Annotated in this window: 205 protein-coding genes and 2 tRNA genes (2 of these 207 cut by a window edge); 129 read left to right on the forward strand and 78 right to left on the reverse strand. The window is 68.4% G+C overall.

The genetic code is table 11. The features are described 5' to 3' along the window. The 4 genes from AB4Y75_RS05345 to AB4Y75_RS05360 form a co-directional block, all read left to right on the forward strand. Positions 1-589: the 3' portion of an ATP-dependent Clp protease proteolytic subunit gene (locus tag AB4Y75_RS05345; protein ID WP_208189416.1), read on the forward strand. 5 nt of this gene lie to the left of the window's left edge; 589 of the gene's 594 nt are visible here — the last part of the coding sequence; its start codon lies beyond the left edge, outside the window; it ends in the stop codon at positions 587-589. Between the two features lie 30 nt (positions 590-619). Continuing rightward, a complete protein-coding gene (locus AB4Y75_RS05350) occupies positions 620-1,279 on the forward strand; it encodes an ATP-dependent Clp protease proteolytic subunit (RefSeq protein ID WP_441434814.1) in 660 nt (219 codons plus the stop codon). 141 nt (positions 1,280-1,420) lie between these two features. Further along, positions 1,421-2,698: an ATP-dependent Clp protease ATP-binding subunit ClpX gene (gene clpX / locus AB4Y75_RS05355; protein WP_441434815.1), complete on the forward strand. Its 1,278-nt coding sequence runs from the start codon at positions 1,421-1,423 to the stop codon at positions 2,696-2,698. Between the two features lie 77 nt (positions 2,699-2,775). Next, a complete protein-coding gene (locus AB4Y75_RS05360) occupies positions 2,776-3,381 on the forward strand; it encodes a mycothiol-dependent nitroreductase Rv2466c family protein (RefSeq protein WP_441434816.1) in 606 nt (201 codons plus the stop codon). 31 nt (positions 3,382-3,412) lie between these two features. On the opposite strand, the gene AB4Y75_RS05365 is transcribed toward AB4Y75_RS05360, so the two are convergent. The 4 genes from AB4Y75_RS05365 to gluQRS form a co-directional block, all read right to left on the reverse strand. Further along, the gene (locus AB4Y75_RS05365; RefSeq protein WP_441434817.1) at positions 3,413-4,300 is read right to left on the reverse strand and encodes an Fpg/Nei family DNA glycosylase; all 888 of its coding nucleotides are present in this window, start codon (positions 4,298-4,300) and stop codon (positions 3,413-3,415) included. A gap of 434 nt (positions 4,301-4,734) precedes the next feature. Continuing rightward, positions 4,735-5,841 carry a ribosome small subunit-dependent GTPase A gene (rsgA, locus tag AB4Y75_RS05370; protein ID WP_441434818.1) on the reverse strand — a complete coding sequence of 369 codons (1,107 nt, stop codon included), beginning with the start codon at positions 5,839-5,841 and terminating at the stop codon, positions 4,735-4,737. Between the two features lie 331 nt (positions 5,842-6,172). Beyond that, entirely contained in the window at positions 6,173-8,788 is a 2,616-nt protein-coding gene (gene valS, locus AB4Y75_RS05375; RefSeq protein WP_441434819.1) for a valine--tRNA ligase, read from the reverse strand. Between the two features lie 38 nt (positions 8,789-8,826). After that, positions 8,827-9,720 carry a tRNA glutamyl-Q(34) synthetase GluQRS gene (gluQRS, locus tag AB4Y75_RS05380; RefSeq protein ID WP_441434820.1) on the reverse strand — a complete coding sequence of 298 codons (894 nt, stop codon included), beginning with the start codon at positions 9,718-9,720 and terminating at the stop codon, positions 8,827-8,829. A gap of 110 nt (positions 9,721-9,830) precedes the next feature. Here gluQRS and AB4Y75_RS05385 point away from each other — a divergent pair, with 110 nt between their 5' ends. Then, the gene (locus AB4Y75_RS05385; RefSeq protein ID WP_441434821.1) at positions 9,831-10,262 is read left to right on the forward strand and encodes a protease inhibitor I42 family protein; all 432 of its coding nucleotides are present in this window, start codon (positions 9,831-9,833) and stop codon (positions 10,260-10,262) included. A gap of 97 nt (positions 10,263-10,359) precedes the next feature. Continuing rightward, a complete protein-coding gene (locus AB4Y75_RS05390) occupies positions 10,360-10,731 on the forward strand; it encodes a DUF488 domain-containing protein (protein ID WP_441434822.1) in 372 nt (123 codons plus the stop codon). Positions 10,732-10,761: 30 nt separating this feature from the next. Here AB4Y75_RS05390 and AB4Y75_RS05395 read toward each other — a convergent pair whose 3' ends face one another. After that, the gene (locus AB4Y75_RS05395) at positions 10,762-11,277 is read right to left on the reverse strand and encodes a GNAT family N-acetyltransferase (protein WP_441434823.1); all 516 of its coding nucleotides are present in this window, start codon (positions 11,275-11,277) and stop codon (positions 10,762-10,764) included. Positions 11,278-11,529: 252 nt separating this feature from the next. Here AB4Y75_RS05395 and AB4Y75_RS05400 point away from each other — a divergent pair, with 252 nt between their 5' ends. The 7 genes from AB4Y75_RS05400 to ndk all read left to right on the forward strand — a co-directional run bounded on the left by AB4Y75_RS05400 (position 11,530) and on the right by ndk (position 20,523). Further along, on the forward strand, positions 11,530-12,540 hold the full coding sequence (locus AB4Y75_RS05400) for an NADP-dependent oxidoreductase (protein WP_441434824.1): 1,011 nt from the start codon (positions 11,530-11,532) through the stop codon (positions 12,538-12,540). Positions 12,541-12,685: 145 nt separating this feature from the next. After that, positions 12,686-13,678, forward strand: coding sequence for a TauD/TfdA dioxygenase family protein (locus tag AB4Y75_RS05405; RefSeq protein WP_441434825.1), 993 nt, complete (start codon positions 12,686-12,688; stop codon positions 13,676-13,678). Between the two features lie 198 nt (positions 13,679-13,876). Next, positions 13,877-14,653 carry an SDR family oxidoreductase gene (locus tag AB4Y75_RS05410; protein ID WP_441434826.1) on the forward strand — a complete coding sequence of 259 codons (777 nt, stop codon included), beginning with the start codon at positions 13,877-13,879 and terminating at the stop codon, positions 14,651-14,653. 323 nt (positions 14,654-14,976) lie between these two features. Further along, positions 14,977-18,237, forward strand: coding sequence for an isoleucine--tRNA ligase (gene ileS, locus AB4Y75_RS05415; protein WP_441434827.1), 3,261 nt, complete (start codon positions 14,977-14,979; stop codon positions 18,235-18,237). Beyond that, positions 18,234-19,595, forward strand: coding sequence for a bifunctional folylpolyglutamate synthase/dihydrofolate synthase (locus tag AB4Y75_RS05420; RefSeq protein WP_441434828.1), 1,362 nt, complete (start codon positions 18,234-18,236; stop codon positions 19,593-19,595). Before ileS ends, AB4Y75_RS05420 begins: the two co-directional genes overlap by 4 nt. A gap of 2 nt (positions 19,596-19,597) precedes the next feature. Beyond that, positions 19,598-20,035 (forward strand): DUF4233 domain-containing protein, encoded by a 438-nt coding sequence (locus AB4Y75_RS05425; RefSeq protein ID WP_441434829.1) that lies wholly within the window; start codon positions 19,598-19,600, stop codon positions 20,033-20,035. Between the two features lie 74 nt (positions 20,036-20,109). Further along, a complete protein-coding gene (gene ndk, locus AB4Y75_RS05430; protein WP_441434830.1) occupies positions 20,110-20,523 on the forward strand; it encodes a nucleoside-diphosphate kinase in 414 nt (137 codons plus the stop codon). An 81-nt stretch (positions 20,524-20,604) separates the two neighbouring features. Here ndk and AB4Y75_RS05435 read toward each other — a convergent pair whose 3' ends face one another. Further along, a complete protein-coding gene (locus tag AB4Y75_RS05435; protein ID WP_441434831.1) occupies positions 20,605-21,246 on the reverse strand; it encodes a vitamin K epoxide reductase family protein in 642 nt (213 codons plus the stop codon). 457 nt (positions 21,247-21,703) lie between these two features. On the opposite strand from AB4Y75_RS05435, the gene AB4Y75_RS05440 reads away from it, so the two are divergent. From AB4Y75_RS05440 to AB4Y75_RS05500, 13 genes are all read left to right on the forward strand, one after another. After that, positions 21,704-25,228: an Rne/Rng family ribonuclease gene (locus AB4Y75_RS05440; protein WP_441434832.1), complete on the forward strand. Its 3,525-nt coding sequence runs from the start codon at positions 21,704-21,706 to the stop codon at positions 25,226-25,228. 137 nt (positions 25,229-25,365) lie between these two features. Continuing rightward, the gene (gene thiD / locus AB4Y75_RS05445; protein ID WP_441434833.1) at positions 25,366-26,913 is read left to right on the forward strand and encodes a bifunctional hydroxymethylpyrimidine kinase/phosphomethylpyrimidine kinase; all 1,548 of its coding nucleotides are present in this window, start codon (positions 25,366-25,368) and stop codon (positions 26,911-26,913) included. Positions 26,914-27,199: 286 nt separating this feature from the next. Beyond that, positions 27,200-27,508: a 50S ribosomal protein L21 gene (gene rplU, locus AB4Y75_RS05450; protein WP_441435267.1), complete on the forward strand. Its 309-nt coding sequence runs from the start codon at positions 27,200-27,202 to the stop codon at positions 27,506-27,508. 44 nt (positions 27,509-27,552) lie between these two features. Next, positions 27,553-27,813 carry a 50S ribosomal protein L27 gene (gene rpmA, locus AB4Y75_RS05455; protein WP_441434834.1) on the forward strand — a complete coding sequence of 87 codons (261 nt, stop codon included), beginning with the start codon at positions 27,553-27,555 and terminating at the stop codon, positions 27,811-27,813. 147 nt (positions 27,814-27,960) lie between these two features. After that, positions 27,961-29,571 carry a GTPase ObgE gene (obgE, locus tag AB4Y75_RS05460; protein WP_441434835.1) on the forward strand — a complete coding sequence of 537 codons (1,611 nt, stop codon included), beginning with the start codon at positions 27,961-27,963 and terminating at the stop codon, positions 29,569-29,571. Next, positions 29,568-30,701 (forward strand): glutamate 5-kinase, encoded by a 1,134-nt coding sequence (gene proB, locus AB4Y75_RS05465; protein WP_441434836.1) that lies wholly within the window; start codon positions 29,568-29,570, stop codon positions 30,699-30,701. The genes obgE and proB overlap by 4 nt, the downstream gene beginning before the upstream one ends. Positions 30,702-30,727: 26 nt before the next feature. After that, positions 30,728-32,032 carry a glutamate-5-semialdehyde dehydrogenase gene (locus tag AB4Y75_RS05470; RefSeq protein WP_441434837.1) on the forward strand — a complete coding sequence of 435 codons (1,305 nt, stop codon included), beginning with the start codon at positions 30,728-30,730 and terminating at the stop codon, positions 32,030-32,032. Between the two features lie 88 nt (positions 32,033-32,120). Next, positions 32,121-32,363 carry a hypothetical protein gene (locus AB4Y75_RS05475; protein ID WP_441434838.1) on the forward strand — a complete coding sequence of 81 codons (243 nt, stop codon included), beginning with the start codon at positions 32,121-32,123 and terminating at the stop codon, positions 32,361-32,363. Positions 32,364-32,409: 46 nt separating this feature from the next. Then, on the forward strand, positions 32,410-33,027 hold the full coding sequence (gene nadD / locus AB4Y75_RS05480; RefSeq protein ID WP_441434839.1) for a nicotinate-nucleotide adenylyltransferase: 618 nt from the start codon (positions 32,410-32,412) through the stop codon (positions 33,025-33,027). Between the two features lie 70 nt (positions 33,028-33,097). Further along, on the forward strand, positions 33,098-34,729 hold the full coding sequence (locus AB4Y75_RS05485) for a hypothetical protein (protein WP_441434840.1): 1,632 nt from the start codon (positions 33,098-33,100) through the stop codon (positions 34,727-34,729). A gap of 68 nt (positions 34,730-34,797) precedes the next feature. Continuing rightward, positions 34,798-35,199 (forward strand): ribosome silencing factor, encoded by a 402-nt coding sequence (gene rsfS, locus AB4Y75_RS05490; RefSeq protein WP_441434841.1) that lies wholly within the window; start codon positions 34,798-34,800, stop codon positions 35,197-35,199. Between the two features lie 101 nt (positions 35,200-35,300). Further along, positions 35,301-35,373 (forward strand) — tRNA-Ala (locus AB4Y75_RS05495). A 232-nt stretch (positions 35,374-35,605) separates the two neighbouring features. Further along, positions 35,606-36,013, forward strand: coding sequence for a VOC family protein (locus AB4Y75_RS05500; protein WP_441434842.1), 408 nt, complete (start codon positions 35,606-35,608; stop codon positions 36,011-36,013). A 21-nt stretch (positions 36,014-36,034) separates the two neighbouring features. Here the strand turns inward: AB4Y75_RS05500 and AB4Y75_RS05505 are convergent, their stop codons facing one another. Then, positions 36,035-36,847 carry a DUF6357 family protein gene (locus tag AB4Y75_RS05505; RefSeq protein WP_441434843.1) on the reverse strand — a complete coding sequence of 271 codons (813 nt, stop codon included), beginning with the start codon at positions 36,845-36,847 and terminating at the stop codon, positions 36,035-36,037. A gap of 191 nt (positions 36,848-37,038) precedes the next feature. After that, complete coding sequence (locus AB4Y75_RS05510) at positions 37,039-38,010, reverse strand: NAD-dependent epimerase/dehydratase family protein (RefSeq protein ID WP_441434844.1); 972 nt, start codon at positions 38,008-38,010, stop codon at positions 37,039-37,041. A 49-nt stretch (positions 38,011-38,059) separates the two neighbouring features. On the opposite strand from AB4Y75_RS05510, the gene AB4Y75_RS05515 reads away from it, so the two are divergent. After that, positions 38,060-38,659 (forward strand): ScbR family autoregulator-binding transcription factor, encoded by a 600-nt coding sequence (locus AB4Y75_RS05515; RefSeq protein ID WP_441434845.1) that lies wholly within the window; start codon positions 38,060-38,062, stop codon positions 38,657-38,659. A 43-nt stretch (positions 38,660-38,702) separates the two neighbouring features. On the opposite strand, the gene AB4Y75_RS05520 is transcribed toward AB4Y75_RS05515, so the two are convergent. Beyond that, positions 38,703-39,542 (reverse strand): ScbA/BarX family gamma-butyrolactone biosynthesis protein, encoded by an 840-nt coding sequence (locus AB4Y75_RS05520; RefSeq protein ID WP_441434846.1) that lies wholly within the window; start codon positions 39,540-39,542, stop codon positions 38,703-38,705. Positions 39,543-39,831: 289 nt separating this feature from the next. Beyond that, a complete protein-coding gene (locus AB4Y75_RS05525; RefSeq protein ID WP_441434847.1) occupies positions 39,832-41,223 on the reverse strand; it encodes an NAD-dependent succinate-semialdehyde dehydrogenase in 1,392 nt (463 codons plus the stop codon). Between the two features lie 435 nt (positions 41,224-41,658). On the opposite strand from AB4Y75_RS05525, the gene AB4Y75_RS05530 reads away from it, so the two are divergent. Continuing rightward, entirely contained in the window at positions 41,659-42,414 is a 756-nt protein-coding gene (locus tag AB4Y75_RS05530) for an SDR family NAD(P)-dependent oxidoreductase (protein ID WP_441434848.1), read from the forward strand. 90 nt (positions 42,415-42,504) lie between these two features. Continuing rightward, the gene (locus AB4Y75_RS05535) at positions 42,505-43,590 is read left to right on the forward strand and encodes a fatty acid desaturase family protein (protein ID WP_441434849.1); all 1,086 of its coding nucleotides are present in this window, start codon (positions 42,505-42,507) and stop codon (positions 43,588-43,590) included. Between the two features lie 64 nt (positions 43,591-43,654). Here the strand turns inward: AB4Y75_RS05535 and AB4Y75_RS05540 are convergent, their stop codons facing one another. From AB4Y75_RS05540 to AB4Y75_RS05560, 5 genes are read right to left on the reverse strand one after another with little or no spacing between them, the layout of a single operon-like run. Next, positions 43,655-45,340: a thiamine pyrophosphate-binding protein gene (locus AB4Y75_RS05540; protein WP_441434850.1), complete on the reverse strand. Its 1,686-nt coding sequence runs from the start codon at positions 45,338-45,340 to the stop codon at positions 43,655-43,657. 3 nt (positions 45,341-45,343) lie between these two features. Beyond that, complete coding sequence (locus AB4Y75_RS05545; RefSeq protein WP_441434851.1) at positions 45,344-47,056, reverse strand: amidohydrolase; 1,713 nt, start codon at positions 47,054-47,056, stop codon at positions 45,344-45,346. 48 nt (positions 47,057-47,104) lie between these two features. Further along, positions 47,105-47,863, reverse strand: coding sequence for an amino acid ABC transporter ATP-binding protein (locus tag AB4Y75_RS05550; RefSeq protein ID WP_441434852.1), 759 nt, complete (start codon positions 47,861-47,863; stop codon positions 47,105-47,107). Beyond that, positions 47,863-48,783 (reverse strand): amino acid ABC transporter permease, encoded by a 921-nt coding sequence (locus tag AB4Y75_RS05555; protein WP_441434853.1) that lies wholly within the window; start codon positions 48,781-48,783, stop codon positions 47,863-47,865. Before AB4Y75_RS05555 ends, AB4Y75_RS05550 begins: the two co-directional genes overlap by 1 nt. Positions 48,784-48,808: 25 nt before the next feature. Next, positions 48,809-49,813, reverse strand: coding sequence for an ABC transporter substrate-binding protein (locus tag AB4Y75_RS05560; protein WP_441434854.1), 1,005 nt, complete (start codon positions 49,811-49,813; stop codon positions 48,809-48,811). A 148-nt stretch (positions 49,814-49,961) separates the two neighbouring features. Between AB4Y75_RS05560 and AB4Y75_RS05565 the strand changes: the two genes are divergently transcribed. From AB4Y75_RS05565 to AB4Y75_RS05610, 10 genes are all read left to right on the forward strand, one after another. Beyond that, a complete protein-coding gene (locus AB4Y75_RS05565; protein ID WP_441434855.1) occupies positions 49,962-50,630 on the forward strand; it encodes a TetR/AcrR family transcriptional regulator in 669 nt (222 codons plus the stop codon). Positions 50,631-50,686: 56 nt separating this feature from the next. Next, positions 50,687-51,907, forward strand: a complete 1,221-nt coding sequence (locus AB4Y75_RS05570; RefSeq protein ID WP_441434856.1) for an aminotransferase-like domain-containing protein — start codon at positions 50,687-50,689, stop codon at positions 51,905-51,907. A 103-nt stretch (positions 51,908-52,010) separates the two neighbouring features. Beyond that, positions 52,011-52,355 (forward strand): zinc ribbon domain-containing protein YjdM, encoded by a 345-nt coding sequence (locus AB4Y75_RS05575; RefSeq protein WP_441434857.1) that lies wholly within the window; start codon positions 52,011-52,013, stop codon positions 52,353-52,355. A 124-nt stretch (positions 52,356-52,479) separates the two neighbouring features. Next, a complete protein-coding gene (locus tag AB4Y75_RS05580; protein WP_441434858.1) occupies positions 52,480-53,160 on the forward strand; it encodes a DNA alkylation repair protein in 681 nt (226 codons plus the stop codon). A gap of 559 nt (positions 53,161-53,719) precedes the next feature. Further along, the gene (locus AB4Y75_RS05585; RefSeq protein WP_441434859.1) at positions 53,720-55,381 is read left to right on the forward strand and encodes an amidohydrolase; all 1,662 of its coding nucleotides are present in this window, start codon (positions 53,720-53,722) and stop codon (positions 55,379-55,381) included. Then, the gene (locus tag AB4Y75_RS05590; RefSeq protein WP_441434860.1) at positions 55,378-56,391 is read left to right on the forward strand and encodes an ABC transporter permease; all 1,014 of its coding nucleotides are present in this window, start codon (positions 55,378-55,380) and stop codon (positions 56,389-56,391) included. Before AB4Y75_RS05585 ends, AB4Y75_RS05590 begins: the two co-directional genes overlap by 4 nt. Continuing rightward, a complete protein-coding gene (locus AB4Y75_RS05595; protein WP_441434861.1) occupies positions 56,388-57,257 on the forward strand; it encodes an ABC transporter permease in 870 nt (289 codons plus the stop codon). The genes AB4Y75_RS05590 and AB4Y75_RS05595 overlap by 4 nt, the downstream gene beginning before the upstream one ends. Beyond that, entirely contained in the window at positions 57,254-58,312 is a 1,059-nt protein-coding gene (locus AB4Y75_RS05600; protein WP_441434862.1) for an ABC transporter ATP-binding protein, read from the forward strand. Before AB4Y75_RS05595 ends, AB4Y75_RS05600 begins: the two co-directional genes overlap by 4 nt. Next, complete coding sequence (locus AB4Y75_RS05605; protein WP_441434863.1) at positions 58,309-59,118, forward strand: ABC transporter ATP-binding protein; 810 nt, start codon at positions 58,309-58,311, stop codon at positions 59,116-59,118. The genes AB4Y75_RS05600 and AB4Y75_RS05605 overlap by 4 nt, the downstream gene beginning before the upstream one ends. A gap of 41 nt (positions 59,119-59,159) precedes the next feature. Beyond that, on the forward strand, positions 59,160-60,815 hold the full coding sequence (locus AB4Y75_RS05610) for an ABC transporter substrate-binding protein (protein ID WP_441434864.1): 1,656 nt from the start codon (positions 59,160-59,162) through the stop codon (positions 60,813-60,815). Positions 60,816-61,049: 234 nt separating this feature from the next. Here AB4Y75_RS05610 and AB4Y75_RS05615 read toward each other — a convergent pair whose 3' ends face one another. From AB4Y75_RS05615 to AB4Y75_RS05625, 3 genes are read right to left on the reverse strand one after another with little or no spacing between them, the layout of a single operon-like run. Beyond that, entirely contained in the window at positions 61,050-62,060 is a 1,011-nt protein-coding gene (locus AB4Y75_RS05615; protein WP_441434865.1) for an NADP-dependent oxidoreductase, read from the reverse strand. Between the two features lie 15 nt (positions 62,061-62,075). Then, on the reverse strand, positions 62,076-62,471 hold the full coding sequence (locus AB4Y75_RS05620) for a DUF1304 domain-containing protein (RefSeq protein WP_441434866.1): 396 nt from the start codon (positions 62,469-62,471) through the stop codon (positions 62,076-62,078). A gap of 1 nt (position 62,472) precedes the next feature. Next, positions 62,473-62,895, reverse strand: a complete 423-nt coding sequence (locus AB4Y75_RS05625; RefSeq protein WP_066210439.1) for an organic hydroperoxide resistance protein — start codon at positions 62,893-62,895, stop codon at positions 62,473-62,475. Positions 62,896-62,945: 50 nt separating this feature from the next. On the opposite strand from AB4Y75_RS05625, the gene AB4Y75_RS05630 reads away from it, so the two are divergent. The 3 genes from AB4Y75_RS05630 (at position 62,946) to AB4Y75_RS05640 (ending at position 64,665) form a co-directional block, all read left to right on the forward strand. Beyond that, complete coding sequence (locus tag AB4Y75_RS05630) at positions 62,946-63,386, forward strand: MarR family winged helix-turn-helix transcriptional regulator (protein ID WP_441434867.1); 441 nt, start codon at positions 62,946-62,948, stop codon at positions 63,384-63,386. A 136-nt stretch (positions 63,387-63,522) separates the two neighbouring features. Continuing rightward, a tRNA-Ala gene (locus AB4Y75_RS05635) sits at positions 63,523-63,595 on the forward strand. Between the two features lie 275 nt (positions 63,596-63,870). Further along, a complete protein-coding gene (locus tag AB4Y75_RS05640; RefSeq protein ID WP_441435268.1) occupies positions 63,871-64,665 on the forward strand; it encodes an APH(3') family aminoglycoside O-phosphotransferase in 795 nt (264 codons plus the stop codon). A 125-nt stretch (positions 64,666-64,790) separates the two neighbouring features. On the opposite strand, the gene AB4Y75_RS05645 is transcribed toward AB4Y75_RS05640, so the two are convergent. The 3 genes from AB4Y75_RS05645 to AB4Y75_RS05655 form a co-directional block, all read right to left on the reverse strand. Beyond that, positions 64,791-65,582 (reverse strand): alpha/beta fold hydrolase, encoded by a 792-nt coding sequence (locus AB4Y75_RS05645; protein WP_441434868.1) that lies wholly within the window; start codon positions 65,580-65,582, stop codon positions 64,791-64,793. A gap of 244 nt (positions 65,583-65,826) precedes the next feature. Further along, positions 65,827-66,684, reverse strand: coding sequence for a MurR/RpiR family transcriptional regulator (locus tag AB4Y75_RS05650; protein ID WP_441434869.1), 858 nt, complete (start codon positions 66,682-66,684; stop codon positions 65,827-65,829). Between the two features lie 9 nt (positions 66,685-66,693). Continuing rightward, positions 66,694-66,987, reverse strand: a complete 294-nt coding sequence (locus AB4Y75_RS05655) for an antibiotic biosynthesis monooxygenase (RefSeq protein WP_441434870.1) — start codon at positions 66,985-66,987, stop codon at positions 66,694-66,696. 73 nt (positions 66,988-67,060) lie between these two features. On the opposite strand from AB4Y75_RS05655, the gene AB4Y75_RS05660 reads away from it, so the two are divergent. The 7 genes from AB4Y75_RS05660 to AB4Y75_RS05690 all read left to right on the forward strand — a co-directional run bounded on the left by AB4Y75_RS05660 (position 67,061) and on the right by AB4Y75_RS05690 (position 76,251). Beyond that, a complete protein-coding gene (locus AB4Y75_RS05660) occupies positions 67,061-68,488 on the forward strand; it encodes an MFS transporter (protein WP_441434871.1) in 1,428 nt (475 codons plus the stop codon). A 54-nt stretch (positions 68,489-68,542) separates the two neighbouring features. After that, entirely contained in the window at positions 68,543-69,793 is a 1,251-nt protein-coding gene (locus AB4Y75_RS05665) for an amidohydrolase family protein (RefSeq protein WP_441434872.1), read from the forward strand. An 852-nt stretch (positions 69,794-70,645) separates the two neighbouring features. Next, on the forward strand, positions 70,646-71,410 hold the full coding sequence (locus tag AB4Y75_RS05670) for an FCD domain-containing protein (protein WP_441434873.1): 765 nt from the start codon (positions 70,646-70,648) through the stop codon (positions 71,408-71,410). A gap of 120 nt (positions 71,411-71,530) precedes the next feature. Continuing rightward, entirely contained in the window at positions 71,531-72,574 is a 1,044-nt protein-coding gene (locus AB4Y75_RS05675) for an ABC transporter substrate-binding protein (protein ID WP_441434874.1), read from the forward strand. 28 nt (positions 72,575-72,602) lie between these two features. Next, positions 72,603-73,388: an ABC transporter ATP-binding protein gene (locus AB4Y75_RS05680; protein WP_441434875.1), complete on the forward strand. Its 786-nt coding sequence runs from the start codon at positions 72,603-72,605 to the stop codon at positions 73,386-73,388. Beyond that, a complete protein-coding gene (locus AB4Y75_RS05685; protein WP_441434876.1) occupies positions 73,385-75,010 on the forward strand; it encodes an ABC transporter permease in 1,626 nt (541 codons plus the stop codon). Before AB4Y75_RS05680 ends, AB4Y75_RS05685 begins: the two co-directional genes overlap by 4 nt. Before the next feature lie 38 nt (positions 75,011-75,048). After that, complete coding sequence (locus tag AB4Y75_RS05690; RefSeq protein WP_441434877.1) at positions 75,049-76,251, forward strand: amidohydrolase family protein; 1,203 nt, start codon at positions 75,049-75,051, stop codon at positions 76,249-76,251. Between the two features lie 144 nt (positions 76,252-76,395). Here AB4Y75_RS05690 and AB4Y75_RS05695 read toward each other — a convergent pair whose 3' ends face one another. Then, entirely contained in the window at positions 76,396-76,842 is a 447-nt protein-coding gene (locus AB4Y75_RS05695) for an alpha/beta hydrolase fold domain-containing protein (protein ID WP_441434878.1), read from the reverse strand. On the opposite strand from AB4Y75_RS05695, the gene AB4Y75_RS05700 reads away from it, so the two are divergent. Next, positions 76,829-77,386 carry a hypothetical protein gene (locus AB4Y75_RS05700; protein WP_441434879.1) on the forward strand — a complete coding sequence of 186 codons (558 nt, stop codon included), beginning with the start codon at positions 76,829-76,831 and terminating at the stop codon, positions 77,384-77,386. The genes AB4Y75_RS05695 and AB4Y75_RS05700 overlap by 14 nt on opposite strands. Before the next feature lie 31 nt (positions 77,387-77,417). On the opposite strand, the gene AB4Y75_RS05705 is transcribed toward AB4Y75_RS05700, so the two are convergent. Then, entirely contained in the window at positions 77,418-78,017 is a 600-nt protein-coding gene (locus AB4Y75_RS05705) for a TetR/AcrR family transcriptional regulator C-terminal ligand-binding domain-containing protein (protein WP_441434880.1), read from the reverse strand. Between the two features lie 104 nt (positions 78,018-78,121). Here AB4Y75_RS05705 and AB4Y75_RS05710 point away from each other — a divergent pair, with 104 nt between their 5' ends. The 9 genes from AB4Y75_RS05710 (at position 78,122) to AB4Y75_RS05750 (ending at position 87,814) form a co-directional block, all read left to right on the forward strand. Further along, entirely contained in the window at positions 78,122-79,027 is a 906-nt protein-coding gene (locus AB4Y75_RS05710; RefSeq protein ID WP_441434881.1) for an AvrD family protein, read from the forward strand. Between the two features lie 9 nt (positions 79,028-79,036). After that, a complete protein-coding gene (locus AB4Y75_RS05715; RefSeq protein ID WP_441434882.1) occupies positions 79,037-79,687 on the forward strand; it encodes a hypothetical protein in 651 nt (216 codons plus the stop codon). A gap of 473 nt (positions 79,688-80,160) precedes the next feature. Further along, positions 80,161-80,439, forward strand: a complete 279-nt coding sequence (locus AB4Y75_RS05720; protein WP_441434883.1) for a hypothetical protein — start codon at positions 80,161-80,163, stop codon at positions 80,437-80,439. 251 nt (positions 80,440-80,690) lie between these two features. Then, positions 80,691-81,722, forward strand: a complete 1,032-nt coding sequence (locus AB4Y75_RS05725) for a LacI family DNA-binding transcriptional regulator (protein ID WP_441434884.1) — start codon at positions 80,691-80,693, stop codon at positions 81,720-81,722. 10 nt (positions 81,723-81,732) lie between these two features. Further along, positions 81,733-82,461 carry an HAD family hydrolase gene (locus AB4Y75_RS05730; protein ID WP_441434885.1) on the forward strand — a complete coding sequence of 243 codons (729 nt, stop codon included), beginning with the start codon at positions 81,733-81,735 and terminating at the stop codon, positions 82,459-82,461. Between the two features lie 79 nt (positions 82,462-82,540). Then, complete coding sequence (locus AB4Y75_RS05735; RefSeq protein ID WP_441434886.1) at positions 82,541-84,874, forward strand: glycoside hydrolase family 65 protein; 2,334 nt, start codon at positions 82,541-82,543, stop codon at positions 84,872-84,874. Between the two features lie 207 nt (positions 84,875-85,081). Next, positions 85,082-85,513, forward strand: coding sequence for a universal stress protein (locus tag AB4Y75_RS05740; RefSeq protein ID WP_441434887.1), 432 nt, complete (start codon positions 85,082-85,084; stop codon positions 85,511-85,513). A 127-nt stretch (positions 85,514-85,640) separates the two neighbouring features. Then, the gene (locus AB4Y75_RS05745; RefSeq protein WP_441434888.1) at positions 85,641-86,957 is read left to right on the forward strand and encodes a threonine/serine exporter family protein; all 1,317 of its coding nucleotides are present in this window, start codon (positions 85,641-85,643) and stop codon (positions 86,955-86,957) included. Between the two features lie 35 nt (positions 86,958-86,992). Further along, complete coding sequence (locus tag AB4Y75_RS05750) at positions 86,993-87,814, forward strand: SDR family NAD(P)-dependent oxidoreductase (protein WP_441434889.1); 822 nt, start codon at positions 86,993-86,995, stop codon at positions 87,812-87,814. Positions 87,815-87,898: 84 nt separating this feature from the next. Here the strand turns inward: AB4Y75_RS05750 and AB4Y75_RS05755 are convergent, their stop codons facing one another. Next, a complete protein-coding gene (locus tag AB4Y75_RS05755) occupies positions 87,899-88,237 on the reverse strand; it encodes a transcription initiation protein (protein ID WP_441434890.1) in 339 nt (112 codons plus the stop codon). Between the two features lie 155 nt (positions 88,238-88,392). On the opposite strand from AB4Y75_RS05755, the gene AB4Y75_RS05760 reads away from it, so the two are divergent. From AB4Y75_RS05760 to AB4Y75_RS05770, 3 genes are read left to right on the forward strand one after another with little or no spacing between them, the layout of a single operon-like run. Next, the gene (locus AB4Y75_RS05760; RefSeq protein ID WP_441434891.1) at positions 88,393-89,136 is read left to right on the forward strand and encodes a phosphatase PAP2 family protein; all 744 of its coding nucleotides are present in this window, start codon (positions 88,393-88,395) and stop codon (positions 89,134-89,136) included. A 39-nt stretch (positions 89,137-89,175) separates the two neighbouring features. After that, complete coding sequence (locus tag AB4Y75_RS05765; protein ID WP_441434892.1) at positions 89,176-89,850, forward strand: response regulator transcription factor; 675 nt, start codon at positions 89,176-89,178, stop codon at positions 89,848-89,850. Continuing rightward, the gene (locus tag AB4Y75_RS05770) at positions 89,843-90,847 is read left to right on the forward strand and encodes a sensor histidine kinase (protein ID WP_441434893.1); all 1,005 of its coding nucleotides are present in this window, start codon (positions 89,843-89,845) and stop codon (positions 90,845-90,847) included. The genes AB4Y75_RS05765 and AB4Y75_RS05770 overlap by 8 nt, the downstream gene beginning before the upstream one ends. Here the strand turns inward: AB4Y75_RS05770 and AB4Y75_RS05775 are convergent. The 3 genes from AB4Y75_RS05775 to AB4Y75_RS05785 form a co-directional block, all read right to left on the reverse strand. Further along, positions 90,838-91,998 (reverse strand): ABC transporter ATP-binding protein, encoded by a 1,161-nt coding sequence (locus AB4Y75_RS05775; protein WP_441434894.1) that lies wholly within the window; start codon positions 91,996-91,998, stop codon positions 90,838-90,840. The two genes, AB4Y75_RS05770 and AB4Y75_RS05775, sit on opposite strands and share 10 nt — an antisense overlap. Further along, a complete protein-coding gene (locus AB4Y75_RS05780) occupies positions 91,995-93,494 on the reverse strand; it encodes an ABC transporter permease (protein WP_441435269.1) in 1,500 nt (499 codons plus the stop codon). Before AB4Y75_RS05780 ends, AB4Y75_RS05775 begins: the two co-directional genes overlap by 4 nt. Before the next feature lie 106 nt (positions 93,495-93,600). Beyond that, positions 93,601-94,653, reverse strand: a complete 1,053-nt coding sequence (locus AB4Y75_RS05785) for an iron ABC transporter substrate-binding protein (RefSeq protein ID WP_441434895.1) — start codon at positions 94,651-94,653, stop codon at positions 93,601-93,603. 285 nt (positions 94,654-94,938) lie between these two features. On the opposite strand from AB4Y75_RS05785, the gene AB4Y75_RS05790 reads away from it, so the two are divergent. The 4 genes from AB4Y75_RS05790 to AB4Y75_RS05805 are packed head-to-tail and all read left to right on the forward strand — an operon-like array spanning position 94,939 to position 99,549. After that, positions 94,939-96,465 (forward strand): class I adenylate-forming enzyme family protein, encoded by a 1,527-nt coding sequence (locus AB4Y75_RS05790; RefSeq protein ID WP_441434896.1) that lies wholly within the window; start codon positions 94,939-94,941, stop codon positions 96,463-96,465. Further along, on the forward strand, positions 96,462-97,727 hold the full coding sequence (locus AB4Y75_RS05795) for a beta-ketoacyl-[acyl-carrier-protein] synthase family protein (protein WP_441434897.1): 1,266 nt from the start codon (positions 96,462-96,464) through the stop codon (positions 97,725-97,727). The genes AB4Y75_RS05790 and AB4Y75_RS05795 overlap by 4 nt, the downstream gene beginning before the upstream one ends. Further along, complete coding sequence (locus AB4Y75_RS05800) at positions 97,724-98,896, forward strand: acyl-CoA dehydrogenase family protein (RefSeq protein ID WP_441434898.1); 1,173 nt, start codon at positions 97,724-97,726, stop codon at positions 98,894-98,896. The genes AB4Y75_RS05795 and AB4Y75_RS05800 overlap by 4 nt, the downstream gene beginning before the upstream one ends. A 29-nt stretch (positions 98,897-98,925) precedes the next feature. Then, on the forward strand, positions 98,926-99,549 hold the full coding sequence (locus AB4Y75_RS05805) for a GyrI-like domain-containing protein (protein ID WP_441434899.1): 624 nt from the start codon (positions 98,926-98,928) through the stop codon (positions 99,547-99,549). A gap of 28 nt (positions 99,550-99,577) precedes the next feature. On the opposite strand, the gene AB4Y75_RS05810 is transcribed toward AB4Y75_RS05805, so the two are convergent. The 4 genes from AB4Y75_RS05810 to AB4Y75_RS05825 form a co-directional block, all read right to left on the reverse strand. Further along, positions 99,578-99,973 carry a hypothetical protein gene (locus tag AB4Y75_RS05810; protein ID WP_441434900.1) on the reverse strand — a complete coding sequence of 132 codons (396 nt, stop codon included), beginning with the start codon at positions 99,971-99,973 and terminating at the stop codon, positions 99,578-99,580. Positions 99,974-100,088: 115 nt separating this feature from the next. Further along, entirely contained in the window at positions 100,089-102,089 is a 2,001-nt protein-coding gene (locus AB4Y75_RS05815) for an ArnT family glycosyltransferase (protein WP_441434901.1), read from the reverse strand. A gap of 64 nt (positions 102,090-102,153) precedes the next feature. Then, positions 102,154-102,714, reverse strand: a complete 561-nt coding sequence (locus tag AB4Y75_RS05820) for a DoxX family membrane protein (RefSeq protein ID WP_441434902.1) — start codon at positions 102,712-102,714, stop codon at positions 102,154-102,156. After that, the gene (locus AB4Y75_RS05825; protein ID WP_441434903.1) at positions 102,714-103,181 is read right to left on the reverse strand and encodes a DM13 domain-containing protein; all 468 of its coding nucleotides are present in this window, start codon (positions 103,179-103,181) and stop codon (positions 102,714-102,716) included. The genes AB4Y75_RS05820 and AB4Y75_RS05825 overlap by 1 nt, the downstream gene beginning before the upstream one ends. Before the next feature lie 194 nt (positions 103,182-103,375). Here AB4Y75_RS05825 and AB4Y75_RS05830 point away from each other — a divergent pair, with 194 nt between their 5' ends. Next, positions 103,376-104,071 (forward strand): response regulator transcription factor, encoded by a 696-nt coding sequence (locus AB4Y75_RS05830; protein ID WP_441434904.1) that lies wholly within the window; start codon positions 103,376-103,378, stop codon positions 104,069-104,071. After that, on the forward strand, positions 104,065-105,243 hold the full coding sequence (locus AB4Y75_RS05835) for a sensor histidine kinase (RefSeq protein ID WP_441434905.1): 1,179 nt from the start codon (positions 104,065-104,067) through the stop codon (positions 105,241-105,243). Before AB4Y75_RS05830 ends, AB4Y75_RS05835 begins: the two co-directional genes overlap by 7 nt. Positions 105,244-105,260: 17 nt before the next feature. Here the strand turns inward: AB4Y75_RS05835 and AB4Y75_RS05840 are convergent, their stop codons facing one another. From AB4Y75_RS05840 to AB4Y75_RS05850, 3 genes are all read right to left on the reverse strand, one after another. Continuing rightward, on the reverse strand, positions 105,261-105,914 hold the full coding sequence (locus tag AB4Y75_RS05840) for a hypothetical protein (RefSeq protein ID WP_441434906.1): 654 nt from the start codon (positions 105,912-105,914) through the stop codon (positions 105,261-105,263). A gap of 32 nt (positions 105,915-105,946) precedes the next feature. Further along, complete coding sequence (locus AB4Y75_RS05845) at positions 105,947-106,900, reverse strand: WXG100 family type VII secretion target (protein ID WP_441434907.1); 954 nt, start codon at positions 106,898-106,900, stop codon at positions 105,947-105,949. A 117-nt stretch (positions 106,901-107,017) separates the two neighbouring features. Beyond that, positions 107,018-107,626 (reverse strand): DUF4304 domain-containing protein, encoded by a 609-nt coding sequence (locus tag AB4Y75_RS05850; protein WP_441434908.1) that lies wholly within the window; start codon positions 107,624-107,626, stop codon positions 107,018-107,020. A gap of 252 nt (positions 107,627-107,878) precedes the next feature. Between AB4Y75_RS05850 and AB4Y75_RS05855 the strand changes: the two genes are divergently transcribed. Then, entirely contained in the window at positions 107,879-108,811 is a 933-nt protein-coding gene (locus tag AB4Y75_RS05855) for a hypothetical protein (protein ID WP_441434909.1), read from the forward strand. Between the two features lie 11 nt (positions 108,812-108,822). Here AB4Y75_RS05855 and AB4Y75_RS05860 read toward each other — a convergent pair whose 3' ends face one another. The 4 genes from AB4Y75_RS05860 to AB4Y75_RS05875 are packed head-to-tail and all read right to left on the reverse strand — an operon-like array spanning position 108,823 to position 113,307. Beyond that, positions 108,823-109,698, reverse strand: a complete 876-nt coding sequence (locus tag AB4Y75_RS05860; RefSeq protein ID WP_441434910.1) for a carbohydrate ABC transporter permease — start codon at positions 109,696-109,698, stop codon at positions 108,823-108,825. Next, a complete protein-coding gene (locus tag AB4Y75_RS05865; RefSeq protein ID WP_441434911.1) occupies positions 109,695-110,657 on the reverse strand; it encodes a carbohydrate ABC transporter permease in 963 nt (320 codons plus the stop codon). Before AB4Y75_RS05865 ends, AB4Y75_RS05860 begins: the two co-directional genes overlap by 4 nt. Then, a complete protein-coding gene (locus AB4Y75_RS05870) occupies positions 110,654-111,940 on the reverse strand; it encodes an ABC transporter substrate-binding protein (RefSeq protein ID WP_441434912.1) in 1,287 nt (428 codons plus the stop codon). The genes AB4Y75_RS05865 and AB4Y75_RS05870 overlap by 4 nt, the downstream gene beginning before the upstream one ends. Then, the gene (locus AB4Y75_RS05875) at positions 111,937-113,307 is read right to left on the reverse strand and encodes a Gfo/Idh/MocA family protein (RefSeq protein WP_441434913.1); all 1,371 of its coding nucleotides are present in this window, start codon (positions 113,305-113,307) and stop codon (positions 111,937-111,939) included. The genes AB4Y75_RS05870 and AB4Y75_RS05875 overlap by 4 nt, the downstream gene beginning before the upstream one ends. Before the next feature lie 89 nt (positions 113,308-113,396). On the opposite strand from AB4Y75_RS05875, the gene AB4Y75_RS05880 reads away from it, so the two are divergent. From AB4Y75_RS05880 to AB4Y75_RS05940, 13 genes are all read left to right on the forward strand, one after another. Continuing rightward, entirely contained in the window at positions 113,397-114,557 is a 1,161-nt protein-coding gene (locus tag AB4Y75_RS05880; protein WP_441434914.1) for an ROK family transcriptional regulator, read from the forward strand. 115 nt (positions 114,558-114,672) lie between these two features. Further along, on the forward strand, positions 114,673-116,718 hold the full coding sequence (locus AB4Y75_RS05885; protein WP_441434915.1) for a right-handed parallel beta-helix repeat-containing protein: 2,046 nt from the start codon (positions 114,673-114,675) through the stop codon (positions 116,716-116,718). A gap of 151 nt (positions 116,719-116,869) precedes the next feature. Beyond that, on the forward strand, positions 116,870-117,724 hold the full coding sequence (locus tag AB4Y75_RS05890; protein ID WP_441434916.1) for an alkaline phosphatase family protein: 855 nt from the start codon (positions 116,870-116,872) through the stop codon (positions 117,722-117,724). 177 nt (positions 117,725-117,901) lie between these two features. Then, complete coding sequence (locus AB4Y75_RS05895; protein ID WP_441434917.1) at positions 117,902-118,768, forward strand: HAD hydrolase family protein; 867 nt, start codon at positions 117,902-117,904, stop codon at positions 118,766-118,768. 94 nt (positions 118,769-118,862) lie between these two features. Further along, positions 118,863-120,611 carry a DUF222 domain-containing protein gene (locus tag AB4Y75_RS05900; RefSeq protein ID WP_441434918.1) on the forward strand — a complete coding sequence of 583 codons (1,749 nt, stop codon included), beginning with the start codon at positions 118,863-118,865 and terminating at the stop codon, positions 120,609-120,611. 274 nt (positions 120,612-120,885) lie between these two features. Then, positions 120,886-122,607 (forward strand): purine-cytosine permease family protein, encoded by a 1,722-nt coding sequence (locus tag AB4Y75_RS05905; RefSeq protein ID WP_441434919.1) that lies wholly within the window; start codon positions 120,886-120,888, stop codon positions 122,605-122,607. Between the two features lie 247 nt (positions 122,608-122,854). Further along, positions 122,855-123,157, forward strand: a complete 303-nt coding sequence (locus AB4Y75_RS05910) for an urease subunit gamma (RefSeq protein ID WP_208188992.1) — start codon at positions 122,855-122,857, stop codon at positions 123,155-123,157. Between the two features lie 83 nt (positions 123,158-123,240). Continuing rightward, a complete protein-coding gene (gene ureC / locus AB4Y75_RS05915) occupies positions 123,241-125,361 on the forward strand; it encodes an urease subunit alpha (RefSeq protein WP_441435270.1) in 2,121 nt (706 codons plus the stop codon). A 103-nt stretch (positions 125,362-125,464) separates the two neighbouring features. Next, complete coding sequence (gene ureE, locus AB4Y75_RS05920) at positions 125,465-125,938, forward strand: urease accessory protein UreE (protein ID WP_441434920.1); 474 nt, start codon at positions 125,465-125,467, stop codon at positions 125,936-125,938. Next, positions 125,938-126,654, forward strand: coding sequence for an urease accessory protein UreF (locus AB4Y75_RS05925; protein ID WP_441434921.1), 717 nt, complete (start codon positions 125,938-125,940; stop codon positions 126,652-126,654). Before ureE ends, AB4Y75_RS05925 begins: the two co-directional genes overlap by 1 nt. Positions 126,655-126,665: 11 nt before the next feature. Continuing rightward, positions 126,666-127,280: an urease accessory protein UreG gene (gene ureG, locus AB4Y75_RS05930; RefSeq protein WP_441434922.1), complete on the forward strand. Its 615-nt coding sequence runs from the start codon at positions 126,666-126,668 to the stop codon at positions 127,278-127,280. A 74-nt stretch (positions 127,281-127,354) separates the two neighbouring features. After that, a complete protein-coding gene (locus AB4Y75_RS05935; RefSeq protein WP_441434923.1) occupies positions 127,355-128,197 on the forward strand; it encodes an urease accessory protein UreD in 843 nt (280 codons plus the stop codon). 17 nt (positions 128,198-128,214) lie between these two features. Beyond that, positions 128,215-129,216, forward strand: a complete 1,002-nt coding sequence (locus AB4Y75_RS05940) for a HoxN/HupN/NixA family nickel/cobalt transporter (RefSeq protein ID WP_441434924.1) — start codon at positions 128,215-128,217, stop codon at positions 129,214-129,216. Positions 129,217-129,250: 34 nt separating this feature from the next. Here the strand turns inward: AB4Y75_RS05940 and AB4Y75_RS05945 are convergent, their stop codons facing one another. Further along, positions 129,251-129,964, reverse strand: coding sequence for a YitT family protein (locus AB4Y75_RS05945; protein WP_441434925.1), 714 nt, complete (start codon positions 129,962-129,964; stop codon positions 129,251-129,253). A gap of 117 nt (positions 129,965-130,081) precedes the next feature. Here AB4Y75_RS05945 and AB4Y75_RS05950 point away from each other — a divergent pair, with 117 nt between their 5' ends. Beyond that, positions 130,082-130,564 (forward strand): Lrp/AsnC family transcriptional regulator, encoded by a 483-nt coding sequence (locus tag AB4Y75_RS05950; RefSeq protein WP_441434926.1) that lies wholly within the window; start codon positions 130,082-130,084, stop codon positions 130,562-130,564. Positions 130,565-130,652: 88 nt separating this feature from the next. Here the strand turns inward: AB4Y75_RS05950 and AB4Y75_RS05955 are convergent, their stop codons facing one another. The 3 genes from AB4Y75_RS05955 to AB4Y75_RS05965 are packed head-to-tail and all read right to left on the reverse strand — an operon-like array spanning position 130,653 to position 132,849. Next, the gene (locus tag AB4Y75_RS05955; RefSeq protein WP_441434927.1) at positions 130,653-131,057 is read right to left on the reverse strand and encodes a RidA family protein; all 405 of its coding nucleotides are present in this window, start codon (positions 131,055-131,057) and stop codon (positions 130,653-130,655) included. Positions 131,058-131,110: 53 nt separating this feature from the next. Beyond that, entirely contained in the window at positions 131,111-131,857 is a 747-nt protein-coding gene (locus AB4Y75_RS05960; RefSeq protein ID WP_441434928.1) for an IclR family transcriptional regulator, read from the reverse strand. After that, a complete protein-coding gene (locus AB4Y75_RS05965; RefSeq protein ID WP_441434929.1) occupies positions 131,854-132,849 on the reverse strand; it encodes a sugar kinase in 996 nt (331 codons plus the stop codon). Before AB4Y75_RS05965 ends, AB4Y75_RS05960 begins: the two co-directional genes overlap by 4 nt. Before the next feature lie 186 nt (positions 132,850-133,035). Here AB4Y75_RS05965 and AB4Y75_RS05970 point away from each other — a divergent pair, with 186 nt between their 5' ends. From AB4Y75_RS05970 to AB4Y75_RS05985, 4 genes are all read left to right on the forward strand, one after another. Continuing rightward, on the forward strand, positions 133,036-134,346 hold the full coding sequence (locus tag AB4Y75_RS05970) for an alanine racemase (protein ID WP_441434930.1): 1,311 nt from the start codon (positions 133,036-133,038) through the stop codon (positions 134,344-134,346). 8 nt (positions 134,347-134,354) lie between these two features. Beyond that, positions 134,355-136,013 (forward strand): N-acyl-D-amino-acid deacylase family protein, encoded by a 1,659-nt coding sequence (locus tag AB4Y75_RS05975; protein ID WP_441434931.1) that lies wholly within the window; start codon positions 134,355-134,357, stop codon positions 136,011-136,013. Beyond that, entirely contained in the window at positions 136,010-136,642 is a 633-nt protein-coding gene (locus AB4Y75_RS05980) for a bifunctional 4-hydroxy-2-oxoglutarate aldolase/2-dehydro-3-deoxy-phosphogluconate aldolase (protein ID WP_441434932.1), read from the forward strand. The genes AB4Y75_RS05975 and AB4Y75_RS05980 overlap by 4 nt, the downstream gene beginning before the upstream one ends. Before the next feature lie 106 nt (positions 136,643-136,748). Beyond that, positions 136,749-138,140: a GntP family permease gene (locus AB4Y75_RS05985; RefSeq protein ID WP_441434933.1), complete on the forward strand. Its 1,392-nt coding sequence runs from the start codon at positions 136,749-136,751 to the stop codon at positions 138,138-138,140. A gap of 150 nt (positions 138,141-138,290) precedes the next feature. On the opposite strand, the gene AB4Y75_RS05990 is transcribed toward AB4Y75_RS05985, so the two are convergent. The 3 genes from AB4Y75_RS05990 to AB4Y75_RS06000 all read right to left on the reverse strand — a co-directional run bounded on the left by AB4Y75_RS05990 (position 138,291) and on the right by AB4Y75_RS06000 (position 141,570). Next, positions 138,291-139,049, reverse strand: coding sequence for a ThuA domain-containing protein (locus tag AB4Y75_RS05990; protein ID WP_441434934.1), 759 nt, complete (start codon positions 139,047-139,049; stop codon positions 138,291-138,293). After that, positions 139,049-140,158, reverse strand: coding sequence for a Gfo/Idh/MocA family protein (locus AB4Y75_RS05995; RefSeq protein WP_441434935.1), 1,110 nt, complete (start codon positions 140,156-140,158; stop codon positions 139,049-139,051). Before AB4Y75_RS05995 ends, AB4Y75_RS05990 begins: the two co-directional genes overlap by 1 nt. Before the next feature lie 206 nt (positions 140,159-140,364). Next, positions 140,365-141,570 carry an ROK family protein gene (locus tag AB4Y75_RS06000; RefSeq protein WP_441434936.1) on the reverse strand — a complete coding sequence of 402 codons (1,206 nt, stop codon included), beginning with the start codon at positions 141,568-141,570 and terminating at the stop codon, positions 140,365-140,367. A gap of 167 nt (positions 141,571-141,737) precedes the next feature. Here AB4Y75_RS06000 and AB4Y75_RS06005 point away from each other — a divergent pair, with 167 nt between their 5' ends. Genes AB4Y75_RS06005 through AB4Y75_RS06020 form a run of 4 tightly spaced genes read left to right on the forward strand, consistent with a single transcriptional unit; the run spans position 141,738 to position 145,823 of the window. Next, positions 141,738-142,541: a sugar phosphate isomerase/epimerase family protein gene (locus AB4Y75_RS06005; RefSeq protein WP_441434937.1), complete on the forward strand. Its 804-nt coding sequence runs from the start codon at positions 141,738-141,740 to the stop codon at positions 142,539-142,541. Beyond that, on the forward strand, positions 142,538-143,653 hold the full coding sequence (locus AB4Y75_RS06010) for a Gfo/Idh/MocA family protein (protein WP_441434938.1): 1,116 nt from the start codon (positions 142,538-142,540) through the stop codon (positions 143,651-143,653). The genes AB4Y75_RS06005 and AB4Y75_RS06010 overlap by 4 nt, the downstream gene beginning before the upstream one ends. Next, complete coding sequence (locus AB4Y75_RS06015; RefSeq protein ID WP_441434939.1) at positions 143,650-144,816, forward strand: Gfo/Idh/MocA family protein; 1,167 nt, start codon at positions 143,650-143,652, stop codon at positions 144,814-144,816. The genes AB4Y75_RS06010 and AB4Y75_RS06015 overlap by 4 nt, the downstream gene beginning before the upstream one ends. 2 nt (positions 144,817-144,818) lie before the next feature. After that, on the forward strand, positions 144,819-145,823 hold the full coding sequence (locus AB4Y75_RS06020; RefSeq protein WP_278266475.1) for a sugar phosphate isomerase/epimerase family protein: 1,005 nt from the start codon (positions 144,819-144,821) through the stop codon (positions 145,821-145,823). Positions 145,824-145,924: 101 nt separating this feature from the next. Here AB4Y75_RS06020 and AB4Y75_RS06025 read toward each other — a convergent pair whose 3' ends face one another. From AB4Y75_RS06025 to AB4Y75_RS06035, 3 genes are read right to left on the reverse strand one after another with little or no spacing between them, the layout of a single operon-like run. After that, complete coding sequence (locus AB4Y75_RS06025; protein ID WP_441434940.1) at positions 145,925-147,439, reverse strand: APC family permease; 1,515 nt, start codon at positions 147,437-147,439, stop codon at positions 145,925-145,927. Positions 147,440-147,493: 54 nt separating this feature from the next. Next, a complete protein-coding gene (locus AB4Y75_RS06030; RefSeq protein ID WP_441434941.1) occupies positions 147,494-148,321 on the reverse strand; it encodes an SDR family NAD(P)-dependent oxidoreductase in 828 nt (275 codons plus the stop codon). Between the two features lie 53 nt (positions 148,322-148,374). Next, entirely contained in the window at positions 148,375-149,199 is an 825-nt protein-coding gene (locus tag AB4Y75_RS06035) for an SDR family NAD(P)-dependent oxidoreductase (protein ID WP_441434942.1), read from the reverse strand. Between the two features lie 271 nt (positions 149,200-149,470). Here AB4Y75_RS06035 and AB4Y75_RS06040 point away from each other — a divergent pair, with 271 nt between their 5' ends. After that, positions 149,471-150,316, forward strand: coding sequence for a molybdenum cofactor biosynthesis F family protein (locus tag AB4Y75_RS06040; protein ID WP_441434943.1), 846 nt, complete (start codon positions 149,471-149,473; stop codon positions 150,314-150,316). 73 nt (positions 150,317-150,389) lie between these two features. On the opposite strand, the gene AB4Y75_RS06045 is transcribed toward AB4Y75_RS06040, so the two are convergent. The 4 genes from AB4Y75_RS06045 to AB4Y75_RS06060 form a co-directional block, all read right to left on the reverse strand. Next, positions 150,390-151,787 carry an aldehyde dehydrogenase family protein gene (locus AB4Y75_RS06045; RefSeq protein WP_441434944.1) on the reverse strand — a complete coding sequence of 466 codons (1,398 nt, stop codon included), beginning with the start codon at positions 151,785-151,787 and terminating at the stop codon, positions 150,390-150,392. Between the two features lie 156 nt (positions 151,788-151,943). Continuing rightward, positions 151,944-153,962: a primary-amine oxidase gene (locus tag AB4Y75_RS06050; protein ID WP_441434945.1), complete on the reverse strand. Its 2,019-nt coding sequence runs from the start codon at positions 153,960-153,962 to the stop codon at positions 151,944-151,946. Between the two features lie 195 nt (positions 153,963-154,157). Next, positions 154,158-155,135 (reverse strand): helix-turn-helix domain-containing protein, encoded by a 978-nt coding sequence (locus AB4Y75_RS06055; protein ID WP_441434946.1) that lies wholly within the window; start codon positions 155,133-155,135, stop codon positions 154,158-154,160. A gap of 212 nt (positions 155,136-155,347) precedes the next feature. Beyond that, positions 155,348-155,968, reverse strand: a complete 621-nt coding sequence (locus AB4Y75_RS06060) for an L-threonylcarbamoyladenylate synthase (protein ID WP_441434947.1) — start codon at positions 155,966-155,968, stop codon at positions 155,348-155,350. A 37-nt stretch (positions 155,969-156,005) separates the two neighbouring features. Between AB4Y75_RS06060 and AB4Y75_RS06065 the strand changes: the two genes are divergently transcribed. The 5 genes from AB4Y75_RS06065 (at position 156,006) to polA (ending at position 161,750) form a co-directional block, all read left to right on the forward strand. Then, positions 156,006-156,752 carry a hypothetical protein gene (locus tag AB4Y75_RS06065; protein WP_441434948.1) on the forward strand — a complete coding sequence of 249 codons (747 nt, stop codon included), beginning with the start codon at positions 156,006-156,008 and terminating at the stop codon, positions 156,750-156,752. A 111-nt stretch (positions 156,753-156,863) separates the two neighbouring features. Beyond that, complete coding sequence (locus AB4Y75_RS06070; RefSeq protein ID WP_441434949.1) at positions 156,864-158,075, forward strand: anion permease; 1,212 nt, start codon at positions 156,864-156,866, stop codon at positions 158,073-158,075. Then, positions 158,072-158,293: a hypothetical protein gene (locus tag AB4Y75_RS06075; RefSeq protein ID WP_441434950.1), complete on the forward strand. Its 222-nt coding sequence runs from the start codon at positions 158,072-158,074 to the stop codon at positions 158,291-158,293. The genes AB4Y75_RS06070 and AB4Y75_RS06075 overlap by 4 nt, the downstream gene beginning before the upstream one ends. A 49-nt stretch (positions 158,294-158,342) precedes the next feature. After that, positions 158,343-158,885 carry a dihydrofolate reductase family protein gene (locus AB4Y75_RS06080; protein WP_441434951.1) on the forward strand — a complete coding sequence of 181 codons (543 nt, stop codon included), beginning with the start codon at positions 158,343-158,345 and terminating at the stop codon, positions 158,883-158,885. A 210-nt stretch (positions 158,886-159,095) separates the two neighbouring features. Then, positions 159,096-161,750, forward strand: coding sequence for a DNA polymerase I (gene polA / locus AB4Y75_RS06085; protein ID WP_441435271.1), 2,655 nt, complete (start codon positions 159,096-159,098; stop codon positions 161,748-161,750). A gap of 69 nt (positions 161,751-161,819) precedes the next feature. On the opposite strand, the gene AB4Y75_RS06090 is transcribed toward polA, so the two are convergent. The 3 genes from AB4Y75_RS06090 to ypfJ all read right to left on the reverse strand — a co-directional run bounded on the left by AB4Y75_RS06090 (position 161,820) and on the right by ypfJ (position 164,840). Further along, entirely contained in the window at positions 161,820-162,230 is a 411-nt protein-coding gene (locus AB4Y75_RS06090) for a hypothetical protein (protein WP_441434952.1), read from the reverse strand. A gap of 98 nt (positions 162,231-162,328) precedes the next feature. After that, complete coding sequence (locus AB4Y75_RS06095) at positions 162,329-163,687, reverse strand: hypothetical protein (RefSeq protein WP_441434953.1); 1,359 nt, start codon at positions 163,685-163,687, stop codon at positions 162,329-162,331. 256 nt (positions 163,688-163,943) lie between these two features. Continuing rightward, a complete protein-coding gene (gene ypfJ, locus AB4Y75_RS06100) occupies positions 163,944-164,840 on the reverse strand; it encodes a KPN_02809 family neutral zinc metallopeptidase (protein WP_441434954.1) in 897 nt (298 codons plus the stop codon). A 49-nt stretch (positions 164,841-164,889) separates the two neighbouring features. Here ypfJ and AB4Y75_RS06105 point away from each other — a divergent pair, with 49 nt between their 5' ends. After that, positions 164,890-166,392, forward strand: a complete 1,503-nt coding sequence (locus AB4Y75_RS06105; protein ID WP_441434955.1) for a class I adenylate-forming enzyme family protein — start codon at positions 164,890-164,892, stop codon at positions 166,390-166,392. Positions 166,393-166,492: 100 nt separating this feature from the next. Here the strand turns inward: AB4Y75_RS06105 and AB4Y75_RS06110 are convergent, their stop codons facing one another. The 5 genes from AB4Y75_RS06110 to AB4Y75_RS06130 all read right to left on the reverse strand — a co-directional run bounded on the left by AB4Y75_RS06110 (position 166,493) and on the right by AB4Y75_RS06130 (position 170,498). Then, positions 166,493-167,893, reverse strand: a complete 1,401-nt coding sequence (locus AB4Y75_RS06110) for an aspartate aminotransferase family protein (protein WP_441434956.1) — start codon at positions 167,891-167,893, stop codon at positions 166,493-166,495. Then, on the reverse strand, positions 167,890-168,357 hold the full coding sequence (locus AB4Y75_RS06115; RefSeq protein ID WP_441434957.1) for an Lrp/AsnC family transcriptional regulator: 468 nt from the start codon (positions 168,355-168,357) through the stop codon (positions 167,890-167,892). The genes AB4Y75_RS06110 and AB4Y75_RS06115 overlap by 4 nt, the downstream gene beginning before the upstream one ends. Before the next feature lie 85 nt (positions 168,358-168,442). Further along, a complete protein-coding gene (locus tag AB4Y75_RS06120; protein ID WP_441434958.1) occupies positions 168,443-169,099 on the reverse strand; it encodes an energy-coupling factor transporter transmembrane component T family protein in 657 nt (218 codons plus the stop codon). Continuing rightward, the gene (locus AB4Y75_RS06125) at positions 169,096-169,803 is read right to left on the reverse strand and encodes an energy-coupling factor ABC transporter ATP-binding protein (RefSeq protein WP_441434959.1); all 708 of its coding nucleotides are present in this window, start codon (positions 169,801-169,803) and stop codon (positions 169,096-169,098) included. The genes AB4Y75_RS06120 and AB4Y75_RS06125 overlap by 4 nt, the downstream gene beginning before the upstream one ends. A gap of 17 nt (positions 169,804-169,820) precedes the next feature. Next, positions 169,821-170,498, reverse strand: coding sequence for a biotin transporter BioY (locus tag AB4Y75_RS06130; protein WP_441434960.1), 678 nt, complete (start codon positions 170,496-170,498; stop codon positions 169,821-169,823). A gap of 229 nt (positions 170,499-170,727) precedes the next feature. Here AB4Y75_RS06130 and AB4Y75_RS06135 point away from each other — a divergent pair, with 229 nt between their 5' ends. Further along, positions 170,728-172,329 (forward strand): ABC-F family ATP-binding cassette domain-containing protein, encoded by a 1,602-nt coding sequence (locus tag AB4Y75_RS06135; RefSeq protein WP_441434961.1) that lies wholly within the window; start codon positions 170,728-170,730, stop codon positions 172,327-172,329. Between the two features lie 117 nt (positions 172,330-172,446). Here AB4Y75_RS06135 and AB4Y75_RS06140 read toward each other — a convergent pair whose 3' ends face one another. From AB4Y75_RS06140 to AB4Y75_RS06150, 3 genes are read right to left on the reverse strand one after another with little or no spacing between them, the layout of a single operon-like run. Continuing rightward, the gene (locus tag AB4Y75_RS06140; RefSeq protein ID WP_441434962.1) at positions 172,447-173,436 is read right to left on the reverse strand and encodes an SURF1 family cytochrome oxidase biogenesis protein; all 990 of its coding nucleotides are present in this window, start codon (positions 173,434-173,436) and stop codon (positions 172,447-172,449) included. After that, positions 173,437-173,739 (reverse strand): hypothetical protein, encoded by a 303-nt coding sequence (locus tag AB4Y75_RS06145; RefSeq protein WP_441434963.1) that lies wholly within the window; start codon positions 173,737-173,739, stop codon positions 173,437-173,439. After that, positions 173,736-174,221: a DUF3099 domain-containing protein gene (locus tag AB4Y75_RS06150; RefSeq protein WP_441434964.1), complete on the reverse strand. Its 486-nt coding sequence runs from the start codon at positions 174,219-174,221 to the stop codon at positions 173,736-173,738. The genes AB4Y75_RS06145 and AB4Y75_RS06150 overlap by 4 nt, the downstream gene beginning before the upstream one ends. A gap of 124 nt (positions 174,222-174,345) precedes the next feature. Between AB4Y75_RS06150 and AB4Y75_RS06155 the strand changes: the two genes are divergently transcribed. Both AB4Y75_RS06155 and AB4Y75_RS06160 read left to right on the forward strand, forming a co-directional pair. Continuing rightward, positions 174,346-175,071: a beta-ketoacyl-ACP reductase gene (locus AB4Y75_RS06155; protein WP_441434965.1), complete on the forward strand. Its 726-nt coding sequence runs from the start codon at positions 174,346-174,348 to the stop codon at positions 175,069-175,071. Positions 175,072-175,127: 56 nt separating this feature from the next. After that, positions 175,128-175,871, forward strand: coding sequence for an SDR family oxidoreductase (locus tag AB4Y75_RS06160; RefSeq protein WP_441434966.1), 744 nt, complete (start codon positions 175,128-175,130; stop codon positions 175,869-175,871). A gap of 97 nt (positions 175,872-175,968) precedes the next feature. On the opposite strand, the gene serB is transcribed toward AB4Y75_RS06160, so the two are convergent. Further along, on the reverse strand, positions 175,969-176,889 hold the full coding sequence (serB, locus tag AB4Y75_RS06165) for a phosphoserine phosphatase SerB (protein WP_441434967.1): 921 nt from the start codon (positions 176,887-176,889) through the stop codon (positions 175,969-175,971). Between the two features lie 64 nt (positions 176,890-176,953). Here serB and AB4Y75_RS06170 point away from each other — a divergent pair, with 64 nt between their 5' ends. From AB4Y75_RS06170 to AB4Y75_RS06200, 7 genes are all read left to right on the forward strand, one after another. Further along, positions 176,954-177,739, forward strand: coding sequence for an ABC transporter ATP-binding protein (locus AB4Y75_RS06170; protein ID WP_441434968.1), 786 nt, complete (start codon positions 176,954-176,956; stop codon positions 177,737-177,739). Positions 177,740-177,751: 12 nt separating this feature from the next. Then, positions 177,752-178,537, forward strand: a complete 786-nt coding sequence (locus AB4Y75_RS06175; RefSeq protein WP_441434969.1) for a sulfite exporter TauE/SafE family protein — start codon at positions 177,752-177,754, stop codon at positions 178,535-178,537. A gap of 7 nt (positions 178,538-178,544) precedes the next feature. Beyond that, positions 178,545-179,351 carry a TrmH family RNA methyltransferase gene (locus AB4Y75_RS06180; RefSeq protein WP_441434970.1) on the forward strand — a complete coding sequence of 269 codons (807 nt, stop codon included), beginning with the start codon at positions 178,545-178,547 and terminating at the stop codon, positions 179,349-179,351. Between the two features lie 39 nt (positions 179,352-179,390). Next, positions 179,391-179,801, forward strand: a complete 411-nt coding sequence (arr, locus tag AB4Y75_RS06185; RefSeq protein ID WP_441434971.1) for an NAD(+)--rifampin ADP-ribosyltransferase — start codon at positions 179,391-179,393, stop codon at positions 179,799-179,801. Positions 179,802-179,916: 115 nt separating this feature from the next. After that, positions 179,917-180,171 carry a type B 50S ribosomal protein L31 gene (locus AB4Y75_RS06190; protein WP_066213029.1) on the forward strand — a complete coding sequence of 85 codons (255 nt, stop codon included), beginning with the start codon at positions 179,917-179,919 and terminating at the stop codon, positions 180,169-180,171. Between the two features lie 117 nt (positions 180,172-180,288). Then, entirely contained in the window at positions 180,289-181,347 is a 1,059-nt protein-coding gene (locus AB4Y75_RS06195) for a lipoate--protein ligase family protein (protein WP_441434972.1), read from the forward strand. Continuing rightward, complete coding sequence (locus AB4Y75_RS06200; protein ID WP_441434973.1) at positions 181,344-182,051, forward strand: Type 1 glutamine amidotransferase-like domain-containing protein; 708 nt, start codon at positions 181,344-181,346, stop codon at positions 182,049-182,051. Before AB4Y75_RS06195 ends, AB4Y75_RS06200 begins: the two co-directional genes overlap by 4 nt. A 68-nt stretch (positions 182,052-182,119) precedes the next feature. Here AB4Y75_RS06200 and pepN read toward each other — a convergent pair whose 3' ends face one another. From pepN to glgC, 3 genes are all read right to left on the reverse strand, one after another. Further along, entirely contained in the window at positions 182,120-184,732 is a 2,613-nt protein-coding gene (gene pepN / locus AB4Y75_RS06205; protein ID WP_441434974.1) for an aminopeptidase N, read from the reverse strand. A gap of 87 nt (positions 184,733-184,819) precedes the next feature. Beyond that, the gene (locus tag AB4Y75_RS06210; RefSeq protein ID WP_441434975.1) at positions 184,820-186,271 is read right to left on the reverse strand and encodes an SDR family NAD(P)-dependent oxidoreductase; all 1,452 of its coding nucleotides are present in this window, start codon (positions 186,269-186,271) and stop codon (positions 184,820-184,822) included. 103 nt (positions 186,272-186,374) lie between these two features. Then, complete coding sequence (gene glgC / locus AB4Y75_RS06215) at positions 186,375-187,826, reverse strand: glucose-1-phosphate adenylyltransferase (protein ID WP_441434976.1); 1,452 nt, start codon at positions 187,824-187,826, stop codon at positions 186,375-186,377. Positions 187,827-187,927: 101 nt separating this feature from the next. Here glgC and glgA point away from each other — a divergent pair, with 101 nt between their 5' ends. Then, on the forward strand, positions 187,928-189,130 hold the full coding sequence (gene glgA, locus AB4Y75_RS06220) for a glycogen synthase (RefSeq protein WP_441434977.1): 1,203 nt from the start codon (positions 187,928-187,930) through the stop codon (positions 189,128-189,130). Between the two features lie 71 nt (positions 189,131-189,201). Here glgA and AB4Y75_RS06225 read toward each other — a convergent pair whose 3' ends face one another. Beyond that, on the reverse strand, positions 189,202-191,277 hold the full coding sequence (locus AB4Y75_RS06225) for an acyl-CoA dehydrogenase family protein (RefSeq protein ID WP_441434978.1): 2,076 nt from the start codon (positions 191,275-191,277) through the stop codon (positions 189,202-189,204). Next, positions 191,270-192,088 (reverse strand): TetR/AcrR family transcriptional regulator, encoded by an 819-nt coding sequence (locus tag AB4Y75_RS06230; protein ID WP_441434979.1) that lies wholly within the window; start codon positions 192,086-192,088, stop codon positions 191,270-191,272. The genes AB4Y75_RS06225 and AB4Y75_RS06230 overlap by 8 nt, the downstream gene beginning before the upstream one ends. Positions 192,089-192,190: 102 nt before the next feature. On the opposite strand from AB4Y75_RS06230, the gene AB4Y75_RS06235 reads away from it, so the two are divergent. From AB4Y75_RS06235 to AB4Y75_RS06245, 3 genes are read left to right on the forward strand one after another with little or no spacing between them, the layout of a single operon-like run. Further along, positions 192,191-193,492: an acetyl-CoA C-acetyltransferase gene (locus AB4Y75_RS06235; protein WP_441434980.1), complete on the forward strand. Its 1,302-nt coding sequence runs from the start codon at positions 192,191-192,193 to the stop codon at positions 193,490-193,492. A gap of 16 nt (positions 193,493-193,508) precedes the next feature. Next, entirely contained in the window at positions 193,509-194,846 is a 1,338-nt protein-coding gene (locus AB4Y75_RS06240) for a 3-oxoacyl-ACP reductase (RefSeq protein WP_441434981.1), read from the forward strand. Further along, positions 194,843-195,766 carry a MaoC family dehydratase gene (locus AB4Y75_RS06245; protein WP_441434982.1) on the forward strand — a complete coding sequence of 308 codons (924 nt, stop codon included), beginning with the start codon at positions 194,843-194,845 and terminating at the stop codon, positions 195,764-195,766. The genes AB4Y75_RS06240 and AB4Y75_RS06245 overlap by 4 nt, the downstream gene beginning before the upstream one ends. A gap of 171 nt (positions 195,767-195,937) precedes the next feature. On the opposite strand, the gene AB4Y75_RS06250 is transcribed toward AB4Y75_RS06245, so the two are convergent. Further along, on the reverse strand, positions 195,938-196,156 hold the full coding sequence (locus AB4Y75_RS06250; RefSeq protein WP_066212230.1) for a DUF7455 domain-containing protein: 219 nt from the start codon (positions 196,154-196,156) through the stop codon (positions 195,938-195,940). A 198-nt stretch (positions 196,157-196,354) separates the two neighbouring features. Here AB4Y75_RS06250 and AB4Y75_RS06255 point away from each other — a divergent pair, with 198 nt between their 5' ends. Further along, positions 196,355-198,463, forward strand: coding sequence for a DNA gyrase/topoisomerase IV subunit B (locus AB4Y75_RS06255; protein WP_441434983.1), 2,109 nt, complete (start codon positions 196,355-196,357; stop codon positions 198,461-198,463). A gap of 53 nt (positions 198,464-198,516) precedes the next feature. On the opposite strand, the gene AB4Y75_RS06260 is transcribed toward AB4Y75_RS06255, so the two are convergent. After that, positions 198,517-199,473 carry a M56 family metallopeptidase gene (locus AB4Y75_RS06260; protein WP_441434984.1) on the reverse strand — a complete coding sequence of 319 codons (957 nt, stop codon included), beginning with the start codon at positions 199,471-199,473 and terminating at the stop codon, positions 198,517-198,519. An 8-nt stretch (positions 199,474-199,481) separates the two neighbouring features. Then, on the reverse strand, positions 199,482-199,877 hold the full coding sequence (locus tag AB4Y75_RS06265; RefSeq protein ID WP_441434985.1) for a BlaI/MecI/CopY family transcriptional regulator: 396 nt from the start codon (positions 199,875-199,877) through the stop codon (positions 199,482-199,484). Between the two features lie 234 nt (positions 199,878-200,111). Between AB4Y75_RS06265 and AB4Y75_RS06270 the strand changes: the two genes are divergently transcribed. The 4 genes from AB4Y75_RS06270 to AB4Y75_RS06285 are packed head-to-tail and all read left to right on the forward strand — an operon-like array spanning position 200,112 to position 207,174. Next, positions 200,112-201,713: a cytochrome ubiquinol oxidase subunit I gene (locus AB4Y75_RS06270; protein WP_441434986.1), complete on the forward strand. Its 1,602-nt coding sequence runs from the start codon at positions 200,112-200,114 to the stop codon at positions 201,711-201,713. 13 nt (positions 201,714-201,726) lie between these two features. Then, a complete protein-coding gene (cydB, locus tag AB4Y75_RS06275) occupies positions 201,727-202,776 on the forward strand; it encodes a cytochrome d ubiquinol oxidase subunit II (RefSeq protein ID WP_441434987.1) in 1,050 nt (349 codons plus the stop codon). 3 nt (positions 202,777-202,779) lie between these two features. Continuing rightward, positions 202,780-206,175: a thiol reductant ABC exporter subunit CydD gene (gene cydD, locus AB4Y75_RS06280; protein WP_441434988.1), complete on the forward strand. Its 3,396-nt coding sequence runs from the start codon at positions 202,780-202,782 to the stop codon at positions 206,173-206,175. A 27-nt stretch (positions 206,176-206,202) separates the two neighbouring features. Next, on the forward strand, positions 206,203-207,174 hold the full coding sequence (locus tag AB4Y75_RS06285; protein ID WP_441434989.1) for a GNAT family N-acetyltransferase: 972 nt from the start codon (positions 206,203-206,205) through the stop codon (positions 207,172-207,174). Here AB4Y75_RS06285 and AB4Y75_RS06290 read toward each other — a convergent pair. Continuing rightward, entirely contained in the window at positions 207,164-207,682 is a 519-nt protein-coding gene (locus tag AB4Y75_RS06290; protein ID WP_441434990.1) for a DinB family protein, read from the reverse strand. The genes AB4Y75_RS06285 and AB4Y75_RS06290 overlap by 11 nt on opposite strands. A 62-nt stretch (positions 207,683-207,744) precedes the next feature. After that, complete coding sequence (locus AB4Y75_RS06295) at positions 207,745-210,228, reverse strand: DNA gyrase/topoisomerase IV subunit A (RefSeq protein WP_441434991.1); 2,484 nt, start codon at positions 210,226-210,228, stop codon at positions 207,745-207,747. Between the two features lie 65 nt (positions 210,229-210,293). Here AB4Y75_RS06295 and AB4Y75_RS06300 point away from each other — a divergent pair, with 65 nt between their 5' ends. From AB4Y75_RS06300 to AB4Y75_RS06310, 3 genes are all read left to right on the forward strand, one after another. After that, positions 210,294-213,011 (forward strand): bifunctional acetate--CoA ligase family protein/GNAT family N-acetyltransferase, encoded by a 2,718-nt coding sequence (locus AB4Y75_RS06300; RefSeq protein ID WP_441434992.1) that lies wholly within the window; start codon positions 210,294-210,296, stop codon positions 213,009-213,011. Positions 213,012-213,094: 83 nt separating this feature from the next. Continuing rightward, the gene (locus AB4Y75_RS06305) at positions 213,095-213,829 is read left to right on the forward strand and encodes a DUF5998 family protein (RefSeq protein ID WP_441434993.1); all 735 of its coding nucleotides are present in this window, start codon (positions 213,095-213,097) and stop codon (positions 213,827-213,829) included. Next, a complete protein-coding gene (locus AB4Y75_RS06310) occupies positions 213,826-215,028 on the forward strand; it encodes an alkaline phosphatase family protein (RefSeq protein ID WP_441434994.1) in 1,203 nt (400 codons plus the stop codon). The genes AB4Y75_RS06305 and AB4Y75_RS06310 overlap by 4 nt, the downstream gene beginning before the upstream one ends. A gap of 91 nt (positions 215,029-215,119) precedes the next feature. Here AB4Y75_RS06310 and sepH read toward each other — a convergent pair whose 3' ends face one another. Beyond that, positions 215,120-216,493 (reverse strand): septation protein SepH, encoded by a 1,374-nt coding sequence (gene sepH, locus AB4Y75_RS06315; RefSeq protein ID WP_441434995.1) that lies wholly within the window; start codon positions 216,491-216,493, stop codon positions 215,120-215,122. Between the two features lie 247 nt (positions 216,494-216,740). On the opposite strand from sepH, the gene AB4Y75_RS06320 reads away from it, so the two are divergent. Continuing rightward, positions 216,741-217,043 (forward strand): DUF4193 domain-containing protein, encoded by a 303-nt coding sequence (locus AB4Y75_RS06320; RefSeq protein WP_278266425.1) that lies wholly within the window; start codon positions 216,741-216,743, stop codon positions 217,041-217,043. A gap of 90 nt (positions 217,044-217,133) precedes the next feature. Here AB4Y75_RS06320 and AB4Y75_RS06325 read toward each other — a convergent pair whose 3' ends face one another. After that, complete coding sequence (locus AB4Y75_RS06325; protein ID WP_441434996.1) at positions 217,134-217,616, reverse strand: DUF3093 domain-containing protein; 483 nt, start codon at positions 217,614-217,616, stop codon at positions 217,134-217,136. A 158-nt stretch (positions 217,617-217,774) separates the two neighbouring features. Between AB4Y75_RS06325 and dut the strand changes: the two genes are divergently transcribed. The 4 genes from dut to AB4Y75_RS06345 all read left to right on the forward strand — a co-directional run bounded on the left by dut (position 217,775) and on the right by AB4Y75_RS06345 (position 220,157). After that, a complete protein-coding gene (dut, locus tag AB4Y75_RS06330) occupies positions 217,775-218,248 on the forward strand; it encodes a dUTP diphosphatase (protein ID WP_441434997.1) in 474 nt (157 codons plus the stop codon). Positions 218,249-218,311: 63 nt separating this feature from the next. Next, complete coding sequence (locus tag AB4Y75_RS06335) at positions 218,312-219,019, forward strand: DUF3710 domain-containing protein (protein WP_441434998.1); 708 nt, start codon at positions 218,312-218,314, stop codon at positions 219,017-219,019. A gap of 5 nt (positions 219,020-219,024) precedes the next feature. Continuing rightward, the gene (locus tag AB4Y75_RS06340; RefSeq protein WP_441434999.1) at positions 219,025-219,360 is read left to right on the forward strand and encodes a hypothetical protein; all 336 of its coding nucleotides are present in this window, start codon (positions 219,025-219,027) and stop codon (positions 219,358-219,360) included. A 50-nt stretch (positions 219,361-219,410) separates the two neighbouring features. Then, on the forward strand, positions 219,411-220,157 hold the full coding sequence (locus AB4Y75_RS06345) for a DUF3159 domain-containing protein (protein ID WP_441435000.1): 747 nt from the start codon (positions 219,411-219,413) through the stop codon (positions 220,155-220,157). Here AB4Y75_RS06345 and AB4Y75_RS06350 read toward each other — a convergent pair. Both AB4Y75_RS06350 and AB4Y75_RS06355 read right to left on the reverse strand, forming a co-directional pair. Continuing rightward, the gene (locus AB4Y75_RS06350; RefSeq protein ID WP_441435001.1) at positions 220,111-220,782 is read right to left on the reverse strand and encodes a potassium channel family protein; all 672 of its coding nucleotides are present in this window, start codon (positions 220,780-220,782) and stop codon (positions 220,111-220,113) included. The two genes, AB4Y75_RS06345 and AB4Y75_RS06350, sit on opposite strands and share 47 nt — an antisense overlap. Next, on the reverse strand, positions 220,779-221,453 hold the full coding sequence (locus AB4Y75_RS06355) for a potassium channel family protein (RefSeq protein ID WP_441435002.1): 675 nt from the start codon (positions 221,451-221,453) through the stop codon (positions 220,779-220,781). Before AB4Y75_RS06355 ends, AB4Y75_RS06350 begins: the two co-directional genes overlap by 4 nt. A 115-nt stretch (positions 221,454-221,568) precedes the next feature. Here AB4Y75_RS06355 and AB4Y75_RS06360 point away from each other — a divergent pair, with 115 nt between their 5' ends. The 4 genes from AB4Y75_RS06360 to acnA form a co-directional block, all read left to right on the forward strand. After that, positions 221,569-223,581 carry an APC family permease gene (locus AB4Y75_RS06360; RefSeq protein ID WP_441435003.1) on the forward strand — a complete coding sequence of 671 codons (2,013 nt, stop codon included), beginning with the start codon at positions 221,569-221,571 and terminating at the stop codon, positions 223,579-223,581. Then, positions 223,578-224,918: a class I SAM-dependent RNA methyltransferase gene (locus tag AB4Y75_RS06365; protein ID WP_441435004.1), complete on the forward strand. Its 1,341-nt coding sequence runs from the start codon at positions 223,578-223,580 to the stop codon at positions 224,916-224,918. Before AB4Y75_RS06360 ends, AB4Y75_RS06365 begins: the two co-directional genes overlap by 4 nt. Positions 224,919-225,000: 82 nt before the next feature. Beyond that, complete coding sequence (locus AB4Y75_RS06370) at positions 225,001-225,411, forward strand: VOC family protein (RefSeq protein WP_441435005.1); 411 nt, start codon at positions 225,001-225,003, stop codon at positions 225,409-225,411. A gap of 107 nt (positions 225,412-225,518) precedes the next feature. Then, positions 225,519-225,722, forward strand: the 5' portion of a protein-coding gene (acnA, locus tag AB4Y75_RS06375) for an aconitate hydratase AcnA (RefSeq protein ID WP_441435006.1). 2,631 nt of this gene lie beyond the right edge of the window; 204 of the gene's 2,835 nt are visible here — the first part of the coding sequence; its start codon is at positions 225,519-225,521; its stop codon lies beyond the right edge, outside the window.

Consider the following 225,722-nt stretch of genomic DNA (forward strand, 5'->3'; position numbering starts at 1 on the left):
GAGTGTTGACCCTGCGGCGCAGGACAACTACATCTACAATCGCCTGCTCAAGGAGCGCATCATCTGGCTCGGCTCGGAGGTGCGTGACGAGAACGCCAACGCCATCTGCTCCCAGCTGCTGCTCCTGTCGGCCGAAGACCCCGAGAAGGACATCTACCTCTACATCAACTCGCCGGGCGGCTCCGTCACGGCGGGCATGGCGATCTACGACACCATGCAGTTCATCCCGAACGATGTGGTGACGGTGGCGACCGGTCTGGCCGCCTCCATGGGCCAGTTCCTGCTCTCCTCGGGCACCAAGGGCAAGCGCTACGCCACCCCGAACGCCCGCATCCTGATGCACCAGCCGTCCGGCGGCATCGGCGGCACGGCCTCGGACATCAAGATCCAGGCCGAACTGATCCTCCACATGAAGAAGGTCATGGCGGAACTCACCGCCGACCAGACCGGTCAGAGCGTGGAGACCATTCTGAAGGACAACGACCGGGACAAGTGGTTCACCGCCAAGGAGGGCCTGGAATACGGGTTCTTCGACAAGATCGCCGAGCACGCGGCCTCCGTGCCCGGCGGTGGCGGAACCAACAAGTAACATCGGACCGATTCGCAAGGAGTCACAGACATGAACTACAACTTCGGTTGGTCCGCGGGGAACCTGCCCAGCAACCGTTACGTCCTGCCCCAGTTCGAGGAGCGCACGCCGTACGGCTTCAAGCGTCAGGACCCGTACACCAAGCTGTTCGAGGACCGCATCATCTTCCTGGGTGTCCAGGTGGACGACGCCTCGGCCGATGACATCATGGCGCAGTTGCTCGTCCTCGAGTCGACGGATCCCGAGCGGGACATCACCCTCTACATCAACTCCCCGGGTGGTTCCTTCACGGCGATGACGGCGATCTACGACACCATGCAGTACATCCGCCCCGAGATCCAGACGGTCTGCCTGGGACAGGCGGCCAGCGCCGCCGCGGTCCTGCTCGCCGCCGGAACCCCCGGCAAGCGCCTCGCCCTGCCGAACGCCCGGGTCCTGATCCATCAGCCCGCGCTCTCCGGCGGACAGGGTGGCCAGGCCTCTGACCTGGAGATCCAGGCCAATGAGGTCATGCGGATGCGTTCGTGGCTCGAAGAGACGCTGGCCAGCCACTCCGGCCGCACGCCGGAGCAGCTGAACAACGACATCGAGCGGGACAAGATCCTGACCGCCGCGGAGGCCGTGGAATACGGCCTCGTGGACCAGGTCCTGGATTCCCGCAAGGTGAAGAAGGCCGCGATCACCCGCTGATCGTCCGACGTCGCCGGGGCAATTATTTGCCCCGGCGACGTCTGTCTTCGGCCAAAGTGTCGGAGCCCTGACTTAGAGTGGAATTACGACTGGAGCCCGGAGACACATCGTTCCCGGGTGGGCGACGAAGGGAAGTCCCTCATGGCTCGGATTGGTGAGAGCACGGACCTGCTCAAATGCTCCTTCTGCGGAAAGAGCCAGAAGCAGGTGCGCAAGCTCATCGCAGGTCCCGGGGTGTACATCTGTGACGAGTGCATCGAGCTCTGCAACGAGATCATCGAAGAGGAGCTGGCGGAGGTCAAGGACCTCGGCCCCATGGAGCTGCCCAAACCTCGTGAGATCTTCGACTTCCTGCAGCAGTACGTGATCGGTCAGGAGCCCGCCAAGCGCGCGCTCTCGGTGGCCGTCTACAACCACTACAAGCGCATCCGTTCGGGAGCTTCCGGCACCGCCCTCGGAGAGGGCCTTGACGAGGTCGAGGTCGCCAAGTCCAATGTTCTGCTGGTCGGCCCCACCGGCTGCGGCAAGACCTACCTCGCCCAGACCCTGGCCAAACGCCTCAATGTCCCGTTCGCGGTCGCGGACGCCACGGCCCTGACCGAGGCCGGCTATGTCGGCGAGGACGTGGAGAACATCCTCCTCAAGCTCATCCAGGCCGCGGACTACGACGTCAAGAAGGCCGAACACGGCATCATCTACATCGATGAGATCGACAAGATCTCCCGGAAGAGTGAGAACCCCTCCATCACGCGTGATGTCTCCGGTGAAGGCGTGCAGCAGGCCCTGCTGAAGATCCTGGAAGGAACGGTGGCCAGCGTGCCTCCGCAGGGTGGCCGCAAGCACCCCCACCAGGAGTTCATTCAGATCGACACCACGAACGTGCTCTTCATCGTCGCCGGCGCCTTCGCGGGCCTCGAGGAGATCATCGGCTCGCGGGCGGGCAAGAAGGGGATCGGCTTCGGCGCCCCGCTGCACTCCGCCGAGGACCACACGGACAACTACGCCGACGTGCTTCCGGAGGACCTCCTGAAGTTCGGTCTGATCCCCGAGTTCATCGGCCGTCTGCCCGTCATCACGAGCGTCTCCAATCTGGACCGCCCGGCGTTGATCCAGATCCTCACCGAGCCCCGCAACGCGCTGACCAAGCAGTACCAGAAGATGTTCCATCTGGATGGGGTGGAGCTGGAGTTCGAGCAGGAGGCGCTGGACGCCATCGCGGACCAGGCCCTCGAACGGGGCACGGGCGCCCGCGGTCTGCGCGCCATCCTGGAGGAAGTCCTCCTGCCGATCATGTTCGACCTGCCCAGCCGCGAAGACGTGGCCACCGTGGTCATCACCAAGGACGTGGTCACGGACAAGGCCGAGCCCACCATCATCAGCCACGAAGTCCGGGCCAAGCGCCGGAACAAGTCCGCCTGATCCCAGGACCCGGACAGGCCTGGAATTTCGAACAGCCCAGGTTCTGAACAACCCACACAGCAAGGAGAGCTTCCATCGTGGAACAGCAGCGTGCCGATTTCTGGTTCGATCCCGTATGCCCCTTCGCCTGGGTGACCAGCCGGTGGATCGGTGAAGTCGAACAGGTCCGTCCCATCAGCGTCCAGTGGCACGTCATGAGTCTCTCGGTGCTGAACGAGGGCCGCGACCTGCCGGAGAACTACCGGGCCCTGATGGATCAGGCCTGGGCGCCGGTCCGGGTCATCATCGCGGCCGCCCAGCGGCACGGTGAGCAGTACATCAAGCCGCTCTATGACGCCATGGGCACCGAGATCCACAACAACGGGAACAAGGACTACCCGGCCGTCGTCGCGAAGGCCCTCGCTGAAGTGGGCCTTCCGGCCGAACTGGCCGAGGCGGGACTGAACGACGAATTCGACGCCGCCCTGCGCGCCTCCCATGAGGACGGCATCTCCCGCGTGGGTCAGGACGTCGGAACCCCCGTGGTGGCCTTCAACGGCACGGCGTTCTTCGGCCCGGTCATGACCCGGATCCCTCGGGGTGAGGAAGCGGGCCGCATCTGGGACGCCGCCGTCACCCTCGGCGGATACCCGCACTTCTTCGAGCTCAAGCGGAGCCGGACCGAGAGCCCCGAGTTCGACTGATCCGGAGTTCCGCTCAACCCACGCTCCGCGGCTATTTCAGAAAGCGTGAGGTGCGGCGATCCGCCAGGATCTTGCCGTTCGTCTGGCACCTGGGGCAGTACTGCAGCGCCCTGTCTGCGAAGGAGACCTCCCGGACGGTGTCCCCGCAGACCGGGCAGGGCTGGCCGGCGCGCCCATGCACACGCATGCCGCCCCTTTTGGCGTCCTTGAGCTGAGCGGGCGGCTTACCGGAAGCTGACGTCACCGCCTGGCCGAGGACTTCCTCGATGGCGTGGAAGATCCGCGTCCGTTCCTCGGAGTCCAAGGACTTGGAGATTGCGAACGGAGAGATCCGGGCGGCGTGCAGGATCTCGTCGCTGTACGCGTTGCCGATGCCCGCGATCACCCCCTGGTTCCGCAGCAGGCCCTTGATCTGCTGCGAGCTGCCCACCAGGATGCCGTCCAGAGTCTCCTGTGTGAAGCGCGGATCGAGCGGATCAGGGCCGAGGGTGGCGATACCGGGCACCTCCTGCGGATCGCGGACCACATAGACGGCCAGGCTCTTCCGCGTGCCCGCCTCGGTGAGATCGAAGCCCACCTGGGTCTCCGCTCGGCCGTTCCGGGGCGGGACCGCAAAGGTCAGCCGCGCGGCGATGGGGCCCGAGCCGGGCCGGAGCGGTTTCGACGACGGGTTCTCGGTGAAGCGCAGCCATCCCGCCTTCGCCAGATGAAAGACGATGTGGATCCCGTCGACGTCGAGGTCCAGGAATTTCCCGTGCCGCGCGACGCCGGTCACGGTCCGGCCCTCCACGGCCGTGTAGGGCGGGTCCGCCGTCTTCAGCACGGCGAAGGACGTGATCCGCACGGACTCCACGACGGCGCCCAGGAGCTCGTCGTCCAGGAAGGCCCGCAGCCCGGTGATTTCTGGCAGTTCCGGCATGCCACTACTGTGCCACAGCGAGCGGTGCCAGGGGTCAAGGAATGGGGCGCCTGAGGACGGATCACCTGGAATCGGGGCACGGGACCGGAGCTGTCGTCCCACCCGAACGGCGTCCGCCGGAATAACAGCCGAGTAGTTCGCGGCAGCCCCTTGTCCTGCTCTGCGGGCAGGTTCACAATGGTGAGTACCACTCCGCAAGGAGAGGACGCGGAAGCCAGAGATTCAGAGATGAGAGACCCCTGACGCAGCCATCGGCGAAGTCGGGACCTCGCCGCCGGTGACGAGGCGGGAAGACCTGAAGATCCGAGGATTCCGCCAGACTGCTGGTCCGTCACCAGGCAGCCGAAAGTCGAAGCCCCACCGACGGCAACACGCCGATGGGGCTTCCCCTTTGCCCGGGCCCGGCCGGGACGGACGGCTTTCCGGTCGCCGTCTCAGCCTCGTCGGTCGCGGTTCTTCGCCAGCCCCCGTTCCTTGTTGAAGGCCCGGTGCTGATGGGCGCGTGACTTCATCTGGGCGAGCCGCTCCGAGCGCAGGCGGGCGTCGGTCCTCGCCGCCATGCGCTCCGCCTCACGCTGGAGCTTCCGGTAGCTCTGCAGGCGGCGCTCCGTCAGGCTGCCCTCCTCGATGGCCGCCCGGATCGCGCAGCCCGGTTCGTTCGTGTGCGCGCAATCGGTGAACCGGCATCGTGCGGCCAGCTCCTCGAGATCGGAGAAGACGTCGCTCACGCCTTCGTCCGAACCGGTGACCCCGGCGGACCGCAGGCCCGGCGTGTCCAGCAGGACACCACCGCCCGGCAGGGGAAGCAGCTCCCGCCAGGCCGTGGTGTGGCGCCCCTTGCCATCGACAGCCCGGACGTCTCCGGTGGCCAGCAGCTCCGCTCCCAGCAACCGGTTGCCCAGGCTGGACTTCCCGGCGCCGGAAGGACCGATCAGCACCACGGTGCCGTGGATCGCGGCACGGAGTTCATCGAGGCCTTCCTCGGTCTCGGCGCTCGTGGCGACGACGGGGACTCCGAGTGCCACCGGTCCGAGTTCCTCGAGTGCCGCCTCCGGATCCGGATGCGTGTCGGCTTTCGTCAGGGCCACGACGGGCGTGGCGCCCGATGCCCAGGCGAGAGCCAGGAGCCGTTCCGTGCGGGAATGTCGGAGTGGGCTCGCCAGCGAGACGGCCACCACCACGGTGTCCACATTCGCCGCGAGGGCCTGTTCCTGCGAACTTCCGCCGGCCGTCGCCCGGGCGAGCAGGGTCCGCCGGGGCAGGACGTCGCCCAGCCGGGCCGCCGTCGAGCCGGTGGCGGGCACCACCGAGATCCAGTCCCCGGTGGTCGGCCAGAGGCCGTGGCCAGGGGAGCCGAGCAGGTGGACACGTTCCGGCCCGTCGGCGGTGATGACCTCGGAGAGGCCGCGTTCGGCCCGCAGAACACGGGCCGGGAGAGTTCCGGGCTCGGCGAGCCCGGAAAAGGTTTCCTGCCAGTCCGCGTCCCAGCCGTGGGCGCGGAGCAGAGGGGAATCAAAGGTGTCATGCAGTGAAGAAGTCAATGCGGAGACTCTTTCGTGGAGGTCTCCTGCCGCAGGGTCCAGGCGAGGTGCGGTTCATCCCGAGGGGGACGGACGGCCGGTGGCGCGGGAAAAGGTGCGGCTCAGGCGGAGACGAGGGAGGTGTGGAGTGTCAGAGCGTCGCCGGGCACGGCGACAGGGAACGTGACAGTCATGGTCACGCCTCCTCAAAGCGTCTCGGACAGGCGGACGAAGCGCCTGAATGTGAAGCAACCCTAGCACGAACGCCGAAGGGGTGTCCCCGGAAATTCCGGGGACACCCCTTCGGCGTCGTTCAGGCCGGATGCCGGCGCGAGCGGACCAGCCGGGTGGATCAGTTCTGCGCGGGAACCTCAGCCGGAGCCAGCTCGACGTCGCTCACGGTCAGTTCGCCGTCGGCCTCCACGAGGGAGACCTCGCGTGCGTTCGCGGCGGCCTTCAGGTCGGCGAGGCCGGCCTCGAGCTGCGCGATCCGTACGGCGGACGCCGAGACGGTGGCCTGCAGGACCTCGGTGCGCTGCTTGACCTTCGCCTCCGACTTCGCCTTGCGCAGGCCGGAGAGGGCCTCTCCGACGGTGGCGAGCAGGGTGACGTCGCCGTCGATGCCGTCCAGCGGAGCGGGCCAGGGAGCGCGGTGGACCGAACCGGTGCGCCACCAGCTCCACACCTCTTCGGTCGCGAACGGCAGGAACGGCGCGAAGAGGCGCAGCAGCGCGTCCAGCGTGGTCGCCAGAGCGGCCAGCACCGACGCCTGTCCCTCTTCGCCCTGCGCACCGTAGGCGCGGTCCTTGATGAGCTCCACGTAGTCGTCCGTGAACTGCCAGAAGAACGACTCGGTCACCTGGAGGGCCCGGGCGTAGTCGTACTTCTCGAAGGCGTCGGTCGCCTGACGCACCACTTCGGCCAGCTGGGTCAGCAGACCGCGGTCCAGCGCGTTGGTGAGCACCGCGCCATCGCCGCTCAGCACGGAGGCCTCCGTGGCGCCGAGGTTCAGGACGAACTTGGACGCATTGAGCAGCTTGATGGCCAGGCGGCGGCCGATCTTCATCTGCGCGATCTCGTACGCGGTGTCCGCGCCGAGCTTGGCCGAGGAGGCCCAGTACCGCACGGCGTCCGAACCGAATTCATCCAGGACGGCGGTGGGGACCACCACATTGCCCTTGGACTTGGACATCTTCTTGCGGTCCGGGTCCAGGATCCAGCCGGAGATGGCCGCGTGCTTCCACGGCGCGACGTTCTGCAGGGCGTCGGCGCGGACCACGGAGGAGAAGAGCCAGGTGCGGATGATGTCGTGGCCCTGCGGGCGCAGATTGAACGGGAAGACCTTGGCGAAGAGGTCCTCGTCACGGCTCCAGCCGCCCACGATCTGAGGGGTCAGGGCAGAGGTGGCCCAGGTGTCCAGAACGTCGGCGTCGCCGATGAAGCCGCCGGGCACGCCGCGCTGATCCTCGGTGTAGCCGGGGGCCGCGTCGGCGGCGGGATCCACCGGGAGCATCTCGTCCGTGGGGACGATCGGGTTCTCGTAATCCGGGTTGCCTTCGGAGTCCAGGCCGTACCAGACCGGCACGGGCACGCCGAAGAAGCGCTGGCGGGAGACCAGCCAGTCACCGTTGAGGCCCTCGATCCAGTTCTCGTAGCGGGAGCGCATGAACGCCGGGTGGAAGTCGATCTCCCGGCCGCGCTGGATGAGGCGCTCACGGCGGTCCTCATCGCGTCCGCCGTTGCGGATGTACCACTGGCGGCTGGTGACGACCTCGAGGGGCTTGTCGCCCTTCTCGAAGAAGTTCACGGCGTGCATGATCTTCTTCGGTTCGCCGTCCAGCAGATCCTGCTCGCGCAGCATCTCGACCACGGCCTCCTTGGCGGAGAAGGCGGTCTTGCCGGCAATGCGGGCGTAGGCCTCGCGGCCGGCGTCGGTCGTGATCCATTCGGGGGTCTCGGCGAGGATGCGTCCGTCGCGGCCGATGATCGCTCGCGTGGGCAGCTGCAGTTCGCGCCACCAGGTCACGTCGGTCAGATCACCGAAGGTGCAGACCATGGCGATGCCGGAGCCCTTGTCCGCCTTGGCGAGCGGGTGGGCCCTGACCTCGACCTCGACGCCGAACAGCGGAGAGGTGACCTTCTTGCCGAAGAGCGGCTGGTAGCGCTCGTCGTCCGGGTTGGCGACCAGGGCGGCGCAGGCGGCGAGGAGTTCGGGACGCGTGGTCTCGATGAAGATCTTCTCGCCGTCCTCGGTGAAGAACGGGTACCGGTGGTAGGCGCCGGCGACCTCGCGGTCCTCCAGCTCGGCCTGGGCCACCGCGGTCCGGAAGGTCACGTCCCACAGGGTGGGGGCCTCGGCGAGGTAGGCGTCACCTGCGGCGTGGTTCGCCAGGAAGGCACGCTGGGAGACGGCGCGGGAGGCGTCGTCGATGGTCCGGTACGTCATGTCCCAGTCGACCGACAGGCCGAGGGTCTTGAACAGGTGCTCGAAGACCTTCTCGTCCTCGACCGCCAGGCGCTCACACAGCTCGATGAAGTTGCGGCGGGACACGACGTCCCAGTCACGCTGGTTCTTCGCCGGTTCGGCCGGGGGCTGGTAGCCCTCCTGGTACGGGATGGCCGGATCGCAGCGGACGCCGTAGTAGTTCTGGACGCGGCGCTCGGTGGGCAGGCCGTTGTCATCCCAGCCCATGGGGTAGAAGACGTTCTTGCCCTGCATGCGCTGGTAACGCGCCAGGACGTCCGTCTGGGTGAAGGAGAACATGTGGCCCACGTGGAGCGAGCCGGAAGCGGTGGGAGGGGGAGTGTCGATCGAGTAGACCTCGCCCCTGGTGGTGTCCTGCTGGAACTTGTAGGTCCCCTCGGCCAGCCAGCGCTCGGTGAGCTTGGCCTCCAGGCCTTCGAGGGCCGGCTTGTCGGGAACGGTGGTTGCTTCGGGCGTGTCTGTACCCTGCGTCGCATCAGTCATGAGAGCAATTCTTTCATGCCTGATGCGTGCGCCGGTCCTCAGACGAGTGTGCCCTGGAACACCCACGGCTCGCGGGGCAGCTCCGCGGGATCGAAGACCGCCAGGGCGTTCTCCAGCCCGCCGCCGGGCAGACCCAGCGAGTCGAGCAGAGCATCCCGGACCGCCGGGACGTCCCACCCGGCCGCGGCGAGGTCGCCGAGTGTCACGGCGCCGTCGCGCTTGGCGAGCCTCTTGCCGTCGGGTCCCAGGACCAGTGGCACATGGGCGTACGACGGCGGGGCGTGGCCCAGTGTGCGTGCCAGTCGCAGCTGGGTGGGGGTGGAGGTGAGCAGATCGTCGCCGCGGACCACCTGATCGACGCCCTGATCGGCGTCGTCGACCACGACCGCCAGGTTGTACGCGATGGCGCCGTCATTGCGGCGCAGGACCACATCATCCACGGGGCCCGCCTGCTCGCCCGCCACGGCGTCGGTGAAGCCTTCCGTGCCGCCGCCGGAGAGGAAACGCAGTGCCGCGGGGCGTTCCTGCCGCCGCTCCGCGCGTTCGGCCTCGCTCAGATTCTGGCAGGTGCCGGGGTAGAGCGGAACGGCGCCGTGGGCGGCGGAGGTGGCTTCAGCGATGTCACGGCGGGTGCAGAAGCACTCGAACGTCCGTCCCGCGCTGATCAGGGATTGCAGCGCGGCCGTGTGGAGTTCACCCCGTTCCGATTGACGGACGGCCGGACCGTCCCAGGTCACTCCCAGGGCCTGAAGGTCGTGGAGCTGTGACTCCTCGGCGCGGGCGCGGACCCTGTCCAGGTCCTCCACTCGCAGGAGGAAGGCTCGGCCGGTGCTTCGGGCGAAAAGCCAGGCCAGGATCGCGGTGCGGAGGTTGCCCAGATGAAGATCACCGCTGGGGGACGGGGCGTAGCGGCCGGCGCCGGAGGAGTTCACGGTGCCACTGTAACCGGCGGGATCAGGAGTGTGCCCCGCGCTCGTGTGAGGAGCGATCCTGGAGGGCGGAGGGCACGGGAGGGATGGTCCGGGCGCTGTACACTCCGATCATGGCTGCGAATCGCGGGACCGCGACACGTCTGATGACGACGCCGGGGGTTTTGCCGGCGCTGATCCTGGCGGCCTGGATTCTGCTGGCCGTCAGCGGGTGTTCGGCGCCCGTGACCCGGCTCGACAAGGAGCACACCTCGGCGACGGTTCCGGTGGGTGGCAAGGTGGTCATCGATCTCGGCATGACCAATTCGTCCGTCGGATATCGCTGGGTACGAGTGGACGGACCCGGACCGCACCTCACCGAATCCCCTGAGGAAGCTCCGGCGGGGCCCCGACCGGTCGGCGGACCGTCAGAGCAGACGGACACCTATTCGGCGACCTCGGCCGGGACGGCCACTCTCACCTACGAGTACCGGGTGCGGCCGGAGATCACCGGCCAATTCGGGCCCAGCGGCCGCAGGGTGACCTTCACCGTCACGGTCCAGTGAGTGGGGTCCGCTCTCTGAACACCAGGGGCCCTGGTGGTTTTTCCACATAGCGGATCGTGCCGGGATTCCGCTCGTGACCTCGTGCCTAGCATGAGGCATGAACACTCAGCAGCTCGGACATCTGACCACGGCACGCATCTATGACGAACCCGTCCCCGATCGGTACCGGATCCTCGTGGACCGGCTCTGGCCGCGAGGGGTGAGCAAGGAGAGAGCCGCGCTGGACGAGTGGCTCAAAGACATCGCCCCTTCCGCTCCGTTGCGGACCGAGTTCGCCCACATGGCCTCTCGTTTCGAGGAGTTCTCCGCGGAGTACCGGGAGGAGCTGCAGGCGCATCCGGAGCCGGTGGACCATGTGGTCGGCCTATTGCGGGACGGGCGGGATGTCGAGCTGCTCTATGCGGCGAAGGACCGGGAGGTCAACCATGCCCAGGTGCTGCGGACTTACCTGCTCGAGCGCTTGGAGTGATCGGCGCCGTCACGTCCCGGGGCGGGAGGCTCAGCGCGGAGACACCCGGAATTCCATGGCCATCACGGTCCGGACCAGGCCTGAATCCCCGTGATCGTCATCGCCCTGCACCATGCCGAGCTTCTCAGCCACCCTCAGGGATGCCAGGTTCTCAGGGTGGATGATCGCCACCAGCTCCGGATTGCCGAGCACGTCGCGGGCGAAATCACGACAGGCCAGAGCGGCTTCCGTGGCGAGGCCCCGGCCCTGGAATTCCGGGAGAACGTGATACCCCACCTCAAGGCGCGGCAGACCGTTCACCCGCTGCCAGGTGAGGCCGCAGTCGCCTAAGAAGGTGCCGTCGTCAGACTCCACGACCCAGAGACCGTAGCCGTGCTCGCGGTAATTCCGTAGGTTCCACTCGATCCAGTCAAGCGCCTCGGACCGGGTCTTCGGCCGGGGGTAGTACTCCATGACCACGGGGTCGCCGAGAAGACGGGCCATCGCGTCAAGGTCCTCGCGGGCCATCTCCCGGAAACGGAGCCGTGAAGTCGGGGAGGGAACCATCCGTCGACTCTAGCCTGGGCCGGTCCCCTGGAGGCCGGGTCTCGTTGGCGTGGTCCCGGCGGGTCGGAACTGGGAAGTCCCTGCCGTCGTGGCCTGGGGAAGCCGGGGAAGGACGAGGCAGGGGAGGAAGAGCCCGGGGGACGAAGAGCCGGGGAAGGAAGCGCAGGGGAAGGAAGACCGGCGTCCGAAGGAGGCGGGGTGTCCGGCGAGGGGAGTAGCGTCGATCACGATCACCGAAACGAGGGAGAACTCATGGCCTGGCATTGGATCGCTCCGGAGTGGGGGAGCCCCGAGCAGTGGCGGTTCGTCGAGAACATCGTGCCCGTGCCCGGTCCCGGCGAGGTGACGCTGCGAGTCCGCGCCGCGGGGGTCAACCCGGCGGACGCCAAACATGTCGCGTCTCCTCGTCCCGGCAGGGAATTGCCGGTAGCCATCGGCTACGAGGTCGCGGGCACCGTCATCGCCGTGGGCCCCGAGGCGTCGGGGGTCACCGGCCCCCTTGCGGTCGGCGATGAGGTTCTGGCCTTCCGGGTCACCGGTGGCTATGCCACGGAACTCACGGTGCCCGCGGAGAAGGTGCTGCACCGGCCGTCCACGCTGAACATCGCGGAGGCCGCGAATCTCCTCCTGGCGGGAACCACCGCGGCGGAGATGCTCCACGCGGTCGATGCGCGGGCAGGGGACACGGTCCTGCTCCACGCGGCGTCGGGGGCGGTCGGGTCCATCGTCCTTCAACTCGCGGCGCTGCGGGGCATCACCGTGATCGGCACGGCGAGTGAGGCTCGGGCGGCGGATGTCCGGGCGCTCGGAGGGATACCCGTCACCTACGGTCCCGGACTGCGGGAACGGGTCGAGGAGACGATTCGTTCTCTCCGGCGAGCGGGAGTGGATGCCGCCCTCGACGCCGCAGGCACCGAGGAGGCCGTGGAGGTGTCTCTGGCCCTCGTGAGTGAGCGGCGCCGCATCGTCACGGTCGCCGCCCCGGGCCGCGCCGAAGAGCACGGCTTCCAGGCGCTCGCAGGAACCAAGCCGGACAGTGCGACGTTCCGCGATGCGGCGCGAAGTGATCTGGTCACGCTCGCCGGCCGGGGATTGCTGAGAGTCCCCCTCAGCCGCAGCTACCCGCTGTCGGAGGCGAGGGAAGCCCACCGGTTCCTCTCCCAGGGTCATCCCGGTGGGAAACTGACGCTCATCCCGGGCCCGGAATCAGGCGTCACGGAAGCTCACGCCGGGTCATACGACCATGCCGGAGGTGACCTCTGATGTCCTCCGTTTAACCGGCGCGTCGCATGGTTGAGCCGGAAGTCGGCGTGCCTTCCGTCGGGCCCTGAACCCCGGTAGACACAGGGTACGGCTCGCGCCACCGCGGGCCCTCTCACCTTGCAGACGACGGAAAGGACGGCATGTGATGAGCACCATCGCCGCCACCAAACTTGAATTCACCCGGCTCGGTTCCCGTATCGGGGCCGAGATCCGCGGGCTTGACCTCAGTGGGGATCTCGACCAGGACACGGTGTCCCAGATCCGAGAGGCCCTCAACCGGCACAAGGCTCTGGTCTTCCGGGAAGCGAACATCCGCACTGACGAGGACCAGGTCCGGTTCGCGAGCCACTTCGGTCCGCTGACCAAGGCCCATCCGACGGTCGCCTCCGTGGAAGGGGAGGAGAACGTGCTGCCGGTGGACAGTGAGAACGGTTCCGCCAACACCTGGCACACCGACGTCACCTTCGTCCTGAACCCGCCCCAGGCCTCCACCCTCCGAAGCATCGACGTCCCGTCCTACGGCGGCGAGACACTCATCGCCACCACCGAGGGCGCCTATCGTGACCTGCCGGAGGAACTGCGGCGCTTCGCCAACACGCTCTGGGCCATTCACACGAACGATTACGACTACTCGGTCCCCAAGAACCTGGAACACTCCACCGCGGAGGAACGCCGCAAGGAATTCACCCGGGTCCACTTCGAGACCGCACACCCCGTGGTCCGCGTCCACCCACTGACCGGCGAACATGGCCTCTTCATCGGCGGCTTCGCTCAGCGGCTCAGGATCGTCGGCCTGTCCAACACCGAGTCCCGGGACATCCTGCGCCTTCTCCAGGCCTATGTCACCCGGCCGGAGAACGTCGTCCGGGTGACTTGGGAACCGAACCAGCTCGTCCTCTTCGACAACCGCATCACCCAGCACTACGCACCGGACAACTACGACTCCCAGCCGCGACGCCTCAACCGGGTGACCATCGCCGGTGACGTTCCGGTCGGCGTGGACGGCACCGTCAGCCAGGCCCTCCAGGGCGATTCCTCGGTGTACTCCGTGATCGCGCCCGTGGACGGGGAACGGAGCGGTACGGATGTCACCTCCGGAGAGCACTCGGGCGGGGAGGCCTCCGGTCGTGGACTGTAGGAGCGGCTGTCCGGGGGAATGCCACGAGCGCCGTGACGGCCTGATCGACGATGAAGGCGGAAGGGGGTCCACCCTCCTTCCGCCTTCGTCGTCTCCCGCCCCCGACGATCGTCTCCGGCCCGTGATGGTGCCGGTGACGGTCGGTGACCAGCGGCTGCCTGTGACAAGCTGCTTGGCCACGCCGGTTAAAGTGGTCCCATGACGCCCCAGAACACCCAGACTCCTCGCACAGCACTCGTCACCGGAGCCAGCACCGGCATCGGTGAGGCGACCGCCCGCAGACTGAGCGCCGAGGGCTGGAAGGTCTTCGCGGTGGCACGCCGCGCTGACCGGCTCGAAGCGCTCGCCCAGGAGACCGGCGTCGTGCCGCTGGCCGCCGATATCAGCGAAGACGACGCCGTCGCGCGCCTCCTGGAGACCGTCACCGAGGACGGGGGCATCGACACGCTGATCAACGTCGCGGGCGGTGCTCGCGGCGCAGACCGCGTGGCGGAGGCGGACACCGACGACTGGGAGTGGATGTACCGGGTCAACGTCCTGGGCACCCTCAAGCTCACCCGTGCCTTCCTCCCCATGCTGCGCGCTCACGGCCGCGGGACCATCCTCAACGTCACCTCCACCGCCGGCCACGTGGCCTACGAGGGAGGCGCCGGATACAACGCCGCCAAGTTCGGCCAGGCCGCCCTCAACGACGCGCTGCGCCTGGAAGAGGCGGAGCACAACATCCGGGTGATCGAGATCGCTCCCGGCCTGGTTCAGACCGAGGAGTTCGCCCTCCGTCGGCTCGGCGACGCGGACGCCGCCGCCAAGGTCTATGCCGGGGTGGAGGAACCGCTCGTGGCCGAGGACGTCGCGGATGTCATCACGTACGCCGTCCAGGCGCCCCACCACGTGAATCTCGCCCACGTCACCATCCGTCCCGTGGCTCAGCCCGCGGCCCACAAACTGCTCCGCGGTCCGCTCGGCGCCCACTGACCTTGCGGATCCGGCCGCCAGCGCCGCCTTGCCATATCCGCTAAACTGAACACAAAGCTTCGACCCGGCCATCACCGGTGAGCTTCCGGAAGAAACCCCGTCCCCGCCGTCGTCGTGCGGCAGGTGTGGCGGGGGAGTAGAACCGGACGGGTGTGCCCGTCACAGCGCGCCAATGAGCGGTCGTCCCGCCGCACCAGCGGAAGGACGACAAGCGGGGTGGTACCGCGCCACCTGTCCCCAGCGGCAGGGAAGCGTCCTCGCGCAGTTGTGCAGTGCCGTGAGGCGCAGCGCAACGACACGCAGCGAAACGCCAGGATGCCACAGTGACCATCTACCCCAAGGTCTCCTCCAGCGAGGACCGCACCGTCTCCGCCTCCGTCCGCTTCCCCGAGATCGAGAAGCGGATCCTCAAGTACTGGGACGAGGACGGCACCTTCCAGGCCAGCATCGACCAGCGGGACGCCGGCGTCGATGGCAGCAATGAGTTCGTCTTCTACGACGGCCCTCCCTTCGCCAACGGCCTGCCGCACTACGGCCACCTCCTGACCGGTTACGCCAAGGACCTGGTGGGCCGTTACCAGACCCAGCGTGGCAAGCGCGTGGAGCGCCGCTTCGGCTGGGACACCCACGGACTGCCCGCCGAGCTGGAAGCCATGAAGCAGCTGGGCATGACGGACAAGACCCAGATCGCCGCCATGGGCATCGACAAGTTCAACGACGCCTGCCGTGCCTCCGTGATGAAGTACGCGGATGAGTGGAAGGACTACGTCCGCGCGCAGGCCCGCTGGGTCGACTTCGAGAACGACTACAAGACCCTGAACGTCGAGTACATGGAGTCCGTCATCTGGGCCTTCAAGCAGCTCCACGAGAAGGGCCTGACGTACAACGGCTACCGGGTCCTTCCGTACTGCTGGAAGGACGAGACACCGCTGTCCAACCATGAGCTCCGCATGGATGACGACGTCTACAAGAACCGCCAGGACCAGACCGTCACGGTCACCTTCCCGCTGCTGGCGGGGGAGAACCCGCTGTCCCAGGAGCTCGAAGGCGTCCTGGCCCTCGCCTGGACCACCACCCCGTGGACCCTGCCCACGAACGCCGCGCTCGCCGTCGGTCCTCAGATCCAGTACGCGGTCGTCCCGATGGGTCCGAACGGCGTCAAGGCCTCCGACGTCCCCGAGGGGTCCCGTTTCCTGATCGCTCAGGACCTCCTGGGCGGCTACGCCAAGGACCTGGGATACGACGACGCCGCTGCCGCCGCCGCTGCGGTCACCGCCACTTACGCGGGCGCGCAGCTGGAGGGCATCGGCTACCGGCGTCTCTGGGACGACTTCGCGGATGCCGAGAAGTACGGCACCGAGAACGCCTGGCGCATCCTCGTGGCCGACTACGTCACCACCACCGATGGCACGGGCCTGGTCCACCAGGCGCCCGCCTACGGTGAGGACGACCAGAAGGTCTGTGAAGCCGCCGGGATCCCGGTGGTGCTCTCCGTGGATGAGGGCGCCAAGTTCCTGCCGCTCTTCAAGCACGGTGAGCTGGCCGACATCGCCGGGCTCCAGGTCTTCGAGGCGAACAAGCCGATCACGCAGCACCTCAAGGCCGACGGCCGGCTGGTCCGCCAGGCGAGCTACGAGCACAGCTACCCGCACTGCTGGCGCTGCCGCAACCCCCTGATCTACCGCGCCGTCTCCTCCTGGTACGTCTCCGTGACCACCTTCAAGGAGCGCATGGTCGAGCTGAACCAGGAGATCAACTGGATCCCCGGGAACGTCAAGGACGGCCAGTTCGGCAAGTGGCTGGAGAACGCCCGTGACTGGTCGATCTCCCGCAACCGCTTCTGGGGCAGCCCCATCCCGGTCTGGGAATGCGACGGTGAGGAGTGCGAGCACCGCGAGGTCTACGGTTCTCTGGCGGAGATGCAGGAGGCCTTCGGCCGTCTGCCCGTCAACCACGAGGGGCAGACCGATCTGCACCGCCCGTTCATCGATGAGCTGACCCGGGTCCACGAAGGCTGTGGCGGCACACTCCACCGCGTGGAGGACGTGCTGGACGTCTGGTTCGACTCCGGCTCCATGCCGTACGGCCAGGTGCACTACCCGTTCGAGAACGAGGAGTGGTTCAACACCCACAACCCGGCGGACTTCATCGTCGAGTACATCGGGCAGACCCGCGGCTGGTTCTACATGCTGCACATCCTGTCCACGGCGCTCTTCGACCGTCCGGCCTTCCGGAACGTCATCAGCCACGGCATCGTGCTCGGCTCCGACGGGCAGAAGATGTCCAAGAGCCTGCGCAACTACCCGGACGTGTCCGAGGTCCTGGACCGCGACGGCTCCGACGCCATGCGCTGGTTCCTCATGTCCAGCCCGATCCTGCGCGGTGGCAACCTGGTGGTCACCGAGCAGGGCATCCGCGACGGCGTGCGTCAGGTGCTGCTACCGCTCTGGAACGTCTACAGCTTCTTCTCCCTCTACACCAACACCGCCAACGGCGGCCAGGGCTATGCGGCGAAGCTCCGCTACGACGGCTACAGCGACGAGCTGGACCGCTACCTCCTGGCCAACACCGGCGCTCTGGTGACCTCCATCCGGGCCTCGCTGGATTCGTACGACATCTCCGACGCCTGCGACGCTCTGCGCGAGTACCTGGACATGCTCACGAACTGGTACGTGCGCCGCAGCCGCCAGCGCTTCTTCGACGAGAACACGGACGCCTTCGACGCCCTGTACACGGCGCTGGAAACGGTCACCCGCGCCGCCGCGCCGCTCCTGCCCCTCGTGGCCGAGGAGATCTGGCGTGGCCTCACCGGCGGCCGTTCCGTGCATCTCACGGACTACCCGGACACCGCGCTGTTCCCGCAGGACGAGGAGCTTGTGGCGGCCATGGATCGCGTGCAGCAGATCTGCTCCACGGGATCCTCGCTCCGCAAGGCCGCCAAGCTGCGCGTCCGCCTGCCGCTGCAGGAGCTGACCGTGGTGGCGCCCGGCGGGGCGTCGCTGGAGGCGTTCGCCGGCGTCGTCGCCGATGAGCTGAACGTCCGCAAGGTCCGCGTCCTGGACGCCGAATCGGCCTCCCCGGAGGAGTTCGGCATCGAGCAGAAGCTCGTGGTCAACGCCCGTGCCGCCGGTCCGCGTCTGGGCAAGAACGTCCAGCTGGCCATCAAGGCGAGCAAGTCGGGCGATTGGTCCGTGGGCGACGACGGCGTGGTGACCGCAGGCGGCCTCGCCCTGGAGCCGCACGAGTACACCCTGGAGACCGTGGTGGCCGAGTCCGAGGACGCGGGTTCCCGCGCCGCGGCCGTGCTGCCCGGCGGTGGCTTCGTGGTCCTCAACACCGAAGTGACCCCGGAGCTGGAGGCCGAGGGCGTGGCCCGGGACATGGTCCGTGCCATCCAGCAGGCCCGCAAGGACGCCGGACTGGACGTATCGGACCGCATCCGCACCCGCGTCGGTGCGGATCAGGCCACCGTGGACGCCCTCGAGGCGCACCGCGAACTGGTCAAGGGGGAGACCCTGAGCCTGGAACTGGATCTTGTGACCGCTGACGAGCAGACCGTGACCGTGGAAAGGGTGGAGGCATGAGCGACGAATTCTCGGTGGAGAGCGTCTACGCCGAACTTCTGGGGCGTGCGCCCGAGAACAAGATGGAGCCACGTCTGGCGCCGCTGTTCCGGGCCATGGAGGTGCTGGGCGAGCCGAACAAGGCGTGCCCGATCATCCACATCACCGGAACCAACGGCAAGACCAGCACCGCCCGCATGATCGAGCAGGGGCTCATCGCCCACGGTCTCAGCACCGGCCGGTACACCAGCCCGCACCTGTCGAAGGTCACCGAGCGCATCAGTGTCAACGGCGTTCCGGTGGACGATGAGACCTTCGTGCGCATCTGGGATGAGATCCGTCCCTATCTCGCGATCGTCGACGCCGAGCTGGAAGCGGATGACCAGCCGCGCTTGACCTATTTCGAATGCCTCACGATCCTCGGCTTCGCGGTCTTCGCGGACCAGCCGGTGGATGTCGCGGTGGTCGAGGTGGGGCTGGGCGGCATCACCGACGCCACCAATGTGGGTGATGGCGCCGTCTCCGTGGTCACCCCGATCTCCCTGGACCACACCGATCTGCTGGGGGACACCACGGGCGAGATCGCCGTGGAGAAGGCCGGCATCATCAAGCCGGGAGGTTTCCTGGTCAGCGCGGTGCAGCCGCGTGACGCGGCCCAGGTGCTGCTGGAGAAGGCCCGTGAAGTGGACGTGCCGTTCCGCTTCGAAGGCGTCGAGTTCGGTGTGGAGTCGCGAGCCGTCGCCGTCGGCGGCCAGATGCTGGAGATCCAAGGTCTCGCCGGTCGCTACGACGAGGTCTTCCTCCCGCTGCACGGCGCCCACCAGGCGGAGAACGCCGCCGTGGCCGTCGCCGCGCTGGAGGCGTTCTTCGGCGGGGGAGAGCGCGAGCTCGATCCCGAGGTGCTCCGCGAGGCCTTCCTCAACGTCACCTCCCCCGGCCGTCTCGAGGTGGTCCGCACCGCGCCGACCATCATCGTGGACGCCGCGCACAACCCGGACGGCGTCCGGGCCTCGGCCGAGGCGATCCAGGAATCCTTCAACTTCAGCAAGCTCGTGGTGGTTCTGGGCATCCTTCAGGAGAAGGACGCCGCGGAGATCCTCAACCAGCTCAAGGAGTCCCTGGGCGACCTCGCCGAGGAGATCTGCCTGACCCAGTCCACGTCGCCGCGGGCCATCCCCGCCGCGGAACTCGCCGAACTGGCCGTGGACCTGGGCTGGGGCGAGGAGAACGTCCACATCGCCGAGAAGCTGGATGACGCCATCGAGTGGGCCGTGGCCCGCTCCGAGGCGAACGACGATCTGAGCGGCGGCGTGCTCATCACCGGTTCCATCACGGTGGTGGCGGAGGCGCGCATCCTGCTCCACGCGAAGGAGGCGTGAGCGTGGCGAAACTGACCCGCGCCCAGCGCGAATGGCGTCCGGGCACGCCCAAGAAGCCCCGCTCCACCAAGGTGACCTTCGCCTCCACGGTGCTGGTCCTGGAAGCATTCGTGATGTTCTTCGCCGCGCTGGTGGTCTTCGGGCTCCGCAAGAGCGAACCCGTGGCGCCGGTGCTCCTGGGGGTCGGGATCGGCCTGGCCGTGCTGATGGTGCTCTCCTGCGCCTTCCTGCAGAAGAAGTGGGGCTACGGCCTGGGCTGGGGCATCCAGCTGCTCCTGATCCTCACCGGCTTCCTCGAGTCCACCATGTTCGTGATCGGGATCCTGTTCGCCATCACCTGGTGGTACGGGCTCCGGGCCGGCGGGCGGATCGACCGGGAGCAGCGCGAACGCGCGGCCGAGCAGGCACGCTGGGAAGCCGAGCACCCCGACGAGGCCTGAGACCGGCGTCGTCGGCCGCTCCGGCCACAACCTAGAATCAGTACGGAATCAACCATCTCTTTTTGGGAGCAGTAGTGAGCATTGAGCGCACCCTCGTCCTCGTCAAGCCTGACGGTGTCCAGCGGCAGCTGACCGGGGCCATCCTGGCCCGTATCGAAGCCAAGGGGTACACCCTGACCGAACTGAAGAAGCTGGACGCCGGGCGCGAGCTCCTGGAGAAGCACTATGCGGAGCATGAGGGCAAGCCCTTCTACGAGCCGCTCCTCGAGTTCATGCAGTCCGGCCCCGTGGTGGCGGCCATCTTCGAGGGCCACCGCGTGATCGAGGGCTTCCGCTCGCTGGCCGGGACCACGGATCCGACGACGGCGGCGCCCGGCACCATCCGCGGCGACTTCGGCCGCGACTGGGGTGTGGCGGTCCAGCAGAACCTGGTGCACGGCTCCGACTCGGTGGAGTCCGCCGAGCGCGAGATCGCCATCTGGTTCTAGCAGCCCGGCTTTCGCCGGAACACCGAAGGGCCGGTCCAGGAATGATCCTGGACCGGCCCTTCGGTGTTCCGGCGGGGACGCTCACATGGTGGAGCCGAAGAACACCCCACTGAAGCGGATGAGGATCGACGCGATCACGCCGATGTAGAGCAGGGCCACGAGCGGCCAGGCGAAATCAGCCACGGACTTCCGGACCTTCTCCGGCACCGGGATGACCCCGTGCACGATGTTCCGGACGGTGACCCAGACGAACATCGGGATCATCATGGCCCACACCGCCATGCAGAACGGGCAGAGGATGCCGATGACGTAAAGGGCCTGGGACCACAGCCAGCAGACGAACGCGAAGCCGAGGGTCACCCCGGTCTGGAGCCCCAGCCAGTACCAGCGGGCGAACCGTGCGCCCGAGAGCAGGGCCATGGCCGTGGTGATGATCACGGGGAACGCCACGATGCCGATGAACATGTTGGGGAATCCGAACACGGAACTCTGCGCGGTCTGCATGACCTGACCACACGAGATCCACGGGTTGATGTCGCAGATGGTGGCGTGGTTCTTGTCCTGCAGGACTTCCAGTTTTTCGATGACGAGCCACCAGGACGCCACGAAGCCGACGACGCCTGTCACCAGGAGCAGCCAGGCGAAAGGCCGGTGCCGGGTCATGACGGGAAGCGCCTTCTCATCCTGGAGTTGGGTGGGAGAGCCTCCCGCGGCGGTACTCATGCGCTGGCGTGTCCTTTCGATTGCCCGTATGCCGCCGATTGTAACCATGTGACCTCCGGAAAAACTCCGAGCACGACGACGCGGGGCGGGAAAGCCGGTTCGCAGGCTTTTGTGGGATGATGGGGAGTGGCTGGGCCCGGTCCACACCCGGAGCCCTGGCCCAGTGTGATGCCCGCAAGATCCACGTGATGCGTCGGGTGCCCGATCACCGGAGGGATGCTTCGTCGCTTCCCGTCCCGGAACCGGGCCCCCTGAAGCCACTGTGGCACCTGGCCGTAATCCCTACGGCGGGTTCCAGGCTCCACTGGCCCGAGCCGGCCGCAGTCCTTGCGTTGAGCACAGGCACACGGCCGCCGGGTACCCACCGACTTTCGTCGGTGCCCGAGGGTGCCGACTTCGTGAAACGCCTTGCGCGGGACCTGGTGTGGGGGCTCCCCGCCGGGCGGGAATGTTGACAATGGATCCCGAGAATCTCCCCACCGGAGAAGCAGCGAATGCAGGACAGAACTCCACGGAGGCGGTGAAGAAGCCGGCCAGGACGCGGCGCCGCATCGCCTCCGCACCCGCCGGTGCCCCGGCCCCCATGGCCGAGCCCCCGGCTGCACCCGAAACTCCTGCTGCGGAGACTCCTGCTGCGGACACCGCGGAGCAGGCGCCCGCCAAGACCACGGCCCGCCGTCGCCCGTCCCGGGCCAAGACCGGGGCCGCCGAGGAGACCGCTCCGGCGGCCCCGGTCGCAGAGACCCCCGAAGCGCCCGCGAAGGCCCCGGCCCGTAAGCGTGCCCCCCGGAAGGCCACAGCCCCGACCTCCTCCCCGGAACCCGTCGTGGAGCCCGTGGCAGCACCGGCCGCGGCGGAAGCCCCCGCCGTCGAGGCTCCTGCCGCGGACGCCGCCACGTCCGGAACCCGGACCTCCACGCGTAAGGCCCCCGCGCGCCGTCGCAAGGCCACCGATCAGACCACCGACACGGCTGCCGTGCAGGCTGGGGCCGCACCGGCCGAGCAGGCCATGGAGCCGGCGGCCGCCGAAGCCCCGGCACAGGAGGCCAAGGAATCCAAGACCCAGGGCACGCGCTCTTCGCGGGGCCGTTCGCAGGGCGATCGTTCCAAGGGTGCCCGCGCCGAGGGCGGCCGGACTCAGAACTCCCGCAGCCGGAACTCCCGTTCCCAGGGTGCCGCTGCCGCGGCTTCCGAGCGCCCTTCCGTGGCACCCGCCGCCGAAGAGACCGCGGCTCCCGTCCGCCGTCGCCGGGTCAGCAAGTACAAGGCAGCTCCTCAGGCCGTCGAGGCGGACGCGACCGAGACGGTCGAAACCGTGGAGACCGCTCCGGAGGCCACGGTTCCGGTGGAGGCTCCCGCAGTGGCGGAGGCCGTGGTGATCGTCGCCACCGAGCCTGAGGTGATCGAGGACGACTCCGCCGAACCGGCGACCGCTGCCGAGGACTCCGCGGAGGCCGGCAGCGAAGCGCCTGCCGAGGAGACGTCGTCGATCTCGAGCCTCTTCCTGGCCCCCGCAGATGTGACCTCCGTGCTGTTCCACGCGCCGGATCTCTCCCTGGCCGTTCCGGCGGGCGAAGAAGCCGAGGACGCTGACGAAGACGACGAGGACGACGACGAATCCGGCGAGGGCACGGGCAGCCGCTCGCGCCGCCGTCGTCGCGGCCGTTCGCGTGGGCGCAGCGGTGAGGGCGCCCAGGAAGTTTCCCCCTCCGAGGAGGACGCCGAGGACGGCGAGGGTGTGACGTCTCGCCGTCGCCGTCGCCGTCGCCGTGGCGATCAGGACCTCGAACTGACCGGTGGCCTGGACGACGATCCGCCCAACACGGTCACCCGCGTCCGTGCGCCGCGCACGCCGTCCGAGGCCGTCAGCAACAAGGTGACCAGCGTGAAGGGCTCCACCCGTCTGGAGGCCAAGAAGCAGCGCCGCCGCGAGTCCCGCGAGTCGGGCCGTCGCCGTCAGGTCATCACCGAGGCCGAGTTCCTGGCCCGTCGCGAGTCCGTGGACCGCCAGATGGTGGTCCGCCAGAAGGACGACCGCATCCAGATCGCCGTCCTGGAGGACGGCGTGCTCGCGGAGCACTTCGTCTCCAAGACCCAGCAGGATTCCCTGATCGGCAACGTCTACCTGGGCAAGGTCCAGAACGTGCTGCCGAGCATGGAGGCCGCCTTCGTGGACATCGGACGCGGCCGCAACGCCGTGCTGTACGCCGGTGAGGTGAACTGGGACAGCGTTTCCCTGGAGGGCAAGCCGCGCCGGATCGAGAACGCTCTGAAGTCGGGCGACTCCGTGCTGGTGCAGGTCAGCAAGGACCCGATCGGGCACAAAGGCGCCCGCCTGACGAGCCAGATCTCCCTGCCGGGCCGCTACCTCGTGTACGTGCCGGGCGGCTCCATGACCGGCATCTCCCGGAAGCTCCCGGACGTCGAGCGCAACCGCCTCAAGCGGATCCTCAAGGACCGTCTGCCGGAGAACGCCGGCGTGATCGTGCGCACCGCCGCGGAAGGCGCCTCGGAGGAGGAGCTGACCAACGACATCAACCGGCTCCGTGCCCTCTGGGAGTCCATCGAGTCCCAGACCGGTTCCACCAAGGTGCTGGCCCCGGAGCTGCTCTACGGCGAGCCGGACCTCACCATCAAGGTGGTCCGTGACGTCTTCAACGAGGACTTCTCGAAGCTGATCGTCTCCGGCGAGGATGCCTGGGACACCATCGAGGCTTACGTGACCTACGTGGCTCCGGACCTGGTGGGCCGCCTGGAGAAGTGGACCCAGGAGAAGGACATCTTCTCCGCGTGGCGGATCGACGAGCAGATCCACAAGGCCCTGGACCGCAAGGTCTTCCTGCCCTCCGGCGGTTCGCTGGTGATCGACCGGACCGAAGCCATGACCGTGGTGGACGTCAACACGGGCAAGTTCACGGGCAGCGGCGGAAACCTTGAGGAGACCGTCACCAAGAACAACCTGGAAGCGGCCGAGGAGGTCGTGCGCCAGCTCCGCCTGCGGGACATCGGCGGCATCATCGTGATCGACTTCATCGACATGGTGCTCGAGTCCAACCGGGACCTGGTCCTGCGCCGTCTGGTCGAGTGCCTGGGCCGGGACCGGACCAAGCACCAGGTGGCCGAGGTGACCTCGCTGGGCCTGGTCCAGATGACCCGCAAGCGCATGGGCACCGGCCTCCTGGAGGTCTTCGGCGAGCAGTGCGAGCACTGCGCCGGCCGGGGTGTCATCACGCATGACGAGCCCCTCGACACCCGTCGCCCCACCGGTCACTTCGAGCACCAGCACGGTGTGCGCCCGGAGACCCCTCAGCAGCCGAGTGCCCGTTCGGAGCGCAAGCGCCGCCGTGGCCGTTCGACTGCTGCGACCACGGAGGAGACCTCCGCGCCGCAGCAGGCTCCTGAGCACGACGACGAGGACAAGGCCGCCAAGGCCGCCGCCACGCGTGCCGTGCTGGCCAACATCGCTGCCGCGGCTCACGCGGCGCATACCGCCGATGGCGAGCCGGAGCACGAGGGCGCCGAGGACGACGGCCAGGGCGATCGCCCGGCGGCCGTTCTGACGATCGGCGGCGAGGTCGTGGAACTGCCCCTGGGCCACGTCGAAGAGACGGTTCAGGAGCCCGCCCCGGTGCTGAGCCTGGACGCCCTGACCGCCGCCTTCGACAGCATCGGCGGACCGTCCGCTCCGGCGCCCGTCGCAGCACCCGCGCAGGAGGCCGCCCCGGTGGCCGCTCCGGCTGCCTCGGCCCCGGTCGAGGAGAAGGCCCCCGAAGCGAGCCGCCCCGCACGCCGGGCCCGTGCTTCCCGTCGCGCTCAGAGCGCGGTCGGCGCCTCGGACGTCCAGCAGGTGGAGGTGACCGCGTCGCAGGAAAGCGGCACGGTCCGCCGGGCCTCTGTGCAGGCCGAGCAGTCCCGGGACAAGGGCCCCAGCGGCGAAGAGCCCCTGGTGCTCGGCGTGGGAGTGCCGGCGTCGGAGCTGTGACACGAGCCGTCCTCGGACGGCAGACGCAGGTTTCACGCGGCTTGTGACCGCTGAAGCATGAGACAGGAGGGGACGTGGCGGAAGCCACGTCCCCTCCTGTATTACATTGGTGGCACATCCCCGATTGGAGTTCTCCCATGACCCGTGTGCCCGCCGTCTCCTCCCTCCTGCCGGCGCAGACTCCGCCCCGGCCCCGGGTGCTCAGCATCGCCGGGTCCGATCCGAGCGGGGGAGCGGGCATCCAGGCCGATCTGAAGAGCATCGCCGCTCTGGGCGGGTACGGCATGGCGGCGATCACCGCTCTGACGGCGCAGAACACTCAGGGGGTCCGTGAGGTCCACGTGCCACCCGTGGAGTTCCTGGCCCGGCAGCTCGAGGCCATCAGCGACGACATCATCGTGGACGCCGTGAAGATCGGCATGCTGGGCAACGCCGCGGTCATCGACACCGTCAGCACGTGGCTCGAAGCGAATCGTCCTCCCGTGGTCGTCCTGGACCCCGTGATGGTCGCCAGCAGCGGGGACCGGCTCCTGGACGCCGCGGCGGAAGCGGCGCTGGCACGCCTGCTCGGTCTGGCCGACGTCGTGACGCCGAACATCCCGGAACTGGCCGTGCTGCTGGGGGAGGACCCCGCCGGGGACTGGGAAGGCGCGCTCGAACAGGGCAAGCGCCTCGCCTCCGCCCATGGTGTGGCCGTCCTGGTCAAGGGCGGGCACCTGGATGGCGAGACCGCCTGGGACGCGCTCGTCGATCCAAGCGGCCGCACGACGTCCGATGTGACCGTGTTCGAAGGGCCCCGGGTGGAGACGGCGAACACCCACGGAACGGGATGCTCGCTGTCCTCGGCGGTCGCGACGCTGCTGGGCGCCGGACTGGGCGCCGACCTCGCCGTGCGCCAGGCCAAGGCCTGGCTCCTGGAAGCGATCAGGACCTCGGACGAGATGCTGGTGGGCCAGGGACACGGGCCGGTGAATCACTTCCATCATGGAATCCTCCCTGCGGCGCGCAGCCAGGCGGCCTACGCGGGGGATCTCTGGGCCGTCGCAGCGGCGGACCTGGAACGGATCCATACTCTGCCCTTCATCGAGGAACTGGGCGAGGGACGACTCGCTGAGACCGATTTCGCCTACTACCTGGCCCAGGACGCCCTCTATCTCAACACCTACTCCCGCGTGCTGGCCGCGGCGAGTTCCCTCGCCCCGACGGAGGCCGAGCAGGCGTTCTGGGCCAAGGGTGCGCGGGAGTGCCTGGAGGTGGAAGCGGAACTCCACCGCACCTGGCTCGTGGGCCGGGAGGTCAGCATGACGCAGGGGCCGGAGACGCGACAGTATGTGGACCATCTGCTGGCGAGGGCAGCGGAAGGCGACTACGCCGTCCTGGCGGCCGCGGTGCTGCCCTGTTACTGGCTCTACGCCGAAGTGGGCGCCGTGCTGTTCCACGCCTTCGAGGAGGCGGGCTCGCCGGAGAGCCATCCCTACGCCGTGTGGCTCCGCAGCTACTCGGATCAGGGTTTCGCCGAGTCCACCCGGCAGGCCATCGCCCACGTGGCCCGCGCGGCGCAGCAGGCCGGCCCGGAGCGCTGGGCGCGCATGCAGGAGGCCTTCGCGGTCTCCTCGGCGTACGAAGTGGACTTCTTCGACGCGCCGCGCCGACGCGGTCCGCGCAAGGCGTCCGGGATCCGCTAGACTTTAACGTCGGGAAAGGCGCCATGTGGGACATGCCACGGTCGGCGCCCTGTGGACCAGCCTCATTTGCAGCGAGGGTGAGCACTAGCGTAAGCTAGACCTTCGGTGCTAACGCCAACCCATGGGTATTACGGGAAGATCCTGAAAAGGAATCGCCCGGACTCCTTTACCGGGCCCTCATCGCAGGGTCCGACGGCGCAGAGGCACAGCCAGGATCCGTTGGATGATTTCCCTCTGGTCCTGCACGCAAACTTAGTAAGAATCGTCGAGAGAAGTGAGTTCCCAAGTGGTGTACGCGATTATCCGCGCCGGCGGCCGTCAAGAAAAGGTCTCGGTTGGAGACTTCGTAACCCTGAACCGCGTCGCCGGTGAAGTGGGTGGCACCATCGAGCTGCCTGCCCTCCTGCTGGTGGATGGTGACAAGCTCACCACGAAGGCTGCCGACCTTGCCAAGGTCAAGGTGACCGCCGAGATCCTGGAAGACCTGCGCGGCAAGAAGATCGTCATCCAGAAGTACAAGAACAAGACCGGTTACAAGAAGCGTCAGGGTCACCGTCAGGAACTGACCCGCATCAAGATCACCGGCATCAAGTAAGACCCTTCGCGGGATTACTTCTACCTAGAAGGCAGGCATTAGACATGGCACATAAGAAGGGCGCGAGCTCCACTCGCAACGGTCGCGATTCGAACGCTCAGTACCTCGGTGTGAAGCGCTTCGGTGGTCAGGTTGTCTCCGCTGGTGAGATCATCGTCCGCCAGCGTGGCACCCACTTCCACCCGGGCAACGGCGTCGGCCGTGGCAAGGACGACACCCTGTTCGCCCTCACGCCCGGTGCCGTCGAGTTCGGCACCCGCCGTGGACGCCGCGTGGTCAACGTGGTGGCCGCTGCTGCTGAGTGATCAGTCGCACACTTTTTCGATGGGGCGGGCCTGAGGCCCGCCCCATCGGCGTTTAACATCCCGGTCAGGATCTGGCCGGGACCATAGAATCATTGTGGAAGCCGCGTGTCGACGCGGGTCTTCGGCAGCAGAACAAAAGGAGAACCAGTGGCGAGCTTTGTGGACCGTGTGGTCCTGCACGTCTCCGGCGGCAATGGCGGGCACGGTTGTGTCTCGGTCCATCGGGAGAAGTTCAAGCCACTGGGTGGTCCCGACGGCGGCAACGGCGGCAACGGCGGGGATGTGGTGCTCCGGGTGGACCCGCAGGTCACCACGCTCCTCGAGTACCACCACTCGCCGCACCGGCACGCCGGCAACGGCGGACCCGGCATGGGTGACTGGCGCGGCGGCAAGGCCGGCGAGACCCTGGTGCTCTCCGTCCCCGAAGGCACGGTCGTCAAAGACCGCGACGGCGCGGTGCTGGCTGACCTGGTCGAACCGGGCACCGAGTTCATCGCCGCTGCCGGCGGTATCGGCGGTCTGGGCAACGCTTCGCTGGCCTCTCAGCGCCGCAAGGCTCCCGGCTTCGCCCTGCTCGGCGTCGAGGGGGAGCAGCGGGACATCGTCCTCGAGCTCAAGTCGATCGCCGACGTCGCGCTGGTCGGCTTCCCGTCCGCCGGCAAGTCGAGCCTGATCGCGGCCATGTCCGCGGCGCGGCCGAAGATCGCCGACTACCCGTTCACCACCCTGGTTCCCAACCTCGGCGTGGTGCAGGCCGGCGATGTCCGTTTCACGATCGCGGATGTGCCCGGGCTCATCGAAGGCGCGAGCGAGGGCAAGGGTCTCGGCCACAACTTCCTCCGCCACGTGGAGCGCTGCGCTGCCATCGTGCACGTGCTCGACTGCGGTTCGCTCGAGACGGACCGTGACCCGCTGAGCGACCTGGACATCATCGAGCGGGAGCTCGAGCGCTACGCCGTGGACATGGCGTACGGCGATGGCGAGGTGATCCCGCTCAATGAGCGTCCCCGGATCGTCGCGCTGAACAAGGTGGACCTGCCGGACGGCAAGGACATGGCCGAGTTCGTGCGCCCCGATCTGGAGGCTCGCGGCTACCGGGTGTTCGAGGTGTCCGCCACCAGCCACGAGGGTCTGCGCGCCCTCGGTTTCGCCATGGCGGAACTGGTCCAGGAGGCTCGTGACCGGATCGCCATCGCTCCTCCTGTGGTGGCCCCGACGGTTCTGCGGCCCCGTGCCGTCAATGAGACCGGCTTCGTCATCCGCCGTGAGGAACGCAATCTGGAGCCGCTGTTCCGGGTCCGTGGTGAGAAGCCCGAGCGCTGGGTCAAGCAGACGGACTTCGAGAACGAGGAGGCCATCGGTTACCTCGCGGACCGTCTGGCCAAGCTCGGCGTGGAGACAGAACTCTTCAAGATGGGCGCCAAGCCCGGTGACACCGTGGTGATCGGCGATGACAACGGCGTCGTGTTCGACTGGGAGCCCACCATGGCCGCCGGCGCCGAGCTGCTCGCTTCGCCGCGTGGCACGGACATCCGCATCGCCGACGCCGAGACCAGCTCGCGCCCCACCCGCGCCCAGAAGCGCGAGGAGCAGCAGGAACGCCGCGACGCCAAGGCGGCCGCGCGTGCCGAGCTGGAAGCGGAGCGCAAGGCCGGCATCTGGACCGAGTCGTCGCACCGCCGCCAGCAGGAGAAGGCCGAGGCAGTGGAACGTGACCTCCTCGCCGGCGAAGGCCTGGGTGACGAGGACGACGCATGAGCCTCGCCTCCCTCTCGCAGGGCGGCCGGGACGTCCTGCGTGAGGCCAAGCGTGTGGTGGTCAAGGTGGGGTCCTCCTCGCTGACCAGCATCAAGGGCGGGATCTCCGAGGAATCGGTCATCGCTCTGGTGGAGGCACTGGCGGAGCGCAGGAACGGTGGCACGGAGGTCATCCTCGTGTCCTCGGGCGCCATCGCTGCGGGGCTGGCCCCGCTGGGCCTGGCCCGACGTCCGCGGGATCTCGCAACACAGCAGGCCGCTGCCAGCGTGGGTCAAGGCCGCCTGATGTCGCGCTACACCCAGGCGTTCTCGGTCCACGGCATCACCGTCAGCCAGGTGCTTCTCACCGCGGATGACCTGGTGCGCCGCACTCAGCATGCCAATGCGTTCCGGGCGCTGGACCGGTTGCTGAACCTCGGCGTGGTGCCGATCGTCAACGAGAACGACACCGTCGCCACGCACGAGATCCGCTTCGGCGACAACGACCGGCTCGCCGCCCTGGTGGCGCACCTGGTGCGGGCCGATGCCCTGCTGCTGCTCTCCGACGTCGACTCCGTCTACGACGGTCCGCCGAAGGACGGCGCCCGCCGCATCGCCGAGGTGCGCGGCCCGGAGGACCTGGCCGGCGTCGTCGTCGGCAGTGCGGGCAAGGCGGGGGTCGGCACCGGAGGCATGGCCACCAAGGTCCAGGCCGCGAGCATCGCGGCTGGGTCGGGCATCCCCGCGCTGGTGACCTCGACGTCGAACGCTCAGGCCGCATTGCGCGGTGAGGACGTGGGCACCTGGTTCGCCGTGCAGGGGGACCGGAAGCCGATCCGCCTGCTCTGGCTGGCTCATCTGGCCACCGCACGTGGCGAGATCCAGCTCGACGACGGCGCGGTCCGGGCCGTGACGCGGAACAACCGTTCGCTCCTTCCGGCGGGGATCACCGCCGTCCACGGCCGGTTCGAGGCAGGTGACCCCGTGGATCTGCTCGATCCCGCAGGCACCGTGGTGGCCCGTGGGCTCGTGAACTACTCCGTGGAGGAGCTGCCCCGCATGCTGGGACGGTCCACCAAGGAGCTGGCACGGGAACTCGGCCACGAATATGAACGCGAAGTGGTTCATGTTGACGACCTGGTCGTCCTCTGAGCCGATCGCTGGCCTAAACTTGAGGCATGACTGACACAGCTCTCTCCATCGGCCTCGACGACGCGCAGCTGCACGACGTCGAGGCCGCGGTCCACGCGATCGCCGACCGGGCACGCACCGCGTCCCGCCGGATCGCCCGTGCCACCCGTGCGCGGAAGGACGAAGCCCTGCGAGCCATCGCCGCAGCGCTTCTGGAACACGAGCCACGCATCCTCGCCGCGAACGCACAGGACGTGGAGCGCGGCCGCGGCAATGGCACCTCGAAGGCCATGCTGGACCGTTTGAGCCTCACCCCGGCACGGATCCAGGGCCTCGCCGACGCGCTGGAGAATCTCGCGTCGCAGCCCGACCCCGTGGGTACCGTGGTCCGCGGCCAGACCCTGCCCAACGGCTTGCGGCTCCGCCAGGTCAACGTGCCCATGGGTGTGGTGGCGGCCATCTACGAGGCCCGCCCCAATGTGACCGTGGACATCGCCGGTCTCGCGCTGAAGTCGGGCAATGCCGTCATCCTGCGTGGTGGTTCCGCTGCTGCGGGCACCAACGAGGCGCTCGTGGAGGTCCTCCGTGACGCGCTGGATTCGGTCGGCCTGCCCGCCGACGCCATCCAGACCATCGACGCCTACGGCCGTGGGGGTGCGAACGTGCTCATGCGGGCGCGTGGGCGTGTGGACGTGCTCATTCCGCGCGGTGGCCGCGAACTCATCCAGACCGTGGTGCAGAACTCCGCCGTTCCCGTGATCGAGACGGGGGAGGGGAACGTGCACATCTTCATCGACGAATCCGCCTCCGAGGACATGGCGGTGGAGATCCTCCTGAACGCCAAGACCCAGCGTCCGAGCGTGTGCAACACCGTGGAGACGCTTCTGGTGCACTCCCGTTCGTCGGTGCTTCCCGCGGTGGCCCGTGCCCTGCGCGACGCCGGGGTGCGGCTGCACGTGGACGGCCGGGTGGCCGCGCTGCTGCCCCCGGGTGAGGATGTCTCCCTCGCCACGGATGAGGACTGGGCCACCGAGTACATGGATCTGGACCTGGCGGTCGCCCTGGTGGACACCCTGGACGAGGCGCTGGATCACATCCGGACCTGGAGCACGGGGCACACCGAGGCGATCCTGACCAACGACCTCCGCAATGCGGAGAGGTTCATCGCGGAGATCGATTCCGCCGCGGTGATCGTGAACGCCTCCACCCGTTTCACGGATGGCGGCGAGTTCGGTCTGGGAGCCGAGGTGGGCATCTCCACCCAGAAGCTCCACGCGCGTGGACCGATGGGCCTGGGGGAGCTGACCACCACCAAGTGGATCGTCCAGGGCGAAGGCCAGACCCGCGCCTGAGTGCGGGTAGGATTGAACAACGTCACGGCGGCAGCGTCGCTGGTCGCCCCCGGAGTGATCCGGGAAGAAGCACTGTGAAGGGAACACCATGTTGGCTCAGCTGGCCACCACTGTAATCCAGGCAGCCGCCGAAGGCGGCCACGAAGAGCTCGCTCCTCTGATCGCCCCGCCGTTCGTGGTGGGTGGCGTCATGATGGCGATCCTGCTGACCCTCCTGTTCATCACGGTGTCCTACAGCAACCTGGGCAACCGTCACGAAGCCGTCGAGGAGCACGCGGATCCGCACCGCCAGCACCCCAACAAGCACGATCACAGCCACCAGGGACACTGACATTCCCAGCGGCACTCAGGAGCCGCGCCGTCACCGCCTCGGGGTGATGGGTGGCACCTTTGATCCGATCCACCATGGGCACTTGGTGGCCGCCAGTGAGGTGGCCGCCAAGTTCCATTTGGACGAAGTGGTCTTCGTCCCCACCGGTGAGCCCTGGCAGAAAGCCAAGAAGAAGGTCAGTCCGGCCGAGCATCGTTACCTCATGACGGTGATCGCCACGGCCTCCAACCCGCGCTTCACCGTCAGTCGCGTCGACATCGATCGTGCAGGACCCACCTACACGATCGACACCCTCCGCGACCTTCATGAGCTGCGGCCGGGTTCCGATCTGTTCTTCATCACCGGCGCGGACGCGATGGCACAGATCGTCTCCTGGAAGGACGCCGAGGAGCTCTGGAAACTGGCGCACTTCGTGGGCGTCACGCGGCCCGGACACGAACTCCATGATCTGGGGCGCGAGGACGTCAGTCTCCTGGAGGTCCCGGCGATGGCGATCTCGTCCACGGATTGCCGGGCCCGCGTGGCCGACGGAAATCCGGTGTGGTACCTCGTGCCGGACGGCGTTGTGCAGTACATTGCCAAGTACGGCCTCTATGAACGTGACGCGATGTCCGAGCCGGGGAACCCCGGCGTGCTGCCGTCCGTTCCTTCACGGGGACACTAGAAACTTGAACGGCGGGGTGGGCCTTTCGCGGTCTCCCCGCACCATTTGAACGGAACTGGATGATTAACTGATGAGTCAGGAAGAGCAGCCTTTCCGCACAAGACGTGAACTGCGTGAGGCGCGCGAACGGGCAACGGTGCAGGGCGCCGCTGCGGATTCGCCGACTCCTGATGCTCAGCAGCGCGAGGCCGGAGACGCGAGCCCCGAGGTGCCGCTGACCGGCGGATCGCAGGTTCCGCCGGTCAGCGAGGAAGCTCAGGCCCCCTCGCCGAACGGCCAGACCGCCCCCGCGACCGGCCGGACACGGCGCGTGGCCGAGGCTCCGGTCGACGCGGAACCGGTCCGCGCCGAACGCAGCTCCCAGCTGCGAGCCCGCGACCGGGCGGCGCTCCGCGCCATCAAGGAACTGGCGGAAAAGGAAGAGCAGCTCAGCGGCGGCACCCCCACCCGTCGGCAGCGTCGGCTGCAGGAGCTGGCTCTCGAGACCAGGCAGCGTCCCGTGGTGCCGCTGCCCGGCCAGGACGGAGCCGGCCAGAACGAGCCCGGTCAGCATGAGCCCGGCCCGCAGGACGAGCCGTCCGACGGGCGCGACCGCCCGGGCATGGGCGTCAGTTTCGGCCCGGTTCCCGGCACCGCTCCGGTGCGGGTGGTCTCCAAGAGCGCGGGGGAGCCGCTTCCCGACGACATGAGCCTGGAGGAAGCCCTCGCCGAGCGCGAGCGTTTCACGGCCCAGGCGCAGGAGTACTTCGCGAAGCTCGCCGAGAATCCCGGAGCCGACGCCGGCGCGGTCGATCAGGATGTCCTGGCTGAGCAGATAGCCATGGCGGAACGCGCCGCGATCCTCAATCAGCGCGCGCAACGCAAGGAACAGCTGGCCCGTGAGGCGGAGAACGCGAAGGCCGCTCCGAAGGAGTCCTTCGCGCCGGCCACGGCCCACAATCTCGGAGCGGTGTCACGCGAAGAGGCGGTGGAGGTCCCGGGCGTGGCGCACCCCGTCATCAAGGCCCCGACGACTCAGGTCCAGATCCCGGTTCCTCAGCGGCTGCCGCAGAAGCCGGCAGCGGCCCCCAGCTCGCCGGAAGCCGGTCAAGAGCCTGCTCCCGAGACCGTTCAGGTGCGGCGCGTCCCCGTGGCCGGGCAGGGTTCTGCTGAGGCTGAGGCTGAGGCTGAGGCTGAGGCCGAGACAGCGGGCACGGCGACGGACCGCCCGGAGGCCGTGCCGTCCGGCCCCGTGAACTACGGGAAGAAGAGCGGCAAGGGACGGAAGCCCGGCCGTCGTGCCCAGCTGCTGGCCCAGGCGGAGGCCCTCGCAAACGCGGGCGACGCAGGCGACGAGCCGGCCGGCGCCGTCGTGCCCGTCCCCGGAGCCGTGGCCGCGCAGACGCAGAATCTTGGCCAGGTGTTCACCCCGACGGTCCCCGTGGCCGCACCGGTGACGGTGGCAGAACCTGGACAGCGCGACGTCGTGTCGCAGGCCCCTCCCGCGCCGGCGGCGCCGCCGAGGAACGCCCCGGGCGCTGTGGCCGCGGAGTCTCTGCCGGTCGCCGCGCGGGACGCCCACGGCCTGGAGCCGCTGGACGTCGGCACGGCGGGGGTGCATCTGGCGACCCGTCTGCGCCTCCTGTACTGGGGCGTGCTCGTTCTGGGTGGTGTGGCGCTGGTGGTCGGTGTGATCCTGGCCATCTCCGCGGGAGGCCGCTGAATGCAGGGACTAGAATTGAACGATGCTGGCATCCGTCCAGCGGCAACTGTGTGTGACAAAGGAGACCTGTGAGCGCTAGCTCTTCCGCGATTGAAACGGCCCGACTGATCGGCAAGGCAGCTGATGACAAGCAGGCCGAGGAGATCCTGGCTCTGGACGTCAGTGAGCGCATGCCGTTCTCCGACATCTTCGTCATCGCCTCCGCCGCCTCGGAGCGCCAGGTCAAGTCCATCGCTGACGAGATCGAGGAGCAGCTGATCGCCAGCGGCCGCAAGATCATGCGTCAGGAAGGCCGCGCTGCAGGCCGATGGATCCTCTTGGACTTCTCCGATGTGATCGTGCACATCCAGCACGGCGAGGAGCGGGTCTTCTACGCGCTGGAGCGCCTGTGGCAGGACTGCCCGGTGGTGGACCTCGGTCTCCCGGAGCACTCGGCCGCGACGTCCGACGAGGATGAAGCCAGCGCCTGAGTGCGGCTTGGATTTGCTGCTCATCCGGCGGATGGTCTACACTGGATGAGTTGCCTCGGCCGCGAAAGCACGCTGGATCGGCGGGGTGAACAAGTGAATATGGGGGTATGGCGCAGTTGGTAGCGCGTCTGCATGGCATGCAGAAGGTCAGGGGTTCGAATCCCCTTACCTCCACAGATGAAGGGCCGGTCGAGAGACCGGCCCTTCGGCGTTTCCTGAGTCGCTGCCGCGTCACGTAGCGCTGGAGGTGCGATCCTTCCTGGCCGGAAAGACGGTGTGGGAGGCGAAGAAGGCCACGGTCAGCCACCCTGCGAGCATCAGCCAGCCGTCGGGCACTTGCTCGGCATAGTACTCGCCGTCCACGAGGGGTCTTGCGCCGCGAGACCTCGGGGCGAAGACTGAAGGCATGATCGGACGCCTGAGCGGAATAGTCATCGACTGCCCTGACCCCCGTGCCCTCGCCCCCTTCTACGAGAAGCTTCTGGGAGCGCCGCGGACCTACGAGGACGACGAATGGGTCTCGCTGGACCTTGGCCCCGGCCTCCCGTCCTTGGACCTGCAGCGCACGGAGAAGTTCCATACGCCCGACTGGACGACGGGAGACCCGGCGCAGCAGCTGCACCTGGATGTCCGCGTCGACGACTTCGAGGAAGGGGAAGCGGCCGTCCTGGCGGCTGGCGCGACCCTTCTGGAAGGGTCGGAGGAGCATCCGGGTTTCCGGGTCTATGCGGACCCTGTGGGACACCCCTTCTGCCTGGTGCGCCCGCGCAGTGAAGAGCAAAGCGAAGAGCAGGACGTGCCGGCGGAATCCTGACTCCGGCTCAGCCCGTCAGCCTCAGCGGTTGCCCTCGAGCTCGGCCTCGGCATCCGCGAGATCATGGGCTTCGCTGCACACCAGAAAACCCACGGTGCTCACGGCATCGTCCACGAGTTCCGGATAGGCGGACCGCACCGCACTCTCCGCGACAGCGCTCATGCTCTTCCAGTCGCGGCTGACCTCATCGCCCCACCCTGACGGCATGGGCATTCCGGCCGTCGCGCGCTCCGCGACGGCGACGACTTCCAGCACCTGGGGGAGCAGGCCGGGGTCGACGGCGGCGGAATGGCGCTCCGGTGACCTCCCGCCGTGCGCATAGCGTCCGGTGTACCGGAGGAGCGCCGCGTCGAGCGGACCGAGATGGACACCGCGTTCGGCCCGCCGTCGATCGGCGTCGTACTCCCAGAGGCGGTTCCAATCGGAGTACTGCGTGGCCGGAAGGACGGCGTCCATGACTTTGCCGCGCTCGAGCAGAGGAATGTCGGCCCCCTGGGCCACCAGCTGCCGCTTGTCCCACGGAACGCGGCGGAACAGGGCGTCGATGTCCCGGGGTGATCCGAAGAGGATGGGGTCCAGCAGTGCTGTGGCCGCACGCGCGTTGAGCGGGCCGTTGATCCCGGCGTCATAGGTGAGCGGCAGGAACGCGCTCCAGAGGAGCAGATGGCGCGCCAGATCGCGCTCGATGACGTCCAGCTGAGCTTCAGAGAGGGGGATGCTGAATTCGCGCGGATCGTGGTTGGCGTCGGCGCCGCCCACGATGCGAAGCCTGAGCTCTCCGTTGTCGCGGAAGGCGGTGGGCATCCACGGATCCCTGCTGAAGACGACGGTCATGGAGTTCCTCGGATGGCGCAGCAGACGGACGGTTAAAGCAAGAGGTGCGGCCAATGACCGCACCTCCCCCCAATCCAGCTTCGCTGACAGATCAACCGAGCTCGGTTGGTGGTATCAACACTACTCAGTGTAAGGCCACACTGTGGAGTAAACAAACCGTTCAGCCGGTTTTGCACAATATGATCGCATTGTTATATCCCGGTGATCTTTTCGAGATACCAGGCCCACTCCGCGGGGCTCGGAAGGGAACCGGAATCGAATTTCCGCCCCACCGCATCCCGCAGTGCAGCCCCCGAATACCAGTGGTCCTGGGTGACCAGATCCGTCTGATGGCCGGTGAATCCGGCGGCCTGGAAGCGGTCGCGGGCCTCGGTGCCCGGCCCGAATCCGGGGACGGGAATCCCGAGTTGCCGGGCGGTCTCCCGGAGAAGTTCCGAGACCGGCACGGGACGGGGCCCGACGGCGTGAAATGCGGTTCCCTGATGGCCGGAGGAGAGCGCCACGCGCGCAATCATCTCTCCGAGAGTCTCGACGCCGATGATCGAGAGTGCGGCCGGTTCCTCCCCGGGCCAGGTGCCGATCCGCATCATCCGGGCCAGACCTGGAATGAACCATCGATCTCCTCTGCCGAAGACCAGATTCGGCCTGATCACCGTTCCGCCCGCCTCCAGGACCATCCGGTCCGCCTCAGCGCGGGCCGCGCTGACCGCCGACCGCGGGGCGTAGACCCCGTCCCGTTCCACGAGCGCGCGATGGGGCCCGCTGCCGTACACGCTCGTGGTGCTGAGATAGACGACCCGGCCCACCCCTTGCCGTTCGCAGGCCGCCAGAAGGTCCGCCGTCCCCTGGCGATTGACGGCGTCGGCGATCTGCGGATCCGGCCCGACGTAGGAGGCGGCATGGACCACGACGTCCATGCCCTCCACCGCGGCGGCCAGGCTGGAGGGGTCTCGGAGGTCGCCGGGGACGGTGATACCGTGTGGGGCGGGAGGATGTCCTGCCGGATTCCGTGACAGCACGGTGAGCAGTGTTTCCCCGGTGTCCAGAAGCGAAGCCGCGATCCGGCTCCCGATGAAGCCCGTGGAACCCAGGAGCAGGACTTTCACCTGGTGGCCTCCCGTGCGGTGTGCCGTCTTGCCCGTCCCGGTGGTTGGGTCTTTCATAGAGACTAGTATTCCTTCCTGGCCGCCCGAAGAAAGGTCCTCCTCCGCAATGCAACAGCGGGCCATCGAAACCCGGAGTTCCGTGATTGAAGGTGCTTCGACGGTATTTGAACGCGCCGGATACGGCAACGCCAGCCTGAGTGAGATCGCCATCCAGTCGGAGGTCACCAAAGGGGCGCTGTATTTCCATTTCAAGTCCAAGGAGGAGATCGCCCTCGCGGTGATCGAAGCCCAGCACTCCAGGTCCCGCATCGCGGGGGAGAAGGTGTCCTCCAAGGGCGATCAAGGGCTTCCGACGATGATGGAACTCTGCCGGGTGTTCGGGCAGCAAATGCTCGACGACGTCGTGGTGCGGGCCGGCATCCGGCTCACCTTCGAGGCCTCCGCCTTCGACGCGGATGTCGCCGGACCCTACCAGGACTGGATCGACACCATGACTTACCTGGCCGCGCAGGCGCAGGAGGAAGGCGACGTCCGCCGGGATGTGAACGCCGCGGACTTCGCCCGGTTGCTGGTGGCTTCCTTCACGGGGGTGCAGATGGTGTCCAATGTCCTGACCGGACGGGGGGACCTCCTGGAGCGGATCCGGCAGATGTGGGCATTCATGCTTCCGGCGGTCGCCACGGATCCGGAACGCTGGACCCCCTGACGCGTGACACGGTGTGGGGCGACGTGGACCGGGGTGACCCAGGTCAGGCGTAGCGGCCCTTCAGTGACATCAGCAGGGTCTCCCCGTCGTTGATCTCCACGCCGGCCGTGCCGCCCTCCAGCTGACGGACGTTCACCGTCGCCTGATGCCAGAGTTCCACGATGCGGGTGAATTCCGCGGAGAAGCTCTTCAGATCCGATTCCGGCAGCCCTGAAGCCGCCCGGACGGCCTGTCGGCAGGCCTCCACCAGGAGCATTCCGGGGATGTGGTCGAGCGGATGGTCGAAGAACACGGGGTGCGCGATGTCCACCACCAAAGGCCACCTCGAGGGTGCGGAGGATGCGCCAAGAAGCACATGCCGGCTGTCCGTGTGGCCCACCTGCGCAGCATCGAGGGGCCGGATGGGCCGTGGCCCGGGAGGCATCGGTGAAGTCTGCGTCCTGAACCGCTGATAGGTCCGGCCATCCAGAATCCGCGCCGAAGCCGATCCTCTGCCGATGCCGACGTTGCCGGACTGGAAACGTGCCGAGACGTCGAGCGAGGTGAAGACGCCCGCCCGTGACTGCGAACGGACCACCTCCAGCCCTACCGTCACTTCGGTGGGGCGCTGGGGATCGCGCTCGAACGGTGTGACGGTCAGCGCCATCCCCGGCATGAGGAACTTGTGATCCAGGGGCACGCCACTGCTGTGCGCGAGCAGGATGACCGACTGCCGCAGCGTCTCGGCCAGCAGGGCGGAGTCCGTGCGGCCGCCGGGGCCACGATAGAAGACGTGCCAGCGGGGCCATTGTGCGCCCACGACGAAGTGATTCTCGTCCAGCCGCTGGATCTCCGTCAGCAGGACCTCGGACACTGAGGCCTTGTGGACGAGTTCCCGTGACACGGTGGCAGAGAAGCCAAGATGCCGGTCCCCAGTGTCGTCCTGAAGGCCGGCCGTTCCCATCGGTCTCCCCGTCGTGGAATAAGCCGCCATGATGCGCCCCCTCGTGGCTCGATGGTACAACTCCGCGGCCCCCTGCGGGGAGGGGCCGTCTTTCCTGTGACGGGGTGCGACGGCGGCCGGCCCGGTGGGCGGAATCGCCGGCGGCCGCGTGGACCTGGGCCACCTGAAACGATCAGGGGCGGTGCTCCGGAGGACCGGCGCACCGCCCCTGATCCGGGACTGAGAGTGATCAGTTGGCCACGAAGTAGAGGCGCTTGTTCACGAACTCGTCCATACCCAGCGGACCCAGCTCACGGCCGAAACCGGAGCGCTTGACGCCACCGAACGGGAGCTCGGCGCCCTCGCCGGCCGGGGTGTTGACGTTGGCCATGCCCACCTGGAGCTTGTCCGCGATCTGGCGGGCGCGATCCTCATCCTTGGCGAACACGGCGCCGCCGAGACCGAACGGGGTGTTGTTGGCCAGCTCCAGGGCTTCCTCGTCGGACGTGACCTTGTAGACCACGGCCACCGGGCCGAACAGCTCCTCCTGGAACGCGCGCATGTCCGGAGTGACTCCGGTCAGGACGGCGGGGGAGTAGTACGCGCTCTCGCCCTCTGCGAGAACACCGCCGGCGTGCAGGGTGGCGCCCTTGGCGACGGCATCCTGCACCTGGGCATCGAGATCCTCGGCCGCACGGCGGGAGGACATGGGGCCGTAGGAGTTGTCACCCGGCTCCAGCGGGTCGGCAGGCTTGACGGCCTTGGCCAGCTCGGTCAGCTCGGTGACGAAGTCATCGAAGATGTCCTCCATGACGATCATGCGCTTGTTGGAGTTGCACGCCTGGCCCGTGTTGTAGATGCGGGTGCCCCAGGCGGTGGCGGCTGCTTCCTTGATGTCATCGGAATCCAGGATCACGTACGGATCGGAACCGCCGAGCTCCAGCACGGCCTTCTTCAGGGCCTTGCCGGCCTGGGCGCCGATGATGGCGCCGGCGCGCTCGGAGCCGGTCAGGGAGACACCCTGGATGCGGGGATCCTCGATGATCGTGGAGATCTGATCGTGCGTGGCGAACACGTTGACGTACGCGCCTTCGGGCACGCCCGCGTCACGGAAGATCTGTTCGATGGCCAGTGCGGACCGCGGGCAGGATTCGGCGTGCTTCAGCAGCACGGTGTTGCCGAGCACCAGGTTGGGGCCTGCGAAGCGCGCCACCTGGTAGTACGGGAAGTTCCACGGCATGATGCCGAGCAGCGGGCCGATGGGAAGGCGCTGGATGACTGCCTTGCCGTCGGCGAGGGTGGGGACCTCCTGGTCGGCGACGAATGCGGGACCGTGTTCGGCGTAGTAGCCGACGATCGCGCTGGAGAACTCGGCCTCTTCGACACCCTCGTGGAACGGCTTGCCCATCTCCGTGGCGGCGATGCGGGCGAGCTCCTCCTTGCGCTCCTCGAACAGTTCGGCGGCACGCTGCACGACGGCGGCGCGCTCCTCGATGGTCCGCGATCCCCAGTCCTCGTAGGCGGTCTGGGCCTTGGTCAGGGCATCCTGCACCTCAGCATCGGTGGAGAAGGGGAACTCCTCCACGACCTCGCCGGTTGCAGGGTTGGTGACCCGGTAGCCCTGTTTAGTGGTCGTCGCCATTGAACGTGTCCTTTTCGCTTCAGCTACGAGGCCCGGTGGAGACCGGACCTAATTTTCTACACGCATTCATTTTCCACCGGCAGGGGGTGGTTCGGCTAGTCCCCGCCGGCATTTCGGACGCCGTGCCCCATGAGCCTATCCCCGCGGACCCTCTGAATGCGAAGGGTTGCGCGGGTGCCGGAGCCGACTCCCACGAGAGATCTGTGACTCCGGCCACAAGGCCTGGTAGGTAAATACTATAGTTCCAGATGATTTATTCCCAAGGACCCGCTTCACGAAGTGGGCCGCCGGTTCCTCTGGCACGGGCACGGGACAGTTGCTAGCCTGCCAAGTGTCCTGTGAGGGCGCTCACGAAGCCGCCCCACATCAGTCTGGGACCTCCGGCACGGCACGACCCGCCCGAGGCTCCCACGTCCACGTCAAGGAGCCGGGTCCATGGAACTGACCGCCACAGCAGCCCTCGTCACCGGAGGGGCCTCGGGCCTCGGAGCGGCCACGGCGTCCGCCCTCGTGCAGCAAGGGGCCCGGGTGTTCGCCTTGGACCTTCCGCAGCAACTGGAACAGGCCGCGGCGCCGGACGGGGTCACGTTCATCCCTGCCGACGTCACCGACGCAGCTCAGGTGCGGGCCGCCGTCGAGCAGGCCTCCGCCGGGTTGCCGCTGCGCACCGTGGTCAATTGCGCGGGGATCGCCCCGAGCTGCAGGATCCTCGGCCGCGGCGGTGTCCACGACCCCCAGCTGTTCGCCACGGTGCTCAACGTGAACCTCCTCGGGACGTTCACCGTCCTCGCCTACGCCTCCGAGGCCATCGCGGCGACGGAGCCCGATGAGGACGGGCAGCGCGGGGTGATCATCAACACCGCGTCCGTGGCCGCATACGAAGGTCAGATCGGGCAGGTGGCGTACTCGGCGTCGAAGGCCGGCGTCGTCGGCATGACGCTTCCCGCCGCACGCGACCTGGCGCGTCACGGAATCCGCGTCTGCACCATCGCACCCGGCATCGTGGACACGCCCATGCTCGCCACCGTGAGCGAAGAGTACCGCGCCGGGCTGGCCGCGAGCGTCCCCTTCCCGCAGCGGCTGTGCCGCCCCGAGGAATACGCCCGTCTGGTGACCATGATCGTGGAGCACGACTACCTCAACGGCGAGACCATCCGCATGGACGGCGCCCTGCGCATGCCTCCGCAGTGATTCTTGGTATACCAGCGTAGACTGGAGGAGAGGGAATGGTGCCCCGCAAGAGAGGGTCGCGCCGAGCCTCCCAGCTATTGGCGGCAACAAATGAAGAATGACCTCGCCCAACGACCCGTGCGGTCCAACCCCGTGGTCGGTAGTTTCGTAGAACTGCAGGGACAGGTGAAAGGGGCCGGTCTTCTGGTCCGTCGCCGCGGCTACTACCTCACCGTTTTCTCGATCCTCGTCCTGGCCTACGCCTCGGCCTGGGCCGGATTCGGGCTCCTGGGTCACAGCGGTTTCCAGCTCCTGCTGGCCGTGGGCCTGGGCATCCTGATGACACAGTTCGGTTTCCTGGCCCACGAGGCCGCGCACCGCCAGGTGTTCGCCTCCTGGGGCGCCAACGACTGGTTCGCCCGGCTGGTGGCCACCGGCCTCTCCGGGATCAGCTACGCCATGTGGCAGCAGAAACACACCAGGCACCACGCCAACCCCAACATGATCGGCAAGGATCCTGACATCCGGCCGGGCGTCGTCGTGTTCTACGACGAGGCTGCGGCCAAGCGTCCCGCGTTCCTGCACTTCATCGCCAAGCGGCAAGGGTACTTCCTCTTCTTCCTGCTGCCCTTCCTGGGCTTCAGCCTGCAAGTGGACTCCTATAAGCATCTGCTGAGCAAGGGACGGGTGGATCGGCGAGCGCTGGAACTGGCCATCCTCACCACCCGCATCTGCGTGGTGCCGGTGCTGGCCTTCATCTTCCTGCCGCCCGCACTGGCGATCGGCTTCGTCCTGATCCAGCAGGGTGTTTTCGGCTTCTACATGGGAGCCACCTTCGCCCCCAACCACAAGGGCATGAAGGTGTTCGCCGAGAACGACCGGGTGGACTTCCTCACCCGTCAGGTCCGTTCCTCCCGCAACATCTCCGGCGGCTGGGCGATGGACGTCCTCATGGGCGGCCTGAACTACCAGATCGAGCACCACCTGTTCCCGAGCATGCCCCGTCCGGCGCTTCGCCGGGCCGCCGCGATGGTCCGGAGGACCTGCGCGGAGCAGGGCATCCCCTACACCAGCACGTCCTTGATGACGTCCTACGGGATCGTCATGCGGTATCTCAACGCGGTCGGCTACGGCCGGGGCTCCGCTTTCGAATGCCCCTTGGCGGAGAACCTGCGCCAGCCTCTCGCCCGGGTCTGAGAAGCCCTGGCACGGAGATCACCCTGGCGGGCCGCAGGAGAAGAAGCGGCCCGCCAGGGTTTTCTCATGCCGAAGCCGCGCGGAAGATGTCCAGTGGCACGTGAACCAGCTGGACTCCGCCGGCTGCGAGAGCCTGCTCGACGGCGGCACGCACCTCGCCGGGGGCGCTGACCGAAACGCCGTGCCCGCCGAAAGCCGTGGCGAGGGCCGCCCAATTCGGCTGGCGCAGCTCGACGCCCACCGGAGCGATGCCGCGGTCCGCCTCGTTCTGCTTGATCTCCGCGTACCCGCCGTTGTCCACGCAGACCACCACGAGATCCAGGCCCTGCTCCACCGCCGTGGCCAGCTCCTGCACCGCGAACATCAGGGCGCCGTCGCCGACCACGGCCACCACGGGACGCTCCGGGGCGGCGACCTTGGCTCCGATGGCGGCCGGGAGACCGTAGCCGAGTGTGGCGTACGCCGGGGTGTACAGGAAGGAATGGGGTTCGTCTTGCGGGATGAAGGTGGAGGTGCCGAAATAGGTGATCTGCGAGGAGTCCCCGGCGATGATGGTGTCCTCGGGGACCGCCGCCTGGATCTCGCAGGCCAGGGCGGCCAGGTCCGGCGCCATGGCCCGGCCCGCTTCCTTGAGCTCGGCCCGCAGGCCGGACAGCCGGTCGTTCAGGCCGGTGCCACGCGATTCGCCGCCGGCGACTTCCATGTCCGATGGCGCCGTCCGCACGGCGGCGAGCAGCTGCGGAAGGACCGCCGCACTGTGGCCCACCAGGCGCACGTCGGCACGCAGATTCGTGTCCATCTGACGTTCCAGGATGTCCACCCGGATGACCGTTCCCCGGGGCGCGACCTCGCCGCCCCAGAGTTCCGCCTCGCCCACCTTGGACCCCACGACGAGCAGGACATCGGCCTCGTTGCAGAGCTCCTGCGCGGCGGGCAGCCGGATGTCCGACCCCAGGGACAGCGGGTGGGACTCGGGAAGCGCTCCCTTTCCGTTCAGCGTGGTGACCACGGGTGCCGGCAGGGTTTCGGCCAAGGCGCGCAGAGCGCCACGGCCCGGCAGCGAGCCTCCGCCGGCTAGGATGACCGGCCGGACGGCGGCGGCGAGCAGCCGCGCGGCGGTGGCCACGGCGTCGTCGTCCGCGGGGGTGGGGGCCGGCGCCGGGCGGGCGGCGAGCAGCCGGCCGTTCAGAGCCGCAGGGCCCTCCAGGACATCCAGCGGGACTTCCAGATGGACGGGGCGCGGGCGGGTGCCACGGAACAGCTGGAAGGCGCGGTGGATCGCCTCCACGGCCTCCTCCGCCGAGGTGGCGCGGAGACTCCACTCCACGATCGCCCCGGCGGCGGCCGTCGAGTCCTTGGTCTCGTGGAGCGCGCCGCGGTCCGCGAACTCGTCACCCAGCGCGGGGCCGGGCGAGAGCAGGAGGAGCGGGCGGGACTCGCAATAGGCGGTGCCGGCCGCGGAGAGGGCATTGAGCAGGCCCGGGCCGGAGGTGGTGATGACGACGCCCGGCAGACCCGTCTGCTGGGCCCAGCCGTCTGCGGCGTACCCGGCGCCCTGTTCGTGGCGGCTCGTCACGGGATGGATCCCCAGCGGGGCGAGATGCCGGTAGAACTCGAGATTGTGCGTTCCGGGGATGCCGAAGATGGTGTCCACGCCGTAATTGCTCAGCGTGGTCATGATTGCGAGTCCGGTGTTCGCGTGGGCTCCGGTCTCTACCGGCTGCTGCTCGGGGGAGGTGATGGTGTTCATGTCTCAGTCCTGGTTCGCGTGCTGGGCGGGGGTTGCGGTGCGGGCACCCGAGAGGAATCGGCGCTGGCCGTCCACCCAGGTCTGCAGGACCTGGATCCGGGAGATCTCCTCTTTCGGGACCGTGAGGGGGTCCGCGGAGAGGATGGCGAAGTCGGCGCGTTTGCCGACGGCCAGTGAACCGAGATCGGACTCTCGCCCGATGGCCTGGGCGGCCGTCAGCGTGTGCGCCTTCAGCGCCTCTTCACGGCTGATCCGCAGGTCGAGGGAGCCGAGCCGGTGCCCGCGCCGGGTGACGCGCGTGACCGCCGCCTGGATCGCCTCGAGGGGCAGGGGGTCCGCCACGGGGGCGTCCGAGCTGATCGTGACGGGCACTCCGGCCCGGACGAACTCGCCCAGCGGGTTGAACCGTTCGCCCGGGGTGCCGATGGCGGCCGTGACGCCTTCGCCCCAGTTGTAGTAGTGCTGCGGCTGGTTGACCGGGAAGATGCCCGCCGTGGACATCCGGCCGATCTGCTCCGGGGTCGGCAGGCCGCAGTGCTCGATCCGGTGCCGTGCATCCTCGTCCGGGCGCTCCTCCAGAGCGGCCTCGATGGCGCCGATGACCATTTCCAGTGCTGTGGGGGACTGGGCGTGGGTGGCGGTCTGAATGCCCGCCGCATGGGCCTTGCGGATCAGCTCCCGGTATTCGGCGGGCTCGTGATAGAGCTGTCCGGTCCGGCAGGGATCGCCGACGTAGCCGTCCGGGAAGTATGCGGTCCAGCCGCCCAGGGTCCCGTCCGCGTAGAGCTTGATCCCGGCGAAGCTGAGCATGTCGTTGCCGAAGGCGCCGTGCAGTCCCATCTCCAGCGCGTCGTCGAGCAGGTGGGAGAGCAGGTACATGCTCACACGGGTCTTCAAGCCGTCCGCTTCGGCCAGTCGGAGGTACATGTCGAATTCGCGGCGGGACACCTGGGCGTCCCCGATCGCCGTGACACCACCGGCCAGGAACTTCTCCTGGGCGGCGGCCAGCTGGCGCAGGTGCTCCTCCGGGGCATCCGCGAGATGGAAGTTCGGTCCGTGATGGCCCACCTTCACCCCGTGCACGCCGGTGAGGACATTGCAGGCGGCGTCGGACAGTTCGCCGGTCAGCTCGCCGTCGGCGTCGCGGAAGAACTCACCGCCCGGGGGATTGAGGGTGTCCCGCGTGACTCCGTGCAGCTCCAGCGTGAAGCTGTTCACCACTCCGCCGTGGCCGGAGGCGTTCATGAGGTACACCTCGCGGTCCGTGGCCACCTGGTCCAGCTCGTGGCGTGTGGGATGACGGCCCTCCACCAGATTGCGGTGCTCGTAGCCGTAACCGCGCACGGGGCGGCCCTCCGGCAGCTCGCGTGCGGCCTCCTGCAGGAGGGCGACGATCTCCGGAATGGAGCCGGCCTTCTCCGGGCCGCAGTCCACCCAGGTCATGAGCTGCCCGTACATGAGCGGGTGGGCGTGGGCGTCGATGAAGCCGGGAACGACGACGGCGCCGCCCAGGTCGACGATCTCCGGCGCCGCCGGGCTCAGGGCGGCCGCCGCCGCGAGGCAGTGCTCCAGCGTGCCGCTCGCGGCGATGTCCTGGCCGAAGACGAGGAGGGCCTCCGGCGAAGACCCGTCCTCCAGGGTGTGGAACGTGGCATGGTGGAGCACCACCGGGTGGGCCTGGGCGGCGGACCGGTGGAAGGTGGTGAGGGTGCGCATGGGGGGCTTTCGGTCGAGGTGGCGAGGGGATGAGGCCGAGGGCCTTGGTCAGAGGACCTTCGAGAGGAACGAGCGCGTGCGTTCGTGCTGGGGGTTCAGGAGGACGTCGTCCGGGAGGCCCTGCTCCACGATCACGCCGTTGTCCATGAAGACCACCACGTCCGCCACTTCCCGGGCGAAGCCCATCTCGTGAGTGACCACGAGCATGGTCATGCCGCTGGCGGCCAGCTGCTTCATGACATCCAGCACTTCGCCCACCAGCTCCGGGTCCAGGGCCGAGGTGGGTTCGTCGAAGAGCATGAGGTCCGGTTTCATGGCGAGGGCCCGCGCGATGGCGACGCGCTGCTGCTGGCCGCCGGAGAGCTGGGACGGGTAGTTGTTGGCGCGTTCGGCCAGGCCGACCTTCGCCAGCAGCTCCCGTGCCTCGGTCTCCGCCTGCGCCTTGGGGGTCTTGAGCAGTTTGGTGGGGCCGAACATCACGTTCTCCAGGGCGGTCATGTGCCCGAAGAGGTTGAAGCTCTGGAAGACCATGCCGATGCGGGAGCGGCGCCGGTCGATCTCGGCGTCGGAGGCCTCCACCAGGCGGTCGCCGTGCACGTTGTAGCCGATCATCTGGTCGTTGACCAGGATGGCGCCGGCGGAGGTGACCTCCAGGTGATTCACGCAGCGCAGCAGGGTCGACTTGCCGGATCCCGAGGGGCCGATGAGACAGACCACCTGCTGCGGTTCCACCCGGAAGTCGATGCCCTTCAGGACCTCCACGGAGCCGAAGCTCTTGTGGACATTGAGGAACTCGACGGTAGCCATCAGCGGGCCTCCTTCTTTGCCGGTTTGGCCGGACGGACGGTGCCCTTGGAGTACTTCTTCTCCAGCCGCGACTGGAACCAGCTCAGGACGCTGGTCAGGGCGATGTACCAGATGCTCGCCACGATCAGCAGGGGGATCTGCTTGAGGTTCTGAGCGTAGATCTGCTGGGCGTTGTAGAGCAGATCACCGACGCCGATCACGATCACCAGCGAGGTGGTCTTGAGCATCGAGATCACGTTGTTGCCGATCGGCGGGATGATCACCTTCATGGACTGGGGGATCACCACGTACCAAAGGGTCCGCAGGTGGCTGAAGCCCATGGCGCGGCTGGCCTCGGTCTGGCCCGGAGGCACGCTGAGCAGGCCGGCGCGGATGATCTCCGCCGTGTAGGCGGCCTCATTCAGGCCGAGCCCCAGGATGGCCGCACCCATGAGGGAGATGACGTCGTTGGTGTTCCATTCCACGAAGTTCGGCCCGATGAAGGGGATGCCGATCCCGATCGTGGGGAAGAGCGCCGCGGCGAAACCCCAGAACAGGAGCTGCACCAGCAGCGGCGTCCCGCGGAAGAACCAGATGTAAGCGCCGGCCACTCCCGAGATGAGCCGGTTGGGGCTCATCCGCATGACCGCCAGGACCATGCCGACCGCGAAGCCGATGATCTCGGCGATGATGGTCAGTTCCAGGGTCAGGAGCAGCCCGGCGAGGATGCGGGTGTCGAAGAGGTACTTGCCCACGGTGGGCCAGCCGAATCCCGGATTGGTCAGCAGGGTGCCGGCCATCAGGATGATCAGGAAGGCGATGACGATGATGGACACCACCTGCCCGGGGCGCCGTCGTTTCAGGACGGGAAGCCCGGACATGGCCAGGTAATCGATCCGGCCGTGGTCTTCGGTCACGGTTCCGGGGCTGGTAGAGGTCACGGGGTGCTCCTGGGTTCGGCGCGGGTCACTTGACGGGGTTGATCTCGGAGGCCGGGATCTCCGAGGCGGACATGCCCCACGCGGTGAGGATCTTCTTGTAGGTGCCGTCGGCCATGAGGGAGCTGAGGGCCTTCTGGAAGGCCTTGGCCAGGGAGTCGTCGGCCTTGTTGGTGATCACGCCGCTGAGGGCGGGCTCCACCAGGATGCTGTCCACCGAGGAGAAGACGTCGGGCTGGAGCTGTGAGTAGTAGGCCACCAGCGCGTTGTCGGCGGCCATGGCCTGGGCGCGGCCGGTGGAGACGGCCTGGTTGACGTTGTCCTGCTGGGGGAGGATCAGCGGGGTGATCTGTCCCTTGCCGGCGTCCGCGCACTGTTTCTGGAAGGACGGGAGGACGGCGAGGGCCTGGGTGGTCCCGGTCTGGGCCGCCACGGTCTTGCCGCACAGGTCCTCGACCTGCTTGATGCCGGAGGGGTTGCCCTTCTTCACCATGACCGAAGTGCCGCCCTTCATGTAGCTGACCATGTTCACCTGGGCGGCGCGGTCCGCGGTGATGGAGAAGGCGGCCCAGGAGGCGTCGTAGCGCTTGGCCTGGATGCCGGCGATGATGCCGTTGAAATCGCCCTTGCTGAAGTCGGCCTTGAGGCCCATCTTCTTGCCGACGGCGACGGCAAGGTCGGGCTCCAGGCCCACGAAGGCGCCGCTGCTGTCGGTGAAGGTGATGGGGGCGTAGGTGGGATCGGTGACCAGGCTCAGGGAGCCCTTCTGCTTGAGGGCCGCGGGGACGAGGGCCTCGACGGCGGGATCGGCCTGCACCGCTTCCGCGGCCGCCCGGCCGCCCGAGCCCACTCCGCCGGCCGCGTTGGTGCCGGAGGCTCCCGGGTTGCCGGCCGCCGTCGGCGTCTCGCTGTTGGTGCAGGCGGAGGTTCCGGCCACGAGCGCGAGGGCCGTGAGGGTCAGGGCGGTCCGGCGGACCAGGCGGTTGGAGATGGTCTTCTTCTCGGTCATTTTCTTCTCAGTCAATTTCTTCATGGGGGTCTTCCTTGGCGGCTGAAGGGGAGGCGGCGGAGCGCTGTTGAAAACTTCAATAAGTTCAACTTATTATTTGAGTGATGCGAGTCACTGTCAAGGGCGATCCGCTAGCGTTCTGAATGTCACTGCAATCGTCAGGAGGAAGTCCATGGGCACCGTGGTCCGTCGCCGGAGCAATGCCGTCACCGAGGAGGCCATCGCCGAACGCCGGGTGGAGATCCTGCGCTCCACCGCGTCCGTGATCGTGGAATCCGGGCTGTCCGGCTGCTCGTTCGGAGCAGTCTCGGACGCCACGGGATTCAGCGTCGGGATGATCCAGCACTACTTCCGCACGCGGGACAAGCTCATCGAGGCCTGCGTGGAGCACCGGATGGAGGAGTCTCAGGCCGAATGGCAGCAGATCGCCTCCCGGGACGGTGGCGGAGACGCCGCGCGCAAGCTCCGCGGACTCATCGACTACGCGGTCATGGGGGAGAAGGACTTCACCGACGCGTGGGGCTTCTGGTTCGAGCTCTACGCCGCCGCGCGACTGGACGCCACGCTGGCGGAGAAGGTCAACGACCGGCTCCGGTACTGGCAGAGTCTCTTCTCCGAGGCGATCCAGGACGTCCTCGACTCCGGCCAGGCCGTCACCGAGCGCGCCGTGGAGGACGTGGTGAATTCCGTCCTGGGACTCACGGACGGCCTCGCGTTCCAGACCATCAACGGCACCTTCGGCATGACCGTGCCCCGCATGCACGCCATCCTCCACAGCTTCGTGGACTCCGAACTGAAACTCCCGCGCGGCGCGGTCGCGTCCGCCGTCGACTATCACTGAAACCAGCCCGGGCCGGCGACGACGCCGGCCCCGCTCCCACCATGAATGAGGCGAACATGAGCTCAACCCCCACCTTCCTCCGGCCGGCGGCACGCGCGGCGGGCTATCGCCCGTCCCCGGTGCGCGACTTCTGGGAGGTCTCCATGCAGCCCGGCGTGATCTCGCTGGCGGGCGGAAACCCGGATCTCACGGTGCTTCCGCTCGCCGAGCTGGGGGCGACCGCCTCACGGATCGTGACCGAGCGGGGCATGGAAGCCCTCCAGTACGGCTCCGGCACCGGCACGCCCGGGGCGCGCGACGCCGTCGTGCGTGTCATGGCGGCGGAAGGCATTCCGGTCGACGCGGACAGCGTCCAGATCACCGCGGGTTCCCAGATGGCCCTGGAGCTGGTCGTCAAGCTGCTCTGCGATCCAGGTGACGTCATCCTGGCGGAGGGGCCCACCTACGTGGGCGCCCTCGGTGTGTTCGCGGGCCTGCAGGTCGATGTCGAGCATGTCGCCATGGATCAGGACGGCTTGCGCCCCGAGGCCTTGGAGGACGCCATCGCCCGCCTGCGCTCGCAGGGCCGGACGGTCAAGGCGCTCTACACGATCCCGAACTTCCACAATCCCACCGGGATCACCCTGTCCGCCGAGCGGCGCCCCCAGGTTGTGGAGGTGTGCCGGCGCGCCGGCGTGCCCATCATCGAGGACAACCCGTACGGACTGCTGTCCTTCGACGGCGAAACGCAGCAGAGCATGCACCAGCTCGATCCGGAGAACGTGATCTACCTCGGCTCGTTCTCCAAGATCGTGGCCCCGGGACTCAGGGTGGGCTGGGCCGTGGCGCCGGAGCCGCTGCGCCGTCCGCTGCAGCTCGCATCCGAGGCCACCACGATCTGCGCGTCGGTGCTGAGTCAGACGCTCATTGAGGAGTATGTGCTGGGCCATGACTGGCAGTCCGCGCTCACGACGGCGCGTGGCCTGTACCGTGGCCGGGCGACGGCGGTGCGGGAGGCGCTGGAGGAGCACATGCCGGCGGGGACCCGCTGGAGCGTGCCGCGCGGAGGATTCTTCACCTGGCTGGACCTGCCCGACGGCGTCTCCTGCCACACGGTGCTGGACGCGGCCATCGACGCCAAGGTGGTCTTCGTGCCCGGAACAGCCTTCTACGACGGCCCGGATTTCGGCACCGGGGCGCCGGGCCTCTCCCAATTGCGACTGGCCTTCTCGCTCGAGGACGAGGACACCCTGCGCGAAGGGGTCAAGCGCCTGGCCGGTGCCATCACCGGCCGGTGAGCCAGGCTCCGCAGCCGGGCCGGCTGCAGCGCGTCTGCGGCCGGCCCCTGCGGGGACGAGAGCTCGGTGCGGAGAGGAGCCCCCGCCCGGATAAAATCTGACGGTGAGTGAAACCCTGCCTCCCTGCCCCGAATGCTCCAGCGAATACAGCTACGAGATGGGCGCGCTTCTGGTCTGCCCCGAGTGCGCTCACGAATGGGAGCCTGCTCCGGCCGAGGAGAGCGCCGGGAAGGTCATCAAGGATGCCGTGGGCAATGTGCTCTCGGACGGCGACACCGTCACGGTGGTCAAGGATCTGAAGGTCAAAGGCAGTCCGACGGCCATCAAGGTGGGCACCAAAGTGCGGAACATCAGATTGATCGACGGCGTTGGCGACCACGACATCGACTGCAAGGTGGACGGTTTCGGTCCCATGCAGCTGAAGTCGAGCGTGGTCAAGAAGGTCTGACCGGGCCGGCGCACATCCGCCGCTGTGTTCCCGCGCTCTCTACGCGGGCGCCCTCGCGCGGCGTAGGCTGAATCACGCGGTGGTTCGTCCGGACTGCTGAACGTTCACCGGGACAGGAGACACGATGGCCGGAACGATGGAAGCCACCACCGTGGCCGGGCTCCTGGAGGAACTCGCGGCCCTTGAGGATCCCCGGGCCCGGGAGGTCAATCTCCGGCATGGCGACGACCATGGCGTGAACCTGGGCAAGCTGCGCGCCATCGCCAAGCGGTTGAAGGTCCAGCAGGACCTGGCGCGGGAGCTCTGGGCCACAGGAGACACCGCGGCCAGGCTGCTTTCGCTGCTGATCTGCCGCCCCAAGGACTTCAGCCGCGACGAACTCGACACCATGCTGCGAGAAGCCCGTGCGCCCAAGGTGCAGGACTGGCTGGTGAACTACGTGGTGAAGAAATCCCCGCATACCGAGGAACTGCGCCTGGCCTGGTTCGGAGACCCGGATCCCGTGGTGGCCAGCGCCGGATGGATGCTCACCGTGGACCGCGTGGCGAAGAAGCCCGAGGGTCTGGACCTGGACGGACTCCTGGACGTGATCGAGGCCCGGATGAAGGATGCGCCCGAGCGACTCCAGTGGGCGATGAACCACTGCCTGGCTCAGATCGGCATCGAACATCCGGCACTGCGGGCCCGAGCCCTGGACATCGGGGAGCGGCTCGAGGTCCTCAAGGACTATCCCACTCCACCGGGCTGCACCTCTCCCTTCGCCCCGGTGTGGATCACCGAGATGGTGCGCCGCAAGGACGGCTGACGCCCTCCCGGTGACCCCGGCCCGGGCGGGACCCGATCTCTCCCGGATCGATGCCGTCCTGCTCCCGTGAGGAGCCCGGCGTGATCCACGACGCTGTCCGCGTCGTTCTCTCCGCCCTCGGCGCTGGTCGCATCCGGCGTCGTGATCTGCGGCGCCGCCTCAGCGTTCTGAGGTCCCTCCACCGCTCTCTTGCAGCGCCCTGAAAGTCGCCGTGCCGCCTCGCGCGATGCCGGGCGGCTCCGCAGCGAGCTCCGCCCGGACCTTTTCACGAGCCGCGCGGTCGATTGTGACGCCTTGCGACGGTTGTGAGACGTGCCTGGATCATCGACCCGGAAGCGGTGCTAGTGAGCTGAATCACAGTCATTTTCAGCCTTTTTCATTCCCGGACTCGCGACCGGGGCGTCGGGTGACGCGAAAACTCCTTGAGTAAAACATTTTACTTCCCTAGGTTTGGCGCAGGTTCCACGGCACGGCTCACCCCGGGTGCACGGATCGACCATCCGGACCTGGTGGAGCGGCCGGGGGACACGTATCAGCGGTCAAGGAAAGCAGGACAGCGTTGGCATCCGAACTGTATGGGAACGCCCGGTTCTTCACGGCGGACAGGCGCCGGTGGGCGGAGGCACTGCTCGTCGTCAACGGGCGGATCGCCTATGTCGGCGACGAGCAGACGGCCCGCCGCCTCGGCGGTGATGAGGCCGAGGACGTTGATCTGGACGGCGCCACCGTCCTGCCCGGCTTCGTGGACGGGCATGCGCACGTGGTCGGCACCGGAGAGGCCGCGGTCCAGGTGGACCTCTGGGGCGCCACGGACGTGGAGGAGATCCAGCGGCGGATCGGTGAGTGGGCCCGCGCCCACCCTGACGCCCCGGTCATCCGGGCTCACGGCTGGAATCACGGCGCCTTGCCGGGCGGTGCGCCCGACCGCCTCCAGCTGGATACGGTGGTCTCCGACCGTCCCGTCTTCGCGCAGGCCTACGACTTCCACTCGATCTGGCTCAACACCGCCGCGCTGGACATGGTGGGCATCGACGCCCACACCCAGAACCCGCCCGGCGGCACCGTCCATCGCGACGCGGAGGGACACGCCACCGGTTACGTCGACGAGACCGCCATGCACCGCCTCGTGTGGCCCGTGCTGGACGCCCAGGTCAGTGACGCTGACCGTGACGACGCCCTCGCCGCAGCACTGGACAGCTACCGCCAGACGGGCGTCACCGCCACCACCGAAATGGCGCTCGACGACGGCGACCTCGCCGCCATGCAGCGTGCCGAACGCGAAGGGACCCTCACCGCGCGCATCGTGGCACACTGGCGTGTCCAGCCCACCGGGGATCCCGTGCAGAATCTCACCCAGGTGGACAAGGCCGCCGGTCTCGCCGCCGAGCACCGCTCCGAGTGGCTGCGGATCGCCGGCATCAAGGTCATGGTGGACGGGACCGTGGACGGCTGCACGGCCGCCCTCGGTGCACCGTACGCCGACGGGAGCACCGCCGACCCCGTCTGGAGCCTCGAAGAGCTGGCACCGGTGGTCGTGGCCGCCGACGCCGCCGGGCTTCAGGTGGCCATGCACGCCATCGGCGATGAAGCCATCCGGATCGCGATCGCTGCGGTCGAGCGGGCGATCGCGGTGAACGGTCCCGCGGAACGACGCCACCGGATCGAACACCTGGAAGTGGCGGACCCGGCCGACATTGAGCGACTCGCCGCCCTCGGCATCACCGCGAGCATGCAGCCCGTCCACGCGGACCCCGCCATTCAGGACAATTGGCGTGCCCAGCTCGGGGACGCCCGGATCGAGCGGGGTTACCCCTGGCCGGAGATGAGCGACGCGGGCGCGCCCCTGGTCTTCGGCACGGACTCGCCCACGTCACCCGAGTCCCCGCTGCCCAATATGTATGTGGCCGCCACCCGCCGCTCCGCCCTGGACCCGGCCCGGGAGGCGAATCTGCCGAAGTACGCGGTGCCTCTCGTGGACTCGATCGAGCACGCGACACGGGATGCCGCCTGGGCCTGCCGGTCCGAGGACCGTTACGGCCGCCTGGCCGCCGGGCTCCATGCCGATTTCATCGTGCTCGACCGGGACGTCTTCAACCGCCCGCTCGAGGAACTCCTCGAAGCGCGCGTGGTGCGGACCGTCGTCGGCGGCAGGACCGTGCACCTGGCGCAGGACACGACGGATCAGCGGGAGCACGCCGCGGCCGAGAGGCTCCTCGCATGAGCGCCCAGACCGACGCCGGAGCCGCCTCCCAGCCGACCGCGCCGCGCAGCTTCGACTGGGGACTGCTCCGGTTCATCGCGCAGCGGATCGGCGGCCTGCTCGCCACGCTATTCGTGGCCAGTCTGGTGGTGTTCGGGGCACTGTACGCCGCGCCCGGCAACCCCCTCACGTTCCTCACGCATGGCCGGTCCCTCCCGCCCGAAGGGATCGCGCAGCTGAAGGCCCAGTACCACCTCGACGATCCGCTGTGGCTCCAGTACCTGCGCTGGCTGGGCGGGGTGCTGCAGGGCGATTTCGGCACCTCGATCATCTACAACCAGCCGGTCTCCGGACTGCTCGCGGCCCGGGCTCCGGCCACCCTGCTCCTGGTGGCGATGGCAGCGGTGATCGTGCTCGTGTTCGGGCTCGCCATCGGTGTCTTCGCAGGTCTCAAGCCGGGGATCGTGTCCCGCTCCACCATGGGGGTGGCCACCGCGATCATGGCCGTCCCCACCTTCGTGGCGGCCGTGCTGCTGATCCTGGTCTTCGCCGTGAACCTCGGCTGGTTCCCGGTGTTCGGCGCCGGCACGCCTGGCCTGGACGCCGTCTATCACACGGTGCTCCCGGCCCTGGGCCTGGCCCTGGCTTCGGTGGCCTTCGTGGCACGCCTCGCTCAGGCCGCCATCCGGCAAGAGCTTCAGGCCGACCACGTGCAGACCGCGATCAGCCGTGGACTGCCGCGGCGGTTCATCGTCCAGCGCCACGTGATCCGCAACGCCGCCATGCCGGTGCTCACGGTGGCCGGCCTGACCATCGCCGGCCTCATCGCGGGCAGCGTGGTGGTGGAACAGGTGTTCCAGCTCGGCGGGTTCGGCCAGTTCCTGGTCTCCAGTGTGCAGCAGAAGGACTTCCCCGTGGTGCAGGCGATCTGCCTGGTCTACGTCGGCTCGTTCATCGTGCTGAACACCGTCATCGATCTTCTGTACTCCCTTCTCGATCCTCGGGTCTCGCTCGGAAGGAGCGCCTCATGACCACCGCCGCAGCCGATCGGCGCATGATCGCCCGGAGCGCGCGCCGTCTGCGCCGTTCCGGCACCCTGGGGGTGTCCGGCCGCATCGCCTTCGGTGTCCTGGCCGTCATCGTCCTGCTGGCGGTGCTGGGCCCCCTGCTGGTGCGCACCGATCCGAATGCCGTCAGCCTGTCCGAGGCCTATCAGGACCCCAGCGGGGACCATCTGCTCGGCACGGATGGGAACGGCCGGGATCTCCTGGCCCGCCTGCTGTCCGGCGCGCAGACCGCCCTGCTCGGCCCCTTCCTGGTGGTGCTCGTCTCCACGGTCCTCGGCACCAGCCTCGCCTTGGCCGCCGTGTGGTTCGGCGGCTGGTTCGACCAGGTGTCGGTGCGTGTGATGGATGCCGTGTTCGCTTTCCCCGGACTGCTGCTCGCCATCCTCGCCACCGCGCTCTTCGGAGCCGGGCTGACCGCCGCCATCGCGGCGCTGGCCATCGCGTACATCCCGTACATCGGCCGGATCGTGCGCAGCGCCGCGCTCCGCGAACGCAATCTGCCCTACGTCGCGGCCCTGCGGGTCCAGGGCGTCCGGGGAGTCCTGATCTCCCTGCGCCACATCCTGCCGAACATCGCCGGACTGATCGTCGCCAACGCGACCCTCGCCTTCGGCTTCGCCCTCATGGACCTGGCCGGACTGTCTTTCATCGGCCTGGGAGTCCAGCCGCCCACACCGGACTGGGGTGCCACCGTCGGCACCGGGATGTCCGGCATCCTGCGGGGTCACCCGGATGAAGCGCTCTTCGCGAGCGCCCTCATCGTCATCACTGTCGCCGCCGTCAATGTGCTCGGCGACCGTCTCACGGAACGCTCGGAGGCCCGCGCATGAACCCGCCATCCGGCCCGCTGCTCGCCGTCGACGGCCTGACCGTCCGGCTGCCCGTGGCCCACGAACTGAGGACGGTTCTCCGGGACGTGTCCTTCGAACTGAAGGAGGGCAAGGCCCTGGGGCTGGTCGGTGAATCGGGTTCGGGCAAGTCCATGACCGTCCGGACCATCGCACGCCTCCTGCCACCCGGGGCCGAGGTCTCGGGGCAGGTGCGCTTCGATGGCCGGGAAGTGTTCGATCTGCGGGGCGAGGCGCTGCGCAAGTACCGTGCCGGTGACGTCTCGATGATCTTCCAGGACGCGCGGGCGCACACCAATCCTGTCCGCAGGATCGGCGACTTCCTCACCGAGGCCCTGCGCACCAATCAGAAGGTGACGCGGAAGGCCGCGGAGGCCCGCGCCGTCGCGCTCCTGGAGGAGGTGGGGATCCACGATCCGGAGCGCCGTCTGCGTCAGTTCCCGCACGAACTCAGCGGTGGTCTGCTGCAACGCGTCATGATCGCCGCGTCGGTGGCCGTCCGGCCGCGCCTCATCCTGGCGGACGAGCCGACGACGGCACTGGACGTCACCACGCAGGCTGAGGTCATGGTGATCCTGAAGAGGATGCAGGCCGAGTACGGCATGTCGATGCTCTTCATCACCCATGATCTGGAACTGGCCAGTGCGGTCTGCGACGACACGGTGGTCTTCTACGCCGGGCAGGTGGTGGAACGTCAGTCGGCGTCCAGACTGCACCACGACCCGCTGCACCCGTATACGGCAGCCCTGGTGCAGGCGCGGCCGGAGATCACCCATCGGGCCGTGCGTCTTCCGGCCCTGCCGGGTCATCCCACCACGGCCTATGAGGCGCCGGACGGCTGCGCCTTCGCCCCGCGCTGCCCGTTCGTCCAGGAGGCGTGCCGTGCCGGGGTGCCGCCTCTGCTGCGGATCGGCGAGCAGGGGGACAGCCGCTGTCTCCGCATGCCGGAGCTGCATGGCCGTCTGCTGGCCGGGGTGTCCGCGTCCATGCCGGCCGGTACGTCGTCGTCCGCCGCATCGGGGGAGGAGACCCTGTGAACACCTCGCCTCTGCTCGTCGTCGAGCAGCTGACCAAGACCTTCGGCAAAGGCAGGCACGAAGCCACCGCCGTCGACGGCGTGAGTTTCGAGCTGGGGGAGCGAGGCTCCCTGGGCATCGTGGGGGAGTCAGGGTCCGGCAAGACCACGACCGCCCGGATGATCATCGGCCTGGAGCAGCCCAGCGCCGGAAGGATCCTGTTCCGAGGGGAGGACCGGACCCGTCCGGCCCGGACCGTCCGCGAACTGCGCGAACGGGGCCGGAACATCCAGATCGTGTTCCAGGATCCGTACACCTCGCTGGACCGTCGCCAGCGGGTCGGCGACTGCCTCGCCGAGGTGCTGGGCGTCCATTTCCGGCTGGACCGGGAGGAGACCAGGCGCAGGGTCCGCGAACTCGGTGATCTGGTGGGTCTGGACGAACGCCAGCTCGGCGCCCTGCCGAAGGCGCTCTCCGGTGGTCAGCGGCAGCGCGTGGCCATCGCCCGCGCGCTCGCCGCCGAACCCGAGATCCTGATCCTCGATGAGGCGGTGTCGGCACTGGACGTCTCCATCCAGGCTCAGATCCTCAACCTCCTCTCCGAGATCCGCGAGCAGCGCGGCGTGAGTTACCTGTTCATCAGCCACGACCTGGCCGTCATCCGCCAGGTCTGCGACGACACGATCGTCATGCGCCACGGCGCGGTGGTGGAGCGAGGGCCCACGGCCGAGGTGCTCGACCATCCGCAGCATCCGTACACCCGCCTTCTGCGTGACAGCGTCCCGCGCGAAGGCTGGGACCCGTCCACCGTCTCCGCGCGATCCTGACCGACCCCGTTCCCCGCACCACCCTCATCAAGGAGCCACCCATGCACCACCCATCTCCCCTCCGCCTGTGGCGCCGCAGTGCATCGGCGGTCGCCGTCGGCCTCCTCGCCGTCGTGGCGCTCGCCGGTTGCAGCAGCAAAGCCGTGCAGACGACGACGCCGGGAACGGACGGCCTGACCACGTTCACCCCCGCGGGCGGCGCCGAAGTCGACAAGGTCACGTGGAACGTCTTCCAGGGCGAGCCGCAGACGGTCGATCCCTATCACGCGGCCGATTACACCCCGAACATGATCAACTCGAACATGTGCGAGAACCTGCTGCAGCAGACACCGGACTTCCAGATCAAACCGGGCCTGGCGAAGTCGTTCTCCAATCCCGACCCGCTCACCTGGGTGTACGAGCTGCGGGACGACGTCACCTTCTGGGACGGCAAGCCGATGACCGCTGATGATGTGGCCTACAGCCTGGACCGGAACCTGGTGGACAAGACGTCCTTCTCCAATTACCTCTACGGGAATGTCGCGTCGGTGAAGAAGTCCGGTGAGCATCAGGTCACCGTCAAACTCAGCAAGCCGGATTACCTTTTCAATGAGGAGATGGCCAGCTCCGCCGGAGTGGTGGTGGAGAAGGCCTTCCACGAGAAGGCGGGCAAGAAGTTCGGGTCGCCGGACACCGGGCTCATGTGCACCGGTCCGTTCCGGTTCACCAAATGGACTCAGGGCCAGTCGATCTCCGCCACGCGCTACGACGGGTACTGGAACAAGGACCTCAAGCCCAAGGTGAAGCAGATCGACTTCACGTTCCTCACGGATGACAACGCGATCACCTCGGGCCTGCTGGCCGGGCAGATCGACGGCACGTACAACGTGCCCACCTCGGGTGTGGCGCAGCTGAAGGCCTCGTCGGCAGGTAAGTATTACGTCGGCGCTGCGCCGCTTGAGACCACGCTGGTGGTGGCCAACCCGAAGGGCGCCCTGGCGAACGCCAACGTCCGCAAGGCGCTGCAGCTGGCCATCGACTGGAAGGGCATCGGCCAGACCGTCTTCGGCGGCCTCGGCACTCCGAGCAAGCTCCAGACCCCTCCCACCGTGTACGGCTTCGCGAAGGATGAGCTGAACAAGCTCGCAGGGACCGTCACCTCGGACGGAACCTCGCAGATCGAGAAGGCCAAGGCCCTGCTGGCGGATGTTCCGGCGGAGGTGAAGGCCAAGGAGATCAGCCTGGTGGTCCCGGCACAGGCCGAGACCCAGCAGCTGGGCGTCTCGATCAAGGACTCCGCGGACAAGATCGGGCTGAAGTTCAAGCTCAACGTGGTCCCGGCCACCGGGTACTCGAACTACCTGTACGATCCGGCCACCCGCGGTTCCACTGATCTGCTCTACACGCAGTTCTGGCCGGGCATCCCGAACCCGCTGGACTGGCTGGCCGCCACGGCAGTCACCGGTGGCATGTTCAACCAGTCGGGCTACAGCGGCATCGACACCCTCTTCGCGCAGGCCCGCGCCACCAAGGATCCCGCGCAGCGCGCGTCCGTGGTGTCCCAGGCGGAGAAGAAGCTGCTCGATGAGATGACCCCGATGTTCCCCGGCGTGGAGCTCCGCAACGACGTCTGGATGAACAACCGCATCTCCGGCGCGCCGGCGTCGTTCGACTACGTCTACTACCCGTGGGCGGCACACCTGGGCGGGACCAAGTAGTCCCGTCCGTCAGTCCCGGCCGCACTGGGGAGGGCGAGTCGTGACGGAAGGGCCCCTGAACCGCAGAGGTTCCGGGGCCCTTCCGTGCTCTCCGGGGTGAACGGGAGGTCCTGACGCAGGAAGACCCCCGCTTCTGCGGGTGACCCACGGAAATTTCAGTGGGCCCCCAACAGAAGCAGGGGTCTTCGGGCGCGAAAGGCCGGGTGTCGGCCCGCGGGATCAGATCAGCTCAAATCAGATCTTCACCAGCATCTTGCCGGTGTTGGCGCCGCGCATCATGGAGAGGAACGCCTCGACGGTGTTCTCGATGCCGTCCACGACCGTCTCGTCGTAGCTGATCAGGCCTTCGCTGAACCAGCTGTTCATGCGCTCGGAGAACTCCTGGCCGAGGTGCAGGTAGGAGCCCAGGGTGAAGCCCTGAAGCCGCAGACCGCGCGTGATCAGATTGGCCATGTTGTCCGGACCCGGCGTGCGCTCCGTGGTGTTGTACGCGGAGATCGCGCCGCAGAGGGCCGCGCGGCCGCCGTCGTTGAAAGCATCGAGGGCCGCTTCCAGGTGGTCACCGCCGACGTTGTCGAAGTAGACGTCGATGCCCTCCGGCGCGGCGGCCGCGAGCAGCTCGCGCACGTCGCCGTCCTTGTAGTTGAATGCGGCGTCGTAGCCGTACTTCTCGGTGAGCAGCGCGACCTTTTCGGGGGAGCCGGCGGAGCCGATGACGCGCTTGGCGCCCAGGAGCTTGGCGATCTGGCCGGCGGCGGTGCCGACAGCGCCCGCAGCGCCGGAGATGAAGACGGTCTCGCCTTCCTTGAGGTTCGCGATCTCGGTCAGACCGACGTACGCGGTGAGGCCGGTCATGCCAAGGATGTGCAGGCGGAGGGACAGCGGGACACCCGGGACTTCGGGGACCGCGCGGAAGGTCTCGGCGGCGTCCTGCACCCCGTCCATCCAGCCGTGCTGGTGCAGCACCACGGTGCCGACGGGCAGGTCCTCGGACGCGGACTCCACCACACGGCCGATGGCGCCGCCCGCGATGGCCTCGCCCAGGGGGTAGGGGGCGACATAGCTGCGGGTGTCGTTCATCCGGCCGCGCATGTACGGGTCCACGGAGATGAACTCATTGCGGACGCGAACCTGTCCGGGCGCGAGCTCGGGGTGCGTGACCGTGGCGGTGTTGAAGTCCTCCGGCACGGGCCAGCCTTCGGGGCGGCGTGCGAGCTGGATCTCGGTGGTGGTGAAGTCAGTCATGGGGTTCCTTCCAGGTCAGAGGGTGATGCCGAGAGTGAGGGAGATGACGCCAAGCGCGGGGATCACGCCCTGCTTGAGCGCTGCGGATGCCTTCTCCGGGCTGGAGAGCAGCAGGACCAGGCTGGCGGCCACCATCGAGCCGGCGCCGGTGAAGACGAGGGTGTTGCCCACGGCCGGCTGGCCCGCGGCCACGAGGATGATGCCGAGGATGACGGCGATCGCCAGGAACAGATTGTAGAAGCCCTGGTTGAACGCCAGCTCACGAGTGGCGGAGGCTTCGCTCTCGCTCGTGCTGAACACGGCGCGCGCTCGCGGGGAGGTCCAGGCGAAGGACTCCATCCAGAAGATGAAGACGTGCACCAGCGCGGCGATGCCGCTGAGGATGAGGCCGACGACGGCGAGGACGGTCATGTCAGGCCACCGCGAGTTCGACGTCGATGTTGCCGCGCGTCGCGTTGGAGTACGGGCAGACCTGGTGGGCCTTCTCGATCAGTTCCTGAGCCTGCTCGCGGGGGAGTGCGGGGAGGTCGACCTCGAGGCGGACGGAAAGGCCGTAGCCGCCGTTGTCGAGGGAGTGCAGGGAGACATCGGCCACCACCTCGGACTCGCCGGCGTCGAGCTTGGCCTGCGCGGCGACCAGCTTGAGCGCCGAGTGGAAGCAGGCGGCGTAGCCGGCGGCGAAGAGCTGCTCCGGGTTGGTGGCCCCGCCGGCGCCGCCGAGTTCCTTCGGAGTGCGGACCGGGGCGTCGAGGAGGCCGTCCGAGGACTGGATGTGGCCGTTGCGCCCGTCTCCATGGGCGACGGCGGTGGCGGTGTAGAGAGCTTTTGTAGTCATGTACAAAACTATATTGTGCAAAATACAAATGCGCAATCTAGAATGGAGGCATGTCCTACGAACAACTCGACCTCGACGCGCAGCTGTGCTTCCCGCTGCACGCGGCATCGCGCGCCGTGACGCGCGCCTATGGGGAGCTGCTGGCCGAGTCGGGTCTCACCTACCCGCAGTATCTGGTGATGCTCGCGCTGTGGAAGGCGGAGGGTTCGCTGAGTGTCGGCGAGCTGGGGGAGCGGCTGCGTCTAGACAGTGGCACCCTCACTCCGTTGCTCAAGCGCCTGGAGGCGGCCGGGCGTTTGACCCGGCACCGCTCGCCCGAGGATGAACGTCGGGTTCTGGTGTCTTTGACCCCCGAGGGGCTGGCGCTCCGTGATGTGGTGGCCGAGGTGCCCGGCCGCCTGGGTGAGATCGTGGGGCTCGGCCGTGAGGATTCCGAGAAGCTGAAGAGTCTGCTGATGACGGTGATGACGTCGCTGGATGGGCATCGCTGAGCTCCTGGCCGGCGCGCACCCGCGCGGGTGGATGCGCAGGTCAGAACCCGATTTGGGTGATCCGGCGTCGGTGGTCTAAGCTATATGAGTTGCAGCGGCGGGGAACGATTTCCTGACGCGGCGGACAAGTGAATATGGGGGTATGGCGCAGTTGGTAGCGCGTCTGCATGGCATGCAGAAGGTCAGGGGTTCGAATCCCCTTACCTCCACAGATGAAGGGCCGGTCGAGAGACCGGCCCTTCAGCGTTTATGAGCGCGTAGTTCTCGGCCGAGAGCGGGTCGCTGTGCCCACGAGTGGGGCCGGAATCTGGTCCTTTCGGCGCGGGCTCCACTCGGTGTCCTCAACTCCGGGCTGCCGGAGCGTTCCACCTTCTCCGCCGACGCCCGCTGCGCTGCTGACGTGGGTCGGGGCCGTGATAAAACGGCATCACACATCGCTCGATGCCACCCACTTTCCGGCACCTATGATCGTCGGGTGGAGTCTTTGCTGCTGTCCCTTCGCCGGTCATATTCAGAGCATGACTGGGTTCCGGTGACGGTAGGGTGCTCAAGTGCTTGGGTGTTCAAACTAGAAGGTTCTCAGGGGCTCTACGTCAAGGTCGCCCGAATGGTCAGCGACGACTTGACGGGATACGACCTGATTGCCGAAGGTGAACGACTCGCATGGCTGGCTCGGATTGGATTTCCTGCTCCAGAAGCGGTCGAGATGGGAGTCAGGGATGACGCGGCGTGGCTGGTCACGAAGGCGTTGCGAGGCAGGTCTGCGGCTGAGCCTTGGGGAGCAGGGCAGCGCCTGAAGGTTGTGGACGCCTTGGCCGATGTGGCCCGGAGTCTTCATGCCGTTTCGGTCATGGATTGCCCTTTCGATCGGAGCCTTGAACGTCTGCTTCCGGCCGCGGAGGCGGCGGTCAGGAGCGGAAGCTTTGATCAAGCGCGTCTGGAACCGGACTACAACGGCCGGACTTCTTCCCAGTTGCTGGCTGAACTGCATTCCACCGCGCCCTCGTCGGAGGACGTGGTGGTGTGTCATGGTGACCTCTGCCTTCCGAATGTCGTCCTTGATCCAGAAACGTTCGCTGTGACGGGAGTGCTCGACGTCGGTCGGCTGGGTCGTGCTGATCGGTACGCGGACCTTGCCTTGGCGACCAGGAGTATGTGCAGCGACCAGAATCCGCAGTATGGGGAGGTCCACGCGGAGCGCTTTCTGTCCCGCTATGGGGTGGATCAGCCCGACGACCATCGTCTCGGCTTCTACCGGCTTCTGGACCAGTTCTTCTGACTCGTGACGACTGTGCAGTCAAGGAGCGAATCGCCTCGAGAGCGGCTCCCACCAGAGTCGGCCGGGCACGTCCAGGTGGCTCTAGCGGCGGTCGGGAGTGAGGGCAGGGAGCCGTTTCCCTGGTCTCAGGGATTCACGAAGGCCCGAAGCTCGGTAGCCCATTGTTCAAAAGCATCCAGGTGCGCGTCATGTGACGCATTCGTGAGATCGTAGCGGCGGGCGTTTTTACCACGGGCGAGAAAGGCCTTCTTTTGTTCCTCGCTGAACATGCCGTTGTCGGCGTACGCGACCAGCGTGGGAGCGGAGACGCTCTCCCACTCGCTCCAGCGCGGAACGTTCAGTTCAACCGAGATCCGCTCCATCACGTCCGCGTCGAATCGGGGATAAAGCCCGCCATTGCGTTCTTCCAGGTCGTCGGCCCAAGCCCGCGCCAACGGTCCTCGTCCTAACGTTTCCGTCGCCACCGCCCGAGTGATGAAGGGCACTTCCCAGGAGCGGAAGAAATCACCGAGTGCAGCAGAATCTTCTGCCGTGCCGCTTCCTTCGTTGCATTCCAGTAGTGCGAGCCGACGCACGAGCTCTGGATGCGCCGCTGCGACAAGGAAGGCGGTGTGTGCTCCCATGGATTGCCCGACGAGATCTATCGGTTCATTCTCTTCAGCATCGATGACTGCGACGACGTCGTCGACAAAGGCCTCTCGCGAAGTGTCGGAAGGTATCCGTGTGCTGAAGCCGTGCCCTCGCTGATCGATCAGGACCACTTTGCGTGGGGCGAGAGCTTGAGCAGTTGGGACAAATTCGTGACTGCTCCCGGCCAGCCCGTGCAGGATGACGATCGCAGGGCCGGAGCCTTCGAAGACTCGGTACGAAAGAGTGGTGCCATCCGCGACCGTTAGCGCCTTTCGAGTGCCATTCATCGGACGAGTGTAGCGCGACCACAAGGCTCCAACCCGGCCTGAGTCCGATGCCTCAGACTGTGGGCGCCCTCGACCACCATGTGCTCTGACCTCTTCCGCAACCGGTCTGATGTCCAACGACTTCGCAGTGACTCGAGAGACATCCGTCCGCGACCAACCGAGAGCCGCGCACAGCTCTGGCGTTGTCATCGCACCTTGAATGGCGAGGTTGTTGACCACAGGTGAGACCCGGTTTCAACGCCGCCTAGGCTTGGTCTTCCATCAGGCCGAGGGCGTCCCACGCCTGTTCCACGCGTGCGAACGAGGTGGTGGCGGTCCTTTCGAGCTCCGCGAGGATTGCTTGCACAACGGCGACCATCGCGGTGAGGGAGGGGCTGGCTCCGAGACCTTCCATCGGCGTGATCACCACGTGATCGGAGTCCTCGTTGAGTGGTGAGGAATGCAGGTCGGTCAGGACGGCGACCGTGGCTCCGTTCTCGTGTCCCAGCCGGGTCAGCGAACGCAGTGTCCGGGTGAGGCGCCAGACATTCAGGACAACGAGGCAATCCCGTTCATCCAGCTGCGAGACCGCGACTGTCTGCTCGGTGGCGGGGCCGGCGGCAAGACGGATGTCGTACCCGTAGATCGAGGCGAGATAACTGAGGATCTGGCCAGGCCCGGTGGCTGATCCGGTGGCGATCACGACCGTTCGGCGGGCGGAGCTGATCGCCTCTGCCACGGCGTTGATGGAGTCGAGGTTTTCCTGTGATGAGGCGGCGGTGATGTTCGCGGTGTCCCGCCGCAGCATTTGAGCCGCGGTGTCCCGGGAGAGGGGCCGTTCGGCTTCCTTCGCCACGAGGGAGTGGAGATATTCTCCGCGCAGCGCGTTGCGCAGATCGGTCCATCCGTCGTAATCCAGCTGTTGAGCGGTGCGGACGACGGTGGAGACATTCACCCCGGCACGTTCGGCGACTTCCCGCGCGGAGGCGTAAGAGCCGAACTGGGGCATCTGGAGGAGCAGCTGAACGACTCGTTCGGCGCGTGCGCCAAGGTTTGCGCGGCCCGCCCGCTGCGCGAGCATGCTTTCGACCGTCACCTCGGCGCCCTCCTCATCAATGTCCATGAACGGATCTCAAGCCTCTGCCACCTGGAAAACCTCACTGGTCGATGACACTGCACCGCCCGCGGCCTCCAGGATCCCTTGAGAAAACGCACCGCGTACCGGCGAGGCCTGCCATGTTTCGTAGGCGCCCCTGTCTGGCCATTCCGCGATAACGATCACGGTACCCGAATCTTCCGTGCTGACGCAGAGCCGCGCGATCGATGCCCCTGACGACTCCAGAATGCGTGCGGACTGGTAGTAGCTGACGACATCCGGAGTGCGGGAAGGAGCCAGGCGGAGGGTGAGGATGGTCACAATTGTCATGCTCTAAGTGTTGCATATCACTTTCGATGCATCTACTGTTGCATCAATCCGCCTGAACGATATGGAGTTCACCATGGCCATTTCCCCTGATGCGACAGCCGCAGAGCACGCGGCTCTTCTCGCGAGACTGGACAACCTGAAGCCCGGGAAGCCTCATCGCCGACTCATGGTGATGGGAGGTCTCGGCTACACCTCAGACTCCTTCGACGGAGCCCTGATGGGCTATGCCCTTGCCGCGCTGATCGTGATCTGGAAGATCCCCTCGTCGGTTTCGGGATGGCTTCTCTCCTCCCTGTTCTTCGGATACCTGGTCGGTGCGCTCCTCGCCGGTGTGCTTGCCGACCGATTCGGCCGCCGCCGTCTGATGATGACCTCGCTGCTCATCTTCTGCGCCTGCAGTCTGCTCATGGGCACCGCGCACACCGTCGCCGAACTGTTCATCTGGAGAGCCCTCGCCGGCGTGGGCATCGGCGCTGAAACCGTCATCATCGCGCCCTACATCTCCGAGTTCCTTCCTGCCAAAGTGCGGGGAAAGTTCGTGTCCCGGACTGTAGGCTTCCTGGCCATCGGCTACATCCTGGCCGGCGTGCTCGCGCCCATCATCATTTCGCCCAACCCGGAAGTCGGTTGGAGGATCGCCGCCGTCGTCACCGCCTTGCCGGTGCTCGCCTTGCTCTGGTGGCGCCGCTCGCTCCCGGAATCGCCCCGGTACCTGCTCGCCAAAGGGCGTGTCGCTGAAGCGACCGCCGTCATTGAGAGCCTGGAGCGCGGAACCGACGTCGACCCCGTTCAAAGGGCTGGCGGCCAGACCGGATCCGCCCCAGTGGCCGGCAGTGGGGAATCGCCCGCCGTTCGCCCGGTGGTGGCGCAGCGGGGCCCCTTCGCTCAGATTCCGGCGCTGTGGAAGGGGTCTCTTTCGCGCACCACTTCAGTGATCTGGGCGCTCTGGTTCCTTCTGACCGCGGTGAACTACGGCTTCACCACCTGGCTGCCCGCGCTGCTGGTCGCGGCCAAGGGCTTCACCCTGACCGGCTCCTTCGTCTTCGCGCTGGTCACTGCCATCGCGCAGGTTCCCGGATACTACGTTGCGAGTCTCCTGATCGACCGGATGGAGCGCAAGTGGCTCATCGCCCTCTATGCAACGGGTGCGACAGTCGCCGCGATCATCGTTGCTGTGGCGAATTCGAACGAGATGCTCCTTCTGGGCTGCGCCATGCTGGGAGCCTTCACGAACGGTGTGGCCGCCGTGTATTACACCTACACGGCGGAGCTCTACCCGACAGCCATCCGTGCCACGGGCATGGGCACCGCATCCGCCATCGGCCGGGTGGGAGCCATCGCCGCTCCGGTCGCCATCGGCTACCTCTACGCCGGTCTGGGCTTCACCAATGTCTTCTTCGTACTGGTCGGGGCCCTCGCCCTGGCCGTGGCGATCGTCGTGATCTTCGGTGAACGCACCTCCGGGAGGAGCCTCAACGAAGACGTGCCCGTTCACGCCTGATCCGCTGGGCCGGACAGGCCCTCCACCGCTCCTTCGACACTTTTAGGATCAACCATGCGCATCCGCATCATCAACGCCCATACCCTCGAACCTCTGACAGGGGAACGGCAGAAACGAGCCTGGCTCGACGTCGTCGATGGGCGAATCGCCGGCGGTGGCGTCGGGACCCCGCCGGAACCCTCGGGCGACGCCCGCATCATCGACGCCCGAGGCGGTACGGTCATGCCCGGACTGGTTGACGCCCATGTTCACCTCACCGTGACATCGACCGATGTGATCGACCGGGCGACGTGGACTCCCGGGTACACCACGGTCCGGGCTCTGCAATCGGCCGGCGAGATGCTCCGCCGAGGATTCACCACGGTGCGCGACGTCGGCGGCGCCGACTACGGCATGGCCCGGGCCCTTGAGGAGGGCCTCGCCGTGGGCCCGCGCCTGATCTTCGGCGGCAAAGCGCTGTCCCAGACCGGTGGGCATGGCGACTTCCGTGCACCGCTGGATGATTCCCAGCCGTGCTGTCAGCACAAGCCTGACTTCGGGCGCATCGCCGATGGGGTCGAAGCCGTCAGGCACGCCGCCCGTGATGAGTTCCGCAAGGGCGCGCACCACCTCAAAATGCTGGTCTCCGGCGGGGTGGCTTCCCCGTCCGATGAGATCTCCGCGGTCCAGTACACCTCCGAGGAGATCCGTGCCGCCGTCGTCGAGGCCGAAAACCACAACCGCTACGTCACGGTTCACGCTTATCACCCTCGCGCGGTGAACCAGGCGCTGCGAGCCGGGGTGCGGTGTGTGGAACACGGCAACCTCATCGATGAGGAGTCGATTCGCCTGCTGGTGGAGAATGACGCCTTCCTGGTTCCGACGATCATCACCTACGAGGCAATGTACGAGGCCGGCTCCGCCTCCGGGCTGTCGGAGGTCTCCTTGAAGAAGCTCGAAGAAGTGCGGGCGGCGGCGATGCACGCACTCGAACAGGCGCACCGGGCCGGTGTGAACCTGGTCTATGGAAGCGACCTGCTCGGCGCCCTGCAGGCCCGCCAGCTCGATGAGTTCACCATTCGCGGGCGCATCCAGCCGCCTCTTGACGTGATCCGGAGCGCCACCAGCACGGCTGCACGGCTCCTCAAGCTGGAGGGACGGATCGGCACGCTCGCACCGGGAACTTACGCAGATCTGCTGGTCCTGGACGGCGACCCTGAGCAGGATCTCAGCGTTCTCGTCTCACCCGAGCGCCACCTCCGCCACGTGATCCATCAAGGAGCCGTCACGGACGTGGCGACTCACGGGAACGACACCGCCATCTGAGATGCTGCACCGGGACGTTCCCGCAACCTCAGGTCTTTCGACTCGCAGGCAGACCGTGCTTGTCCAGAAGGTGTAGCGGCCGCACTGGCCCTTTGCCGAAAGCGCTGAAGGGCCGAGCTTGCACTCGTAGCCTGCAACAGTGAGGATCCTCCTCCCTGTCTGCGCGATCGGGCACTGGCGGACGGAGTCACGCCTGGAGTCCGGACCTCAGACTTCCATGAATGAAACTGAGTGTGGCCCTGGCAAATGGGGGGGGCAGCCAGGGCCACTAGGGGATGACAACACTCCACATCGGAGATGCCACAGCATAGGCTGCCCTTTCTGTGCAGCGCCTGAGCGGAGCATCTGAATATGGACACTCTCCCGGATGGCTCGGACGTCCGGAAAATCAATTGCGCTCTGGGTGGGAGAGCTCGCCTGAACATTAGTCTCACCTAGAGGCCCGGACGCCTGGAGAAGAGCAATAGGAACTATGCGATAGGACTGTGCGCGAACTCGGTCCTGCCGGAGCAGGCTGCATGCCGCTCAGTGCGCGGGTACCAGGCCGCCCAGTCACGGTTCGGGGGCGACCGTTTCGGTCTCAAGATCGGAGACATTGCGCAACAGGAGCCGGCCGCAGGGACAAATGGGCGCCGCCGGGTGAGGCCAGGGAATGATGTGGAGCCTGTGGCTTCGGGTGTCCGGAAGTCAGGAAGGGCAACTCCGAGCACGCACGATGGCCAAGGGGAGGGGGGCAAGTGTAGCGAGGGTGCCTGCAATCGAAATCTGTCAGCTCTGGATTACGTCTGTCACTATTGACAGACCAACTGGAGGCGAATATTCTCAGAGTGTCGACCGAGCGAGGGAGCAGGCATGAGAGGTCTATCCGATGTGGAAGAGGTCATACTCTCCGTGTTACGGAACCAGCCGGCTCCGGCGGGTTCTCGTCTGATCCGTCGCGAACTCGCCGCCGAAGGGTTCGATACCAGCGAGTCGACGGTGAACCGGCTCCTCACTGGTCTGGATTCCCGTGGTTTCACAGAGTCGTTGGGGCGCAAAGGTCGCGTCTTGACGGGCGAGGGGCGTCGCGTGAGTGGCGTTCTCCAGAGCGACCGTCACCGCAAGGTGTATTTCGAAAAAGCCTTGCAAATGCATAGCGTCGAGGACCTCATCGACCACCTGCTCACCCGCCGCGGAATCGAGCGAGAGGCGGCGCGGGCCGCGGCCCTTCGGGCCACCCCTGAGGAGATCGCACGACTGCAGAAGATCGCCGACCCTACCGGGCCGACACTGCATGACAGACTCGGATTTCATAGCGCAGTGGGGGAGGCCTCTCACAACAAGCAGATCCAGGCCATCGCGAATACTCTCTTCGGCGAACGACTGGATCCCCTCGAGAGCGTCACGCTGACCATTGGACTACGGCAGGGTGTCCTCGGTGAGTGGGAGAACGACCATCGCGTGATTGCCGCCCGCATCAGCGAACGCGATGCCGACGGGGCGGAACGGGCCATGCAAGCGCATCTCGACTCGACGATCCGAGAGACGGAGGCATTCGTCCGCAGCGGTTGGGGAGACGTCCTTCTCGAGCAACTGCGCGCGGAGGACCCTTCGACAAAACCCCAGCTCCTGCTCTAGTCCATCTAGGATCCGGATCCACCCGGGCGGCTGTCGCCTCCCCGGTCTCTGGAGTATGCACAGCCATATTCCCAATCCCCCCATGCCATGTGGCGTACCCAATTTCCCTAGGAGACCGCAATGTCACACTCTTCAGATTTCTCGCGTTCCGTGGACCGCCGCTCATTCCTCCGATTGGGCACTCTTGGTGCCGGTGCTCTTGCGCTAGGGTCCTCATCTCTGGCCTTGGCGGGCTGCTCGTCCGCAGGCCCCTCGGCTTCGGGGGGCGGTCTGTCTCCGTTCACCACGAAACTCGGCTGGATTCCCGACGTCGCATACTCTGGGCTCTTCATCGCCAAGGATGCAGGGTTCTTTTCCAAGGCGGGGCTTGACGTGACGATCCAGCCCGGCGGGCCCAACTCGCCAGTGGTGCCGTTGGTCGCGACCGGGAAGCTCGATGTGGGCCTGGAATCGATCCCCGAGAATGTGGCCTCCGCCATTAAGAATGGGGTGAAGCTCCGCATCGTGGGCGCCGGATTGCGTAAGAGCCCGGAGTGCTGGATCTCGCGTGCGGACAAGCCGATCAAGACCCCGAAGGACATCGAGGGCAAGAAGCTCGGGTCCACCCTGAGCGGCCAGAACCTGATGATCGAGTTCATGAAGCGCAACGGTGTGGATCCGAGCAAGGTGACGTTCGTGCCCACGCAGTTCGACCCCGCACCGCTAGCAGTCGGCGAGGTCGATGCGCTACTCGGATTCGCCTCGAACCAGCCGGTTGCGCTGAAGAACAATGGGATCGACACCTACGTCATGCCTACGGCCGACTTCGGTCTCAACCGCATGCAGCAGGTGTTCTTCGTCACCCAGGAGACCCTCGATGACAAGGACAAGCGGGCACGAGCGAAGGCGTTCTTGCAGGCAGCCCGCGAGGGCACCACGAAGATGCTCGCCGATCACAAGGCCGCTGCCGAGCTGACCGTGAAGCTGTATGGCAAGGAAGTCGGCCTGAACGTCAAGGACCAGACGGCCAACCTGGATGCCCTGGCTCCCTTCGTGGGCGGAGGAGACAGCTCAGAACTGTTCCTCATGTCAGACAAGCTGATCGAACAGACGATCGAGAGCCTTGCGCTCATCGGTGTGAAAGCGGATAAGTCCCTCTTCACCAACGAACTGCTCGAATCCTGAACTGAGCCACGAGAGCACGGAGATCTCCATGCAGAACGACATCGCCGACCCAGGTTTACGCATCCAGGGCCTAAGTAAGACCTTCAACACCAACGGGACCAGTGTTCAGGCTCTGGCGGACTTCACCTACACCGCTCGACGAGGGGAATTCATCGGCTTGCTCGGTCCGTCGGGGTGCGGCAAGTCAACGGTGCTTCGGGTGCTCGCCGACCTTGAGGCCCCCACGTCGGGGGCTGTTGAGGTGCACGGCACCTCTCCGCGAGAACTTCGACGCCGGCACCGCATCGGCGTCGGATTCCAGGACGCCGGTCTGCTGCCGTGGCGCTCGGTTGAAGCCAACGTACGCTTGCCACTGGAAATTGCCGGTATCAAGGACGAGCAGACAGTCCAGGACCTCATCGAACTGGTGGGGCTATCGACCTTTCGCGCCGCCCGCCCCGCCCAGCTCTCCGGTGGCATGCGACAACGAGTGTCGCTGGCGCGCAGCCTGGTCACCGCGCCCGACCTGCTCCTGCTGGACGAACCCTTCGGCGCGCTGGATGACCTGACCCGTCAGAATCTCAACTTTGAACTACAGCGGATCTGGTCCGAACGCGGCACCACAACGGTCCTGGTCACGCACGGAATCGCCGAAGCGGTGCTGCTCTCGGACACCGTCATTCTCATGTCCCCGCGGCCCGGGACCATCATCGACATCGTGCCGATCGATCTACCACGGCCCCGTACTGCGGCCATCTTGGAGGATCCAGAATTCCACGCGCTGTGCGACCGGTTGTCCCGCAAGCTTTTCCACGCCGAGGCGGCAGGGCGATGACCGCCGTGCCCGGGACCTCCGACGTCGGGCGGAGCCGCCGGACACGGGCGAGTCTTCGCTCGCTTGCGCCGCTGTTCTCCGTGCTGATGCTGATCGCCCTGTGGCAGGTCGGCTCCTTGATCACACCGCTCGTCCCGGCCCCTCTCGCCGTCATCCAGCAGATCGGAGCCGATGCCGGTTCCTATCCGGCCAACATCGCGCAGACCATGACGACGGCGGGGCTGGGGTATCTATGGGGCAATGGCATCGCGATCATCCTGGCGCTCCTCACCCTTCCGTTTCCCAGGGTGCAGGCACTGCTTGAGCGGATCGCCGTCGGAGCGATCGCCCTTCCACTCATCGCCGTCGCGCCGATCCTGGTGATCGTGTTCTCCGATAACGTGCCCGGCATCATTCTCTCCGCTCAGGCCGTAGTCTTCACCACGCTCATCGCCGTGATTCTGGGCCTGGGTAACGTCGATCAAAGTGCGCTGGACCTGGTGCACGCCGCCGGCGGATCGAGCTGGACCGCGATCCGGAAGGTGCGGCTCCCCGCCGCGATTCCCAGCCTGGTCGTGGGACTTCAGATCGCCGCTCCCAGCGCGATCCTCGGAGCGATCATCGGTGAGTACATGGGCGGCAGCAAAGGACTCGGCGTGGCGATGATCCAAGCGCAAGGGGCATTCGACGTCCCGCGCGCCTGGGCCCTGGCCCTGGTCACTTCCGCGCTGGCCGCCGTCGCGTTTCTGGCCATCCCGTGGATCGTGCGTGTGACGATGCCATGGGTCGGTCAGGCGAATTCCACGATCGCGGCCCGAGCAGCCACGCGGCGAGGACTTAAGTTGCCTTGGCCACTGACCGTAGCGCGTACCGTTCTCTCCGTGCTCGGAACGATCGGGGTGGTGACAGTCGCATGGTGGGGAATGGCCGCGATCGTCCCCGGTGGCGGCCTCGTCGCCAGGGGTCCCAGCGACGTCATTCATTACTTCGCGGACCCCACCTCTGTGATCATCAGCCAAAGTGGGCAGCAACAGAGCGCGCTCGACGCTCTGGCCGCGTCACTGGGGCAAACGGCGATCGACGCGGGCATCGGATTCCTCGTCGGAACGGCGCTGTCCGTGGTCATGGCCGTCATCGTCCACGAGTTCCGCACGATCGAAGCGCTCATCATGCCGGTCTCGATCGTGCTACGCTCCGTGCCGATCGTGGCCGCCATGCCGCTGCTGGCACTGGTATTCGGGCGCGGGATCCTTGCGGTGACCGTCCTGATCACGATGATGACGTTCTTTCCCACCTTGGTGAACCTCCTGCTCGCTATGCGCAGCGCACCGGGAGGCGCGGTGGATCTCTTCACTGTGACCGGTGCGACGAGGTTCCAGAGGGTCGGCAAACTGCTGATCCCGTACGCATTGCCGGCCTTGTTCGCATCGATCAAGGTTGCGCTTCCGCTCTCAGTCGGCGCAGCGATGGTTGCCGAGTGGCTGGCCACCGGGACTGGTCTCGGCGCTTCGATGACCGTTGCGGCCACGATGTCGGATTATGACTTCGTCTGGGGCGGCGTGGCTGCCGTTCTGCTCATCTCACTTTTCCTCTACCAGCTCGCCGGGTACGCCGAGCGCAAGATCGCCGCCCGCCTGGGCTGACGCTCACCCTTCATTCCTTGACGAAAGCAGGTACTGCTGTGCGCACACTACTCCTCAACGGTCGCATCGAGGGCGCGGAAGCCTCAGACATCGTGATCGAGGATGGGTTCATTGCTCAGATCATTCCGGCCGGATCCGCGCAAGCCGCGAGCACGGATGAGGTGATCGACCTCTCCGGTCAACTCGTGCTCCCCGGATTCGTCGATGGCCACTCGCACGCTGATAAGAGCATGTGGGGCGAGCCCTGGGCCCGACGTCATTCCGTCGACATCACCATGGATCAGATGTTCGAAGACACGTTGGAGCAATGGAAGCTTCCGCAGTCCTCAATCAAAGACCGCGCACGCCGCTTCCTCCACAAGAGCATCGCTGCGGGCTCGACCACGATCCGCGCCTATGCTGACGTGTTCCCGGGCATCGATCTGCAGGGTCTTCATGCGATGCTCGAACTCAAAGAAGAGCTGGCCCCACTCGCGGACATCAGCGTCATCGCGTTCCCTCAGCTCGGCATCCTGCGGACCCCAGGGACACTGGACCTCCTCGAACAAGCCCTCAAGGACGGAGCAGACGGAATCGGCGGTCTGGATCCCGCAGCCGTCGAACGCGACGCCGCCCAAGTACTCGACCTCGTCTTCGGGCTCGCTGAGAAATACCAGGTGACCGCCGACTTCCACGCCCACGAAGTCGGAGAGCTCGGCGTGTGGCTCGTGGAGCGCGTCGCCGAACGCACCAAAGCACTCGGCATGGCAGGCAACGTGAGCATGTGCGACGTGTTCGCCCTGGCCGAACCCAGCGCGGAGCAGTTCGGACGGCTCAGCCACGCCTTCGCGGACGCGGGCATCGCCTTCTCCATCGGGGTCCACGGACTGCTTCCCGTGCCCGATGTCAAGGGCCTGCACGAGGCTGGCGTAGCGATGTGCCTCGGCTCCGATTCTTCGCGGAGCCTGTGGTCCCCGTGGGGCGATGGGGACATCCTTTCGCGGGCGATGATGATGTCCTACAAGAGCTACTGGCGCACCGACGACGACCTCGAACTCGCAGCCCGATTGGCAACCTCTCTCGGTCACCAGGCACTCGGCGCCGCAGCTCAACAAGTGGTGACTGGGGAAGTTGCGGATCTCGTGGTGCTCCCCGGAGAAGCCGTTGCCGAAGTCGTGGTGCAGCCGGTGCCACGCTCCCTGGTGCTCAAGCGGGGCGTGGTTGTGGCCCGCGATGGCCACCTCGTGACCGCTGCCGGCTGAGCGGCCAACCGAAATCTGTGCCCGCGAAACCAGCGATAGCGCCTTGACCCTGACCATGATGCCCCGCTGAAGCACTAGGGACCCACAGCGACATGTGGGTCCTTAGCAGCCTTCTCCGGCTCATGGTCCTGCTCACTCAACCGATCACGTCGCAGAGTCGCCGCTACCGTCCCGGACGTCGAGGCGCTCCTTGAGGTGCGCGACCGCCTGGGCGACCGCGGCCTTGGATTGCGGGGTGTCGTGGAGTGAGTTCACCATGACGAAGTCGTGGATGATGCCGCCGTAGCGGACTGCCGTGACTTCGACGCCGGCGCGGCGGAGTTTGGCCGCGAAGGCCTCGCCTTCGTCGCGGAGCACGTCGGCTTCGGCCGTGATGATCAGGGTCGGCGGGAAGAACGCGAGCTGGTCCTCGGTGGCCCGCAGGGGTGATGCGGTGATCTCCGCCCGCTGGGCCTCGTCGGTGGTGTACTGATCCCAGAACCACTTCATGCCGTCGCGGGCCAGGAAGTACCCTTCCGCGAAGGTCTTGTAGGACTCGGTGTCGAAGTCCGCATTGGTGACGGCGTAGAACAGCGCCGTGCCCAGCATCATCCATCTCGACCCGTTCGTGCTGGCGCACGCCGAACGCCACCGTGTCGACGGCGGTGGAGGGCATTACCCGGCCGGGGTGCTTGAAGCGATCAGCCTCGGTCTCAACGTGATCTGGCTGTTCCTCGTTTACCTCGGCGTCGCGGCCATCGCCACGCGGCAATACTTCAGCGAGCAGGGTGTCCGCTACCGTCGGCTTGTGTGGGGTCGCCGTCTGCCGTTGGAGGCCATGACGTCGATCACCTTGACGGGCCGCTTCCATCCCCGTGCGGCCGACGTCCTCGGGAACCGCACAGGTATCGATCTCCGTCGCGTCACCGATGCTCCCGACGCTCCCGGATTCCATCCCTTGCTCATCCGCGGCACGGTGGGCGGCTCCACCCTGACGAAGCTCGAGCTCAAGATACAGCTTCAGCCGGGCAGGGGTTCACGGGAAGCGATGACTTACGTCGAACGGTGGGTACGTGCCCGTCCCGAACTGGTCGATGAGTACGCTCGGTCCTACTTCGAGGCGCGCGGGGCACTTCCGCCGAGCACTCGGGACTGATCGGCCGACGAGGTGCCGGCTTCAGCCGGCCTCAGGCCACCGCGACGCTGCCCTCGGTGACCTGCTGGAACGCCAGATCGGCGGTCCGGCGGGCCAGTTCGTCCGTGAGGCCGGCGCCCACCGGCAGAAGGGCCTTGGTCAGGAGCGGGCTCAGCAGAAGGTCGCAGATCCAGTCGAGGTCGATTTGGGCCGCCTCCACCTCGCCGCGGGCGACGGCCCGGTCGAGCACGGCCTGAACATTCGCACGCCGAGGCGCGATGAACTGCGTGAGGTAGAGGTCCAGTATCGATTCGTCGATCCGGATCGTCTCGAGGAGGCCGGGGAGATTGTTCCGGAGCAGCGGGTCCGCGAACATGGCGACCTCCTGGCGCTGGAGCCGGAGCAGGTCGGTGCTGAGCGCGCCTGTGTCCTCGATCTCGTTCACGCCGAAGCGATGCTGGATGACCTCGAAGGCGAGATGACCGACGTTACGGTACCTGCGATAAAACGTCGGTCGGGTGGTGCCGACTTCCGCCACGAGACCGTCGACGGTGAGGCTTGAGTAACCCGAGTTCCGCATGATGCGTTCGGCGGCCTGGCGCAGGGCTTCGCTGACATCGGAGTCGAGCGGCCGGCCTCGTTTGGTTGCCATGCAGCCAGTCTAGCAAGCGGTCTGTGCGACTGGCCGGACCTCCATCCGGTGAATTAATATAGGGAAGGTGCTGTAACGCAACTCTGCGAGGCGAAGGAGAGATCGTGGGGGAGAAGCCTGGCGGAACGAGCCTCGAAGAGGAGCTCGGGCCCGCGCAACATCGGTACTTCGGCGGCGGGTATCGCCAGGTGGAGCATGAGCTCACGGAGGACGACGACGGCGAAGGGGCGTCCTGGGAGGGGCGGGTCACCTATCCGGTGCTGTGGTCGAGAGGGCCGGGCGGGGCTGCGCGCCAACCTCATCTGAGCTCGGTCGACGCCCTGGTGCTCCCCCTGGCGGCACTTGCCAAGGCCCGCTCCCGTTGGTTGGCGAACGGCCGGATGGACTCCCAGTACTGGGTTCCGTATGTGAGGATCCGGGCCGGGCGCGAGCCGTGGGACCGTCTGGCGGAAGTCCCGGTCACCCTCGAGATGAGCAGGCGCACTCTCGACGGACGGGCTCTCGAATGGTGCGCGGCTCGTGTGGGCAATATGAAGGTCGACCTGGGGCTCGCCGTGGCCGCAAGCAGACCGTCGTCGGACGCTGGGACGATCAGTGACCTGGACTATCGGGGCCATTCCATCACCTCGTCGGTGGATCGCCTCTATGGGCCGGTCCGTGAGCTCAGATCACGGCACGTTCTCGCGGTCGGCGCGTCGGACCGGCACGCCTCCGCGCACGCGTCCGCCGTCGACTTCCTGGTCACGATGGGCCAGCTGGCGCAGGCCTTGGTGTACCGGGCCCAATCGACGGACCGCAGCCGAGTGGGCAACCTCTGGATGCGGACGATGACCATCACCGTGCGAAGCGGTGGACCGATTGCACCCGGGCCGTTCGACGCCGTCACGACACTCGACCGCCAGGGCACCGTGGTGATCAACGGCCGGCCGCTGCGGACGGTGCGCGTCCGGTCCTTGGCATCGGTCGGCGTCGAGGGCGTGGCGGATCTGGCCTACTTCGGTGAGGGCTGAGGCGTGGGCATGACCGATGATCTGGATGACGCAGCTGATTTGGATGACGCTGCCGATTTGGATGACGCAGCGCGCCGGCGGGAGATTCTCGCCGCGGCCGCATCGTTGCTCGTGGACGCGCCCCTGGTGGAGGTGACCCTGGAGGACGTCGCCCGGGTCCTGCACGCGCCGGTGGAGGAAGTGAATCGCCACTTCGGTTCGGTCACTGAGGTCGGCGCCGCGCTCCTGGCTGCGGAAGGCGACAGCATGCGGGAGGCGCAACGGACCGCCGCGCTGGTCGCAAGTGATCCGCTTGACGTGCTCCGCGCGACGTTTCACGCGGTGGCCGTGAACATCAGTTCCCGGCCGATCGTCCGGGCGGGCATCAGAATCGCGCAGGAGTCACGGCATCTCTATCCGGAACGCCGGATCGACCCCTTCCGGACGTGGAAGGCGTTCGTGGTCGGCCAGTTGGAGCGGGCGAAGTCCGCGGGCCGCCTTCGCCCGGATGCCGATCCCGAATCGGTGGCGTGGCTGATCGTGTCCGCGGGCCTTGGGACGAAGGAACTGGTCGCGTTCACCGGTCGGTGGAGTGAGTTGCCCGAGATCATGGAGAGCACGGTGGGTCAGGTCATGTCGCTCATCGGCGGTGGCGGTGGACTCGCCGAGGGGCGCGACTGATCGGCCGAGGTGGGCCGTCGGAGACCCGCCGTCGTCATGTGAGTCACACCATTCCACGATTACGACAGGTGGTGTAACGTAAAGGCACCGAGACGTTGGCGTCTCGCGAGCACCTGAGGGGGAAACTCATCGGTGGGAGGAACGCGCAGGGGATCACCTTCATGGTCATTGGGGGCTTGAAGGAGATCTTGTCGGCCTTTGACTCTGGGGGGCAAGGCCGACAAGGACCGTGGCGCGCAGGTTTTCCGGAAGCGATTTCGCGTCGCGACGGATGGCCTCTCGTCTCCCGCCGCTGGGAATCGGGCTGTTGGTGCTCGGAGGGCTGCTGACCGGACACGAGCGTCAAGCCGAAGCGGTCAGCAGCCCACAAAAACCTCCTGTCGGCGCCGAGAGACTCGCGCCGCGGGCGCTGCCCGGAAACGGCTCATTCCCCTCCCGATCCGTGGCCCGTATCCTTCAGCCAGGAGGCATCGATGAACAACGGCACCCGCAAAACCGTGAAGATCGCACTGGCCGCCGCGTGTGTCGCAGGTTTCTTTCTCGCGGCTCTCGGGCTGGGTTCCTACCTGATCCGCTACGGGCACCTCGACGGACTTGAGGGGACGATCCCCGACTCCCTGTATGGCCAGGTCACCGGGATGTTCGGCGTGGAGAAGCTCCTCCTTCTGTGCGGCCTGCTCGTGGCCCTGGTCTGCGGCATCGCTCTGGTGGTGTCAGCCACACGACGGGGACGAGCGGCGTCAAGGCCCTGACTCTCGGAGGTGCGGGACCTCGATTCACGCGGGCAGAATGTTCGACGCCGGTCACGCACCTGAGCTCACCGACCGGGCCGAACCCGCTTCCAGTTCGGCGGCCCGGCAAGCCACGCCATGTCCTCGAACCCTCTTCGCGACATCCTTCGCCCGTGCGTTGTAAGCGTTTAGTGTAAACGCTTACAATCTCTTTCGGCGCAGTTTCCACCGCGCTGATCGAGTGCCACGTGAAAGGGTTGAGGCCGTGTTCCTTGACTGAGCGCAGCCGCGCGACCATCCGGGATGTCGCCGTGCTTTCCAGCCTGTCCATCTGCACCGTGTCGCGGGCTCTGCGCGGCCTTCCCCACGTGTCCGAAGACGCCCAGCGACGCGTCGAGGATGCGGCCGCGAAACTCGGCTACCGTGCGTCGTCCGCCGCGGCGCGACTCGCGGGCGGCAGGACCGGCTCCGTGGCGATCATCGTGCCCACGGCCACCACCTGGTTCTTCGCCCACGCCGTCGAAGCGGCCGAGGAGGTGTTCGCGGACAGCGGGCTGGACTCGGTCCTCATCAGCTTGCGGGGCCGCGCCGACGTCCGCGACCGGATCTTCGGCGATCTCGATTCTCTGGCTCAGCGCGTCGACGCCGTCCTGCTGCTCGGCGTCGACCTCGGCGGCGCCGCGGTGGAGGCCCTGGCCGCCTCGCCGCTGGAGGTGGCGAGCATGGGACTGAGCGGCGTACCGTGGGACACCGTAGGGATTGATGACGTGCAGGCGGCCCAGGTGGCGACCAGCCATCTCATGGATCTCGGGCACGGGGATTTCGCCATCCTGGCGGCGAGCGAGGACGATCGCGGAACCGTCAGCACCTCGGGCGACCGGCTGAGAGGTTTCTCGCAGGCCCTGGCGGACCAGCATCTTGAAGTGCACCCTGACCGCATCATCAAAGAACCGTCCAGCATCGAAGGCGGGTACCGGGCCATGACCGAATTGATCGCCAACCGGGGCTTGCCCGGAGCCGTCTTCGCGGCCTGCGACGAGGCCGCTTTCGGGGCACTGAAGGCACTCCGAGAACACGGACTCTCCGCGCCGAAGGATGTCTCGCTCATCGCCATCGACGATCACCCGATGAGCACCGTCCTGGGCCTGACGACCGTCGCCCAGCCCGTGGCGGATCAGGCGGCCTTCGCCGCGAACCTGCTCGTTGAAAGACTTCAGGGAGGAGACGGGGACCCCCAGGATCACCGCCTGCCCGTCACTCTGATCGAACGCAAGACCACCCGCCGCCCCCGGCGTCAACCGTGAGGACTCCCCAATGACCACATCACTGAACACGTCGATCTGGGACGGCACCGAGGCGCTGCTCTTCGACCTCGACGGCGTCCTGACCCCCACGGCGCTCGCCCACGAGCAGGCGTGGCGCACCTTGTTCGAGGACGTCCTGGCCGTCGAAGGCGTCGGGCCGGTCTACACCGACGCCGACTACTACGCGCACATCGACGGGCGCCCCCGGTACGACGGAGTGCGCGAATTCCTCGCCTCCCGCGGCCTCACGCTGCCCGAGGGGCAGGACGATGACGCGCCCACCGAGCGCACCGTCCGCGGCCTCGGAAACCTCAAGAACCGGCTGTTCGCCCAGATCATCGAGGACGGCATCGCCCCGTATCCCGGCTCGTCCCGTTTCGTGGCCGCCGCGCAGGAACGTGGGGTGAAGCTCGCCGTCGTGTCGTCCTCCCGGAACGCCCCGGCAGTGCTGGAAGCCGCCGGACTCGCGGAGCTGTTCCCCGTGGTGGTGGACGGCAACGTCGCGGCCTGCGAAGGGCTTCCCGGCAAGCCGCATCCGGCCACCTTCCTCAGGGCCGCCGAGCTGCTCGGCGTGGAGCCGTCTGCCGCCACCGTGGTGGAGGATGCGGTCTCCGGTGTGGAGGCCGGGGCGGCAGGCGGGTTCCGCGCCGTGATCGGAGTGGACCGGGGAGCGGGAGAAGACGTTCTGCGCTCCGCCGGAGCCACGCTGGTGGTCTCCGATCTCGACGAACTGCTCTGAACCGTCCCCACGACCACCCCCGGCCGCTTCCCCCCGGTGTCCGGACCACCTGACCGCCCCCGCGTCTGAAAGCTTCCCCATGTCTCTCATCTCCGCAGACCGCACCCGATTCCCCGCCCAGCCCTGGGCTTTGCTGGAAACCTCCCACGCCGCCGGTTCAGAGGGAGCACTCGAAACCGTCTTCGCCCTCGGCAACGGTCATCTCGGTGTGCGCGGCGCCCATGCGTCCGCCGCCGACGCGCTGCTCCCGGGAACCTTCATCAACGGGTTCCACGAGACCTTCGACATCCGTCACGCCGAGAACGCCTACGGCTTCGCCAAGCAGGGCCAGCGCATGCTGTACGTGCCGGACGCCCAGGAGACCCTGCTCCGCGTGGACGGTGAGGAACTGAGCCTCGGGACCGTCCCCGTCCTCGACTACCGCCGCACCCTGGATTTCGCCAGTGGTCTGTACGAGTGCACCATCGTGTGGCAGTGCGCCTCCGGTGCGGTGGTGACCACCACCGAACGCCGGGTGGTGGGGCAGAACCATCGCGGTTCCCTGGCCGTGGAACTGCGGCTCAGTGCGGACCGCCGGATCGTCCTGGATGCCACCTCCCAGGTGGTGAACCGGCAGGACCAGCCGGCCGAGGACCACTCCGACCACGACCCGCGCCGCTCGGGCCGCCACGCCGGTCGGGTGCTCATGCCGGCGCTCCACGAGGGCGCACGCGGTTCGTTGCGTCTCGCCTGGACGACGGCGGAGTCGCGTCAGAGCATCGCCGTCGCCGTCGATCATGTGGCGCCCGGCGCCGTGCCGCCGTTCTCCACGGAGACGGACGCCGACCGCAGCGCGGTCCGGTACGTCCTGCCGGTCGACCCGGGCGAGGAGTTCGTGCTGGAGAAGCGGGTCTCCTACGCCGTCGGACCGGACGCGCCGGAGGCGCTCATGACCTGGGCCGAGGAGTCACTCCTCGGGTTCGAGGAGCTCGCGGCGGAATCGGCGGAGCACTGGGCCCGGTACTGGTCGACGGCGGACATCGAACTCTCCGGCCAGCCCGAGCTTCAGCAGGCCGTGCGGTGGAACCTCTTCCAGCTGGGCCAGGCCACCTCCCAGGCCGGAGTCTCCGGAATCCCGGCCAAGGGCGTCAGCGGCTCCGGCTACGAGGGTCACTACTTCTGGGACCAGGAGGTGTACCTGATGCCGTACCTCAGCTACACCTCCCCGGACGCCGCCCGGAAGGTCCTGGCCTTCCGGCACTCCATGCTGCCCGCCGCCCGGGCCCGCGCCGCCGAGCTCAGTGTGGACGGCGCCCTGTTCCCTTGGCGGACCATCAACGGCCAGGAGGCCAGTGCGTACTACGCCGCCGGAACCGCCCAGTTCCACATCAACGCGGCCGTGGCCTTCGCCGCGGCCCGGTACGTGTGGGCCACCGGGGACGAGGAGTTCCGCGCCGGTGAGGGCGCGGAGATCCTGTCCGAGACCGCCCGCATGTGGGCGTCCCTGGGCTTCTTCGGTAAGGACGGGCGTTTCCATCTCCACGGCGTTACCGGCCCAGACGAGTACACGGCCGTGGTCAACAACAACCTGTACACGAACGTCATGGCGCGGTTCAATCTGCGGGCAGCGGCCGCCGTCGAGGGTCATTTCGCCGGAGTGACGGAGCGGCAGCTCTGGTCCGAGGCCGCCGAGCGCATGACGCTGCCCTACGACACCGATCTGCGGGTGTACGCCCAGGACGCCGACTTCATGACCCTGGAGCCGTGGGACTGGAACGTCCCGCGGAACAAGTACCCGCTGCTGCTGCATTTCCATCCGCTGGTGATCTACCGGCACCAGGTGCTCAAGCAGGCGGACACGGTCCTGGCGATGTTCCTGCAGTGGCAGGACTTCAGCGCCGAGGAGAAGCAGCGTGCCTTCGACTTCTACGACCCGCTGACCACCGGGGACTCCACGCTCTCCGCGTGCGTCCAGGGGATCATGGCGGCCGAGGTCGGCTATGAGGACATGGCGCTGCAGCACTTCACGACGGCGGCGTTCATCGACCTGGACGATCTGCACCACAACACGGTGGACGGCGTCCACACGGCCTCCGCGGGCGGGGTCTGGGCTGCGCTCGTCAACGGCTTCGCCGGGTTCCGCGACCAGGGGGAGCACCCGCTCTTCGACCCCCGTCTGCCCGAAGGCTGGGAAGGGCTCGCGTTCCGCCTGAGGATGCGGGGCTCGGTGCTGTCCGTGCGGCTCGCGCCGGGCCGGATCACCCTGAGCGTCGACTCCGGCGGCCCTCTGGACGTCCAGGTGCGGGACCGGCTGGTCCAGGTGGGTGCGGAGCCGGTGACGGTCGCACTGGATCCGGTGTCCGCCCCTGCCCCGAGCGTCTTCCCCCAATCACCGGCCACGGCCAGTCTTCCGACGGTGCTGATCGGCGGGTGAGCGTGCGGACGGCGACGGCGGGGGATCGCCGTCGCCGTCCGCCGGGCACGGATGCCGGCCGAAGCCTGCACTGAGCAGCCCTCGCACGTGTTTTCTCCGTCACTTTGGGACCGTCATCCAGGGAATGTTACTGAAATCCTCGCGCTCCGGGAGCCTCCGCACGGTACCGTTTTGAGCAGGCAATCATCGTTGAGAAGGAGCACCAGCATGCCGGAGATCATCGTCGTCGGAGTGGACGGAACCGAGACCGCAGCACGGGCCGCCGAACAGGCTCTGCGGCTCGCCAAGGGCTTCGGCGCCGCCCTGCACGTGGTCACCGCGTACGAGGGGAACAAGGCTTCCTTGCACGGCGCCAACTACGAACGCGCCGTCCTCTTCGGCGACCGCCAGGAGAAGGCCGCCGAGACCGCCCGCACGGTCGCGGAGAGCCTCCCGGCCGACGGCGTCCAGATCGAGTCCTTCTCGGTGGTCGGCACCCCGGCGCAGGCACTCATCGCCCATGCCGAGGAGCACGAAGCCAGCGTGATCGTGGTGGGCAACCGCCGTATGAAGGGCTTGGCCCGGGTCCTCGGCAGCGTCGCCAACTCGGTGGCTCACGAGGCCCAGTGCAACGTCTACATCGCGGACACCACCGAGTAGTCCGCGCCCGGCCCGCCGGGCCGAGCACTGTGCGTGCGCAGCGTGAGAAGGCCCCTGTCCTCGAGGACAGGGGCCTTCTCCGTGTGCGGCGACCGCGCGCCGGCCCGGATCCCCATAGGATCGAGCCATGGAAGCAGCGTCATCCTCCGGCCCGGCCTCGCAGGAATCAGCCCGCGCCGGCCTCTCCGCCAAGCAGGTCCGTCTCCGGCTGGCTTTCCTCTCCGCGCTGGGCCACGGGCTCCTGGAATCCGGTCAGAACACGCGCCAGACTGAAAGCGCGCTGGAGCGCTACGGACGCGGCCTCGGGCTGGACGGGCTGGTCCTCAACTCGTTCGGCCGGATGCTCCTGCTGGAAGCGGTGACCCACGACGGCGCCACGGTCTCACTGTCCGGCGCGGCCCGCTCGCTTGATGCCATCGACTGCACCCGGGCGCGCGATCTCGGCCGTCTCGCGGACAGCACCGTGGAGGACGCCCGGCACTGGCCTGATCCGTCGGCGGCGCGCGAGCACCTCACGGCGGCGCGGCAGGAGGTTGAGCGCCTCCGGGACACCGCCACGCCCTGGTGGGTGGTGACCCTCGGCCTGACACTGCTCGCGTTCTTCATCAGCATGCAGATCGGCGTCAGCTGGCAGGCTTGGGTGTCCGCCGCGCTCGTCCAGCTGATCACCTCCCTGACCGGTGTGGCGATCAGTGGTCTCCGCCTGCCGCGCTTGTTCGCCATCGCCGTGCAGAGCTGCGCCGCGGGGGCCTTCGCCACCGCGCTCGTCCAGCTCGGATTCGTGGACCCGGTGGGCGCCGCTGCCGCGATCGCGGTCAACTGGCTCCTGCTGCTCCCGCTGCCCCAGATCATCGGCGCCGTCACGGACGCCATCGAATCGGACCATCTGTCGGCGATGACCCGGGTGGCGGGTGTCGCCGTCGCGGCCGGGGGCATTGCGATCGGGGGCGGATTCACCTTCGCGCTGGGAGAGCTCCTGGGGATGGCCCATCCTCGGCTCGACGCGCTTCCCACGCTGCCGTGGTACCTGGTCCTGGTGTTCTCCGCCCTGGGCGCCGTGGCCAATGCCTTTGCGAACGGCGGGCGGCTCCCGCTCGTGCGGCCCGCCGCGCTCCTGGGGCTCGTCACCGGCGCCGTCAACCAGGTGCTCCTCCTGGCCGTCGGGCTGCCCGCCGTATGGGCCAGTTCGCTCTCCGCCGTGGTGCTGGGTGTCCTGAGCGCGGCCCTCGTGAAGCGGACCGGCTATCCCTCCCAGGTGCTCGCGCTGATGGGCATCACCGGAGCACTGCTGCCCGGAATCCCGGTGTTCTTCGGGATCCTCCAGGCCATGGGCGGCGGAAACGCCGCGGAGCATTTCGGCACTGCCGCGGTCATCAGCCTGGGCATCGGGACCGGCGTCGCTCTCGGCGTGCACCTGGCCGGGCTGCGCCGCTCCGCGGGCTGATCGTCGGAACCGCCAGGCGGGCGTACGATGACCGCATGACCGATGTCGCACTCATCACCGGCACTTCGTCAGGCATGGGCCTGCACGCCGCCGTCGACCTGGCCCGCCGCGGCCTCACCGTGGTCGCCACGCTGCGGGATCTCTCCCGCGCCACCGCTTTGAAGGCCGCCGCCCACGACGCCGGAGTGGAGCTGGATGTCCGGGAGCTCGACGTCGTCGATCATGAGGCGGCGGCCCGGGTGGTGGGCGACGTGCTCGCCGAGCACGGGCGCATCGACGTCCTCGTCAACAACGCCGGTCGCGGCAGCGTGGCGACGGCGGAGCAGCTGACCATGGAACAGATCCAGGCCCAGCTGGACATCAACTACCTGGCTCCGGTGAACCTTGCCAAGCTGGTGCTGCCCGGCATGCGGGAGCGGGGGAGCGGCCGCATCCTCACCGTCACCAGTGTGGGTGGGGCCGTCGGACAGCCGTTCGCCGACGCGTACTGCGGAGCGAAGTTCGCGGTCGAGGGATTCATGCAGTCACTCGCCGTGGTGGCCGAGCGCTTCGGGGTGCAGGTGGGCGTGATCGAGCCGGCCGCGGTGGCCAGCGAGTTCGTGTCCAACGTCGAACGCCCCACCGCCACGGGCGCCTACGGGCCGTTGCTCGACGCCTACCTGAGCCGGACGGCGGGTGCGTTCTCGCAGGCTCAGTCCGCCGCAAGCGCGGGCGCCGTGATCGCCGATCTGGCCACCCGGACCGGCTTCGTCTTCAGGAACCAGACCTCCGACGCCGCACGGAACTTCGTGGGCGTCTCACTGGCCGACGGCGACGGCGAGCGGGTCCTGGGCTTCACCCGTCCCTGGATCGCCTGAGCACGGTTCGCCTGAAGAGCGGGGCGGGCGCCCTCACGTTCTGCTCAGCCCTGTGCTGCTCAGTTCAGTTCTGTTCTGCTCAGTTCAGCTCAGCGGGTCGTACATGAACTCCCGCAGTTCCTGCGGACAGCGGCACGAGGCGGCGATCTTCGCGGCCCAGGCCTCGGCGGCCCCGCGGTCCGGGAGCTCGAGGATCGTGAAGCCGCCGCGGATGTCGAGGCCCGGATACGGTCCTGGGCTGATGGACCCGTCAGCCCCGATGCGCACCGGCTCCACCTCCTCGTTGATGCCACCGCCGAAGACGTAAACGCCGGCGGCCTGCGCCTCCGCGATGACGGCGTGGGACTCCGCGACGACGGTGGGGAGGTCCTCCTCCGGGACCACCATCGCGTCACTGGGGAACGAAATGAGGTACTTGGTCATACCGCGATCCTGACCCCTGGGGAGTGGGACGCGCAAGGGGCGGGTTTGCGGTCCCCGCACAGTGTGACCGCTCCACTGCGCCGCACCGGTTCTTAAGAGTTTCTGAGGGACGCCCTGCCACGATCGGAGCCATGCACGGTTCGAAAGGAACATCCATGGCCCCGCAGCCCTCGCCCACCCGCTCCGCCCGGTCCCCGCGCCCCGGAGGATTCCCCCGGCTGAGCGTGCCCCGGCACTGGCTTCCGGCGTCGTCGGCCCTCGCCCTGGCCGCGCTCACCCTGGGTGTCTGCATCCGTCTGCTGCCCGCCCTGAGCGGCGCCGAACTCGGGGTGGACCAGGACCTCAGCCGGCATCACGAAGCGATTCTGACGGCGGTGGCCATGGCTCTGAACGAGCTGTTCAGCCCGGTGGCGGGGGTGCTGATCATCGCGGTGGTCGCGGGGGTTCTCCTGCTCAGGCTGCAGGTCCTCCGGGCGTTGCTCTTCGCCTCCGCGGTGAGCTGGGGCTGGGGCATGTCCCAGGTGTTCAAGCTGATCGTGGCCCGCCCGCGGCCCAACCCCGCCCTGCTGCTGGACCCGCTGGCCCCCGAAACCGGATCCAACAGCTTCCCCAGCGGCCACACCTGCCTGGCCGTGGCGCTCGTCTTCGCCGTGTGCTTCCTCCTGCAGGGAACCCGCTGGGCCAGGATCGCGGCCTGGGCCGGTGCGGCCGTGGCACTGGTGGTGGCCTGGTCGCGTCTCTACATCGGAGTGCATTACCCGACGGACGTGCTCGCGTCCTTCCTGGTGACCGGCGCGGCGATGCTCGCGTTCACGTGGCTCTGGAATACCCTCGTTCCGCGCTTCCTGGCCCTGCCGGTCGTGTCGCGGATGACACGCCGCAGCGTCGGACGCGGCTGAGAAGTGCACCCGGCGGCGGCGAGGGCCGACAATGGTCCTGTGAACCCTTCGCCTCCGCCGTCCGTGCTCCTGGTGGAGGACGACCCGGCGCTGGGCCCCCTGACTGCCGAACTCCTCGCTCCCGACTTCCTGGTGCGCCTCGCCGTCGACGGCCGCGAGGGGCTGCACCTCGGACTCACGCAGAGCTGGGATGCGCTGATCATCGACCGGGGTCTGCCGGGGCTGGACGGCATCGCCGTCATCACGGCCCTCCGCCGGCACGGCGTGCCGACCCCGATCCTCGTGCTCACGGCCCTGGGCGCCACGGAGGAGAAGGTTCGAGGCCTCGACGCCGGGGCGAACGACTACATGACCAAGCCGTTCGACGCCGCGGAACTGGCTGCCCGGCTCCGTGCGCTCACCCGGACCTACGAGGCTCCGCCGTCATCCCTGACGTTCGGCGACTGGGACCTCGACCCCGCCGCGAGGCGGGCGCGCTCCGTGCATGGCCTCAGCGCCTCGCTCACGGCGAAGGAGAGCGAGCTGCTGGCGCTTCTCGCGGCCGAACCTGACCGGGTCTTCAGCAGGGAGGAGATTCTGACGGCCGTCTTCCAGCCCACGGACACCTCCGGCCTGGTGGACACCCATGTCCATCATCTCCGCCGGAAGATCTCCCGTGCGGCGGTCCGCACGGTCCACGGCCTCGGCTACCAGATCGGCGACCCTCATGACTGACAGCAGGAATTCCGGACCGGACCGGGCCGAGCTCCGCCGGGCCGCGCTGCGGATCGCCGTGCGGATCAGCGTGGCGTGCGGCGCCTTGGTGCTCTGCCTGCTCGCCGTGGCCACCGTGTATCTCTTCAGCAAGGCCGGCGGGCCGTCCGCGGATCACGCGGAGCCGGGAGCCGTCTTCGTCTCCCTGGACACGGGGGATCTGATCCGGGACATGATCGTGGTGGGGTTCGTCGGCGTGGTCCTGGCCGGGGTGGTCGGCTGGCTCAGCGCCCGCAGCTCCATCCGGCCGCTCGCCGACGCGCTCGCCCGTCAACGGCGCTTCGTACAGGACGCCAGCCACGAGCTGCGGACACCACTGGCGATCCTCGATGCGCGTGTCCAGCTGGCGCAGCGGACCAGCAGCCCGGACTCGCCGACCGGCCTCGCACTCGCCCGGATCAGGGAGGACACCGCGGCTCTGACCGAGCTGGTCGACGGGCTGCTGGAGGCGGCCACGGCGGGGGAGCCGACGCCGGACACGCCCTCGGTCGACGTGGGCGCCCTGGCCGCCGAAGTGGTCGAGGGCGCCACGCACCTCGCGGACGCGCGGCGCGTGACCCTGGGCTACTCCGGGCAGGCCGGAGCGGCCGTCGTCATCAGTCCCCAGAGCCTCCGGCGTGCGCTCCTGGCGCTGGTGGACAACGCTCTGGCCCATACACCCGACGGCGGCCGGGTCGACGTCACCGTGGCGGAGGAACGCGGGCAGGTGACGCTCACTGTCGCGGACACCGGGAGCGGGATCTCCGACGTCGACCGGCAGCGGATCTTCGAGCGCTTCGTTCACAGCAGCAGCGACTCCGCGGGGACCGGGCGGCGCGGCTACGGCATCGGACTGGCCCTGGTCCGGGAGATCGCCTCCCAGGCCGGGGGACGGGCCGAAATCGCCCGGACCGGCGCCGAGGGAACCGTCATGAGGATCGTGCTGCCGAAGGCCCGCCGGAAGCGTGCTCAGGCCTGAGGCGAGCCCCAGGGGAAGGCGACGCCCTCACCGATGACGCGCAGGCACAGTTCCGTGCCGGGTCGCGTGATGGACGCGTTCCAGTGCCGGATGGTGATCGTCTCTCCGCCGCCCGGGATCTCCGGCCCGCCTGCCGCGGCGGCGCGGGGGCTGAGGCGGATCCGCACCGTGGTCTCGGGACCGAAGTAGTCCGTGTCCACGACGGTGCCACGGATGGGCCCGTCCGGCGCGATCCGGATCTGTTCCGGGCGCAGCATCAGATGCACCTTGCCCTGTGCCGGAGGGCGGCGCACCGGGATACCGCCCAGCGAGCACATGGCCAGTGAGCCTTCCAGCCAGGCGTCCAGCACCACGGCCTCGCCCAGGAATTCCGCCGTGGCGCGGTCGGCGGGGCGGGTGTAGACCACGAACGGGTTGCCCACCTGGGCCAGTGCGCCGTCGCGCATGACGGCCACCTGATCGGCGAAGGACAGCGCCTCCGCCTGGTCGTGGGTCACCAGCACCGTGGTGACGCCGGCGGTCCGGAGCACCTCGCCCACGGCGCGCCGCGTGGCGACCCGCAGGCCGGCGTCGAGCGCGGAGAACGGCTCATCCAGGAGCATCACCTCCGGTTCACGCGCCAGGGCACGGGCCAGCGCGACGCGCTGCTGCTGTCCGCCGGAGAGTTCATGAGGGCGCCGTGAAGCGAGGGCGGGATCCAGGGACACCATCTCGAGCAGTTCCCGGATCCGGGCCTTGACTGCGGAGGAGCGGTGGCCGCCCAGTTCTCCCGCGAGCCCGAAGGCCACGTTCTGCGCGACGGTCAGGTGCGGGAACAGGGCGCCGTCCTGCGCCACGTAGCCGACGCTCCGCCGGTGGGCGGGAACCCACGACCCGCCGCTGGCCACCGCGGCGCCGCTCAGGCTGATGGAGCCGGCGTCGGGCCGTTCGAAACCGGCGATCAGGCGCAGCAGTGTGGTCTTTCCGGAGCCCGACGGGCCCACGATGGCCGTGGTCCCACCGCGCGCGACGGCGAGGTCGATCCCGCGCAGCACCTCCTGGCTGCCGAAGTTCTTCACCACGCCGTCGATCGCGAGGTGGGTGTCGGTGGTCCCGGCAACAGACGGTGCGACGCCGGGAGCCACGGAGTGTGCGGAGGAGGGGGAGGTCACTGTCCGGCTGCTTTCTTGGACTGGTGGAATAGGAGGTAGGTCATGGGGGCGGAGAGGACGATCATCAGGAGGGCGTACGGGGCGGCGCCGGCGTAGTCGATCTCGCTGCTCTTGCTCCAGAACTCGGTGGCCAGGGTGCGGGTGCCGTTGGGGGAGAGCAGGAGGGTCGCGGTGAGCTCGTTGACGATGGCGAGGAACACCAGGGCGGCGCCACCGGCGGCCGCGGGAGCGGTCAGCCGGAGGGTGACCCGCAGGAACGCGGTGAAGGGGGACTTGCCCAGCGCCTGGGCGGCTTCCTCCAGCTCCTTGGGGGCCTGCACCAGCCCGGAACGCAGACTGACCAGGGCCCGGGGGAGGAACAGCAGGACATACGCGGCGATCAGCACACCGGTGGTCTGATAGACGGCGGGCGCCAGGCGGATGGTGACCGTCACGAACGCCAGGCCCACCACGATGCCGGGCAGGGAACTCGTGACGTAATTGCACAGTTCGAGCGTCTTGCTGAACCAGGTGGGGTTGCGCACCGCCAGATAGGCCAGCGGGAATGCCACCACGATGGTGACGACCGCCCCCACGACCCCGTAGAAGAGGGTCTGGAGGAGCGCCGGGACGAACTCGTCCGCGGTCCAGACGGCGGCTCCGCCCTGCACGGCCCAGCGGAGGACGAGCCCCAGCGGGAGCCCGAAGGCGAGCACCACCAGCGCAAGAAGGGACAGCTGAGCCGGCAGCTGATAGCGGCCCAGGGGCAGGCGCAGCGCGGCGCCCTGGCTTCCGGATCCGACGCGCGAGTAGCGGGCGGAACCACGGCCGCGCACCTCGGCCAGCAGCAGGAGGAGGCACAGGAACACCAGGACGCTGGCGAGCATGTTGCCGGCCGTGCCGTTGAAGGTCGACTGGAACTGGATCATGATCGCCGTGGTGAAGGTGTCGAAGCGGATCATGGCGAAAGCCCCGTACTCGGCCAGCAGATGCAGCGAGACCAGGAGCGCGCCGCCCGTCAGCGCCACGCGGAGCTGCGGGAGGACCACCCGGAAGAAGGACGCCCACGGGCCCAGGCCCAGCGACGCCGCGGAGTGTTCCAGGGCGGGGTCCAGGCGGCTGAGGGCTGCTGCCGCGGGAATGTAGACGAGCGGGAAGTAGGACAGCGTGGAGATCAGCACGCCGGACCAGATGCCCTCAAGGGACGGGACGGCCGAAACCCAGGCGTAGCTGTTGACGAACGCGGGGATCGCCAGGGGCGCGGCCAGCGCCACGGCCCAGAACCGGTGGCCGGCGAGGGTGGTCCGCTCCACCAGCCAGGCCCCGCCCACGCCCAGGATCAGGCACAGCGGGACCGTGAGCACCACCAGGAGCACGGTGTTGAGCAGGAGCTCGCCCACCCGGGGACGGAAGATCAGGGAGACCGCGGTGTCCCAGCCGGTGGCCGCCGTCATGTAGACGACATAGCCCAGCGGGACGAGGGACAGCAGGGCGATGAGCATCGCGATCAGGGAGATCACGGAGACGCCGAAAGGCGGGCGAGGGCGGTTGCCCTTGCCCGCCTGCGGCGTCGAGACGGTGGCTTCTGCCGAGGCGGAAACCGTTGAATCAGCGGTCACGGAATCAGAGCAGTCCTGCCTGCGTCATCAGCTCGGTGACCTTGGTGGAGTTCAGCTTGGCCGGGTCCACCGTGGGGGCTTGCAGGTCCTTGATCGGAACGAGCTTGGGGTTCGACTCGACACCGGACGCGATCGCGTACTCGAAGGAGGTGCCGTTCTTGAGGACCTCCTGGCCCTTCTTGCCGGTGATGAACTTCAGGAACGCCTGGGCCGCGGCCGGGTTCTTGGCGGACTTGAGGACGCCGCCGCCGGACACGGACAGGAACGCGCCCGGATCCTGGTGCTTGAAGAAGTACGGGGTGACGTTCTTGGAGTTCTCGCCCGTCTTGGCCTGATCGCCGTAGTAGTAATAGTGGTAGATCAGAGCGGAATCCACTTCACCGGCGTTGACGGCCTTCATGGCCGTGCTGTTGCCCTTGTAGGCCTTGAAGTTCTCCTTCATGCCCTTGAGCCACTCGGTGGTGGCGGCTTCGCCCTTCAGCTCCAGCAGCGCGGCGACGATCGCCTGGAAGTCGGCGCCCGACGGCGAGGCGGCCCACTTGCCCTTCCACTCCGGCTTGGCGAGATCCAGCATGGACTTCGGCAGCTTGTCCTCGGAGATCTTCTTCTTGTCGTACACCAGCACGGTGGAGCGGGCGGCGATGCCCGTCCACTTGTTGGTCGAGGGGCGGTACGCGGCGGGGACCTGGTCCACGGTGGCCTTGTCGACGTCCGCGAACAGCCCCGCGTTCTCCACCTGGGCCATGGCCGGGGAGTTCTCGGTGAGGAACACGTCGGCCGGGGAGGCCGCGCCTTCCTGGACGATCTGGTTGGACATCTCCGAGTCGTCACCCTGACGGACGGTGACCTTGACCCCGGTCTCCTGGGTGAAGGCGTCCACCCACTCCTTGGTCAGGGACTCGTGCTGGGCGTTGTAGACGGTGATCTCGCCGGAGACCTTGGAATCTCCGGAGCCGCCCGCGGAGGGTGCGGAGCTGCCGGAACCGCAGGCGGCCAGGCCGAGTGCGGCGGTCGCGGCGAGGGCGATGCCCGCCAGAGCGTTCTTACGCAACTTCATGGGAACTGCTTTCTACGTGCAAAGGAGTGGGAATCCTGGGGAGGGTCCTGAGCAAGCTTAGGTTAGCTATGCCTAAAGGTCCCAATGCGAAGGTCGCAGGACGTCTCCGGCGCGAAACCGGGGTGCCGGCCGACGGCGAACGCGGGCGCGCTGCGGTGCTCCGGGCCGGTTCCGGGCCGGCTTTCCGTGGGCCGTCCCCCGGGTGAAGCCCCTTGGTAAACTGGCCCGGAACCGGAGGCCGGCCAGATCCGCCCGTCCCGGGATGACCACCAGGGAAGGACACAGGTGCCGATCACCCGGACCGTGCTCGACGTCGCGGAACACCACCCGGAGCGGCTCGCCCTCGCCGGGGCCGACGGGCGGCTGAGCTACCGCGATCTCGTGGAGGATTCCCGGCGGGTGTTCGCCGCGGTGGAGTCCCTGCACTCCGCGCAACCCGCTCCGCCGAGCCCCGCCCCGGAGACGTCCGGAATCCCGATCACCGCCGTCAGCGTGGGGTCCGCCTTCCACACCGCCCGGATCATGGCCGGCTTGGCCGGATACCGCGCGGTGTCCGCCACGATCGATCCCCGCTGGCCACTGAGCCACCGTGTGGGCGTGATCCTTTCCACCGGGATCGGCCTGGTCATCAGTGACTCCACGGACCTCGCCTCGGCGCTGGACGAACGCGGCTGGCCCGGGACCCTCCTCAGCCTGGAGGACTTCCGGACGCTGGAGCAGAGCCTGCAGCCGGCCCCGGCCCCGACGGTCCGTGACGGCGACGAGGCGTTCCTGCTGCTCTTCTCCTCCGGGACCACCAGCAACCCCAAGGCGTTCCTGAAGACCCGGCGGCAGTACCGCGAGAACGTCGCCGTCTCCAGTGCCCATCTGGAACCGCTGCCCGGGGTGAGCACCCTGGCCCCGGGCCCGGTGTCGTACAGCCTCACGCTCTACGCCGTCATCGAATGCCTGGCCACGGGCGGGAGTGTCCAGGTCGCCGACGCGTTCGATCCGATCGGGCTCGGCCGCCTCATCGCGGACGGCGCGGTCACCCGCGTGGTGGCCGTCCCGGCCGTGGTCCGGGCGATCACCGACGCGGCCCGGAGGGATCCCGGCCGGTTCGCCTCTCTGGACCTGGTGGTCACGGGCGGGGCCAATCTGTCATCGGCCCTCCGCACGGGGCTCGCGGACGTCCTTCCGGACGTTCGCCTCATCAGCTATTACGGAGCCGCCGAGATCGGTTTCATCGGGGACAGCCGGGACGGCGACGGGACCGCGATCTCCGTGTATCCCGGCATCGAGGTCAGCGTCCGGGACGTGGCGGGAGCCGAATTGCAGGACGGCGAGCCGGGCACCCTCTGGGTCCGTGCCGCCGCCTGCTCGGACGGCTACCTGGCCGGCACCACGGATGCGGTCCTCCGGCAGGAGGACGGCTGGGCCACGGTCCACGACCAGGCCCGGCGGGTGGGGGACCGGGTTCACGGGGAACGCATCGAGCTGCTGGGCCGGGACGGCGACATCGTGGTCAGCGGCGGTCACAAGATCGCCCTGCCCGACGTGGAGCGGGCGTTCGACGGCATGCCGGGCGTCGGCGTCGTCTGCGCGGTGGCTCAGCCTGACACTCGTCTGGGCAGTGTGGTGGCCCTGGTCCTGGAGGGGCAGGAGGCGCCCTCCAAGGATGCTCTTCAGGTGTGGGCCCGTGATCGTCTGGCACCCCAGTTCGTGCCGCGCCGCTGGTATCTGGTGCCGCGGTTGCCGCGCACGGTGGGCGGCAAGATCCGCCGCCCGGCCACGGCTGAGCTGCTCGACGGCGACGGGGCGGTCCGGCTGTGAGCGCGCCACGCGACGTCGTCGTCACCGGTCTCGGGGCCATCACGCCGAGCGGACTCAGCGCGGAGCAGCTGTGGGATTCCGTCTCGCACGGCAGGAGCGTCATTGCCCGCCTGGAGGGGGAGCAGTTCGACGGGCTCCCGGTGCGGATCGGGGGACAAGTCCGGGGCTTCGACCCGGAGACCGTGCTGGAGCGGAGCCTGCTCCGGCGCCTGAGCCCGGTGCAGCAGTGGGCCATCGCCGCGGCGGACCAGGCGCTCGCCCAAGCGGGCGCCCTCGGAGGGGAGCCGCCCTGGGATCCCGCGCGCGTCAGCGTCATCGCGGCCACGGGATCGGGGCCGGTGGACGCGATGCAGGACGCCACCCGGATCCTCGATGCGCGGGGCCCGCGCGCCGTTCCGCTGACGCTGTCGATGCACGGCGCACCCGACGCGGCCGCGGCCCTGCTCAGCCAGCGTCATGGGCTGCGCGGCCCGGCACAGGGTCTCTCGGTCACGTGCGCCAGTGGGACCATCGCCCTCGGTGAGGCGTTGCGCCGGATCCGCCACGGCTACGCCGACGCCGTCCTGGTGGTCGGCATGGAGGACTGCCTCAACGGGGTGAACCTCTCTTCGAACGCGAATCTGCGCGCCCTGGCCACCGGCTACGACGACGCACCCGAAGCTGCCAGCCGGCCGTTCGACCGGGCCCGCAACGGCTTCGTCATGTCCGCCGGTGCGGCGGCCGTCCTGGTGGAGTCGGCGGAGCATGCCGCGTCCCGGGGTGCGACGGCGCTGGCGCGCCTGGCCGGTTTCGGGGCGTCCAGCGACGCGTACCACCCCACCGCGCCGCATCCGCAGGGACTCGGCGCGGCGCAGGCGATCCGCGACTGCCTGGCCGATGCGGGCGCCCGGCCCTCCGACGTCGGGCACCTCAACGCCCACGGGACGGGCACGCCGGCCGGGGATACCGCGGAACTCCTCGCGTTCGAGGCGGCACTGGGCCCCGCGGCGCGCACCATTCCGATCAGCGCCACCAAGTCCCTCACCGGGCACCTGCTGGGCGCCTCGGGCGTGGTGGAGGCGGTCATCTCGGTCCTCACCCTGCGTGACGGACTGCTGCCGCCCACTCTGAACCTTGACGATCCCGAGTTCCCCGACTGGGACGTCGTCACCGGAACCGCCCGTTCCGTGCGCGTGGACAGTGTGCTGTCCACGTCGTTCGGGTTCGGCGGGCACAATGGCGCGGTGCTGCTGGCCCGCGCGGATGATGGAGGAACACCGTGACGGATCGGGAGACACGGCAGGCACAACTGGCCGAGCGGTACCTGCCCCAGGACCTTCTGGAGCGTTTCCGCGAACGGGCGGGCGTCTATGACCGGGAGAACCGGTTCTTCGACGAGGACTTCGCCGAGCTGAGGGATCGTGGCTATCTGACCCTGTTCGTGCCGGAGGAGTTCGGAGGCCCCGGCCTGAACCTGCAGGAGGTGTCCCGCCTGCAGCAGCGCCTGGCGAGTGCGGCTCCCGCCACGGCACTGGCCATCAACATGCATCTCATGTGCACCGGGGTGGCCCGGGCACTCTGGGCCCGCGGGGATGACTCCCTCACCCGGGTCTTCGAGGAGGCTCAGGCCGGTGAGGTCTTCGCCTTCGGGATCAGCGAACCGTCCAACGACTGGGTGCTGCAGGGCTCCACCACGGTGGCCGCACCGCAGGAGGACGGCGGCTATCTGTTCAGTGGCGTCAAGATCTTCACGTCCCTCTCGCCGGTGTGGACGCGCCTGCTGGCTCACGGCCTGGACTCCTCGGATCCGGAGAACCCCCGGCTCATCTACGGTTTCATCGAACGCGACGCCCCGGGGATCCAGGTCTCCGATCAGTGGGACGTGCTCGGGATGCGGGCCTCGCAGAGCCGGGCCACGATCCTGAAGGGCGCGCCGATGGAGGCCGGGAAAGTGGTGCGGAAGCTCCCGCCCGGGCGCGTCCCGGATCTGCTGACCTTCGCCATCACGAGCCATTTCCAGCTCATGATCGGCGCCGTGTACGCAGGGGTGGCATGGCGCGCGCTGGAACTCGGCGCCGCGGGCCTGAAGCGCCGCAGCTCGGCGAAGAGCGGGACACCGTTCTCCGAGGTGCCGGAATACCGGGCGCGGCTGGCGGATGCCCACCTGGAGTACCTGGCGGTTCCGGCGCAGCTCGACACGTACGCCCGCGACGTCGACGAGCTGGTCGATCACGGCGCCGGCTGGCCGCTGCGCCTCGTGAGCGCGCGGCTCAATGCGGCCACCGCGGCACGCCGCTCGGCGGAGACGGCGCTCCTGTGCGCCGGAGGGAGCGGCTTCGACAACGGCCACGAACTGAGCCGGTTGTGGCGGGACTCCACCGCGGGTCTGTTCCATCCGCCGGCGGCCGATGCGGCGCGGCCGATGTTCGCGGCGGCTTTGCTGGACGACTGACAGACCGAGACGCGGAGTGAGGGGACACCATGGACAAGATCGATCTCAAGAAGACTCTGGACTCGTACCAGGCGCCGAAGGGCGCGTTCCGGATCCTCACGATCCCGGAGCGGCGGTACCTCATGATCGACGGGCACGGGGACCCCAACTCCTCGCCCGATTTCACTCAGGCCGTCGAGTCCCTGTACCCGGTGGCCTACAAACTGAAGTTCGGCAGCCGCGCCACGACAGGCCGTGACTACGTGGTCCCCCCGCTCGAGGGACTGTGGTGGGCCGAGGACCTGGACGCCTTCACCACGGCCCGGGACAAGTCCCAGTGGGACTGGACCATGATGCTGCTGGTGCCTGAGTGGATCGACGAGGACCAGGTGCTGGCGGCCAAGGAGCAGGCCGGGTCGAAGAACCGCCCGGCCCGCCTGGACGACGTCCGGTTCGAGGCGCTCGCGGAAGGGCTCTGCGTGCAGACGCTGCACCTCAGCTCGTTCGACGACGAAGGCTCCGTCCTGGACCGCTTGCATCACGAGTTCGCCCCGGCGGAGGGGCTGGCCCTGCGCGGAAAGCATCACGAGATCTATCTCAGTGACTTCCGGAGGACCGCTCCCGAGAAGCAGCGCACGATCCTCCGGCAGCCTGTCGAGAGGATCCGGTCCTGAGCGGCTTCCCGCCTGAACAGACGAGCCCTCAGGCGGGGCCTTCGTCCTCGGCCACCTCGATGCTCTCCACGCCGTGGTCGGCGCCCAGCGTGCAATAGACGGTGGACTCGCCGGCCGGAGATTCTGCGGTGTACAGGAGCACGACGACGGCCCCCGGCTCGATGATCACCCCGTCCAGGCGGAGCGTGGGTGCGCCGGTCCCCGGCCCGGCGTCGAGCGCGTCGAGGATCTCCCGTTCGGCCGTGCTGAACGTCCCGTGATCCAACGGCCGCAGCGCGTACTCGGCGATCTCCATGAGCTGCTCCAGGCTCAGCTTCTCGTCCCCGGGCTCGCACAGCACCTCCACGTCCCGTTCACCGGGCAGGGTCGTGGAAGCAGTCAGGGCGCCGTCCTCGTCCAGGGCGGCATCGATCAATCCGGACACGTCATCTCCTTCGTCGGTGGTCCCATCATGTCATCCGGACCGGCCGCGGACCGGCCGCGGGAAGGCGCTGGGCGCGGGCCGGCGGAGCGTGCGGCCCCACCGGCCCGAGTCCGGCTCAGGCGCCGTCCGCCGTCGTCGTGCATTCATAGAGGCCGGAGACGCCGTCGGCGCTGACCGCGGTGCAGTTCGCCTCCACCCAGGCCCTGATCTCCGAGGCCGTTCCCGTGGCCGAAGTGCCGCCCGGGCCGCCGCCGAATCCGCCGCCGTTCCCCACGAGCACGTACTTCAGGGCACCCGAGGCGACCAGGGCCTGGAACCGTTCCAGGGTCGGCACCGGATCGTTGCCGCTGAACCCTCCGATCGGCAGGACCGCCTCGCCGCCCGTCCCGGTGATGAGGCCCGCCGCCTCCTGGGCTCCGAAGGTCGCCACGAGGTACTTCGCATCGCCCCGGTGGGCCCGCAGATAGCTGAGCAGCGCGGCCGAGGCGGTGCCGTCGCGGCCGCCGGCGACGCCCTGCGGGGCACGGGATCCACCCGGGAAGGCGTTCGCGCCCTGGAAACCGGACGGCGGCGTCCCCGGGAAACCCTGGCCCTGGCCGAAGCCCTGCCGCGCGCCACCGAAGCGGGCCGCGTTGCCGCCCGGCGCTCCCATCCCGCCGCCCATGGCGCTCACCCCTCCGGCCACGGGATTGATGGAGCTGGGATGGGCGATCGTCACCGCGGACCACACGGCCGGGGTGAGGATCAGCCCGCACAGCAGGAGCAACGAGGTTCCGACCCGGATGACCGCTCCACGCCGCTTTTCCAGGACGAGCCGCTTTTCCAGGACGATCAGTGCCATGGCGCCGAGGCCGAGCACCACCTGGACCGCGGCGACCGCCACCGAGTACCCGCCGTAGACGAGTGCGACCGAGACGGCGGTCACCATCGCCGTGGCGAGCAGCGCCAGCTGGGCCCAGACCACGTTCCGGCGCCGGGCGGCTCCGACGGCCAGGCCCACCGCCAGGCCCATCGGCACCGCGAGCGCCGCCGTGTAGAACTGATGCATTCCCGCCACGGCGGAGAACATGGCGGCGAACGTCAGGATCCAGACGCCCAGGAACACGGTCACCGCGAGCCGGAACCGCAGGATCAGCAGCACGACGACGGCGAGCACGGCCACCGGGATCAGCCAGCCGATCTGCCCGGCCAGCTGCTCGTTGAAGAGCCGGAAAACGCCGGCCGAGCCGGAGAACGGCGGAGTGAACGAGTTGTACGACGCGGAGTCCGCCGCGCCGTCCCCGAAGCGGCCCAGCCCGTTGTAGCCGAACACCATCTCCCAGGGGTCGTTGTGGAGCGTGCTGCCCACATAGGGCCGGTCGGAGGCTGGGATGAGGGCCACCGCCACGATCCACACGAGCGACAGTGCCAGGCTCGTCACCCCGGCCACCGCCGTGTGCCACAGTTTTCGCCACCACGGCTGCCTGGTGCACAGGTAGGCGGCGGCGAGCGCGGGCCAGACGGCCCAGGCCTCCAGCATGTAGGTCTGGAAGGACACCGCCACGAACACCCCTGCGAGCAGCAGCCAGCCGAGGCTCCGCTGCTCGACCGCCCTGACGGCGGCCCAGGCGGTGAGGGCCAGCCCCAGGACGAAGAAGGTCTCCGGCTGATTCGAGCGGGAGACGGCCACCAGGATCGGAGTGGTCGCGACGACCGCTCCACCCACCAGCCCGGCGGTCGTCCCGGCCACGCGCCGGGCGGTCACCGCCACCAGGAGGACCGAGGCCACCGCGGCCAGTGCATTGGGCAGGATGACCGAGAGAGTGGAGAAGCCGAAGAACCGGACGAACAGCGCGGGGATCCAGAAGGAGCCCGGGATCTTGTCCAGGGTCACCGTGCCGGACGGGTCGAAGGCGCCGAAGAAGAAGTTCTGCCAGTTCTGGCTCATCGACAGGGCGATCGAGGCGTAGTACTCGGAACGGGACCCGGACCAGACGTCCCACACCGTGAGGACCGCGGCACCGAGCCCGAGAAGGAACAGACCGATCGGCCACGGCCCCCACCGCGAGGTGCGCCGGGCCGTGCGGCCGAGGGAAGGTGAGAAACCGGAGGACAGGGAGGCTGGGCTGGAGGTCATGCACACCAGCACACCCCGTCGGTTCGTGAGGCGACTGTGCCGTCCCTATGCGGTGGCTGTGCTCTCAGAGCCAGCGGCGCAGCCGCGATGCGGGGTGAGACCAGCCAGGGAGAGACCCGCTGGGAGGCCGGGAGGGGAGGCGTTCGCCCGGGCCGGCGCTCCGGCGTCGTACGCCGGCCAGCAGCAGCGAGGTGAGCGAGAACCGCGATGCGCTCAGCGGCCAGAGCACGACGCAGAGCGAGAGCAGGACCATCACCGGATACTGCCCGATCAGCTGATCCGCCATCCAGTAGGTCATGAGGGTGAAGACCGATCCCACGGCGGCGGGCAGTGTCAGGACTCCCAGGATCAGAGCGATCCCCAGCCCGGTCTCCAGCAGCGGCATGACCACGCCGAAGACCTCGGGCGCCCGGCCCAGGGTGTTCTCGGCGAACCACTGGAAGAATCCCGGCACCCGGCTGTTGCCCGACGCGCTGCCCGCCACCAGGAGGATGTCTGCCCGGCCGAAACCGGCCCGGTACTTGGTGATTCCTTCGTTCAGCCACAGGATCCCGAGGACCACCCTCGCCGCGCCGGTCAGAACCGGGGCGGCGAGGGTGGCGAATCCGGCTCTGATCGAGCTCATCACGAGAGTTTGGCGGCGCCGAAGACGGCCTTCGCCTTGTCGCAGTGCACCACCACGTACTGGGAGGAGCCGGCTCCCGCGGGGAGGGTGAAGGTCTGGGACGCGGTGTTGAAGGACACCTTGCCGAGCCGGGTGCCGCCGCCGACCGCGGCCTCGTCCGTCCCGGACGCCAGGTACAGGTGCAGATCCGGGCCCTCATCCGAAGAGAAGCCGGACAGGGTGACCTTGCCGTCGGCGATCGAGACGGAGCCCTTGACGGACTTGCCGTTGAGGCCGGCGAATTCGCCCTTCTGCATCGCCATCGGCATGGCGGACTCGGAGGACATCGACGACGGCGTGCCCCCGGCCGCCGCGGACATGCTGGACGAGGGGGAAGGGGAGGACGCCGTGCCCGCCGCGCCGCCGCACGCGGAGAGGGAGAGGGCGAGAGCGAGGAGTCCTGCACCGACGAGAGCCTTGGTACGCATGATGTTCTTCCTTCTGAGAGGTTCGGATGGTCCGGTCACGGAGCGGACGCCGTCAGGTGGCGGCCACTCGCTGTCCTTGAGTCAAGCAGCCGCCGGGACCGTGCGGGCCGGTCCTTTCACCGCCGTAAGAGAGCTTTCAGAACGGTAAGAATCGCCGCGGCCCGGAGGCGGCAGGGCGAGGCTAAGCTTCGACTATGAACCCTGGAACAGCCCGCGTGATGGTCGTGGAGGACGACTCGACCGTCCGCATGATCGTTAGCGACTATCTGCGCGCGGCCGGTTATGCGGTGGCCCAGCATGCGGATGGTGTGAGCGCCCGCGACGCCCTGCGGGAACAGGTGCCGGACGTGCTGATCGTGGACCGCATGATGCCCGGGCTCAGTGGCGACGAGCTGTGCCGTGAAGTGCGCACCTTCTCCGATGTGCCCATCATGATGCTCACGGCGATGGGCGCCGTGGAGGACCGGATCGAAGGCCTGGAACACGGTGCTGACGACTACCTCAGCAAGCCTTTCGCCCTGCGGGAGCTGCAATTGCGGGTGGCCGCCCTGGTACGGCGACGGGTGGCGTCGAGCGCGCCCGCGGCGTTCACCGCAGGCCGTTTCCGGATCGACCCCGCGCACCGGCGGGTCTGGGCCGACCAGCGGGAGATCGCTCTCACCACGCGCGAGTACGAGCTGTTCCTCTACCTCGTCCAGCATCCCGAACAGGTGGTGAGCCGGGACGAGATCCTGCGGGAGGTGTGGGGCTGGGGCTTCGGCGACCCGTCCACCGTCACCGTTCACGTCCGGCGGCTGCGCGAGAAGATCGAACCCGACCCGAGATACCCCTGCTACCTGCTCACCGAATGGGGTGCGGGGTACCGCTTCACCATCGAGCCGTCATGCTGAGCCCGGCGGATCTGCTGCTCATCGTCGCCACCACCGCGGTGTGCACCGGTGCCGTGAGCCTGCTGGCCTGGCTGGCACTGCGGTGGAACAGGCGCGGTTCCATCGCCTCCCAGTTCGCGATCGTGATCGTCTCGGTGGTCCTCTCGATCGCCTGCTCCACGCTCGCGGTGCTGGTGGAGATGTTCTTCTCGCCTCACGACCTGACCGTGCTGGTCTGGGTGCTCGGGGTCTCCGCGCTCCTGAGCGTCACCGCGGCCGTGCTCATCACCGGACGGACCGCCCGGCGGTCCGTGGACGCGCTCCTGGCGTCGGCACAGCGGGTGGGGGACGGCGCCGTCGTCGTGGCCGGGACGCCGGGCTGGCAGGAGTTCAACGCGCTGTCCGCGGAGCTGGCCGAGACGTCACGCCGGCTGGCCGCCGCCCGTGCCGAGCTGGAGAAGCTCGACGCCGCGCGGCGGCAGTTCTACGCCGGGATCTCGCACGATCTGCGGACGCCGCTGACTGGGATCCGCGCGCTCGCGGAAGCGCTGGAAGACGGTGTGGTGGAGGACGCCGGGGCATCCGCACGCCAGATCCGGTCGAGGGCCGAAGCGATGACCAGGATGGTCGAGGATTTGTTCGAGTTGTCCAAGCTCCAGGAAGGCACGCTGCAGCTGCGGCCCGAACTGGTGGAACTGCTCGACCTCGTCTCCGACTCCGTCACGGACGTCCAGCCGCTGGCGGAGCGGAAGGGCATCCGCATCTCGCAGCGGGGCGTCGAGGGCCGGGTGCTCTGGGCGGATCCGCGGGAGCTGAGCCGGGTGCTGGGGAATCTGCTCAGCAACGGGATCCGGCACGCGCCGGAGCATTCGGAGATCCTGATCTCCGCGGACACCGTCGACGGGGACCGGCTGGTCCTGACCGTGCTCGACCAGGGTCCCGGGGTGTCCGTGGAGGACCTGGGGCGGATCTTCGACGTCGGCTGGCGGGCCGACACCGCCCGGAGCGCCGACGAGCCGTCCGCGCTGTCCTCGGGCGCGGGCCTGGGGCTGGCGATCGTGCGGGGCATCGTGGAGGCGCACGGCGGGAACGTCCGGGCCGGGCACGTCCCTGACGGATTCCAGCTGGAGGTCACCCTGCCGCTGGGGCCGCCGGGGGCCGCTGGAGCGGCCCCCGGCCGGCCTGCCGTCTGACTCTCAGCGTTGCGAGGTCAGGCTCCGGCCGGAACAGGGTCCAGCAGGCGGGACGCCATGGCCCGGGCGGCGGCTCCGGCCTCCTCAATGGCGACGTCACTCAGCCGTCCGTCGGCGTTCACGGGACCGGCCGCGAGGGAGAACATCCCCGACGTGATCCGCAGATTCACCGGGCGTTCGCCGTCGTCGCCAGGACTGGACGCCAGCAGCACGGCGTCGCCGCGCGCCGCCAGGGGGCGGATGACTGCGCCGAGAATCTCCGCGAGGTCATCGGCGAGGTTCCCCGTGGAAGCCAGCAGATCGACGGAGTGGGATCCTGTTCCGTCCTGGGTGAAGATCGCGTGCCCCTGGGGGCCGAGGGCGATCCGGATCGCCTGCCGCCCGCCGTCGGTGGCGAGGTACAGCCGCAGCCAGGCGGGGGACGTCTCCAGGAGCCGGGCGATCACCGCCGTCCCGGGGTCCACGGTCCGAGGTCCCGGACCCGGGCTGAGCCTGTTCCGGAGAGCGAGTGTGCTGAGGCCCGCTGCGTAGAGCGCCGGGTCGGGCTCCGGTCCGGGGAAGCCGAAGACCGCCCCGGGACCCTGGGCGGACGGAGTCCTCAGGAACGGTTCGGACAGCGCGTAAAGCTCGTGGGTGGTGTACGACGGCGGGGCACCGGGTGTCGTGGTCATAGTGGCTTCCTCCGGGGTTGCTGAGGCGCGCATCAGCTGCGGGCCAGGTCGGGGTTGAGGAGCGGATCGATGTGTTCGCGGGTCCAGTCCTGCATGGCCTGGGGGATCTCACGGAGACCGGGCATCGCCTCCACGTTCAGGTCGTAAGACCACTGAGGGATCGGCTTGCCCACCACACTTTCGGTCACGGAGAACGCGAGCCCCAGAGCATCCACGCCGAGGCCCGCCAGGGCGCCGACGCCGGTGACCTCCAGCGCCGTGGACAGGAGACCGAACTGCGCATCCCGCCAGGCCGCCTGAAGCGCCATGGGATCCTGGTACTGGATGGCGAGGACCCCGTCGCCCACGGCCAGAGCGACGTCCAGGACAGGAACCCACTTGGAGATCGGCTTCAGGAAGCTGGGAGCGGCCTCCGCCGTGGCCTTGACCGCCGCGTCGATCTCCGTCGAAGCCCGCTTGATCTGGTCGAAAGCCTCGGGCGGCAGCCCGGCGCCGTCCCAGCCGTTGCGGAGAAGATCCACCAGGCCGGACAGGCCCTCGCCCTCACCGGGCATGACCTGGTCGATGAGCCACTCGATCGACGAGGGGGCGTTCTGGTAATTCGGATCGGTGTAGGCGTTGAACCAGTCGGACAGCCGGAACGGGTGGTCGTCGCCGTTCCCGGCGGACGATCCGCCACCGCCACCGCCGCCCGATGAGCCGCCACCCCCGGGCGAGGCGCCACCCGGACGGCTCGCGTCCTCCTGCTCCTGCGCATGGCGCAGCAATGCCTTGCCCTCACGCTGGAGCGCCTGTGCCGTCCTCCGCAATTCGGGACGGAGCTGCGACGTCCATTCCTTCCGGAACGCGTCCCCGTCCGGGCCCTTCCAGACCACCGCCGACAGCGCTGACGTGACCTGTGATTCGACGACGGCGATGGTGCGGTCCGAATGCTTCATGAGCTTGGCGAGTGCGCGCAGTGCGCCGACATCCGCTCCGTAGAACATGTTTCCCCCTTGGCTTTCTTCAAGAGGATAGACGAACTCCGTGTCGGCGCCCATGGGCAGACCTGCCCATGGGCCCCGACACGCCCGCCGAAGGCACCCGCGGGGGTGTCCGCCGCTCTACGCGCTCAGGTGATCGATGCCGAACCGGGCGGCGGTGCGCTCGAACTGAGCCAGGAGCCTGGGCCAGCGTTCCTCGAGCCCGAATTCCTCCTGAGCCGCTGTGAGCTGTGTGGCTCGCTCCTCGGTGTTCCCTGTGGCGCACCACCAGGCGAACAGATCGAGGTTCAGGGGACCGGTGGCGCGCAGCGCCTCGGCGAGTGCCTCGGCCGAATCGATCCCGTCGAGGTGCTGGTGGATCCGTGCCAGGGCTCCGCCGAAGGCTGGGTGCAGCTCGGTGTCCGTCCAGGATTCCAGGTCGATCCATTGCCCGGGCCAGTCGATGACGGATTCGAAGCGCCGGCTGTACTGCGGCGTCGCCTTCTCCGGCCGGTCCGGGACGGTAGCGCCCACGGCCCGCGCGAAGTCCGGCACATACGCACTCACCTCGACGTAGAACCGGAGGTGCCCCGGAGTGTTGCCCTGGCTGCGCTGCAGGGTGATCCCGTGCAGGGCGGCAGGTGTCTGGCGCGTCCAGCTGAGTTTCCGTTTGCGGTAGCCGAGCGGTTTGAGCGCGGGCACGACGACGCTGGACACCAGCGCGTCGAAGCGGGCTTCCAGTTCACTCATGCTTGCTGCTCGCGGACTTCCGGCCGCGGTGCCGGGCGCGATGCAGTGACTCCCATGCGTCCCCCTGTTCTGGTATCGCCCGAGGGGTCCGGCGCGACTCTGGAAGCGTACGTGAAATGGAAGCCGCGCGGCCAGGGGCTTCAGGTGACCGACTCCCTTGTCCTGCGGTGTGTCTCTGCGAGGCCGATCAGGCGGACCTGAACCAGGCGGAATGACAAGTCCGCTTCCGGACTCTCATGCCATGATCGGGACATGGACTCCACGGACACGGCCTCAGGCCTCCGCCCGCGCACCCGCTCCGGTCGCTCCGGTCTGCCGAATTGGGCGTGCTTCGTGCTCGGCGTCGTCTGTGCCGTGGTGGGTTTGCTGCCATGGCTCGTTCAGGGCATGCGGCTGCCGCTCCAGAACCTCTGGTCTGGCTCTGTGTCGGCTGATTCGATGCCGCTGGTCGCCCTGCCGTTCAGTCAGTACTCCTTGATTCTGCTCGTCTCCCTGATGGTGACCGGGTCGGCCCTGGCGGGGGTGCTGCTGCGAAGCGTTGGACGGCCTCGCCGACGTGAGGGAGTCCTCCTGGCGGGTGCGGGGCTGTTGCTCGTGCAGGGAGCGGCCACCGCTCAGACGGCGTCCGAGGTGCTTCCGGGCCTATCAGTGGATTCGCGGAGCCGACTGTATTTCGGCACCCTCCTGGGAGTGATCATCGGGTCCATCGTGGTGGGCCTGGTGGTCGCGGTGCTCGTCTCCCGCGCGCCGGCGCCGGGCGCGGCCCTGGGGCTGACCCTGGGGGCTCTCGTGCTCGATTCGTGGGTCAGCACGTTGCTTCACGCCCAGGACGGGATCTTCCGGATGGCGTCGCCGCTGCCCTTGCTGGAGTGGCTTCCGGCCGTTCTGGTGGGTGCGGTGCTGATGTGGTGCGGTGTGCACAGCGTGGGCCGGGTGGCGGCCTGGATCGTGTCTCTGTTCCTGCTCTGGGTGGTGCCCGCGCTCTTCACCGGTGTCATGAGCGCGGCGGGTTCCCGGGTGCTCCTCCGCAATCCGCAGGACGCGCTGATGGCGGCGGGGGAAACCTTCCTTGCGGCCCTCGGCCCGGCCGGGATGTCCTGGCGCTACGTGCTCCTGGCGCTGCTGATCGGAGCGGTGGGCGCCGCCGTCGCCGGACTGATCCGGCGACGGCGGCACGTGGCCTGATTCAGGCCACGCTACTTGCCCATGCCCGCGGTCATGCCGTCGATGATCCGCCGGCCCACCCACAGGTAGAGAACCACCATGGGGAACACCAGGATCACGATGCCGGCGAACAGGCCGCCCCAATCGGAGCTGTACTGCATGGCCGAGTAGAGGTTCAGCAGCGCCACCGGCAGGGTGCGCTGCTCCGGGTCGGAGACGATCAGCATCACCAGCAGCGCCGAGTTCCACAGGCCGATGACGTTCAGCACCAGCACGGTGGTCAGCCCCGGCTTGGCCAGCGGGAGCACGATCTGCCGGAACAGCGTGAAGGGGCCCGCGCCGTCGACCTCCGCCGCCTCCTCGACCTCGTGCGGGAGGGAACGGAAGAACCCGGTCAGGACGAACACCGCGAAGGGCAGCGAGAACACCACCTCGAAGATGAGGAGGGTGATCCGGTCGTCCCACCAGCCGGTGACCCAGTCCACCATGAAGCTGCTCAGGCCCAGCTTCGCCACCACGATCGGCACCGCGAGCGTCTGCAGCGGGATGGAGAGCCCGACGGCGAAGTACGCGGTGAGCGGCCCGGCCACCTTCTTGGTGGAGCGGGCCAGCGCGTAGGCGGCCGGTGCGGAGATCGCCACGATGAGCAGCGCCCCGAGCCCCGTGACGACCACACTGTTCAGCGCCGCCTGGGCGAACTGCCCGAGCTCCCAGACCGTGCCGAAGTTCTTCCACTGGGGATCCGTGGGCAAGGCGAACGGGTTCTGGATGATGTCCCCGGAGGTCTTGAGCGACTGGATGCCGATCCACGCCACGAGGACCAGGTTGAAGATCACCCACACCCAGAGCGCTGCGACGGTCACCGACGGGACGAAGACGTTGCCGCAGAAGCGGCCGAGTTTCCTCATGAGAGCTCCACCTGTTCGCGGGCCGTGATCCGGCGGACCAGGACGATGAGGATGATGGTCAGCACGGTCACGATCACGCCCATGGCGGCACCCGCACCGAGATCCGGCACACCGCCGCTGACCACCACCGAGTTGTATTGCTGGACCGCCACCGTGCGGGCCTGGAGAGGCGGGACACCGACCGCGCCACCCGTGGTGAACGCGATGACGATCTCGAAGGTTTTGAGGCTGTTCACCACCCAGAGCACCGAGGCGACCGCGAAGACGTCCCAGGAGAGGGGCAGGGTGATGAACCGGAACTGCTGCCACTTCGACGCGCCGGTCAGTAGAGCCGCCTCGTAGAGGTCCTCGGGGATCGCGTCCATGGCGGACAGCATCAGGGCGATGTACAGGCCCGTGGAGGACCAGACCACACCGCCGATGATGCAGGCGAACACGGTGTCCGGCCCGAGGAAGCCGATGGGGGCGATACCGAAGAATCCGAGGATCCGGTTCGCCACGCCGTCGGGGTTCAGCAGGAAGCCGATGGCCGCGCCGACCGCGATGGGGGAGATGATCACCGGTAGGAAGACCACGGAGCGGATGAAGGCCCGGCCCTTCAGCTGGCGCAGCACCACCATGCTCAGGAAGGTCACGCCGAAGACGAGAGTCCCGCTGACCACCGCGAGCACCAGGGTGTTGGCGAACGAGCGGAGGAACGCCTCGTTGCCGAGAAGGGAGACGTAGTTCTGCAGGCCGCGCCAGGTCATGTCCGAACCGGGGCCGGCCCACTTGGTGAGGCTGACCCAGACTCCGAAGAAGGACGGCACCACGAACAGCAGCGTGTACAGCACCAGAGCCGGTCCCAGGAAGGCCCAGAAGACCTTCTCCCGGGAGGGGAGGAGCGGCTTGCGTTCAGCCGCCGCCGGGGCGGTCCTGCTCCGCCGGACAGCCTCGGCGCTTGCGAGGCGACTGGTCATTTCTGTCCGGCCATGATCTGAGCGGACTTCTGCTTGCCCTGCTGCACGAACTGATCGGCGCCGATCCTGCCCTGGAGCAGCTGGTCGTCCAGCGGAAGGAACATGTCGTTCCACCAGGCCTTGTTGCCGGCCGCGGTGTCGTAGGTGAGATGCACGTCCTTGGCCCCGGCCAGGGCCTTCTGAACATCCGACAGCGCCTCCGGGGCGGGGACGTCGCTGCGGGCCGGGATGTTCTTTCCTTCCTCGGCGATCCGCTTCTGGTACTTCGACTGCTCGAAGAAGGCCAGGAACTTCTTGGCGTCCTCGGCGTTCTTGCCCTTGGCGTTCACGCCGAGGCCCAGGGCGCCGGCTTCAACGGACTCCTTGCCGCCCACCGGGAGCTGGAACGAACGGATCTGCGCGCCGGACGGCGTGGCCGAGGCGACCTCGCTGGCGAGCCAGGAGCCGTTGATGTTCAGATCGCACTTGCCCTTGATCCAGTCGTTCTGGGCTGCCGGGTATTTGGTGGCGATGAAGTTCGGCTGGAAGTACCCGCCCTTGGCCAACTGCTCGACCTTGCCGGCGGCCGCCTTGACCTCGGGCTTGTCCCAGGCGTCAGAGGTCTTCTGCAGATCGAGCAGGCTCTGCGCGCCGCCCGCGTTCACCAGGGCGGAGTAGAGCCAGTAGACGTTGTAGAACGGCACCGTACCGTCCTGGCAGATGGGGGTGCGCCCGGCGGCCTTCGCCTTGTCCAGGTAGGAGATGAACTCGTCCCACGTCTTCGGCGGGCTGGACAGGAGTTCGGGGTGCTTGGCCGCATCGAACCAGACGGCGGTGGAGATGGCGGTGTGGGGGACGAATCCCAGGCCCTTGTCATCCGAGGCGGCCTTCTGGAGGGCCTCCGGCACCAGGTCCCCGACCGTCTTGCCGTTCTCGCCTGGAACCGGCATCTTCAGCACATCGTCCACGGGGGCCGCCAGGTTCTGCGCCCGCCAGGCCGGGAGGTTGTCCGATCCGGCGTCGAAGAGGTCCGGGCCCTTCCCGGCCGCCATTTCGGTGGTCAGGGCATCCCCGCCCGTGCGCCCGACGAATTTGACGTCGACCTTGACGCCTTCCTGCTGGGCGAAGTCGTCCAGGGCACTCTTGAGGATCTTGGCCTGCGGCTCGTCGGCGCTCCAGATGGAGCGGTAGCTCAGGGTGCGTTCGGCCGCGGGATTGTTCTTCTGGCCGCAGGCGGAGGCCCCGGTGGCCAGCGCGCCGGCCAGGACGACGGCGGTGAGGACCCGCACGGTCTGCTTCTTCATGCTGTGTACTCCGATTCTTCCTGTTTCGTCATTGAAAGGGGTGCTGCTGAGTGAAGGGGTGCTGCTGAGGGGTCTGGCATGGGCGAGATGGTGACGACCGTCCCCTGTTTCCGGGCGGCCTCGGCCGCCCAGACCACGCGGTGGGTGTCGAGGCTCTCCCGGCCGCTGCTGAGGATCCGGGACGGGTCGTCGTGGCGGAGTGCGTCGAAGAAGGCATCGGCCAGGGACTGATCGGCGCCTCCATGCCCGCCTGCCATCGAGGCTTCGTCTCCTCCGCCGGTGTCGACCTCGGTCCAGGTGTCGGAGACGAAATCGTGGATCCGGAGGTGGCGCCCGTCGCCGTCGATCGAACCGTGGGTCCCGAAGATCCGGGTCTTGCGGTGCTCCAGGGCCGCGAAAGCGGTCACGGTGATGGTCGCCGTCGCGCCGGTGCCGAACTCGAGGGACACGGTCTGAGTGTCCACCACGTCGTTGTCACAGGCGTAGACGCAGCGGCCGTACGGGCCGGTGCGCAGCGCCTTTTCCACGCCCTCAGGGGTGGCGTCCTCCGTCACGGCGGACAGCGGCCAGAATTCCTTCTCCGGGTCGCCCAGGCAGCCGAGATAGAGACGCTTCGCCGAATAGGGGCACACGGCTTCCAGCGGGCAGTCCCAGCAGCGGTCGGCGGCGCCCGCGGGGCGAGCCTCCGGCGTGAAGTGGGTGAGCGCGCCGAAGGAGGAGACACGCTGGGGGATCGCCCCCATCATGTAGGCAAGCCAATCCACGTCGTGACAAGCTTTGGCCAGAAGGAGCGAGGCGGATTCCGCCTCCTTGCGCCAATTGCCGCGGACGAAGGAGTGAGCGTGATGCCACCAGCCCACCTGCTCCAGGTGCTGCACATTGATCACTTGACCAATAGTGCCCTGTTCGAGGATGCCGCGCAGGGTCCGGGTGTACGGCGAGTACCGCATGACGTGGCAGACGGCGAGGATGACGTCGTTCTCCTCCGCGGCCGCAAGGATGCGGGTGGCCTCCTCCTCGGTGGGCGCGATCGGCTTCTCCAGGAGGATGTGATACCCCTTCCCGGCCGCGGCCACGGCGGGGCCGGCATGCATCCGGTCCTGGGTCCCGATGATGACCCCGTCGGCCAGCCGCCCGCCCGCCAGAAGATCCTCCCAGCGGGTGAAAACGTTCTCCGGGGGGATGCCGTGCTCCAGCGCGAAGCGTTCGCGCCGCGCGGGGTCCGGCTCCGCGACGGCGACGATCCGCGCCGCTCCGGTGGCTTTCGCCCGCCCCGCGTAGACCGTGCTGCGGAGACCCGCTCCGATCACGGCGAGGGTGGGTGCGTCCGCTCGAGGAGCGGACGCGGTTGGATTTGCAGACTGCACGTGGTTCCCCTGACCATAGAAATTAAAAGAGGTTTCTTTAATCTGAGGTCCCGGGAACGGAACTGTCAAGACCTTGAGAAGGAGTGAACGTGGAATTACGCCGAGGTGACACCTCTCGTCTGCGACGGCAGAACGCGGTCCTGACCATGAAGCTGCTCCGCGAGCATGGGCCGGCCGGCCTGACCGAGCTCGCGTCCCAAAGCGGGCTGTCGCGCCCCACGGTGGAAGGGATCGTGGACTCACTCCTCGACGCCGGATGGCTGATCTCCCACGAACCGGAGTCCGGCCAGGTGGGGCGTCCGCGGCGATTGGTGGAGTTCCGCGCGAACGCGGGGCACGTCATGGGTGTGGACATCGGATCCGTGACCGTTCGCGCCGTCGTGTCCGATCTGGCGGGGGAGCCGGTGGGTTCCTCCTCCGTGTCCGTCCTCCCGGGTGACGGCCGGGAGACCCGGCTCCAGGCGGCGCGGTCGGCCGCGGCCCAGGCGGTGGCCGATGCCGGCCTCGCCTCCTCCGGGCTCTCCGCCGTCTGCGTGGGGACCACCGGCACGGTGAACACGGCGGGGGTGGTCACGCACTCCGTGGCTCTGCCCGGGTGGGAGGGTGTGGACCTGGCGGGTGCGCTGGGCGAGGACTATTCGTGCCCCGTGGTGGTGGAGAACGACTGCAATCTCGCGGCCATGGCGGAGGCCTGGAAGGGCGTGGCCGCCGGGTACAGCGAGGTGGCCTACATCCACTGCGGCATGAGGACCGGCGCCGGGCTGTTCATCAATGGGAGGCTGTACCGCGGGGCGCGGGGCCTGTCCGGCGAGATCGGCGCGCTCCCGCTGGTGGGCTGGCACCGGGCGCCGTCGCGACTGGCCGCCTTCTCCGGGCTCAGCGAAGGGATGCCCGGCGAGTCCGTCGCGGCCACGGTGTTCGACGCGGCCAAGTCCGGCGACGCCGAGGCGCGCTGGGCCGTGGAACGCTACGCCAGTGACCTGGCCGAGGGCATCGCCGCGCTGGTCCTGACCCTGGATCCGGAACTCGTGGTGCTGGGGGGCGGGGTGTCGAGGTCGGGGGAGATCCTGCTGGAACCGCTCGCCCGGTATCTCGCGCCGTTGTGCATCGAGGCGCCCCAGCTCAGCCTGTCCTCACTGGGGGAGAGGGCGGTCGTGTCCGGAGCTCTGCGGCATGCGCTGAACCTCGTGGACGATCAGCTGTACGACGTCGAGAGCGCGCTGCCTGCGCCCATGGCCGCCGCGTCCTGAGGCTCCGCCCGCCTGGCCGGCTCTTCCCGAGCCCCCTGGAAAACCCTTGACGCCGGTCCTGCTCGCCTGTACTTAATTAAAACTCCTTTCATTATTGAACTCGATGAGGAGTGTCATGAAGCGACGGACCAGCACCATCGGTGCCATCCTTGCCAGCACCGGTGTTCTCCTAGCGGCGGGCCTGGCTCCCGTCGTGGCTTCGCCAGGCCCGGTCGCGGCGCCTGCCGCCGTGCCGGCCGCGGTGCAGGCCGCCACCAGCTACTACATCGACCCGGCGGGCAGTGACACCGCGGACGGCCTGACTCCGGGTACCGCGTGGAAGAGCCTGTCGAAGGTCTCGTCCCAGACGTTCGGCCCGGGGGACCGCATCCTTTTCAAGGCCGGGGGCCAGTGGACCGGCCAGCTCGCGACCCACGGGTCCGGGGCGCCCGGCCAGCCGATCGTCGTCGGCGGTTATGGGACAGGCGCCAAGCCGCGGATCGACGGCGGAGGCGCGGTCGACGCCGCCGTGAAGGTGGAGAACGAGCACGACGTCACCATCGACGGTCTCGAGGTGACCAACGGCAACGGCGGCACCACACCGCGCATCGGCATCCAGGTGACCGCCCGGGACTACGGCGCGGTGGACGGCGTGACCGTCAGGAACAGCTACGTCCACGGCATCCAGGGGGCCACGAGCGGCAACGACTCGTCCAACCCGTCCGTGGGTGGCATCATCGTCTCCGCGCTGGGCTCCACCACGCCCACCTTCTACCGCGGCCTGCGGATCGAGGGCAATGAAGTGGCGGATTCCCGCTCTTACGGCATCGTGACCTGGTCCTCCTGGATGCAGCGCGAAGGCTGGAACGAACTCTGGGACTTCATGCCGGTTCCCGCGGGCGGCTACCGTGCCTGGACGCCCAGCACCGGCGTCGTCGTCACGGGAAACAACGTGCACGACATCTCCGCCGGCGGGATCACCGTGATGCAGGCGCAGGGCGCCCGGATCGACCACAACCGGGTGGACAAGACGGCGCAGAACCACGGAAATGTGGGCATCTGGTGGGCCGGAGCCGATGACACCGTGGTGGAGTTCAACGAGGTGTCCGGCACCAAGTACTGGGGGCTGTCCAGCGACGGAAACGGTTTCGACGCCGACGCCTCCGTTCACCGCAGCCTGGTGCAGTACAACTACAGCCACGACAACGAAGGTGGCTTCTTCATCGCCGTCTCCACAGGTACCGGCCCGGCCGAGGCGACCATCCGCCACAACGTGAGCCAGGGCGACGGCAACCAGATCTTCGCCCTGTCCACGAACGCGAAGAACATCGACATCTACAACAACACGATCTGGACGCCCCTGACCCCGTTCATCGCGAACAACCCCGACCGGGCGCAGTTCAGCATGGTCAAGGTGTGGAACACTTCCGTCTCCAACGTCACCTTCCGCAACAACATCATCTACAACGGGGCCAATCTCGCCTATCGGGACTCCGCCGCCGTGAGGTACGACCGCAACTTCTACCAGAGCGGGCCCGTCCCGGCCGGGGACCATGCAGCCCTGACCGGGACGGCCGGACTGAGCGCGCCCGGAGCCGCCACCTCGATCAATGATCTGGTCGGCTACACCCCGACGGCGGGATCCCCCGTCACGGCCCAGGGTCTCGACATCCCGTTCGACGGCGGCCGCGACGTCCGTGGCACGATGCTGCACTCCGGCATGGTCGATCTGGGCGCCGTGCAGTCCACCGCGGGAGCAGGCCTCGACGAGGCGGCCCCCACCGTGACCACGAGCTTCGGCAACGGCCAGTCGACCGTTCCGGCCGCCGTCGCCGATGGCAGTGACCTGGCGGTCTGGGCAAGCCCGTCCAGCGGGGTGCAGTTCCCCGGCGACATCACCTTGCAGTTCGCCAGCCCGCGCACCGTGAAGGCGGTGGAGCTCGCCACGACCTTCGGCGCCGGGCAGGGCATCAGGACCGTCGACGTCCAGAGCTGGAACGGCACGGCCTGGGTCACCCAGCTCGCCAACGCCCAGATCACCTGGACCGGCAACTCCGGCACGGTGGAGCGGAAGGCCGTCCAGCTGCCGACCGGTGTGACCACGGGCAAGATCCGGCTGGTGGTCAAGGCTGCGAACCAGACGTGGGGCAATCTGGCCGTCAGCGAGATCTCGACCCGCTGATCCGCACGCACGCCTCGATCCGGGCCGGGTGCCGGGCCTCCTTGAGGTCCGGCGTCCGGCCTGCGAGAGTGGGCGTGGCCCCGCCTCAGACACCGCGCCGGGCCCCTTCTCGGCCCCGCATCGCCCCGAACCCCGAAAGGCGGCAGACGACATGACCGCAGCGAAGAAGCAGCACATCCTGGTGATCGGCGTCGACGGGTGCCGGCACGACAGCCTGCTGGCGGCCCGCACTCCGAATCTGGACGGGCTGGCGGCCCGTGGATTCCTCGTGCCGGTGCGCGTGGACCACCGGAATCCCACCATCTCCGGGCCCGTCTGGTCCACGGTGGCGAGCGGCGTCTACTCGGATCTGCACGGCATCCGTGACAACCAGCTCGGCGGACACCGGTTGGAAGAGTACCCGGACTTCCTGCGTCGCGTGCGGGAACTGATCCCCGGCGCGACGACCTTCGCCGCAGCGGCCTGGGGACCGCTCGTCACGGAATCCGCGGGAGGCCCGGTCTTCGCTCCGGGCGGCTACCGTCCGGGCCTGCCTGTGGACTCCGAAGAGGGCGATCTGGACACCATCGAGGTCATGGACGAGGCGGTCACCTCGCGGGTGGCCCGCGTGCTTCTCCACGAAGCCCCCACGGTCACCTTCGCCTATCTGCTCCTGGTGGACATGGTGGGGCACCACGAGGGTGTGACGCCGAGGTACCAGGAGGCGATCGAACGCTGTGATCAGCAGATCGGCGTCATGCTGGCGGCGATCGAACAGCGCCCCACCCGCTCCGAGGAGGACTGGACCGTGATCGTGCTGACCGACCACGGTCATCGCGACGCCGGACACCACGGCGGGGACAGCGACGAGGAGCGCACTGCCTGGATGTGCGCCGCGGGCCCGGGGATCGGGGGTCCGGGCCAGCGCCGGGACGTGGATCATGCGGACGTCCACCCGCACATCCTGTCGTTGCTCGGCATCGAGCCGGAACCGTCCTGGGGGCTCGTGGGGAGTCCGCTCGGCTGAGCCGCGCCCAGGTGAGTTGGGCGCTGGCCGGCGACGACGGCGCCGGGTGAGCCGTGGGGTGACCCGGGAGTCGTGCGGCGGGGCGTCGTCGTCGGGCATCCGGGCATGAGCCGCCCTCCGCGAGGAACCTCCTGCCGATAGGATCGGAAGGGCCGACATCAACCGAGGAGTCCCCGCGTGAGCAGCCAGCAGCCTTTCCGGCCCCGTGCCGTGTTCCTGGACATCGATGGCACCTACGCGGATCACGGCCTGGTCCCGGAGGAGCATGTGGAAGCCGTCCAGCTGGCCCGGAGCATCGGCCACCAGGTGTTCCTCTGCACCGGACGGCCGCTGGCCATGATCGCGGACCGCATTCTGGAACCAGGGTTCGACGGCGTCGTCTCCGGTGCGGGCGCGCGCGTGGACGTGGGCGGGGAGGTCCTGCGGGACACGCGGTTTGAGCAGGGCCTGGCGGACCGCGTGATCGAGGCACTCGACGCCCATCACGCCGCCTACATCCTGGAGGCTCCACACGCCCTCCATGGCCGGCATGGGGTGGACCAGCGGCTGCGTGACGTGCTGGCCCCCATCTTCGCCGGCCGTGAGCGGGGGCATGGGCGGCACAGTGCCACGGTCGACCCCGCGGCGGACATCCTCGGTCCCATGCAGTACGCCGACGACCTGCGGGGAACCTCCTTCGCCAAGGTCTCCTGCTTCGCCTCGGACACCCCGCTGACTCGGGTGATCGCGGAACTCGGTCCGGAAGTGGGCCTGGTGCCGAGCTCGCTCTCGGCACTCGGGGACGGGGCCGGGGAGATCTTCGTCGCGGGAACCCACAAGGCCGTGGGCATCCGGGTGGTCCAGGATCATCTGGGACTGGCCCGGGAGGACATCATCGCCATCGGAGACGGCGCCAACGACCTGGAGATGGTGGAGTACGCGGGCATCGGGATCGCCGTCGAGGGCGCGGCGCCGGACCTCGTGGCGGTGTCGGACCGTATGACGGCCCGCCCGGCGGAACACGGCGTGGCCCGCGCGCTCGCGGAGCTGGGGCTGCTGGGCTGACTCTTGGCCTCCGTGGCGGAAATTTCTGTCATGACTCAGCGAATTTGTCATGCAGCAGTGAATTAATGTCAGACCCCTCCGGAAGAGTGGGGTCATGGAAACGATCGTGGGGGAGTCGCCCACCTCAACCGACGCGGAGACGCTGGGCGAGCTCTCGGCCGTGGTCGAAGACTGCACGCAGGCGCTCTGCGAGGCGGGTTCGACGTCGGCCGGACGTTTCGCGGGATCGGCCGAGGGGTCGTGGGAGGGGACGATGGCCTTCGCGCGGCGGGTGGAGGAGCTGTCCCGGGTGGTGGAATCACTGCAGATCCGGGCCGCAGCAGCCGTCGAGGATGAGTGGGGCGAGTCCGGAGTGGACGGTGCCATCCGGAGGTCCGGGCGCGGGATCGAGCGGCGGACGAAGGGTGCGGAGTTCCGGAATCCGGCGGAGTGTCTTCGTGGTGTGCTGAGGATCGGCATTTCGGAAGCCCGACGCCGTCTGGCTCTGGCCCGGATGGTGGTGCCGGGCAGGACACTGCACGGCGAGCCGCTGCCGCCCGTCAGGCCCCGGCTGGCCGATTTGGTGGCCCGCGGTGAAGTCTCGTCCCGGACCGCGACCGTCATCGCCCTGGCCCTGGACTCCGTGCATCACGTGGCAGCGCCCGAGGCGCAGATTGCCATGGAGGCTTCCTTGGTGGAGGCGTCCCGGTCGTACGACCAGGACGCGGTCCGCATCTTGTCCCGTCGCTGGGTGGACGGGCTCCACCAGGACGGTGACGAGCCGTCGGAGGAGGAACTCGGGCGGCGCCAGGGTGCGTTCGTCCGGAAAGCGGTCAGAGGGCTGCACCACCTGGAGATCTTCGCGACCACGGAACAGTTCGAGCACCTGGTGACGGTCATGAACGCGAGCACGAATCCGCGGCTGGACAGTGGCGCCGGCGGCGCGCAGGTGGACGCGTGTGATGGGGCAGTCGACGATGAGGACGGCGCGAGTGGGACGGCTGGCTCGGCTTTCGAAGACCGCCGTTCCCGGGCGCAGAAGCTCCTGGAGGGGCTGGTCGGCGCCTGTCGCGTTGCCCTCGCGAGCGGCGGCTTGCCCCGGAACGGAGGACTCCGTCCACAGGTGATGGTGACGATTCCCTATGATCGGCTCTTCGAACAGCTCGGCGCTGCACGACGGCGAGGCGGCGAGGTGCGAGGTCAGGCTGACGACACCGGAGTGTCCCCGGTGGCGGCAACAGCAGGAGGCCGTGGTGACGACCCGCAGGGCCGGCCTGGCGACGTGCCCGGATCACGGCCGGACAGCGTCGGGTTCCCACCGACGGAACCTCTCGAGCCGACGGAGGACGAAGCGAGTCCTGGCCCGGGGGTCGACCCGGGGTGGCCGCCGTGGACGGGGCGTCAACGGGAGGTCGTCCCCGAGGCGGGTTCGTTCGTGTTCACGGGGCCGGTCAACGCCCGGACCATCCGGCGTCTGGCCTGTGATGCCGAGCTGATACCGGTGGTGCTCGGCGGCGAAGGGGAGGTTCTGGACATCGGGAGGGCATCGAGGGTCTTCCCTCCGGCGGTGCGGAAAGCCCTGGTGGCCAGGGACTTGGGCTGTGCGTTTCCCGGCTGCACCATGCCCGCGACGTGGTGCGAAGCCCACCATGTCGAGTACTGGTCCCGAGGCGGTCCGACGAGCGTGGCCAACGGAGTGCTCCTGTGCAGCCATCACCATCACGTGATTCACCGGGAAGACTGGGAAATCCACATGAGACGCGGCGTTCCGTGGTTCGTTCCTCCGAAGTATCTCGATCCGGGACGGACTCCACGGCGGAATCACTGTGGGCAACGTCCCGCGCCGTCGAGGTCTGCCGCGTGAATCTTTGGCGGGTACCCGCGGATCAGGGCACCCGGAGATCAGGGGAGCAGTGGATCGGGGTACCCGGGGAGCAGCGGACCAGAGGATCGAGAGCCGGCCGAGTCATCGCAGCCGACGCCTCACGATCCGCCATGCCCGTGAAACCTCCAGGAAACGCGGATTTACCGTGGCGACACACGTCGATACCTCGCCGAAACGCCGACGTCACGGCCGGGGCATGACGGCTCCGTAGCGTGCAGGTCAGGAACCTAAGCCATCGACCAGGAGGCAGCTCTTGACCCAGGACACTCTCACGTCGCACCGCGACAACCCAGGACGGCCCACGCCGAAGGGGCCGGAAGATCAGGGACTCGCACTCCAGGACTCCGCAGCGCAGGCCGCCACCCGCGAAAGCCTGGAGGACTACACCCTCCGTTTCGCACCGCGTTCGTATCGGAAGTGGGGTGTCGGCGTCGTCGCCACCAGTGCGCTGGGCGGCATCGCCTACCTGGCCGACTTCGCCATCGGCGCCAATATCGGCATGGCGTATGGCACGGTCAACGCGCTCCTCGGCATCGCGATCGCTGCGGTCATCATCTTCGTGACCGGCTTCCCGCTTGCCTATTACGCGGCCCGGTACAACATCGACCTCGACCTCATCACCCGCGGATCCGGTTTCGGCTACTACGGCTCCATCCTGACCAACGTCATCTTCGCGGTGTTCACGTTCATCTTCTTCGCCCTCGAAGGCTCGATCATGGCTCAGGGCCTCGAACTGGGCCTCGGCATTCCGCGCTGGCTCGGTTACCTGATCTCCTCCGTGCTGATCATCCCGCTCGTCATCTTCGGCATGAACGCCCTCGCGAAGCTCCAGGTCTGGACCACTCCCTTGTGGCTTCTGCTCATGGTCGTGCCGCTCGTGTACCTGGTGGCCGCGCATCCCGATTCACTGGGCGCCTTCCTCAGCTATCAGGGAACGTCCGGCCAGGGCGGCGTGGACCTCGCATCCGCCATGCTCGCCGCCGGCGTCTGCCTCTCCCTCATGGCGCAGATCGCCGAGCAGATCGACTACCTGCGCTTCATGCCGCCCAAGACGCCCGAGAACAGCCGCTCCTGGTGGCGGGCTGTCATCCTCGCCGGTCCGGGCTGGGTGGTGTTCGGCGCTCTCAAGCAGGCGGTCGGCCTGTTCATCGCCGTCTACCTCGTCGCACGCCTGGACCCCGCGGCATCGGCAACGGCCAACGAGCCGGTCCACCAGTTCCTGGGTGTCTACCGGGAGATGATGCCACCGTGGCTGGCCATGACGCTCGCCGTCGTGCTGGTGGTGATCTCGCAGATCAAGATCAATGTCACCAACGCCTACTCGGGCTCGCTGGCCTGGACCAACTCCTTCACCCGGCTCACCCGCCGGTACCCGGGCCGGCTCGTGTTCGTGATCGTGAACGTCGGCATCGCGCTGGTCCTGATGGAGGCGGACATGTTCTCCTTCCTCAACGCGATCCTCGGCTTCTACGCGAACTGCGCCATGGCGTGGGTGGTCACGGTCGCCACCGACATCGGGATCAACAAGTACCTCCTGAAAATCTCCCCGAAGGTGCCGGAGTTCCGACGGGGCATGCTGTACGCGGTGAACCCGGTGGGCTTCGTGTCGATGCTCCTCTCGGCGGGCCTGTCCATCGCGGTGTTCTTCGGGGCATTCGGCCCGGCGATCCAGCCCTTCTCCCCGGTGGTCGCGGTCCTGGTCGCCTTCGTCGCCACACCGCTCATGGCGATCCTGACCCGGGGCAAGTACTACCTGCGCCGGACCGACGACGGCGTGGACCTCCCGATGTTCGATGAGCACGGCAACCCGTCGGGTGAGACGCTGCTGTGCCACGTCACGGGGCTGGAATTCGAACGGCCGGACATGAGCCGCTCCGCCGTCGACGGACCCGAGGGCGAGATCCGCTACGTCTCCTCCCTGGCTCTGGCGACGGACCGCAGCGGCGCGCACGTCCTCCCGGCCGATCCACGCTGACAAAGGAAAATCGGATGCAGGGCACTGCCGGAGGGGTTCCGGCAGTGCCCTGCGTCGCGTGGTGGCGACGGCCGGGTCACGAGCACGGAGACTGCGGCGCCCAGGGCGTCTTCAGGAAACTCGTTGCTTCTGGAAACATTCCGGAAACATTGCCGTACCTGGCCGAAACACGCCCTTTCTAGGATCGGAATCCCACCCCTGGGCGTCCGGTGTTCCGATCCGGCCCCACTCAGCAAGGAGCCCGCTGATGCGCCTTTCCCCACGTGAACAGGAAAAGCTGATGATCGTGGTCGCCGCCGATCTGGCACGGCGCAGACAGGCGCGCGGGCTCAAACTCAACTATCCCGAGGCGATCGCCATCCTCAGCTACGAGCTGATCGAAGGCGCGCGGGACGGCCGCTCCGTCGCCGATCTCATGTCCTGGGGCGCCACCATCCTCCGCCGCGAGGATGTCATGGACGGAGTGCCCGAGATGATCCACGACGTCCAGATCGAGGCCACCTTCCCGGACGGCACCAAGCTGGTCACCGTCCACGAACCGATCCGTTAGGCCGAGCCATGTCCCCTGAGAACAGCGCCCCTGAAAACAGTGCCTCTGACAACCACCCGGCATTCTTCACTCCCGGCGAGACCCTGGTCGCCGCAGGTTCCATCACCCTCAACGCGGGCCGGATCGTGACGGAGATCGACGTCACCAACACGGGTGACAGGCCGGTTCAGGTCGGCTCGCATTTCCACTTCGCCGAGACCAACCGCGGCCTCGACTTCGACCGCCAGGCCGCGCACGGCCGCCGTCTCGACATCCCGGCCGGGACCGCGGTGCGCTTCGAGCCCGGCGACACCAAGACGGTCCGGCTCGTCCCACTGGCGGGAGCCCGCGAGGTCTACGGCCTCCGCGGCCTGACGGAAGGGCCGCTCGACGGCGGCCCCAGCGGCGACGGGAACAGCGACGGGAACGAGGACGCGCCGTCGTCGTCGGGCGAGGGAGCAGAAGGCAGCCTGCCCAACCTCACGATCCCGCGCACCCAGTACGCCCAGCTCTACGGTCCCACCACCGGTGACCGCGTCCGGCTCGGGGACACCGGGCTGTTCGCCGAGGTGGAACGTGACCTGACGGTGTACGGCGAGGAGGTGGTCTTCGGCGGCGGCAAGGTGCTCCGCGACGGCATGGGCCAGAACGGGCAGGTGACCCGCGACGGCGGCGACGTCCCGGACACCGTGATCACCAATGCGCTGATCGTGGACCACAGCGGCATCTACAAGGCCGACGTCGCGCTGCGCGACGGTCACATCCAGGCGATCGGCAAAGCCGGCAATCCGCTCATCCAGGATGGCGTGGACATCGTGGTCGGCGCCTCCACCGAGATCATCGCGGGGGAGCGGAAGATCCTCACCGCCGGTGGCATCGACACCCACATCCATTTCATCTCCCCGGAGCAGATCCCCACCGCGCTGGCTTCGGGCGTGACCACGATGATCGGCGGCGGCACCGGCCCCGCGGAAGGCACCAAGGCCACCACCGTCACGCCCGGAGCCTGGCATATCGCCCGCATGCTGCAAGCGGCGGAGGGTCTGCCCATGAACATCGGGCTCCTCGGCAAGGGCCACGCCAGCACCACGGAGCCGCTCGCCGAGCAGATCCGCGCCGGGGCCATCGGTCTGAAGATCCATGAGGACTGGGGCGCGACGCACTCCTCTATCGACATGGCGCTGCGGGTCGCGGACGAGTTCGACGTGCAGGTGGCCATCCACACGGACACCCTGAACGAGTGCGGCTTCGTCGAGGACACCGTCGCCGCGATCGGGGACCGGGTGATCCACACCTTCCACACCGAGGGCGCGGGAGGCGGACACGCCCCGGACATCATCGCGATCGCGGCCCAGCCGAACGTTCTGCCGGCGTCCACCAATCCCACCATCCCCTTCACCCGCAACACGGCGGAGGAACACCTGGACATGCTCATGGTGTGCCACCACCTGAGCCCGGCCATCCCCGAAGACGTGGCGTTCGCCGACTCCCGGATCCGCCCCGAGACCATCGCGGCGGAGGACGTGCTGCACGATCTGGGCGTCTTCTCCATCATGTCGAGCGACTCCCAGGCCATGGGCCGCGTGGGCGAAGTGGTCACCCGCACCTGGCAGCTGGCCGACAAGATGAAAGCCCAGCGAGGACATCTCAACCCGGACGGCAGCACGACGCCGGCGGGCGACGGCACTGGCACCGGGACCGGCGCCGACAATTTCCGCATCAAGCGGTACGTCGCCAAGTACACCATCAACCCCGCCATCGCCCAGGGCATCGCCGATTCGGTGGGCAGCGTGGAAGTGGGCAAATTCGCCGATCTGGTCCTGTGGGATCCGGCGTTCTTCGGGGTCAAGCCGGACCTGGTCCTCAAGGGCGGCACGATCGCCAACTCCGTCATGGGTGACCCGAACGCCTCCATCCCCACGCCGCAGCCGCAGACCCTGCGGATGGCCTTCGGCGCCTACGGTGGCAGCGTGCAGGCCTCCTCGATCACCTTCCTCTCCCAGGCTGCGATCGACGCCGGCGTGCCGGAGACCCTGGGACTGAAGAAGGTCATCCGCCCGGTGCACGGCATCCGCACCCTGCGGAAACAGGACCTGCCGTTCAACGGGGAGACGCCGCGGCTCGAGGTGGACCCGCAGACCTACGAAGTCAGAGTGGACGGTGAGGCCGTGACCTGCGATCCGGTGGACACCGTGCCTCTGGGCCAGCGGTACTTCCTGTTCTGACCGTCGGTCCGGAACCGGTTTCAACGAGGCGATCCGGGCCGCCACGCCACGCACCGCACGCGGGGCGTGGCCCGCAGAATGGAGCGCAGAATGGAGGACAACGATGATCGTGACCAGCATCCTGGGGAACATCCATGACCAGGAGAACCCCTTCCCGTCCGGCCACCGGGAGAAAGTCATCCTTCCCGTGGCCGATCTGGCCAAGCGGATCCAGCGCGTGACCAGTGATCACGGCCGGGAGCTGGGCATCCGGCTGCCCACCGGCTCTCCCGATCTGCGCGACGGCGACGTGCTGTTCGCGGAGGAGGGCAACGCCGTCGTCGTGGCGGTGGAGGCCAGCGACGTGCTGGTGATCGCTCCGCGGACCATCGGTGAGGCGCTGTTCACGGCCCACTCGCTGGGCAACCGGCATCTGCAGGCGCAGTTCTTCGGAGCCGATTCGGACCATGGCGCCGACGTCATGGTGTGCCAGTATGACCACACGGTGGCCGACTTCCTGGACCACCACGAGGTGCCGTACAGCCGTCAGGAACGCGTCATGGCCGTGCCTTTCCGGCACGCGGAGCACACGCACTGATGAACGCGCCGGCCCCCAGTCTCGCGGCTCTTCTGCAGCTCACCGACTCGGCCCTGCCGACCGGTGCGTTCAGCCACTCCTTCGGCCTGGAGTCGTACCTGGACAGTGGGGAGGTGCTGGACGAGGCCACGCTGCTCGCCTGGCTGGAAGGCTATCTCAGCACGCAGCTCACGTTCACCGACGCCATCGCGGTGCGCCGGGCGTGCCGGCTGGCCGCGGGCCTCGGGGACGATTCCGCCGGAGCGTCGCGGGACCGGCTCCACGAACTCGACGCCGAACTCGGCGCACTGCTCATCCCGCGCCAGCTGCGCGAGGCGAGCCTGCGGATGGGCCGGCGGCTCCTGGAGATCGCGGCGGAGTCCTTCCCCTCACCGCCTGTCGCCGCGTATGCCGACGCCGTGGCCGAGGGGCACTGTCAGGGGCACTTCGTCCTGTCCTTCGCCCTGGCGGCCGCCGGGCTCGGCTTCGCAGAGGACGCGGTCGTGGAAGCCCACCTCTCGGCCGCTCTCACGTCGCTCGCGTACAACGCCGTGCGGGCCATCCCCCTGGGCCAGCTCTCCGGGCAGCGCGTCCTGGCAGGGCTGCGCGCCCGGGTGCCGGCCGCCGTCGAGCTGTCCCGGACCGCGGACGAGAGGCACTTCGGAGCCGCGGCCCCAGCCCTTGAAATCCATCAGATGCGGCACGAACACCAGCGTGCCCGCATGTTCGCCAGTTGAGGAGCATGACCATGAACGATCCCGTGATCATCGGCATCGGCGGCCCCGTGGGCGCCGGGAAGACCCAGTTGGTGGAGCGGGTGACCCGTGCGCTCATCGACGAATTCTCCATGGCCGCCATCACCAACGACATCTACACGATCGAGGATGCGAAGATCCTGGCGCGCAACGGCGTGCTCCCGGAGGACCGGATCGTCGGCGTGGAGACCGGTGGCTGTCCGCACACCGCCATCCGCGAGGACACGTCCATGAACACCGCGGCCATCGAGGACCTCAAGGAGCGCCACCCCGGGCTCGAACTGATCTTCGTCGAGTCGGGTGGAGACAACCTCTCGGCGACGTTCAGCCCGGAGCTGGTGGACTTCTCCGTCTACGTCATCGACGTGGCCCAGGGCGAGAAGATCCCGCGCAAAGCCGGTCAGGGCATGATCAAATCCGATCTTCTGGTGATCAACAAGACGGACCTCGCCCCGCACGTGGGCGCCGATCTGGCGGTCATGGAGAGTGATTCGAAGTCCTTCCGCGGCGAACGCCCCTTCTGTTTCACCAATCTCAAGACCGACGACGGCCTGGACTACGTGCTGAACTGGATCCGCCGGGACGTGCTGATGACGGATCTCTCATGACAGTGATCACGGCACCGGCGGGGCCGGGCGGGAAGCCACCGGCCAAGGGGGCCGCTTCGCTGAGGGAGGTTCCCTTGACGGGCGAACTGCGCCTCCGCCTGGAGGCGAGGCAGGGCCGGTCCGTGGTGGCGGAGCAGTACCACGCCGGCGCCCTGCGGATGCTGCGGCCGCTCGATCCGGGCGGGCCGCAATCGGATGATCGCGCCCGGCAGGTGATGGTCACGGCGATCAATCCGGGCGGCGGTTACCTGGGAGGGGACCGTTATCTGCTCGGCGCCGAGCTGGGTGAGGACAGTTCGCTGCTGCTGACCACGCAATCGGCCACGAAGGTGTACCGCACACCGCAGGGGCCCGCGGGCTTGCGTCAGGAGTTCCGTCTGGGGGCCGGGGCGCGACTCGAATCGGTCCCGGACGGCCTCATCGCGTACCAGGCCGCCAGCTACCACCAGGACACCGAGGTGTGGATGCACCCGACGGCGTCGCTCGCCCTCGCGGAGACCGTGACGCACGGCTGGGCGCCGGACGGCACGCCGTTTCGCTTCGACGAGGTGTCCCTGCGCACGCGCGTCCACGTCGGGGGACGGCTGGCGGTGTCGGACAATCTGCTGCTGCGCCCGGAGCATGGCGGCACGGCGCGCCTCATGCTCGGTGGGCACTCACATCTGGCCACGCTGCTGGTGGTCGACCCCCGGGCGGACGACGACGCCGTGCGCCGGCTGCGCGACGAGCTCGGCGTCATCGCCCAACCGGCGTCTTCCGGAACGCTTCTCGGGATCACGCGCCTCGCCGTGCCGGGTTTCGTGTTGCGTGCCCTGGCCGGCAGCACCCAGTCCGCGGAAGCGGTGCTGCACCGTGCCCTGGGATGGATGCGACGGCACTGGCACGGACAGGACCCGCTGGAGCTCCGGAAGTATTGACCTGAGGAAGTACTGAGATGCGACACAAGACCTTTCGGGCCGCGGCCGTGGTCCTGGCCCTGCACCTTCTGGCGGGGGCGTTCCTCCTGGCCGCGGGCGGCGCCCAGGCGGGAGCCGCCCTGGGACTGTGTGCGGTGGCGTACCTGGCCGGGGTGAAGCACTCCTACGACTGGGACCACATCGCCGCGATCGACAATTCGAGCCGTCGGTTCGCCGCGCAGGGGAGTTATCACACGGGCGTGGGTCTCGCGTTCAGCCTGGGCCACTGCACCGTGGTGGTGCTCGCCTGCGCGCTCGTGGTGCTGGGAGTGGGATCGACGCAGCAGCTCTTCGCCGAAGGCAGCACGGCGAACGTGGTCCTGTCCTGCATCGGAGCGGCGGTGTCCGGGTTCTTCCTGCTGGCACTCGGGCTGGTCAACTCGGGCGCCTTCCTCGGAACGGCCAGGACGGCCCGGCTCGTCCGGGAGGGGCGGCCGGTCAGCGCCCAGGACCTGGAGCCCCGGGGCCTGGCGGCGCGCCTGGTGGCGGCCCCGCTGCGGGCGGTGCGCGCACCGCGGCACCTCTACGCGGTGGGGTTCCTGTTCGGGCTCGGCTTCGACACGGCCACCACGGTCGGACTGCTGGTGACGTCCGCCTCGGCGGTCCTGGCCGGTGTGCCCGCCGTCGCGCTGCTGGCCATGCCGTTTGCCTTCTCCGCCGCCATGACCCTTTTCGACACGGCCAATGGCGCCGCGATGATGACGCTCTACCGGAACGCCCTCGCCCAGCCGTTGCAGCGGCTCCGCTTCAATCTGGTGGTGACCGGGATGTCGGCCGTGTCCGCGCTGTTCGTCGCCGCGATCACCCTCGGCGCTCTGTTCCGTGAGCTGCTGGGGTTGGCGGACCCGGTCACTGGGTTCCTGGCGTCGATCGACCTGGGCGACGCCGGTCTGCTGCTGGTGGCGTCGTTCCTGCTGGTCTGGGCGGTGTCGGCGCTCGGCCGTCGCTTGAGTCCCGCACTGGGCCGCCGCAAAGCCTGAGCCGAACGCAGCGGGCGCACGACGGCGGAGGGGTTCAGATCCCGGTGTAGCGCCCGGGCCGGTGGTTGAAGGCCAGGATGATGTTCAGGACGACGGCGCCCGCGGCCGAGAGCAGCACGAGTGGCCAGGGGACCACCGTCAGGGCGTCCAGGATCACCAGCAGGTCCGCCACCATGAGCACGTAGCCGGCGCGCCATCCCACCCGCTCCTGGATGAGCAGCGCCAGGATGTTGAATCCGCCCAGGCTCGCCTTGTGGCGGAACAGGATGAGCAGGCCGACGCCGGACAGCAGGTTTCCGGCGAGGGCGCCGTAGACCGGGTCGAGGTGGATCTGCCCGAGTGCCAGCGGGTGCAGGGAGGTGAGTGCGGAGACCGCGAGGGCACACACGATGGTGCGGAGGGTGAAGTTCCAGCCCTTCTTCCAAGCGGCGAGGGCGAAGAACGGTGCGTTGACCAGGAGGAAGACCACTCCGAAGGGGGCGCCGGCCGCGTAGCTGAGGAGCAGGGAGAGCCCCGCCGTCCCGCCGGTCACCGTGCCGCTGCTGTGCAGGAGGTACAGGCCGAGCGAAGCGATGAAGGTTCCCGTCACGAGCCCGAGCAGATCCTCGGCCACGCCATGCCGGGAGGGCCCGGGCGCGGCCGACGGGGCGGCCGACGGGGCCGCCGGCTGAACCGCGGACGGGACTGCGGGGGATTCCGGACGTGCGGTGGAGGCGTCCTGAGGACGACGGGCCTGCATGATGCTCATGACAAAATGGTCGGAATTCTGGGACATCCGCGCAAGCTCCTTCGCTTCCACTGGGATGAATGCCAAGATGAATCCCGAAAACCAGGTATTTCTGACAAGAGGATTGGTGAAGCTCCGGTGAATGACCCTCGCGGGCTGGATGCCCTGGATGCCCGCATCCTTCTCGCGCTGGACGAGGAGCCCGGGGCTTCGGTCCTGCGACTCGCGCAGCTGGTGGGCGTCTCGCGGAACACCGTGCATGCCCGGCTCCAGCGGATGAACCGGCAGGAGCTGCTGCTCGGGTTCACGCAGAGGGTGCCGCCGTCCGCCTTGGGGTATGGGCTGGTGGCGTTCGTCTCCCTGGAGATCGCCCAGGCGGACAGCGCGGAAGCCGTGCGCAGCGTCCAGGAGATCCCGGAGGTGGTGGAGATCCACAAGACCACCGGTGACGCGGACTTCCTGGTCAAAGTGGTGGCGCGGGACACTTCGGACCTGAACCGTGTCACGCAGTCCCTGGTCGGCGTGTCCGGGGTGGTCAGGTCCAGCACCGCCGTCTCACTGGAGGAGACCATGCCGTACCGCACCCGGGCCTTGCTGGAGCGCCGCGCGTCGGACGGCTGAGCAGGGTCCCGCGGTTCAGGAAACAGCGAAGGGCCGGAGCGGGACACCCCGCTCCGGCCCTTCGCATGGCTCAGATCGTCCGAACGGCTCAGGCCGTGACGGCGAGGGCGTCGATCTCCACGAGCATGACCTCATGCGGCAGGTCCACGAACACCGTGGTGCGGCTGGGAAGCTGACCACTCGGGACGTTCTCCTGGATGAACTCGCCGTAGACGTCGTTCATGGCGGAGAAGTCGTCGCGGGTGGTCAGGTAGACGCGGAACATCACCACGTCCTCCACGGAGGAGCCGCCCGCTTCCAGGATGGCCTTGACGTTCTCCAGGGTGCGGCGGGTCTGGACGCGGACGTCGCCGTCGCCGATGTACTGGTTGGTGGCGGGGTCCATGGGGCCCTGGCCGGAGACCTGGAACAGGCCGCCCTTCTTCACACCCTGGGAGAAGGTGTGGGCCGGCGCCGGGGCGTTCTCCGTGAAGACGATTTCCTTGGGGCTCATGCTGATGGTTCCTTTCGGTGGGGATCAATAAGTGAGGGTCGAGGTGAATTTCGTCAGGGACCGGTGTAGCCGAGTTCCGCAGACACGGCTCCGGTGCATTCCTGGAGTGCGGGGAGCAGACCGAGGAGACCGTCCCGGTCGAGCATGACGGTCGGCACGGAACAGGAGACCGCGGCCACCACCCGGCCGCTCGCATCCCGGATGGGCGCGGCGACGCAGTGCACGAACTCCTCGAACTCCTCGGCGTCGAGTGCCCAGCCCTGTCCCGCCACCCGGTCCAGTTCCCGCAGGAACGACGCCGGATCGGTGATGGTGTTCTCGGTGTACCGGCGGTACTCCAGGCTGTCGGCCAGCTTCTTCCGCTGTTCCAGTGGCAGATCCGCGAAGATCACTTTGGAGACCGCTGCGGCGTGGAGCGCCGCCGTCAGGCCGATCCGGGAGTACATGCGCACCGGGTGACGGGACTCGAGCTTGTCGATGTAGACGATGTCCCGGCCCTCCGGGGCGGCCAGGTGCACGGTGTGACCTGTGGCCTCGTTGAGGCGTGCCAGGTATGGATGCGCCGAGCTGCGGATGTCCCGCTGTTCGAGCGCCAGGCTGGACAGCTCGAACAGCCGCGACCCGAGCCGGTACTTCTGCTGGGCGTCCCGGACCACGAACTTCCGGTCCTCCAGGCTGTGCAGCAGACGCATCACCGTGGTCTTGTGAACCTCCGCCGTGGAGGCCAGTTCGTCCAGGGTTGCGGGTCCCGCCGCCAGCGCCGACAGGAGATCCAGGGCCCTCAGGAGACTCTGACTCATGACTGTGCCACCAGGAAACGGCCCTGCGTCACCGAGGCGGCCGCCCATTCGCTGTCGGGGCAGCGGAGGATGCGGTCCAGGTCCTCATCGGCGGGGAGAGGCCCGCGGTCGCCGTGGACCGTGAGCGTGCACGCGGCGGCCACATGGCCGCGGCGCAGGCTGAGGGGCTGCTCCAGTCCGGACACCACGCCGCTCAGATAGCCGGCGGCGAAGGAGTCTCCGGCTCCCACCGGCTCCACCACCTCGACGCGGAGGGCGGGCACCTCCCAGCGCTCGCCGTCGCGCCCCAGGGCGATGGCGCTGATGGCCTCGTTCTTGAGCACCAGCACGGCGGGATCGGGGAGCAGGGCGCGCAGTTCCTGTTCGTCCTGGGTGCCGAAGGCGAGGAGGGCCTCGTCGTTGCCCATCAGGACGATGTCCGCCAGATCGGCCAGCCGGAGGAGTGCGGAGGAGTCCCGGCCTTCCCACAGCGCCGGGCGCCAGTTGACGTCGAAACTGATCAGCTGTCTCTCCCGCGGCCGGGACAGCAGGGCCAGGAGAAGGTCCTGGCAGGAGTCGCTCAGGGCGGCCGTGATGCCACTGAGGTGGATCAGATCCGCGTCGGCGAGCAGGGCTGCGACGGCCGGGGCCTCCAGCAGCGCGGGATCCATGGCCGAGGCCGCGGAACCGCTGCGGTAGTAGAGCATGGCCGATCCCTCGCCGGCGTCTCCGGGGACCTTGACGTAGAGCCCGGTGCGGCGGTCGGGGTCGAGCTGGACGCCGTCGGTCCGGACGTGATGCCGTTCGAGTTCGCGCAGGATGCGCCGTCCGAAGCCGTCGTCGCCGACGCGGCTGATCCAGGCCGTCTCCAGGCCCATGGCGGCCAGGCCGAGCGCCACATTCGACTCGGCGCCACCCACTCCGAGGTGCAGGGTGTTCGTGGTCTCCAGGCTCCCGTTGCCGCCCGGGGTCAGCATGGCCATGGTCTCTCCCAGGCAGATGGCTCGTGGCATCTCGGCTCCTTTGCGACGGTCTGCAGACACGATTCCGGCCGCATCCGTTGACGCGGCACCAGAGCAATGCTAAACATGAATCCAGAAGTTTTGCAATGCGGATTGCAAAATACGCAACGCTTGATCGTCCGGGTTTCTCACGGCAGGTGAGCGCCAGGATACCGACCACGAGGACGAGGTGGAAGAGTGAGTCAGACCATGTACGACCCGGCCCGGGTCCAGAGCCTGGGGGAGGAGATCCTCGACTTCCGGCACAAGGCCGTGCCGGCGGCCCTGCAGGGTCTGGACATCTCGGAATTCTCCGGCCGCGGACTGGGCCTGAACCAGCTCCAGACACCGCTCCTCACCCTGGACCGCGATGCCCTCGACTTCAACGCACGGCTGCTGGCCGCGTGGTGCGAGGAGCGCGGCATCCTGCTTGCGCCGCACGGGAAGACCACCATGTCGCCGGAGCTGTGGGCACGGCAGATGGACCTCGGCGCCTGGGGCATCACCCTCGCCAACGCCGCTCAGCTCCGGGTGGCGCGCCACTTCGGCTTCACCCGGCTCATGCTGGCCAACAGCCTGACCGACCCCCAGGCCATCCGCTGGGCCGCGGACCAGGCCGCGGACGGATCCCGGATCGTCTCCTGGGTCGACTCCGTGGACACCGTCGCGCTCCTGGACCGGGAACTGACGGGCCACGGCACGCTGGACGTCATCGTGGAGCGCGGCGGCCACGGTGGCCGGACGGGCGCCCGCACCCACCAGGAGGCGCTGGCCATCGCCCGTGCGGTCCACGATTCCCCTCAGCTGAGACTGGTGGGCGTGGGCGGCTACGAAGGCGCACTGGCCCACACCGCGGACGACGCCGGCCTGGCCGCCGTGCGCGGCTACCTCGCCGACGTCGTCGCGCTCCACGAGGCGCTGCTCGCCGAGGGGCTCTACGACGCGGACGAACTGATCGCCACCGCCGGCGGCAGCGCCTACTTCGACGACGTGGTGGACGTGCTCGGCCCGGTCCGCACCAGTGGCGGTGATGGCGCGCCCCACGTGGACGTCGTGATCCGCAGCGGCGCGTACATCGTTCACGACGACGGTTTCTACCGCGGCATCTCGCCCTTCTCCCGCCAGGATCCGGACGGCCCGCAGTCGTTCCGCTCCGCCATGCACGGCTGGGTCCGCGTCGTGTCGCAACCGGAGCCGGGCCTGGCCATCCTGGAGGGCGGCAAGCGGGATCTGCCCTTCGACGAGGGCCTGCCCGTGCCTCAGGTGCTGAGCGCGGGGCTCGGCGAGGAAGGGGTTCCCCTGGCGGGCGCCGAGATCACGGCCGTCAACGATCAGCACGCCTTCCTCCGTTTCCCCGAGGACCTGGACATCAGGCCCGGTCAGGTGATCCGTCTGGGCCTCTCGCACCCCTGCACGGCACTGGACAAATGGACCCTCATCCCGGTGCTGGACTCCACTCGCGACACCTCCTCACCCACCGTGGTGGGCGCGGTGCGGACCTTCTTCTAGGAGCGGCCATGTCATCGGCACACAGCACAGGCATCCTCTTCACCGGCGTCACCCTGGTGGACGGCACAGGTGAGCCCCGCCGTCCCGCGGACGTCCTGGTGCGCGGCGAGGAGATCGCACGGATCGCCGGGCCCGGGGAACTCCGGGAGCACGTGGAGTCCACCTGCGAGGTCATTGACGGCTCGGGGCTGGTTCTCAGTCCCGGGTTCATCGACATGCACGCCCACTCGGACCTTCAGCTCCTGGTCACCCCGGACCACTACGCGAAACTCAGCCAGGGTGTCACCACCGAACTCCTCGGCCAGGACGGGCTCTCCTACGCCCCGGTGGACGATCCCACCCTCGCCGGGGTGCGTCAGAAGATCGCGGGCTGGAACGACAACCCGGACGACTTCGCCTGGGACTGGCGTTCAGTGCGTGAATACCTGGACCGTCTGGACCGGCCGGACGCCGACGGCGGGCGCATCGCGACCAATGCCGCCTACCTGGTGCCCCAGGGCACCGTCCGGGCACTCGTCATGGGGTTCGACGACGGTGTCGCATCCCCGGACGACCTGGACCGCATGCGGCAGGTCGTGAAGACCGCGATGGAGGAGGGCGCCGTCGGGATGTCCTCCGGTCTGACCTACACGCCCGGCATGTATGCCACCACCGAGGAACTCGGTGCCCTGTGCCGCACGGTGGGGGAGCTGGGCGGCTTCTACGCCCCGCACCACCGGTCCTACGGCAAGGGCGCCCTCGGCGCGTATGCCGAGATGATCGGCCTCAGCCGTGACACCGGATGCGCGCTGCACCTGTCCCACGCCACCATGAACTTCGCGGAGAACAAGGGCCGCGCCGGTGAACTGCTGGCACTGATCGACCAGGCGCTGGAAGACGGGGTGGACATCACCCTGGACACCTACCCGTACCTCCCCGGAGCCACCACGCTGTCCGCGATCCTCCCGAGCTGGGCGTCCGCCGGTGGCACGGACGCCACCCTGGACCGCCTGCGTGATCCGGTGACCCGGGCGCGGATCCGGGAGGACGTCGAAGTCAACGGTTCAGACGGCTGCCACGGTGTGGTGGCCGAATGGGACACCCTGGAGATCAGCGGGGTGCAGAACCAGGACCTGGCCGGCTACGTCGGCCGGACCATCGAGGCGATCGCCACCGAGGAGGGCCGCGAACCCTTCGACGTCTTCGCAGGGATCCTGCTGGACGACCGCTGCGGCACCGGCATCCTCCAGCACGTGGGGCACGAGGAGAACGTCCGCGCCATCATGGTGCACCGCACGCACACGGGTGGCAGCGACGGGCTCCTGGTGGGCGGCAAGCCGCACCCGCGCGCCTGGGGCACCTTCCCGCGGTACCTCGGCCACTACTGCCGGGAACTCGGACTGCTCAGCCTGGAGGAGACGGTCCACCACTTGAGCGGGCGGCCCGCGGCCCGGCTGAAGCTGAACCGCCGGGGCCTGGTCCGCGAGGGCTACGCCGCGGACCTGGTCCTCTTCGACCCGGAGACCGTCCGGGACACCGCCACCTTCGAGCAGCCGCGTCAGGCCGCCGAGGGCATCCACTACGTCTTCGTCAACGGCACGGCGGCCATCGCCGGCGGCCGGCCCACCGGGGCCCGCGCGGGACGCGCACTCCGCCGAACCCCGGAAGGAACAGCAGCACAGCGATGAACAACTCGGAGCTCGAACGGATTCTTGCGGAGGACCGCACCCTCGCCGTCGTCCGCGCCAAGACCATTCCGGACGCCGCGCGCCTCGCCGGGGCACTGGCCCAGGGTGGCATCCGCACCCTGGAACTCACCTTCACCACCCCGGACGTCACCCGGCACCTCCGCCGCGCGGCCGAGACGGCCGGTGACCATGGCGCCGTCGTCGGCGTGGGCACCGTGATGACCGCCGACCAGGCGCGCCAGGCCATCGACGCCGGTGCGCAGTTCCTGGTCACGCCGGGTCTGCGCCCCGAGGTGGCCGCCGTGGCCCGTGAAGCCGGGGTGCCCATCAGCCTGGGCGCCATGACGCCCACCGAGGTGGCCGCCGCTCTGGACCTCGGCTCCTCGATCGTGAAGATCTTCCCGGCCCGTCAGCTCGGCCCGCAGTACCTCAAGGATCTGCAGGGCCCGTTCCCGGGGATCAAGCTCCTGCCCTCCGGCGGGGTGGATGCCGGAAACGCCCGCGGCTACCTCGACGCCGGCGCGCTGGCCGTCTGCTGCGGGACCTCCGTGGTTCCGCCGGCCGCCGTCGACGCCGGGAACTGGGACGACATCACCGCCCGCGCCCGGGACTTCGTCCGAGCCCTCTGACCATCTGACCGTCTGACCACCTGACCCGGATATCCGGATCACCCGACCCCCCAATAGATCATCCGCGCCCCGGCCCCCCGAGGCGAGAAAGCTCAAAGGAGAGAACATGGATGGATTCCTGTCGTGGCTGCGTCACGACACAGGAGGACTGCTCCTGCTGGCAGGTGTGGGCATCGCCCTCCTGCTCTTCCTCATCATCAAGGTGAAGGTGGAACCCTTCATCGCCCTCGTGGGCACCGGTGTGCTCGTCGCCCTGGTGGGCGGCGTGACCGTCGAGCAATTGGTGGGTTCGCCCATCAAGAGCAGTGACGCCCTCATTGAAAAGGGCTTCGCGGGAATCCTCGGTCACATCACCCTGATCATCGGCCTGGGCACCGTCCTGGGCGCCATCCTGGAACGCTCCGGCGGCGCGGAGGTGCTGCTCGGACGCCTGGTGAAGGTGTTCGGCGAGAAGGGCACCCCGCTCGCCATGGGCATCACGGGCTTCGTGCTCGGCATCCCCGTGTTCTTCGACATCGGCATCTTCGTGCTGGCGCCGCTGGTCTATGTGGCCGCCGTCCGCGGCGGCAAGTCCCTGGCGCTTTACGCCCTGCCCCTTCTGGCCGGTCTGTCCGTGACGCACGCGTTCCTGCCGCCCCATCCGGGCCCGGTGGCGGCCGCGGGCCTCTTCCACGTGGAACTCGGCTGGATCATCATCATGGGCCTCGCCTGTGGCATCCCCGCCTGGTTCGTGGGCGGCATGCTGTGGGGCACCTGGATCGGCAAGCGCGTCATGGTCACCGTGCCGGAGGACCGGATCGTCCCGGAGGCCGAGGAGGCCAAGGGGCGTGAGCCGCACATCGGCATCGTCGCCCTGACCATCGGCCTGCCCATGATCCTGATCCTGGGCGCCACCTTCGGCAACGTGTTCCTCCCCGCGGGCGGCTTCCGCGACGTGCTGATCTTCTTCGGCAACCCGGCCATCGCGCTCACGGTCGCCGTGCTGCTGGCCATGTGGCTCCTGGGCATCCGCAACGGGATGACGTCCAAGGACCTCTCCGAACTCAGCTCCTCCTCGCTGCGCCCCGTGGGCATGATCCTGCTGGTCGTCGGTTCGGGCGCGTTCTTCGGCGCCGTGCTCGCCGCCACCGGCGTGGGCAAGGCCGTCGCCACCTCGCTGTCCGAGGCGGGTCTGCCGCTCATCGTGTCCGCCTACGTGATCGCCTGTGGCATGCGCATCGCCCAGGGCTCCGCGACCGTGGCGATCGTGACCACGGGCGGCATCCTCGCCCCGGCGCTGACCTCCGGACAGTACTCGCAGCCGCAGCTCGCCCTCCTGGTCATGGCCATCTCGTCCGGCTCCATCATCGCGAGCCACGTCAACGACGGCGGCTTCTGGATCATCTCCAAGTACTTCAACATGTCCGTCAAGGACACGCTGAAGACCTGGACCGTGCTGGAGACCGTGCTCTCGGTGGTCGGCTTCGGCATGGCGAGCCTGCTCTGGGCGTTCGTCTGAGTCTCTGACGGGAGCCTCCTCGAAGGATCCGTCCGACGACGGCGGCGGAAGGGCCGGTCACCTGCTGGTGACCGGCCCTTCGTGCTGCCCTGCCCGGGCCGGCGGGATCAGCCGGCCTGAGTCAGGTCGCCGGAATCAGGTGGGCCGGAATCAGACCACCGGAGCCGGCTCGTACCAGCCGGCCTGGAGATTGGAGACCCCGGGTTCCCGGCGCTCCAGGCCCGGCTGCGCCGCCCACTTCACGCCGTTGGCCAGGACCTTGCGGACCTCGGCGTGGTGGTACACCGGGTACTCCTGGTCGCCCGGGCTGAAGTAGAAGATCCGGCCCTTGCCCCGGGTGAAGGTGACGCCGGAGCGGAACACCTCGCCTCCGGCGAAGGAACTGATGAACACCAGATCGTCGGGATCGGGGATGTCGAACAGCTCGCCGTACATCTCCTGCTCCGGGATGATGATCGGATTGGCCACGCCCTCGGAGATGGGATGGGACGGTTTCACGTTCCACACCAGTTCCCGTTCGCCGTCGTTGCGCCAGGCCAGCGAGCAGCTGGTGCCCAGGAGCTTGATGAAGATCTTGGAGAAGTGACCGGAGTGCAGGACCAGCAGGCCCATGCCGCCCAGCACGTGGCGGTGCACCCGCTCCACGACGGCGTCGTCCACCTCGCCGTGGGCCATGTGGCCCCACCACAGGAGCACATCGGTGGAAGCGAGGACCTCCTCCGTCAGCCCGTGCTCCGGGGTGGACGCCAGGGTGGCCGTGGAGATCTCCGCTCCGGGGAGGAGTTCCCGCAGGCCGTCGGCGATGGCCCCGTGCATGCCGTCGGGGTAGATCTCGCCGATGTGGGCGGGTTCATTGAGCGATTCGTGGACGCCTTCGTTCCACACCAGGATGCGCAGTGCACGGGTCATCAGAGCTGAACCTCCCGGTTCTCGCGGGCGGAAAGATAGGCGGCGTCGATGATGCGGGCGCGGCCCAGGGCCACGGAGCCGTCGTGCAGTCCCCAGACCTCGGGGCCGGAGCGGACCGCGGACACGAAGTCCTCCACCACCTGCTGGTGCATGCCGTTGGGGCCGATTGCGGGTTCGTAATCGGCGCTCTCCTCACCGGTGTCCTTGTAGACGGTCAGATGCCCTGCTTCCGGCATCGGCTCGCCGGAGACCCTTAGCTCAGCGCCGCCGTCGGTGCCGTAGACCAGGAAGTTGATCTCGTCGTCGGGGTTGCGGTAGCTCGCCCAGCCGGCTTCGATCAGCAGCGCGCCGCCGCCCTCCAGGCGCAGGAACGCCGAGGAGAAGTCCTCCACTTCAAAGCGGTGTTCGGTGGAGGTCGCCTGGTAGGTGCCGCTGCCGCCCAGGCCGCGGTGTCCCAGCTCGGAATGCGTGGTGGCGCTGACGGAGAGCACCTTCGGCTCGCCGAGCAGGTGCAGCGAGTAGTCCAGCACGTGCACGCCGATGTCCACCAGCGGTCCTCCGCCGGCCAGAGCCGGGTTGGTGAACCAGCTGCCCAGGGTGGGGATGCCCTTGCGGCGGAGCCAGGCCGCCTTGGCGTAGTACGGACGGCCGATCTCACCGGAGTCGATCACGGTCTTGAGTGCCCCGATGTCGCCGCGGCGGCGGTGGTTGAAAGCCACGTCCAGGACGCGCCCGGCGCGACGGGCCGCGTCCACCATGGCCTGGCCCTCCTTGGCGTCCTTGGCGAGAGGCTTCTCGCTCAGGACGTGGATCCCGCGGTCCAGGGCGGCCACGGTGATGGGCGCATGCAGGAAGGTGGGCACGGCGACGCTGATGGCGTCGAGGCCGCCCGCGTCCAGCATGTCCTCCCAGCGGGCGTACGTCGCGGGGACGTCGTACTCCTCCTTGAGCTTCGCCAGCGGCTCGGCCTCCATGGCGGCGAGGGCCACCACGCGGACGCCGGGGATCCGGGAGTACGCCTCCAGGTGCTGCTGGCCGGCCCAGCCGATGCCGACGACGCCGACCCTCAGCTGCTGCTCGGCGTCGGGCCGGATGGGTTCCTGAGTCACAGGTGGTTCCTTTCGGGGAGGTGAGGGAAAGCTCACGGAATGTGAGGGACTTTTGCACAATAAAAGTCATAAGTAGCGCGCAAGAAGCCATGAGCAGATTTTCATGTGCCGCCCGACGCGTCAAGGGGTTTCGCGACGGTGTCACCGGAAATCCCGCGTTGGAGACCCACAGCCGGAAGGGCGGCGCGTGGCGTCCGTCCGGAGGCTCAGCTCCGGGCGATCGCGGCCTCGATGGATTCCGGGGACAGGAGGTGCTCGATCACCAGGCGGCTGGCGCCGAGGATGCCCGCGTCGGCTCCGGCGCGTGACGGTTCGATCCGCAGGTGCCGGGTGGCGAGCGGCTGGGAGCGGCGGTACACGGCTTCCCGCGCGCCGGCCATCAGGGGGTCGCCCGCCTGCGCCAGCGTGCCACCCACCACGATCACGGACGGGTTCAGGACGTTGACGCAGAATGCGAGGACTTCGCCCAGGTCTCGGCCTGCCTGGCGGAGCGCGTGGATCGCGGCCACCTCGCCGCGTGCGGCCAGGGCGACCACGTCCGAGCCGCGCTCGGCCTCCAGGCCCTGGGCGCGCAGCTTTCCCGCCAGGGCAGGCCCGGAGGCCACCGCCTCGAGGCAGCCCGTGTTGCCGCAGCGGCAGGGGACGTCCTCGCCGTCGGGCACTCGGACGTGGCCGATGTCCCCGCTGGTGCCGTCGGCGCCGCGCTGGAGCCGGCCCCCGGCGATGATGCCGGACCCCACGCCCGTGGCCAGCTTGACGAAGAGGAACTCCCGGTGGCTGCTCCAGTGCGTGTGCTGTTCGCCGAGGGCCGTGATGTTCACGTCGTTGTCCACGAGCACCGGAACCTGCCACTCCTGCGCCAGGCGGGCGGGCACGTCGAATCCGTCCCAGCCGGGCATGATCGGCGGATTCACGGGCCGGCCGGTTTCGTGCTCCACCGGGCCGGGGAGGCCGATGCCGATCCCGGCGAGTTCCTCCTCGTCCCGGCCGAGATCCTGGATGAGCTCCCGCCCCGTGGCGGCGATCCACGCCAGGACCGACTCCGGCCCGTCCGCGATGTCCCGGGGCTGGGAGCAGCGCGCCAGGATCGTGCCGCCCAGATCGGCGATGGCGAGTGTGGCGTGCGCGCCGCCGATGTCCGCGGCCAGGACGATCCGGCGTGAGGCGCGGAACGCGAAGCGCGACGGCGGCCTGCCGCCCGAGGAGGCGGCCTCGCCCGCCGCCTCGATCAGTCCGGCTCCCAGCAGCGCGTCCAGGCGGGACACCACGGTGGTGCGGGCCAGTCCCGTGAGCTCCATGATCTCCGCGCGCGTCCGGGCCTTGCCGTCCCGGAGCAGCTGGAAGAGCTGGCCGGGACCGCTCGGGGCGGTGGGGTCCACGGTGCCGGGTGCGGCGGGGGAGCTACTGGTCATGCATAAGACTTAGCACAGGACGGAGCCGTCGGGGTCTCTTTTTCTGGACAGAAGAATACTTTTGCTTGACTTCCGTCATAAGTGACCCCTAGCGTGGGGCGTAGCCTGGGCCGAGGATGACCCACGTCACAGGATGTCCATCAGCAGTCAGAAGGGGTACCCCACTCATGTCCTACTCCGTGCAGCTCTACAGCGTCCGCGAAGCGCTCAGCCAGGATCTTCCGGGGACCCTCCGGCGGCTCGCCGAGCTGGGGTTCACCCAGGTGGAACCCTACGATTTCGCCGCGCTGGCATCACAGCTCGGACCGGCGCTGCGGGAGAACGGCCTCACGGCGCCCACCGGCCATGCACCTCTGCTGTCTGCGGACCAGGACCAGATCTTCACCGCGGCCCGTGAACTCGGCATCGGCACGGTCATCGACCCGTTCATCGAACCCGCCCAGTGGCAGGACGCCGGGAGCGTGCGGGACATCGCCGAGCGTCTGAACGCTGCGGCGAAGAAGGGCGCGGAATACGGGATCCGCGTGGGCTATCACAACCACTACTGGGAGATCGGCTCCACGCTGGAGGGCGCCACGGCCCTTGAATTCTTCGCGGGCCTGCTCGATCCCGAGGTGGTCCTGGAAGTGGACGCGTACTGGGTGGCCGCGGGTGGCCAGGACCCCGCCGCATTCCTCCGGAGGATCGGCGAGCGCGTGATCGCCGTCCACCTGAAGGACGGCCCCATCACCGTCCTCCCTGGTGACGGATTCGACCCCGAGCAGATGGCCGGGATCACCGCCACGCAGCTCCCCGCGGGACAGGGCGACGTGGACATCTGGGACGTGATCGACGCTGCGAGCGGCCTGGAAGTGGGTGTCGTGGAGTTCGACGACTACGCGGGGGACATCTTCGAAGGCCTCGCCGCTTCGCTGGCCTATCTCGGCGCCGGGCGTCCGGAGAACGCGGACCACGCCGGAGCCGGCGCATGAGCGGCGGCCCGGTCGGCGTCGCACTCATCGGCGCCGGGAACATCAGCAAGCAGTACCTGGACAACCTCACCACCTTCCCCGACGTGCGGGTGGTCGCCATCACGGATCTCTTCCCGGACGCCGCCAGGGCGAGGGCCGAGGAGTACGGGATCACGGAGCACGGCACGCCGGACCTGGCCCTGAACCACCCGGACGTGGAGATCATCGTCAATCTGACGATCCCCGCGGTCCATGCCGAGGTGGCCCTGCAGGCCATCGGCGCGGGCAAGCATGTGTGGAGCGAGAAGCCGCTCGCCCTGGACCGGGACAGCGGACGCGAAGTGCTGGAGGCGGCGGCCGCCGCGGGCGTGCGGGTCGGCTGTGCACCGGACACCTTCCTGGGCGCGGGGCTCCAGACCGCGCGGCGGCTCATCGAACGCGGGGACATCGGCACTCCGCTGACGGCGCAGACCGTCATGCAGTATCCCGGTCCCGATCTCTGGCACCCCAATCCCGCCTTCCTCTTCCAGCGCGGAGCCGGCCCCCTCTTCGACATGGGGCCGTATTACGTGACGGCCCTGGTTCAGGCCTTCGGCAGCGCCCGGCGCGTGGCGGCCATGGGATCGGCGGCACTGAGCCGCCGGACGGTCGCTACGGGTCCGCTGGCCGGCGAGACCTTCGACGTCGAGGTCCCCACCCATGTCAGCGCACAGATCGAGTTCGACGGCGGCGCCTCCTCGCAAAGTGTCTTCAGCTTCCAGTCCCCGCATGTCCGCACGGGCTACGTGGAGGTGACCGGCAGCGAGGCGACCCTGCTGATCCCGGACCCCAACAACTTCGACGGCGAGCTGAAGCTGATCCGTCCCGGCGAGGACGACTGGACCGTGATCCCGGCGAGCGGCGCGTCCCACGGACGCGGCATGGGCGTGCTGGACCTGGCGCGTTCGCTCCGGGCCGGAGTTCCGCACCGGGCCACGGGTGAGCTGGCCTTCCACGTCCTGGACACCATGATCGCCATCTCCGATTCCGTGGAGCGCGGCGAGTTCCTGGCGGTCGAGAGCTCCGCGGAGCCTTCCGCGCCGCTGCCCGAGGACTGGGACCCGCTGGCAGCCACCCTGGTGGGGACCGTATGAGCGCGGATTCCCGGCCGCTCGGCGTCGCGGCCATCGGCTACGCCTTCATGGGCAAGGCGCATTCGCAGGCGTGGCGGAACGTGGCTTCGTTCTTCGACGTTCCCGCGTTCGAACGCAAGGTCCTGGTGGGCCGGGACGGCGCCCAGGTGGCGGAGGCCGCAGAACGGTTCGGCTGGCAGGAGTCGGCCACCGACTGGCGCGAGGTGATCGCCCGGCCGGACATCGACGTCGTGGACATCTGCACACCGGGCTGGACCCATGCGGAGATCGCCATCGCCGCGCTGGAGGCCGGCAAGCACGTCCTGGTCGAGAAGCCGCTCTCCAACACCCTGGAGGAGTCGCAGGCCATGGTGGAGGCGGCGGCGCGTGCCGCGGAGCGCGGCGTGAAGTCCATGATCGGTTTCAACTACCGCCGCGTCCCGGCTCTCGCGTATGCACGAGAGCTGATCGGCGGCGGAAGGCTGGGGGATATCCGGCAGGTGCGGGCGTCGTACCTTCAGGACTGGCTGGCGGACGATCAGGCGCCCATGTCCTGGAGGCTGCGCCGCGAGACGGCCGGCAGCGGGGCGCTCGGCGACATCGCCAGCCACGCGATCGATCAGGTCCAGTTCCTGACCGGCCATCCGGTGACCGGTGTCTCGGCCCGGCTGGAGACGTTCGTGCCCCGGCGTCCCGGACCCGACGGCGTGGAGGACGTCACCGTGGACGACGCGGCCTGGCTGACCCTCGCGCTCGACGGCGGCGCGGTCGCCTCCGTGGAGGCGTCCCGGATGGCGTTCGGCCGGAAGAACGCGCTGCGGATCGAGGTCTACGGCAGCGCGGGCGCGCTGGCCTTCGACCTGGAACGCCCCAACGAACTGCAGTTCCTCGACGGCGCGGATCCCGTGGAGGAGCAGGGCTTCCGCACCATCCTCGTGACCGAACCGGAGCACCCCTACGTGGGCGCCTGGTGGCCGCAGGGCCACGTGATCGGCTGGGAGCACACCTTCACCCACCAGGTGCGGGACTTCCTGCTCGCCATCCGGGACGGTGGCGAACCGTCGCCGTCGTTCGCCGAGGGCCTGCAGGTCCAGTCCGTCCTGGACGCCGCCGCCCGGTCCGCCGAGGCGCGCGGCGCCGTCGTCGATCTTGATCCCGCATCCCGAACCGCCCAGGAGGCCTGAGCATGGCACGACCTTTCACCCTCTTCACCGGACAATGGGCCGACCTGACCCTGGACGAGGTGGCCGGCCTGGCCGCCGGCTGGGGCTACGACGGCCTGGAGATCGCCGTGTCCGGCGAGCACCTCGACGCCGCCCGCTGGGACGATGACGAGTACATCGCCGAGCGGCTCGGCATCCTGGAGAAGCACGGCCTGAAACTGTGGGCCATCTCCAACCACCTCAAGGGTCAGGCGGTCTGCGACGACCCGATCGACTTCCGGCACCAGGCGATCGTGGGCAGCGCGGTGTGGGGCGACGGCGACCCCGAAGGCGTGCGGCAGCGCGCCGCGGAGGAGCTGAAGAACACCGCGAGGCTGGCGAAGAAGCTCGGTGTGAAGACCGTGGTGGGTTTCACCGGATCGAAGATCTGGCAGTACGTGGCGATGTTCCCGCCGGTCCCGGCCGAGGTCATCGACGCCGGCTACCAGGATTTCGCGGACCGCTGGAACCCGATCCTCGACGTGTTCGACGAGTGCGGCGTGCGGTTCGCCCATGAGGTCCACCCGAGCGAGATCGCGTACGACTACTGGTCCACACAGCGCGCGCTCGAGGCGATCGGGCACCGTGAGGCCTTCGGGCTGAACTGGGACCCGTCCCACATGATGTGGCAGGGCATCGACCCCGTCTCCTTCATCACCGACTTCGCGGACCGCATCTACCACGTGGACTGCAAGGACACCCGGATGCGGATGGGCAATGGCCGGGCCGGGATCCTGTCCTCGCATCTGGCCTGGGGTGATCCGCACCGCGGCTGGGACTTCGTCTCGGCGGGCCGTGGCGACGTGCCGTGGGAGGACTCCTTCCGCGCCCTGACGGCCATCGGCTACGACGGCCCCATCTCCGTCGAATGGGAGGATGCCGGCATGGACCGGCTCCAGGGGGCTCCGGAGGCGCTGGCCGCCCTGAAGCGCTTCGATTTCGAGCCCAGCTCGCAGTCCTTCGACGCGGCGTTCAGCAACCAGAACTGACGGCGCTCACCTCCCGTCCACCGCGAGGGAGCAGCTGATGCCCGGATACGGCGTGTATCCGGGCATCAGCTGCTCTCTCGTGTGGTCGCGCGGTTGCGTGGTTACGCGGCGGGTGAGGGGAGTGGTTCGGGTTCCGCGTCGTCGAGCCCCGCCTTGTCCATGTCCTCCGCCAGCGCCGCGTACACCTGAGGCCGCTTGCGCTTCAGGTACGGCCCGAGGATCAGCCCGACGATGACGGCCACCACCAGCAGGAGCGGTAGAAGCCGCACGGCCAGAGCGTCCGAGCCGGCCACGATGTCGAAGTTGATGATCGCCAGGACCACGATCGTTCCCAGACCCAGCATGGCGATGAGCGGAGCCACGAGTGTGCGGCCGATCCGCGGGTCCCGCTGCCTTCGGAAGTGGACGATGATCGCGAGGGCCGCGAGCACCTGGAGCACCATGATGCACAGCGTGCCGAAACCGATCATGCTCGGCACCAGTGAGGTGATCGGGTCGAGGCCGGCGAGCGCGAACGCCCCCGCCACGACGACGGCGAACACCGCCTGCACCACGCACGCCACCACCGGGGACCCTCCCGCGTTGGTCCGGGCCAGGGCGTAAGGGAACACCCGGGCGCGGCCCAGCGCGTAGAGATAGCGGGCCGCCGAATTGTGGAAGGCCAGCATCGCCGCGAAGAGGCTCACGAGCAGGAGGACCATCATGACCTTCACGAGCGGATCGCCGAGGTACTGGCCGGCCAGGCTGAAGAGCAGATCGCCGGATTCGAGGTGCTCCTGCGAGGCGCTCTGAGCCTGTGCGACGCCCGTGGCGCTCACCACGGCCCAGCTGGTCAGGGCGAAGACCACGCCGATGATGCTCACGGCGATGTAGGTGGCGCGGGGTACCGTGCGGGAGGGATTCTTGGCCTCCTCGCCGAAGAGGCTGGTGGCTTCGAAGCCGAGGAACGCCGTCGCCGCGAGCAGGAGGCCGATGGGCAGCGAACCGGAGAAGATCGCATCCGGGGAGAAGGCCTCCACGCTGAAGCCGGTGCGGACCAGGACGGAGACATCGAACACCACGAGCACCAGGGTCTCCAGCACCAGGGCGATGCCGAGCACCGCGGAGCTGATGTCGATGCCGCGGCGGGCCAGCAGGAAGGACGCCACGATGGACAGCAGACCCCACACGTACCAGTGCACGTCGAGGCCGGTGAGTTGGGCGATGATCGTCTGCATGAAGAAGCCGCTGGTCCCGATGGTGCCGACCACGAAAAAGTTGTAGCCGAGGGTCGCGATGAGTCCCGCCACGAGACCGCCGGTCCGCCCGAGGCCGTTGAGCACGAAGGCGTAGAAGCCTCCGGCGTTGACCAGGACGCGGGACATCTGGGCGTAGCCGACCGCGAAGATCAGGAAGAGGGCGGCGATCACGAGGAACGCGAAGGGTGTTCCTCCGCCGTTGCCGAGGGCGATCGCGAGCGAGGCCACCACCACCGTGCCGGTGAGCGGGGCGACGGCGGCGAGCACGAGGAACACGACACCGGGTGTGCCGAGGGTTCCTCGTCTGAGACCGGAGCCCGGGCCTGTCGATGCCGGGCTTGTTGACGCTGACCCTGTTGATGCTGAGAGTTTTTCCACGCTGTGTCTCCTTGACGGTGAGGCGGATGCGAGGGGATGGGGGCGAGCGGCCGGTCAGAGGCCGGCGTCGGCGAAAGCGATCGTGGGCACGTCCACCACGTGCGCGCCACCGTCGGCCACGAGCACGGCGCCGGTGATGTATGAGGAGGCGGAGGAGCCGAGGAACAGCGCGATCGAGGCGATCTCCTCGGGTTCTGCGGGACGGCCGAGGGGGACGTTGCGGGTCACGGTCCGGTACGCGTCCTCCCGGGAGGCGATGCCCGCCTGTGCCGCGAAATCGTCCATCTCGGCGTCGGCCATGGGGGTCCGCACCCAGCCGGGGCAGATGGCGTTGACCCTCACGCCGTGCGGACCGTAGTCGCGGGCGAGGCTGCGGGTCAGGCCGATCAGGGCGTGCTTTCCGGTGGTGTAGCCGACCACCGAGGGGCCGGCGAAGAGCCCGGCGAGGGAGGACATCACCACGATCCGGCCCGAGCTGCGGATGAGTTCAGGGAGGCAGGCGCGGGCCGTGACGAAGGCGGTGCTCAGATTGGCGCGCAGGGCGGCGTCCCAGGCGGCGTCGTCGGTGTCGAGGGCGGAGGAGAAGCCGTGGCCTCCCGCGTTCGCGACCAGGACGTCCAGCCGTCCGTGCCGACGGACGATCTCGGCGACGCCGTCCTGCGCGGACTCCGCGTCGGAGGCGTCCAGAACGAGCGCCGTGCCGTTGACCTCAGCGGCGATCGCCTGCAAAGGCTCCGCCCTGCGGCCCGCCACGATCACGGTCGCGCCCGCCGCTGCGAAGGCTCGGGCGATCGCGGCGCCGATGCCGGTGCCTCCGCCCGTGATCAGGACGACCTGCGACGAGGCCCCGGGTTCGGTGTTCGTTTCAGGAGCAGCGGTCATGGTGTCCTCCAAAGCATGGTGTCCTCCAAAAAAGTCAGGTGGGAAAGGCCACGTCAGGCCGGGAAGGCGCTGCGGGCGCTGTAGGCGAAGTCGCTGAGCAGAGAGGTCCCGTTGACGGGACTCGACCGCGGAGACAGGAGGAACAGCACCTGCTGCGCCACCTGCTCGGGGCTCTGCACCGGGAACCCGGCGTCCGCGAAGCCGCCGGGTTTCTCCAGATCGGTCCGGCTCATGGGGGTGTCCACCACGGAGGGGCAGAGGGAATTGACCCGGATGCCATGCCCGGCCCACTCGACCGCCACTGCTCGCCCCAGCTGCACCAGCCCGGCCTTGGACGCACAGTAGGGGGCCATGCCGGGCGCCGCCACGACGGCCGAATCACTCGCCAGGAGCACGACGGCGGGCTGCCGCCCCTCGCGTAGCAGTGGGAGGGCGTGCTTGAGCACCAGGAACGGGGCCAGGAGGTTGACGTCGAGCACCATCCGCCACTCCCGCAGATCCGTGTCTTCCAGGGGCGTGCCGATGGGGCCGGAGACTCCGGCGCACGAGACCAGGAGATCCAGCGAGCCGAAACGTTCGTCCAGGGAAGCGAACGCCGCCTCGACCGCGTTCTCGTCGCAGAGATCGAGGCACAGCGGCACGAAACGGGCAGCGGGAGCGGGATCGCCGTCGTCGGACGCCGGAAGGCGCGACCCGTCGGATGACAGCGGCAGTGTGGCGAACTCCCGAGCGGCGCGGTCCAGGGCAGCCAGGTCGCGGTCCAGCCCGGCCACCGGGCAGCCCTCGGCCAGGAGCGCAGCGCACACCGCGCGGCCGATGCCGCTCGCCGCGCCGGTCACCACTGCGAACCGGCCGCTCAGCCCGGTGTTCACGCGCATGCCGCCGACGAGGAGTCCGCGGAGAGGTCAGTGATCGAGTTCATGGCTCTCATCCTGAACTCTTCTCGCGGTGGTGGCGTCAGGGCCTGCGCTGAACGGCTACTGCCATGCCCGCCCGGGCAAGTGGACGTGAGGCTCTTCACCCCTGGGCAAGTGCAGGGCGCGGACACCCATGGGAATGCGCGGGCCACGGGAGCAGACTGAAGGCAGGCCCGGCAGCCCGCCGGGCGTGGACACGCTGTTTTCAGCACGGCAGTTTCGAAGGAGCATCATGACGGAACACGGCACGATTCCGGGCGCCTCGCTCTCCGACACCTCGACCTGGCTTCCCCTGGACGGTCTCGCCCCGGGGTTCGACGCCAACAAGGCCCCGCATGACGCCGGGCTGGCCGGCCAGGTGATCGTGGTGACCGACGAGCGCGGGACGAGCGTCACCCATGAGTTCACCGACAGCGAGGTGTCCTGGGATTACCAGCCCGGCCCGGGGGACTCCTTGGAAGCTCATCAGGGCAAGGACGCCTACGAGGCCTTCCTCGTGGACGACGGCCTCTACTTCGTCCAGTTCCACCACCGCTTCCGTCCGGATCAGGCCGTGTCGCTGGTGCTGGATCTGCGCGATGGGCGCGCGCTGAGCGTGCTCAGCACCATCCTGGACGAGGACCGTCCGGCTGGTGCCACCCGCGTGCGGCACGACTTCGGCCCCGCGGTGATCGCGGGCGCCGAGGTGAGCGGCGCGGCGCCCGCCCCGACGTCGTCCCTGATCGGCCGCCGTGTCGTGTGGGACTACAGCCCCGAGCACGCCTACGAGCACATCTACCTCTCCGAGCAGTGGTACACCTGGCAGTGCCTGGCCGGACCCGAGAAGGGCCTGGCTGACACGGACGAGAACTCCGTCTGGGAGGTGCGGCCCGGCATCTACGTCTTCGCATGGCGGGAGAAGGTCATCCCCTGCGCCTCGGTGACGATCGCCGACCACCGGGACGCCTCCGCCATCCGCTCACACGGCGTGCTCTTCGGCCTTGACGAGACCGGTGAGGTCCCCACCCACTTCACCTTCGGCGCCCACGGCCGCCTGGTGTCCATGACGGTCCACCCGGAGAACCTCGAATTCGTCTGAGCGGCATGTGAAGGCCCCCGGGAGGATCCCTCCCGGGGGCTTTCACGTGGTCGGGATGATCCGGCGCCGGGTATCAGCTTCGGATGACCTGGCTCGCGGCGACGGCCTTGAGACCCTCGACGCCGAACTCCAGGCCGTAGCCGGACTGCTTCACCCCGCCGAAGGGCACCATCGGGTGCAGGCCGCCGTGGCCGTTGACCCAGACCGTGCCGGCCTGGAGCCTCGTCGCCAGCCCCAGCGCACGCTCCCGGTCGGAGGACCACACGGATGCCCCGAGTCCCACGGACGCGGCGTTCGCCATCGCGATGGCGTCCTCGACGTCGTCGAAGCGGATCACCGGGAGCGCGGGGCCGAACTGTTCCTCCTGGACCAGATCGGCGTCGTCGGCGATGTCGGTGACGATCGTGATGGGAAAGAACGTCCCGCCCAGGGGAGTCCCGCCGGTGGCGAGGGTCGCCCCGGAGGCCTTCGCGGATTCGACCAGCCGCTGGACGATCCGGAACTGCGCCTCGTTCTGCACCGGGCCGAGCAGATTGCCCTCCTCCAGCCCGGGGCCCATCGGCGTGCGTGCGGCGACGGCGGCCAGCTCGCGGACCACCGCGTCGTGGACGGAGGAGTGGACGTAGAGCCGCTTGAGGGCCGCGCAGGTCTGTCCGGTGTTGATGAAGGCGCCCCAGAAGAGGTCCTCCGCGATGGCGGCCGGATCCACGTCGTCCAGGACGATCCCGGCGTCGTTCCCGCCGAGCTCCAGGGTCAGGCGCTTGATGGTGTCCGCCGAGCTGCGGATGATCGAGCTGCCGGTCTTGGTGGAACCAGTGAACATGACCTTGCTGATGGCGGGGTGTTCCGCGAGGGCGGCGCTGACCTCACGGTCGCCGCTGATCACTTCCAGAACGCCCGCGGGAAGCACGGAGTTCACCACGTGCACGAGCGCCAGGACACTCAGCGGCGTGTACTCGGACGGCTTGACGATCACCGCATTGCCCATGCGCAGCGCCGGGGCGAACTGCCAGACCGCGATCATGAGGGGCCAGTTCCACGGACCGATCGCCGCGACGAGCCCGAGCGCGCGATAGTGCAGCTCCGCCCGGCCGCTCTCGTCGTCCACCAGAACCTGCGGGTCCAGCACCGTGTCCGCCGCAGCACGCAGCCAGGCGGAACAGGCGCCCACCTCGAAGCGGGCGTTCGGACCGTCCAGCGGCTTGCCCTGTTCGCGGGACAGGAGGCGGGCCAGTGCTTCGCTGTGGGCTTCGACCGCGTCCGCGGCAGCGTGGAGCAGCCGGCTCCGCTCCTCGTGGCCGAGTGCGTCCCAGGCCGGCTGCGCCGCCGTCGCCCGGGCGATCGCGGCCCCGAGGTCCTCCACGCCCTCCACGGGCGCACGGCCGATGACCTCTCCTGTGGCGACGTCGCGGATCTCCCGACCGCCGTCACCGGCCTGAACGGCGTTCAGCAGTTCGTCGTACTGTTCCATGGTTCCTCCTCCTGATGGACGGTGCTTACTTCACGGTAGGTCCGGGGGACCTGCCGGTCATCGGCTCCCAGCGTGCGCGCCTTGTCCGGCAGCGCATGATCACCGGACGGATGACGACGACGGCGGCCGGGCCGCCGCCGTCGTCGCGCGCCATGCTCAGTGGCAGGTGCAGGCCTGCTCTCCACCGCAGCATCCGGCGCCGGCGCTCTTCGCACCGTCCGCGAGATCGAGGGCGGGGTTCCGGTCCAGGAAACCGTGCGGCTTGAGGCTGAAGCCCGAGTAGTCCACGGGCATGATCGGCCAGTCCTCGGTGCGCGGGACGTGGGTGGGGCCGAAGACGTGCCAGAGGATCAGACGTTCGTCCTCCAGGGGGCGGTCGGCCGCCGTCCAGGCCGGGAGACCCGCTCCGCCGGGGTTGGCGTTCGGGAAGTCGCCCGCCGGGAAGCGCTCATCGCTCCGGAGCGGCGTCGCCCACAGGTGTTCCGTGGCGAAGGTCGCGCGCTGGAAGACCGTCGACTCCGGCTGGGCCATGAGGACAGGCCCCGTGTGCGGGTGGAGCCGGTACGCGGTGGGACGGCCCACGGCGTTCGTGGCGGAGCCGCTCCGGACCTCCCAGACGCGCCCCACCGAGGGGTCCGCCTTCCGCCGTGCGGCGGACTCCGTGGGAAGGAGTCGTTCGTCCCACGTGAAGGCGTTGCCGTAGGGGTTGGACGGGCCGGTGGGGACGCCCCGCACCTCGACCTCGTAGAGCGAGTTCTCCGGGCTGTCCACAGCAGTCTCCAGGCGGGCGCAGAAGAGGTGCTGATGCACCGGGGCGAAGACACCCGGGGCCACCTCGGGGGCGTGCGGGTTCTCGGCGCCAGGATGTCCGGCACCGGCGAAGACGATTCCGGTGGCCTTCGCCTCCAGCTGGACCGTCCCGTCGAGGTACAGGTACCAGAAGAAGCCGTAGTCGTAGTTGCCGATGGTGGAGAAGTAGGAGATGACCAGGCGCCGGGAGCGGCGGACCTCCGTGTTGCCCTCGGTGTCCGTGTGCTTCCAGAGGATCCCGTAGTCCTCCTCGTGCATGCAGACCGCGTGCGGGATCTTCACGGGATGCCCGTGATCGTCCGCCACGAACTGATCGAAGTAGTGGATCACCCCGAGACAGTCGCAGCCGAGGGTGAGCGCATTGGCGTTCTTCCCCAGGAGGTACTCGCCGGCGTCGAAATAGCTGATCCAGTAGCGCCCGACCGCCGTGTCACCGTAGGGGACCACCATTTCGGGGACGCTGGCCCGGCGCAGGACGCTTCGCTCCCGCTGCCCATCCCGGAAATCCAGGGCGTTGAGGACCAGCCCCTCCCGGGCATTGAATCCCACCCGGAAGGACCAGTTCTCCCACGTGACCTTCGAGCCCTCCACCCGGAAGCTCGGGCCCTCCGGCTGCGTGATCTCGATCGGTTTGAGGCTCTCGCGGGCCGGACCCCAGGCGGAGAGCGAGTAGTCGCCCGAAGCCTCAGGCACGGGCACGTCCCCTTCGTCGTCCACGCGGATGACGCGCTCGCGGGTGAGGTCGATGTGCACCACCAGTCCCTCGACAGGGTGAGCCCAGGGGCTGTCGCCCTCGTGGTCCCGGAGGAAGGTGAGGGACCGGATGACACGCGTGCCCCGTTCGTCCTCGCGGCCGAAGTGCCCCGGGGCCAGCGGGGCGCAGAAGGCGAGCTCCCGGCGGTCCCCGAGTCCGCGGCGTTCCATGGCGACCTGCCAGGACGGATCATCCTTCACGATCCGTTCGACCCGCTCGTACTCCTCGAAGAGGTACTGCGGCTGGCCCTCGGTGTCCGTGTCGATGGTGCGGACCGACTCCACGCTCCCGGGTTCGTCCGATCCCGGTTCGCCGAGGAGCACCACGGCGCGCGTGGCCTCGCCCGTGGCGACATCCAGGAGCACGATCTCGACGCGGCGCTCCAGGGGTGAGCCTGCCTGCCATGTGTCGAGCCACGCGGGATCGGGAGCCAGTGGCAGGAGCTGCGGCACGCGGACGGTGGACGCCAGGAGTCCGGCGCCCTCCAGAACCGCCCGGGTCTGTGCGATCTCCGCCGCCGTGAGCGGGTCCAGGGGATGCGCCACTTCGCGTGGCTCCGTGGTCCGTTCCCCGTGGGTGTGAAGAGTCGTGTCCGTGTGCCCGTGCGCCATCAAATGGTCCTTCCGCGATGCCGGGCGCCGGTCCGGCCGGCGCCCACTGTCCCTCCCACGCTAGGCGTTCCGGCCCGGTGGGGGAGGGAAGGCTTCAGGCATGGTCAAGGGCTGTGCTCTCCCGGCCAACACAGTGCTCTCCCGGCCGATGCCGCGGTGCACGAGGTCGGCGGCGCATCCGCCGTCGTCCGGCGGTCAGGCGGCGAAGCGCATCCGGAAGTCGCGCGGACTTTCGCCGAAGGTCGACTTGAAAGTGCGGCTGAAGTGGGCCGGGTCGGGGAAGCCCCACGACGCCGCGATGGACGCCACCGAGCGGTACACGAGGAAGGGGTCGGAGAGTTCGCGCTGGCAGCGGGCGAGGCGCTGCTGGCGGATCCAGGCGGACACCGTGACGCCCTGGGAGTGGAAGAGCCCGTGCAGATGCCGGGTGGAGATGTAGTGGGCCGCCGCGATGGCGCCCGGGGTCAGGTCCGGCGAGGCGAGGTTGCGCTCGATGTAGGCGTGGATGTCGGCCAGCAGCTTCTCCCGCGGGTCGACGACGGGACGCTGGGCCCCCAGCGATCCGGCGAACGCGGTGGCCAGGACGTCCAGACAGGAGTTGGCGATCCGTACGCCGAAGGGGCCCGACAGCTGGTCGAGACTCGTGGACACCTTGGCCAGCAGCGCGGCTGCGAGGCTGCCGAGCTGCCCTGGAGCGGCGAGATTGACGGCGGAGATCTGGTGGATCTGGGACTCGGGGAGCTCGAAGGTGGACTTCGGGAACATGGCCACGAGGACGCGGGTCTGCTCTTCGGAGATCACGGAGTACGGCCGGGAGGTGTCGTACACGGCGAGATCCCCGGGCTGGAGGAACACTTCGCGCGAGTCCTGGATCAGGAGGCTCGACCCCGCCAGCACGAGGCTGACCTTGTAGTAGTCCTCGCCGCCCTGCCGGATCAGTTCAGGGGTCCTTTCCACCTGATGACCGCCCGCCGTGAGCTCGGTCAGGTGGAAGTCCAGCGCGGAAGCGGAGCGGATGCTGCTGAAGAACACCCCGTGCTCCGGGCCGGAGACCTTCAAGGGGACGAAGGAGGAGGAGACACTCTCTCGGAAGGCTTCGAAGTCGTGGCTGCGCTGGAAGCTGACGGGCTGCCCAGAGGCGCCGTGTACGGGAGCATGCATCGTGATTCCCATCCGTTGATCAGAGGCGTCCATCGTGTGATGGAGGTCTCAGTTCGGTTGCCCAGGATTGTATATGATCTGGGGTGGTGATGAGAAGCCCTGCGGCTCGGTGGCGCCGAGTGTGAACGCCACGCCCTCCCCGCGAGGGAACAGTTGATGCCCCGAAACACGCCGTGTCGGGGCATCAACTGTTCCCTCGCGGGAGGGAGAAGGACGGCCGCGGGCTATTCGAAGCGCGCGGGATCGCCCATGCCGTAGCGGGCGATCTCCGGGTATCCGCTCGAGTAGTCGATCACCGTGGTGGGTTCCGCGCCGCACTCGCCGGCGTCGATCACGGCGTCCACCTGGTTGTCCAGTTCCTCTTTGATCTCCCAGCCCTCCACCATGGGGGTCTCCTGGCCGGGCAGGAGAAGCGTCGAGGAGAGGAGCGGTTCCCCGAGCTCCTCCAGAATCGCCTGGGTCACGCGGTGGTCCGGGATGCGCACGCCCACCGTCTTCTTCTTCGGCTGGAGAAGGCGGCGCGGGACCTCCTTGGTGGCCGGAAGGATGAACGTGTAGCTGCCCGGAGTCACCGCCTTGATGTCCCGGAACGCGTCGTTGCCGATGTTCACGAGCTGCCCCATCTGGGCGAAGCTGCTGCACACCAGGGTGAAGTGGTGCTTGTCGTCCAGGTGCCGGATCTGGCGGATGCGGTTGAGCGCCTCCTGATTGCCGAGGGCCGCGCCCAGGGCGTAACAGGAGTCGGTCGGGTAGGCCACCAGGCCACCGTCGCGGATGATCTGCACCACTTGCTGCACGAGGCGGGGCTGAGGGTCCAGGGGATGGATGTCGAAATAGCGGGCCATGCTTCTGAGCATACTTCTGCTCCGGTAGCGTGTGAGGATGGATTCGATCTGGGGGTTCCTTGCCGCGTTCTGGTGGCTGATCTTTCCGCTCAGCGCGGTCGGCGCCGGGTGGTGGCGCCGCTTCTCCCAAGCGGGCGAGATCCGTCATCGACGTCAGATGGAACTCGAGCGTCTCAGAGCCGGTCTTCCTCCGGAGTCCCGCAGCGACGGCGCTCAGGAGCAGCCCGTCGGGGAACCGCAGGAGGACGCTCGACCCGCTGCGACCCAGGCCCAGGACATCGCCCGGCTCCTCGCCGACCATGACGCGGTCAACGCCCGCTGGCTCGAATACGAGCTGGACGTGGCCCGGATGATCGACTTCCCCGGGATGAGCGATGTCCGCGAGCCCCTGACCGTGGAATACCTGAAGGCCAAGCGCCTCGCGGACTCCCTGCGGCCCGTGGGTCAGGAGGAGCTGAGCCGTGAGGATCTCCAGGCGTACCGTGACGCGGTGCTCGCCTACGGGCATGCGTTCGACGTCGCCGAGCGCAATGCCCAGCGCCTCAAGGACTCGGCGTTCTCCGCCGAGGAGCGTGAGCGCCTCTCCCGGGCGCGGCAGCTGCTCAACATCGCCGTCGATCCCGGCTCGACGGCGCCCGAACGCCAGGCCGCCTACCGGCGGGTGCGCAAGGAACTCGACGGTCTCATCGCCGTCCCGCAGACCGCATTCTCGGCCCTGGAGCGCCAGATCGCGGCGGCACTGGACCCCTCGCTCCGGCTGTCCCCGGAGGAACTCCAGGCCTGAGCACTCACGGGCCGTTCATCGGATTTTCATGCTTCCGTCAACTGCCCTTAACATAGCGATGTGGCGTCCCTGCGCGCTGCGGCTGACTCACGACATACAGATTGGGCCCGGGTGGACGTCACCTTCATGGCAGCGCTGGTCATTGTGCTGGCTCTGTTCTTCGATTTCACAAATGGTTTCCACGACACGGCGAACGCCATGGCGACCCCCATCGCCACCGGCGCCATCAAACCCAAGACGGCGGTCGCTCTCGCTGCGGCGCTGAACCTGGTGGGCGCGTTCCTCTCCACCGAGGTCGCCAAGACCGTCTCGGGCGGGATCATCCGGGAGGGCTCCGATGGCGTCCACATCACCCCGGAGATCATCTTCGCGGGCCTGATGGGCGCCATCCTCTGGAACATGTTCACCTGGCTCAAGGGCCTGCCGTCCAGTTCCTCGCACGCGCTGTTCGGTGGCCTCATCGGCGCCGCGGTCGTGGGCATCGGCGTCTACTCGGTCAACTTCGACTCGGTGATGCTGAAGGTCATCCTGCCGGCGGTCTTCGCGCCAGTCATCGCCGGCGGCGTCGCCTACATCTGCACCCGTCTGGCCTATGCGCTGACCTCGCGGCACGACCCCGAGACGGGCGACAAGCTCACCCAGAAGCGCGGCGGCTTCCGCACGGGCCAGATCTTCACGTCCAGCCTGGTCGCCCTGGCCCACGGCACCAATGACGCTCAGAAGACCATGGGCATCATCACACTCGTGCTGATCGCCAGCGGGACGCAGCCCGCGGGCTCGGGGCCGGAGTTCTGGGTCATCGCGGCGTGTGCCCTCGCCATCGCCATCGGCACCTACTCCGGCGGCTGGCGCATCATCCGGACCATGGGCTCCGGTCTGACCGAGGTCAAACCCGCCCAGGGCTTCTCCGCGGAGACCAGCACGGCGGCCGCCATCCTGGCCTCCTCCCATCTCGGTTTCGCGCTCTCCACCACCCAGGTGGCGTCGGGCTCCGTCATCGGCTCCGGTCTGGGCCGTAAGGGCACGACCGTACGCTGGGGCATGGTCGGCAAGATCGCCACGGGCTGGCTCTTCACCCTTCCGGCGGCTGCGATCGTCGGTGCGCTGACGGCTCTGCTGGTCGGCACCGGCCCGGTCGGCACGGCCATCGCGATCGCCGTCGGCATCGGGACCATCGTGGCCATGTTCGTGTACTCCCGCAAGTCGCACGTGAGTCACGCCAACGCCGTCGAGGTCGAAGAGGCCGGCACGGCGGTCCGTTTCCAGAAAAAGAAGAAGTCCGCCAAGTCCGGCAAGGCGACGAACAGCGAGGTCCAGGAATGAAGTGGTTGGAACTGCTGCAGGTCGCGGGCGCGACGCTCGTCTCCGCCGTCATCCTGGTGGTGCTGTACTCCCTGGGCGTGCGCCTGACCGCCATCGCGGCCGACGCCGAGCAGAAGTCGCCTCGCCTGGCGCGGTCACTCGCCTACCTCTGTTTCGGCGCCTGCGGGATCGCGGTGCTGTTCGGCATCTACCTGATCGTCCCGTACTTCAGCAAGTAGGTCTTCCGGGGGATCCCGGCTCCGGCGCCCGCGGGCTAGCATGAGGGTCATGGGGAAATTCCAGTACTTCACGGCGGTGTCCCTGGACGGCTTCATCGCCACGGACGACGACTCACTCGACTGGCTCCTGAATGCGAAGGAGACCGGCTCCGAAGGCCGGATCGAGGAGTTCTACGCCGGCGTCGGCTGCTTGGTCATGGGCGGGACCACCTACCAGTGGATCCTGGATCACTTCGACGGCGAGTGGCCCTACAGCGGCACCCCGGTCTGGGTCTTCACCCATCACGAGATGCCCGTGTACCCGGGCGGCGACGTGACCCTGGTGCGCGGACCCGTGACGGAGTTCGTGCCGGATTTCCTGCGCGACGCCGGGGACAAGGACGTGTGGGTCATGGGTGGCGGTGAGCTGGCCGCCCAGTTCGCCGCAACCGGGCATCTGGATGAGCTGATCCTCACGGTCATGCCGGTCGTCCTCGGGTCCGGGAAACGCATCCTGCCGCTCACCGGCGGGGTGCGGCAGCTCGAACTGCTGGAGAGTGCCGCCGTGGGCAACGTCCTGGAACTCCGGTACGCCCTCAAGCCCGCCTCCTGAGCCACCCCACGGCCGCGATCCCGGCCGTGGCCGGGTGAAAATGTCCGGGCGTGCCACTACGCTGGCAGGGTGAGTGAAACAGCCAAGAGCGCGGCAGCAGCAACCACGTCCACCGGTCCGGCGGAGACCCCTGAGTCCACGGCTCCGGCCACGGCGGACCAGGCCTCCCCGGGCACCCGGAACCGGCTTCTGGTGCTGGACGGGCATTCCATGGCGTTCCGGGCGTTCTTCGCCCTTCCGGCGGACAACTTCGCCACCTCCACGGGCCAGCACACCAACGCGGTGCACGGGTTCACGTCCATGCTGATCAATCTGATCAAGGACCAGCAGCCCACTCACGTCGCCGTGGCGTTCGACGTCTCGGATGACACCACCTTCCGCAAGAAGGAATACGACGGGTACAAGGGCGGCCGGAATGCCACCCCGGAGGAGTTCCGCGGGCAGATCGACCTCATCGACCAGGTCATGGGCGCCTGGGGCATCAAGACCCTGCGCATGCCCGGCTACGAGGCCGACGACATCCTGGCCACCCTCGCCGCGCGGGGCGAGGAGGCGGGCTGGGAGGTCCTCCTGGTCTCCGGTGACCGCGACGCCTTCCAGCTGATCACGGACAACGTCTTCGTCCTGTACCCGAAGAAGGGCGTCTCGGACATCCCGCGCATGGACGCCGAGGCCGTCCGGGAGAAGTACTTCGTCGGCCCGGACCAGTACTCCGACCTCGCCGCACTCGTGGGCGAGACGGCGGACAACCTGCCGGGTGTCCCGGGCGTGGGTCCCAAGACCGCGGCCAAGTGGATCAATCTGTACGGCGGGCTGCCGGGCATCCTGGAGAACATCGACAGCATCGGCGGCAAGGTGGGGGACTCCCTCCGCGCGCACCTCGAGGACGTCAAGCGCAACCGCCGGCTCAACCGCCTCCTGACCGATCTGGACCTGGGTGTCGCGCTGGACGAGCTGGCCGCACCGCGCCCGGATCAGGACGCCGTGGAGGAACTGTTCGACGCCCTGGAGTTCAGGACGCTCAGGACCCGTCTGTTCGCCCTGTACGGCGAAGACACCGAGGGCGTGCAGCACGAAGGCATCGAGCTGCCGCCGTTCGAGATCGGCGCCGACGCCGAGTCGCTGCGCACCTTCCTGGCCGGCGACAGCGGCGGTGTCCCGGCCGCTCTGGCGGTCGCTTCGGTGGCTGGCGGGATCGGCCAGGAGGCCAGCGCCGTCGCCATCCTGCGCGGCGAATCCGCCCGGTACCTGGACCTGACCGAGCTGGATGCCGAGACCGAGGGCGTTCTGGCCGGCTGGCTCGCGGACAGCGGCCAGGAGAAGGCCATCCACGAGTACAAGGAGGCCTTCAAGGCCCTCCACGCCCGCGGCCTGACGCTGGAAGGCGTCGTGGATGACACGTCCATCTCCGGGTACCTGATCCAGCCGGACCGCCGCAACTACGAACTGGCCGAACTGGTGCAGCACCACCTCAAGGTCACCCTGGAGACGGCGCCGGCGGTCCCTGCCGGGCAGCTGGATCTCGGGCTCGACGTCGACGGCACGGCGGCTCAGGCGCGCGCCGAGGCCTTGGTGCGCCAGGCCGCCGCGGTGCGCGCCCTGAGTGACCACCTCGCCCCGCTGCTCGTGGAGCGCCAGGCGGACCAGTTGCTGCTCACCCTGGAACTTCCCGTGGCCCGTGTCCTGGCGGACATGGAGATCGCGGGGATCTCGGTCTCCCTGGAGAAGATGCAGCACCAGCTCGACGATCTGGCGCGTCAGGTGGAGATCGCCCAGCAGGGCGCGTACGCCGCGATCGGTCACGAGGTGAATCTCGGGTCGCCGAAGCAGCTGCAGACGGTGCTGTTCGAGGAACTGAGCCTGCCGAAGACCAAGAAGATCAAGTCCGGCTACACCACGGATGCCGCCAGCCTGAAGAACCTGCTGGAGAAGACCGGTCACGAGTTCCTGGTCCAGCTCATGGCCCACCGGGAGGCGTCCAAGCTGCGCCAGATGGTGGAGACCCTGTACAAGTCCGTGGCCGAGGACGGCCGGATCCACACCACCTACGCCCAGAACGTGGCCGCGACGGGTCGCATCTCCAGTAACAACCCGAATCTGCAGAACATCCCCGTCCGCAGCGAGGAGGGCCGCCGGGTCCGTGATCTCTTCGAGGTCTCGGACGGCTACGAATGCCTGCTGGCCGCCGACTACTCCCAGATCGAAATGCGCATCATGGCGCACCTCTCGGAGGATGCCGGACTCATCCAGGCGTACCGCGACGGCGAGGACCTGCACCGGTACGTCGGATCGCACATCTTCGGGGTGGCTCCGGAGGACGTCACCAGCGCGATGCGTTCCAAGGTGAAGGCGATGTCCTATGGTCTCGCCTACGGGCTCACCAGCTTCGGTCTCTCCAAGCAGCTGGAGATCTCGGTGGACGAGGCCCGGACGCTCATGAAGGATTACTTCGACCGCTTCGGCGCCGTGCGTGATTACCTGCGTGGTGTCGTCGAGCAGGCCCGTCAGGACGGCTACACGGCCACCATCGAGGGCCGGCGCCGGTACCTCCCGGACCTGACCAGCACCGACCGTCACCTGCGGGAGATCGCGGAGCGCGTGGCGCTCAACTCGCCGATCCAGGGCTCCGCCGCGGACATCATCAAGCGGGCCATGCTCGGCGTCGCCCGCGCTCTCCAGGAGGAGGGCCTCAAGTCCCGCCTGCTGCTTCAGGTCCATGACGAACTCGTCCTGGAAGTGGCCGCAGGGGAGCGCGAGCAGGTGGAGAAGCTGGTCATCCGGGAGATGGGCAACGCGGCCGAGCTCTCCGTGCCCCTCGACGTCCAGGTGGGCGAGGGTCACAGCTGGCACGACGCCGGCCACTGATCGCATGACGACGGCGGCCGGCCCGGACGTTTCCGGGACGGCCGCCGTCGTCGTACGGTCGCTCTCCGCTCAGTACTCCTCGCCGTACTTGTACTCCGGGAAATCGAAGCAGGCGCTGAAGGCGTCGACGCGCAGCCGGTCGGGGTTCGAGGAGAAGCCAACGATCAAGTGGGTCCCGTCTCGGTGCAGGAGGTCCACGGCGGACTGCCCATCCTGGTCGGTCTTGTCCGTCAGCGTCCAGCCATCCTTGCCGCCGAACTCGGACTTCACCTTGGCGAGGACCGCCGCCTTGTCGGGTTGGCCCACCAGGGTGACCTCACCAGCGCCGGACCAGAGCTTCTGCTCGCCCTGGCACGCCATGAGACTGGACTTCTCGTTGAGGAACCGTGTCCCCTGAGAGCCGCTGGGCACGGAGTCCAGGATCGTCCGTTCGAGGGAGAGCACGGTGTTCTTGGCTTCTTCGAGGGTCGGCTTGTCCATGGTCGGCTTTCCTCCAGGTGTTCCACAGGCGGTGAGAATGAGGGCGAGGGCGACGCCCGGCAGGAGAGGCCGGGCGCGGCCGGCGGGGTGGTGCCGGGTCATCCGTAGATCTTCTTCTGGATGTCACGCAGCGCTGTCTGATTGTCTGCGCCGGTCGTGGCGATGAGGCTGTGATCGTTGACGATGTCCAAACCGGTGGTTCCTCCGGGGGATGAGTAGACGTGGCGGTCGAAGGCGGGGTCCCGCATGGGGTAATTGTCTCCGACCACACCCAGGTGCTCCGCCATCTGGAGCACGTCCGGGTAGGTGTAGCTCGAGTATTCGGTATCCGGGTCCCGGGACCAGCCAGGCGGCATGGCGGCACCCGACAGCGCGATCACCTTGTCGTAGTGTGCGCCATTCAGTTCCGAGCCGGTGACGTTGCGCAGACCCCAGCTGTGGCCGATCCCCACGCTCTCCGCCCCGCTGGGCTTCTCGAGGTCCACGGCATTCTGGAATCCGGCCAGCACGGGGGCCGTCTTCGCGACGAACTCATCGCTCTTGGCCTCCTGCAGGAAGGCTTCGACGAAGCCGCCGTCGGGGAACTCCGTGCCCTTGTAGACGAAGGCCACGGTGGACTTGCTGGAGTCGGTTTGGACCAGATACTTGGCCATGTCCTGGGCCCCGCCGTTGTAGAAGGATGACTCGTTGGTGGTGGTGCCGGGCACGTAGGTGATCACATGCTTGGTGTCCGCGTTGTAGTTTCCAACCATCTCCACGATGGAGTCGTGTGCCGGGTCGTAAGCGGCCAGATGGACCTTGCCGTCGACCACGGACTGCAGATAGCCGAGCCCGCTCTGGCGCAGTGCCCAGGCTTCGTGGTCTTTGGCGACCTGATCAATGTAGGGCTTTCCACCGATGGTCAGCCACGGGTTGATCTTCGGCTCGGGATCATGGTTCTTCAGCCAATCGATGCGGTTCTGGGCGTTGATCTCATTGGCCTTGACGCGGGCGTCGAAGGGGATCCCGTTCGTGTTTCCGGCCTCCACAGGGTGCTGCCGGATGAAGTCCTGCTGCTGCGCCTCGCTCAGGCCTTTCCACCAGGTCTGGATCTCGGCAGGGGACTTCCCGGTCAGGTCATTGACCGAGGGCGTGCCCTGGGTGCCTCCGGAGGGCCCGGCAGGTGTGCCGTTACCGGTACCTCCGGACGCGGCGCTGCTGCGTTCCTGCTCATCGGCGTTGCGCTGGAGGGACTTTGCCGCCGTGGCGAGAAAGCCCGCCGCCCGGCTCATGGTCTGTGAGTGCTCCGAGTCCCAGAGCTGACGGAAACGTTTGCCGTCCGGGCCTGGCCAGGACACGGAGCCGACCGCCGCGGACAGCATGCGGGCCTGCGACTCCAGTGTCTTCCCCGATGTCTGGACCTTGGTGGCCAGCTTCCTCAATTCCTGGACATCGGCTCCGTAGAAGCCACCGCTCATCGTCATCCCCCTGTGTTCGCCTGCCGACTGCCGGGAGATGGCACCCTGCAGATCTTCGTCCCGGAGCAATGTCCAGGGTTTCTCCAATCACTATAGTTTCATGGTGGCGGGCGGTCCATGGGGAGGGCTGCCCATCTGGTCGTCGGCTGCTCGGCACGTCGGCCTCAGGCTCGGGCGGGCCGGGTCGAAGAGCCGGTGGTCCGGCACTCCGGGCCGCTGCGCGGAACCGCTGTGTCTCAGCGGCGCGCGCGATCCGTCATACCCGTCCGGTGAAGGTGTCGCACTTGTTCAGGTCGCCGGACTGATACCCCGTGAGGAACCACTTCTGGCGCTGGGCACTGGAGCCGTGGGTCCAGGATTCGGGGCTGACGCGCCCCGTGGCGGCCTTCTGAATCCGGTCATCGCCCACCGAGGAGGCGGCGGACAGTGCGTCCCGGATGTCACTCTGGGTCAGGGGCTTGAGGAAGGGCTGCCCTCCATCCGCCGTCGGCTGTGTGCTCGCGTAGTGGGCCCAGATGCCGGCGAAGCAGTCCGCCTGCAGCTCCACGCGGACACCGCCGGACTGGGGACCCTGAGGGTCCCGCTGGGCGTAGTCGATGGTGCCGATGATGTTCTGAACGTGGTGACCGAACTCGTGAGCCACCACGTACTCCTGTGCCAGAGGCCCGCCGGAGGAACCGAACTGGGTGACCAGCTCCTGGAAGAAGCCGGGATCGAAGTACGCGGTGCGATCCGCGGGGCAGTAGAAGGGACCCACCTCGGTGGTGGCCGGGCCGCAGGCGCTCTGGGTGCGCTGTGAGAACAGCACGGTCTTGGGGCGCGGGTACTGCTTGCCGTACTGCTGGAGGTAGGTCGGCCAGAAGGAGTTCAGGCTGTTCACGGTGCCGGTGATCCGGCAGGCCAGCTGCTGATTGGCCTGGGCGCCCGTGCGGCACTGAGACACGCCTCCTTGCCCCGACTGCTGGCTCTGCGCGGGAGGCTGCTCTCCGCCACCGGTCGGGTCGCCGAGCAATTGCGTGTTGAAGCCCAGCAGGGCCAGCACCAGGATCAGCAGGCCGCCGCCGATGCCGCCGCCCACCTTCACCCCGGTGCTCATCCCACGGCGGTCCTCCACCTGGGAGGAATCCAGCTGACTGCCTTCATTGAAACTCATGCCCCAAGAGTAACGCGCGGTCAGAGGCCAGGCCCGGTAAAATCCTGCCGTGCCCTTCCTCTCCCGCCTCCGCTCCTGGGCCCACGAATCCCCGGCAGCCCCTGCCGTGCGCGTCGGCCGTGAAAGCCTCAGCTGGGAGGAGCTCCTGCGGGATGCCGCCACCCTGCTGGACGGCGTCCCGGACGGTGGATACAGCGTGATTCAGGAGCAGAACACCCTCGGCTTCATCCTGCGGTGGGTGGCCGGGGTGAGCGGCACCCGGCGCTGCGTGGTGCTCGACGCCGGCCTTCCGGACGACGTCGCCGACGGGATCCGCGCCGAGGTGGCCGCCCACTGGGGCGCGCCGCACGCCCTGGCCCCGCGAGCCGGGCGGAGCCGCGCCGTGGTTCCGGGCGCGCCGAGCCGGGAGACCGTCGTCGTGCACCATGAGGCCATGCGGAGCGGTGAGCTGGTGGACGGTCCGGCGGACAGCCCCTTCCTCCTGGCTCTGACCTCGGGGACCGCGACCTTGCCGAAGGGGACCGTCCGGACCCGGGGCTCGTGGGAGGCCTCGTTCGCCTCCTCGACGGAATTCTTCGGCCTGACGCGGGACGAGGTCACGCTGGCTCCGGGGCCGATGTCGTCCGGGCTCGGGCTGTACGCCCTGTCCGAGTGCCTGTACGCCGGTGCGGAATTCCGCACCCTGGCTTCGTTCGACGTGGATGCGGTCCACGACGCCGTGGAGCACGACGGCGTCACCCGCCTGGTGCTGGTGCCGTCGATGCTGCGAGTGCTCGCCGAGCGCGGGATCCTGGCGGGCGCGGATGCCTCGTCCTTGCGGAGCATCGTCGTGGCCGGCGCCAAACTGGATCCCCGGACCCTGGAGGCGGCCCGGCGCTGGGCTCCGGCCGCACGGATCCAGGAGTACTACGGCGCCCAGGAACTGAGCTTTGTCAGCGGGTCTTGGCTGTCGCCGCAGGACCCGCTGACCGATCATCTGCTGGCGTCGACCAGCGTGGGGCGTCCGTTCCCCGGCGTCGAAGTCGCGATCCTGGATGCGGACGGCGTGCCGGTTCCGGACGGGCACACGGGCTCCATCGCGGTGCGCAGCGCCATGGTCAGCGAAGGCTATCTCTGGGGAACGGACGAACAGGGCCTCACACGGTTCGGCGAGTGGTCCACGGTGCACGACCAGGGCTTCCTCCGCGAGGGGATCCTGCACTTCCTGGGCCGGGCCTCGGACATGATCGAATCCGGCGGGCTCGTCATCCACCCGCAGGAGATCGAAAGGGCGGTCGGCGCCCTGCCCGGCGTCGAGTTCGCCCTCGTGACCGGCGTCGACGATCCGCTCCGCGGCGAGAGGCTCGTGGCGGCGGTCCGGACAGGGCACCGCGGTCTGGGAGAGGGGCAGCTCCGGATCGGCCTGGCTGATCTCGTGGATCCCCGCATGCTGCCCGAGGCGTTCCACGAGCTGCGGGAGATCCCGCTGACCAGCCGCGGCAAGGTCAGCCGGGCGATGCTGAGCGAGTGGATTCTGAACGGCGATCCGCGGGTGCCGCGCCTGCCGGCCTGACCGGCCACCGGCACGGCACAGGCCACGGAGTGCCGACGCCGAGGTCGGTGCTCCGTGGCCTGTGAACCCGCGGGCGGGATCGGATGCCGGGGCGGCCAGGTCAGATCTTCGCGGAGGCGTCCTTCAGCACGGAGCGGAGGATGCCGCCGATCTCGCTGAACTCGGCCGGGCCGATGGTCAGCGGCGGCGCGAGCTGGATGACGGGGTCACCGCGGTCGTCGGCGCGGCAGTACAGCCCGGCGTCCCAGAGTGCGGGGGAGAGGTAGTCGCGCAGCAGGCGGTCCGACTCCTCCGCGTTGAAGGTTTCACGGGTGGCCTTGTCCTTGACCAGCTCGATGCCGAAGAAGTACCCCTCGCCACGGACATCGCCCACGATGTCCAGATCCAGCAGCTTCTCCAGTTCGGCGCGGAACAGGGGGGAGTTCTCCCGGACGCGGCCGTTGAGGTCCTCCTCCTCGAAGATGTCGAGGTTCTCCAGCGCGGCCGCGGCGGCAGCCGGGTGCCCTCCGAAGGTGAAGCCGTGATAGAAGGTGTTCTCCACCGAGTTGAACGGCTCGGAAACCTTGTCCGAGACGATCATGGCGCCGAGCGGGAGGTAGCCGGAGGTGATGCCCTTGGCGGAGGTGATGATGTCCGGCTCGTACCCGAGGGCCTTGGAGGCGAAGAAGTCGCCCACCCGGCCGTACGCGCAGATGACCTCATCGCTGACCAGGAGCACGTCGTACTGATCGCAGATCTCGCGCACGCGCTGGAAGTAGCCGGGCGGCGGCGGGAAGCAGCCACCGGAGTTCTGCACCGGTTCGAGGAAGACCGCGGCCACGGTGTCCGGACCTTCGAAGAGGATCGACTCCTCGATCCGGTTCGCGGCCCACTGTCCGAACGCCTCGAGATCGTCGCTCGGGGCGCCCATCTCGGCGGCGCGGTAGAAGTTGGTGTTCGGCACACGGTGCCCGCCCGGCGTCAGGGGCTCGTAGAACTTCTTCATGTCCGGGATGCCTGTGATGGCCAGGGCGCCTTGCGGGGTGCCGTGGTAGGCGACCGCGCGGGAGATCACCTTGTGCTTCATGGGCTTGCCGCGCAGCTTCCAGTAGTGCTTGGCCAGCTTGAACGCGGACTCCACGGCCTCGCCGCCACCCGTGGTGAAGAAGACCTTGTTCATCTCACCGGGCGCGTAGGAGGCGAGCCGTTCGGAGAGCTCGATCGCGGCCGGATGGGCGTAGGACCAGATCGGCATGAAGTCCAGCTGCTTCATCTGCCGGGCCGCCGCGTCCACGATGCGCTGGCGGCCGTGGCCGGCGTTGACCACGAACAGGCCCGAGAGGCCGTCGATGTACTTGCGCCCGTCGGCGTCGTAGATGTGGTGCCCCTCGCCGCGTGTGACGACCGGGATGCCGTCATTGAGCACCTTGCGGGAGGTGAAGTGGGGCCAGAGATGCCTGGCCGCCTTCTCCTGCAGTTCTGCGGTGTTGTGCGGTCCCTCAGGGCTGAAAGGTGTTCTCATCGTGTTCCCCAACCGTATTTCTGTTTCCGGAGTTCGAGATAGACGAACGTCTCCGTGGATGCCACGCCGTCGATGGTCCTGATCTGGCTGTTGAGCAGGTCGATCAGGTCTGAGTCGTCCTCACACACCAGCTCGGCGAGGATGTCGAAGGACCCCGCGCTGAGCACCAGATAGGAGACGGCCGGAAGCTGGGCCAGGCTGTCGGCCACGCGGCGGGTGTCACCAGTGGTCTTCACCCCGATCATGGCCACCCGGTGGAAGCCCAGGCTCATGGGATCCGTGACGGCCACGATCTGCATGACCCCGGCGTCCATGAGTTTCTGCACGCGCTGCCGGGCGGCGGCCTCGCTCAGGCCGACGGCCTTGCCGAGTTCCGCATAGGACCGGCGCCCGTCTTCCTGAAGGAGTTCCACCAATCGCTTCGACGTCTCGTCGAGCTGGATGGCGTTCTTTCCACGGCTCATCTTCCGATTCTGTGGCAAAACTCGCGATTAAGCAACGGAATCAGTTGAAAATGGTTCCAGCAACGATGGAATTCATAGCTTTCGCTCAGGAAGTGGCGGGATCCCGGGTGGGATTCTCCGGGGTGACGGCGTCGCCCAGCCCGCGCGCGGCCAGGGCGTCACCCGTCCTCTGGGCGTACGCCACCGAGGCGATCAGCACGGGCATGGCGCGGGCCCTCGGGTTCCTCTCCAGGCCACGGGCGCGGGCGGCGTCCCGCACCGCGGAGAACGTGCCGATCAGATAGGGGATGCTGCGCAGCGTGATGGCGATGACCAGGGCCAGCCGCTCGGGGTCCACGCCGATCCGCTTCAGTGGACGGGCCGCGGACACCACGCCGTCCAGCAGCGCGGGCACGGGTGTCGTCAGGGTGAGCAGCGAGGCGGCCACGATGCACGCGTAGACGTTCGCCACGATGCTGACCGCCTGCGCGGGACCCAGCTGCCACCACTGGAACACCAATACCGCCAGGAGCAGGGGAGCCGGCCCGGACAGAAGGCGCAGGAGCCGTCGGGCGCCCAGCCGGGCCGAGGCGAACAGCAGCACCATCAGTGCCAGAACCGCAACGGACGCACCCCAGGATTTGAGCCAGAACGTGCCCAGGCCCAGGAGCAGGACCCCCAGGAACTTCACGCCGAGGGGCGCCCGGTGGAGCCACGATTCGCCGGGCACGTAGTCGCCCAGGGGATAGCGTGCGGCGCTCATGCGCGCTCGGCGAGACAGAGCCTGCGGTAGTGCGCGACGGCGGCTTCCGCTCCGCCGTCGAACACCACCCGGGCGTCCTCCACCACCAGCACCCGCTCCATGTCCAGGACCAGCTCCAGGTCATGAGTGGCGAGCACGATCTGCTGCGGCAGGCCGGACAGGGTCCAGCGCAGGAGCTCCCGGTTCCGGAGGTCGAGAAGGGTGGACGGTTCGTCGAGCACCAGGACCCGGGGCTCCACGGCCAGCACGCTCGCCAGCGCCATGAGCTGCCGTTCGCCGCCGGACAGCTCGTAGACACTCTGGTCCGCCAGGTGGAGGAGGCCGAAGCGGCGCAGGATCTCCTCGGCGCGGGTACGGCGCTCCTTGCGGGGCACGGTGCGGCGCAGGGAGAGTTCCAGGTCCTCCCGGCCGGTCGGCATGACCAATTGGCTCAGGGGATCGGTGAACACGAAGCCCACCTCGGCCCGGACGGCGCGCCCTTCGCGTCGTGTGTCCCGGCCGTGCACCGTCACGGTGCCGGAGCTCGGCTCCTGCAGACCGTTCAGCAGACGGAGCAGCGTCGATTTGCCCGAGCCGTTGGCGCCGAGCACCCCGATGCGCGGCTCATCGAGGCGGAGCGAGGGCACCTCGAGGATGGTGCGGGCCGGCCGCTCGTCGTCGGAGGGGATCCGGACGACGACGTCGCGCAGTTCGAGAGCGCTCATGGAACCGTGATCCCCGCTCAGTTCCGCGTGGCCGGGATCGCCGCCACGTCACGCTGCGCGGTCGCGCGGCGCAGCAGGATGTCCGGGAAGGCGCGGTGCAGTGCGACGGCCACCGGCGCCGCCACGAGATTCTTCAGGATGTCGCCCGGGTAGAAGGCGAGGTCCGCCAGGAACGCGGCGGACAGACTCGTGCGCCCGTTGATCATGATCCCCAGCGGGCCGAACGTGTGGGTCAGCAGCAGGCTGCTGCCGAAGGCGGCCAGGAAGAACCAGAGCGTCCGGGGCTTGAGCCGCTTGCGCAGCACCCGGGTCGCCAGGACACCTGCCAGGCCCGCCACCAGGGGGAAGGCGATGATGTAACCGGCGGAGGGACCCGCCAGGACTCCCAGGCCGGCGCGGCCCTGGGAGAAGATCGGGAGACCGGCCAGGCCGAGCACCACGTAGAGGCCCACTGCGGCGATGGCACGCGGACCGCCGAGCACCAGTCCGGTCAGCACCACGGCCAGGGTCTGGATGGTGATCGGCACGCCGACGCCCCCGATGCTGATGCCCGGGACGAGCGCCGACGCCGCCACCAGGGCCGCGAACACCGCCACGAGTGCGAGATCCCTGGCCCCCCAGCGCTCAGGCGTGCGGGCCTCACTCGCGGCTGTGGACGTCTGATCCATCACGGTCTCCTCTTTCAGCTGTGCCATGCGCTCCACCCTAGAACCGCTTGAGAGGGCCTATTTTGTGACGATCCTCCTAAGAAATCCGGATTCCCTGATGGGGTTCCTCCAGGGTCCCGGCTCCGGGGACCGGACGGCGGTGACGGGGCGTGAGGCAGGTGCCGGTAGAATCGATGAGGCCCCCTGCACGTGACGTGCACACGCGCTGTCGCAGACGGCGCAGCGGGCACCCCTGAATCCACCGGAAGGCACTCACGTGATCAGCGTCCAAGACCTCGAATTGCGCGCTGGAGCGCGCCTGCTCATGGATCAGGTGACGTTCCGCATCGACAAGGGCGACAAGATCGGCCTGGTGGGCCGCAACGGCGCGGGCAAGACGACGCTCACCCGGGTGCTGGCGGGCGAGGGGGTGCCGGCCGGAGGCACCGTGAACCGTGCTGGGGAGATCGGTTACCTGCCGCAGGACCCCCGTACTCCGGACATGGAGCAGCTCGCGCGGGACCGCATCCTCTCCGCCCGTGGGCTGGACGTCATCACGCGCAAGCTCAAGAAGGCGCAGGTCGAGATGGCCAGCGAGGACGAGGCCGTGCACCGGAAGGCCATGAACCGCTACGACCGGCTCGAGGCCGAGTTCCTGGCCGGCGGCGGGTATGCGGCCGAGTCCGAGGCGGCCACCATCTCCGCCAACCTCGCCCTGCCCGAGCGCATCCTGAATCAGCCGCTCAAGACGCTCTCCGGCGGTCAGCGCCGTCGTGTCGAGCTGGCCCGCATCCTCTTCTCCGGTGCGGACACCATGCTCCTCGACGAGCCCACCAACCACCTCGACGCCGACTCCATCGCCTGGCTGCGGGACTTCCTCAAGAGCCACCAGGGCGGCCTGATCGTGATCAGTCACGATGTGGAGCTGCTCGAGGCGACCGTCAACAAGGTCTACCACCTGGACGCGAACCGCTCCACGATCGACTACTACAACATGGGCTGGAAGCGCTATCTCCAGCAGCGCGAGACCGACGAGCGCGCCCGCCGTCGTGAGCGTGCCAACGCCGAGAAGAAGGCCTCCGTCCTCCTCGACCAGGCGAACAAGATGCGCGCCAAGGCCTCCAAGGCGACCGCCGCGCAGAACATGATCAAGCGCGCCGAGCGCATGCTGGGCGGTCTGGAGGAGGTGCGTGCCTCGGATCGCGTGGCGGCCCTGCGCTTCCCCGATCCCGCGCCGTGCGGAAAGACGCCACTGACCGCCGAAGGCCTGAGCAAGTCCTACGGTTCGCTCGAGATCTTCACGGACGTGGATCTGGCGATCGACCGCGGTTCGCGCGTGGTGGTGCTGGGGCTGAACGGCGCCGGCAAGACGACGCTGCTGCGCATGCTCGCCGGCGTCGACGCGCCGGACACGGGCGAGGTCATCGCCGGGCACGGGCTCAAGATCGGGTACTACGCCCAGGAGCACGAGACGCTCGACCATGACCGGACCGTCCTGGAGAACATGCGCTCGTCCGCGCCGCAGCACATGACGGACACCGAGGTCCGGAGCATCCTGGGTTCGTTCCTGTTCGTCGGTGACGATGTGGACAAGCCCGCCGGTGTGCTCTCCGGTGGTGAGAAGACCCGTCTGGCCCTGGCGACCATCGTGGCCTCCAGCGCCAATGTGCTGCTGCTCGACGAACCCACCAACAACCTGGATCCGGCCAGCCGTGCCGAGATCCTCGGGGCCCTGGCCAATTACCAGGGCGCCGTGGTGCTGGTCTCGCACGATGAGGGCGCTGTCGAGGCGCTCAACCCGGAGCGCGTGGTGCTGCTCCCGGACGGCGTCGAGGACCTCTGGAACGCCGATTACCTGGACCTGATCACGCTGGCCTGATCCTGCGGCCCGGCGTCAGGACGCCGAAATCCCCGATCTTCCGGACATTCCCCGCTGCTGCAGCGCACGGGAATGTCCGGAAGACCGGGGATTTTCAGTCAGCCCCTGAAGCTCCGCCTACTTGAAGCCCTGCGCGTCCAGGATGGCGTCTTCCTCGTCCTCGGCGGTCCGGCGCCCGGCTGCGCGCCGCTGAGCCGTCTTGCGCTCGGCGTTCTTGCGGTTCTGCCGCCAGTACTTCGCCGCCGTGTGCGACGACGGCGGCGCGGCTCCCTGCGCCGGAGCGGAGTCCGGGCCGGGCTCCCCGCCGTCCTGCGCGCCGTCGTCGTCCGCCTCGCCTGCCGCCGCGGCCGCGCGCGCCAGCTCGGCGTCCTCGGCATCCAGGGCGTCGTTCTTGGCCTGCTGACGCGCGGCATAACCGAAGCCCAGGATCATGAGCACACCGAAGGCGAACCACTGGAGTGAGTACGACAGGTGCGTGCCCTCGTCCGTGTCCGGCATGGGCAGCTGCATCGGGGCCACCGGGGGTGCGGGGGATTCCGACGCCATCCTGCCGTACGCCCCGGTGAGCAGCGGGTACGTGACCTGTCCGGCGTACTGGCCGAGGTCGATCGAGGCGATCTGGCCCGTGGGAGCCCCGCGGTCCAGGGCCGGCTCGGACGGACGCAGCCGCACCACCACGGTCACCTCGCCGCGCGGGGCGTCGGGGATCGAGTCGGGCCTGCCGTTCTCCTTGTTGCCGATCGGCAGGAATCCCCGGTCCACGATCACGGTGTCCCCGGAATCCACCCGGAACGGCACCAGGACCTGATACCCGGGCTGGCCGTTCAGGGTCCTGTTACGGACGATCAGCTGGTCCTGAGGCAGGTACTTGCCGTGCAGGGTCACCTGCGACCATTCGCGCGCGGTGTCCATGTGGACGAACAGCGGTTTCGCCTGGCTGAACGGCACCGGGACGGAGTTGTAGTTACCGACGATCCGGTTGATGTTGGCCTGCGTCTCGGCGCGGCGGTCCATCTGCCAGCGGCCCAGGAACACGCACGCGATGGCGAAGATGATGGCCAGGACGAAATAGCCCATCCAGCGGCGGGAAAAGAGGAAGCGGTACATCTAAGCCGGATCTCCTGCCGGGTGGGGGTCCGTGGCGGGGGCGGAGGACTGCGCCGAGGACTGGTCGAACGGCACCGTCTCCTTCCAGAAGGCGCGCTGCCGGAGATAGTCCTCGAGCCAGTCGCGGTGCTCCTGGCAGGCGAGCCAGACCTTGCGGCGTTCCGGCGTGTGGATCTTCGGATTGTTCCACAGCACCTGCCAGGCGGCGGAGGCGCGGCAGCCCTTGCGGGAGCAGATCGCCTCGGGGGCCGCCTGGGGACTCCGTCCTGGCCCAGCCTGGCTCAGTGCGTCGAAGAAGCTCATGCGGCGTCGCCCTCCTGGTGCTTCCGGTGCGGAGTGGGGGCCGGGCCGGACTCGACGATCTCACCCTGGATGATCATGCCGGAGCCGTCCTCGGGAGAATCCTCAGAATCAGAAGAGGGGGCGTCAGCCGGATCAGAGCCGGCCGGATCGGCGGCATCCTCCGTCGGCTCGGCCGGAAGCGCCGCCTGCAGGGGCATTCCGATCAGGTGGTCGCTGGGGGTCTCGGCCTTGTCCCCGCCGTTGGCGATGATGACGGCGAACCACGGGAGGAAGACGGCGCCGGCCACGGCGATCAGCTTGAACCAGCCGTCCAGCACGAACAGGAGACCCAGACAGACCATGCGGATACCCATGGCGACGGCGTACTTGATCATCCGGGAGCGGATCTCATCGGAATGCGCGGCACCGGCGTCGGTGATGCTCACGACCTCGGCGTCCTGGGCCGACCGGTGGTGCCGTCCTCCGCCTTGCTGGTTCGTCACGGTTCTCACTCACGCTCCAATATGCTTCACATCCATTCTCGCACCGTGTGCCATGAGCCCAAAAACGAGCGGACCGATAGGATGCAATCCGTATCGAATGATGAGTATGGAAGCGAGAGCGTGCATGAGCGAGCAGAGCACCACGGGCCGCAGCGTCCTGGTCACCGGCGGAAACCGGGGCATCGGACTGGCCATCGCCCAGGAGTTCCTGGCCAATGGTGACAAGGTCGCGGTGACGTACCGGACCGCCACGGAACTGCCGGAGGGGATCCTCGGAGTCCAGGCGGACGTCACGGACGAGGCTTCGCTCGATGCCGCGTTCAAGCAGGTCGAAGAGGCCCACGGTCCCGTGGAGGTCCTGGTCGCCAATGCCGGCATCACCAAGGACACCCTGCTGCTCCGCATGAGCGAGGACGACTTCACCTCGGTGCTCGACACCAACCTCACGGGTTCGTTCCGCGTCCTCAAGCGCGCCATCAAGGGCATGATCCGCCTGCGCAAGGGCCGTGTGGTGTTCATCTCCTCCGTGGTGGGCCTGTACGGCTCGCCGGGGCAGATCAACTACTCCGCGTCCAAGGCGGGTCTGGTGGGCATGGCCCGCTCGCTGACCCGCGAACTCGGCTCGCGCGGTATCACCGCCAACGTCGTGGCGCCCGGCTTCATCAACACGGACATGACGGCCGAACTCCCCGAGGACACCCAGAAGAACTACCTGTCCACCATCCCCGCCGGACGCTTCGCCGAGGCCGAGGAGGTGGCGCGTGTGGTCCGCTGGATCTCCAGCGACGAGGCCGCCTACATCTCCGGCGCCGTCATCCCGGTGGACGGCGGACTGGGCATGGGCCACTGATTCTTCCGCTTCGCGCGATTCCGCCTCAATTTCTTCCCTGATTCCAAGGAGCACATATGGGAACTCTGGACAACAAGACAGCTATCGTCACGGGCTCGTCCCGCGGCATCGGGGCCGAAGTGGCCAAGATCCTCGCCTCCGAGGGTGCGGCCGTGGTGGTCAACTACCGTCAGAAGGCCCCGCGGGCCAACAAGGTGGTGCAGCAGATCACCGAGGCCGGTGGCCGTGCCGTGGCCGTCGCCGCGGACCTGACCGCCGAAGACGGCGCGCAGGCACTGGTCGACGCCGCCCAGGAGAACTTCGGCGGCCTGGACATCCTGGTCCTCAACGCCTCCGGTGGCATGGAGTCCGGCCTGGGTGAGGACTACGCCCTGCGCCTGAACCGCGACGCGCAGGTCAAGATGCTGGAGACCGCCACGGCCGTCATGCCGGCCGGGTCCCGCGTGGTGTTCGTCACGAGCCACCAGGCCCACTTCATCGACACCGTGCCCACCATGCCGGAGTACGAGCCGGTGGCGCGCAGCAAGCGTGCCGGTGAGACCGCGCTCCGCGAGTTCATCCCGGCGCTTGAGGCCAAGGGCATCAGCTTCGTGGTCATCTCCGGCGACATGATCGAGGGCACCGTGACGGCCACCCTGCTGGACCGCGCCCGTCCCGGTGCGATCGCCGAGCGCCGCGCCGAAGCCGGCAAGCTCTTCACGGTGGAGGAGTTCGGAGTCGAGGTGGCCGGCATGGTGACGGCCGACGTCCCCACGGGCCACACCGAGTACGCCGGCGGCGCGGGACACTTCCAGAAGTAACGCCCGCTGCTGAGACGACGACGGCGGCCGCACCCGGTGGGTGCGGCCGCCGTCGTCGTTCGGACTGGTCTGGGCTGGTCCGGCCTGGAGATCCGGCTCAGGCCAGCGGGACACCCGCCAGGACCGCCACGGCATCCAGATTCGGCACGTTGATGGCGGCATCCGCGGCGGCCTGCACCGCGGGCTTGGCGTTGAAGGCCACGCCGAGACCGGCCGTGGCGAGCATGTCCAGGTCGTTCGCGCCGTCGCCGACCGCGATCGCCGCTTCCAGCGGCACGCCGGAGGCCTGGGCCCACTCGCGCAGACGGCTCGCCTTCGCGGCGCGGTCCACGACGTCGCCCGCCACCCGGCCGGTCAGCACGCCGTTCTGGACCTCCAGGTCGTTGGCCAGCCAGTAGTCGAGGCCGAGTTCGCCGGCCAGCGGCTCCAGGATCTGGTTGAAGCCGCCCGAGACCACGGCCACCCGGTGCCCGGCGGCGTGGAAGGCGTCCACCAGACGCTGCGCGCCCTCGCTGAACCGGACGGCGGCGCGGACTTCCTCGAAGACCGACACGGGGAGACCGGCCAGATGAGCGACGCGGTGGTGCAGGCTCTCGGCGAAGTCGAGTTCGCCCCGCATGGCCGCCTCGGTGACCGCGGCCACCTCGGCTTCCTTCCCCGCGTGGGCGGCGATGAGTTCGATGACCTCCTGCTGGATGAGGGTCGAGTCCACGTCCATGATGAGGAACTTCCGCTCGGCGGAACGCAGCGCGGACGGCACGACCGCCACGTCCATGCTCAGCGATGCCTCGGAGAGCGCCTCGCGTGCCGAGACGATCCACTGCTCCGGCACCACGGACGCGGCATCCGCATCGGCAGGGGCGACGACGGTCAGCTCGGCCGCCTGGAAGCCCTCCGCCGCGACGGGCCGCCACTCGCCCTCCACCGCTCCGTGCCGTGCGAGAACGGCGGACGCCTCCTGAAGGGCTGCGGGGGAGAGTTCCGGGGCATACGCGAGGGCGGAGAAGTGTGACTGCATTCAGCCATGGTAGCCAGCGTTGCGGTTATCCATGGAACCCACTTTTACCCTAGGGTTTTATGTCATGAGCGAAGTCCTCCAGTTGAGCCATGTCTCGGTGCGCCGGGGCCGGAAAACACTTCTGAACGATGTTTCCTGGCAGGTCAACGACGGCGAGCGGTGGGTGGTGCTCGGTCCGAACGGCGCGGGCAAGACCACGCTGCTCCAGCTGGCAGGCGCCCGCATGCACCCGAGCGACGGCACGGTGGACATCCTCGACGAGCGCCTGGGCCGCGTGGACGTCTTCGAACTGCGCCCCCGGATCGGGCTCTCCTCCGCCGCTCTGGCCAGCCACATCCCGGAGGACGAGACCGTCCTGAATGTGGTGGTCACCGCTGCGTACGGCGTGACCGGCCGCTGGCGCGAAGGCTACGAGCGCGCCGATGAGCGCCGCGCGTTCCGCCTTCTGAACGCCTGGGGCATGGGTCCCCTTCTCAACCGTCAGTTCGCCACCCTGAGCGAGGGTGAGCGCAAGCGCACCCAGATCGCGCGGGCACTCATGACGGACCCGGAACTCCTGCTTCTGGACGAGCCCGGCGCCGGGCTGGATCTCGGCGGCCGCGAAGAGCTCGTCGCCGAGCTGTCGAAGCTGGCCGCCGACCCGCTCTCCCCGGTGACCGTCCTGGTGACGCATCACCTCGAGGAGGTGCCGCCGTCGTTCACCCATGCGCTGCTGCTGCGTGACGGCGAGGTGGTCACGGCCGGTCCGATCGCGGACGTCCTGACCGAGGAACACCTCAGCACCACGTTCGGCCTGCCGCTCACGGTCACGCAGGACGCGGGACGGTACACCGCCCGCGCCCGCAGCTAGGCTCCGCCCGTCATGGAGTGGCTGCATGGCGCGCTGATCTTCCTTGCGGGCATCTGGGCCGGGACCATCAACACCGTGGTGGGTTCCGGAACCCTGGTGACGTTCCCGGTGCTGGTCGCGCTCGGGACCGCTCCCGTGACGGCCTCCATCAGCAACGCCATGGGCCTGATCGCCGGCAACGTCTCCGGCGCCCTCGGCTACCGGAAGCAATTGCAGGGCCGCTGGCGGTCCCTGGCCACGCTCATGCCGGCATCGCTGCTGGGTGGTGTGACCGGAGCGTATCTGCTGCTGCATCTCCCGGAGGAGGTGTTCCAGTACGTCGCGCCGGTGCTGATCGTGTGCGCGCTGCTCCTGGTGGTCTTCCAGCCCCGGCTGCAGCGCTGGGTGAGGAACCGTGAGCAGGTGCCCGGCAATGCCCTGAGGGACAAGAACCATGGGGTCCTCCTCCTGGTCCTGGTGTTCCTGGCGGGCGTGTATGGCGGCTACTTCGTGGCGGCGCAGGGCGTCCTCCTGGTGGGCATCCTCGGGGTGTTCATGGCGGGCACCATGCAGCAGGCCAACGCGATGAAGAACTTCCTGGTCCTGGCCGTGAACGTGGTCGCGGCGGCGTCCTATCTCCTTTTCGCCTTCGACCGGATCAGCTGGCCCGTGGTGGGACTCATCGCCGTCTCGTCCCTGATCGGCGGACTGCTGGGGGCGAGGATCGGGCAGAAGCTCAAGCCCACGGTGCTCCGGACGGTGATCGTCGTACTGGGCCTCGTCGCCCTGGCCGTGATGCTGGGCAAGCTGCTGGCATAATCCTTGGGTGCCCTTCATCGCCCTTGAGAACGCCTCGGATCCCCGGATCGCCGACTACCGCAACCTCACCGACGTTCAGCTGCGCCTGAAGACCGAGCCGGAGCGCGGAATGTACATCGCTGAGTCCTCCCGCGTGGTGCGCCGTGCAATCGCCGCCGGTCACCGGCCGCGGTCTTTCTTCCTCACGGAGAAGTGGATCAAGGACCTCGCAGACCTCCTGGAGCGGTTCCCGGACGTCCCGGCCTACGTGGGGGAGTCCGCCGTGCTGGAGGAGATCACCGGATTCCATCTGCACCGCGGAGCGCTGGCGGCCATGGAGCGCCCCGAGCCCCGTGCGCTGGCTGACGTGCTCGACGGCGCGCGGCGGCTCGCCGTGCTGGAGGACATCACGGACCACACCAACCTCGGCGCCATGTTCCGCAGCGCCGCGGGCCTGGGCATCGACGCGGTGCTGGTGACACCGCGGTGCGCCGACCCGCTGTACCGGCGGTCCATCCGCGTCAGCATGGGCACGGTCTTCCAGGTTCCGTGGGCCCGGCTGGATTCGTGGCCGGAGGGCGTCGGCGAGCTGCAGGCTGCGGGCTTCACGGTGGCCGCCATGGAGCTCACGCCGGAGTCCCTGACCATCGACGCCCTCGCGGCGCGCAATCCGGAACGGCTCGCCCTGATCCTCGGGACCGAGGGCGCCGGCGTCACGCCCGCGGCTCTGGAGGCCGCCGACGTCGCGGTGGAGATCCCCATGCGCCCCGGTGTGGACTCGCTCAATGTGGCGGCTGCGTCCGCCGTCGCGTTCTGGGAGCTGCGGGCGCGCTAGGGCGGTGTGAAACCAGGCCCGCGTTGCTACCGTGGTCTCATGAGCGAAGCACTGGATGAGGGGCCGTTCTTTCACGGCACCAAGGCCGATCTGAAAGCCGGCGACTTTCTCACCGCGGGGTTCCGGTCCAACTACAAGCCGGAGATCGTGATGAATCACATCTACTTCACCGCGCTCCGGGACGGGGCCGGGCTGGCCGCGGAACTCGCCGCCGGGGACGGTGAGCCTCGGGTCTACGAGGTGGAGCCCACCGGCGACTTCGAGAACGACCCGAACGTGACAGACAAGAAGTTCCCCGGCAACCCCACGCGCTCCTACCGCAGCACCGAGCCGCTGCGAATCGTCGGAGAGGTGACCGACTGGACGCGCCTGACCCCGGAGGCGCTGCAGGCCTGGCGTGACCGGCTCGCCGCGATCCGGGAGGACGAGCGCGCGGAGATCATCAACTGACCTCTTCGGTTGGCCCGGCCGGGGGCCGATGCTGTAGAGTTGACAGCTGGCCGTCATGGCCACCGAATCATCCCTGCCGCTGGCAAAATCCAGTGGCGCGAACAAAGGCCCCAAGATGAAGTCTGATATCCACCCGAAGTACCAGGCCATCGTTTTCAACGATCTGGCTTCCGGCGTCAAGTTCCTGACCCGCTCCACCGCGACCTCCTCGAAGACCATCGAGTGGGAAGACGGCAACACCTACCCCGTCATCGACGTGGAAGTTTCCTCTGAGTCGCACCCGTTCTACACGGGCAAGCAGCGCATCATGGACTCCGCCGGCCGCGTGGAGCGCTTCAACGCTCGCTTCAAGGGCTTCGGCAAGAAGTAATCTCCTTGCCTTCCCGGAAGGGGCCACAGCTCGGCTGTGGCCCCTTCCGGCGTTAACGGGCAGGCCGTCCTAAGGGACCAGCTTTAAGGGACCAGCCAGAGCGATAGGCTGGATGACATGCCCAAGCGTCATGGTGAGTTCAAGGTTCCCGGAGGAAAACTGGTGGTCGCGGACCTGGGGGTGAGCGACGGGAAGCTGGCGGAGGTCTCCATCAGCGGCGACTTCTTCCTGGAACCGGACGAGGCCCTGGACGCCATCAACGCCGCACTGGAAGGCGCGCCCGCGGACTCGCCCAGCAGTGTCCTGGCAGGCCGGATCAAGGACGCCCTGCCCGTCAACTCCCAGCTCTTCGGCTTCAGCCCCGAGTCGGTCGCCACGGCCGTCCGCCGGGCCCTGGGTCTGGCCAGCACCTGGCGGGATCACGAGTGGGAGCTGATCGGCCCCGGCGTCCTGCCCACCGAGGTGAACGTCGCCCTCGACGAGGTCCTCACCCGGGCCGTCGGGGCAGGGGAGCGCCGCCCCGCCCTGCGCTTCTGGGACTGGGAGGAGACCGCCGTCGTCATCGGCAGTTTCCAGTCCTACCGCAACGAACTGAACCCTGAAGGCGTCGCCCGGCACCACGTGAACGTGGTGCGCCGCATCAGCGGCGGCGGGGCCATGTTCATGGAGGGCGGCAACTGCATCACGTACTCGCTCTATCTGCCGCAGAGCCTGGTGGACGGGCAGAGCTTCGAGGCGTCGTACGCCTTCCTGGACGCCTGGGTCCTGGAGTCCCTGGAGCGGGTGGGCGTGAAGGCACGCTACGTCCCCCTCAACGACATCGCCACGGACCAGGGCAAGATCGGCGGCGCCGCGCAGAAGCGGCTGGCCAACGGCGGCATGCTGCACCACGTCACCATGAGCTACGACATCGACGCGGACAAGATGGTCGAGGTCCTGCGGATCGGGCAGGAGAAGCTCTCGGACAAAGGCACCCGGAGCGCGAAGAAGCGTGTCGATCCGCTGAAGCACCAGGCGGGCCTGGACCGGCTGGCGATCATCGACGTCATGATGGAGGTCTTCGCGGAGCGGTATGGCGCCGTCCGTGCCGAACTCGGCGAGGCCGAGCTGGCCGCCGCACGCGAGCTCGCCGCGAGCAAGTTCTCCACTCCCGAGTGGCTGCACCGGGTGCCATGAGAGGCACAGTGGTGACTCTCGGTGGCGGCGGGTTCTCCATGGCGAAGGACGGCGCCTCGCTGATCGATGATCAGATCCTCGCCCTGAGCGGCTCGTCCCAGCCGAAAGTCTGCTTCGTGCCGACCGCGAGCGGCGACGACGGCGGCTACATCCGGCGCTTCGAGGACGCCTTCCGCGGGCGCGCGACGACGTCCGTGCTCTCGCTCTTCTGCCGTGACCCGTGGGGCTACACGGACCCGGCCATGCTCCTCGACCAGGACGTGGTCTATGTGGGCGGCGGCTCGACCGTGAACCTCTTGGAACTGTGGAGACGGCACGGGGTCTCAGAGCTGGTGGAGCAGGCCGCGGCGCAGGGCACGGTGCTTGCCGGGATCAGCGCCGGGATGAACTGCTGGTACGAGGCGTCCTCCACGGATTCGTTTGGTCCCCTGGCACCCCTGAACGATGGACTCGGCCTGCTGAGAGGGAGCGCGTGCCCGCATTACCGCGGCGAGCCGGGACGCCGTGAACGGTACCTGGGGTGGGTCGCCGACGGCTCCCTGCCGGCCGGCTGCGCGGTGGACGATTACGCCGCGCTGGTCTTCCGGGACGGCGGGCTGAGCGACGGATTCGCCGAGCGGGCCGGCAGCCAGGCCTTCCGCGTCGAGCTCGACGCCGGCGGCACCGCCGTCGAGCGCGAGATCCCTCTGCGTCTGCTCGGCTGAGCCACGGGATACAGCAAGGGCCCGGCGGACGATCCGCCGGGCCCTTGCCGCGTCTTCGCCGGAACCGATCAGGCGCGCGAACCCGCCGCCTGCGCCTTCAGCGAGCGGACCAGCTTGTCCCGCTCTTCGAGGATGAGCCGGCGGAGGGCGCGAGGTGCGTCCTCGTGGTCCGCCAGCCAGGCATCGCACCGCACGACGGTGGGGTGCTCAGCGGGTGCCTGACCGTCGACGAGGTCCTGCGCGTCCGGGAAGAACCCGAGAACCAGGCGGCTCGCCATCCCGATGCTCATGGAGCTCCACACCTCGGTGAGCCGCGCGAAGTACGGCTCCTCGTACGGCGCCAGCAGCCTGGCCGACCCGGTCATGAAGCCGGCGATGGTCGCGCTGAAGTTGCGGTTCGAGAGCTGGGTGTCCGGGCCGCAGGCGTCCCACGCCTCGGCCTTGGCTTCCGCGGTGGGACGGGCCGCCACGGCCAGCGCGTGTCCCGCGCGGGCGTCCGCGTTGTCCTCGCGGGCCAGTTCGGCGTCGAGCGCGGTCCGGTCCAGGCGGCCGTGCGCGGCCAGAGCCTGCAACGCCGCCCAGCGGAGCTTCGTGTCCAGCGTCAGCCCGTCCACCCGGCGGCCGCCGCCCAGCAGACCGGTGATCAGGTGCAGAGCCTTGGTGCTGTTGAGGCTGAGCGCCATCACGCACCGTGCCCAGGCGAGCTGTTCGTCGGATCCCGCCGGAGCGTTCTGCAGGCGTTCGACGGCGGTCACCGTCAGTTCGTCCCGGACCTGCTCCCGGTCGGCGGCCGGCACGTAGTGGTTGACCGCCAGGACGGCGTTGCTCAGGACCGACTGGAGGACGCCGATGGTGCCCTCCGTGTGGGCGAAGCGCATCGCCATCCGGAGGTACTCGACCGCGGGGCGGAGGCCGTCCCGCGTGGCGCTCCACACGGCATTCCAGGAGAGCGCCCGGGCCATGGGATCGTCCAGGAGATCCAGGTGTTCGGTGACGGTCTCGTAGGAGGCGTCATCCAGGCGGATCTTGGCGTAGCTCAGGTCATCGTCGTTGAGCAGGGCCAGCGCGGGGCGGGTGCGCCCGGCCAGGGCGTGAACCTCCGTCTCGGCGCCGTCCACATCCAGGTCCAGCACCTCGGCACGGACGAGGCGGCCCTTCTCATCCGGCTCGTACAGGCCCAGACGCAGGCGGTGGGGGCGCAGGGCAGTGGCGCCGGTGACCGGGTCGACCGCGTCCTGGACGATGCCGGCCGCGGTGATGACGCCGTCGTCGTCCTGGATCTCCAGCCGCAGCGTCGAGATCCCGGAGGTCTCCAGCCAGGCCCGCGACCAGTCGGCGAGCTGCTTGCCGGAGGCCGCGTCCAGTTCATTCAGCAGGTCCGCGAGCGTGGTGTTGCCGAATTCATGCTTGCGGAAGTACTGGCGTGCGCCCTCGATGAAGGCGTCGAAGCCCACATAGGCCACCAGCTGCTTGAGGACTGCGGCTCCCTTGGCGTAGGTGATGCCGTCGAAGTTCTGCTTGGCCGCCTCCAGATCGGGGATGTCCGCCACGATCGGGTGGGTGGTGGGCAGCTGGTCCTGGACGTAGGCCCAGGCCTTGCGCTGGTTGGCGAAGTTCACCCAGGACGTGGTGAAGTCGCTGGCACGGTCGACGCCGAGTGTGCCCATGAAGTCGGCGAACGACTCCTTGAGCCACAGGTCGTTCCACCACTGCATGGTGACCAGGTCGCCGAACCACATGTGCGCCATCTCGTGCAGCAGGGTGTTGGCGCGCTGCTCATACTGCGCCTGGGTGGCCTTGGACGCGAAGACGTACTCCTCCGTGAAGGTGACCAGGCCGGGGTTCTCCATGGCCCCGAGGTTGTACTCCGGCACGAAGGCCTGGTCGTACTTGCCCCAGGGGTACGGGTAGTCGAAGAGTTCGGAGAAGAAGTCCAGGCCGCGCTTGGTCTGGGCGAAGAGCTCCTCCGTGTCGAAGGAGCCGGCCAGGGACTCGCGGCAGTAGAGCGCCAGCGGGACCACCAGCGGCTCGCCGTCGGCGTCCGTACCCGTCCAGCTGTCCTCGGCCTTGAAGTACGGTCCCGCCAGGACCGAGGTGATGTACGTGCTCATCGGGAGGGTCTCGTCGAAGTCCCAGCGGGCCGCCTGAGCGTCACTCGCCAGGGGAGTGCGGGCCGTCTCGGCGCCGTTCGACGCGACGTGCCAGTGCGCCGGGGCGGTGACGTGGAAGGTGTAGCGGGCCTTGAGGTCCGGCTGCTCGAAGTTGGCGAAGACGCGTCGGGCATCCGCCGGCTCGTACTGCGTGTAGAGGTAGGTCTTGCCGTCCACCGGGTCCACGTAGCGGTGCAGCCCCTCGCCGGAGCGGCTGTACAGCGCACGGGCCAGAACCGTCACCTGGTTGAGTTCCCGCAGGCCGTCCAGGCGGATCCGGCTGCCGTCCACCACTTCGTCGACGGGCAGCTTCTTACCGTTCAGGAACACCGCCTGTACGCTGTCCCCGATGAAATCCAGGAACGTCGAGCCGCCCGGGCGGGCTTCGAAGGTGATGACGCTTTCGCTGGGGAACCACGCCGCAGCCGGGTTCTCGGCGTCGCGGACGTCCAGGGTCACGTCATAGCTGAGCGTCTTCACCGCGGCGGAGCGGTCCTGCGCCTCGACGAGTTTGAGATTCTGGTTTTGCACCCGAACATTTAACCATGTGAGGCGGTCACGGCCGGTGAAGTGGCGTCTCCACCGGCCAGCCGCCGCCAGTTCTTCCGGGTGAGGTGCTCACCAGGGGGACGGCTTGTAGTCCTTCAGGAAGACCCCGTACTGGTCCTCGCCGGCTTCGCCCATGACGATCGGATCGTAGACGCGGGCCGCGCCGTCCACCAGGTCCAGCGGCGCGTGGAATCCTTCGTCCATCAGGCGGACCTTGGTGTAATGCGGGCGTTCGTCCGTGATCCAGCCGGTGTCCACCGCGGTCATGAGGATCCGGTCGCTCTCGAACATCTCACCGGCACTCGTGCGGGTCATCATGTTCAGGGAGGCCTTCGCCATATTGGTGTGCGGGTGGCCCGGCCCCTTGTAAGCCCGGGAGAACTGTCCCTCCATGGCACTGACGTTGACCACGTACTTGCGACGGGCGGTGGACCGGCGCATGGCGTCCCGCAGCCTGCTGACCAGCAGGAACGGCGCCGTCACGTTGCACAGCTGGACTTCCAGCATCTCCAGCGGGTCCACCTGGTCCACCACCTGGGTCCAGGAGTTGATCGTGGCCAGGTCCGGGACCAGGCCGCCGGCGTCGATGGCCGTGCCCGCCGCGATGCGCTCTAGCGAGGCCGATCCCGTGGACAGGGCGAGCGAGGTGATCGCATCGCCCGCCAGCACCGGGTGTTCCAGCACACTGGAGGCCAGAGCCAGCGGGTGCTTGTCGTGGGCGTGCCCGAAGGTCACCAGCTCGGGGCCGCCGTTGCCCTCCTGAAGAGCGGCGGGCAGGGGCTCGTCCTCGGCCTCGACCAGGGGCTGATAGGCGTTGCCGGAACGGCGTACGGTCTGCGCCGCGTTGTTGATGATGATGTCGAGCGGTCCGGCCGCCGCGACGGAGTCGGTCAGAGCCATCACCTGGGACGGATCGCGCAGATCGATGCCGACGATCCGCAGGCGGTGCAGCCAGTCGGCGCTGTCCTCCATCGCGGCGAAGCGGCGGGCGGCGTCCTTGGGGAACCGGGTGGTGATGGTGGTGTGGGCGCCGTCGCGGAGCAGTCGCAGCGCGATGTACATGCCGATCTTCGCGCGCCCGCCGGTCAGGAGCGCCCGGCGCCCCGTGAGGTCGGTGCGTGCGTCCCGCTTGGCGTGGCTCATGGCGGCGCACTCGGGGCACAGCTGATGGTAGAACGCATCCACCTGCGTGTAGTGCTGCTTGCAGATGTAGCAGGGGCGGGACCTGATGAGGTGGCCCGCGATCTCTCCCGTGGCGGAGCTTGAGAGCTTGTTGCCCCGGGTCTCGTCGTCGATCCGGTCCGGGGCGGCGGTCGCGGTGAGAGCCATGACGGCGCGATCCGCCTCGGCGATCGCATCACGCTTCTCGTTGCGGCGGTGGCGCTTCACGGCCTTGAACATCTTGCCGGTGGCGCGGCGGACGGCGATGTAGTCCGGATCGTCCTCGTCGTACACGTGAATCGAGTTGAGGACTTTGAGACAGGCTTCGATCTCATCCGGGGTGAGTTCGGGGGTGGTCATTTCCCCTATTTTAGTGCGCCTGGCCCGGTGCTCGGGACGAGCGAGCGGCGGGCGTCCTCGTCGGGCCGCCCGCCGCTCGTCGTCACTGACGGGATGGTGAGGTTCAGGAGCCCTTGGCGTCCAGAGTCACCTTGGCATCGGCGTCGTCCTCGTCGGTGCCGGCCGTGCCGGCCGGGATCTCCGTGGTCTCGGTCTGGACCAGCGAGACCTTGTCGATGGCCGCCTTCAGTTCGTCGTACTCCTCGACGGCGGCCTTGACGCTCTCCGGAACGGTGCCCCGCAGGCTCCGGGAGAGGGCGAGCTCCTCCTCGTCCGGTTCCGGCACCGGCTGACCCTTGGACAGCACGGTGATACCGGACTCGGTGACCTTGAAGCCGCGGGCCTCGTCCAGTTCAGGGTCGACGCCGATCGTGGCGCCCTTGGGGACCCGGACGTTCTTGTCGAGGATGGCGCGGCGGACGATCGCCCCTTCACCCACGTAGACGTTGTCCATCAGCACGGAGTCGAGCACGCGGGCGCCCGCCTCGATGTAGGCGTCGTTGGAGAGCACCGAGCCTTCCACGATGCCGCCGGAGACCACCACGCCGTTGGCCACGATGGAATCGAGCGCCGTGCCGACCGTGTTGTTGCGGCCCTTCACGAACTTGGCGGGCGGGGAGATGGTCTGCCGGGTGAAAATCGGCCAGTCCCGGTTGTACAGGTTGAACACCGGCACGGGCGAGATCAGGTCCATGTGGGCGTCGTAGAAGGAGTCGATCGTGCCCACGTCACGCCAGTAGGTGCGGTCGCGTTCGGTGGCGCCGGGAATCTCATTGGTGGTGAAGTCATACACCCCGGCCTCACCGCGGGACACGAAGTACGGGATGATGTCCCCGCCCATGTCGTGCTTCGTGTCGGTGCGTTCGGCGTCGAGGGTCAGCGCCTCGACCAGGGCGTCCGCGTCGAAGACGTAGTTGCCCATGGACGCCAGGAACTGATCCGGCGCTGCGGCGAGCCCCGGCGTGCTGGCAGGCTTCTCGACGAAGGCGGAGATCTTGGAGGCGTCCTCCTGGTCCACCTCGATCACGCCGAACTGATTGGCCATCTCGAGAGGCTGACGGACGGCCGCGACGGTCGCCTTGGCGCCGCTCGCCATGTGCTGTGCCACCATCTGCTGGAAGTCCATGCGGTACACGTGGTCCGCTCCGACCACCACCACGATGTCCGGCTGGGCATCGTGGATGAGATTGAGGGACTGGTAGATGGCATTGGCGCTGCCCAGGAACCAGCTCTTGCCGATGCGCTGCTGCGCCGGCACCGAGGCCACATAATTCTGCAACTGGGTGGACAGGCGCCACGTCTCGGAAATATGCCGGTCAAGGCTGTGGGACTTGTACTGCGTGAGCACCACGATCTTGAAATAACCGGAGTTCACCAGGTTTGACAAAGCAAAGTCAATCAGTCGGTAACTGCCCGCGAAGGGCACCGCCGGTTTGGCCCGGTCAGCCGTGAGCGGCATGAGCCGGTTGCCCTCTCCGCCGGCCAGGACTATTGCAAGGACTTTTTTCAGTGCCATATGGGTACTCCTGCGTACGATCCGAGTGTGACGGCCGTCATGTAGACCACCGAACACGATTCACACTAGATCAGTTGGGCACTTGGGACTACGTTGTAAACGTGCGAATCGATATTGTTTCCAAAGAATTTCCGCCGGATATTTACGGCGGCGCCGGAGTGCACGTTGCCGAGCTGAGTCGTGTCCTCGCTTCGCACGTCGATCTCAGGGTTCACGCCTTCGGCGCGGCCCGGGATTCCGACTTCCACGGCGCCACGGTGAGCAGCTATGCGACCCCCGTGGAGCTCAAGGACGCGAACCCCGCCGTCCAGACACTCGGCGTCGATCTCAGCATCGTGCCCGACGTCGCCGGCGCGGATCTGGTCCACTCCCACACGTGGTACGCCAACATGGCAGGCCATCTCGCCTCGCTGCTTCACGGCATCCCGCACGTCCTGAGCGCCCACAGCCTGGAGCCGCTCCGCCCGTGGAAGGCCGAGCAGCTGGGCGGCGGATACCGTCTCAGCTCCTGGGTGGAACAGACCTCGTATGAAGCGGCTGCGGCCATCATCGCCGTGTCCGAGGGCATGCGGCAGGACATCCTGCGCTGCTACCCGAACGTCGACCCGGCCAAGGTGCACGTGGTGCACAACGGCATCGACGTCTCCCTGTGGGAACGCGATGAGAACGACGACGCCGTGCGCGCGCTGGGCATCGACCCCTCACGTCCCAGCGTGGTCTTCGTCGGCCGGAACACCCGCCAGAAGGGCGTCCCGTATCTGCTGCGCGCGGCGCAGCAGCTTCCCGCCGATGTCCAGCTCGTCCTGTGCTTGGGCGCTGCGGACACGCCCGAACTCGCGGCCGAAACGGCTGAGCTGATCGCCGGGCTGCAGGCCGAGCGGGACGGCGTGGTGCTCATCGAACGCATGCTGCCGCGCCGCGAGCTCATCCAGGTGCTCAGCCACGCCACCGCTTTCGCCTGCCCGTCGATCTACGAGCCGCTGGGCATCGTGAACCTCGAGGCCATGGCGTGCGGCGCCGCGGTCGTGGCGAGTGCGACGGGCGGCATCCCCGAGGTGGTGGCCCATGGCGAGACGGGCCTGCTGGTGCCGCTGGAGCAGGTCACCGACGGCACGGGGACACCGCTGGATCCGCAGAAGTTCGTCGACGATTTCGCGGCCGCGCTCAATCAGGTGGTCTCCGACCCGGCGAAGGCGCGTGCGATGGGTGAAGCGGGCCGCCGCCGCGCTGAGGAGAACTTCTCCTGGGACTCGATCGCGCAGACCACCCTGGACGTCTACCGCTCGGTGCTGCCGCAGGACTGACAGCCTGGCACTGCCGACTCCACGCGAAAGCCCCCTGCGCCGTCCGACGCAGGGGGCTTTCGCCTGGCGGTCTACTTCCGCTTGGCCCGCTCCAGGAGGACCTTCTCGTCCACCGGAGCATCGCCCGAGGCACGCAGCGTGCGGTAGTAGGACCGGGCCTCGTCCTGCCGGACCAGCTCTGCTCCGCTGCCGACCGTGGAGCGGATGTGCTCCTGGCCGTAGCCGAAGGCGTCCACCAGGTCCAGCGCATGCGGACGGATGCGCACCAGCAGGCGGTTGATGTAATCGCCGACCGTCCGGGCACGCTGCATGGAGAGGCGCCCGTTCATGAGGTACCAGGAGAGGTGCTTCTCGATCAGAGAGAGCCCGAAGAGATCGCGGACCGAGGTCAGGACCTCGCGCGTGCCGGCATCCTCGATACCGCGGAGGCCTTCGGTGAACGCCTCCCACTGCAGGAGCTCGGCATGGGCGCGTGCCGCCTCGATCAGCTGATCCTGGTGCTCGTTGAACAGGGCCGCGGCCTTGGCCTGCGGGAGCTTGTTGGCTCCCTTGAGCGCGGCGCCGACCTCGGAGACCATGCTCTGGACGCGGCTGGTGAGCAGGTTCCGCTGGCTCTCCTCGTCCTTCAGGGCCAGCGCGGACTTCTGCGGCAGGCCGGTGTCGGCGACGAACTGCGCCACCTGACGCAGGCCGGTGCGGTTGAGCGCGACGTCGGACGCCTGGGCCGCCACGAAGCGCGCCATGACGCCGAAGTCCACGTTCCGGAACTCCTTGGCGTAATCCGCCAGCAGGCGCTTGGCCACGAGCTGGAGGAGCACCGTGTTGTCGCCCTCGAAGGTCGCGTAGACGTCGAGGTCCGCGCGGAGCGAGGCGAAACGGTTCTCGATCAGGAAGCCGGCGCCACCGCAGGCCTCGCGGCATTCCTGGAGGGTGTCGAGGGCGTGCCAGGTGCTCAGCGGCTTGAGGGCCGCGGCCAGCGTCTCCAGATCCTGGCGGTCCTCGTCGGTGTCCTGCTTGCCGGAGAACACGGCGTCGAACTTCTCGAGCAGCTGCTCGTGGGCGAAGCTGGCCGCGTACGTGGTGGCGAGCCGGGTGAAGAGCCGGCGCTGGTGGCGCTGGTAGTCGAGCAGGACTTCCTCATCCACCGGGGAGCCCGCGTTGAACTGCCGCCGCTGGCTGGCATAGCGGATGGCGGAAGCCAGCGCGATCTTGCTGGCGGCGACACTCGCACCGTCCAGGGAGACACGGCCCTGGACCAGGGTGCCCAGCATGGTGAAGAACCGGCGGCCCGGGCTGGCGATGGGGGAGGAGTACTTCCCGTCGGCGTCGACGTCGCCATAGCGGTTGAGCAGGTTCTCGCGGGGGATCCGCACCCCAGTGAAGTGCAGGCGGCCGTTGTCGATGCCGTTCAAGCCGCCCTTGACGCCGTCGTCCTCCCCGCCGATGCCCGGCAGGAATTCCTTGGTCTCCACGTCGCGGATCGGCACGTAGAAGGCGTGCACGCCGTGATTGACGCCCTGGGTGATCAGCTGAGCGAAGACGACGGCGGCGAGGCCGTCCTTCGCAGCGTTGCCGAGGTAGTCCTTCCAGGCCGCCTTGAAGGGCGTGTTGATCACGAACTCTTCCGTGGCGGGGTCATAGGTGGCGGTGGTGCCGATGCTCGCGACATCCGAACCGTGGCCCATCTCCGTCATGGCGAACGCGCCCGGCGTCTCCAGGGACATGATGGACGGGAGCCACTTCTCATGGTGCTTCTCGGTGCCGAGGTGCAGCACCGCCGCGCCGAACAGGCCCCACTGCACACCGGCCTTGATCTGCAGGGACGGGTCGGCGGTCACGAGTTCCTCGAAGCCGGCGATGTTCCCGCCATGATCGTCCGAGCCGCCGAACCGTGCGGGGAAGGCGCGGTGCACGGCGCCGTGTTCCACGAGTCCCTTGAGCTGCTCGAACACCCGGGCGCGGTGGTCCACGTGGGTGATGCCTTCGATCTTGTGGAACTCCTCCTTGCCGGCCAGGGCCCGCGCCTCGCGGCGGACCTCCGCCCAGGCGCCGAGGAGGCGCTCACCGAGGAGCGCGACATCCACGCGGGGTTCCTTGCCGGCATCCTGCTTCTCGCTGCGGCGCACGTTCTGGAGTGCTTCAGTCATGGTGCTCTTCCTTTCCGGGGATCGGGGCAGGCCGGGGTGTGGTGCCCGCGTGCCTGGATTCGTGGTGTTGGTCTGCGTGATGCCGGTCCGTGGGAGCGGGTGGGGCGACCATGGGCCGCACGCCGTCCACGAGCCAGGAGGTGACCGTCGTGGCCATGTCCGCCTGGCTGGGGCGCTGGGGGCCGGGCGGGCTCTGGAGCCACTGCTCGCCCGCGGCGCGCACCAGGCCGATGGCCGCGCGGGGCCAGTAGTCCAGCAGCGCGCCCGGCTCGGCCAGGAGTTCCGCCATGGGCTGGGCGATCATGTCCGTCACGGCGTTGAGGAAGTGCCCGAAGGTGGCGTCCTGCGCCGGGCCGGGCCCCCCGTTCTCGCCGCTGTTGCGCTGCGTCACGAAGGCGTAGACGTTGGGTGACGTCTCGGCCATCTGCAAATAGGCGTTCACCATGGCGAACAGGCCCTCGGCGGGTGAGGGGGCCTCCTGCACCGCTTCGCGGATCCTGGCCTGCATCCGGTCCAGGACCACTTCGCCGACGGCCTGCTGCAGGCCCGATTTGTCGCCGAAGTAACGGTAGAAGACGGACTTGGAGGTGCCGGCCGAGGACGCGATGTCCTCCATGGAGGCCTCGGGGCCGAGGCGGTGGACCGCCCGGCGGGCGGCCCGGATGAGTTCGGCGCGGCGCTGCAGGCGGTGGTGCTGCCAGCGGGCGGCACGGCCGTCGGTACTGGCGGTGGCTTCGTCGCCGCCGGGGCTCTCCGGCTCGGCCGGAAGGGCCTGCCGGGACGCGGCGCGCTGCTGTGTGACGGGGTTCACGATACTCAGCGTATCAGGTACGCTGGGTATCAGTAACTCACCGATGAAAAACCCCTGCCGCACGGGTGCCCCACAACAGCCCGTGCAGAACTGGAGCGGAACATGACCACCGTACGGAAGGCCGTCGTCGTCGGCGGCAATCGCATCCCCTTCGCCCGCGCCAACGGCGCTTACGCCACCGCCTCCAATCAGGACATGCTGACGGCGGCTCTGGACGGACTCGTGGCACGTTTCGGGCTCCAGGGCGAGCGCATCGGAGAGGTGGCCGCCGGAGCCGTGCTGAAGCACTCCCGGGACTTCAACCTGACGCGTGAAGCGGTCCTGGGCTCAGCCTTGGCGCCCGACACCCCGGCCTATGACCTTCAGCAGGCCTGCGCCACCGGACTGGAGACTGTGCTGGGCCTGGCCAACAAGATCAAGCTCGGGCAGATCGACTCCGCGATCGCCGGTGGTGTCGACTCCGCCTCCGACGCGCCGATCGCCGTGAGCGAGGGCCTCCGCCGGATCCTGCTCGAATTGAACCGCGCCAAGACGGCCCAGCAGAAGCTCAAGGCGCTGTCGAAGCTCCGGCCCAAGGACCTGGCGCCCAATGCGCCGGGCACGGGCGAGCCGCGCACCGGGCTCTCCATGGGGGAGCACCAGGCCATCACGACGGCGGAATGGGGAGTCACGCGCGAGGCACAGGACGAGCTCGCCCTGGCCAGCCACAAGAACCTCGCGGCGGCGTACGACCGCGGCTTCTTCGAGGACCTCGTCACCGCTTACCGAGGTCTGAGCCGCGACTCGAACCTGCGGGCGGACACCTCGCTGGAGAAGCTCGCCAAGCTCTCTCCCGTCTTCGGCAAGAGCCTGCCCGCCCCGGCCACCATGACGGCCGGCAACTCGACTCCGCTCACGGACGGGGCCTCCGCCGTGCTGCTGGCCTCCGAAGAGTGGGCCGATGACCACGAGCTGCCCAAGCTCGCCACCGTGCTGGACGGCGAGGCGGCCGCCGTCGACTTCGTGCACGGCAAGGAAGGGCTCCTGATGGCCCCGGCCTACGCGGTCCCGCGCCTGCTGGCCCGCAACGGCCTGACCTTCGACGACATCGACTTCTTCGAGATCCACGAGGCCTTCGCCGGAACGGTCCTCAGCACCCTCGCGGCCTGGGAGGACCCGGAATTCTGCCGCGACCGTCTGGGCCTGGACGCGCCGCTCGGGTCGATCGACCGCGCCAAGCTCAACGTCAACGGCTCCTCGCTGGCGGCAGGGCACCCCTTCGCGGCCACCGGTGGCCGCATCGTGGCCACCCTCGCCAAGGCGCTGCACGAGAAGGGCCGGGTGGACGGGCGACCGGCCCGCGGCCTGGTCTCGGTCTGCGCGGCCGGCGGCCAGGGCGTCGTCGCGATCCTCGAAGCATACTGAGCGGCAGGAACGGAACATGGCAGACAAGTATACAGAATTCGTCAGCCGCGGCTTCGGCCGTGATCTCGCCCGGAAGCTCGGACTGCCGCAGCCGGCCGTTTTGCGCCGCTACACGCCGGGCCAGCCGTTGCTGGAGGGGCCCGTCGTGGTGCTGGGCCGCGGGGCGGGCGCCGATGGGGTCGCGGCCGAGCTACTGGCCTGGGATCTCGACGTCCGGCGCTCCGTGGGCGGCTCGGAGAAACTCGCCGCGCTCGTCCTGGTCCTGGACGGCCTGAGCCATCCGGACGACCTGTCGGCTCCGGTGCAGGAAGCCGGTCAGCTGCTGCGTCAGCTCCGCCCCTCGGGCCGTGTGGTGACCATCTCCCGGGAACCGGGCGCCGCGGGTGATCCGGCGACGTCGGCCGCGCGGCGCGCGGTGGACGGCTTCACCCGGTCCCTGGCCAAGGAACTCCGTGCCGGGGCCACGGCGAACGGCATGGTGCTCGAAGAGGATGTCCCCGCCGACAGCCCGGCAGCCCTCGGGGTGCTCCGGTTCTTCCTCTCGGCACGGTCCGCCTTCGTGGACGGGCAGTTCCTCCGGGTCACCGGCTCGGAGGCCCGCCCGGACGGCGGCGTCCGCCCGCTGGAGGGCCGGGTGGCCGTGGTCACCGGCGCGGCGCGGGGCATCGGCGCCGCGATTGCGAAGACCCTGAGCCGTGATGGCGCACGAACCATCCTCGTGGACGTTCCGGCGGCGGGGGAGCAGCTGGCCCAGGTGGCCAACCGGGTGGGCGGCATCGCCCTGCAGGCGGACATCACCGCCCCCGACGCGGCCGCGAAGATCCTCCGCGTCGCCGAGGAGCGTTTCGGCCGCCTGGACATCGTGGTGCACAACGCGGGCATCACGCGGGACAAGCTCCTGGCCAATATGGATCCGGCCCGGTGGGACAGCGTGATCGCGGTCAACATCGCCTCGCAATTGCGCATGAACGAGGTGTTCCTCGAGTCGGAGCTGTTCAGCGACCGGCCCCGCATCGTGAGCCTGGCCTCCACGTCCGGCATCGCCGGCAACCGCGGCCAGACCAACTACGGGGCGTCGAAGGCGGCCGTGATCGGGATGGTGCAGGCCACCGCGGAGAGCATGGCCCGGCTCGGCGGCACCATCAACGCCGTGGCCCCCGGTTTCATCGAGACCGAGATGACGGCCCGTGTCCCGTTCGCGACCCGTGAGGTGGCGCGCCGCCTGAACTCCCTCCAGCAGGGTGGTCAGCCCGGTGACGTCGCGGAGGCGATCGCCTTCCTCGCCAGCGACGCCGCGGGCGGGGTCAATGGCGAGGTGCTGCGGGTGTGCGGCCAGAATCTGGTGGGGGCATGAGCGGCGAGCAGACGGTCATCCTCCAGGAGGTGCCGTCGCTGGCCAGGCTTTACCTCAACGCCGCCGGGACCGCGGCGAAGCAGCGTCTGCTGAAGAAGGGCCAGCCGGTCACCGTGCCGCGCGCCGTCCACGAGGTGCACTCGGTGACGGCCGACGTCGACCGTGTCACGGCGTTTCAGCGCCTGGTGCACGGGACGGTGCGGACCGAACTGCCCTCCGCCTACGTGCACACGCTCGCGTTTCCGGTGGCCATGAGCGTCATGACGCGGGACGACTTCCCGCTGCCGCTGCTCGGACTGGTCCACCTGGAGAACACGGTGGAGCACTTCGCCCCCGTCCCGTTCGGGACCGGTCTGACGGTGCGTGCCCACGCGGCAGGTCTGCTGGCCCACCGGTCCGGAACGCTGGTGGACATGGTGGCGGAGGTCCTCGAACCCGGCTCGGAGGACCTGCTGTGGCGCGGCACGTCTCGGTACCTGGCCAAGGGGGTCTTCCTCCCCGGCGTGGACACCGCCATCCCGGCGGCCGAGCGGGAGGAGTTCCGTCCTCCGGTGCCCACGGGACAGTGGCGTCTGGGTGTGGACACGGGCCGGGATTACGCCGCGGTATCCGGGGATTACAACCCCATCCACCTCAGCGCGCTGAGCGCCAAGGCTCTCGGCATGAAGACGTCGATCGCCCACGGGATGTACTCCGTGGCGCGCGCCCTGGCCGAATCCGGTCACGACAGCGAGGCGGGCATCCGCTGGCATGTCACCTTCGAAGCTCCGGTGTATCTGCCCGCCACGGTCGCCGTGGGCATCCGCGACGAGGCGCCCGCGGGCGAATGGTCCGGCACGGAATTCCAGGCCTGGAACCAGCGCAGCGCCCGGCGGCATTTTCACGGGACCGTGGAGCCGCTGAACCGGAGCGCCTTCTGACCGGCTGACTCGCAGGGGCCGGTCCGGACACGACCGGCCCCGATGAGTCAGCCCCCGAACGCGGAAGTGCCCGGTCCCTCAGGGGACSGGGCACTTCCGTTTCGTTCAGTTTCAGAGCCGTTCTGCTTCAGGCGCGATGCCTGGAACGGAACGTCCACTGGAACGGAACTCCTAGTCGACGACGACTTCCTTCTCCAGGAGACGGGAGGTCTCGTCGTGCCATTCACGGCTCAGGGGCTTCAGGGTCGCTTCCACGGCGCGGGCGTGGTGCCCGCAGAAGAGGAGCTCCCCGCCGGAGGCCTCAAGCACCACCCGGACAAATGCCTGGGCGCCGCAACGGTCGCAACGGTCAGCCGCGTTGAGCGTACGTTCCGCAATTGCTGTTGACATCGGGGCCTCCTTTGAAAGTTCTGTACGTCTATATAACCAGCGGACAGGCCCGGAACATGCCACAATTCGGTCTCTTTCGCTCTGCGCGTAGTCGGGCGTCTCGTCGTGGCGTCTCTCACGGTGCGCCTGCGCGGGGAGGGTGGCCGTTGCCGCTACTCTGAAAAGAGCGTCTTCAGGCCCCAAAGGAGTCCACCACCCGTGTCACCGAGTTCGGAATACAACGCCCGGCACCTCTCCGTCCTGGAAGGGCTGGAAGCTGTCCGCAAACGCCCGGGCATGTACATCGGATCCAACGATTCCCGTGGCCTCATGCACTGCCTCTGGGAGATCATCGACAACGCCGTCGATGAGGCCCTGGCCGGGTACGGACACGACATCAAGGTGATCCTGCACGCCGACAACTCGGTGGAGGTGCACGACGACGGCCGCGGCATCCCGGTGGACATCGAGCCGAAGACCGGGCTCACCGGCGTCGAGGTCGTGTTCACGAAACTGCAYGCSGGCGGCAAGTTCGGCGGCGGCTCCTACAACGCCTCGGGTGGTCTGCACGGCGTGGGCGCCTCCGTGGTCAATGCCCTCTCCGCACGCCTGGACGTCCAAGTGGACCGCGGCAGCAAGACCTATCAGATGTCGTTCCGCCGGGGTGAGCCCGGCCGTTTCGAGGACGGCAGCGGCAAGCCGAAGCCGGACGCGAAGTTCGTGCCGTTCCTGGAGAACTCCATGCTGGACGTGGTGGGCAAGGCCAAGCGCGGCGTCACGGGCACCCGCATCCGGTACTGGGCCGACCGGCAGATCTTCACCCCGGACGCCAAGTTCCTGTATGACGAACTCACCGGCCGGGCCCGTCAGACCTCCTTCCTGGTGCCCGGGCTCAAGATCACGGTCCGGGACGAGCGCCGCCTCGCCGGAACCCCCGGCGCCGACGGGCCGTATGAGGAGGTCTTCCACCACGACGGTGGGACCTCCGAGTTCGCCGAATTCCTCGCCGCGGACTCCGCCGTCACGGACATCTGGCGGCTGAACGGCTCCGGGACCTTCAAGGAGACGGTGCCGGTGCTCGACGAGCACGGACACAGTCAGCTGGCCGAAGTGGAGCGTCACTGCGAGGTGGACATCGCCCTGCGCTGGGGCATCGGCTACGACACCACGGTGCGCAGCTTCGTGAACATTATCGCCACCCCCAAGGGCGGCACCCACCTGGCCGGCTTCGAGCAGGCGCTGCTGAAGACGTTCCGCAAGCAGGTCGAGGCCAACGCCCGGAAGCTGAAGGCCGGCAACGACAAGGTGGAGAAGGACGACGTCATGGCCGGCCTGACCGCCGTCCTCACGGTCCGCCTCGCCGAACCGCAGTTCGAAGGCCAGACCAAGGAGATCCTGGGCACCCCCGCGGTGCGCGCGATCGTCTCCCGCGTGGTGGAGAAGGAGATCACCACCCGCCTGACGTCCAGTAACCGCAATGACAAGGCTCAGGCGGCACTCCTGCTGGAGAAGGTCGTCAACGAGATGAAGTCCCGCGTCTCGGCGCGGGTGCACAAGGAGACGCAGCGGCGGAAGAACGCCCTGGAGTCCTCCACCATGCCGAGCAAGCTCGCGGACTGCCGCAGCAGTGACGTGGATCGCTCCGAGCTGTTCATCGTGGAGGGGGACTCCGCGCTGGGCACGGCCAAGCTGGCCCGTTCCTCGGACTTCCAGGCGCTGCTGCCCATCCGCGGCAAGATCCTCAACGTCCAGAAGGCGTCCGTGGGGGACATGCTCTCCAACGCCGAGTGCGCAGCCCTGATCCAGGTGGTGGGCGCCGGTTCGGGCCGCAGCTTCGACCTGGACGCCGCCCGCTACGGCAAAGTGGTCCTCATGACCGACGCCGACGTGGACGGCGCGCACATCCGCACCCTGCTGCTCACCCTCTTCTACCGCTACATGCGGCCCCTCGTGGAGGCCGGCCGGGTCTACGCCGCCGTGCCGCCCCTGCACCGGGTGGAGGTGATCAACGCCGGTTCCAAGGCGAACGAGGTCATCTACACCTATTCCGAGCAGGAGCTTCACGTGCTCCTGGACCGTCTCCAGTCGGAGGGCAAGCGGTACAAGGAACCGATCCAGCGCTATAAGGGTCTGGGCGAGATGGACGCCGATCAGCTGGCCGAGACCACCATGGATCCCCGGCACCGCACCCTGCGGCGGGTGAGCATCGACAGCGCGGAGAGCGCCGAACGGGTCTTCGAACTCCTCATGGGCTCCGAGGTGGCGCCCCGCAAGGACTTCATCGTCGCCGGAGCGCAGCACCTCGACCGGGAGCGCATCGACGCCTGACCGGGCTCAGCGTTTCCAGCCTGGACGGAGCCCGAGGGCCGGAGCTGGACGTCCTAGAAGTGGATGAGCCCCGGCACGATCAGCAGGGCCGTCGGCACCAGGAGCAACAGCACCGAGGACGCCAGGACCAGGAGGCGCTGTGCCGCCGGGAGCGCGGGAGCACCACCGAGGAGCCGCTTCACCCGTGCCACGGTGGTCGCCGAGACGGCGGCGTCGTCACCGGCCAGAACCGGTTCAGATTCCAGGGGGGTGCGGCGCGGCTGCTGCCCATCCGCGACGACGACGACCGCGCGCACCAGGGTGCCGGCGTCGCTGACCTTCAAGGCGGCGTCGTCGGCGAGCATCTCGAGCAGCTCGTTCACCGCGCGCTGTGCGACGCGGGTGGTGGGAAGCCACGGCAGGGCGGCCCGCCAGGCGGCGAAGGCCCAGAGCAGCAGGTGATGCCGCTGCGTCAGGTGGCTGCCTTCGTGGGCGAGGACGGCGTTCAGTTCCCGCTCGTCCAGGGCCTCCATGAGTGAGTCGGACAGGACCGTGATCGAATGGGCGCCACCGGGAAGGCAGTACGCCACGGGCGCCGAGTGGGCGATCACCACGGTCCCGGAGTCGCCGTGCGGCCGGCTGAGAATGCCGAGGAGCTCGCGGTGCCGGCGTCGTTCGGTGCTGATGCGCACATAGGTGAGCAGGAGGGTGAAGAGCAGGTGCACGGTCAGGACGCCTGCCGTCGACAGGGCGAAGGCGTGCCAGAACCCCAGGTCTTCGGTCGACTGGCTGCCCAGCATCACCAGCGCCAGGGCACGCAGTCCTGCGACCAGATTGTCACCGAGCGGTTCCAGCCCGTAGCAGAGCATGGCGCCGATCATGGAGAGCCCTCCGGCGAGACCGATGGCCTGCCAGAGGACCACGGCGGCGAAGGGGGAGCGGGACGGCCAGGAACTCCGGGCCAGGAGGACCGGCGCCGGCCAGGCGAGGATGATCGCGAGAACCGCCAGGAACCAGGCGGTGATCAGCACCGCATGCCTCAGCTGCTGGTCGGGATGTCCGAGGAGGGATCCACGTTCAGCAGGCGGCGGAGGGCATCGGCCTCGGCGGGACTGACGGATCCCACGAAGCGTGCCAGGACGGCCTCGCGGTCCGGAGCGGACCCCAGCACCTCCCGCATCAGTTCGGCGGTGTGTTCGGCGCGGGTGGACACGGCACGGTAGCGGTGCGGGCGGGTTCCCCGTTCACGGGCCACCAGCCCCTTCTTCTCCAGCCGGGAGAGCACGGTGAGAACCGTGGTCACGGCGAGTTCCTTGCCTCCGCTGGCCGCGTCGGTGCTGGCGAGCTGATCACGAAGGTCGTTGGCCGTGGTGGCCTCCGGCCCGGCCCACAGCAGGTCCATGACGGATCGCTCAAGATCCCCGAGGCTTGCCATTGAAAGCGTCCATCTCCTCTGTAATGCTGATGATGACCCTCGGGAGACGGTTGTCCCCAGTGGGTGCGCAGCTATAAATCTATCCTGTTTCGGCCCGTTTTTCTACGTCCAGTAGAAGCCTCTGTCTCGCGTGTCACGTGGAGCGGCGCAACGGCCCTTTTTGTTCTACACTCTGTAGAAGAAGGTTTTCTACGAAACGTAGAAGTTGTGCCTCGACGAGGGAATGAGGAATCCATGGACGCCTTGGAAGTCGCGCGGTGGCAATTCGGCATCACCACCGTGTATCACTTCATGATGGTGCCGCTCACGATCGGCCTCGGCCTCGTGGTGGCCTTCATGCAGACGCTCTGGCATCGCACCGGCAAGGCCGAGTACCTGCGCATGACCAAGTTCTGGGGGAAGCTCTTCCTCATCAACTTCATCATGGGCGTGGCCACCGGCATCGTCCAGGAGTTCCAGTTCGGCATGGCGTGGAGCGAGTACAGCCGCTTCGTCGGTGATGTGTTCGGCGCTCCGCTGGCGATGGAGGCCCTCCTCGCCTTCTTCGTCGAGTCCACCTTCCTGGGCCTCTGGATCTTCGGCTGGAAGCAGCTGAAGAAGGGCGTGCACCTCGCCTGCCTCTGGATCGCCGTGATCGGCTCCGTCATCTCCGCGTACTTCATCATCGTGGCCAACAGCTGGATGCAGCACCCCGTGGGAGTGACCCTGGAGGGCGGGCGCGGACGCATGGTGGACGCCTGGGCGGTGTTCACCAACAACACCGCCGTGGTGGCCTTCAGCCACACCATCATGGGCGCCCTCGCGGTGGCGGGCGGATTCCTCCTGGGCATCGCCTGGTACCACCTCTGGCGGCGCCGGACCGACGGCATCGACACGGTGGACGCCTCCGGTCGCGTAGTGGTGGGCGAGGCGCGCTCGGTCCCCGGCCGTGACAAGACCGACCACGCCGTCTGGCTGCGCTCGCTCAGGATCGGCGCCGTCGTCGCAGCCATCTCCTTCGCAGGCACCTCGATCACCGGTGACCTGCAGGGCAAGCTCATGTTCGAGCAGCAGCCCATGAAGATGGCCGCCGCCGAAGCTGCCTGCCATGACGGCACCCAGTTCTCCGTGCTCAGCGTCGGCGACCTCGGCTCCAAGGACTGCTCCAACATCGTGGCCGTGATCGAAGTCCCGGGCCTCCTCTCCTTCCTGGCCAAGGGCGACTTCACCACTTCGGTGAAGGGTGTGAACTCCCTGGTGCCGGAATACCAGGAGAAATACGGCACCCACCTGCCCAACGACCCCAAGCTCGGCGACAGGGCGGGCAAGGAGATCCAGTACGTCCCCGTCATGGAGGTCACCTACTGGGGCTTCCGGATGATGATCGGCTTCGGCGGACTGGCCGCTCTCGCCGCCGTCGCCGCCCTCTGGCTGACCCGGCGGGGGACCGTGCCCGCGAGCCGCTGGCTCATGCGGCTGGCCGTGTTCGGCATCCTGGCCCCCTTCGGAGCCAACGCCGCGGGCTGGATCTTCACGGAGATGGGCCGTCAGCCGTTCGTGGTCGCCCCGAATCCCGATATGAACGGAGTCGATCCCGTCTTCATGTACACCGCGGCGGCCGTCTCGCCGGGTGTCTCGGCGGCGGAGATCCTCACCTCGCTCATCGCCCTGACCACGGTCTACGCGGTCCTCATGGTGGTCGAGATCAAGCTCCTGACCACCTACATCCGCGGCGGCGTGGCCTCGGCCATGCCGGAGCTCGCGCACCACGACGACGACACGCCTGACGACGACACCCCCGACGACGGACGTGGAGGCTCCCGCCGGGAGACCGACGTCCTGGCCTTCGCCTACTGAGAGGAGAGACAGCATGGAAACCCTGCCCACCATCTGGTTCATCGCCATCGCCGTCCTCTGGACCGGCTACCTCTTCCTGGAAGGTTTCGACCTCGGCGTCGGCATGCTCATGAAGCTGTTCGCCAGGAACGACAAGGAACGCCGCGTCCTGCTCAACACCGTCGGCCCCGTCTGGGACGGGAACGAAGTCTGGCTCCTCACGGCCGGCGGCGCCACCTTCGCCGCCTTCCCGAACTGGTACGCCTCCCTGTTCTCCGCCCTGTACCTCCCGCTCCTGCTGGTTCTGCTGGGCCTGATCTTCCGCGCCGTGGCCTTCGAATACCGCGGGAAGATCAACACGGACCGCTGGCGCACGAGCTGGGACTGGGCGATCGCCCTGGGGTCCTTCGTGGCGGCGTTCGGCGTGGGGGCGGCTCTCGCGCTGAGCACCACGGGCCTGCCGCTGAATGCGAACGGTGACCGCGTGGGCGGAGCCTTCGCCTGGCTCACCCCGCCCGCGATTCTCGGCGGTTTCGCCGTCGTGCTGTTCGCGCTGGTGCACGCCCTGGCGTTCCTCATGCTCAAGACCGACGGCGAGATCCGGCACCGTGCACGCCGCTGGCTGATCCGCTGGCTGCCTCTCGGCCTGGTCCCGATCGCAGGTTGGGTCCTGCTGGTGCAGTTCCAGCACGGCAAGTGGTGGAGCTGGGCCCTCACCGGGCTGGCCGTGGTCGCGGCGGTCTGCGCCTGGCTCCTGGCGCGCAAGGCGCAGGAGGGCAGGGCCTTCATCCTGCTGGGCGTCTTCCTGGCCGGCGGCACGGCGGCCATCTTCTCCGCGGTGTACCCGGTGGTCCTGCCGTCCACCCTGGACCCGGCGTTCGACCTGACCATTTCGAACGCCTCCTCCAGCGACTACACCCTGGGCCTCATGACGGTGGTCGCCTGCATCGGCCTGCCGCTCGTCATCGCCTACCAGGCGTGGACCTACTGGGTGTTCCGCCGCCGGATCAGCGCGGATCTGATCCCGCAGTCCCACACGGTGCTCCCCGCCGTCCTGCAGCGGGCGCTCACCAGGCAGTCCTAGCGCATGGCGGCCACCAGGACATCACCCTTCCCACCCGGGCCGAGGGGGCCCCTTTACCTGATGGGCCTCCTCGGAGCGGTCAATGCCCTCGGGCTGGTGCTGCTGGCCCAGGCCCTGGCAGGCGGGATCGCCCTGCTTGCCGCGGGCCGGGCCGACGACGGCGGAACGCTCGTCACGCTGGTCATCGGCGGAGTGCTCGGGGCCCTGCTCCGGGCGGGCTCCGCGTGGGGGCAGTCGGTCGCCGCGCGGTCCGCCGTCGTCGAGGTCAAGGAGAGCCTGCGGACCCGCCTGCTCGGAGCGCTCCTCGGTGGACGCCGGCCGGCGTCGTCCCGCGGACGGGGAGCCGACGCGCTGCTGGCCACCCGCCGGCTGGACGAACTGGACCGCTACTACACGGAATTCCTGCCCAGCCTGGTCAACTGCGCCACGGTGCCGTTGATCCTCGGCGCGCGGATCCTGCTGGCCGATTGGCTCAGCGCGCTGATCATCGTGCTGACCATCCCGCTGGTGCCGCTGTTCATGGTCCTGATCGGAAGGCACAGCCAGGAGAGCCTCGCGAAGGCCTACCGTTCGCTGGACGTCCTGTCCTCGCACCTGGTGGAACTCGCCCGGGGTCTGCCGGTGCTCCTCGGGCTGGGCCGTTCGAAGGACCAGCGCGCGGCGCTGGAGGCAGTGGGCGAGCAGCACCGTAAGGAGTCCATGGCGACGCTGCGGACCGCTTTCCTCTCCGCGCTGGCGCTCGAACTGATCGCGACCATCTCCGTGGCGCTGGTGGCCGTGACGATCGGCGTGCGACTGGTCCACGGGCAGATGCCTCTTGAGGCGGGTCTCCTCGCGCTCATCCTGGCTCCGGAGTGTTACCAGTCACTGCGGGCGATGGGCTCCGCCTACCACGCGAGTGAGGACGGCAAACTAGCGCTGGCCGCCGCGGATGCGGTCCTCGACGCTCCGGAGCCGGCCGGCACGCAGGTGGAGCGGGTGTCCTCCGATTCCGCGCCCGGGATCGCGCTCGACGGGCTGGCCGTGACGTTCCCGGACCGCGGGATCACGCTCGGACCCGTGACCGCCACCGTGCGCCCGGGCCGGATCACCGCCCTCACCGGCCCGAGCGGATGCGGCAAAAGCACCCTGCTCGCGGCCCTGTCCGGCACCCTGGAACCGGCGGCCGGGGCGGTGGGAACGGTCCTTCGCCTCGGCGGGACAACCAGGGACGCCGACCGTCCGGAGGACGCGGTGTCCGCCCCGCTCACCGTGGCCTATGCGCCCCAGCATCCGGAGTTCCTCCGGGAGCGGGTCCACGACGAATTGCTGTTCTGGGGCGGGGAGCGTGCCACCGCGGAGCAGCTGGAGCGCAGTGTGCGACTGGCCGCCGCGGACGACCTGCTGGATCTCCGGATCGCGGACCTCAGCCCCGGCGAACAGCGCCGTGTCGCTCTGGCGCGGGCCTTCCTGCTGGCGGAACTCGGCGCCGAGGTCCTGCTGGTGGATGAGCCGACGGCACACCTCGACCCGGAACGCGCCGAGGTCATCCGCGCTTCGCTCCGCGAACTCTCGGCCGTGCTGCCCGTGATCCTGGTCAGCCACGACCCCGGAACGTTGGCACTGGCGGACGACAGCGTCCCGGTCCACGGCGAGGCGGCGCGGACGCAGGAGGCCACGGCCACTGGCCACGGCCCCGAGGCAGCAATCCGGACTCCCCCCGGTGAGCGGCACGACGACGGCGCCGAGTCGCCGAACGCTCAGGTGCCGCCGTCCGGCGTCACACCCGGGCCTGCGACCGGCTCCCTGCTGGCCGGTTCCCGCTGGCGACTCGTGCGTGCGGCGGCGCTCGGCGTCCTGGCACAGCTCTTCTCCGTGGCCCTGGCCGCCCTGTCCGGCTGGCTGATCGTCCGGGCGAGCTCGCAGCCGCCGATCCTGTACCTCATGGCCGCGATCGTCGGGGTGCGGTTCTTCGGGATCGGCCGCGCGGTCCTGCGGTACTGCGACCGACTGGCGATGCACGACGCCGTCTTCCGCCTGACCACCCGGCTGCGCGGCCAGGTCTGGGAGGGTCTCTCCGGGCGGTCCCTGGGCATCCGCCGGGTCATGCAGGGCGGCAACGTCCTGGACACCGTGGTGGCGGACGTCGATGAGTACCGGGACATCCTGCCCCGGGTCCTGGGACCCCGGTGGATCGCCCTGGGCACCTCGGTTCTCGCGCTGGTGGGCACCGCGCTGGTCCTGCCGGCCGCGGTTCCGGTGACGCTCCTGGTCTGTCTGGTGGGGCTGTTCCTGGCCCCCGCGGTCGCGCTGTGGGCGGATCGTCGTTCCAGCCGCGCCGTGCTGGACAGCAAGTCGGCCCTGCTGCGCTGGGTCACGGCCGCTCTGCAGGCCGGGAAGGATCTGCGGGGCAATGGCCTCAGTGAGCGTGCCGTCGTGGAGGCGGGACGGCTCTCCGGAGCCATGGTCCGTGCCTTCCGTCGCGCCGCCTGGGCGGAGGGCGCCGGCTTGGCGCTCACGGTCCTGGCGTGCGCTGCAGGTGCGGCCGCCGTCGTGGTCCAGTCGGTGGTCCTCGGGACGGGACAGGAGCTTGCGGAACGCACCGCCGTGGTCGCCTTCATGCTGCTGGCGCTCCAGGAACCGTTCCAGGCCCATCTGTCGGCGAGCCGCCTGAAGCCCGCGCTCCGCCGTCTGGAAGAGCGCCTGACCGCCGCGACCGCTCCCGAACCCGTCCAGGAGTCGCACGGAACCCGGACGGTGGAGCCGTTCGCGGTGGCCAGTGGTCTGTCCTTCGACGGACTGGCGGTCGCGTGGCCGGACACGGACGCCGTGTTCACCGGGCTCAGCGGTTCGGCCGCGCCGGGGCGGTCGCTGGGGATCTCCGGTCCGTCGGGCAGTGGCAAGTCGACGCTGCTCGCCGCCCTCCTCGGATTCCTGCCGCCCCGTGAGGGGTCCGTCACCGTCTCCGGGCGCATCGCCTGGTGCCCGCAGGAGTCGCATGTCTTCGACTCGACCGTGCGGGGCAATCTGTCCTTGGCCCGGCCCCGCGGAGAGGCCGACGGTGACGAGATGCTCTGGGAGAGCCTCCGCCGCGTGGGCCTCGACGGAGTGGTCCGGAGCATGCCGGATGGCCTCGACACTCGGATCGGCCCGGGCGGGAGCTTCCTCTCCGGTGGACAGCGGCAGCGGCTTGCCGTTGCGAGGACCGTGCTGGCGGGGGCGACCGTGCTCCTGCTCGATGAGCCGACCGCTCATCTGGACGCCCAGGCCGCCGATGCCCTCCTGGCCGATCTCCTCACCTCGCTGGAGGGGGAGACGCTGGTGGTGGTGTCGCATCGCGAACCGGATCTGTCGCGCCTGGCCGGACAGCTGGACCTGGGACTCCGGGAACCGCTGGACGGCTCGCTGCGCCGCGCCTGACCGGACGGCCCGGGATAGGCTGGCCGGATGACTGAGGAATTCGGGGGTCTCCTGGTCCGCACGCCGCGGCGGACCGACATTCCGGCGTGGGCGCAGCTCATCGCCCGGATCGCCGGGGCGGAGCGGCACACCTGGTACGAGAAGGCGGAGGACCTTGAGACGTTCTTCGAGCTGCAGGACGCGGAATCCGACGCGATCCTCGCCTTCGACGACGACGGCGTGCCGCGCGCCCACGGTCGGCTCACCGCCGTGGGGGACGGCGCCGTCGTCCGCAGCGAAGGCGGGGTGGACCCCGACTGGCGACGGCGGGGCATCGGCGAGCACGTCCTCGGCTGGCAGCAGGAGCGGGCCGGCCGGATCGCCGCCGAGCGTGGTCTGCCCGGAACCGCGCTGCGCGCCCAGCACGAGGAACACGTGGAGGGCCCGGCGCAGCTGCTGGAGTCCGCGGGGTTCGGGGTCGTGCGCTGGTTCCACGAGATGCACCGCGGCCTGGACCGGGTGCCCCCGGAGCGGCCTCTGGCACCCGGGTATGAACTGCTGAACTGGACGCCGGAGCTGGACGAGGCGATCCGCGTCCTGCACAATCTCGCGTTCGCCGGTCACTGGGGGAGTGCACCGCGCTCCGAGGAGTCCTGGGCTCGCCGCGTGGGGAACCCCGAGGTGCGGAGAGCGTGGTGCACGGTGGTGCGGGAGACGCGCAGCGGGGATCCGGTGGCCTATCACCTGGGCAGCCACGATCCTGAGATCGAGCGCCTGCACGGTCGGGTGGAGGGCTACACCGAGCTGATCGGCGTCCACCCGGAACACCGGGGCCGGGGACTCGCCCGCGGGCTGCTGGAGGACGCCGTCCGGCGCTTCGCAGCCGACGGGATGACCACGGCCGCGCTGGACATGGACTCCGGCAACGGCACCGGGGCGCTGGCGCTCTATGAAGGGGTGGGCTACCGCGTGGTGAACCGCGCCCCCGTCTGGGAGAAGGCGGTGCCCGCTACGCCGTGACGTCGTGCAGGTGGTGCACCACGTCGTGGAGGAAGTAGCTGGAGAGCGACCCCACCGTGAACTGCGAGCCGTTGCTCCGCACGCCGCGATGCGTCAGCAGATCCTCGGGGACCTCCTCGAACGCGCGGGCGGTCAGGTCCGTCTCCTCGGCGATCTGGTGCGCGACGCGCCGGGGGCTCTCCTGGCGATACTCCTTGGCCACCGCGGTGGCATCCTGGTCCCAATTGGCGAACTCCACCCCATCACGGCCCAGCATGAGGTGCAGCCGCTCCCGGAAGAGCTCCAGCACGTCCCGCACATGCGCGGCGTACTCGAGGGGCGACCACGTCGACTCGTCCGGACGGACCGTGACATCGGGGCGGGCCAGAACGGCCTCCCACCGGGCCGGATGAGTCCTGATCTCCCGGGCGACATCCGCGGGAAGGACGTTCCCGGGGTCGAAGCCGCATTCGGGGCAGACCCTCTCGGTCACCCAGGTCCAGTCCTTCACATCCGGTTCAATCGCCATGGGTCCAGCATAGCCAGGGAAGCCCGCGGGCCGGTCGGCGGCCTGGGCGGGGACGGCCGTCCTCAGCCCAGGCTCGGGCCGATCAGATCCACGGACTGGCTCAGGGGCACGCCCGAACCATCGCGGCGGCCGTGCTCCTGCGGCAGGGACCGGGCGACTCCCGCGGCACTGGACGCGCGCGCGGGACCATGGCCGGCCCAGGCCAGGAGCAGGCGGTCCTCGCCCTTCAGGAATCGATGTGCCCGGACACCGCCGGTCGCACGGCCCTTGACCGGGAACTCCGCGAAATCGCTGACTTTCGCGGCGCCGGGGCTGGTGCCGGGCAGCGCGTCGGACGATCCCGCGATGGTGACCACGACGGCGGAGGGATCGCCCGCGGCGACCACGCCGAAGAAGATCGCCTCGTCGTCGTCGGCCAGTTTGATGCCCGCCATGCCGGCCGCCGTGCGCCCCTGAGGCCGGACCGCGGTGGCGCCCATCCTGAGCAGCTGGCTGGAGCGTGACACGAAGATCAGTTCGGAGTCGTCCGGGGCGGGGGCGATCGAGAGGACGCGGTCCTTGTCCTTGAGGCTGATCGCCTCCCAGTCCTCACGGTTGAGGGGGTAGTCGGGCTGCAGGCGCTTGACCACGCCCTGTGCGGTCCCGAGGGCCACCACTTCATTGAGGGGGACGATGCCGATGACCTTCTCGCCCTTGGGCAGCGGCAGGAAGTCCTTGACCGCGACGCTGGTGGCGAGGTTCGGAGCCCCGCCGGGCATGGGGACGACGGGCAGGTCCATGACCTGGATGCGCAGCATGCGGCCCAGGTCGGTCACGGCGCCCAGTTCGCCGCGCGCCGTGCTGCGGACGGTGGAGACGAACACGTCGTGCTTGGAGCGGGTGCCCGGATCGGCCAGGGGCTCCGCGGAGTCCGTACGGGCCACGACGCCGGAAGCGCTGAGGACCACCCAGCAGGGTTCGTCCGCGATCTCGAGCGGAAGCTGCTGCGCGGCCGCCTTCTTACCCGCAGGAGCGGCGGCGAGGGCCTTGACCGGCACATCTTCCTTCTCCAGGAGGACGGTGCGCCGAGGCGTGCCGTACTGCTCGGCGACCTCCGCCAGCTCGGAGGAGACCACTTCGCGCAGCCGGGCGTCCGAGCCGAGGATCTCCTCGAGCTCAGCGATCTGCCGGCGCAGTTCGTCCCGTTCCTTCTCCAGTTCGATCAGCGAGTACTTGGTCAGCTGCCGGAGACGCAGTTCCAGGATGTAGTTGGCTTGCGCCTCGGAGAGGTCGTAGATGGACATGAGCCGCTCGCGGGCCACGGAGGCCTCGTCGCTGGAGCGGATGATCTGGATGACCTCGTCGATGTCCACGATCGCGATCAGCAGACCCTCCACCAGGTGGAGCCGGTCCTTCTTCTTGCCCAGGCGGAAGGCGGTGCGTCGGCGGACCACGTCCAGGCGATGGCCCAGATAGACGTGGAGCAGCTCCAGGAGGCCCAGTGTGCGCGGCTGGCCGTCCACGAGGGTCACGTTGTTGATGCCGAAGGAGTCCTCCAGCGGCGTCAGACGGTAGAGCTGCTGGAGGACGGCCTGCGGGTTGAAACCGTTCTTCAGCTCGATCACCAGGCGCAGGCCGTTCTGGCGGTCCGTCAGGTCCACCAGGTCGCTGATCCCGGCCAGCTTCTTGGCGTTGACCGCATCCTTGATCTTCTCGATCACCTTCTCCGGACCCACCATGTACGGCAGTTCCGTGACCACCAGGCCCGTCCGGCGGGCGGACAGCTGCTCCACCGTCACCTTGGCCCGGGTCTTGAAGCTGCCACGGCCTGCGGCGTAGGCGTCGCGGATCCCGTCCAGACCCACGATCCGGCCACCGCCGGGGAGGTCCGGGCCGGGGATGAACTTCATGACGTCGTCCAGCGTGGCGTCCGGGTGCTCCAGGAGATGCCGGGCGCCTGCGATGACCTCCACCAGATTGTGCGGGGCCATGTTGGTGGCCATGCCCACGGCGATGCCGGAGGCGCCGTTGACCAGGAGGTTCGGGAAGGCGGCCGGGAGGACTTCGGGCTGCGTGAGCTGGTTGTCGTAGTTCGGGACGAAGTCCACCACGTCTTCGTCGAGATTCCCGGTCATGGCCATGGCGGCCGGCGCCAGGCGGGCCTCGGTGTAGCGGGGTGCGGCCGGGCCGTCGTCGAGCGAACCGAAGTTGCCGTGCCCGTCGATCAGCGGCAGGCGCAGCGAGAAGTCCTGGGCCATGCGGACCATGGCGTCGTAGATCGCGGCGTCACCGTGGGGGTGCAGCTTGCCCATGACCTCGCCCACCACGCGGGCACTCTTCACATGGCCCTTGTCGGGGCGCAGGCCCATGTCGCTCATCATGTACAGGATGCGCCGCTGCACGGGCTTCATGCCGTCCCGGGCGTCCGGGAGGGCACGGGAATAGATCACCGAGTAGGCGTACTCGAGGAAGGACGTCTCCATCTCCGTGGTGACGTCGATCTCGACGATGTTCTCGGTGAACGGCTCTAGGGGCTGTGTGCCCCGGGTGGTGGTGCGGCGCGCCATGGATGTACGGAAGACCTCGTGTTTGGTGCAGCGCGCCCCGATGGCGCGACGACTACGCTAAGCCTATGGCGCGCGCGGCTGACAATGCTGGATATCCGGACTACTGGGAGGCCGATGTCGTGCTGCGCGACGGTGGGACCGGTCACATCCGGCCCATCGCCCCCTCCGACGCCGAGGCCGTGCAGGCCTTCCATCAGTCCCAGTCGCAGTCGTCGATCTACCTGCGCTTCTTCAGCTACAAGGCCAAACTCAGCCGGAGTGAACTCAAGCGCTTCACCGAGGTGGACCACCGGGACCGCGTCGCCCTCGTGATCACGATCGCCGGAGAGATCGTCGGCATCGCCCGGTACGACCGGCTCGACGGCACCCGTGAAGCGGAGGTCGCATTCAACATCTCGGACCGGCACCAGGGCCGTGGCCTGGGATCCATCCTCCTGGAGCACCTGGCCGCGGCGGCACTGGAGAACGGCATCCGCAGATTCACCGCGGAGGTCCTGCCGGAGAACCGCAAGATGCTCAGCGTCTTCGCCGACGCCGGCTACGAGGTCCAGCGCCAGCTCGAGGACGGCGTGATCCTGGTGGGCTTCGACATCGACCCCACCGTGAAGTCCCGCGCCGTGATGGAGTCGCGGGAGCACCGGGCCGAGGCCCGCAGCGTCCAGGAACTCCTGGCGCCCGCCTCGGTGGCCGTGATCGGCGCCAGCCGCCATTGGGGCAAGATCGGCCACGAGGTCATGGTGCACCTGGTGGAAGGCGGCTTCACGGGGACCGTCCACGCGGTCAACCCCTCCGCCCTGGAAGTCGGCGGCGGTCTGAGCTACGGAAGCATCACCGAGGTGCCCGGGCCGGTGGACCTGGCCGTGATCGCGGTTCCCTATGAGGAGGTGCCGGGTGTGGTGGCCGAATGCGGCGCGGCCGGGGTGCGCGGCGTGCTGATCATCACGGCGGGCTTCGCGGACGACGGCGAGCGGGGCCTCGCGCGGCAGAACGAGATCGTGCGCCAGGCCAGAGCGGCCGGCATGCGCGTGATCGGCCCGGCGTCCCTGGGGCTGATCAACACGGATCCCGCCGTGGCGCTCAACGTCTCCATGGCGCCCGGCATGCCCGCGCCCGGTGGGCTGGGGCTCTTCAGCCAGTCGGCCGCCGTCGGGATCTCGCTGTACGCCACCGCCCAGCGGCGTGCGGTGGGCATCTCCAGCTTCGTGTCCGCGGGCAATCGCGCGGATGTCTCCGGCAATGACGTGATGCAGTACTGGGAGGACGATCCGCGCACCCGCGCCGTGGGCCTCTTCCTGGAGTCTTTCGGCAACCCCCGCAAGTTCTCCCGGATCGCCCGGCGGCTGGCCCGGAGCAAGCCGGTGATCGTCGCGAAGCCGGAGACCATCGGCCTGAGGCTGCCCCCGGGGCACGCGGTGCGGACCACCCAGGCCCCGGCCCGTGCGCTGGACGCCATGCTGCGGCAGGCGGGGGTCATCCGGGTGAGCACCATGGAGGAGCTGCTGGACGTGGCGCAGCTCGTGGAGGCCCAGCCGCTGCCCCGGGGTGGACGCGTGGGGATCCTTTCGAACTCGCTGAACCTGGCACGGATCGTGGCCGACACCGCCGAAGGGCACGGGCTCACCGTCGGCACGGTGCAGGGCGCTCTGGCGCTGCACGGCGGTCAGTCGGCGGCCCTGGCGCGGCTGCGCCGGGAGGTTCAGGCGCTCCAGGTGGATGCCACGGTGGACAGCATCGTGGTCACCTTACTGCCCTCGCTTGGCCTGGAGCATCAGGTCCTGGTGGACTGCCTGGTGGCGCTTTCGAGGGACAGCGGGAAGCCGCTGGTGGCGGTCTTCCCGGGCAATTTCGACCCCGCGTTGCGGGAGAGCGGGGTACTCGGCGGAACGCCCGACGGCCGGCAGGCCCTGCCCGCCTTCGAGAGCCCCGGCGCCGCACTCGCCGCCCTGGCTTCCGTGGCGGGCTACGTGCGGTGGAGGGAACGGGAACTCTCCGCCGAGGCCGCGCCGGACATGACCGGTGACCTGGCTTCGCGGGACTCGCGGGAGCAGGCCGCCTCACTCCTGGCGGAGTGGCTGGGGCCCGTGCGCGGGCCCCAGCTCGTCGCCCTCGACCAGGACCGGCTGGAGGCGCTTCTGGCCTGCTACGGGATCAGCGTGCTCCCGTCCCGTCCGTTCAGCACCGTGGCGGAGGCCCAGGAAGCGGCGGAGGAACTCGGCTGGCCGGTGGCCCTGAAGACGCTCAGCCCGACGCTGCGGCACCGCCTGGACCTCGGGGGAGTCCGCTTGAACATCCAGGACGCGGAGTCGCTGGCCCGGAACATCGCGCAGATGAAGGACGTCCTGGCCGTGTACGGGGCCACGGACCTGGAGGTGCAGTCGATGGCCGGGGTGGGACAGGCCTGCACGGTGCGTGCGATCGAGGATCCGCTGCTGGGCCCCGTGGTGGCCTACGGGCTGGCCGGCGACGCGGTCAAGCTGCTGGACGACTGGGCCTACCGGGTGCCGCCCCTCAGTGAAGAGGAGGCGCGTGAGTTCGTGAACGCCCCCAAGGCCTCGGCGAAGCTCAACGGCTACGAGGGGCTGCCCGCCGTCGACACGGACGCACTCGCGGAGTTGCTGCACCGGGTGGCGGAGCTCAAGGACAGCCACCCGGAGATCGCGCTCCTGGAGTTCACGCCGGTCCTGGTGGGGCAGGAGGGACTGAACGTCCTGTCGGCGACGGTGCACATCGCCAACGCGGCGCAGCGCACCGACAGTGCCCGAAGGGCTCTGCGGAACCAGTGAGCCGTGCCACGTCACGGCCAGGGGCGGCCCCTGGGGGAAGCCGCATTCGCGTGGACCGGCCGGCTCATGGGAAAATGGGTCTCATGAGCCAGCCCAGCAGCGCCTCAAAAGCACATCCTCTGAGCGACCTCCGGGCCGCCGTGGACCGGGCGGGTTTCTACCCCCGTCTGGTCATGGACGTCATCCAGGACGCCCTGGACGGACAGATCCCGCTCCAGCAGCTGGTGCATCTGGAGACCCACTTCGACCGTGCCGAGGTGCGCCGTCATGTCACGGCGCTGGTGCTCACGCGGGATGTCCTGGTGGTGGTCCACGTGGATGACCACCAGCTCGATGAGCAGGGCGAACAGGTCATGGCGCAGGTCTCGACCGAGACGGTGCCCCTGCACCAGATCCGCAGCGTGGTGCTGGGCTTCGTCTATGCCCAGCCTCAGGAGTACAGCGGCAAGGAGCAGCCGCGTGAACTCACCCTGTCCATCGCCTGGTCCGGCGGACGCCGTCTGGACCTCATGCCCGCCTCCTGTGGCGATCCGCAGTGCGAGGCCGACCACGGACTCAACGGCACCAGCAGCGCCGAGGACATCGTGCTGCGCGTGAGCGCCGAAGCCGACGGCCCCAAGTCGCTCAAGCAGGCCCGGAACTTCGCGCATTCCCTCCGTTCCGCCAGCACCGGCCAGCGCGTCGGCGACCTTCTCGAGACCCCGGCCGTGCCGGAGCCGCGCGGTGACCGGGCGCCTCACGCGCCGGTCCGCAAGCCCGCGCGCGGCCTGGCCGCGCTCTCGGGACGCCTCGGTTCACGCAGCAGCCACCGCCAGTGACGGAAACGACGACGACGGCGCTGCCGCCGCGCCCCGCGTACGGCCGCCGCAGCATCGCGGAGCTGCTCAGCAGCGCGGCCTCCGCGGCCGGCGCCACCGGACTGCCGAACGCCCTGGGGATCCCCGCCGCGAACCGGGTGTGCCTGGTCCTCGTGGACGGCATGGGCGCCCAGGTCCTCAAACGCTACGCGGCCCACGTGCCCTTCATGCGTTCCCTGGCGCAGGCCGGGGACTCCGGTCTGCCCGCACGCCTGGACGCGGCGTTCCCCAGCACCACGGCCAGTTCGCTCGCAAGCCTCGGAACGGGTGAGGCACCGGGTCAGCATGGCATGGTCGGTTACGACGTCCTGGATCCGGCCCAGGGCAAGGTGGTCAACCAGCTGGGCAACTGGGACGCCCGCGTCGATCCAGCGGAGTGGCAGCCGTTGCCCACCGTGTTCGAGCGGGCAGCGGGCCAGGTTCCCGTGCATACGGTCAGTCTGCCCCGGTTCGAGAGTTCGTCCATGACCAACGCCGCGCTGCGCGGGACCGAGTTCCACGGTTCGGGCACGCTGGCGGGCCGGATCGGCGCCGCCGTGGACATTCTTCAGAAGCCCGGTCTGGTGTACTTCTACCTCAATGACGTGGACAAGGCCGGGCACAAACACGGCGTGGATTCGCCGGAATTCCTCTCGGCTCTCGAAGAGGTCGACTTCACCCTCCGGCAGCTCGCCGCGCGCCTCCCGCAGGGCACCCGGGTGCTGGTCTCGGCCGATCACGGCATGGTGGATGTGCCGCGGAGCGGCCGGATCGATTTCTCGGCCTTCCCGGAGCTCGTGGAGGGTGTCCGTCATACTGCGGGCGAACCCCGCATGCTGCATCTTCATCTGGAGGACGGCCGGGACGCCTCCGCGCTCCGCCAGGCCTGGGAAGACCGTTTCGGCGACCGGATCTGGGTCCTGGAGAAGGCTCAGGCCGTCGCCGAGGGCTATTTCGGCGCCGTCCGGGACGAGGTCCTGCCGCGGATCGGCGACCTCCTGATCCTGGCGCGTGAGCAGGTCGCGTTCTTCGATCTGCGCAGGATCAGGCCTGAGGCGATGGAGATGGTCGGCCAGCACGGTTCGCTGACCAAGGCCGAGCGGGAAGTGCCGGTGCTGAGCTTCCTGGCGAACGGTCCCAAGGCCGGGAGCCGTGGCGCGACGGGCCGTCGCCGCTCCTGACGGAACGGGTGCCGTTGACGGAACGGGCTGCTCGCGTATTGAACGGCTGCGTCAGACGGAAGGCCGCGGGGTCTCCGGGGCGGTCAGGCGATCAGTTGTCGCCCTTGGTCCCGAAGACGATCTCGTCCCAGCTGGGCACGCTGCGCCGCTTGGCCGGCTTCTCGGCGGACTTGCCCTCGGCGTCGGTGGAACCGTCCTTGGCGGAGCCGGAGCCCCGCTGGCGGTCGCCGTCCTCACGCCGGGCGTCCTCCTCGCGCTGACGCCGTTCGGCCTCGGCGCGGGCGAAGTCGTCGGGGTCCTTGTGGAAGCTGGCGCCGCGCAGCACTGAACGCTGCCGCTGAGGGTGGCGTTCTCCTGCTTCGGTCTCCTCGTCCGTGGCGTTGGCGAAGATCTCGTCGGCCAGGCTCGGGCCGCCCTTCCGGGCGTTCCGGTCCAGGTCCGCCGGGGGGACCATGCGGATCTCCCGGGTGTGGGTGCTGACCCCATCGGACAGGGAGATGCCGTCGTCCTCCGACTCGTCCTCCTCGGGCAGGGCTAGCCGGAGCCGGGGGACCTCCGCGGCGGGCGTGTCGTCCTCGTCGTCCTCCTCCTCGACCGCAGAGGGCCGGGGATGGGCTGCGGGGATGCCCTGAGACAGCAGGAGGGCGAGCGTGTCGTCGCTCTCCTCGTCGACGCCGAGCCGCTGACCGCGGCGGGAGTTCAGGAGATCCACCAGACCTTCGGAGTCGTTCAGCAGATCCTCGGGCGAGGGCTGCTCGTCGGTGGCGTCGGCCTCCACGTCGAACGGGTGGTCCCGCACGGCCGAGAGACGGCGGCTGCCCCAGGGGCTGTCCACGTGGAGAGCCAGGGGCTCGAGTTCGCTGAGGTGCTGAGCCCAGCGGTTGGCGTTCTGCAGCGTCTTGGTGAGTGGCGAGTAGCTCCAGCGGGCCGGGGGCTCTTCGCCGAGCTGGCTCCGGAGTGCCTCGGGGATGTCGAAGTCCGCGGTGACCTCCCACATGCCGTGGGCGACCTTCCGGGAATCCCAGTTGAGGCCGTCGACGGGGACGCCGAGCTGCTTGAGGCGGTGTTCGACCATCTCGCCCAGGAACGCGCGGTCCTGGCCGAAGGCGCTCCGGTAGCCTTCGCCGTCGTCCAGGTGACCCGGAACCTCGACGCCGCGGGCCTGGCCGGCCACGTGAGCGCGCTCGGCGAGCACCGGGCCCTCGTACCGTTCGACACTGGCGAGGGGCAGACCGGACTCCTCGGCGACCTCGGCGGCCGTGGCGCCGGCCCGGATGCGGGCCTGGATGTCACGGGGGCTGAGGCCGGGGGTGGAGCCGTTCCGCGCGCTGGGGCGGGCGGACGCGCGGGCGATGGCGCGGCGCAGCGCTTCATCGAGGGGAAGTTCGTAGCGTTCCCCGCCGGAGTCGCTGAGCAAGAGGCGATCACCGTCGTCGTGAACTCCGAGAAGCCGCAGCTCCTGCATCCTGATACCTCCATGTGTGCGTGGCCGTCAATCGAAACTCTGCCATCTCCGGGGCGGCATCGGGGTCAGATTCGAGGGCGTGCCGCGAAATTTCCCCCGTATTGACTGGCTTTAAGGCCGGATCTCCGCCAGAATCGGGCGCGTGTCCGGGCTCGGGCACAAAATCCGCCCTCTCGACGTTGACGCTGTAGTTCCTGGCCACCCGAGGGTGGCTTCCCGATTTCTCATAAGGGGGAAACAACACCACATGGCCACCGATTACGATGCGCCCCGCAAGACCGAGGAAGACCGGGCGAACGAGTCCCTGGAAGCCTTGAAGACCACGCACCGTGCGGACGGCACGTCCGCCGTGGTGGACGAGGATGAGGCTGATCTCGCCGACTCCTTCGAATTGCCCGGGGCGGATCTGTCCCACGAAGAACTCCAGGTCACCGTCCTTCCGGAGCAGTCGGACGAGTTCACCTGTGCCTCCTGCTTCCTGGTCCGGCATCGCTCCCAGATCGCCCGGGAGAAGGACGGGCTCGCTTACTGCGTCGACTGTGAAGGATGAGACGCGGCGGGTCTGACACGACGGCGAAGGGCCGGTGCATGATGCACCGGCCCTTCGCCGTGTGAGCGTCCAGGACGCCGTGGTTCTCTCTCAGGAGGCCAGCGCGGCCAGCAACTGCTGCGGCTTCCGCGTGGAGACCAGCCAGTACGGCGTCTCATCGTCCGGATCGTTGATCTCCACCCGGACCACGGGATCCACCCAGCCGCGGATGCAGAGGTACGCGAGGCCGTTGAGCCGGGGGCCACGCTCCTGGAAGGCCTCGTCCTGGACGAACGCCTCGACGTCGCCGAGGAAGGCGCGGTCGATCACGGCCTTGCCGGCGCGGAATTCCCCGGCGGTCACCTCGACGCGGGGAGTGCTGGCGTACAGGGCGCCGCCCATGAGCAGGAAGAGCACGATCGCGGCCGCGATGCCATAGCCCCAGCCGATCGGCGCGAGCACCAGGATGCCGGCGAGGGACAGGACCGCCACGATGATCCAGGCGCCGGGCCCGGGCCAGAGCCGCTCACTGTAGAGCACGGGGGTGGTGGAAGCGTCCGAGGGCATGGCTGGACCGGTGTTCGTGGAGGGCATGGCACTAGCTTGGCACCTTTCCCTGGGCTTTTCATCTCAGAGCTTTTCATCTCAGGGCTCACCTCGGCATTCCGCCCCGGGAGCCCACCACGGGCAGTCCCGAGGCCTGTCTGCGCCGGGAGAGCCGGTGGCCGGGCGGCCGTACTAGGCTTGAGTCCGTGACTGAACCGCAACCGCACACTCTGGACGTTGAACTCCGCATGCTCGACGACGGCCTGGAACCGCCGTCGTACGCCCAGCCCGGCGATGCCGGCGCCGATCTGCGGGCACGCGTGGACGTTCACCTCGAGCCGGGGGAGCGGCGCCTGGTCCCGACCGGAGTGTCCATCGCCCTCCCGTTCGGGTACGTGGCACTGATCCACCCCCGTTCCGGGCTGGCCACCAAACAGGGATTGAGCATCGTCAACGCTCCGGGGACCGTGGATGCGGGCTACCGGGGCGAAATCGCCGTCACCCTGATCAACACGGACCGCGAGCAGGCCATCGATCTGCGCCGCGGCGATAGAATTGCCCAGATGGTGATCCAGCGCGTGGAGCACGCGCGTTTCGTCGCCGTGAGCGAACTGCCGGACTCGGTCCGCGGCGCTGGCGGCTTCGGATCCACCGGCGGTTTCGCCGGCGCACACGCCTGAGAGCACCCAGACAACCACGGCACCACGGCGCCCCTGACACGAAGACTCTGAGGAGAATCCCGCATGCTATTCGGCAGGTCCCGCAAATCCCAGCGTGAATCCGACGAAGTTCTCACCCCCAGTGACTCCGTGATCGAGGAACAGGACACCGAGGGCCGCTCCGAGAGCGGTCCCTTCGACGTCCATGAGATCGAGGACCGGGAGGAATACCTGGACCTCGGCGCGATCCTGGTCTCCGCCCGCCCCGGCCTGGAGCTCCGGCTCGAGGTCGAGGAGTCCAGTCAGCGCGTGATCGCCGTGTCCCTGGACATGGGGGAGTCCTCCGTGCAGGTGCAGGCGTTCGCGGCACCCCGGTCCGAAGGCCTGTGGCCGGAGATCCGTGAGCAGATCGCGGAGTCCGTGCGCAGCCAGGGCGGCCAGATCGACGAACTGGAAGGCACCCTCGGCGCCGAACTGATCGCGAGCGTACCCGCCGAGGCCCCGGACGGCACGGCCGGCTACCGCGTGGCCCGTTTCGTGGGCGTCGACGGGCCGCGCTGGTTCCTGCGCGGTGTCTTCAGCGGCCCCGCAGCCATCCAGCGGGAAGCGGCCACGGAACTCGAGGAGCTCTTCCGCGCGCTCGTGGTGGTGCGGGGAGACAGCCCGATGCCGCCACGTGAGCTGCTGCCCCTCACCATGCCGAAGGTCTCCCAGGATGCCCCGCAGGAGGAGGACGGCAAGCCCTCCCTCCAGGCTCCCGAACGAGGGCCCGAGATCACCGAGATCGGCTGATCCCCATGCCGGAACCGAACATCCCCGGCCACGGACCCGTCGCCCGGGTCCGTGGCGAATGGGTCGGCCGGATCTCCTCCGTGACCTTCGAGCCTCAAGGCAGCAAGCCGCGCTTCACCGCACGTCTGGGAGAAGTGACCGGTCCGGACCTTCCCGTTCCGGCGGGCGGGCGCTCAGCGGCGGACATCAGGCTGCTCTGGCTGGGCCGTCGCTCGGTGGGCGGGATCGAGCCGGGTTCCACACTCCGGGTCCGGGGGATGCTGACCTCGCGGAGCGGGCTGGCCACGATCATCAACCCCGGCTACGAGATCATCTCGGCCGGCGGACACCGAGCGGACTGACGGCGGACCGGACAGGTCGCACGGACTGAACCAGAAAGGCCACACCACCCATGACCACTGAGGACCCGAACACCGCGGCCCACCGCGCCGGGAACCGCCCTGAAGGCCAGGCGGACCCGGCGGGACGCGAGGACCTCGCGCGGAGCGTGGCCGCCGCGGCCGGAGTCCACCACCACGAGGACGGCCGGGTGGACCTGCTGCGGACCGCCGGAGGCTGGCAGGGCATCTGCGAAAGCATCCTGCCGGGCCTGGTGTTCCTGGTGCTGTACACCGTCACGGAGTCCCTGGGCTGGGGCCTCGGGGTCGCCCTGGGCACGAGCGCGGTCTTCGCGGTCGCCCGTCTGATCCAGAAGCAGAAGCTCACCATGGCCCTCGCCGGCGTGGTCGGTGTGGCCATCTCCGCGTGGGTCGCCCAGAGCACCGGCAAGGCCTCCGATTTCTACGTGCCGGGCTTCTTCACCAACGGCGCCTACCTGGTGGCGCTCCTGGTGTCCATCATCGTCAAGTGGCCTCTGGCCGGGCTGCTGTTCGGCTTCCTGCGGAACGAGGGCGTGCACTGGCGGAAGGAACCTGCCCGGCTGAGGCGCTACACCCTGGCCACCTGGGTGATCATCGCGATCTTCGGCCTGCGCCTGGCCGTCCAGCTGCCGCTCTACTTCATGGGCGACGCCGGACTCACCGCCCTCGGCACCACGCGGCTCCTGATGGGCACGCCGCTGTACGTGCTGGGCCTCTGGCTGGCCTGGCTTCTCAGCCGGCCCGCGGCTCCGGCGGAGGAGCGCGCACAGGACTCCTGACCGGGGTCCTGGCGACTGAGCTGACACGACGACGGCGGTGCACGGCGAGGATTCGCCGTGCACGTGCGATGGGCGCCTGGTCCCGGAGGATGGCGACCAGCGTGGCGTCCTGCGGCCAGTCGATGTCGCCCACCGTGGAGCCGATGAAGGACGCGTCATGCGGGACCGTGAACTCCACGAGGGAGGAGACACCGGTCTGGAGCGTGAGCAGGCGGACCACGTCGCCGATCTCCACGGCCTCCTCCACCAGGGCCGTCATGAGCTGCGGCGTGTTGACCGCGACGTCCACGCCCCAGGAGTCGTCGAACATCCAGCCGTTCTTCGGGTTGTTCACGCGGCCCACCGTGCGGCCCACACCGAATTCGGTCTTGGCCAGCAGGGAGACCACCAGATTCACCTTGTCATCGCCCGAGGCGGAGACCACCACATCGGCGTCGTCCAGACGGGCTTCCTTGAGCACGCTCAGTTCGCAGGCGTCGCCCACCAGCCAGTGAGCGCCGCGCAGGCCGCTGCGTCCGATCACCTCGGGCTTGAGGTCGATCAGCAGCACCTCGTGCTGGTGGCTCAGGAGCTCACGGGCGATGGAACTTCCGACGCTGCCGGCGCCGACGATCACGACTTTCACTCTGCTTCCTTCACGGGTGCCTTGGAGAGGATCCGGGTCACGGCGTCCAGCCGCGCGACGGGGACGATGGCGTGCAGACTGTCGCCCTCCTGGAAGCGCGAATCGGAGTGCACCATGGTTCCCTCGCCGAACCGGCTCAGGTAGGCGACGCGGATCTCCGCGGTCTCCTCGAGTTCGCTCAGGGGGCGGCCCTCCCAGCCGTGGTCCACGGCGAGCTCCGTGAGGACGAGCCGTCCGGACGGCTCGCGGAAGTCACCCGTGATGGACTGCTCGGGAAGGATGCGGCGCAGAACCTGGTCGGCGCTCCACTTCACGGCGGCCACCGTGGGGATGCCGAGGCGCTGGTAGATCTCCGCACGTCCCGGGTCGTAGATGCGGGCCACCACGTGGGGGACGTGGAACGTCTCGCGGGCCACGCGGGTGGCGAGGATGTTGGAGTTGTCTCCGCTGGAGACGGCGGCGAACGCGTAGGCGTCCTCCACGCCGGCATGCCGCAGCGTGTCCCGGTCGAAGCCGACGCCGGTGACCTTGCGGCCCTGGAAGCCGTTGCGCAGACGCCGGAAGGCCCGCTCATCCTGGTCGATGATGGCCACGCTGTGGCCGGAGTCCTCCAGTGTGTGGGCCAGGGTCGCGCCCACACGGCCACAGCCCATGATGACGAAATGCGCCACGAACCATTCCTTCAATTCTGCGGATGCCCGGTGTGCATCCGTACGGATCAGAACACCAATGTATCCGGTGCGGGGCGTCATCCGTGCCGCGGAGGCCAGGAGATTTCCCTCCGTCATGACACAGGGGCACCGCGCAGACTACCGTAGTCAGGTGCTGTCACTTCTGAATGCGGTCAAGCGGGTGATCGTCGGCCGGCCGTTCCGTAACGACCGGTTGGCCCACACCCTGCTTCCCAAGCGCATCGCATTGCCGGTCTTCGCCTCGGACGCCCTGTCCTCCGTGGCCTACGCCCCCGATGAGATCCTCCTGACCCTCGCTCTCGCCGGGGTCTCCGCCGTCGCGCTCTCCCCGTGGGTGGGCCTCGCCGTCGCCATCGTGCTGCTCACGGTGGTGGCCTCGTACCGCCAGAACGTGCACGCCTACCCTTCGGGCGGTGGCGACTACGAGATCGCGAACGTGAACCTCGGCAAGTTCGCGGGCCTCACGGTCGCCTCGGCCCTGCTGGTCGACTACGTCCTCACCGTGGCCGTCTCCATGTCCTCGGCCGCCAACTACCTGGCGACGGCCGTGCCGTCGCTGCACGGCAGCCAGGCCCTCATCGCGACGCTCGGCGTCGCGGTGCTGGCGCTGGTCAATCTGCGCGGCATCAAGGAGGCGGGGTCGGTCTTCGCCCTGCCCACCTACATCTTCATGGCGGCCATCATCGGCATGTCCATCGTGGGAGCCATTCAGGCGGCCACCGGGACGCTGGGGCAGGCGGAGTCCGCCGCCTTCGAGATCGTCCCCGAGAGCCACTTCGACCAGGGTCTGGTGGGCCTGGCGGGAGCGTTCCTGCTGCTCAGGGCCTTCTCCTCGGGCGCCGCGGCCCTGACGGGTGTGGAGGCGATCAGCAACGGCGTCCCCAACTTCCAGAAGCCCAAGAGCAAGAACGCGGCGACGACGCTGCTCCTGCTCGGCGTGATCGCCACCACGATGCTGGCCGGCATCCTGTTCCTGGCCAACGCGACCAAGGTGCACATCGTCCTGGATCCCGCCACGGAGTTCCTCAAGGACGGCAAGCCGCTGCCCGAGGGGTACATCCAGAATCCGGCCATCAGCCAGATCGCCCAGACGGTGTTCGGTGCGGGCTCCATCCCGTTCTACATCGTGGTGGCCGCGACCGGTGTCATCCTGGTGTTCGCCTCGAACACCGCCTTCAACGGCTTCCCCGTGCTCGGGTCCATCCTGGCCCAGGACGGGTACCTGCCCCGGCAGCTCAAGACCCGTGGCGACCGTCTGGCGTACAGCAACGGCGTCCTGGCCCTCGCCGCGGGCGCCCTGATCCTCATCCTGGCCTTCAACGCCGACGTCACGAAGCTGATCCAGCTCTACATCGTGGGCGTGTTCATCTCCTTCACGGCCAGCCAGCTCGGCATGGTCCGGCACTGGGGCCGTGAACTGAAGAAGGTCCGGGACAAGGCGACCCGGCTCCGCCTGATGAAGTCCCGCACCATCAACATGGTGGGCTTCGGCATGACCGCCCTGGTGCTGACCATCGTCCTCATCACCAAGTTCGAGCAGGGGGCGTGGATCGCGCTGCTCGCCATGCTGGTGCTGTTCCTCATCATGTGGAGCATCCGGGCGCACTACGACAACGTGGCCAAGGAACTGGCGGTCGACGAGGATTCCGCACCCCGGGCCCTGCCGTCCCGTGTCCACGCCGTCCTGCTGGTCTCCCACGTCCGTAAGCCCGTGCTGCGCGCACTGGCTTACGCCCGCGCCTCACGCCCGTGGAAGCTCGACGCGGTGATCGTGGACATCAACCCGGAGGAGACCGCCCGGACGGTGGAGGACTGGAAGAAGCTCGACATCCCGGTGCCGCTGACCGTCCTGGCCAGCCCCTACCGAGAAACCGTCACCCCGATCCTCGACTACGTGAAGAACATGCGGAAGGACTCGCCCCGCGATCTGATCGTCGTCTACATCCCCGAGTACGTGGTCGGCAAGTGGTGGGAACAGCTGGTGCACAACCAGACCGCCCTGCGGATCAAGACCCGTCTGCACTTCGAACCGGGTGTCATGGTCGCCAGCGTGCCGTGGCAGCTCAAATCGTCCAAGGAAGCCCAGCAATTGCAGGAACTCAGGTGAATCCACACTCCGCAGAGCAGACCGTCACTCTCACCCTCGGGCCCGTCGCGCATGGTGGCCACACGGTGGCCCGTCACGACTCGCGGGTGGTGTTCGTCCGGCACGGTCTGCCGGGGGAGCAGGTCCGGGTCCGGCTGACGGAGGCTGCCCCGGACGCCCGCTTCTGGCGGGGCGACGTGGTGGAGGTCCTGGAGGCCTCCGCGGACCGTCAGGAGCACCCGTGGCGGCAGGCGTCGGCCCTGGAGGCCGCGCGGAACTCCGCGCAGCCCGTGGGCGGCGCTGAGTTCGGCCATGCGACGCTTCCCGCTCAGCGGCGGCTCAAGTCCGCCGTGCTGGCCGAGCAACTGCAGCGTCTGGCCGGGCTGGACCGGGTCACCGAGGTGGAAGCCGTGGAGGACGACGGCGGCCGCGGCCTGCACTGGCGCACCAGGATGGCCTTCGCCGTCACCGCGGACGGGCGCCTCGGGATGCATGCTCACCGCTCGGAGGAGGTGCTGCCCGTCGAATCGATGCCGCTCGCATCCGAGGAGATCGTGGCCCTCGGCCTGTGGGACCGCCGCTGGAAGGGCGTCGCCCGGGTGGAGGTCGCGGCGCCCGCCAACGGCTCGCAGCCTCTGGTCATCCTCTGGCCGGAGGAGGGCTTGGGGGAAAAGGAGCAGGGCAAGGCTCTGAACCGCGCCGTCGCGCAGATTCCGGACGGGGTCTCCGTCGCCGTCATGGATCCCGCCAGCAAGCAACTGCTGCGCTGGCGCGGGCGGTCCTGGGTGCGGGAGAGCGTGAACGGCTTCGAATACCGGGTGACCGGCGACGGGTTCTGGCAGATCCACCGGCGCGCTCCGCAGACCCTCATGGATGCCGTGACCGGATTCCTGGGCGAGGGTGGCTTCCTCACGGAAGGCGCGTCCGTCGCGGACCTGTACGCGGGTGCCGGCCTGTTCACCGCTCCCTTGGCGGCGGCCGTGGGGGAGAGCGGTGCGGTCCTCTCAGTGGAGGGGGCGCCCGGCACCAGCCGTGACGCGCGCAAGAACTTCCACGGGCAGCGTCACGTGAAGATCGTGCAGGGCAAGGTGGAACGGGTCCTGCGTCAGCGCCCCCGGCGCCTCGACGCCGTCGTCCTCGACCCGCCGCGTGCGGGCGCGGGCCGGACCGTGGTCCAGCAACTGGTGGATTCCGGCCCCCGTGCCATCGCCTACGTGTCCTGCGATCCGGCGTCGTTCGCCCGCGATGTGAAGTTCTTCGATGCCCAGGGCTGGGAGCTGGCCGGGCTGCGTGCCTTCGATCTGTATCCCCACACGCACCACCTGGAGACGGTCGGCCTGCTGCTGCCGAAAGGCTGACTCCGCGGGCCATTGCGGGCCGGTGGTGCCGGGTGTAGCTTGACCGTGGGGCGCCATGGCGGCGCCGCGAAAGGAGCCCGTCATGTCCGCGATCCTCAACCCGTATTTGAACTTCAAGGACGAGGCCCGGCAGGCCATGGAGTTCTATCAGGGCGCTCTCGGCGGTGAGCTGACACTCAACACCTTCGGAGAGTTCCACGCCTCGGAAGACCCTTCTGAAGCGGACAAGATCATGCACGCGCAGCTGAAGACGCCGTCCGGCTTCACGCTGATGGCGGCGGACACACCCAACCAGATGCAGTTCACCGGGCACGCCGGCTTCTCGGTGAGCCTTTCGGGTGACGACGCCCCGGAGCTCCAGGGCTACTGGGAGGCGCTTGCCGACGGCGGTCAGGTGGTCATGCCGCTCGAACGGCAGATGTGGGGCGACACCTTCGGCATGGTCGTGGACCGCTTCGGCGTCACGTGGATGGTCAACATCGCCGGTCAGTGAAGCTTTGACCGGGTGGCGACCGCCATCCGGAACGGTTAGGCAGACCTAACTAGCATGCGTTCTGTGACGCGACAAAGATGAAAGTGTTGCGAGAGGAGTCCTGCTATATGAGCACTGTGGACAGCTTCGGTTCCAAGGGCGTACTGAACGTCAAAGGCACCGATTACGAAATCTTCCGGCTGAACTCTGTGGAAGGCGCGGAAAGCCTTCCCTACAGCTTGAAAGTCCTTCTGGAGAATCTGCTCCGGACCGAGGACGGTGCCAACATCACCGCCGACCATGTCCGCGCCCTGGCCGCCTGGGATCCGGCA

It is taken from the genome of Arthrobacter sp. RAF14 (assembly GCF_052114185.1).
Classification (GTDB): domain Bacteria; phylum Actinomycetota; class Actinomycetes; order Actinomycetales; family Micrococcaceae; genus Arthrobacter_E.

What these genes read in the sequence shown, in the direction of transcription:
- AB4Y75_RS05955 (WP_441434927.1), bottom strand. Translation starts at nt 131,057, where the DNA reads ATGAGCCCCAAGGAAATCGTCTTCACGGAGAACGCCCCGGCGCCGGCC.
- AB4Y75_RS06240 (WP_441434981.1), top strand. Translation starts at nt 193,509, where the DNA reads ATGGCAGACAAGTATACAGAATTCGTCAGCCGCGGCTTCGGCCGTGAT.
- AB4Y75_RS06285 (WP_441434989.1), top strand. Translation starts at nt 206,203, where the DNA reads ATGACTGAGGAATTCGGGGGTCTCCTGGTCCGCACGCCGCGGCGGACC.
- AB4Y75_RS06030 (WP_441434941.1), bottom strand. Translation starts at nt 148,321, where the DNA reads ATGACCGCTGCTCCTGAAACGAACACCGAACCCGGGGCCTCGTCGCAG.
- AB4Y75_RS06225 (WP_441434978.1), bottom strand. Translation starts at nt 191,277, where the DNA reads ATGACTGAAGCACTCCAGAACGTGCGCCGCAGCGAGAAGCAGGATGCC.
- AB4Y75_RS05730 (WP_441434885.1), top strand. Translation starts at nt 81,733, where the DNA reads ATGACCACATCACTGAACACGTCGATCTGGGACGGCACCGAGGCGCTG.
- AB4Y75_RS05960 (WP_441434928.1), bottom strand. Translation starts at nt 131,857, where the DNA reads ATGAGTCAGAGTCTCCTGAGGGCCCTGGATCTCCTGTCGGCGCTGGCG.
- AB4Y75_RS06155 (WP_441434965.1), top strand. Translation starts at nt 174,346, where the DNA reads ATGAGCGAGCAGAGCACCACGGGCCGCAGCGTCCTGGTCACCGGCGGA.
- AB4Y75_RS05440 (WP_441434832.1), top strand. Translation starts at nt 21,704, where the DNA reads ATGGATCCCGAGAATCTCCCCACCGGAGAAGCAGCGAATGCAGGACAG.
- cydB (WP_441434987.1), top strand. Translation starts at nt 201,727, where the DNA reads ATGGAAACCCTGCCCACCATCTGGTTCATCGCCATCGCCGTCCTCTGG.
- AB4Y75_RS05840 (WP_441434906.1), bottom strand. Translation starts at nt 105,914, where the DNA reads ATGACCACGACACCCGGTGCCCCGCCGTCGTACACCACCCACGAGCTT.
- AB4Y75_RS05570 (WP_441434856.1), top strand. Translation starts at nt 50,687, where the DNA reads ATGAGCTCAACCCCCACCTTCCTCCGGCCGGCGGCACGCGCGGCGGGC.
- proB (WP_441434836.1), top strand. Translation starts at nt 29,568, where the DNA reads ATGAGCCTCGCCTCCCTCTCGCAGGGCGGCCGGGACGTCCTGCGTGAG.
- AB4Y75_RS05940 (WP_441434924.1), top strand. Translation starts at nt 128,215, where the DNA reads ATGCGACACAAGACCTTTCGGGCCGCGGCCGTGGTCCTGGCCCTGCAC.
- AB4Y75_RS06345 (WP_441435000.1), top strand. Translation starts at nt 219,411, where the DNA reads ATGACCACTGAGGACCCGAACACCGCGGCCCACCGCGCCGGGAACCGC.
- AB4Y75_RS05485 (WP_441434840.1), top strand. Translation starts at nt 33,098, where the DNA reads ATGAGTCAGGAAGAGCAGCCTTTCCGCACAAGACGTGAACTGCGTGAG.
- AB4Y75_RS05835 (WP_441434905.1), top strand. Translation starts at nt 104,065, where the DNA reads ATGCTGAGCCCGGCGGATCTGCTGCTCATCGTCGCCACCACCGCGGTG.
- AB4Y75_RS05820 (WP_441434902.1), bottom strand. Translation starts at nt 102,714, where the DNA reads ATGAGCTCGATCAGAGCCGGATTCGCCACCCTCGCCGCCCCGGTTCTG.
- AB4Y75_RS05680 (WP_441434875.1), top strand. Translation starts at nt 72,603, where the DNA reads ATGCAGAACGACATCGCCGACCCAGGTTTACGCATCCAGGGCCTAAGT.
- AB4Y75_RS06020 (WP_278266475.1), top strand. Translation starts at nt 144,819, where the DNA reads ATGGCACGACCTTTCACCCTCTTCACCGGACAATGGGCCGACCTGACC.
- AB4Y75_RS05845 (WP_441434907.1), bottom strand. Translation starts at nt 106,900, where the DNA reads ATGTTCTACGGAGCGGATGTCGGCGCACTGCGCGCACTCGCCAAGCTC.
- AB4Y75_RS06250 (WP_066212230.1), bottom strand. Translation starts at nt 196,156, where the DNA reads ATGTCAACAGCAATTGCGGAACGTACGCTCAACGCGGCTGACCGTTGC.
- AB4Y75_RS06125 (WP_441434959.1), bottom strand. Translation starts at nt 169,803, where the DNA reads ATGAGCGCTCTCGAACTGCGCGACGTCGTCGTCCGGATCCCCTCCGAC.
- AB4Y75_RS05685 (WP_441434876.1), top strand. Translation starts at nt 73,385, where the DNA reads ATGACCGCCGTGCCCGGGACCTCCGACGTCGGGCGGAGCCGCCGGACA.
- AB4Y75_RS06130 (WP_441434960.1), bottom strand. Translation starts at nt 170,498, where the DNA reads ATGGCACAGCTGAAAGAGGAGACCGTGATGGATCAGACGTCCACAGCC.
- AB4Y75_RS06015 (WP_441434939.1), top strand. Translation starts at nt 143,650, where the DNA reads ATGAGCGCGGATTCCCGGCCGCTCGGCGTCGCGGCCATCGGCTACGCC.
- polA (WP_441435271.1), top strand. Translation starts at nt 159,096, where the DNA reads ATGGCGTTCCGGGCGTTCTTCGCCCTTCCGGCGGACAACTTCGCCACC.
- AB4Y75_RS05850 (WP_441434908.1), bottom strand. Translation starts at nt 107,626, where the DNA reads ATGAGTGAACTGGAAGCCCGCTTCGACGCGCTGGTGTCCAGCGTCGTC.
- AB4Y75_RS06360 (WP_441435003.1), top strand. Translation starts at nt 221,569, where the DNA reads ATGACACAGGGGCACCGCGCAGACTACCGTAGTCAGGTGCTGTCACTT.
- AB4Y75_RS05405 (WP_441434825.1), top strand. Translation starts at nt 12,686, where the DNA reads ATGAGCACCATCGCCGCCACCAAACTTGAATTCACCCGGCTCGGTTCC.
- AB4Y75_RS06035 (WP_441434942.1), bottom strand. Translation starts at nt 149,199, where the DNA reads ATGCGCGTGAACACCGGGCTGAGCGGCCGGTTCGCAGTGGTGACCGGC.
- AB4Y75_RS05770 (WP_441434893.1), top strand. Translation starts at nt 89,843, where the DNA reads ATGACTGACAGCAGGAATTCCGGACCGGACCGGGCCGAGCTCCGCCGG.
- AB4Y75_RS06320 (WP_278266425.1), top strand. Translation starts at nt 216,741, where the DNA reads ATGGCCACCGATTACGATGCGCCCCGCAAGACCGAGGAAGACCGGGCG.
- AB4Y75_RS05715 (WP_441434882.1), top strand. Translation starts at nt 79,037, where the DNA reads ATGACCGATGATCTGGATGACGCAGCTGATTTGGATGACGCTGCCGAT.
- AB4Y75_RS05505 (WP_441434843.1), bottom strand. Translation starts at nt 36,847, where the DNA reads ATGACCGTCGTCTTCAGCAGGGATCCGTGGATGCCCACCGCCTTCCGC.
- ureG (WP_441434922.1), top strand. Translation starts at nt 126,666, where the DNA reads ATGAACGATCCCGTGATCATCGGCATCGGCGGCCCCGTGGGCGCCGGG.
- glgC (WP_441434976.1), bottom strand. Translation starts at nt 187,826, where the DNA reads ATGGCACTGAAAAAAGTCCTTGCAATAGTCCTGGCCGGCGGAGAGGGC.
- AB4Y75_RS05350 (WP_441434814.1), top strand. Translation starts at nt 620, where the DNA reads ATGAACTACAACTTCGGTTGGTCCGCGGGGAACCTGCCCAGCAACCGT.
- AB4Y75_RS05645 (WP_441434868.1), bottom strand. Translation starts at nt 65,582, where the DNA reads ATGAATGGCACTCGAAAGGCGCTAACGGTCGCGGATGGCACCACTCTT.
- AB4Y75_RS05560 (WP_441434854.1), bottom strand. Translation starts at nt 49,813, where the DNA reads ATGAAGAAATTGACTGAGAAGAAAATGACCGAGAAGAAGACCATCTCC.
- AB4Y75_RS05830 (WP_441434904.1), top strand. Translation starts at nt 103,376, where the DNA reads ATGAACCCTGGAACAGCCCGCGTGATGGTCGTGGAGGACGACTCGACC.
- AB4Y75_RS05420 (WP_441434828.1), top strand. Translation starts at nt 18,234, where the DNA reads ATGAGCGACGAATTCTCGGTGGAGAGCGTCTACGCCGAACTTCTGGGG.
- ypfJ (WP_441434954.1), bottom strand. Translation starts at nt 164,840, where the DNA reads ATGAGTTTCAATGAAGGCAGTCAGCTGGATTCCTCCCAGGTGGAGGAC.
- AB4Y75_RS06000 (WP_441434936.1), bottom strand. Translation starts at nt 141,570, where the DNA reads ATGACCAGTAGCTCCCCCGCCGCACCCGGCACCGTGGACCCCACCGCC.
- AB4Y75_RS06115 (WP_441434957.1), bottom strand. Translation starts at nt 168,357, where the DNA reads ATGAGCCGTGGAAAGAACGCCATCCAGCTCGACGAGACGTCGAAGCGA.
- arr (WP_441434971.1), top strand. Translation starts at nt 179,391, where the DNA reads ATGAGCGAAGCACTGGATGAGGGGCCGTTCTTTCACGGCACCAAGGCC.
- AB4Y75_RS05535 (WP_441434849.1), top strand. Translation starts at nt 42,505, where the DNA reads ATGAAGAATGACCTCGCCCAACGACCCGTGCGGTCCAACCCCGTGGTC.
- AB4Y75_RS05975 (WP_441434931.1), top strand. Translation starts at nt 134,355, where the DNA reads ATGTCATCGGCACACAGCACAGGCATCCTCTTCACCGGCGTCACCCTG.
- AB4Y75_RS05545 (WP_441434851.1), bottom strand. Translation starts at nt 47,056, where the DNA reads ATGCGCACCCTCACCACCTTCCACCGGTCCGCCGCCCAGGCCCACCCG.
- AB4Y75_RS05515 (WP_441434845.1), top strand. Translation starts at nt 38,060, where the DNA reads ATGCAACAGCGGGCCATCGAAACCCGGAGTTCCGTGATTGAAGGTGCT.
- AB4Y75_RS06200 (WP_441434973.1), top strand. Translation starts at nt 181,344, where the DNA reads ATGAGAGGCACAGTGGTGACTCTCGGTGGCGGCGGGTTCTCCATGGCG.
- AB4Y75_RS05980 (WP_441434932.1), top strand. Translation starts at nt 136,010, where the DNA reads ATGAACAACTCGGAGCTCGAACGGATTCTTGCGGAGGACCGCACCCTC.
- AB4Y75_RS06305 (WP_441434993.1), top strand. Translation starts at nt 213,095, where the DNA reads ATGAGCCAGCCCAGCAGCGCCTCAAAAGCACATCCTCTGAGCGACCTC.
- AB4Y75_RS06195 (WP_441434972.1), top strand. Translation starts at nt 180,289, where the DNA reads ATGCCCAAGCGTCATGGTGAGTTCAAGGTTCCCGGAGGAAAACTGGTG.
- AB4Y75_RS06295 (WP_441434991.1), bottom strand. Translation starts at nt 210,228, where the DNA reads ATGGCGCGCCGCACCACCACCCGGGGCACACAGCCCCTAGAGCCGTTC.
- AB4Y75_RS06075 (WP_441434950.1), top strand. Translation starts at nt 158,072, where the DNA reads ATGAAGTGGTTGGAACTGCTGCAGGTCGCGGGCGCGACGCTCGTCTCC.
- AB4Y75_RS05945 (WP_441434925.1), bottom strand. Translation starts at nt 129,964, where the DNA reads ATGAGCATCATGCAGGCCCGTCGTCCTCAGGACGCCTCCACCGCACGT.
- AB4Y75_RS05890 (WP_441434916.1), top strand. Translation starts at nt 116,870, where the DNA reads ATGACCGCAGCGAAGAAGCAGCACATCCTGGTGATCGGCGTCGACGGG.
- AB4Y75_RS06370 (WP_441435005.1), top strand. Translation starts at nt 225,001, where the DNA reads ATGTCCGCGATCCTCAACCCGTATTTGAACTTCAAGGACGAGGCCCGG.
- AB4Y75_RS05670 (WP_441434873.1), top strand. Translation starts at nt 70,646, where the DNA reads ATGAGAGGTCTATCCGATGTGGAAGAGGTCATACTCTCCGTGTTACGG.
- ureE (WP_441434920.1), top strand. Translation starts at nt 125,465, where the DNA reads ATGATCGTGACCAGCATCCTGGGGAACATCCATGACCAGGAGAACCCC.
- AB4Y75_RS06010 (WP_441434938.1), top strand. Translation starts at nt 142,538, where the DNA reads ATGAGCGGCGGCCCGGTCGGCGTCGCACTCATCGGCGCCGGGAACATC.
- AB4Y75_RS06090 (WP_441434952.1), bottom strand. Translation starts at nt 162,230, where the DNA reads ATGGACAAGCCGACCCTCGAAGAAGCCAAGAACACCGTGCTCTCCCTC.
- AB4Y75_RS05815 (WP_441434901.1), bottom strand. Translation starts at nt 102,089, where the DNA reads ATGACCTCCAGCCCAGCCTCCCTGTCCTCCGGTTTCTCACCTTCCCTC.
- AB4Y75_RS05620 (WP_441434866.1), bottom strand. Translation starts at nt 62,471, where the DNA reads ATGACCGTCCTCGCCGTCGTCGGCCTCATCCTCAGCGGCATCGCCGCG.
- AB4Y75_RS05625 (WP_066210439.1), bottom strand. Translation starts at nt 62,895, where the DNA reads ATGACTACAAAAGCTCTCTACACCGCCACCGCCGTCGCCCATGGAGAC.
- AB4Y75_RS05525 (WP_441434847.1), bottom strand. Translation starts at nt 41,223, where the DNA reads ATGGCGACGACCACTAAACAGGGCTACCGGGTCACCAACCCTGCAACC.
- AB4Y75_RS05855 (WP_441434909.1), top strand. Translation starts at nt 107,879, where the DNA reads ATGGACTCCACGGACACGGCCTCAGGCCTCCGCCCGCGCACCCGCTCC.
- AB4Y75_RS06060 (WP_441434947.1), bottom strand. Translation starts at nt 155,968, where the DNA reads ATGGCCCGCTATTTCGACATCCATCCCCTGGACCCTCAGCCCCGCCTC.
- AB4Y75_RS06170 (WP_441434968.1), top strand. Translation starts at nt 176,954, where the DNA reads ATGAGCGAAGTCCTCCAGTTGAGCCATGTCTCGGTGCGCCGGGGCCGG.
- AB4Y75_RS05705 (WP_441434880.1), bottom strand. Translation starts at nt 78,017, where the DNA reads ATGGCAACCAAACGAGGCCGGCCGCTCGACTCCGATGTCAGCGAAGCC.
- AB4Y75_RS05595 (WP_441434861.1), top strand. Translation starts at nt 56,388, where the DNA reads ATGACCACCGCCGCAGCCGATCGGCGCATGATCGCCCGGAGCGCGCGC.
- AB4Y75_RS05470 (WP_441434837.1), top strand. Translation starts at nt 30,728, where the DNA reads ATGACTGACACAGCTCTCTCCATCGGCCTCGACGACGCGCAGCTGCAC.
- AB4Y75_RS05590 (WP_441434860.1), top strand. Translation starts at nt 55,378, where the DNA reads ATGAGCGCCCAGACCGACGCCGGAGCCGCCTCCCAGCCGACCGCGCCG.
- AB4Y75_RS06050 (WP_441434945.1), bottom strand. Translation starts at nt 153,962, where the DNA reads ATGGCGCACGGGCACACGGACACGACTCTTCACACCCACGGGGAACGG.
- AB4Y75_RS06120 (WP_441434958.1), bottom strand. Translation starts at nt 169,099, where the DNA reads ATGAGCGCCGCACGCTATCCCCTGGGCGACTACGTGCCCGGCGAATCG.
- AB4Y75_RS05435 (WP_441434831.1), bottom strand. Translation starts at nt 21,246, where the DNA reads ATGAGTACCGCCGCGGGAGGCTCTCCCACCCAACTCCAGGATGAGAAG.
- AB4Y75_RS05385 (WP_441434821.1), top strand. Translation starts at nt 9,831, where the DNA reads ATGGCTGCGAATCGCGGGACCGCGACACGTCTGATGACGACGCCGGGG.
- AB4Y75_RS05365 (WP_441434817.1), bottom strand. Translation starts at nt 4,300, where the DNA reads ATGCCGGAACTGCCAGAAATCACCGGGCTGCGGGCCTTCCTGGACGAC.
- AB4Y75_RS05660 (WP_441434871.1), top strand. Translation starts at nt 67,061, where the DNA reads ATGGCCATTTCCCCTGATGCGACAGCCGCAGAGCACGCGGCTCTTCTC.
- AB4Y75_RS05965 (WP_441434929.1), bottom strand. Translation starts at nt 132,849, where the DNA reads ATGCCACGAGCCATCTGCCTGGGAGAGACCATGGCCATGCTGACCCCG.
- AB4Y75_RS05755 (WP_441434890.1), bottom strand. Translation starts at nt 88,237, where the DNA reads ATGACCAAGTACCTCATTTCGTTCCCCAGTGACGCGATGGTGGTCCCG.
- nadD (WP_441434839.1), top strand. Translation starts at nt 32,410, where the DNA reads ATGGGTGGCACCTTTGATCCGATCCACCATGGGCACTTGGTGGCCGCC.
- AB4Y75_RS05735 (WP_441434886.1), top strand. Translation starts at nt 82,541, where the DNA reads ATGTCTCTCATCTCCGCAGACCGCACCCGATTCCCCGCCCAGCCCTGG.
- AB4Y75_RS05865 (WP_441434911.1), bottom strand. Translation starts at nt 110,657, where the DNA reads ATGACCAGTCGCCTCGCAAGCGCCGAGGCTGTCCGGCGGAGCAGGACC.
- AB4Y75_RS06110 (WP_441434956.1), bottom strand. Translation starts at nt 167,893, where the DNA reads ATGAGAACACCTTTCAGCCCTGAGGGACCGCACAACACCGCAGAACTG.
- AB4Y75_RS06160 (WP_441434966.1), top strand. Translation starts at nt 175,128, where the DNA reads ATGGGAACTCTGGACAACAAGACAGCTATCGTCACGGGCTCGTCCCGC.
- clpX (WP_441434815.1), top strand. Translation starts at nt 1,421, where the DNA reads ATGGCTCGGATTGGTGAGAGCACGGACCTGCTCAAATGCTCCTTCTGC.
- AB4Y75_RS05990 (WP_441434934.1), bottom strand. Translation starts at nt 139,049, where the DNA reads ATGACCCGTGCACTGCGCATCCTGGTGTGGAACGAAGGCGTCCACGAA.
- AB4Y75_RS06335 (WP_441434998.1), top strand. Translation starts at nt 218,312, where the DNA reads ATGCTATTCGGCAGGTCCCGCAAATCCCAGCGTGAATCCGACGAAGTT.
- AB4Y75_RS05870 (WP_441434912.1), bottom strand. Translation starts at nt 111,940, where the DNA reads ATGAAGAAGCAGACCGTGCGGGTCCTCACCGCCGTCGTCCTGGCCGGC.
- cydD (WP_441434988.1), top strand. Translation starts at nt 202,780, where the DNA reads ATGGCGGCCACCAGGACATCACCCTTCCCACCCGGGCCGAGGGGGCCC.
- valS (WP_441434819.1), bottom strand. Translation starts at nt 8,788, where the DNA reads ATGACTGATGCGACGCAGGGTACAGACACGCCCGAAGCAACCACCGTT.
- AB4Y75_RS05500 (WP_441434842.1), top strand. Translation starts at nt 35,606, where the DNA reads ATGATCGGACGCCTGAGCGGAATAGTCATCGACTGCCCTGACCCCCGT.
- AB4Y75_RS06210 (WP_441434975.1), bottom strand. Translation starts at nt 186,271, where the DNA reads ATGACCACCCCCGAACTCACCCCGGATGAGATCGAAGCCTGTCTCAAA.
- AB4Y75_RS05540 (WP_441434850.1), bottom strand. Translation starts at nt 45,340, where the DNA reads ATGAACACCATCACCTCCCCCGAGCAGCAGCCGGTAGAGACCGGAGCC.
- rpmA (WP_441434834.1), top strand. Translation starts at nt 27,553, where the DNA reads ATGGCACATAAGAAGGGCGCGAGCTCCACTCGCAACGGTCGCGATTCG.
- AB4Y75_RS06095 (WP_441434953.1), bottom strand. Translation starts at nt 163,687, where the DNA reads ATGAGCGGTGGCTTCTACGGAGCCGATGTCCAGGAATTGAGGAAGCTG.
- AB4Y75_RS06175 (WP_441434969.1), top strand. Translation starts at nt 177,752, where the DNA reads ATGGAGTGGCTGCATGGCGCGCTGATCTTCCTTGCGGGCATCTGGGCC.
- AB4Y75_RS06190 (WP_066213029.1), top strand. Translation starts at nt 179,917, where the DNA reads ATGAAGTCTGATATCCACCCGAAGTACCAGGCCATCGTTTTCAACGAT.
- AB4Y75_RS05580 (WP_441434858.1), top strand. Translation starts at nt 52,480, where the DNA reads ATGGCCGGAACGATGGAAGCCACCACCGTGGCCGGGCTCCTGGAGGAA.
- AB4Y75_RS05740 (WP_441434887.1), top strand. Translation starts at nt 85,082, where the DNA reads ATGCCGGAGATCATCGTCGTCGGAGTGGACGGAACCGAGACCGCAGCA.
- AB4Y75_RS05615 (WP_441434865.1), bottom strand. Translation starts at nt 62,060, where the DNA reads ATGACTGACTTCACCACCACCGAGATCCAGCTCGCACGCCGCCCCGAA.
- AB4Y75_RS05900 (WP_441434918.1), top strand. Translation starts at nt 118,863, where the DNA reads ATGGAAACGATCGTGGGGGAGTCGCCCACCTCAACCGACGCGGAGACG.
- AB4Y75_RS06055 (WP_441434946.1), bottom strand. Translation starts at nt 155,135, where the DNA reads ATGGGAATCACGATGCATGCTCCCGTACACGGCGCCTCTGGGCAGCCC.
- AB4Y75_RS05530 (WP_441434848.1), top strand. Translation starts at nt 41,659, where the DNA reads ATGGAACTGACCGCCACAGCAGCCCTCGTCACCGGAGGGGCCTCGGGC.
- AB4Y75_RS05745 (WP_441434888.1), top strand. Translation starts at nt 85,641, where the DNA reads ATGGAAGCAGCGTCATCCTCCGGCCCGGCCTCGCAGGAATCAGCCCGC.
- AB4Y75_RS06325 (WP_441434996.1), bottom strand. Translation starts at nt 217,616, where the DNA reads ATGCCCTCCACGAACACCGGTCCAGCCATGCCCTCGGACGCTTCCACC.
- AB4Y75_RS05925 (WP_441434921.1), top strand. Translation starts at nt 125,938, where the DNA reads ATGAACGCGCCGGCCCCCAGTCTCGCGGCTCTTCTGCAGCTCACCGAC.
- AB4Y75_RS05630 (WP_441434867.1), top strand. Translation starts at nt 62,946, where the DNA reads ATGTCCTACGAACAACTCGACCTCGACGCGCAGCTGTGCTTCCCGCTG.
- AB4Y75_RS05785 (WP_441434895.1), bottom strand. Translation starts at nt 94,653, where the DNA reads ATGAAGTTGCGTAAGAACGCTCTGGCGGGCATCGCCCTCGCCGCGACC.
- AB4Y75_RS05825 (WP_441434903.1), bottom strand. Translation starts at nt 103,181, where the DNA reads ATGCGTACCAAGGCTCTCGTCGGTGCAGGACTCCTCGCTCTCGCCCTC.
- AB4Y75_RS06290 (WP_441434990.1), bottom strand. Translation starts at nt 207,682, where the DNA reads ATGGCGATTGAACCGGATGTGAAGGACTGGACCTGGGTGACCGAGAGG.
- AB4Y75_RS05760 (WP_441434891.1), top strand. Translation starts at nt 88,393, where the DNA reads ATGGCCCCGCAGCCCTCGCCCACCCGCTCCGCCCGGTCCCCGCGCCCC.
- AB4Y75_RS06140 (WP_441434962.1), bottom strand. Translation starts at nt 173,436, where the DNA reads ATGTACCGCTTCCTCTTTTCCCGCCGCTGGATGGGCTATTTCGTCCTG.
- AB4Y75_RS05475 (WP_441434838.1), top strand. Translation starts at nt 32,121, where the DNA reads ATGTTGGCTCAGCTGGCCACCACTGTAATCCAGGCAGCCGCCGAAGGC.
- AB4Y75_RS05550 (WP_441434852.1), bottom strand. Translation starts at nt 47,863, where the DNA reads ATGGCTACCGTCGAGTTCCTCAATGTCCACAAGAGCTTCGGCTCCGTG.
- AB4Y75_RS05410 (WP_441434826.1), top strand. Translation starts at nt 13,877, where the DNA reads ATGACGCCCCAGAACACCCAGACTCCTCGCACAGCACTCGTCACCGGA.
- AB4Y75_RS05565 (WP_441434855.1), top strand. Translation starts at nt 49,962, where the DNA reads ATGGGCACCGTGGTCCGTCGCCGGAGCAATGCCGTCACCGAGGAGGCC.
- AB4Y75_RS05860 (WP_441434910.1), bottom strand. Translation starts at nt 109,698, where the DNA reads ATGAGGAAACTCGGCCGCTTCTGCGGCAACGTCTTCGTCCCGTCGGTG.
- AB4Y75_RS05885 (WP_441434915.1), top strand. Translation starts at nt 114,673, where the DNA reads ATGAAGCGACGGACCAGCACCATCGGTGCCATCCTTGCCAGCACCGGT.
- AB4Y75_RS05400 (WP_441434824.1), top strand. Translation starts at nt 11,530, where the DNA reads ATGGCCTGGCATTGGATCGCTCCGGAGTGGGGGAGCCCCGAGCAGTGG.
- AB4Y75_RS05650 (WP_441434869.1), bottom strand. Translation starts at nt 66,684, where the DNA reads ATGGACATTGATGAGGAGGGCGCCGAGGTGACGGTCGAAAGCATGCTC.
- AB4Y75_RS05600 (WP_441434862.1), top strand. Translation starts at nt 57,254, where the DNA reads ATGAACCCGCCATCCGGCCCGCTGCTCGCCGTCGACGGCCTGACCGTC.
- AB4Y75_RS05805 (WP_441434899.1), top strand. Translation starts at nt 98,926, where the DNA reads ATGGACAAGATCGATCTCAAGAAGACTCTGGACTCGTACCAGGCGCCG.
- AB4Y75_RS05695 (WP_441434878.1), bottom strand. Translation starts at nt 76,842, where the DNA reads ATGATGCTGGGCACGGCGCTGTTCTACGCCGTCACCAATGCGGACTTC.
- AB4Y75_RS06065 (WP_441434948.1), top strand. Translation starts at nt 156,006, where the DNA reads ATGGATTCGATCTGGGGGTTCCTTGCCGCGTTCTGGTGGCTGATCTTT.
- AB4Y75_RS06080 (WP_441434951.1), top strand. Translation starts at nt 158,343, where the DNA reads ATGGGGAAATTCCAGTACTTCACGGCGGTGTCCCTGGACGGCTTCATC.
- AB4Y75_RS06045 (WP_441434944.1), bottom strand. Translation starts at nt 151,787, where the DNA reads ATGGAACAGTACGACGAACTGCTGAACGCCGTTCAGGCCGGTGACGGC.
- AB4Y75_RS05750 (WP_441434889.1), top strand. Translation starts at nt 86,993, where the DNA reads ATGACCGATGTCGCACTCATCACCGGCACTTCGTCAGGCATGGGCCTG.
- AB4Y75_RS05910 (WP_208188992.1), top strand. Translation starts at nt 122,855, where the DNA reads ATGCGCCTTTCCCCACGTGAACAGGAAAAGCTGATGATCGTGGTCGCC.
- AB4Y75_RS05655 (WP_441434870.1), bottom strand. Translation starts at nt 66,987, where the DNA reads ATGACAATTGTGACCATCCTCACCCTCCGCCTGGCTCCTTCCCGCACT.
- AB4Y75_RS06145 (WP_441434963.1), bottom strand. Translation starts at nt 173,739, where the DNA reads ATGAGCTTCTTCGACGCACTGAGCCAGGCTGGGCCAGGACGGAGTCCC.
- AB4Y75_RS06235 (WP_441434980.1), top strand. Translation starts at nt 192,191, where the DNA reads ATGACCACCGTACGGAAGGCCGTCGTCGTCGGCGGCAATCGCATCCCC.
- AB4Y75_RS06245 (WP_441434982.1), top strand. Translation starts at nt 194,843, where the DNA reads ATGAGCGGCGAGCAGACGGTCATCCTCCAGGAGGTGCCGTCGCTGGCC.
- AB4Y75_RS05675 (WP_441434874.1), top strand. Translation starts at nt 71,531, where the DNA reads ATGTCACACTCTTCAGATTTCTCGCGTTCCGTGGACCGCCGCTCATTC.
- AB4Y75_RS06005 (WP_441434937.1), top strand. Translation starts at nt 141,738, where the DNA reads ATGTCCTACTCCGTGCAGCTCTACAGCGTCCGCGAAGCGCTCAGCCAG.
- AB4Y75_RS05665 (WP_441434872.1), top strand. Translation starts at nt 68,543, where the DNA reads ATGCGCATCCGCATCATCAACGCCCATACCCTCGAACCTCTGACAGGG.
- AB4Y75_RS06340 (WP_441434999.1), top strand. Translation starts at nt 219,025, where the DNA reads ATGCCGGAACCGAACATCCCCGGCCACGGACCCGTCGCCCGGGTCCGT.
- AB4Y75_RS06265 (WP_441434985.1), bottom strand. Translation starts at nt 199,877, where the DNA reads ATGGCAAGCCTCGGGGATCTTGAGCGATCCGTCATGGACCTGCTGTGG.
- AB4Y75_RS05390 (WP_441434822.1), top strand. Translation starts at nt 10,360, where the DNA reads ATGAACACTCAGCAGCTCGGACATCTGACCACGGCACGCATCTATGAC.
- AB4Y75_RS05985 (WP_441434933.1), top strand. Translation starts at nt 136,749, where the DNA reads ATGGATGGATTCCTGTCGTGGCTGCGTCACGACACAGGAGGACTGCTC.
- sepH (WP_441434995.1), bottom strand. Translation starts at nt 216,493, where the DNA reads ATGCAGGAGCTGCGGCTTCTCGGAGTTCACGACGACGGTGATCGCCTC.
- AB4Y75_RS06270 (WP_441434986.1), top strand. Translation starts at nt 200,112, where the DNA reads ATGGACGCCTTGGAAGTCGCGCGGTGGCAATTCGGCATCACCACCGTG.
- thiD (WP_441434833.1), top strand. Translation starts at nt 25,366, where the DNA reads ATGACCCGTGTGCCCGCCGTCTCCTCCCTCCTGCCGGCGCAGACTCCG.
- AB4Y75_RS06300 (WP_441434992.1), top strand. Translation starts at nt 210,294, where the DNA reads ATGGCGCGCGCGGCTGACAATGCTGGATATCCGGACTACTGGGAGGCC.
- serB (WP_441434967.1), bottom strand. Translation starts at nt 176,889, where the DNA reads ATGCAGTCACACTTCTCCGCCCTCGCGTATGCCCCGGAACTCTCCCCC.
- AB4Y75_RS05610 (WP_441434864.1), top strand. Translation starts at nt 59,160, where the DNA reads ATGCACCACCCATCTCCCCTCCGCCTGTGGCGCCGCAGTGCATCGGCG.
- AB4Y75_RS05510 (WP_441434844.1), bottom strand. Translation starts at nt 38,010, where the DNA reads ATGAAAGACCCAACCACCGGGACGGGCAAGACGGCACACCGCACGGGA.
- AB4Y75_RS05720 (WP_441434883.1), top strand. Translation starts at nt 80,161, where the DNA reads ATGAACAACGGCACCCGCAAAACCGTGAAGATCGCACTGGCCGCCGCG.
- AB4Y75_RS06040 (WP_441434943.1), top strand. Translation starts at nt 149,471, where the DNA reads ATGACGGAACACGGCACGATTCCGGGCGCCTCGCTCTCCGACACCTCG.
- AB4Y75_RS05395 (WP_441434823.1), bottom strand. Translation starts at nt 11,277, where the DNA reads ATGGTTCCCTCCCCGACTTCACGGCTCCGTTTCCGGGAGATGGCCCGC.